The sequence below is a fragment of the Streptomyces sp. NPDC020965 genome, assembly GCF_044333555.1.
GTDB lineage: Bacteria > Actinomycetota > Actinomycetes > Streptomycetales > Streptomycetaceae > Streptomyces.
Genome location: NZ_JBIRRE010000012.1, coordinates 1 through 226864, shown reverse-complemented (window position 1 = coordinate 226864; position 226864 = coordinate 1). Strand labels below are relative to the sequence as shown.

At 70.6% G+C, this 226864-nt stretch carries 209 protein-coding genes, 2 tRNA genes, 3 pseudogenes, 2 CRISPR repeat arrays and 1 riboswitch; of the genes and pseudogenes, 111 read left to right on the top strand and 103 right to left on the bottom strand.

Translation table 11 applies throughout. The features are described from left to right. Positions 1-128: 128 nt before the first annotated feature. From ACH4S7_RS31070 to ACH4S7_RS31045, 6 genes are all read right to left on the bottom strand, one after another. Positions 129-539 (bottom strand): RidA family protein, encoded by a 411-nt coding sequence (locus tag ACH4S7_RS31070; protein WP_398524672.1) that lies wholly within the window; start codon positions 537-539, stop codon positions 129-131. Positions 540-616: 77 nt separating this feature from the next. Beyond that, a complete protein-coding gene (locus ACH4S7_RS31065) occupies positions 617-832 on the bottom strand; it encodes a hypothetical protein (protein WP_398524671.1) in 216 nt (71 codons plus the stop codon). 364 nt (positions 833-1196) lie between these two features. Then, a complete protein-coding gene (locus tag ACH4S7_RS31060) occupies positions 1197-1832 on the bottom strand; it encodes a DUF4145 domain-containing protein (protein ID WP_398524670.1) in 636 nt (211 codons plus the stop codon). A 32-nt stretch (positions 1833-1864) separates the two neighbouring features. Further along, the gene (locus tag ACH4S7_RS31055; RefSeq protein ID WP_398524669.1) at positions 1865-2197 is read right to left on the bottom strand and encodes a hypothetical protein; all 333 of its coding nucleotides are present in this window, start codon (positions 2195-2197) and stop codon (positions 1865-1867) included. A 209-nt stretch (positions 2198-2406) separates the two neighbouring features. Continuing rightward, positions 2407-2802 carry a hypothetical protein gene (locus ACH4S7_RS31050; protein ID WP_398524668.1) on the bottom strand — a complete coding sequence of 132 codons (396 nt, stop codon included), beginning with the start codon at positions 2800-2802 and terminating at the stop codon, positions 2407-2409. After that, a complete protein-coding gene (locus ACH4S7_RS31045; protein ID WP_398524667.1) occupies positions 2799-2960 on the bottom strand; it encodes a hypothetical protein in 162 nt (53 codons plus the stop codon). The genes ACH4S7_RS31050 and ACH4S7_RS31045 overlap by 4 nt, the downstream gene beginning before the upstream one ends. 252 nt (positions 2961-3212) lie before the next feature. Here ACH4S7_RS31045 and ACH4S7_RS31040 point away from each other — a divergent pair, with 252 nt between their 5' ends. Both ACH4S7_RS31040 and ACH4S7_RS31035 read left to right on the top strand, forming a co-directional pair. Beyond that, positions 3213-4031 (top strand): helix-turn-helix transcriptional regulator, encoded by an 819-nt coding sequence (locus ACH4S7_RS31040; RefSeq protein WP_398524666.1) that lies wholly within the window; start codon positions 3213-3215, stop codon positions 4029-4031. Continuing rightward, on the top strand, positions 4028-4243 hold the full coding sequence (locus ACH4S7_RS31035) for a DUF397 domain-containing protein (protein WP_398524665.1): 216 nt from the start codon (positions 4028-4030) through the stop codon (positions 4241-4243). Before ACH4S7_RS31040 ends, ACH4S7_RS31035 begins: the two co-directional genes overlap by 4 nt. A gap of 82 nt (positions 4244-4325) precedes the next feature. Here ACH4S7_RS31035 and ACH4S7_RS31030 read toward each other — a convergent pair whose 3' ends face one another. The 3 genes from ACH4S7_RS31030 to ACH4S7_RS31020 all read right to left on the bottom strand — a co-directional run bounded on the left by ACH4S7_RS31030 (position 4326) and on the right by ACH4S7_RS31020 (position 9301). Next, positions 4326-5840 carry an FG-GAP and VCBS repeat-containing protein gene (locus ACH4S7_RS31030; RefSeq protein ID WP_398524664.1) on the bottom strand — a complete coding sequence of 505 codons (1515 nt, stop codon included), beginning with the start codon at positions 5838-5840 and terminating at the stop codon, positions 4326-4328. 162 nt (positions 5841-6002) lie between these two features. Next, positions 6003-7553: an alpha/beta hydrolase gene (locus tag ACH4S7_RS31025; RefSeq protein ID WP_398524663.1), complete on the bottom strand. Its 1551-nt coding sequence runs from the start codon at positions 7551-7553 to the stop codon at positions 6003-6005. Positions 7554-7732: 179 nt separating this feature from the next. Continuing rightward, positions 7733-9301: an alpha/beta hydrolase gene (locus ACH4S7_RS31020; RefSeq protein WP_398524662.1), complete on the bottom strand. Its 1569-nt coding sequence runs from the start codon at positions 9299-9301 to the stop codon at positions 7733-7735. A gap of 335 nt (positions 9302-9636) precedes the next feature. On the opposite strand from ACH4S7_RS31020, the gene ACH4S7_RS31015 reads away from it, so the two are divergent. The 3 genes from ACH4S7_RS31015 to ACH4S7_RS31005 all read left to right on the top strand — a co-directional run bounded on the left by ACH4S7_RS31015 (position 9637) and on the right by ACH4S7_RS31005 (position 13801). Further along, positions 9637-11130 (top strand): serine/threonine-protein kinase, encoded by a 1494-nt coding sequence (locus ACH4S7_RS31015; protein WP_398524661.1) that lies wholly within the window; start codon positions 9637-9639, stop codon positions 11128-11130. Between the two features lie 267 nt (positions 11131-11397). After that, a complete protein-coding gene (locus ACH4S7_RS31010; RefSeq protein ID WP_398524660.1) occupies positions 11398-12003 on the top strand; it encodes a DUF1062 domain-containing protein in 606 nt (201 codons plus the stop codon). Between the two features lie 319 nt (positions 12004-12322). Further along, positions 12323-13801 carry a S41 family peptidase gene (locus tag ACH4S7_RS31005; RefSeq protein ID WP_398524733.1) on the top strand — a complete coding sequence of 493 codons (1479 nt, stop codon included), beginning with the start codon at positions 12323-12325 and terminating at the stop codon, positions 13799-13801. A gap of 225 nt (positions 13802-14026) precedes the next feature. Here ACH4S7_RS31005 and ACH4S7_RS31000 read toward each other — a convergent pair whose 3' ends face one another. Next, entirely contained in the window at positions 14027-15550 is a 1524-nt protein-coding gene (locus tag ACH4S7_RS31000; RefSeq protein WP_398524732.1) for an alpha/beta hydrolase, read from the bottom strand. A gap of 436 nt (positions 15551-15986) precedes the next feature. Here ACH4S7_RS31000 and ACH4S7_RS30995 point away from each other — a divergent pair, with 436 nt between their 5' ends. The 6 genes from ACH4S7_RS30995 to ACH4S7_RS30970 all read left to right on the top strand — a co-directional run bounded on the left by ACH4S7_RS30995 (position 15987) and on the right by ACH4S7_RS30970 (position 26536). After that, complete coding sequence (locus ACH4S7_RS30995) at positions 15987-17669, top strand: hypothetical protein (RefSeq protein WP_398524659.1); 1683 nt, start codon at positions 15987-15989, stop codon at positions 17667-17669. Continuing rightward, the gene (locus tag ACH4S7_RS30990; RefSeq protein WP_398524658.1) at positions 17659-19317 is read left to right on the top strand and encodes a hypothetical protein; all 1659 of its coding nucleotides are present in this window, start codon (positions 17659-17661) and stop codon (positions 19315-19317) included. The genes ACH4S7_RS30995 and ACH4S7_RS30990 overlap by 11 nt, the downstream gene beginning before the upstream one ends. A 294-nt stretch (positions 19318-19611) precedes the next feature. Further along, complete coding sequence (locus ACH4S7_RS30985) at positions 19612-21306, top strand: hypothetical protein (RefSeq protein WP_398524657.1); 1695 nt, start codon at positions 19612-19614, stop codon at positions 21304-21306. Then, positions 21296-22951, top strand: coding sequence for a hypothetical protein (locus tag ACH4S7_RS30980; RefSeq protein ID WP_398524656.1), 1656 nt, complete (start codon positions 21296-21298; stop codon positions 22949-22951). Before ACH4S7_RS30985 ends, ACH4S7_RS30980 begins: the two co-directional genes overlap by 11 nt. 263 nt (positions 22952-23214) lie before the next feature. Continuing rightward, entirely contained in the window at positions 23215-24882 is a 1668-nt protein-coding gene (locus tag ACH4S7_RS30975) for a hypothetical protein (protein ID WP_398524655.1), read from the top strand. Further along, positions 24872-26536, top strand: a complete 1665-nt coding sequence (locus tag ACH4S7_RS30970) for a hypothetical protein (protein WP_398524654.1) — start codon at positions 24872-24874, stop codon at positions 26534-26536. Before ACH4S7_RS30975 ends, ACH4S7_RS30970 begins: the two co-directional genes overlap by 11 nt. Positions 26537-26632: 96 nt before the next feature. Here ACH4S7_RS30970 and groL read toward each other — a convergent pair whose 3' ends face one another. From groL to thrC, 4 genes are all read right to left on the bottom strand, one after another. Continuing rightward, a complete protein-coding gene (gene groL / locus ACH4S7_RS30965) occupies positions 26633-28255 on the bottom strand; it encodes a chaperonin GroEL (protein WP_398524653.1) in 1623 nt (540 codons plus the stop codon). A gap of 449 nt (positions 28256-28704) precedes the next feature. After that, positions 28705-28908 carry a cold-shock protein gene (locus ACH4S7_RS30960; protein ID WP_005315736.1) on the bottom strand — a complete coding sequence of 68 codons (204 nt, stop codon included), beginning with the start codon at positions 28906-28908 and terminating at the stop codon, positions 28705-28707. 604 nt (positions 28909-29512) lie between these two features. Further along, positions 29513-29788: a MoaD/ThiS family protein gene (locus tag ACH4S7_RS30955; protein WP_398524652.1), complete on the bottom strand. Its 276-nt coding sequence runs from the start codon at positions 29786-29788 to the stop codon at positions 29513-29515. A gap of 154 nt (positions 29789-29942) precedes the next feature. Next, complete coding sequence (gene thrC / locus ACH4S7_RS30950) at positions 29943-31226, bottom strand: threonine synthase (protein WP_398524651.1); 1284 nt, start codon at positions 31224-31226, stop codon at positions 29943-29945. Between the two features lie 17 nt (positions 31227-31243). Further along, positions 31244-31400, bottom strand: a riboswitch (SAM riboswitch). A 155-nt stretch (positions 31401-31555) separates the two neighbouring features. On the opposite strand from thrC, the gene ACH4S7_RS30945 reads away from it, so the two are divergent. The 3 genes from ACH4S7_RS30945 to ACH4S7_RS30935 all read left to right on the top strand — a co-directional run bounded on the left by ACH4S7_RS30945 (position 31556) and on the right by ACH4S7_RS30935 (position 34359). After that, entirely contained in the window at positions 31556-32494 is a 939-nt protein-coding gene (locus ACH4S7_RS30945) for a glucosyl-3-phosphoglycerate synthase (protein WP_398524650.1), read from the top strand. A gap of 29 nt (positions 32495-32523) precedes the next feature. Then, the gene (locus ACH4S7_RS30940; RefSeq protein ID WP_398524649.1) at positions 32524-32745 is read left to right on the top strand and encodes a hypothetical protein; all 222 of its coding nucleotides are present in this window, start codon (positions 32524-32526) and stop codon (positions 32743-32745) included. 156 nt (positions 32746-32901) lie between these two features. Then, positions 32902-34359, top strand: coding sequence for a trehalose-6-phosphate synthase (locus ACH4S7_RS30935; protein ID WP_398524648.1), 1458 nt, complete (start codon positions 32902-32904; stop codon positions 34357-34359). 889 nt (positions 34360-35248) lie between these two features. On the opposite strand, the gene otsB is transcribed toward ACH4S7_RS30935, so the two are convergent. From otsB to ACH4S7_RS30920, 3 genes are all read right to left on the bottom strand, one after another. Then, entirely contained in the window at positions 35249-36097 is an 849-nt protein-coding gene (gene otsB / locus ACH4S7_RS30930) for a trehalose-phosphatase (RefSeq protein WP_398524647.1), read from the bottom strand. Between the two features lie 10 nt (positions 36098-36107). Beyond that, the gene (locus tag ACH4S7_RS30925) at positions 36108-36344 is read right to left on the bottom strand and encodes a DUF3263 domain-containing protein (protein ID WP_398524731.1); all 237 of its coding nucleotides are present in this window, start codon (positions 36342-36344) and stop codon (positions 36108-36110) included. A gap of 372 nt (positions 36345-36716) precedes the next feature. Beyond that, complete coding sequence (locus tag ACH4S7_RS30920) at positions 36717-37997, bottom strand: extracellular solute-binding protein (RefSeq protein WP_398524646.1); 1281 nt, start codon at positions 37995-37997, stop codon at positions 36717-36719. A 302-nt stretch (positions 37998-38299) separates the two neighbouring features. On the opposite strand from ACH4S7_RS30920, the gene ACH4S7_RS30915 reads away from it, so the two are divergent. From ACH4S7_RS30915 to ACH4S7_RS30895, 5 genes are all read left to right on the top strand, one after another. Continuing rightward, a complete protein-coding gene (locus ACH4S7_RS30915) occupies positions 38300-39193 on the top strand; it encodes an SIS domain-containing protein (protein WP_398524645.1) in 894 nt (297 codons plus the stop codon). Positions 39194-39362: 169 nt separating this feature from the next. Continuing rightward, positions 39363-40301 (top strand): ROK family protein, encoded by a 939-nt coding sequence (locus ACH4S7_RS30910; RefSeq protein WP_398524644.1) that lies wholly within the window; start codon positions 39363-39365, stop codon positions 40299-40301. Then, positions 40301-41476, top strand: a complete 1176-nt coding sequence (gene nagA / locus ACH4S7_RS30905; protein WP_398524643.1) for an N-acetylglucosamine-6-phosphate deacetylase — start codon at positions 40301-40303, stop codon at positions 41474-41476. Before ACH4S7_RS30910 ends, nagA begins: the two co-directional genes overlap by 1 nt. Positions 41477-41685: 209 nt before the next feature. After that, positions 41686-42612: a 1-phosphofructokinase family hexose kinase gene (locus tag ACH4S7_RS30900; protein ID WP_398524642.1), complete on the top strand. Its 927-nt coding sequence runs from the start codon at positions 41686-41688 to the stop codon at positions 42610-42612. Positions 42613-42851: 239 nt separating this feature from the next. Beyond that, positions 42852-43700 carry a ketose-bisphosphate aldolase gene (locus ACH4S7_RS30895; RefSeq protein ID WP_398524641.1) on the top strand — a complete coding sequence of 283 codons (849 nt, stop codon included), beginning with the start codon at positions 42852-42854 and terminating at the stop codon, positions 43698-43700. 81 nt (positions 43701-43781) lie between these two features. On the opposite strand, the gene ACH4S7_RS30890 is transcribed toward ACH4S7_RS30895, so the two are convergent. Together ACH4S7_RS30890 and cdgB are read right to left on the bottom strand one after the other, a co-directional pair. Further along, on the bottom strand, positions 43782-44741 hold the full coding sequence (locus ACH4S7_RS30890) for a carbohydrate-binding protein (RefSeq protein WP_398524640.1): 960 nt from the start codon (positions 44739-44741) through the stop codon (positions 43782-43784). Positions 44742-44873: 132 nt separating this feature from the next. Next, entirely contained in the window at positions 44874-46517 is a 1644-nt protein-coding gene (cdgB, locus tag ACH4S7_RS30885; protein WP_398524639.1) for a diguanylate cyclase CdgB, read from the bottom strand. 426 nt (positions 46518-46943) lie between these two features. Here cdgB and ACH4S7_RS30880 point away from each other — a divergent pair, with 426 nt between their 5' ends. After that, positions 46944-47495, top strand: a complete 552-nt coding sequence (locus ACH4S7_RS30880) for a flavin reductase family protein (protein ID WP_398524638.1) — start codon at positions 46944-46946, stop codon at positions 47493-47495. 66 nt (positions 47496-47561) lie between these two features. Here ACH4S7_RS30880 and arfB read toward each other — a convergent pair whose 3' ends face one another. Next, positions 47562-47990 (bottom strand): alternative ribosome rescue aminoacyl-tRNA hydrolase ArfB, encoded by a 429-nt coding sequence (arfB, locus tag ACH4S7_RS30875; RefSeq protein WP_398524637.1) that lies wholly within the window; start codon positions 47988-47990, stop codon positions 47562-47564. Between the two features lie 168 nt (positions 47991-48158). Between arfB and ACH4S7_RS30870 the strand changes: the two genes are divergently transcribed. After that, positions 48159-48734, top strand: a complete 576-nt coding sequence (locus tag ACH4S7_RS30870; RefSeq protein ID WP_398524636.1) for a TerD family protein — start codon at positions 48159-48161, stop codon at positions 48732-48734. A gap of 117 nt (positions 48735-48851) precedes the next feature. On the opposite strand, the gene ACH4S7_RS30865 is transcribed toward ACH4S7_RS30870, so the two are convergent. Both ACH4S7_RS30865 and ACH4S7_RS30860 read right to left on the bottom strand, forming a co-directional pair. Beyond that, positions 48852-50264 carry a M1 family metallopeptidase gene (locus ACH4S7_RS30865; protein WP_398524635.1) on the bottom strand — a complete coding sequence of 471 codons (1413 nt, stop codon included), beginning with the start codon at positions 50262-50264 and terminating at the stop codon, positions 48852-48854. An 84-nt stretch (positions 50265-50348) separates the two neighbouring features. After that, positions 50349-50906, bottom strand: coding sequence for a heme-binding protein (locus tag ACH4S7_RS30860; RefSeq protein WP_398524634.1), 558 nt, complete (start codon positions 50904-50906; stop codon positions 50349-50351). 224 nt (positions 50907-51130) lie between these two features. On the opposite strand from ACH4S7_RS30860, the gene ACH4S7_RS30855 reads away from it, so the two are divergent. Both ACH4S7_RS30855 and ACH4S7_RS30850 read left to right on the top strand, forming a co-directional pair. Beyond that, positions 51131-52555 (top strand): histidine kinase, encoded by a 1425-nt coding sequence (locus tag ACH4S7_RS30855; RefSeq protein ID WP_398524633.1) that lies wholly within the window; start codon positions 51131-51133, stop codon positions 52553-52555. Then, on the top strand, positions 52552-53175 hold the full coding sequence (locus tag ACH4S7_RS30850) for a response regulator (RefSeq protein ID WP_398524632.1): 624 nt from the start codon (positions 52552-52554) through the stop codon (positions 53173-53175). The genes ACH4S7_RS30855 and ACH4S7_RS30850 overlap by 4 nt, the downstream gene beginning before the upstream one ends. 57 nt (positions 53176-53232) lie before the next feature. Here the strand turns inward: ACH4S7_RS30850 and ACH4S7_RS30845 are convergent, their stop codons facing one another. After that, a complete protein-coding gene (locus ACH4S7_RS30845; protein WP_398524631.1) occupies positions 53233-53847 on the bottom strand; it encodes a 2'-5' RNA ligase family protein in 615 nt (204 codons plus the stop codon). Beyond that, entirely contained in the window at positions 53844-55337 is a 1494-nt protein-coding gene (locus ACH4S7_RS30840) for a helix-turn-helix domain-containing protein (protein ID WP_398524630.1), read from the bottom strand. The genes ACH4S7_RS30845 and ACH4S7_RS30840 overlap by 4 nt, the downstream gene beginning before the upstream one ends. A gap of 506 nt (positions 55338-55843) precedes the next feature. On the opposite strand from ACH4S7_RS30840, the gene ACH4S7_RS30835 reads away from it, so the two are divergent. The 4 genes from ACH4S7_RS30835 to ACH4S7_RS30820 all read left to right on the top strand — a co-directional run bounded on the left by ACH4S7_RS30835 (position 55844) and on the right by ACH4S7_RS30820 (position 58360). Next, positions 55844-56020, top strand: coding sequence for a hypothetical protein (locus tag ACH4S7_RS30835; protein ID WP_398524629.1), 177 nt, complete (start codon positions 55844-55846; stop codon positions 56018-56020). A gap of 130 nt (positions 56021-56150) precedes the next feature. Continuing rightward, complete coding sequence (locus ACH4S7_RS30830; protein ID WP_398524628.1) at positions 56151-56588, top strand: hypothetical protein; 438 nt, start codon at positions 56151-56153, stop codon at positions 56586-56588. Between the two features lie 101 nt (positions 56589-56689). Continuing rightward, entirely contained in the window at positions 56690-57187 is a 498-nt protein-coding gene (locus ACH4S7_RS30825; protein WP_398524627.1) for a hypothetical protein, read from the top strand. 177 nt (positions 57188-57364) lie between these two features. Then, a complete protein-coding gene (locus ACH4S7_RS30820) occupies positions 57365-58360 on the top strand; it encodes a zinc-binding dehydrogenase (RefSeq protein WP_398524626.1) in 996 nt (331 codons plus the stop codon). 45 nt (positions 58361-58405) lie between these two features. Here ACH4S7_RS30820 and ACH4S7_RS30815 read toward each other — a convergent pair whose 3' ends face one another. Continuing rightward, complete coding sequence (locus ACH4S7_RS30815; RefSeq protein ID WP_398524625.1) at positions 58406-58882, bottom strand: GNAT family N-acetyltransferase; 477 nt, start codon at positions 58880-58882, stop codon at positions 58406-58408. Positions 58883-58907: 25 nt separating this feature from the next. Continuing rightward, positions 58908-59792 carry an aminoglycoside phosphotransferase family protein gene (locus ACH4S7_RS30810; protein ID WP_398524624.1) on the bottom strand — a complete coding sequence of 295 codons (885 nt, stop codon included), beginning with the start codon at positions 59790-59792 and terminating at the stop codon, positions 58908-58910. A 156-nt stretch (positions 59793-59948) separates the two neighbouring features. Between ACH4S7_RS30810 and ACH4S7_RS30805 the strand changes: the two genes are divergently transcribed. Continuing rightward, positions 59949-61349 carry an NAD(P)/FAD-dependent oxidoreductase gene (locus ACH4S7_RS30805; protein ID WP_398524623.1) on the top strand — a complete coding sequence of 467 codons (1401 nt, stop codon included), beginning with the start codon at positions 59949-59951 and terminating at the stop codon, positions 61347-61349. Positions 61350-61648: 299 nt separating this feature from the next. Here ACH4S7_RS30805 and ACH4S7_RS30800 read toward each other — a convergent pair whose 3' ends face one another. Then, a complete protein-coding gene (locus ACH4S7_RS30800) occupies positions 61649-62068 on the bottom strand; it encodes a hypothetical protein (RefSeq protein ID WP_398524622.1) in 420 nt (139 codons plus the stop codon). 384 nt (positions 62069-62452) lie between these two features. Here ACH4S7_RS30800 and ACH4S7_RS30795 point away from each other — a divergent pair, with 384 nt between their 5' ends. Genes ACH4S7_RS30795 through ACH4S7_RS30785 form a run of 3 tightly spaced genes read left to right on the top strand, consistent with a single transcriptional unit; the run spans position 62453 to position 66223 of the window. After that, positions 62453-63181: a tyrosine-protein phosphatase gene (locus ACH4S7_RS30795; RefSeq protein WP_398524621.1), complete on the top strand. Its 729-nt coding sequence runs from the start codon at positions 62453-62455 to the stop codon at positions 63179-63181. Between the two features lie 53 nt (positions 63182-63234). Next, on the top strand, positions 63235-66054 hold the full coding sequence (locus ACH4S7_RS30790) for an NACHT domain-containing protein (RefSeq protein ID WP_398524620.1): 2820 nt from the start codon (positions 63235-63237) through the stop codon (positions 66052-66054). Then, positions 66044-66223 (top strand): hypothetical protein, encoded by a 180-nt coding sequence (locus ACH4S7_RS30785; protein WP_398524619.1) that lies wholly within the window; start codon positions 66044-66046, stop codon positions 66221-66223. Before ACH4S7_RS30790 ends, ACH4S7_RS30785 begins: the two co-directional genes overlap by 11 nt. A 46-nt stretch (positions 66224-66269) precedes the next feature. Here the strand turns inward: ACH4S7_RS30785 and ACH4S7_RS30780 are convergent, their stop codons facing one another. Then, complete coding sequence (locus ACH4S7_RS30780) at positions 66270-67787, bottom strand: alpha/beta hydrolase (protein WP_398524730.1); 1518 nt, start codon at positions 67785-67787, stop codon at positions 66270-66272. Between the two features lie 622 nt (positions 67788-68409). Here ACH4S7_RS30780 and ACH4S7_RS30775 point away from each other — a divergent pair. After that, the gene (locus ACH4S7_RS30775; protein WP_398524729.1) at positions 68410-70236 is read left to right on the top strand and encodes a serine/threonine-protein kinase; all 1827 of its coding nucleotides are present in this window, start codon (positions 68410-68412) and stop codon (positions 70234-70236) included. A gap of 14 nt (positions 70237-70250) precedes the next feature. On the opposite strand, the gene ACH4S7_RS30770 is transcribed toward ACH4S7_RS30775, so the two are convergent. After that, positions 70251-72110, bottom strand: coding sequence for an NAD-binding protein (locus tag ACH4S7_RS30770; protein WP_398524728.1), 1860 nt, complete (start codon positions 72108-72110; stop codon positions 70251-70253). Positions 72111-72724: 614 nt separating this feature from the next. Here ACH4S7_RS30770 and ACH4S7_RS30765 point away from each other — a divergent pair. Further along, a complete protein-coding gene (locus ACH4S7_RS30765; protein ID WP_398524618.1) occupies positions 72725-72946 on the top strand; it encodes a hypothetical protein in 222 nt (73 codons plus the stop codon). A gap of 123 nt (positions 72947-73069) precedes the next feature. Then, entirely contained in the window at positions 73070-74020 is a 951-nt protein-coding gene (locus ACH4S7_RS30760) for a sporulation protein (RefSeq protein WP_398524617.1), read from the top strand. A 73-nt stretch (positions 74021-74093) separates the two neighbouring features. Here ACH4S7_RS30760 and ACH4S7_RS30755 read toward each other — a convergent pair whose 3' ends face one another. Beyond that, entirely contained in the window at positions 74094-75023 is a 930-nt protein-coding gene (locus ACH4S7_RS30755) for a M56 family metallopeptidase (protein WP_398524616.1), read from the bottom strand. Between the two features lie 4 nt (positions 75024-75027). Then, positions 75028-75432: a BlaI/MecI/CopY family transcriptional regulator gene (locus ACH4S7_RS30750; protein WP_398524615.1), complete on the bottom strand. Its 405-nt coding sequence runs from the start codon at positions 75430-75432 to the stop codon at positions 75028-75030. 392 nt (positions 75433-75824) lie between these two features. Between ACH4S7_RS30750 and ACH4S7_RS30745 the strand changes: the two genes are divergently transcribed. Beyond that, positions 75825-76007 carry a hypothetical protein gene (locus ACH4S7_RS30745; RefSeq protein ID WP_398524614.1) on the top strand — a complete coding sequence of 61 codons (183 nt, stop codon included), beginning with the start codon at positions 75825-75827 and terminating at the stop codon, positions 76005-76007. Positions 76008-76426: 419 nt separating this feature from the next. Here ACH4S7_RS30745 and ACH4S7_RS30740 read toward each other — a convergent pair whose 3' ends face one another. Together ACH4S7_RS30740 and ACH4S7_RS30735 are read right to left on the bottom strand one after the other, a co-directional pair. Further along, complete coding sequence (locus ACH4S7_RS30740) at positions 76427-76648, bottom strand: hypothetical protein (RefSeq protein ID WP_398524613.1); 222 nt, start codon at positions 76646-76648, stop codon at positions 76427-76429. Positions 76649-76807: 159 nt separating this feature from the next. Continuing rightward, a complete protein-coding gene (locus ACH4S7_RS30735; RefSeq protein WP_398524612.1) occupies positions 76808-77713 on the bottom strand; it encodes a restriction endonuclease in 906 nt (301 codons plus the stop codon). 321 nt (positions 77714-78034) lie between these two features. Here ACH4S7_RS30735 and ACH4S7_RS30730 point away from each other — a divergent pair, with 321 nt between their 5' ends. From ACH4S7_RS30730 to ACH4S7_RS30700, 7 genes and pseudogenes are all read left to right on the top strand, one after another. After that, complete coding sequence (locus ACH4S7_RS30730) at positions 78035-78481, top strand: helix-turn-helix domain-containing protein (RefSeq protein ID WP_398524611.1); 447 nt, start codon at positions 78035-78037, stop codon at positions 78479-78481. Continuing rightward, the gene (locus tag ACH4S7_RS30725; RefSeq protein ID WP_398524610.1) at positions 78478-79482 is read left to right on the top strand and encodes a terminase large subunit domain-containing protein; all 1005 of its coding nucleotides are present in this window, start codon (positions 78478-78480) and stop codon (positions 79480-79482) included. The genes ACH4S7_RS30730 and ACH4S7_RS30725 overlap by 4 nt, the downstream gene beginning before the upstream one ends. Next, positions 79479-79712, top strand: coding sequence for a hypothetical protein (locus tag ACH4S7_RS30720; RefSeq protein WP_398524609.1), 234 nt, complete (start codon positions 79479-79481; stop codon positions 79710-79712). Before ACH4S7_RS30725 ends, ACH4S7_RS30720 begins: the two co-directional genes overlap by 4 nt. A 71-nt stretch (positions 79713-79783) precedes the next feature. After that, the gene (locus ACH4S7_RS30715) at positions 79784-81148 is read left to right on the top strand and encodes an HNH endonuclease signature motif containing protein (RefSeq protein WP_398524608.1); all 1365 of its coding nucleotides are present in this window, start codon (positions 79784-79786) and stop codon (positions 81146-81148) included. 114 nt (positions 81149-81262) lie between these two features. After that, positions 81263-81691 (top strand): phage capsid protein, encoded by a 429-nt coding sequence (locus ACH4S7_RS30710; RefSeq protein ID WP_398524607.1) that lies wholly within the window; start codon positions 81263-81265, stop codon positions 81689-81691. A 401-nt stretch (positions 81692-82092) separates the two neighbouring features. After that, a pseudogene (locus tag ACH4S7_RS30705) lies at positions 82093-82362 on the top strand (phage minor capsid protein); the annotation flags it as partial. 128 nt (positions 82363-82490) lie between these two features. Beyond that, positions 82491-82748 (top strand): annotated as a pseudogene (locus ACH4S7_RS30700) (phage minor capsid protein); the annotation flags it as partial. A 204-nt stretch (positions 82749-82952) separates the two neighbouring features. Here the strand turns inward: ACH4S7_RS30700 and ACH4S7_RS30695 are convergent. Further along, positions 82953-83017: transfer RNA gene (locus ACH4S7_RS30695), tRNA-Thr, on the bottom strand. A 279-nt stretch (positions 83018-83296) separates the two neighbouring features. Continuing rightward, positions 83297-83674 (bottom strand): hypothetical protein, encoded by a 378-nt coding sequence (locus tag ACH4S7_RS30690; protein ID WP_398524606.1) that lies wholly within the window; start codon positions 83672-83674, stop codon positions 83297-83299. Positions 83675-83799: 125 nt separating this feature from the next. Between ACH4S7_RS30690 and ACH4S7_RS30685 the strand changes: the two genes are divergently transcribed. Next, the gene (locus ACH4S7_RS30685; protein WP_398524605.1) at positions 83800-84462 is read left to right on the top strand and encodes an HAD family hydrolase; all 663 of its coding nucleotides are present in this window, start codon (positions 83800-83802) and stop codon (positions 84460-84462) included. On the opposite strand, the gene ACH4S7_RS30680 is transcribed toward ACH4S7_RS30685, so the two are convergent. Further along, positions 84443-85699: a transcriptional regulator gene (locus ACH4S7_RS30680; RefSeq protein WP_398524604.1), complete on the bottom strand. Its 1257-nt coding sequence runs from the start codon at positions 85697-85699 to the stop codon at positions 84443-84445. The genes ACH4S7_RS30685 and ACH4S7_RS30680 overlap by 20 nt on opposite strands. A 456-nt stretch (positions 85700-86155) precedes the next feature. On the opposite strand from ACH4S7_RS30680, the gene ACH4S7_RS30675 reads away from it, so the two are divergent. Continuing rightward, positions 86156-86389 (top strand): exo-alpha-sialidase, encoded by a 234-nt coding sequence (locus ACH4S7_RS30675; protein WP_398524603.1) that lies wholly within the window; start codon positions 86156-86158, stop codon positions 86387-86389. 17 nt (positions 86390-86406) lie between these two features. After that, positions 86407-86775, top strand: a complete 369-nt coding sequence (locus tag ACH4S7_RS30670; RefSeq protein WP_398524602.1) for a hypothetical protein — start codon at positions 86407-86409, stop codon at positions 86773-86775. A 681-nt stretch (positions 86776-87456) separates the two neighbouring features. Here ACH4S7_RS30670 and ACH4S7_RS30665 read toward each other — a convergent pair. Further along, positions 87457-87918: a GntR family transcriptional regulator gene (locus tag ACH4S7_RS30665; RefSeq protein ID WP_398524601.1), complete on the bottom strand. Its 462-nt coding sequence runs from the start codon at positions 87916-87918 to the stop codon at positions 87457-87459. A gap of 168 nt (positions 87919-88086) precedes the next feature. Here ACH4S7_RS30665 and ACH4S7_RS30660 point away from each other — a divergent pair, with 168 nt between their 5' ends. The 7 genes from ACH4S7_RS30660 (at position 88087) to ACH4S7_RS30630 (ending at position 93551) form a co-directional block, all read left to right on the top strand. Beyond that, positions 88087-88422 carry a hypothetical protein gene (locus ACH4S7_RS30660; RefSeq protein ID WP_398524600.1) on the top strand — a complete coding sequence of 112 codons (336 nt, stop codon included), beginning with the start codon at positions 88087-88089 and terminating at the stop codon, positions 88420-88422. Further along, positions 88419-89324, top strand: coding sequence for a hypothetical protein (locus tag ACH4S7_RS30655; protein ID WP_398524599.1), 906 nt, complete (start codon positions 88419-88421; stop codon positions 89322-89324). Before ACH4S7_RS30660 ends, ACH4S7_RS30655 begins: the two co-directional genes overlap by 4 nt. Further along, positions 89315-89803 (top strand): hypothetical protein, encoded by a 489-nt coding sequence (locus ACH4S7_RS30650; RefSeq protein WP_398524598.1) that lies wholly within the window; start codon positions 89315-89317, stop codon positions 89801-89803. Before ACH4S7_RS30655 ends, ACH4S7_RS30650 begins: the two co-directional genes overlap by 10 nt. Before the next feature lie 6 nt (positions 89804-89809). Beyond that, positions 89810-90424, top strand: coding sequence for a DUF2637 domain-containing protein (locus tag ACH4S7_RS30645; protein ID WP_398524597.1), 615 nt, complete (start codon positions 89810-89812; stop codon positions 90422-90424). A 96-nt stretch (positions 90425-90520) separates the two neighbouring features. After that, positions 90521-91936, top strand: coding sequence for a replication initiator (locus ACH4S7_RS30640; protein WP_398524596.1), 1416 nt, complete (start codon positions 90521-90523; stop codon positions 91934-91936). Further along, positions 91933-92163 (top strand): helix-turn-helix domain-containing protein, encoded by a 231-nt coding sequence (locus ACH4S7_RS30635; protein WP_398524595.1) that lies wholly within the window; start codon positions 91933-91935, stop codon positions 92161-92163. The genes ACH4S7_RS30640 and ACH4S7_RS30635 overlap by 4 nt, the downstream gene beginning before the upstream one ends. Then, positions 92160-93551, top strand: coding sequence for a tyrosine-type recombinase/integrase (locus tag ACH4S7_RS30630; protein WP_398524594.1), 1392 nt, complete (start codon positions 92160-92162; stop codon positions 93549-93551). The genes ACH4S7_RS30635 and ACH4S7_RS30630 overlap by 4 nt, the downstream gene beginning before the upstream one ends. Positions 93552-93596: 45 nt before the next feature. On the opposite strand, the gene ACH4S7_RS30625 is transcribed toward ACH4S7_RS30630, so the two are convergent. Beyond that, a tRNA-Thr gene (locus ACH4S7_RS30625) sits at positions 93597-93670 on the bottom strand. Positions 93671-93846: 176 nt separating this feature from the next. Here ACH4S7_RS30625 and ACH4S7_RS30620 point away from each other — a divergent pair. The 3 genes from ACH4S7_RS30620 (at position 93847) to ACH4S7_RS30610 (ending at position 96367) form a co-directional block, all read left to right on the top strand. Beyond that, positions 93847-94983 (top strand): ABC transporter ATP-binding protein, encoded by a 1137-nt coding sequence (locus ACH4S7_RS30620; RefSeq protein ID WP_398524593.1) that lies wholly within the window; start codon positions 93847-93849, stop codon positions 94981-94983. A 200-nt stretch (positions 94984-95183) separates the two neighbouring features. Further along, entirely contained in the window at positions 95184-95606 is a 423-nt protein-coding gene (locus tag ACH4S7_RS30615; protein WP_398524592.1) for a hypothetical protein, read from the top strand. A gap of 38 nt (positions 95607-95644) precedes the next feature. Further along, positions 95645-96367: an NDP-sugar synthase gene (locus tag ACH4S7_RS30610; RefSeq protein WP_398524591.1), complete on the top strand. Its 723-nt coding sequence runs from the start codon at positions 95645-95647 to the stop codon at positions 96365-96367. Positions 96368-96714: 347 nt separating this feature from the next. Here ACH4S7_RS30610 and ACH4S7_RS30605 read toward each other — a convergent pair whose 3' ends face one another. From ACH4S7_RS30605 to ACH4S7_RS30575, 7 genes are all read right to left on the bottom strand, one after another. Then, on the bottom strand, positions 96715-98304 hold the full coding sequence (locus tag ACH4S7_RS30605) for a DoxX family protein (protein WP_398524727.1): 1590 nt from the start codon (positions 98302-98304) through the stop codon (positions 96715-96717). Positions 98305-98590: 286 nt separating this feature from the next. Continuing rightward, positions 98591-99541 carry a 23S rRNA (guanosine(2251)-2'-O)-methyltransferase RlmB gene (gene rlmB, locus ACH4S7_RS30600; protein ID WP_398524590.1) on the bottom strand — a complete coding sequence of 317 codons (951 nt, stop codon included), beginning with the start codon at positions 99539-99541 and terminating at the stop codon, positions 98591-98593. A gap of 98 nt (positions 99542-99639) precedes the next feature. Further along, on the bottom strand, positions 99640-101040 hold the full coding sequence (gene cysS, locus ACH4S7_RS30595) for a cysteine--tRNA ligase (protein WP_398524589.1): 1401 nt from the start codon (positions 101038-101040) through the stop codon (positions 99640-99642). Positions 101041-101250: 210 nt separating this feature from the next. Further along, positions 101251-101655 carry a PPOX class F420-dependent oxidoreductase gene (locus tag ACH4S7_RS30590; protein ID WP_398524588.1) on the bottom strand — a complete coding sequence of 135 codons (405 nt, stop codon included), beginning with the start codon at positions 101653-101655 and terminating at the stop codon, positions 101251-101253. 212 nt (positions 101656-101867) lie between these two features. After that, on the bottom strand, positions 101868-102398 hold the full coding sequence (gene ispF, locus ACH4S7_RS30585) for a 2-C-methyl-D-erythritol 2,4-cyclodiphosphate synthase (protein WP_398524587.1): 531 nt from the start codon (positions 102396-102398) through the stop codon (positions 101868-101870). After that, on the bottom strand, positions 102388-103140 hold the full coding sequence (gene ispD, locus ACH4S7_RS30580; protein ID WP_398524586.1) for a 2-C-methyl-D-erythritol 4-phosphate cytidylyltransferase: 753 nt from the start codon (positions 103138-103140) through the stop codon (positions 102388-102390). Before ispD ends, ispF begins: the two co-directional genes overlap by 11 nt. 528 nt (positions 103141-103668) lie before the next feature. Further along, on the bottom strand, positions 103669-104151 hold the full coding sequence (locus ACH4S7_RS30575; RefSeq protein WP_003953493.1) for a CarD family transcriptional regulator: 483 nt from the start codon (positions 104149-104151) through the stop codon (positions 103669-103671). Between the two features lie 731 nt (positions 104152-104882). On the opposite strand from ACH4S7_RS30575, the gene ACH4S7_RS30570 reads away from it, so the two are divergent. Further along, the gene (locus ACH4S7_RS30570) at positions 104883-105608 is read left to right on the top strand and encodes a DUF461 domain-containing protein (protein ID WP_398524585.1); all 726 of its coding nucleotides are present in this window, start codon (positions 104883-104885) and stop codon (positions 105606-105608) included. A 160-nt stretch (positions 105609-105768) separates the two neighbouring features. Here ACH4S7_RS30570 and ACH4S7_RS30565 read toward each other — a convergent pair whose 3' ends face one another. Both ACH4S7_RS30565 and ACH4S7_RS30560 read right to left on the bottom strand, forming a co-directional pair. After that, positions 105769-106449, bottom strand: coding sequence for a response regulator transcription factor (locus tag ACH4S7_RS30565; RefSeq protein WP_018847140.1), 681 nt, complete (start codon positions 106447-106449; stop codon positions 105769-105771). Beyond that, the gene (locus ACH4S7_RS30560) at positions 106446-107912 is read right to left on the bottom strand and encodes a sensor histidine kinase (RefSeq protein ID WP_398524584.1); all 1467 of its coding nucleotides are present in this window, start codon (positions 107910-107912) and stop codon (positions 106446-106448) included. The genes ACH4S7_RS30565 and ACH4S7_RS30560 overlap by 4 nt, the downstream gene beginning before the upstream one ends. Positions 107913-108110: 198 nt before the next feature. On the opposite strand from ACH4S7_RS30560, the gene phoU reads away from it, so the two are divergent. Further along, positions 108111-108788 (top strand): phosphate signaling complex protein PhoU, encoded by a 678-nt coding sequence (gene phoU / locus ACH4S7_RS30555; protein WP_398524583.1) that lies wholly within the window; start codon positions 108111-108113, stop codon positions 108786-108788. A 481-nt stretch (positions 108789-109269) separates the two neighbouring features. Here the strand turns inward: phoU and ACH4S7_RS30550 are convergent, their stop codons facing one another. Beyond that, positions 109270-110028, bottom strand: coding sequence for a phosphoglyceromutase (locus ACH4S7_RS30550; protein WP_398524582.1), 759 nt, complete (start codon positions 110026-110028; stop codon positions 109270-109272). A gap of 152 nt (positions 110029-110180) precedes the next feature. Between ACH4S7_RS30550 and ACH4S7_RS30545 the strand changes: the two genes are divergently transcribed. Beyond that, complete coding sequence (locus ACH4S7_RS30545; RefSeq protein ID WP_398524581.1) at positions 110181-111572, top strand: MDR family MFS transporter; 1392 nt, start codon at positions 110181-110183, stop codon at positions 111570-111572. A 36-nt stretch (positions 111573-111608) separates the two neighbouring features. Here the strand turns inward: ACH4S7_RS30545 and ACH4S7_RS30540 are convergent, their stop codons facing one another. After that, entirely contained in the window at positions 111609-112541 is a 933-nt protein-coding gene (locus ACH4S7_RS30540; protein ID WP_398524580.1) for a hypothetical protein, read from the bottom strand. 225 nt (positions 112542-112766) lie between these two features. On the opposite strand from ACH4S7_RS30540, the gene ACH4S7_RS30535 reads away from it, so the two are divergent. Continuing rightward, positions 112767-113129, top strand: coding sequence for a hypothetical protein (locus ACH4S7_RS30535; protein WP_398524579.1), 363 nt, complete (start codon positions 112767-112769; stop codon positions 113127-113129). 93 nt (positions 113130-113222) lie between these two features. Here ACH4S7_RS30535 and ACH4S7_RS30530 read toward each other — a convergent pair whose 3' ends face one another. The 3 genes from ACH4S7_RS30530 to mshA form a co-directional block, all read right to left on the bottom strand. Further along, positions 113223-114965 (bottom strand): MFS transporter, encoded by a 1743-nt coding sequence (locus tag ACH4S7_RS30530; protein WP_398524578.1) that lies wholly within the window; start codon positions 114963-114965, stop codon positions 113223-113225. A gap of 78 nt (positions 114966-115043) precedes the next feature. Beyond that, positions 115044-115541, bottom strand: a complete 498-nt coding sequence (locus ACH4S7_RS30525) for a YbjN domain-containing protein (protein WP_398524577.1) — start codon at positions 115539-115541, stop codon at positions 115044-115046. Next, complete coding sequence (gene mshA, locus ACH4S7_RS30520) at positions 115534-116874, bottom strand: D-inositol-3-phosphate glycosyltransferase (protein ID WP_398524576.1); 1341 nt, start codon at positions 116872-116874, stop codon at positions 115534-115536. Before mshA ends, ACH4S7_RS30525 begins: the two co-directional genes overlap by 8 nt. 686 nt (positions 116875-117560) lie before the next feature. On the opposite strand from mshA, the gene ACH4S7_RS30515 reads away from it, so the two are divergent. From ACH4S7_RS30515 to ACH4S7_RS30505, 3 genes are all read left to right on the top strand, one after another. Further along, on the top strand, positions 117561-118385 hold the full coding sequence (locus ACH4S7_RS30515; RefSeq protein ID WP_398524575.1) for a class I SAM-dependent methyltransferase: 825 nt from the start codon (positions 117561-117563) through the stop codon (positions 118383-118385). A gap of 258 nt (positions 118386-118643) precedes the next feature. Continuing rightward, complete coding sequence (locus ACH4S7_RS30510; RefSeq protein ID WP_398524574.1) at positions 118644-119846, top strand: NlpC/P60 family protein; 1203 nt, start codon at positions 118644-118646, stop codon at positions 119844-119846. A gap of 373 nt (positions 119847-120219) precedes the next feature. After that, the gene (locus ACH4S7_RS30505; protein ID WP_398524573.1) at positions 120220-121479 is read left to right on the top strand and encodes a PP2C family protein-serine/threonine phosphatase; all 1260 of its coding nucleotides are present in this window, start codon (positions 120220-120222) and stop codon (positions 121477-121479) included. Positions 121480-121517: 38 nt separating this feature from the next. Here the strand turns inward: ACH4S7_RS30505 and ACH4S7_RS30500 are convergent, their stop codons facing one another. The 3 genes from ACH4S7_RS30500 to ACH4S7_RS30490 form a co-directional block, all read right to left on the bottom strand. Further along, on the bottom strand, positions 121518-121856 hold the full coding sequence (locus ACH4S7_RS30500; protein ID WP_398524572.1) for a DUF2516 family protein: 339 nt from the start codon (positions 121854-121856) through the stop codon (positions 121518-121520). A 118-nt stretch (positions 121857-121974) separates the two neighbouring features. Beyond that, positions 121975-122661: a hypothetical protein gene (locus ACH4S7_RS30495; protein ID WP_398524571.1), complete on the bottom strand. Its 687-nt coding sequence runs from the start codon at positions 122659-122661 to the stop codon at positions 121975-121977. Positions 122662-122686: 25 nt separating this feature from the next. Then, entirely contained in the window at positions 122687-123187 is a 501-nt protein-coding gene (locus ACH4S7_RS30490; RefSeq protein WP_398524570.1) for a helix-turn-helix domain-containing protein, read from the bottom strand. A gap of 603 nt (positions 123188-123790) precedes the next feature. Between ACH4S7_RS30490 and ACH4S7_RS30485 the strand changes: the two genes are divergently transcribed. Both ACH4S7_RS30485 and ACH4S7_RS30480 read left to right on the top strand, forming a co-directional pair. After that, positions 123791-124312, top strand: a complete 522-nt coding sequence (locus tag ACH4S7_RS30485; RefSeq protein ID WP_366262326.1) for a SigE family RNA polymerase sigma factor — start codon at positions 123791-123793, stop codon at positions 124310-124312. Next, positions 124309-124887, top strand: coding sequence for a PASTA domain-containing protein (locus tag ACH4S7_RS30480; RefSeq protein ID WP_398524569.1), 579 nt, complete (start codon positions 124309-124311; stop codon positions 124885-124887). Before ACH4S7_RS30485 ends, ACH4S7_RS30480 begins: the two co-directional genes overlap by 4 nt. A gap of 431 nt (positions 124888-125318) precedes the next feature. Here the strand turns inward: ACH4S7_RS30480 and ACH4S7_RS30475 are convergent. From ACH4S7_RS30475 to ACH4S7_RS30465, 3 genes and pseudogenes are all read right to left on the bottom strand, one after another. Beyond that, positions 125319-126289, bottom strand: a pseudogene (locus tag ACH4S7_RS30475) (tyrosine-type recombinase/integrase). A 232-nt stretch (positions 126290-126521) separates the two neighbouring features. Further along, the gene (locus ACH4S7_RS30470; protein WP_398524568.1) at positions 126522-126665 is read right to left on the bottom strand and encodes a hypothetical protein; all 144 of its coding nucleotides are present in this window, start codon (positions 126663-126665) and stop codon (positions 126522-126524) included. 184 nt (positions 126666-126849) lie between these two features. Next, on the bottom strand, positions 126850-127539 hold the full coding sequence (locus ACH4S7_RS30465) for a nitroreductase (protein WP_398524567.1): 690 nt from the start codon (positions 127537-127539) through the stop codon (positions 126850-126852). Positions 127540-127640: 101 nt separating this feature from the next. Between ACH4S7_RS30465 and ACH4S7_RS30460 the strand changes: the two genes are divergently transcribed. Continuing rightward, positions 127641-128231, top strand: a complete 591-nt coding sequence (locus ACH4S7_RS30460) for a TetR/AcrR family transcriptional regulator (protein WP_398524566.1) — start codon at positions 127641-127643, stop codon at positions 128229-128231. Between the two features lie 161 nt (positions 128232-128392). Here the strand turns inward: ACH4S7_RS30460 and ACH4S7_RS30455 are convergent, their stop codons facing one another. The 3 genes from ACH4S7_RS30455 to ACH4S7_RS30445 all read right to left on the bottom strand — a co-directional run bounded on the left by ACH4S7_RS30455 (position 128393) and on the right by ACH4S7_RS30445 (position 133415). Then, a complete protein-coding gene (locus ACH4S7_RS30455; protein WP_398524565.1) occupies positions 128393-128929 on the bottom strand; it encodes a GNAT family N-acetyltransferase in 537 nt (178 codons plus the stop codon). Between the two features lie 474 nt (positions 128930-129403). Next, complete coding sequence (gene rox / locus ACH4S7_RS30450; protein ID WP_398524564.1) at positions 129404-130828, bottom strand: rifampin monooxygenase; 1425 nt, start codon at positions 130826-130828, stop codon at positions 129404-129406. Positions 130829-131204: 376 nt separating this feature from the next. Next, positions 131205-133415: an MMPL family transporter gene (locus ACH4S7_RS30445; RefSeq protein WP_398524563.1), complete on the bottom strand. Its 2211-nt coding sequence runs from the start codon at positions 133413-133415 to the stop codon at positions 131205-131207. 159 nt (positions 133416-133574) lie between these two features. Here ACH4S7_RS30445 and ACH4S7_RS30440 point away from each other — a divergent pair, with 159 nt between their 5' ends. Beyond that, positions 133575-135344, top strand: a complete 1770-nt coding sequence (locus ACH4S7_RS30440) for a sensor histidine kinase (protein ID WP_398524562.1) — start codon at positions 133575-133577, stop codon at positions 135342-135344. Between the two features lie 83 nt (positions 135345-135427). After that, a complete protein-coding gene (locus ACH4S7_RS30435; protein ID WP_398524726.1) occupies positions 135428-136096 on the top strand; it encodes a response regulator in 669 nt (222 codons plus the stop codon). A 27-nt stretch (positions 136097-136123) separates the two neighbouring features. On the opposite strand, the gene ACH4S7_RS30430 is transcribed toward ACH4S7_RS30435, so the two are convergent. From ACH4S7_RS30430 to ACH4S7_RS30415, 4 genes are all read right to left on the bottom strand, one after another. Continuing rightward, the gene (locus ACH4S7_RS30430; protein ID WP_398524561.1) at positions 136124-137317 is read right to left on the bottom strand and encodes an ABC transporter permease; all 1194 of its coding nucleotides are present in this window, start codon (positions 137315-137317) and stop codon (positions 136124-136126) included. Continuing rightward, on the bottom strand, positions 137314-138123 hold the full coding sequence (locus ACH4S7_RS30425; protein WP_398524725.1) for an ABC transporter ATP-binding protein: 810 nt from the start codon (positions 138121-138123) through the stop codon (positions 137314-137316). Before ACH4S7_RS30425 ends, ACH4S7_RS30430 begins: the two co-directional genes overlap by 4 nt. Positions 138124-138267: 144 nt before the next feature. Next, positions 138268-139374, bottom strand: coding sequence for a peptidoglycan-binding protein (locus tag ACH4S7_RS30420; RefSeq protein WP_398524560.1), 1107 nt, complete (start codon positions 139372-139374; stop codon positions 138268-138270). Next, a complete protein-coding gene (locus ACH4S7_RS30415) occupies positions 139371-140033 on the bottom strand; it encodes a hypothetical protein (protein WP_398524559.1) in 663 nt (220 codons plus the stop codon). The genes ACH4S7_RS30420 and ACH4S7_RS30415 overlap by 4 nt, the downstream gene beginning before the upstream one ends. Before the next feature lie 134 nt (positions 140034-140167). Between ACH4S7_RS30415 and ACH4S7_RS30410 the strand changes: the two genes are divergently transcribed. From ACH4S7_RS30410 to ACH4S7_RS30400, 3 genes are read left to right on the top strand one after another with little or no spacing between them, the layout of a single operon-like run. After that, positions 140168-140860, top strand: a complete 693-nt coding sequence (locus ACH4S7_RS30410) for a response regulator transcription factor (protein ID WP_398524558.1) — start codon at positions 140168-140170, stop codon at positions 140858-140860. Then, positions 140857-142410, top strand: a complete 1554-nt coding sequence (locus ACH4S7_RS30405; RefSeq protein WP_398524557.1) for an ATP-binding protein — start codon at positions 140857-140859, stop codon at positions 142408-142410. The genes ACH4S7_RS30410 and ACH4S7_RS30405 overlap by 4 nt, the downstream gene beginning before the upstream one ends. Continuing rightward, complete coding sequence (locus ACH4S7_RS30400) at positions 142407-142904, top strand: hypothetical protein (RefSeq protein ID WP_398524556.1); 498 nt, start codon at positions 142407-142409, stop codon at positions 142902-142904. The genes ACH4S7_RS30405 and ACH4S7_RS30400 overlap by 4 nt, the downstream gene beginning before the upstream one ends. 85 nt (positions 142905-142989) lie before the next feature. On the opposite strand, the gene ACH4S7_RS30395 is transcribed toward ACH4S7_RS30400, so the two are convergent. The 3 genes from ACH4S7_RS30395 to ACH4S7_RS30385 all read right to left on the bottom strand — a co-directional run bounded on the left by ACH4S7_RS30395 (position 142990) and on the right by ACH4S7_RS30385 (position 146655). Beyond that, positions 142990-145398, bottom strand: coding sequence for an ATP-binding cassette domain-containing protein (locus ACH4S7_RS30395; protein WP_398524555.1), 2409 nt, complete (start codon positions 145396-145398; stop codon positions 142990-142992). A gap of 282 nt (positions 145399-145680) precedes the next feature. Further along, entirely contained in the window at positions 145681-146094 is a 414-nt protein-coding gene (locus ACH4S7_RS30390; protein WP_398524554.1) for a VOC family protein, read from the bottom strand. Between the two features lie 9 nt (positions 146095-146103). Further along, entirely contained in the window at positions 146104-146655 is a 552-nt protein-coding gene (locus tag ACH4S7_RS30385; RefSeq protein WP_398524553.1) for a helix-turn-helix domain-containing protein, read from the bottom strand. A 256-nt stretch (positions 146656-146911) separates the two neighbouring features. Here ACH4S7_RS30385 and ACH4S7_RS30380 point away from each other — a divergent pair, with 256 nt between their 5' ends. Then, complete coding sequence (locus ACH4S7_RS30380; protein WP_398524552.1) at positions 146912-148012, top strand: winged helix DNA-binding domain-containing protein; 1101 nt, start codon at positions 146912-146914, stop codon at positions 148010-148012. A 102-nt stretch (positions 148013-148114) separates the two neighbouring features. Here ACH4S7_RS30380 and ACH4S7_RS30375 read toward each other — a convergent pair whose 3' ends face one another. The 4 genes from ACH4S7_RS30375 to ACH4S7_RS30360 form a co-directional block, all read right to left on the bottom strand. Then, positions 148115-149029, bottom strand: a complete 915-nt coding sequence (locus tag ACH4S7_RS30375; RefSeq protein ID WP_398524551.1) for an ankyrin repeat domain-containing protein — start codon at positions 149027-149029, stop codon at positions 148115-148117. Between the two features lie 253 nt (positions 149030-149282). After that, positions 149283-151454: a HelD family protein gene (locus ACH4S7_RS30370; RefSeq protein WP_398524550.1), complete on the bottom strand. Its 2172-nt coding sequence runs from the start codon at positions 151452-151454 to the stop codon at positions 149283-149285. Between the two features lie 80 nt (positions 151455-151534). Continuing rightward, positions 151535-152248, bottom strand: coding sequence for a TetR family transcriptional regulator (locus ACH4S7_RS30365; RefSeq protein ID WP_398524549.1), 714 nt, complete (start codon positions 152246-152248; stop codon positions 151535-151537). Continuing rightward, positions 152238-153119 carry a TetR/AcrR family transcriptional regulator gene (locus ACH4S7_RS30360; protein WP_398524548.1) on the bottom strand — a complete coding sequence of 294 codons (882 nt, stop codon included), beginning with the start codon at positions 153117-153119 and terminating at the stop codon, positions 152238-152240. The genes ACH4S7_RS30365 and ACH4S7_RS30360 overlap by 11 nt, the downstream gene beginning before the upstream one ends. Positions 153120-153229: 110 nt before the next feature. On the opposite strand from ACH4S7_RS30360, the gene ACH4S7_RS30355 reads away from it, so the two are divergent. Continuing rightward, a complete protein-coding gene (locus ACH4S7_RS30355) occupies positions 153230-154306 on the top strand; it encodes an ABC transporter ATP-binding protein (RefSeq protein ID WP_398524547.1) in 1077 nt (358 codons plus the stop codon). Next, complete coding sequence (locus ACH4S7_RS30350) at positions 154299-155054, top strand: ABC transporter permease (protein WP_398524546.1); 756 nt, start codon at positions 154299-154301, stop codon at positions 155052-155054. Before ACH4S7_RS30355 ends, ACH4S7_RS30350 begins: the two co-directional genes overlap by 8 nt. Before the next feature lie 113 nt (positions 155055-155167). Here the strand turns inward: ACH4S7_RS30350 and ACH4S7_RS30345 are convergent, their stop codons facing one another. The 3 genes from ACH4S7_RS30345 to ACH4S7_RS30335 form a co-directional block, all read right to left on the bottom strand. Next, a complete protein-coding gene (locus ACH4S7_RS30345) occupies positions 155168-156412 on the bottom strand; it encodes a GNAT family N-acetyltransferase (protein ID WP_398524545.1) in 1245 nt (414 codons plus the stop codon). A 25-nt stretch (positions 156413-156437) separates the two neighbouring features. Continuing rightward, positions 156438-157397: an asparaginase gene (locus ACH4S7_RS30340; RefSeq protein WP_398524544.1), complete on the bottom strand. Its 960-nt coding sequence runs from the start codon at positions 157395-157397 to the stop codon at positions 156438-156440. 67 nt (positions 157398-157464) lie between these two features. After that, a complete protein-coding gene (locus ACH4S7_RS30335) occupies positions 157465-158223 on the bottom strand; it encodes an ABC transporter substrate-binding protein (protein WP_398524543.1) in 759 nt (252 codons plus the stop codon). A gap of 148 nt (positions 158224-158371) precedes the next feature. Here ACH4S7_RS30335 and dtd point away from each other — a divergent pair, with 148 nt between their 5' ends. After that, positions 158372-158809 (top strand): D-aminoacyl-tRNA deacylase, encoded by a 438-nt coding sequence (dtd, locus tag ACH4S7_RS30330; protein ID WP_398524542.1) that lies wholly within the window; start codon positions 158372-158374, stop codon positions 158807-158809. A 52-nt stretch (positions 158810-158861) separates the two neighbouring features. Here dtd and ACH4S7_RS30325 read toward each other — a convergent pair whose 3' ends face one another. From ACH4S7_RS30325 to ACH4S7_RS30315, 3 genes are read right to left on the bottom strand one after another with little or no spacing between them, the layout of a single operon-like run. Beyond that, positions 158862-159827: a YgfZ/GcvT domain-containing protein gene (locus ACH4S7_RS30325; RefSeq protein WP_398524724.1), complete on the bottom strand. Its 966-nt coding sequence runs from the start codon at positions 159825-159827 to the stop codon at positions 158862-158864. A gap of 18 nt (positions 159828-159845) precedes the next feature. Further along, positions 159846-160283, bottom strand: a complete 438-nt coding sequence (locus ACH4S7_RS30320; RefSeq protein ID WP_398524541.1) for a Fur family transcriptional regulator — start codon at positions 160281-160283, stop codon at positions 159846-159848. Between the two features lie 51 nt (positions 160284-160334). Next, positions 160335-160907: an FABP family protein gene (locus ACH4S7_RS30315; protein WP_398524540.1), complete on the bottom strand. Its 573-nt coding sequence runs from the start codon at positions 160905-160907 to the stop codon at positions 160335-160337. 412 nt (positions 160908-161319) lie between these two features. On the opposite strand from ACH4S7_RS30315, the gene ACH4S7_RS30310 reads away from it, so the two are divergent. Next, positions 161320-161682, top strand: coding sequence for a DsrE family protein (locus tag ACH4S7_RS30310; RefSeq protein ID WP_398524539.1), 363 nt, complete (start codon positions 161320-161322; stop codon positions 161680-161682). Positions 161683-161714: 32 nt separating this feature from the next. Here ACH4S7_RS30310 and ACH4S7_RS30305 read toward each other — a convergent pair whose 3' ends face one another. From ACH4S7_RS30305 to ACH4S7_RS30270, 8 genes are all read right to left on the bottom strand, one after another. After that, positions 161715-161972: a DUF3099 domain-containing protein gene (locus tag ACH4S7_RS30305; protein ID WP_398524538.1), complete on the bottom strand. Its 258-nt coding sequence runs from the start codon at positions 161970-161972 to the stop codon at positions 161715-161717. A gap of 351 nt (positions 161973-162323) precedes the next feature. Continuing rightward, entirely contained in the window at positions 162324-162611 is a 288-nt protein-coding gene (locus tag ACH4S7_RS30300; RefSeq protein WP_328311485.1) for a DUF1416 domain-containing protein, read from the bottom strand. 40 nt (positions 162612-162651) lie between these two features. After that, on the bottom strand, positions 162652-163491 hold the full coding sequence (locus tag ACH4S7_RS30295; RefSeq protein ID WP_398524537.1) for a sulfurtransferase: 840 nt from the start codon (positions 163489-163491) through the stop codon (positions 162652-162654). Positions 163492-163630: 139 nt separating this feature from the next. Beyond that, positions 163631-163714 carry a putative leader peptide gene (locus ACH4S7_RS30290; RefSeq protein ID WP_350807544.1) on the bottom strand — a complete coding sequence of 28 codons (84 nt, stop codon included), beginning with the start codon at positions 163712-163714 and terminating at the stop codon, positions 163631-163633. A gap of 356 nt (positions 163715-164070) precedes the next feature. Further along, complete coding sequence (locus ACH4S7_RS30285) at positions 164071-164820, bottom strand: DUF2993 domain-containing protein (RefSeq protein ID WP_398524536.1); 750 nt, start codon at positions 164818-164820, stop codon at positions 164071-164073. A 180-nt stretch (positions 164821-165000) separates the two neighbouring features. After that, positions 165001-166458 (bottom strand): hypothetical protein, encoded by a 1458-nt coding sequence (locus tag ACH4S7_RS30280; protein WP_398524535.1) that lies wholly within the window; start codon positions 166456-166458, stop codon positions 165001-165003. Between the two features lie 10 nt (positions 166459-166468). Next, on the bottom strand, positions 166469-166723 hold the full coding sequence (locus ACH4S7_RS30275; RefSeq protein ID WP_398524534.1) for a MoaD/ThiS family protein: 255 nt from the start codon (positions 166721-166723) through the stop codon (positions 166469-166471). A gap of 154 nt (positions 166724-166877) precedes the next feature. Next, positions 166878-167687, bottom strand: coding sequence for an alpha/beta hydrolase (locus tag ACH4S7_RS30270; RefSeq protein WP_398524723.1), 810 nt, complete (start codon positions 167685-167687; stop codon positions 166878-166880). A gap of 461 nt (positions 167688-168148) precedes the next feature. Here ACH4S7_RS30270 and ACH4S7_RS30265 point away from each other — a divergent pair, with 461 nt between their 5' ends. From ACH4S7_RS30265 to cas2e, 12 genes are all read left to right on the top strand, one after another. Then, positions 168149-168916 carry a response regulator transcription factor gene (locus ACH4S7_RS30265; RefSeq protein WP_398524533.1) on the top strand — a complete coding sequence of 256 codons (768 nt, stop codon included), beginning with the start codon at positions 168149-168151 and terminating at the stop codon, positions 168914-168916. Positions 168917-168940: 24 nt separating this feature from the next. Next, positions 168941-169963 carry a LacI family DNA-binding transcriptional regulator gene (locus ACH4S7_RS30260; RefSeq protein ID WP_398524532.1) on the top strand — a complete coding sequence of 341 codons (1023 nt, stop codon included), beginning with the start codon at positions 168941-168943 and terminating at the stop codon, positions 169961-169963. A 322-nt stretch (positions 169964-170285) separates the two neighbouring features. Continuing rightward, positions 170286-171251: a S1C family serine protease gene (locus tag ACH4S7_RS30255; RefSeq protein ID WP_398524531.1), complete on the top strand. Its 966-nt coding sequence runs from the start codon at positions 170286-170288 to the stop codon at positions 171249-171251. 110 nt (positions 171252-171361) lie between these two features. After that, on the top strand, positions 171362-172096 hold the full coding sequence (locus ACH4S7_RS30250; protein WP_398524530.1) for a response regulator transcription factor: 735 nt from the start codon (positions 171362-171364) through the stop codon (positions 172094-172096). After that, on the top strand, positions 172093-173499 hold the full coding sequence (locus ACH4S7_RS30245) for a sensor histidine kinase (RefSeq protein ID WP_398524529.1): 1407 nt from the start codon (positions 172093-172095) through the stop codon (positions 173497-173499). Before ACH4S7_RS30250 ends, ACH4S7_RS30245 begins: the two co-directional genes overlap by 4 nt. Before the next feature lie 539 nt (positions 173500-174038). After that, entirely contained in the window at positions 174039-178865 is a 4827-nt protein-coding gene (gene casA / locus ACH4S7_RS30240) for a type I-E CRISPR-associated protein Cse1/CasA (protein WP_398524528.1), read from the top strand. Next, a complete protein-coding gene (gene casB / locus ACH4S7_RS30235; protein ID WP_398524527.1) occupies positions 178862-179587 on the top strand; it encodes a type I-E CRISPR-associated protein Cse2/CasB in 726 nt (241 codons plus the stop codon). The genes casA and casB overlap by 4 nt, the downstream gene beginning before the upstream one ends. Positions 179588-179674: 87 nt before the next feature. Then, positions 179675-180874, top strand: a complete 1200-nt coding sequence (cas7e, locus tag ACH4S7_RS30230; protein ID WP_398524526.1) for a type I-E CRISPR-associated protein Cas7/Cse4/CasC — start codon at positions 179675-179677, stop codon at positions 180872-180874. Continuing rightward, complete coding sequence (gene cas5e / locus ACH4S7_RS30225; RefSeq protein ID WP_398524525.1) at positions 180871-181611, top strand: type I-E CRISPR-associated protein Cas5/CasD; 741 nt, start codon at positions 180871-180873, stop codon at positions 181609-181611. Before cas7e ends, cas5e begins: the two co-directional genes overlap by 4 nt. Beyond that, positions 181611-182333 carry a type I-E CRISPR-associated protein Cas6/Cse3/CasE gene (cas6e, locus tag ACH4S7_RS30220; protein WP_398524524.1) on the top strand — a complete coding sequence of 241 codons (723 nt, stop codon included), beginning with the start codon at positions 181611-181613 and terminating at the stop codon, positions 182331-182333. The genes cas5e and cas6e overlap by 1 nt, the downstream gene beginning before the upstream one ends. Then, positions 182330-183277 carry a type I-E CRISPR-associated endonuclease Cas1e gene (gene cas1e, locus ACH4S7_RS30215; RefSeq protein ID WP_398524523.1) on the top strand — a complete coding sequence of 316 codons (948 nt, stop codon included), beginning with the start codon at positions 182330-182332 and terminating at the stop codon, positions 183275-183277. Before cas6e ends, cas1e begins: the two co-directional genes overlap by 4 nt. Further along, positions 183274-183639, top strand: a complete 366-nt coding sequence (cas2e, locus tag ACH4S7_RS30210; protein WP_398524522.1) for a type I-E CRISPR-associated endoribonuclease Cas2e — start codon at positions 183274-183276, stop codon at positions 183637-183639. Before cas1e ends, cas2e begins: the two co-directional genes overlap by 4 nt. A 113-nt stretch (positions 183640-183752) precedes the next feature. Then, a CRISPR array of direct repeats spans positions 183753-184198; the repeat unit is 28 nt; unit sequence GTGCTCCCCGCACACGCGGGGGTGGTCC. Between the two features lie 11 nt (positions 184199-184209). On the opposite strand, the gene ACH4S7_RS30205 is transcribed toward cas2e, so the two are convergent. After that, the gene (locus tag ACH4S7_RS30205) at positions 184210-185538 is read right to left on the bottom strand and encodes a tol-pal system YbgF family protein (protein ID WP_398524521.1); all 1329 of its coding nucleotides are present in this window, start codon (positions 185536-185538) and stop codon (positions 184210-184212) included. Between the two features lie 147 nt (positions 185539-185685). On the opposite strand from ACH4S7_RS30205, the gene ACH4S7_RS30200 reads away from it, so the two are divergent. The 4 genes from ACH4S7_RS30200 to ACH4S7_RS30185 all read left to right on the top strand — a co-directional run bounded on the left by ACH4S7_RS30200 (position 185686) and on the right by ACH4S7_RS30185 (position 188306). After that, entirely contained in the window at positions 185686-185832 is a 147-nt protein-coding gene (locus ACH4S7_RS30200) for a hypothetical protein (RefSeq protein ID WP_398524520.1), read from the top strand. Further along, positions 185829-186095 carry a hypothetical protein gene (locus ACH4S7_RS30195; RefSeq protein ID WP_398524519.1) on the top strand — a complete coding sequence of 89 codons (267 nt, stop codon included), beginning with the start codon at positions 185829-185831 and terminating at the stop codon, positions 186093-186095. The genes ACH4S7_RS30200 and ACH4S7_RS30195 overlap by 4 nt, the downstream gene beginning before the upstream one ends. 463 nt (positions 186096-186558) lie before the next feature. Beyond that, complete coding sequence (locus ACH4S7_RS30190) at positions 186559-187263, top strand: hypothetical protein (RefSeq protein WP_398524518.1); 705 nt, start codon at positions 186559-186561, stop codon at positions 187261-187263. A gap of 95 nt (positions 187264-187358) precedes the next feature. Next, positions 187359-188306, top strand: coding sequence for a hypothetical protein (locus tag ACH4S7_RS30185; protein WP_398524517.1), 948 nt, complete (start codon positions 187359-187361; stop codon positions 188304-188306). Here ACH4S7_RS30185 and hemC read toward each other — a convergent pair. The 3 genes from hemC to ACH4S7_RS30170 form a co-directional block, all read right to left on the bottom strand. Further along, positions 188299-189231: a hydroxymethylbilane synthase gene (hemC, locus tag ACH4S7_RS30180; RefSeq protein ID WP_398524516.1), complete on the bottom strand. Its 933-nt coding sequence runs from the start codon at positions 189229-189231 to the stop codon at positions 188299-188301. The genes ACH4S7_RS30185 and hemC overlap by 8 nt on opposite strands. A 423-nt stretch (positions 189232-189654) precedes the next feature. Continuing rightward, positions 189655-190168: a CRISPR direct-repeat array (repeat unit 26 nt; unit sequence GTCCCCGCGCACGCGGGGGTGGTCCC). A 119-nt stretch (positions 190169-190287) separates the two neighbouring features. Further along, complete coding sequence (locus tag ACH4S7_RS30175) at positions 190288-190452, bottom strand: hypothetical protein (protein ID WP_398524515.1); 165 nt, start codon at positions 190450-190452, stop codon at positions 190288-190290. After that, positions 190449-190928 carry a hypothetical protein gene (locus ACH4S7_RS30170; RefSeq protein WP_398524514.1) on the bottom strand — a complete coding sequence of 160 codons (480 nt, stop codon included), beginning with the start codon at positions 190926-190928 and terminating at the stop codon, positions 190449-190451. The genes ACH4S7_RS30175 and ACH4S7_RS30170 overlap by 4 nt, the downstream gene beginning before the upstream one ends. 321 nt (positions 190929-191249) lie before the next feature. Here ACH4S7_RS30170 and ACH4S7_RS30165 point away from each other — a divergent pair, with 321 nt between their 5' ends. Continuing rightward, a complete protein-coding gene (locus ACH4S7_RS30165; RefSeq protein WP_398524513.1) occupies positions 191250-192095 on the top strand; it encodes a helix-turn-helix domain-containing protein in 846 nt (281 codons plus the stop codon). 14 nt (positions 192096-192109) lie between these two features. Next, on the top strand, positions 192110-192706 hold the full coding sequence (gene cyaB, locus ACH4S7_RS30160) for a class IV adenylate cyclase (RefSeq protein WP_398524512.1): 597 nt from the start codon (positions 192110-192112) through the stop codon (positions 192704-192706). A 382-nt stretch (positions 192707-193088) separates the two neighbouring features. Here cyaB and ACH4S7_RS30155 read toward each other — a convergent pair whose 3' ends face one another. Beyond that, positions 193089-193958 carry a phosphatidylinositol-specific phospholipase C gene (locus tag ACH4S7_RS30155; protein ID WP_398524511.1) on the bottom strand — a complete coding sequence of 290 codons (870 nt, stop codon included), beginning with the start codon at positions 193956-193958 and terminating at the stop codon, positions 193089-193091. Between the two features lie 112 nt (positions 193959-194070). After that, positions 194071-195876, bottom strand: coding sequence for a bifunctional metallophosphatase/5'-nucleotidase (locus ACH4S7_RS30150; protein WP_398524510.1), 1806 nt, complete (start codon positions 195874-195876; stop codon positions 194071-194073). Positions 195877-196302: 426 nt separating this feature from the next. Here ACH4S7_RS30150 and ACH4S7_RS30145 point away from each other — a divergent pair, with 426 nt between their 5' ends. Beyond that, positions 196303-197577 (top strand): serine hydrolase domain-containing protein, encoded by a 1275-nt coding sequence (locus ACH4S7_RS30145; RefSeq protein ID WP_398524509.1) that lies wholly within the window; start codon positions 196303-196305, stop codon positions 197575-197577. Positions 197578-197765: 188 nt separating this feature from the next. On the opposite strand, the gene ACH4S7_RS30140 is transcribed toward ACH4S7_RS30145, so the two are convergent. The 5 genes from ACH4S7_RS30140 to ACH4S7_RS30120 form a co-directional block, all read right to left on the bottom strand. Next, positions 197766-198440, bottom strand: coding sequence for a hypothetical protein (locus ACH4S7_RS30140; protein ID WP_398524508.1), 675 nt, complete (start codon positions 198438-198440; stop codon positions 197766-197768). A gap of 409 nt (positions 198441-198849) precedes the next feature. Next, entirely contained in the window at positions 198850-199068 is a 219-nt protein-coding gene (locus tag ACH4S7_RS30135; protein WP_398524507.1) for a hypothetical protein, read from the bottom strand. A 70-nt stretch (positions 199069-199138) separates the two neighbouring features. Continuing rightward, positions 199139-199900: a hyaluronoglucosaminidase gene (locus ACH4S7_RS30130; protein ID WP_398524506.1), complete on the bottom strand. Its 762-nt coding sequence runs from the start codon at positions 199898-199900 to the stop codon at positions 199139-199141. Between the two features lie 265 nt (positions 199901-200165). After that, a complete protein-coding gene (locus ACH4S7_RS30125; protein ID WP_398524505.1) occupies positions 200166-200366 on the bottom strand; it encodes a DUF397 domain-containing protein in 201 nt (66 codons plus the stop codon). Between the two features lie 10 nt (positions 200367-200376). Further along, the gene (locus tag ACH4S7_RS30120; RefSeq protein WP_398524504.1) at positions 200377-201225 is read right to left on the bottom strand and encodes a helix-turn-helix domain-containing protein; all 849 of its coding nucleotides are present in this window, start codon (positions 201223-201225) and stop codon (positions 200377-200379) included. 157 nt (positions 201226-201382) lie between these two features. On the opposite strand from ACH4S7_RS30120, the gene mshD reads away from it, so the two are divergent. The 8 genes from mshD (at position 201383) to pstB (ending at position 211461) form a co-directional block, all read left to right on the top strand. Beyond that, positions 201383-202306, top strand: coding sequence for a mycothiol synthase (mshD, locus tag ACH4S7_RS30115; RefSeq protein ID WP_398524503.1), 924 nt, complete (start codon positions 201383-201385; stop codon positions 202304-202306). Between the two features lie 492 nt (positions 202307-202798). Next, positions 202799-205030: an RNA degradosome polyphosphate kinase gene (locus ACH4S7_RS30110; protein ID WP_398524502.1), complete on the top strand. Its 2232-nt coding sequence runs from the start codon at positions 202799-202801 to the stop codon at positions 205028-205030. A gap of 229 nt (positions 205031-205259) precedes the next feature. Then, the gene (locus ACH4S7_RS30105; RefSeq protein ID WP_398524722.1) at positions 205260-206258 is read left to right on the top strand and encodes a CHAD domain-containing protein; all 999 of its coding nucleotides are present in this window, start codon (positions 205260-205262) and stop codon (positions 206256-206258) included. 83 nt (positions 206259-206341) lie between these two features. Continuing rightward, a complete protein-coding gene (locus tag ACH4S7_RS30100) occupies positions 206342-206764 on the top strand; it encodes an NUDIX hydrolase (RefSeq protein WP_398524501.1) in 423 nt (140 codons plus the stop codon). Positions 206765-207262: 498 nt separating this feature from the next. Further along, on the top strand, positions 207263-208396 hold the full coding sequence (gene pstS / locus ACH4S7_RS30095) for a phosphate ABC transporter substrate-binding protein PstS (RefSeq protein WP_398524500.1): 1134 nt from the start codon (positions 207263-207265) through the stop codon (positions 208394-208396). Between the two features lie 194 nt (positions 208397-208590). Next, a complete protein-coding gene (gene pstC / locus ACH4S7_RS30090; protein WP_398524499.1) occupies positions 208591-209586 on the top strand; it encodes a phosphate ABC transporter permease subunit PstC in 996 nt (331 codons plus the stop codon). Next, complete coding sequence (gene pstA / locus ACH4S7_RS30085) at positions 209583-210659, top strand: phosphate ABC transporter permease PstA (RefSeq protein WP_398524498.1); 1077 nt, start codon at positions 209583-209585, stop codon at positions 210657-210659. Before pstC ends, pstA begins: the two co-directional genes overlap by 4 nt. A 25-nt stretch (positions 210660-210684) precedes the next feature. Next, positions 210685-211461 (top strand): phosphate ABC transporter ATP-binding protein PstB, encoded by a 777-nt coding sequence (gene pstB / locus ACH4S7_RS30080; protein ID WP_398524497.1) that lies wholly within the window; start codon positions 210685-210687, stop codon positions 211459-211461. A 591-nt stretch (positions 211462-212052) separates the two neighbouring features. On the opposite strand, the gene ACH4S7_RS30075 is transcribed toward pstB, so the two are convergent. Together ACH4S7_RS30075 and ACH4S7_RS30070 are read right to left on the bottom strand one after the other, a co-directional pair. Further along, positions 212053-213051: an anion permease gene (locus ACH4S7_RS30075; protein WP_398524496.1), complete on the bottom strand. Its 999-nt coding sequence runs from the start codon at positions 213049-213051 to the stop codon at positions 212053-212055. Between the two features lie 5 nt (positions 213052-213056). Then, positions 213057-213677 carry a DUF47 domain-containing protein gene (locus ACH4S7_RS30070; protein ID WP_398524495.1) on the bottom strand — a complete coding sequence of 207 codons (621 nt, stop codon included), beginning with the start codon at positions 213675-213677 and terminating at the stop codon, positions 213057-213059. A gap of 292 nt (positions 213678-213969) precedes the next feature. Between ACH4S7_RS30070 and ACH4S7_RS30065 the strand changes: the two genes are divergently transcribed. Next, entirely contained in the window at positions 213970-214335 is a 366-nt protein-coding gene (locus tag ACH4S7_RS30065; RefSeq protein ID WP_398524494.1) for a metal-sensitive transcriptional regulator, read from the top strand. Positions 214336-214453: 118 nt separating this feature from the next. On the opposite strand, the gene ACH4S7_RS30060 is transcribed toward ACH4S7_RS30065, so the two are convergent. Then, the gene (locus tag ACH4S7_RS30060) at positions 214454-214621 is read right to left on the bottom strand and encodes a hypothetical protein (RefSeq protein ID WP_398524738.1); all 168 of its coding nucleotides are present in this window, start codon (positions 214619-214621) and stop codon (positions 214454-214456) included. A gap of 114 nt (positions 214622-214735) precedes the next feature. After that, positions 214736-215605 (bottom strand): hypothetical protein, encoded by an 870-nt coding sequence (locus tag ACH4S7_RS30055; protein WP_398524721.1) that lies wholly within the window; start codon positions 215603-215605, stop codon positions 214736-214738. 125 nt (positions 215606-215730) lie between these two features. Between ACH4S7_RS30055 and ACH4S7_RS30050 the strand changes: the two genes are divergently transcribed. Together ACH4S7_RS30050 and ACH4S7_RS30045 are read left to right on the top strand one after the other, a co-directional pair. Continuing rightward, positions 215731-215910: a hypothetical protein gene (locus ACH4S7_RS30050; protein ID WP_398524493.1), complete on the top strand. Its 180-nt coding sequence runs from the start codon at positions 215731-215733 to the stop codon at positions 215908-215910. A gap of 315 nt (positions 215911-216225) precedes the next feature. Continuing rightward, positions 216226-216699: a hypothetical protein gene (locus ACH4S7_RS30045; RefSeq protein WP_398524492.1), complete on the top strand. Its 474-nt coding sequence runs from the start codon at positions 216226-216228 to the stop codon at positions 216697-216699. A gap of 68 nt (positions 216700-216767) precedes the next feature. Here the strand turns inward: ACH4S7_RS30045 and ACH4S7_RS30040 are convergent, their stop codons facing one another. Beyond that, positions 216768-217508: a phosphatase PAP2 family protein gene (locus ACH4S7_RS30040; protein WP_398524491.1), complete on the bottom strand. Its 741-nt coding sequence runs from the start codon at positions 217506-217508 to the stop codon at positions 216768-216770. A gap of 268 nt (positions 217509-217776) precedes the next feature. After that, positions 217777-218790, bottom strand: a complete 1014-nt coding sequence (locus tag ACH4S7_RS30035) for an NlpC/P60 family protein (protein ID WP_398524490.1) — start codon at positions 218788-218790, stop codon at positions 217777-217779. A gap of 489 nt (positions 218791-219279) precedes the next feature. Between ACH4S7_RS30035 and ACH4S7_RS30030 the strand changes: the two genes are divergently transcribed. The 6 genes from ACH4S7_RS30030 (at position 219280) to ACH4S7_RS30005 (ending at position 226539) form a co-directional block, all read left to right on the top strand. Next, complete coding sequence (locus ACH4S7_RS30030; RefSeq protein WP_398524489.1) at positions 219280-219588, top strand: hypothetical protein; 309 nt, start codon at positions 219280-219282, stop codon at positions 219586-219588. A gap of 201 nt (positions 219589-219789) precedes the next feature. Continuing rightward, positions 219790-220650 carry a hypothetical protein gene (locus tag ACH4S7_RS30025; protein WP_398524488.1) on the top strand — a complete coding sequence of 287 codons (861 nt, stop codon included), beginning with the start codon at positions 219790-219792 and terminating at the stop codon, positions 220648-220650. After that, entirely contained in the window at positions 220640-221962 is a 1323-nt protein-coding gene (locus ACH4S7_RS30020; RefSeq protein WP_398524487.1) for a hypothetical protein, read from the top strand. The genes ACH4S7_RS30025 and ACH4S7_RS30020 overlap by 11 nt, the downstream gene beginning before the upstream one ends. After that, a complete protein-coding gene (locus ACH4S7_RS30015; protein WP_398524486.1) occupies positions 221959-223512 on the top strand; it encodes an SCO6880 family protein in 1554 nt (517 codons plus the stop codon). Before ACH4S7_RS30020 ends, ACH4S7_RS30015 begins: the two co-directional genes overlap by 4 nt. A gap of 14 nt (positions 223513-223526) precedes the next feature. Beyond that, on the top strand, positions 223527-224939 hold the full coding sequence (locus ACH4S7_RS30010; RefSeq protein WP_398524485.1) for an ATP-binding protein: 1413 nt from the start codon (positions 223527-223529) through the stop codon (positions 224937-224939). A 1-nt stretch (position 224940) separates the two neighbouring features. Further along, positions 224941-226539 (top strand): type VI secretion protein, encoded by a 1599-nt coding sequence (locus tag ACH4S7_RS30005; protein ID WP_398524484.1) that lies wholly within the window; start codon positions 224941-224943, stop codon positions 226537-226539. Positions 226540-226864: the final 325 nt, after the last annotated feature.

Below are 226864 nucleotides of genomic sequence, written 5' to 3'. Positions count from 1 at the left end.
CGGCGGTCGGCGGCCACATCAACTCCAAGACTGATCCTCCGCAGTCCTCAGCGACTAGTCAGCACCACCGAAACAGTGCTAGCGGCGGTCAACGCCCGCCGCCGTACGGACCTTCGGGCGGGGTGGGCTCAGCCGGAGAGCGCGGCCGTGAGGTCGACCTCGACGAGCTGACCGGGGAACCCGAGCTGGGCGACGCCGAGCAGCGTGCTCGCGGTGGTGAACGCGGGCGCGATGGGGGATTCGTTCAGCCGGAACCAGGCGGCGGCCAGTACCTCGGGGTCATCGCTGACGACATAGATCACGGAACGGACGACGTCCTCCGGGCCCGCGTCCACCGCGCTCAGGGCGGCGTGGGCGTTGGCGGCGACCTGGTCGATCTGGGCGTTGAGATCGCCGGCGCCGACGAGATCACCGGCCGGGTCGAGCGGGCACTGTCCGGAGAGATAGGCGGTACGGGCCGCTTCGACGACGGTGATGTGGTGGTAACCAGGGGTCGCGTGGAGGTGGTCGGGATTGATTCGGGTGATTTTGTCAGTCATGCCATCGATTCTCGGTGATCGGCGGGTGGGGCGCACCGGGATTTCGCCCCGGTCCGCCCCACCCGCCGATCCGGTGCTCACCTCGGTACGCCGTGGAGCACGGCAGTCAGCCGCATCGCCGTGTCCAGGTTGCACCGCCCGAGGTCGATCAGTGGGTACGGGTCGTCACTGGCGAGCGAGATCGGGTCCACGCGCAGCGACGGCAGTGTCACCCCGATCGCGCCCAGTTCCTCCCGTAGCTGCGAGAGGACCTCCTCCGCGGCCCGCAACCGATCCGACGACCGTACGATCATGCGCACGCACCTCCACGCTGAGTATTGATCTTCCCTACAGAGCGTGTCCAAGATCGGGTCGACCTGAACAGGTTCGCGGGCCTACAGCACCTTCTGTGGAATGAGGGGGTGCCGATGTTTCCCGAGGCGGGGGACGGACATGGATCGGCCGGAACACTCGGGGCTTTTCCGGCCGTTGGCCGGAAGGTTCGATATGACGGCCGGCAACCTGGGCGTCCGGGCAGGATGGGTGCGGACCTCGGGTAGCGGCTGGTCATCACCCCAAGGGCGACGATCGTGGCGACCAAGGAGGACATCCCCGATGAGTAATCCGCTCCACGACGCCACGGACGAACCGCCGGGGGCCTGGTCGAGGGATCTCTCATCACCCGGCGGAGGTGCCCGGCGACCGCCTACGGTTCTGGAACTCCTCGTACTTCGCCGTGAAGACATAGATGTAGTTCAACAGCGCCTCGGCGAGGGACAGGGCGTCCGCCGCGTCCTCCCGGGTGACCGACTCCTCGCTGAAGTGCGCGCCCTGGTTGCCGATGACCCGTAGCGCTTGCGCCCAGTCGAACAGGCGACCCTCGATCTTCCCGTCGTCCCGGAGTTCCTGGAGTGCTTGGAACAGGTTTCGCTTCTTCATGCCCTGCTCGATGCACATGCCTTCCAGCGTGCGACGGACCATGACGGCGGCGGCGGTGTACAGCTTGGCGTCGAAGCAGGCCCGTGCTTCGACCATCTCGCGGGCTATCGGCGCGGGGATTCCGGGTGCGAGGACGGCCACCTGCGGCCACAGTCGCTGGGAACCACCCTCGCTGTCGGGCCCTGCGGGTCCCTTCCAGAGCTGGGGCTGTCCGCAACCCATGCAGCCGAGGACGGTGTAGGAAACCGACGGGGGATCCTGATCCTCGGACGGCGGGGCCTCGAAGAAGGCGGCCCGGCGCGGATCGGTCCACCCCTCGAAGAGGGACGGCGCATCACAGGCCGGACAGTCCAGCAACCGCATGTGTTGGCTCATGTCTACTCCCCCGTTGCATCAGCCCGTTGAGCCTAGCGGCTGCCCTCACGGGCTCGGCGCCGGTGGACCGGAGAACCCCCGGACGCGGGTGCCGCCGGGGATTGTCGTGGCACCCGGAGGTTGAGACCGGTTGGTGCGTGGATGAGGATGCGTCTCGGGCGTACGGGGCGGAGTCGGATGGTGTCGTCCAGCAGCGCGTACGGGCGGATGAAGGCGCAGTCCTCGCCCCGGAGCGGGGTGTGGCGGTCGATGATGTGCTGTGGGATCGGGGTGGTCCACGGCAGCGCCCAGGGGCTGACCGGGAGCGGTACGGCCGGGAACCGGCCGCTGTGGCGGCCCTGGGCCGGGAGTAGGAGTTCCAGCACCCATAAGAGGGCGCGGCGGATAGCATTCGACATGCGTTGGTGGGCTCCTCGAAAAGCTGTCGCCGACGAAGCCCCGGTGGGCCGATCGCTATCGGTCCGCCGGGGGCGCTTCCGTGTCCGGGGCGATCCGTCCGGCACGGGCCACGTTCCCGCGCCGGACGGACCTTCCGCCGCTCCCGCCCTGATCTGGTCCGGGGAGAGCGGGGTCTTTATCGGGTGGGCGGAGTTCGACGCCCACGGGGGATCCACATTTCGCTTTCGAGCCCGGCGAGAAGTACGTCGGCGACGGGGTCACAAAAGTTGAAACTGCATCGACCGGGATGCTGTTCGAACAATGTGCAGGCTTCTGTACCACCGGGGCAGTCCGGTCGGATGAAGACGGCCTCCGCGTCCCGGCCGTCGGACCATATGGCCCACATCTCGCCCTGCCGGGCGTCATCGAGCTGCCACACCAGATCGAAATGGAATCCGGGCGGATGCCCTTCGAGGCGGCAGCGGAGATGCCGCACCATGTCGCGGAAATCGCCGTTCCCGATCGCCAGCATGTCCGCGAAGAGGCTGCTGGGCACGGTGGAGAACGCCCCGCAGATCCGGGCCTCGTTCACGCCTCCGCCTCCGGGGCGGGGACGGGAACGCCGTCGTGCCGGGGGTGCCGCCGCAGCAGAACCCGGCAGTCGACGGCCGTGGATTCGTCCCCGACGCGATTCGCGGTCCGCAGCCGGTCGCGGAGCCGCCGACACGGCAGGCACTCGTCGGGTTTCATCCCGCCCCCTCCGCGGGGCCCCGGTCCCGAACGCGTGGCCGATTCCGGTGAATTCAGGAATTCGGCGGAACTCCGCCCCATCGGGCTGCCAATATGACTAAGGGACACCTGCTGGTCACTGGTCATGATCGGTTGTCGTCCTCTTCACCGTGCGCGGTCCTCCACTTGCACCTCTTACAGTGAGTGCTTCCGGCTGCGCGGAGAAGACAGAATCGCTTTCCAACCGCTCTGGAAAGACCAGGAGTTGAACACATGAGCGAGTTAACACGGGAACCGGCGAACGGGCTGGAATGGCTCGGCCACGAAATCGAAGAGGCGCTGCGGCACAAGGGCGCCAAACAGCGGGATCTGGCCGAGGCGACCGGCTACAAGGAGCCCTACGTATCCAAGGTGAAGAGCGGCAAGGCGATGCCGTCACCGCAGTTCGTCGAGGGGTGCGACCGGTTCTTCGACACGTCGGGCTACTTCGCGCGGATCCTGATGCGGGTGAGTCGGCGTGGCCACCCGAGCTGGTTCGTCCCGTACCTGAATCTGGAGCGGGCGGCTCAGAACGTGAGCGACTACAGCAACGCGTTCGTGATGGGCATGTTGCAGACGCCCGCGTACGCCGAGGCGGTCTTCCGGTCCACTCACCCGCGCGAGAGTGACGAGCGGATCAGTGCACGGGTGGAGGCTCGTGTCGGGCGCCGGGTGGTGATGGAGCGGAAGTCGCCCCCGCTGCTGTGGGTGATCCTGCACGAATCGGTGGTCCGCACACTGGTCGGCGGGCGGTCCACCATGGTGGAACAGCTGGAGCATCTGGCGGCGGTGGGCTCGACTCCGCACATCTCCCTCCAGGTGATGCCCTTCAACGGGGGCGCCCCATCGTCGTCTCTTCCGTTCACTCTGCTGACGCAGAAGGGCGGAGCCCCCGTCCTGTACTCGGAGACGAGGGAACTGGGTCACGTCAACGATTCGGCCGCAGCTGTGGAAAGCGCCCAGGCGGCCTACGATCGGCTGCGGGCTGCGGCTCTGTCCCCTGAGCGTTCACAGGCTCTGTTCCAACAGATCGCGGAGGAGTACGCCAGATGATCAACACCCCCGACCACACCGGCTTCGAGTGGGTCAAGAGCACGTACAGCGGCGGCGAGGGCGGCCAGTGCGTCGAATGGTCACCCGCGCACGCAACGGATACCGGAATCGTCCCCATCCGGGACAGCAAGACCCCGGACGGACCGATACTGACGCTCTCCCCCACCGCCTTCACCGGCCTGGTCGAGTTCGCCAGGCGCACGCAGGTGTGACCACACCGCCGAGCCCCACCACCCGATCCAGGGGTGGTGGGGCTCGGGACCGGTCCCGGTCGCGGTTGCGGCCCGGTTCCGGTCAGTTGCTGAAGCTGGTCCCGAAGCCGGTCTTCACGGCCGAGGTCAGGCCGAGGTCGCCGGCGGAGTACACCACGCCCTTGACGCTGGTGGCAGCGGCGGCGGCGGGGGTGGTGATGACGCTGATCTGGCCCTTGACCGGCTCGTAACCGTCCGAGCCGACCGCGACATCGGCCCGGCGGTCGCCGTTGAGGTCGGCGAGCTTCACGGCGGCGCCGAAGTAGTTGTGGAAGCCCTGCTTGGTCGGCATCCCGGACGTGCGCTGGTGGTAGGTCCTGGCGCCGGTGGCGGACGGACCCGTCTTGCCGCCGAGGAGGACGGTGACCTGGCCGAGGTTGCGCGGACGGGTGGTGACGGCCTCGCCGGGGTTGCCGATGGCGAGGTCCAGGTAACCGTCGGCGTTGGTGTCGCCGAAGGAGAGCGAGGTGCCGAAGTTGTCGCCGGGCTCACTGTCGTCCGGGACTCCGGCGCTCTCCTGGGTGATCACCAGCGGCGGGAGAGTCGTGGACTGGCCCTTGGGGCCGCCGAAGGCGATGGTGACCCTGTCCCCTCCGAACACCCCGTTGCCGAGCGCGATATCCGCGTAGCCGTCCTTGTTCACGTCGCCGACCGCGACCTGCCCGTCGGTCGCGGTGACGTTCCCCAGCGGATACCCATGGGCACCGATCAGCTGCCCGCTCTTGACCAGGCCCTTCTTCGTACCCCGGTGGATGTTGATCCGGGTCTTCGGGTCCGCGGAATCGTGGAGTCCCGCGTAGACCTGGAAGACGAGGTCGGTGATGCCGTCGCCGGTCACATCGCCCGCGTCGAAGGCGACGCTGACCCTGGGCCCGGCCTTCTTGTAGCCGAGGCTGACCGCCGACTTGGGCGTGCCCGTCTTCCGGTTGATCGGGCCGTAGAGCATCTCGCCGCCACGGCCCGGGCTTTTGTCGCCGGTGGCGAGGTCCGCCTTGCCGTCGCCGTTGAAGTCCCCGGTGGCGAGCGCGGCGCCCCGGCGCCAGTCGTGGTCGGTGGGCGCGGTCTGGTTCACGGTGGTGGCACCGTGCTTGGTCAGTCCGTTCTTGCCGCCCCAGACGATGGTGGTCTGACCGGCGTTGCCGCGGTAGACACCGTCGAGGGTCACGTCCTCACCGCTGGCGGAGATCGCCAGGTCGGCGTAGCCGTCACTGTCGTAGTCCGCCACGACGGACTGGTCGCCGAACCGGTCGTGCGCCTCGGCCGTGCCGGGCACACCGGTGCTGTTCTGCGTGATGACCTGCTTCCTGGCCGAGCTGATGCCCGACTTGGAGCCGTAGAGCACGACGACGGCCCCGGCCTGGGCCCGGTCGCCGACCGTACCGTTGCGCTGGTTGACCACGAGGTCGGTGTGGCCGTCGCCGTTGAAGTCCGCCTCGACCTTGGCCTTGGCCTTCGAGGTGACCGGCTGAGTCGGCGCGGCGACGGCGGCGGGCGCCAGTCCGCCGACCAGACAGGCGGAGGCCACCGCGATGGCGGTGACCAGAGTGCTCTTGCGCAAGTTCGTCCCCCATAGGAGTTACTGCTGTGGTTCTGTGACCGCTGGCTAGACCTGTGAGGGGTACGCAAGGTTGCACGACACGCGGACCGACTTCGGGGGCGGCCGATGAGCGGGCTCACCGGCCGCCCCCGCTCCGGACCGGGAATCGTCAGGGCGGAAGGGTCAGCGGACGTTCGGCGTCAGCGGGAGGCCCGGGGTCGGGAGGGAGCGGGACTTCGGGGGCTGCGGGGTGGCCTGGCAGGTGACGTTCTTGGACGGGAGCTTGCCCGTCGCCAGGTAGGTCGAGGCCGTCCGGTCCACGCAGGCGTTCTTCACGTACGGGTAGACGCCGTGGCCCTCGCCCTCGTTCACCGTCAGCAGTTTGGAGCCCTTCATGACCTTGTGCAGGCCGACGGCGGTCACCAGCGGGGTCTGGGAGTCCCACTCGTTCTGGATGATCAGTGCGCCGACCGAGTTGTCGACGGTCGTGGCCGGCTCGGCGGACTTGTCCCAGAAGGCGCAGGGCGTGATGTTGGAGGCGAAGTCACCGAACAGCGGGTAGCGCTTGGTGTCGCGGACGGAGTCCTTGCGGTAGGTGGCCGGGTCTCGCGGCCAGGTGGTGTCGCCGCAGAGGACCGCGAACTGGGAGGACAGCATGTTGTCTTCCAGCACGGGCCTCGGCTGTTCGGGAGTCGGCTTGCCGGCCGCCGCCTCCTTCAGGAGGACCATGTACTCGGCGGCGAGCTGGGGCGCGAAGAAGTAGGGCCGCAGCGATTCGCGGAGCTGGGCGCCGTTGTACTTGGTCTTGCCCACCAGGATGGGCTTGCGGTCGGCCTGGGCGACCAGGCCCCAGAAAGTCTTGCTCACCTTGGCCGGGGTGTCGCCGAGCCCGTATGTCGCGGATCGCGCGGCGGTCCACTTCGACCACCGGGTGTAGGCCCGTTCCACCTCCGGGGCCCAGACCTGGAAGGTCTCGCGCCACATCTTGCGCGGGTCGACGGCGCTGTCGAGCACGATACGGTCGGCGCGCTTGGGGAACATCTGCGTGTAGACGGCGCCGAGGGCGGTGCCGTAGGAGACGCCCAGGTACGAGATCTTCTTCTCGCCCAGTACGGCCCGCAGGACATCCATGTCCCGGGCGGTGTTCCGGGTGGTGATCTGCCGGAGCTTCTCGCCGCCCACCTTCGCCCGGCACTTCTCGGCGATCCCCTTCGCCCAGGCCACGTCCTTGGCGTAGGTCTCGGCCCGGTGCACCCGGGGCCAGACCTTCTCGTCGGCGGCGAGTCCGCAGGCGACGGGGGAGCTGCGGCCGACGCCCCGGGGGTCGAAGCCGATGAGGTCGAACCGTTCGGTCACGGACCTGGGGAGGTCCTCGCTCATCGCCAGCGGGTCGGCGAGGCCCGAGCCCCCGGGGCCGCCCGGGTTGAAGAGCAGGACGCCGTGGCGCTTGGCCGGGTCGCTCGTCCTGATCCGGGATATCGCGATGTCGAGCTTCTTGCCGTCGGGGCGCTGGTAGTCCAGCGGCACCTTGATCGTGGCGCACTGGAAGGCGGCGGGGAGGGAGGTGGCACACCGTTTCCACGCCGGTTTCTGCTGGGTGTACTGGTCCAGCGGGCCGGCCACGGGGGTCGGAGCGGCGGGAGCGGCAGCGGCGGGGCCGGCTGCGGCGAGGCCGGGGGCCAGGGTCGCCATGACGCTCACCGCGAGTACGGGCACGAGCCGTCGTCTCTGCACGAGAGATCGATCCTTCCGTTCGGCGTACGGGTCCTCTCGACCCTGTCGCGCCGAACGGAAGGACGAATCCCCCGACGAGTCGGACATGGTGCAACCAGAGGGGGAGGCGAGGCTGTTGGGGACTACGCCTCTGGTTGGAGCGGGTGTAGGGGTCAACTACACCTGGGGGTCCACACCGTTCAGAACCGGGCGGGCAGCCAGGGCACGGAGCCCGAGTGCTGGTCGGCCGCCTCACCGCGGACGGCCGTCGCCCGACAGGTCACGTTCTTCGCCGGGAGCTTCCCGGAGATCAGATACGCGTTCGCCGCCCCGTCCGCGCACGCATTGGGCGCGGCACCTCCGTAGACGCCGTGGCCCTCCCCGTCCGCGACGGTGACGAGCCGGGAGCCCTTCAGCGCGCGGTGCATGCCCTGGCCGGTCACCAGCGGGGTCTGGGAGTCCCACTCGTTCTGGAGGATCAGCGCGCCGACCGGATTGTTCACGACCGTCGCGGGCTCCACGGGCTTGTCCCAGAAGGCGCACGGCTTGATGTTCGAGGTGAAGTCGCCGAACAGTGGGTAGCGCGCCTTGTCGCGGATCGCGTCGGCGCGGTACCGCTCGACACTCTTCGGCCAGGCGGTGTGGTCGTCGCCGCAGGCCACGGCCCAGAGGGTGGCGATGCCGCCGGTATCGGGGACCGGTTCGGCGGACCGGTTCATGGGGGCGCCCGAAGCGGCGGCGGCCTTCAGGCCCTTGACCGTATCGGCGGCGGCCTTGACGCTGAAGAACTCGGCGCGGAGCCCCAGCCGGATCTGGTCGCCGTCGAGGGGGACGCCGTCCACCACGATGGGCTTCCGGTCGGCCCGGGCGACCAGGTCCCGGAAGGTCTTGCGCACCTGCGCCGGGGTGTCGCCGAGGCCGTACGCGGCGGAGCGCGCGGCGGTCCACTTCGACCAGCGGACGAACGCGGGGCCGACCTCCTCCGCCCACACCTGCATCATCCCGCGCCAGACCCGGGTGGGGTCGACGGCGCTGTCCAGCACGAACCGGTCGGCCCGCTGCGGGAAGAGCTGCGTGTAGACGGCGCCCAGGTAGGTGCCGTACGAGACGCCCAGGTACGAGATCTTCTTCTCGCCCAGCACGGACCGCAGGACATCCATATCGCGCGCCGTGTTCCGGGTGCTGATGTGCCGGAGCCGCTCGCCCGCGTTCGTACGGCACTTCTCGGCGATCGACTTGGCCCAGGCCACGTCCTTGGCGAAGGTCTTGGCCCGGTAGGGGCGCAGGAAGTCGGACCCTTCCGCCACGGGCACGCCACAGCTGAGGGGGGTGCTGCGGCCGACGCCCCGGGGGTCGAAGCCGATGAGGTCGAACCGGTCCCGCACGGACTCGGGGAGGCTGTTCCGCATCTCCAGCGGCATGTCGAGGCCCGGCCCCCCGGGGCCACCCGGGTTGAAGAGCAGCACGCCGCGGCGCTTGGCCGGGTCCCCCGCCCTGATCCGGGAGACGGCCACCTCGATCTTCGCGCCCCCCGGACGCCGGTAGTCCAGCGGGACCTTGATCGTCGCGCAGCGGATGGCGGCGGGAGTACCGGGGGCGCACCGCTTCCACACCGGCTGCTGTCGCGCGTACTGATCCAGCGGGTTCGCGGCGGGGGTCGGGGTGACGGCGGCCGGGGTGGTGGCGGCGGCCGGGGTGGTGGCGAGCCCGGGGGCCAGGGTCGCCATAACGCTCACCGCGAGCAGCGGCGTCAGTCGTCGTACGCGCACGAGAAGGGGTCCTTCCGATCGTCGTCCGGAGAGAACGACCCTTGCGCACGGGGCAGTTCGGGGGAATCCGCCGCGAGGGTCACGATCGGTGCAACTCAGGGCGGACGGTGGGTGGTGCGTGCTGGTCCCCCGGTCGTACGGGCGCCTCAGGGTGCGTCAGGGTGCCGCGGTGTGCGTCGGGGGTGTGGCCCGGGTCGCCGCGGTGCTGCCCGAGGTGTCGCGGGAGGTCACGGGAAGTCGCGGGAGGTCGCGGGATGTCTCAGTGCCTCGACAGTGGCGATGCGACTCGTTGACACCGCGCGGCACGGGCGGGACCGTGGAGGAAGCACCGGGGGGTGACCGTGACCGAAGCGCGTATCGGTGACTATGTGGTCGAGCGGCAGCTCGGCAGCGGTGGGATGGGCTCCGTCTATCTGGGGCGTTCCCCGTCCGGGCGGGCCGTCGCAATCAAGGTCGTCCGCGCCGAGTACGCGGCGGACCCCGAGTTCAGGGCCCGGTTCCGCGAGGAGGTCGAGGCGGCCCGGCGGGTCGGTGGATTCCATACGGCCGCCGTGGTCGACGCCGACCCGGACGCCCCGCAGCCGTGGATGGCCAGCGCCTATGTCAAGGGCCCGACGCTGGCTGCGGCCGTTGCCGACAGCGGGCCGTTGGAGGAGCGGGAGTTACGGGCGCTGGGCGCCGGGCTCGCCGAGGCGCTGAAGGCGATCCATGCGTGCGGGCTGGTGCACCGGGACCTCAAGCCCGGCAACATCGTGCTCACCGACGACGGCCCGCGCGTACTGGACTTCGGGATCGCGCACGCGTTGGAGAGCACCCGGCTGACCGCGCCGGGCGTCTGGGTCGGTACGACGGGGTTCATGGCGCCGGAGCAGATCCGGGGCGGGGCGGTCGACGGCGCCTGCGATGTCTTCGCCCTGGGGGCGGTGCTGGTCGCGGCGGCGGGCGGCAGCGCCTTCGGGGAGGGGCCGCCCCTGTCGGTCGCCCACCGGACGGTGGCGGACGCGGCGGATGTGTCGGCGGTGCCGGAAGCGCTGCGGCCGGTCGTTCAGGAGTGTCTGCGCAAGGAGCCGGGGCGGCGCCCCACACCGGGTCAACTGCTGGAGACCTTCGCCGGGAGCGGCGGTACCTCGCACTCGCCGGACGGCGCGGGGGACGCGCGGGGTGCCGTCGGCGCGGAGGTTCCGGTACGGGAGGCGTGGGAGGCTCGCCTGCTGAAGTCGCGTGAACTCCCCGACGTGCGGCCCCCCGGTGGGGAGACGGGCGTACGCGTGGGCCCCGCGCGAAGCCCTCATGAGTACGGCGACCCCCAGCCGGCGTCGCTCTACTGCCGCCCCACGGCGACCGTCCTGCGGAGGGCGCTGGGGAATCTGCTCCAGGCGGCCGGGCTCGCTGCGGCGGCCGTCGTCACCTACCCCGGGTGGGACCGCCCGTGGATCCTCTTCACCATCGCGGCCGGGGTCGGCGCCGCCCTGCTGCTCCGGCGGGGGGCGCTGGGGCTCCGCAGGACCGACTGGCTCGAAATCGACGACCGGGGCATCACCGTGATCTTCAGCCCGGCGCTGCTGACCCTGCGCTGGGGCGATATCGGCGCGCTGGAGCTGGACTCCCCCGACCAGGACACCGACTGGGTGGTGGTACGGCCCGCTGAGGGGCGCACGGCACCGACTGACTTCCTGCCGCACCGCTGGGTGCGGACCTCCCCGGACGGGGACACCCGGATCCGTACCGACAAGCTCGTCCCGTCCGACGACGACACCGACACGATCACGGCCGTGCTCCAGCGCTATGCCGAACGGCACTCCATCGCGCTGAACCGGCGCTCCGGCTAGGCGCGGGACAGTCCTCGGGTCTCCGCGCCCAGGGTCCGTGCCCAGGGTCCGTGCTCAGGGCCGTGCTCAAGGTCATCGTCAGCCGCTCGAAATTCAGTGGTGCCGCGCTCGCGTGCGCCGCTAGCGTGCTTCCGCCCACTACCACCTCGGCAAGGACGTGCCGTTGTACACCAAGTGAGAACCCTCTAGCGCTGATTCGTCGCGCGTCGCATGCATGCGCCGTGCTCCTTTTCGCTGCGGTCTTCTCACCGAAACCGGTGTATTTCTGTGTCCAGAAGCTGGGTGGTCATGCCCACCTGCCTCCCGATAATCCTCCGCCGCTGCCACAGGTGCCCCTCCGGGCGCTTCCGGGCGAACGGCAAATTCCGCGTCAACGCACACCACAAACTCCTCGACGCCTGGCTCCTCGCCCTGTGCACCGAATGCGGGGACACCACCAGGCTCACTGTCCTGGAGCGGGTGAATGTGCGGTCCGTACGCCACGATCTCCTGAACCTGCTGCACGACAATGACCCGGTCCTGGCGGCCGAATTGCTCCAGGACCCGCTCGTACGGCGGCGCAATCACGTCGCGCTCGACTGGGACAACGCCTGGCGACTCGACAGCGGCGCGCCGCATCAGCCACAACAGCCGGGGCAGCCAAGTCAGCCGGGTCAGGCTGAGAGTGGGGCGGCTCAGCCCGAGGGCGAGGCGGTCGAGGTCTCGGTCCGCTTCGCCGCGCGGATACCCGTACGGCCGGTGCGACTGATCGCCGAAGGCTTCGGCCTCACCCGGGCCGAGGTCGAGAGACTGCTCGCCGCGGGGAACCTCGTGTCGACCGTCCGCCTGAGCGGCAAGCTCTCGGGCGACTTCACCTTCACGCTCAAGCGCTGAGTTCCGGAGCCCGAGACCTGAGCCCGAGTCCCGACCTGAGCCCGAGTCCCGGCCCTGAGCCCGAGTCCTTCCGAACCGGGGTCTGTCCGGCGGCATCCGTGCCGCCGGACCGGCCCCGCACCACCCTGAGAGCCGCCCCTGAGACTGCCCCCGAGCTGAGGCCGCGCCGCCCCTAGGGTTCCCAACACCCCTCGTACACCTGCTGGTTGACGCGTCGGATCCGGCCCGCGCGGGACGATGACGCCGACCGCAGCGAAGTGAGGGGAACACCGTGAGACCAGTGACGTTTTCTGTCGGATCCGGGGAATCCGGAAAGCCCATGGCGATCGGTGGCGAGCCAAGGGCGCTCCGCCCGCGCCGGGCCCGGCGCGGGGTGCTGGTGGCAGCGGGGACCGCCCTCGCGCTGGCCGGATCGGTGGGCACGGTCGCCGCCGCGCCCCCGGCGCCCGACACCAGGACGACCCGCGCGGCGGGCCCGTCGGCGGACGGGATCTGGCGGATGGACGGTTACGGCATGGTCGTCTCCGTCGGCGGTGGCGAGCTGCGGGCCTGGGACACCACGGCCATCAGTTGCCAGGCCACGCTGACCGCCGGGCAGGAGGGTGCGCCGGGGCCCGGGGGCACCGTCAGGTTCGGCGCCGACGGCATGGTGCTGACGGTGGCGCCCCGGGCCGCCGACCGCGCGTCACTGACCATCGGCGGCACGGTGGGCACCCGGGGGCTGCGCCGGATCGCCGCGCTGCCCGCGACCTGCGGCAGGCCGCAGGCGACCGGTCCGGTGGCGACGTTCGACGTGTTCTGGCAGACGTTCCGGGAGAACTACGCCTTCTTCGACCGCCGGGGCGTCGACTGGGACGCGGCGCGGGCGAAGTACCGGCCGAAGGTCCACGCCGGGACCACGCAGGAACGGCTCTTCGACATCCTCGCCGCGATGGTCGCGCCGCTGCGGGACGGCCATGTCGCCCTCCAGGCCGACACCCCCGGATTCCAGCGCCTGGCGCGGGCGGTCCGGGTCGGCACCACCCCGCCCACCATCGAGTACGACGACCGGATCAGGGAGTTCATCGTCCGTCGCGACCTGGACGGCAGGCCGCTGGAGCAGTACGCGAACGGCGCGATCGGCTATGCGGACCTGCCGGGCGGCATCGGATACCTGCGCATCGGCCGCTTCGTCGCCTACACCGACGGCGCACCCGGGGACGCGGCGGACGGCCCCGAACTCCGGCGCGCCCTGGACCGGATCGTCACCCGGGCCCGGACCTCAGGGCCCGGCGCCTGGAAGGGGCTGATCGTCGACATCCGGGTCAACGCGGGCGGGATGGACACGCTCGGGCTGGCCGTCGCCGGGCGCCTCACCGACCGTCCGTACACCGCCTTCGGCAAGCAGGCCCGGAACGATCCGCGCGACGACGCCCGGTTCACCCCGCGCCAGACCCTGCGGGTGACACCTGCCGTCGGCGCACCCCGCTACACCGGGCCGATCGCCCTGCTCACCGGCGGCTCGACGGTCAGTGCGGCGGAGACATTCGCCCTGGCACTGAGTGGGCGCGCCGCGGCGACCACCCGGATCGGCGAGCACACGCAGGGCATCCTCTCCGACACGCTCAACCGCACGCTGCCCAACGGCTGGCGGTTCTCGCTCTCCAACGAGCGGTACACCGACGCGCGCGGGGTGTCCTTCGAGGGCCCCGGAATCCCTCCCCACCTGGCCGCGCCGGTCTTCACGGACGCGGAGTTCGCGGCGGACCGCGACACCGCCTTCGACCGCGCGAGGACGCTGCTCAGCCGCCGTTCCTGAGGCACCCCTGAGCCTCCCCTGCGCAGGCACCGAGCAGGCCCTGCGCAGGCACCGAGTCGCGGCTGCACCGCAGGCCGAGCCGGAGCCGTCGGGTCCGGTGACCGAACAACGACCGCCCCGCCCGGAAGCTCCCGGACGGGGCGGTCGGCGGTATGTCACCGGCGATCGGTCACTGGCGGGCCGTCACCAGCAGGGCACCACCTGTGGGACGTCATCGGCGAGACATCACCAGCGGTTGGGCAGCCGCACCGGTGCCGGCTTCGGCGTCGACGACTCCGCACCCGTGCGGGCCCGCGAGGGGGTGCAGGTGAGGTTCTTCGCCGGGAGCTTGCCCGTCGTCAGATACGCCGTGGTCGCGGCGTCCGCGCACTTGCTGACGTTGGAGGCGTAGACGCCGTGGCCCTCGCCGCCCTTGACCGTCAGCAGCTTGGAACCCTTCAGCGCCCGGTGCATCCCGAGGGCGGACGACAGCGGAGTCTGCGCGTCCCACTCGTTCTGCACGATGAGCATCTTGACGCTGTTGTTCACGACCGTGGCGGGCTCGACGGACTTGTCCCAGAAGGCGCACGGCTTGATGTTGGAGGCGAAGTCCCCGAACAGCGGGTAGCGCTTCTTGTCCCGGAGCGCGTCCTTGCGGTACTGGTCGGTGCTCTTGGGCCAGGCCGCGGAGTTGTCACCGCAGACCACGGACCAGAAGCTGGAGGTCATGTTGTCCTCCGCGTCCGGCGCGAACCGGGGCGGCTGGGTGAGGGTGCCCAGCCGCGCGGGCTTGCCAGCGGCGGCCTTCTTCAACATGACGACCAGTTCGGCCGCCTCCTTCGGCGAGAAGAACGATCCCCGCATACCGCCACGGATGTCGGTACCGCTCAGCGACTCGCCCTCGATCTTGATCGGCTTACGGTCGGCCGCCGCCACCAGGTCCCAGAAGGTCTTCTCGACCTTGGCCGATGTGCTGCCGAGCTTGTACGTGGACGAGCGCGCGGCCGTCCACTTCGCCCAGCGGTCGAACGCGGGCTCCGCGCCCTCCGCCCAGACCTGGATCATGCCGCGCCACGCCAGCTTCGGGTCGACCGCGCTGTCGAGGACGAACCGGTCGGTGCGCTTCGGGAACATCTGCGCATAGACGGCGCCGAGGTAGGTGCCGTACGAGTAGCCGAGGTAGTTGAGCTTCTTCTCGCCCAGCACGGCGCGGACGACGTCCATATCGCGGGCCGTGTTGCGGGTGGTGATGTGCCGGAGGGTGTCACCCTCCTTCTTGCGGCACTTCTCGGCGACCGTCTTCGCCCACGCCACGTCCTTGGCGAAGGTCTTGGACTGGTACGGCCGCGGCCACTCCTGCTGCTTGGGCGTCAGTCCGCAGTTCACCGGCGAGGAGGCGCCGACGCCCCGGGGGTCGAACCCGATCATGTCGTACCGGGCCGCCACCTCCTTGGGCCAGTACAGCGGCATCCAGAGCCCCGAGCCGCCGGGGCCCCCGGGGTTGAGCAGCATGACGCCGTGGCGCTTGGCGGGGTTGGTCGCCTTGATGCGGGATATCGCCATGTTCAAGGTCTTGCCGCTCGGACGGGTGTAGTCCAGGGGCACCTTGACCGTCGCGCACCGGAGGGCGGCGGGCGCGTCGGGGGCGCACCTCTTCCACACCAGCTTCTGCTGGGTGAACCGGTCCAGCGGATTCGCGGCCGGAGCGGGGGCCTTGCCGGTGGTGCTGGAGGGGGCGGCCACCGCGAGCCCGGGGGCCAGTGTCGCCATGACGCTCACCGCGAGCACGGGCACGAGCCGTCGTCTCTGCACGAAAAGGTTCCTTCCGATCAAACATTCGGTAGAGCTGGGTCGATACAACAGCGGGTCGGTACGGCCCGGCCGGGGGGATCGTGTGCGTCCACCGTCCGGCCGGGTTTTCCCGCTCCTCAGACTGGACGCAAACGAGAGGTGTTTGGTCTCCAAGACGTACCGAGTTCGTTGCCGTCCCCTAGAGGGCGGTGACACAGGAGTGACAGAAGGGGCCATCCATCACGTAATCCCGGGGGAGTTTTCGGAGATATGGGAAAGTTCTCACCACCCTGGACTTCAATCCCTTCTACCCCAGAGCTATCGTTCTCCCCACACGATTCCGCGCTGACGCGCGATCGTCTCGCGGCCCGCGCCGATTCCGGCAGGCCGCCTTCATGACCTGTGGGGGGTCCTCTTGACGCGCTCCAAGCGCATGCTGCCGTACGCCCTCGTGCGTACCGCGGCTGTTTTCGCACTCTCGGCGGGTGTCGCGGCACCCGTCCTCATCACCGCCCCGGTGGCGTCCGCCGCCGTCCAGAACCCCATCTGGATGCGCCCGGCGACGCTCGCCGACGGCCGGCTCGACCTGTACGGACTGACCAGCGACCCGCTCTGGGTCTCCGTCAGTGTGATGGAGTCCACCGCCCCCGACGCGGCCGTGCTCATGTCCACCAATGACCTGACCTATTACGAGGAGCAGGTCTCGGAGGAGGCGGACATCGGCTGGCGGACCGACGCGCCCGTCCAGCTCCCGGTGGGCACCCCGCTCGGGGAGTACCCGATCGTCGTCTCCTACCGGCTGTCCGGCGAGCCCGTCCAGCGGTGGACCGGCGGGAACTACCGGCACCAGCAGCGCACCGGCGTCACCTCGCTCTCGTACGACCGTGAGCACACCGACTACGACAACCGGAGCGTCACCGTCTCCGGCGCGGTCACCACGTACAACCCGTCCACCAGGACCCGGACGCCCGCCCGCGAAGGCATCAAGGTCCAGCTCTATATGCTGCTCGGCTCCAAGCCGTACGGGCGCCTCTACGAGAACGCCGTCACCGGCCCCGGGGGGAAGTTCTCGCTGCCGATCACCCCGCACAACGCGATCAGCGGCGGCTGGGCGACCCTGCCGGAGCCCGGCGACGACCTGAGCCCGACGTACACCGTGCCCAAGCTGTCGATCGCGAAGTTCCCGTACCGCATCTCCGCGGAGTATCTGAAGACCCCGCTGCCGAACGGCGAGGTCGAAGTGAAGGGCCGGCTGGAACGGCTGACCAACGACGGCTGGCGGCCGTACAAGGGCGCCACGGTCGTCACCTCCAACGAAGGTCCGTACCACTACAACTGGAAGGACGCTTCGGTCGGCAGCGGGACGGTCGCGGCCGACGGCTCGTTCTCGTACCGGACCAAGCCCAAGGCGAAAGACACCTGGGCGCAGACGTATCCGGCGCCCTCGGCCTTCTACTCAACCCGGCCGTTCGTCAGCGGCTCGCTGACGACTCCCAAGCCCACGGTCTTCAAAGACGTCCGCATCACACTCGACCAGTACCGCAAGGTCAAGGCCGTCGGCCGGGTCGAGTACCGCGACGGGAACTGTCCCGGGGTGTCGCTGGAGCTCCAGCACTCGACGGACGGCAAGACCTGGCGGAAGCTCGCCGGCAAGTGGAACAACATGTCGTGTGACTTCCAGGTCACCGCCGACCGCGTCTACAACAGCGCCCATTACCGGGTCCGCCACGCCGAGGACTCCGCCACGCTGGAGAACGCCTCGCCGGCCGTGCGCCAGTCCCGGAACCCGACCCGGTTCAGCGGTGACACGATCACGCCGGTGCGCCCGGCGAAGAACGGCACGATCACCTCGACCGGCACGTTCCAGCGCTATGTCAACGACAGGTGGCAGTCCTACCCCGGCGGCAAGATCACCCTGGTCTTCCAGGCCAAGGGCGAGACGCGGTGGCAGACCGTCACCAAGGGCACCGCGGGCAGCGGCGGCACGTACACCCTCAAGGGCAAGCCGACCCGCGACGGGAACTGGGCCGTCCGTGCCGACCTCACGGCCGGGCACTTCTACAGCGAGACGAAGGTGACGTACGTCGATGCGCGCTGACACCAAGGGACTCAAGGTCTCCCTCGTCGCCTCGGCGGCGGCCCTCGCCCTCGCCGCCACGACCGCGCCCGCCCTCGCGGCGGACGAACCCACGGCGCCGTCGGTGCACATCGGCGCGGCCGTGACCGAGAAGCTCCAGCGGGGCTCGTTCTCCGTGTTCGCCGCTTCGGACACACCGCGCGCCACCATCACCGCCGTCTCGGCGACCGTGCGCCAGGGGGACACGGTCGTCGCCGACATCCCGGCGCTCACCCCGGGGACCAACCCGGAGCGGTTCGCCGTACCGGCCGACGCACTCCTGAAGCTGACCGAGGACGGCGGCACCATCCCCGCACTCGGCCGCTACACCGTCGATGTGACGGCCACCGACAGCACCGGTGCCACCGCCACCCGGAGGAACGCGGGCACGCTCGACTTCACCCTCCGCCCGGCGCTCACCCTGGACGCCTCCCAGCCGAGCTGGCAGGACCGCAACGCCCGCCCGCAGGGCCGGCTCATCGGCATCCAGCCCGGCTCGGGCGACGAGGTCGCGCTCCCCGGCCGTACGGTCGACGTCAGCCGCACCGACATCGCGGACGGCGCCACGCACCCGGTCACCACCACGGCGAACGGCGATTTCACCGCGCCCGCCTTCCCGCTCACCGCCCCCAAGGGCACCTTCCGCGCCGAGTTCGCCGAGAGCGGTAAGGAGGTCAACGGCACCGCGACCCGCGACAGCTCCGTCTCGGAGTTCGAGGCCCGCCCGATGACCCTCACCGCGACCGCCGACCGGACCCGGGTGCTGCCCGGCGAGCAGGCCACGATCACCGGCCGGGCGATGTACGGCACCGAGCCCGCCGCGAACACCACCGTGCGGGTCCGGCTGACGAGAGCGGGCGTGGAGTCCGCGTTCGGCGCCACGGCGGTCACGGGCACTGACGGACGCTTCACGGTTCGGGTCGCGGCGATGTCCCACTACCGGATGGACGCCTGGGAGGCCGTCCCGGCCGATCCGTACACCGGTGGCTCGGCCGGCGCGCCCCTGGCCCACCCGTCCGACATCACGCTCGCGATGACCAAGGCGTATCTGGCCGCCGACGGACAGCTCAAGGTCAGCGGCACGCTGCGCCGGGTCCTGGAGTCCGGCGTCCTCCCGTACGGCTCGCCGACCATCGTCGTGGAGCGGTCGGAGAACGGGAAGACCGGCTGGAAGCAGGCAGGGTCGGGCGTCGCCCGGGGCAGCGAGATCCGCAATCTCACCGGAAAGGCCGTCAGCGGCGGTCACTTCCGGCTGCGCCACCCCGTCAGCGACACCTACACGGAGGCGGTGAGCCCGGTCTTCCCACTGAACCGCGCCGAGACCCGGATCGCCTCGGTCAACGCCGGTCCCGAGCCGGTCAAGAAGGGCGGCACGCTCACCGTGACCGGTATCGCCGGGGAGCGGGCCGGGACGAAGTGGAAGGCACTGGACGACACCTCGGTCCAGCTCTGGTTCCGGGCGACGGACAGCACCGTGTGGTCCCGGGTCGCCTACGACACCACCGACTCGGCCGGCCGCGCCTCATTCAAGGTCAAGGCCACCAAGGCCGGGACCTGGAACATCCGCTACTACGGGAACCCCACCCGGATGAACGCGGTCGGCACCGGTGACCACGTCAAGGTGGGCTGACCGGTAGTGGCCGATCGGTAGTACCTGAGCCGGAGGGCGGCACCCCGCGTCGACGGGGTGCCGCCCTGCGGCCGTGTCCACCGGCCGGCCCGGCTCCTGGTTCGAACGCCGTCATCACCGAGGGATTCATGGCGGAAAAGGGGAGATCGAGCCAACTTCCCGTCGCATCGGACTTCAACCACATGCGTCTCACAGTTATCGTTCTTACACACGATCGCCGCGGCTCTCGCGCGATCGTCGCGCGGCCACCGAACTCTTCGGGCCGGCCGCCTTCATGACCTGTGGGGGGTCCTCTTGACGCGCTCCAAGCGCATGCTGCCGTACGCCCTGATGCGTACCGCCGCTGTTTTCGCACTCTCGGCGGGTGTCGCCACACCCGCCCTCATCACCGCCCCGGCCGCCTACGCCGCCGAGTCGAGCACCACCGCCTATCCCGTGAACGCCAGGACGGGCGACGACGGCAGGGTCGATCTGCCGTGGGTGCCGACCAACGCGCTCTGGGTCAATCTGAAGGTGCTGGAGTCCACCGCACCCGGCGCTGCCGTACTGGCCGCCACCGAAGAGCTGACCCACTACGACGAAGTGCGCGACTTCGACAACGAGTCGGGCTGGCGGACCGACGCGCCGGTCCACCTCCCCGTGGGCACTCCGCTCGGGGAGTACCCGATCGCCGTCTCCTACCGCCTCCCCGAGGGATCGGTACAGCAGGTGTCGGGCGGGGCCTACAAGCACCTGCTGCGCACCGGCGTCACCTCGCTCTCGTGGGACCGGGACCAGATCACCGACGAGGACCGGAAGGTCACGCTCTCCGGTGCGGTCACGACCTACGACCCGTCCACCCGGGTCCGTACCCCCGCCAGTGCGGGCACCCAGGTCCGGCTCTGGGTGGCGAGCCGCTTCAAGCAGTCGATCGGGGGCGAGGTGCGCGCCGTCACCGACGCGGACGGCAGATTCTCGATCCCGCTCACACCGCACGCGACCACCACCGCCGTTGCCCGGGTGGTCGAGACGGGCCCCGGCATCGATCCGGACGAATGGTTCAGCGCACCGAAGCTGCCGGTCGCCACCTTCCAGCACCGCATCAGCGCGCAGCTCTCCTCGGTCCGGGTCCGCCCCGGCGGGGAGATCGGAGTGACGGGCCGGGTCGAGCGGCTGACCGAGGACGGCTGGCAGCCGTTCGCCGGCGCACCCGTCATCACCTCCCTCAATTCCCCGCCGCGCACCACCGACAAGGTCCCGAACATCCTGGGCGGCGCCACCGCGGCGGCCGACGGCTCGTTCTCGTACACCTTCAAGGCCGGGACATCCGCCCACTTCTCGGCCACCATGGTCACCCCCTCGCCGTTCTTCGCGACCCAACCGGTCATCGGCAGGTCGGTGCACATCCCGAAGCCGATGAAGTTCCGCGATGTCGCCATCGCACTCGACCCGTACAAGCAGGTCAAGGCCAGTGGTCGGGTCTTCGACGCGACCCTGTGCCCCAAAGTCGGCGTGGCCCTCCAGCATTCGACCGACGGCAAGAGCTGGCGCACCCTGCGCTCCGTGCGCAGCACGGACAACTGCACCGTGACGGCCACGGCGCCCCGGGTCCACAACAGCGCGTACTACCGGCTGCACCACGCGGAGAGCGACCACTTCCAGGAGCTGTCGACCCCGGCCGTGCGCCAGACCCGGAACCCGACCCGCTTCACCGGCGACCAGGTCACCCCGGTGCGCCCGGCGAAGAACGCCACACTGACCTCGTCGGGCACGCTCCAGCGCTATGTCAACGGGAAGTGGCAGTCCTACTCGGGCGGGAAGATCACGCTGTACTTCCAGCCTCGGGGGAAGACGGCCTGGCAGCTCGTCACCAAGGGAACGTCCGTCAGCGGCGGTAAGTACACCCTCAAGGGCCAGGTGCCCGGGGATGGCAACTGGGCGGTCCGCACGGACATCGCCGCCGGATACTTCCACAGCGAGACGAAGGGGACCTATGTCGATGCGCGCTAACCCCAGGGGGCTCACCTTCTCGCTCGTCGCTTCGGTGGCGGCCCTGTCGCTGGCCGGGGCCACGGCGCCCGCCGTCGCCGCGGCCGAGCCGGCGACGATCTACATCGGTACGGCCGTGACGGACCGGCTCCAGCGGGGCTCGTTCTCCGTGGTCGCCTGGTCGGACGCGCCGGGGGCGACGGTCACCGCCGTATCGGCGAAGGTCCGCCAGGGGGACATCGTCGTCGCCGAGATCCCGGCACTCACCGCCGTGGGCAAGCCGGACCGGTACGGCGTACCGGCCGATGCGGTGCTGAAGCTGGCCGAGGACGGCGGCACGGTCCCCGCGCTCGGCCGGTACGCGATCGATGTGACCGTGACCGACAGCGCGGGCGGGTCCGTCACCGAACGGGGCGCGGGCACGCTCGACTTCACCCTCCGTCCGGAACTGACGCTGGAGGTCGGCAAGCCGAGCTGGCAGGACCGCAACGCCCGCCCGCAGGGCAGGCTGACCGGAGTCCAGCCCGGCTCCGGCGATGTGGTCGCGCTCCCCGGCCGTACGGTCGACGTCAGCCGCACCGACGGCACGGGCGTTGCCACCCATGCCGTCACCACGACGGCGAACGGCGACTTCACCGCACCGGCCTTCCCGCTCACCGCGCCGTCGGGCGGCTTCCGCGCCGTGTTCGCCGAGAGCGGTACGGAGGTCAACGGCACCGCGATCCGCGACGGCGCCGTCTCGGACCACGAGAAGCGCCCGGTGAACGTCACCGCATCCGTCGACCGGCCCTGGGTGCTGCCCGGCGAGCGGGCCAAGGTCAGCGGCCGGGCGATGTACGGCACCGAGCCCGCCGCGAACATCGCCGTGCGGGTCCAACTGACCAAGGCCGGGGCGGAATCCCCGTACGTCCACACGGCGACCACGGGTGCCGACGGGCGCTTCAGCGTTCAGGTCGCCGCGCGGACCCAGATCAATCTGCGTGGCTGGGTGGCCCGCCCGGCCGATCCCTTCCTCGGCGGCTCCGCCACCGGAGAGCTGGCCCACCCCGCCGAAATCGCGATCGCGGTGGAGAAGCCGTCGCTGGCCGCCGACGGTGCGATCAAGGTCATTGGCAAGGCCAAGGCGGTCTACGAGAAGGGCGAATACCTCGACTACTCACCGCAGGAGGCGCGGATCGAGCGGTCGACGGACGGCAAGACCGGCTGGAAGTCGGTCGGCTCGGGCAACGTCAACCAGTACCAGTACTTCCAGCTCACCGGGAAGGCACCCGCGGGCGGTCACTTCCGGGTGCGGATGATGCCCGGCAAGTCGTGGGTGGAGACCGTCAGCCCGGTCTTCCGGCTGAACCGTGCCGAGACCCGGATCGCCTCCGTCAACGCCGGTCCCGAGCCGGTCAAGAAGGGCGGCACGCTCACCGTCACCGGTATCGCCGGGGAGAAGTCCGGCAGCACCTGGAAGGCGCTGGCGAAGAAGCCGGTCCAGCTCTGGTTCCGGGCGAACGGCGCGACCACCTGGTCCCGGATCGCCTACGACACCACCGATTCGGCCGGCCGCGTCTCGATCAAGGTCATGGCCGTCAAGGACGGCACCTGGAACGTCCGTTACTACGGGAACACCGTCCAGATGGACGCGGTCGGCACCGGCGACTACGTCGACGTGCGCTGACCGGTCGTACCTGAAGCCGCAGGGCGGCACCCCGGAATCGACGGGGTGCCGCCCTGTTGCACACCACCGGCCCATCCGGGGGGGGGCAGAAGGCCCTTATCACCGTGATTTCCATGGAAAGCGGCAACTTCCGCAACCACGGACTTCAATCACCTGCGTCTCACGGATATCGTTCTCGCACACGATCGCCGGCTCTCGCGCGATCGTCGCGCGGCCACCGAACTCTTCGGGCCGGCCGCCTTCATGACCTGTGGGGGGTCCTCTTGACGCGCTCCAAGCGCATGCTGCCGTACGCCCTGATGCGTACCGCCGCTGTCTTCGCACTCTCGGCGGGTGTCGCCACACCCGCCCTCATCACCGCCCCGGCCGCCTACGCCGCCGAGTCCGGCGCCCTCAGAACCCAGGACCGGGTCTACCACCCCGTCACGCTCGCCGACGGACGGGTCAACGTCCACTGGCCGTCGCAGCTCGCGGCCTCGGTCAGGGTGACCGTGCTGGAGTCGACCGAGCCCGGCGCGGCCGTCCTCGCCTCCACCGACGATCTGTCCTGGCACGACAACGACCCGTCGATATCACCCCAGGGCTGGATCACCGCCGAACCGCTCCGGCTGCCCGAGGGCACCCCGCTCGGCAGGTATCCGGTGGTCGTCACCGAGCGGGAGGCCGACGGGACCGAGACGGAGTGGGTGGGGGGCCGCTACGCGTACCTGGCGCGGGCCTCGATCTCCCAGTTCGGCTGGGACCGCGAGTACACCGACCACGAGAACCGCACGGCGGCGCTGTCGGGCCTGCTGACCATGTACAACCCATTCACCAAGGTACGGACGCCCGCCCGGGGGGTGCGACTCCACATAGCGTTGAGCAACGGCGTCCGGGACGAATCCAAGATGATTCTCACCGGCTCGGACGGGACGTTCACGCTGCCGGTCACCGCCGAGGGAACGGTCACGGCCATCAGGGTCTGGCACCACGAGAGCACCGAGCTGACGCCGATCGACTCGCTGCCCGGACCGACGCTACCGGCCCGCACCATGTCGTACCGGATCACGGCGGATGCCGACCGGACCCGGGTCAAGCCGGGCGGCGAGTTCACCATGAGCGGCCGGGTCGAACGGCTCACCAAGGACGGCTGGCGGCCCTTCGCGGGTGTACCGGTCCTCACCAGCAGTCGCTTGTCCGGCGGCGGGCCGCTGGGCAAGGGCCGTTCGGCGGCCGACGGGTCCTTCTCGTACCCGGCGAAGGCCGAACAGAGCGGCGGCAAGGTCTACACCTTGGTCGAACCGTCGCCGTACTTCACCAGCACCGCGCACGACTCGACCCAGATCCATGTGCCGGTGTATGCCGTCTTCCAGGACACCGAGATCACCCTCGACCCCTTCGGCGCGGTGAAGGCCGGTGCCGTCCTCAACGTGGCGAGCCGCTGCGAGGCCCAGCCGGTCGCCCTCCAGTCGTCGACCGACGGCAAGAACTGGCGCACCCTGCGTGCCGGGACGACCGACCCGAACTGCCGGGTCTCGATCACGGCGCCCGGCCAGACCGGCGGGCGGTACCGCATCCACCATCCCGAGTCCGATGAGTTCGTGGAGATGTCCAGCCCCGCCGTCCGCCTCAACCGGGTGCCGACCCGGTTCACCGGGGGGAAGCTCACCCCGGTCCGGCCGGCCAAGAACGGCACCCTGACCTCGACCGGCACGCTCCAACGGCAGGTCAACGGCGTATGGCGGCCGTACGTGGGCGGCAAGGTCACCCTGTTCTTCAAGGCCAGGGGCGAGACGCGCTGGAAGGCCGTCACCAAGGGCAAGTCGGCCAGCGGCGGCGCGTACACCCTCAAGGGCGGGGTGAGCGGCGACGGCACCTGGAGCGTCCGCACGGACCTCGCCACCGGCTACTTCTACAGCGAGACGAAGGGGACGTACGTCGATGCGCGCTGACCAGACAGGGCTCAAGCTCTCCCTCGTCGCCTCGGTGGCGGCCCTCGCCCTCGCCGCCACGGCCGCGCCCGCGCTCGCGCTCGCCGCCCCGAGGGTGACCATCGGCGCCGTGATCACCGACCCGGAGCAGCGGGGTTCGTTCTCCGTGACCGCCTGGACCTCGGACTGGGAGAACGGGATCACCGGTGTGTCGGCGAAAATCCGGCAGGGAGACACCGTCGTCACCGAGGTCCCCGCGCTCGTCCGCGACGACTACGGCCGGTTCGCCCTGCCGCACTCGGCGGCACTGCGGCTGACCGAGGACGGCGGCACCATCCCCACGCTCGGCCGCTACACCGTCGATGTGACCGCCACCGTCAAGACGGGAGCGACCGCCACCCGGACGAACGCGGGCACGCTCCACTTCACGCTCCGCCCGGCGCTCACCCTGGAGACGGGTGTCCCGAGCTGGCAGGAGCGCAGCGTCCGGCCGCAGGGCAAGCTCACCGGCGTGCAGCCCGGGTCCGGCGATGTGGTCCCGATCGCCGGCCGTACGGTCGACGTCAGCCGCACCGACGGCAAGGGCGCCGCCACCCACGCCGTGACCACCGGCGAGAACGGCGAATACACCGCGCCCGCCTTCCCGCTCACGGCGCCGTCCGGCAGTTTCCGTGCCGAGTTCTCCGAGCACAGCGCCCTGGTCGACGGGGCCTCAAAGGTCGACCGGGCGCTCACCGAGCACCAGGCCCGGCAGGTGGACATCACCGCGACGGGCGACCGGACCCGGGTACTGCCCGGTGAGCAGGCCACGATCACCGGCCGGGCGCTCTTCGGCACCGATCCCGCCGCCAACACCGCCCTGCGCGTCCGGCTGATCGGCAAGCAGCTAAAGCCCGGCAACGAGCCGTACGAGACCCTGGTGACCACCGACGCGGACGGACGCTTCACCGTCCGGCAGACCGGTCTGTCGGACCGCCGGATCGAGGGCTGGGAGGCCCGGCCCGTCGACCCGTTCCTCAGCGGCTCCGTCACGGGAGTGCTGACCCATCCGACGCCGGGCCGGATCACCGCGGGCGAATCGTCGCTGGGCGCGAACGGCACGGTCAAGGTCACCGGGAGCTTCTCCAGCCTCCACCGGGACCCGGAGTTCCACGAAGCGCAGCCGCACGCACTGCGGATCGAGCGCTCGGCGGACGGGAAGACCGGCTGGAAGTCGGTCGGCTCGGGGACCGGGTGGGCCCACCCGGACTCCGTCTTCACCCTCACCGGGAAGGTCTCGGCGGGCGGTCACTTCCGGGTCCGTCACCTGGAGGACGACCACTTCACCGACACCGTGGGTCCGGTCTTCCGGCTGCACCGCAACGAGACCCGGATCGCCTCGGTCAATGCCAACCCGGAGCCGGTCAAGAAGGGCGCCACGCTCACCGTCACCGGAATCGCGGGCGAGAAGATCGGCAGCACCTGGAAGGCGCTGGGCAAGAAGCCCGTACAGCTCTGGTTCCAGGCGAACGGCAGCACCAAGTGGTCCCGCGTCGACCACGGCACCACCGACACGGTCGGCCGCGCCTCCTTCACCGCCACGGCCGTCAAGGACGGCACCTGGAACATCCGCTACTACGGCAGCTCCACCCGCTTCGACTCCACCGCCAGCGGTGACTACGTCGATGTCCGCTGACCGGTAGGGCACTGGCGCGGGACACGCCGAAGGGCGGCACCCCCGGAGAGGGGGTGCCGCCCTTCGTACGTAACCGGGCTACCGATCCACGAGGGATCAGAAGTCCATGTCACCGCCGGGCATACCACCCGGAGCGGCCGCAGACGCCTTCTCCGGCTTGTCGGCGATGACGGCCTCGGTCGTGAGGAACAGCGCGGCGATCGACGCGGCGTTCTGCAGCGCCGAGCGGGTCACCTTCGCCGGGTCGAGGATGCCCGCGGCGATCATGTCCACGTACTCGCCGGTCGCGGCGTTCAGGCCGTAACCCGGGGTCAGGTTGCGGACCTTCTCGACGACGACGCCACCCTCAAGACCACCGTTGACGGCGATCTGCTTGAGCGGGGCCTCCAGCGCGAGGCGCACGGCGTTGGCGCCAGTGGCCTCGTCACCCGTGAGCTCCAGCTTCTCGAAGACCGACGAAGCCTGCAGCAGCGCCACGCCACCACCGGCGACGATGCCCTCTTCGACGGCCGCCTTCGCGTTGCGAACGGCGTCCTCGATGCGGTGCTTGCGCTCCTTCAGCTCCACCTCGGTCGCGGCGCCGGCCTTGATGACGGCGACGCCACCGGCCAGCTTCGCGAGGCGCTCCTGGAGCTTCTCGCGGTCGTAGTCCGAGTCGGAGTTCTCGATCTCGGCGCGGATCTGGTTGACCCGGCCGGCGACCTGGTCACTGTCACCGGAGCCGTCGACGATCGTGGTCTCGTCCTTGGTGATGACGACCTTGCGGGCGCGGCCCAGCAGGTCCAGGCCGGCGTTCTCAAGCTTGAGACCGACCTCCTCGGAGATGACCGTGCCGCCCGTGAGGATGGCGATGTCGTTGAGCATGGCCTTGCGGCGGTCGCCGAAGCCCGGAGCCTTGACGGCGACGGACTTGAAGGTGCCACGGATCTTGTTCACGACCAGCGTGGACAGGGCCTCGCCCTCAACGTCCTCGGCGATGATCAGCAGGGGCTTGCCCGACTGCATGACCTTCTCCAGCAGCGGAAGGAGGTCCTTCACGTTGCCGATCTTGGAGTTGACGATCAGGATGTACGGGTCGTCCAGGGACGCCTCCATACGCTCCATGTCGGTGGCGAAGTACGCCGAGATGTAGCCCTTGTCGAAGCGCATGCCCTCCGTCAGCTCAAGCTCCAGCCCGAAGGTCTGGGACTCCTCGACGGTGATGACGCCTTCCTTGCCGACCTTGTCCATCGCCTCGGCGATGAGCTCGCCGATCTGGGTGTCAGCGGCGGAGATGGAGGCGGTGGAGGCGATCTGCTCCTTGGTCTCCACGTCCTTGGCCTGCTCGAGCAGGGCACCGGAGACGGCCTCAACGGCCTTCTCGATACCGCGCTTCAGGGCCATGGGGTTGGCGCCGGCCGCTACATTGCGCAGGCCCTCGCGGACGAGCGCCTGGGCGAGGACGGTCGCGGTGGTCGTGCCGTCACCGGCGACGTCGTCCGTCTTCTTGGCGACCTCCTTGACCAGCTCGGCGCCGATCTTCTCGTACGGGTCCTCAAGCTCGATCTCCTTGGCGATGGAAACACCATCGTTGGTGATCGTGGGGGCGCCCCACTTCTTCTCAAGAACGACGTTGCGGCCCTTGGGACCGAGAGTGACCTTGACGGCGTCGGCGAGCTGGTTCATCCCGCGCTCGAGACCGCGCCGTGCCTCCTCGTCGAACGCGATGATCTTTGCCATGTGAAGTGTCCTCCACGGACTGGGTGGGAAGCTCTCGGACCGCGCTGGCGCCCGCGACGGACGGCCTGCCCACCGCGAGGTTCCTAGCCTCGTGCGGTGTGCGGACCTCACCGACCCGGTCCCTTTTTTTGTCACTCTCACCCGGAGAGTGCTAACGCCAATGATTAGCACTCGACCCCTTCGAGTGCAAGCGCCTGGGGAAGAACCGACCCCTCCCGGACCGCCGCCCGCGCCGGGTGGATCCGGCCCGCCCCGCCCGGGTGGACGGCACCTCCACCCGAGGCCACCAGGAGCTCTCCTCTTGATCTTGCCGGGGGGATCGGGCGCGGGTCCGGCCGCTCCCGGGGCGGCCGGACATGCGTATGGGGTCCACATCCCTGGGCGGGATGTGGACCCCATACGGCTGTGCGTGCGCGTCGGTGGCCGATCGCGTCGCAGATGTGGTGGATTCAGACCGCGAGCTTGACCATGTCCGCCTGCGGACCCTTCTGCCCCTGCGAGATCTCGAACTCGACTCGCTGACCCTCCTCCAGGGTGCGGTACCCATCCATCTGGATCGCGCTGTAGTGGACGAATACATCCGCACCACCGTCGACCGCGATGAAGCCGTACCCCTTCTCCGCGTTGAACCACTTGACGGTGCCCTGAGCCATGCCTAACTCCCCTATTACTGGCCCTTGCGCAGGACCGCACTTCGCGGACCCGGGTCAGACCTCACCTGCCGCGTTCTCCCCTCCATGAGCGAGGGGGAGGGACTCGAAGGTGTGCGCCGGAACGCGTCGACCGCGGCTGAATGTATCTGCCCAACTGCCCTCTGCAACAGGTCAATCGGACGAGAATTCCCGGCACAAGCGAACGGGTAATTGAGGGGAATTCAATAAATTCCGGGGCAAGTCGGGCCCGACAAAGGAGACTTATGAGACAAATCCACGGAGCACATTGGCTGCTTCTCATCGGGCGCGGGCGCATTCTCATATGCGGGGCGCCGGGAGCAGCGGTGGGGCGTTCCCCAACTGTAGCGTGCTCAACCCTACAGAATTGCCCCCTCCGTTTGTCTTACCGAGGGGGCAAACGCAGTGACGTTGCGTATGTGGCCGCGGGGCCCGTCCGCGGTGCGGTTCCGGGCCGCCGCGAAGGTCTCCCGGGGGCGGTCCGGACCCCTCGGCCGGGGGCACCGGTCCGGTTCCGGATCGGGCGGTGCGGTGGCCGGTCCGAGCACACCCGACGGGGGGGGTTCGGACCGGCGCACGCGGGCGGTCAGCCTCCGGCGACCGCGGGGATGATCGAGATCCCCGCGCCGTCCGGCGTCGCCGTCGCCAGGCCCTGCTCGAAGCGGACGTCGTCGTCGTTGACGTAGACGTTCACGAAGCGGCGCAGCTTGCCCTCGTCGTCCAGGACGCGCGCGGCGATCCCCGCGTGGTTCTTCTCCAGGTCCGTGATCACCTCGGAGAGGGTCGTCCCCTCCGCCTGGACCTCGGCCTTGCCACCGGTGTAGGTGCGCAGAATGGTGGGGATACGGACGTTGACGCTCATTCTCGGGTCTCCCAGGGGTCTCGGTCGGCGAGGTGTGGCCGGATGTCGGCCGGAGGACGTTCGGCGAGCACGTTCAGCCAGGACGTGCGGCCGGGGGGCTGCCCCCGGCCAGGATCCCGGCCGGGGGCTCCGACCGGGGTCCTGGCGGAGGGGCTCAGCCGGACAGGCCGGCCGCGCGGAAGGCGTCCAGGCTCGCGGGGATGGTCGCGGTGGGACCCGTCGTCGGGGCGACCGCGTCCAGGGTCTTCAGTCCGTCGCCGGTGTTGAGGACGACCGTGGTGAGCGTCGGGTCGAGCAGACCGGCCTCGATCAGCTTCCGGGTCACACCGACGGTCACACCGCCCGCGGTCTCCGCGAAGATGCCCTCGGTGCGGGCCAGCAGCTTGATCGCGTCCACGATCTCCGCGTCGGTGACGTCCTCGACCGCGCCGCTGGTGCGGCGGGCGATGTCCAGGACGTACGGGCCGTCGGCGGGGTTGCCGATCGCCAGCGATTTGGCGATGGTGTCCGGCTTCACCGGCCGTACGACGTCGTGGCCGGCCTTGAAGGCCGCGGAGACCGGCGAGCAGCCCTCCGCCTGGGCGCCGAAGATCCGGTACGGCTTGTCCTCGACCAGACCGAGCTTGATCAGCTCCTGGAGACCCTTGTCGATCTTGGTGAGCTGTGATCCCGACGCGATGGGGATCACGATCTGGTCCGGCAGCCGCCAGCCGAGCTGCTCGCAGATCTCGAACGCGAGGGTCTTGGAGCCCTCGCCGTAGTACGGGCGGAGATTGACGTTGACGAATCCCCAGCCCTCGCCGAGCGGGTCGCCGATCAGCTCGGAGCAGAACCGGTTCACATCGTCGTAGTTGCCCTCGATGCCGACCAGCTCGCCACCGTAGACGGCGGCCATGACGACCTTGCCCTGCTCCAGGTCGTGCGGGATGAAGACGCAGGAGCGGAAGCCCGCCCTGGCAGCCGCCGCGCCGACCGCGCCGGCGAGGTTGCCGGTGGAGGAGCAGGAGAGGGTGGTGAAGCCGAAGGCGCGCGCCGCCTCGACCGCGATGGCGACGACCCGGTCCTTGAAGGAGTGCGTCGGGTTGCCGGAGTCGTCCTTGATGTACAGGCCACCGGTGACGCCCAGCTCACGGGCGAGGTTGTCGGCCTTGACCAGCTTGGTGAAGCCGGGGTTGAGGCTGGGCTTGTCCGCCACGTCGGCGGGGACGGGCAGCAGCGGGGCGTACCGCCAGATGTTGTCCGGACCGGCCTCGATGCGCTTGCGGAGCCCCTCGGGGTCACCGGTCGGCAGGTCGTAGGCGATTTCCAGCGGTCCGAAACAGGAGGCACAGGCGAAGATCGGGCCGAGGTCGAAACGCTCTCCGCACTCGCGGCACGAGAGTGCGGCGGCGGGTCCGAGGTCGACGGCGGTGGTGCTTACTGAAGTCTGCACAGCCATGGAGGCGAGGCCCTTTCTCCTCATCTTCCTCATGACGCGGTTTCGCCATGAGACGGATTTGGCACCTTCCCGAGCCGGGAGCCTCGCGGCGCTGACACTGATCAGCGACGGAGACCGGCTGGAGGGTTGCCGGGGCTTCAACGGGCCGTTTCCCTCTGCCCCTCTGGATGAGCGGTATTCGATTGTTGAACGAACGCTGGACCCCGACATGCGATGGGCATCCGCGTTGTTCAAGACTGTAACCGAAGGCCCTGGTGGTGGAGACAGTCGTCCGAACCGCGAGATGCATCACACAGGGGCGGAACCCGGACCCGAGTGGAGTGGCGAACGTGCTCGAAGAGGTGGAGCGCTGGCTGACCAGTCGCTCCTGGTCGGCGGCCGATCGCCCGCTGAGTCTGCTGATGGCGGCCAAGCGCGGGACGACGGTCAGCGTCGTCCTGCCCGCCCTGAACGAGGAGGCCACGGTCGGGGACATCGTCACCGTCATCCGCCGCGAGCTGATGACGGCGGTGCCGCTTGTGGACGAGCTGGTGGTGATCGACTCGGGCTCCACGGACCGGACGGCCGAGGTCGCGGCGGCGGCGGGCGCACGGGTGGTGCACCGGGACGCGATCCTGCCCCGGATACCGGCCCTGCCCGGCAAGGGCGAGGTGCTGTGGCGCTCGCTGATGGTCACCCGGGGTGACATCGTCTGCTTCGTGGACGCGGATCTGGAGGACTTCTCCGCCGCGTTTGTCTCCGGGATCGTGGGGCCGCTGCTGACCAATCCCGAGGTGGCTTTCGTCAAGGCGATGTACGACCGACCGCTCGGCGATCTCCCAGGTCAGGGGGGCCGAGTCACCGAGCTGATGGCCCGCCCGCTGCTCAATCTGCACTGGCCGGCACTGGCCGGCTTCGTCCAGCCGCTGGGGGGTGAGTACGCGGCGCGGCGCTCCCTCATCGAACGGCTCCCGTTCCCCGTCGGTTACGGGGTGGAGCTGGGCCTCCTCGTGGACGCCCTGCACACGGTCGGCCTGGACGCCATGGCCCAGGTGGACGTGGGCTCCCGCAAACACCGCCACCAGGACGGCCAGGCGCTCGGCCGGATGGCGGCGGCGATCTACCGTACGGCGCAACTGCGGCTCTCCCGCGGCCATTTGGTGCGGCCCGCACTGACGCAGTTCGAACGGGGCGAGGAGGGTTTCGTGCCGAGGACGTACCCCGTGGACACGGAGGAGCGGCCGCCGATGCGCGAGATCGTCGAGTACGCGGCGCGTCGCGCGGCCTGACCCCGAGCGCTGCCCCAATAATCCTACTTATGGAACTTGGAGATGTTACGGGCGCTGTGCGCCGCTCTACGAGGTTGGCCCGGCGCCTCGGGGCGCTGACGGTCACCGTCGTCGCCGCCACCGGGATGGCGCCCCAGCGCGACCAGGGCGCCGAACGGCTGTGGCTGCTCGCCGGTCTCGCCCTGAGCCTGACGGCGGCCGGGGTCGTCGCGGTCGCCGCCGCGCGCGGCCGGGACCGGCGCAACGACTAGGGCGTATCCGGGCGGTCTCGTCGGGCCCGCGAAGATCGCCCGGACGAGCCTCGCCGTGGGCGTTGACGGCGCCCGCGGCCCCGCACCGGCGGGGACTCAGCCACCACCGGGGAGCACCGACGTTTGAGGGTTGACGGGACGGGCTAGGTTCGCGACATGGTCTCCGAGCATTCCGCCGTCCCGGCCCGCGCCCAGATCCTCGTCGCCTCCAACCGCGGGCCCGTCTCGTACACGCTGCGGGAGGACGACACGCTCGACGCCCGGCGCGGCGGCGGCGGCCTGGTCTCCGGGCTCTCCGCCATCGGCTCCGACGCGGACGCGCTCTGGGTGTGCTCCGCACTCGGCCCCGGCGACCGCGAGGCGGTCCGGCGCGGGGTCGGCGAACCCGGCGTGCTGATGCTCGCCATCGACGAATCCGTCCACTCCGACGCGTACAACGGCATCGCCAACTCGGTGCTGTGGTTCATCCACCACCTGCTGTACCAGACCCCGCTGGAACCCGTCTTCGACGAGGAGTTCCGCCGTCAGTGGGGCTCGTACGAGAGCTACAACAGGTCCTTCGCCGAGGCGCTGGCCGAGCGGGCGGGCGACGGCGCCACCGTCGTCGTGCAGGACTACCACCTCGCGCTGGTGCCGGGCATGTTGCGCGAACTCCGGCCCGATCTGCAGATCGGCCACTTCTCGCACACCCCCTGGGCGCCCGTCGACTACTTCCGCCTGCTGCCCGACGACATCGCGCAACAACTCCTGCGCGGACTCCTCGGCGCGGATCGCACCTGCTTCCTCACCCAGCGCTGGGCGGACGCCTTCGCCGACTGCTGCCGGGACCAGTTGGGCGACGACGCCCTGACCGGCACCCACATCGGGGTGCACGGGCTCGGCGCGGACGCCGAGTTCCTGCGGGAGCGCGCGCACCGGCCCGATGTGGCGGAGCGGATGGCCACCCTGCGCGAGCAGATCGGCCCCGGCCGGAAGACGATCGTGCGCGTGGACCGCACCGAGCTGTCCAAGAACATCGTGCGCGGGCTACTCGCCTACCGGAGCCTGCTGCACTCCCGACCCGAATGGCGCGAGCGGGTCACGCACATCGCGTTCGCCTATCCGTCCCGGCAGGACCTGGCGGTCTACCGCGACTACACGGCCGACGTGCAGCGCGTCGCCGACGAGATCAACGCCGAGTTCGGCACGGCGGATTGGACCCCGGTCATCCTCCATGTGAAGGACGACTTCGCGCGCTCCCTGGCCGCCTACCGGCTGGCCGACGTGGCGCTGGTCAACCCCATCAGGGACGGTATGAACCTGGTCGCCAAGGAGATCCCGCTCGTCTCCGACGAAGGCTGCGCGCTGGTGCTGTCGCGGGAGGCGGGGGCGTACGAGGAGCTGGGCGACGACGCCGTACCGGTCAACCCGTACGACATCACCGGCACCGCCGACGCGCTCCACCGGGCGCTGACCATGCCGGCCGGCGAACGGCTGGAGCGCACCGCGCGACTGTCGGCGGCGGCGACCGCGCTGCCGCCGCACCGCTGGTTCCTGGACCAACTGGAGGCGCTGCGCCGGCTCGGCGAGGCCACCGACGCGGGCGGGGACAGGGGTCCGGGCAGCGGCGGCTGAGCCGCCGGGTGGCAAGCGGTACCGCCCGCTCCCCGGCGACGCGCTGGACGTGGTCCCCCGGCCGATGTGGTCAGTCACGCTGAAGGCGGTCCCCGCCCGGGGGTACTCGTCTCGTTGAAGTGGTCCGCCCGGGCTGCCGGTCGGGCCGGGGCGGTCCGCCCGGGCTGCCGGTCGGGCCGGGGCGGTCCGCCCGGGCTGCCGGTCGGGCCGGGGCGGTCCGCCCGGGCTGCCGGTCGCGCTGCCGCTGGTCCCACCAACGCAACCAGCCGCGTCAGACGTGATCCACCCAGGACTACCGATCACGCTGGAGCGATCGGCCCGGGCCCGCCGATCGGGCCGGAGCGGTCCGCCCGGGCCCGCCGATCGCGCTGCCGCTGGTCCCACCAACACAGCCAGTCGCGTCAGACGTGATCCCCCCAGGACCGTCGATCGCGCTGGAGCGATCCACCCGGGACCGCCGATCGGGCCGGAGCGGTCCGCCCGGGCTGCCGGTCGCGCTGCCGCTGGTCCCACCAACGCAGCCAGCCGCGTCAGACGTGATCCACCCGGGCTGCCGATCGCGCTGGAGCGATCCACCCGGGCCCACCGATCGGGCCGGAGCGCTCCGCCCGGGCCCGCCGATCGCACTGCCGTCGGTCCCGCCAACACAGCCAGCCGCGTCAGACGTGATCCACCCGGCACTACCAGTCCCGCTGGAGGCGGCCGGCCCGGGACTACCGGTCTCGCTGGAGCGGTCCGCCTGGGGCTGCCAGTTGCGCTGGAGCGAGCCACCCGGGGTTACCGGTCTCGCTGGAGCGGCCAGCCCGGGACTAGCCAGTCCCGCTGGAGCGAGCCACCCTGGGCTGCCAGTCGCGCTGGAGCGGTCCGCCAGCGCGGCCAGCCGGTCGCGTCAGACGTGGTCCGCCAGCGCGGCCAGCAGGGCGACGACCTCCGCGGGACCCGGCAGCAGCAGGTCCGCGCGCTCCGCCAGCTCCGTGACCTCCGCGCTGCCGCTGCACACCAGCAGCCCGGGCACACCGTCCGAGCGGAGCTTCTCGACGGCGCCGAAGGCGGGCAGATCGCCGAGGTCGTCGCCCGCGTACAGCACCGACTCGGCGCCCACCTCGCGTACGTACTCGGCGAGCGCGACTCCCTTGTCCATGCCGGGCGGGCGCAGTTCGAGCACCATCCGGCCGGGTTCCAGGATCAGGCCGTGGCGGGCCGCGAGGCCGGCGAGCGGATCGCGCAGGGCCTCGAAAGCGGCCCGGGGGTCAGTGGCGCGGCGGGTGTGGACCGCGACGGCCTGGCCCTTCTCCTCGATCCAGGTGCCCTGCCAGGCCCCGACGCTGTCGAGGAACCCGGGCAGCTCGGCGCGGACCGCCGTGACTCCGGGGTGGGGGGCGGGGGCCTGCACGGTGCCGGTGACGGCGTCCCAACGCTCCGCCCCGTAGTGACCGAGGACCACCAGATGGTCCAGGCCCGGCACACCGGCGAAGCCGCCGTAGCGGACCGCGACCCCGGCCGGGCGGCCGGTGACCACGGCGACCGAGGCGACCTTCGGCGCCAGGCGCGCCAGCGCGGGCACGGCGGCGGGGTGGGCTCTCGCCTGTTCGGGGTCGGGCACGATCTCGGCGAGGGTGCCGTCGAAGTCGAGGGCGATGACCGCCCGGTGCGGCCGGGCCAGAAGCGCGGCGAGACCGTCACGGCCCGCGGGTGTCGACGGCGACGGCAAGGAGTGCGCGTACGGGGAGCTGGCCATGGCTCCGACCCTATCGGCGCGCGCGTTTCGCGTCTCTCACCCGGCGGAGCCGATTGACGGTGACCGGATCGTGGGCGAGGGCGCGCTCGTCGTCGATGAGGGCGTTGAGGAGCTGGTAGTAGCGGACCGGGGAGATCCCGAGGCGCTCCCGGACGGCCCGTTCCTTGGCTCCCGGGCCGGGCCAGGAGTGGTGCTCCAGGGCGAGGACGGCCCGGTCCCGCTCGGAGAGAGCGCGGGGGTCGGCCACGGGGCCGGCCTCCCCGGTGCCACCGTGGGCCGCCGTGTCCGCGCCGGTGACGGTGTCCGCCGCGCCCACCGTGTCCGCCGAGCCCGCTGCGTCCGCCGTATCGGCCGTTTCCGCCGAGCCCGCCGCGTCCGGCGAGGGCTCTGTGGCTGCCGTGGCTCCCGTGGCTCCCGTGTCCTCGGAGGCGGCGGGGCTCCCGGCACCGTCGGCCGTCACACCGGGGGCGTCCCCGGTGGCGTCCGCGCCCCCGGTGCCGTCAGTGGTCACCTGGTCGTCGCCGGATGCCTGGTCGCCGGCCACCTCGTCGCCGGATGCCGGGGCGTCGGCGGCCACCTCGTCGTCGGTCATACGCGCCAACCTAGCGCGGCCGGGTCGTCACTCCTCCTCCTGGCCCTCCGAGTCCGTGGCCTTCCGCGCGATGGCGTCCAGCACCTGCTTCGGGTCGCCCTGGGGCTCGACCGCCTTGCCGATGTTCTTCTTGATGTCGTCGCTGACGGCGGCCCAGGAGGTCTTGCCGACCGGGGGCAGGATCGAGGTCGGCAGCTCGTCCAGGAACTCCCAGAGCTCCCGGTGGTCCGGGTCCTTCCGCATCGTCTCGGACGCGGAGACCGTCACCGGCAGCAGATCGTTCTGGGAGGCGAAGTCGAGGACGTTCTTGTCGGAGTAGAGGAAGTCGAGGAACGTACCGATCTCGGCCCGGTTGCCGTTCTGCTTGAAGCCCATCACCCAGTCGGCGACGCCCATCGCCGACTTCGGCTTGCCCGTGAGACCCGGCAGCGGCACCTTGCCCAGTTCGATCTTGGTCGCGGCGGCGGCCTTCAGCAGCGAGGGGTGGCCGTTGAGCATCCCCACCTCGCCCCGGGTGAAGGCGGCGAACGCCGCCTTTCGGTTCAGCTTGCCGGGGGCGAGCGGACCGGTGAGCCCGGGTCCCACCAGATTGGTCTTCAGCCACTCGACGGTAGCGACATTCGGCTCGGAGTCGATGGCGTAGCTGCCACCGGGCTCGACGTAACCGTTGGTACCCCCGCTGAGCAGCCACATCATGGTCTCGGTCTGGGCCTCTTCGGGCCCGAGCGGAAGGGCGAAAGGATACTTCACCTTCGCTTTCTCCTTCAGCTTCTCCGCGGTCTCCCGCAGCTCCGCCCAGGTCTCGGGGGCCTTCTCCACCCCGGCCTCCTCGAACAGCTTCTTGTTGTAGAAGAGCAGCCGGGTGGAGGCGACGAACGGGAGCCCGTACTGCGTACGGCGCTGTTCACCCGCGTGGCTGAGCGGGGGCAGGAAGTTGGACTGCACGGGTACGGAGACGAGCTCGTCGGCCTTGTAGAGCTTGTCGTCGGCCGCGTAGTCGGCGTAAGCGCCGATCTGGGCGATGTCGGGCGCCTTGCCGTCCTTGACCAGTTCGGCGACCTTGCGGTCCACATCGGTCCAGGGCTCGATCGAGACCTCGACGTCGATGTCGGAGTGCTTGCTCTCGAAGGCGTCGACCAGGCTCGCCCAGTAGGACTTGCTGCTCTGACCGCCGCTGACGTCGTAGTCGGCGGCTATCAGTTTGAGCGTGACGCGGTCGTCGCCGTCGGACGCGCCGCAGCCGGCGACGGCGACCACCGTCCCCAGCGCCGCCACCGCCGCGGTCAGTTTCACGAAGTGCCGTCGCACAGAACTTCCCCACCCTCGACTGGCTGGATTTCCCTGTCGGTTCGCGCCCGTGACGCCCGCCGCGAGCCGGTGGCGTCGCCGCCGCACCGGCACCGGGATGAGGTGCGATCCTCCACCATGGGGGCTTCGGTGGTCTATGCCTCCGGATATCACTTCCGCAACTCCTGTTCCACAGGGACGTTTTATAAGGAACCGCCGAGGGTCACCATTGCCCGCATGTGTCCTGGCCTGCTAAGCACGTCTCGGCACGAGTGGTCAGGTGCCGGTCCGAATACACGTGTACGCGCGAGGAGCAAAGCCACATGTCCCGTACCGCAACAGAGATAGCCACTCAGCCCACCTGCTGGCGCCGGGCGGCCGAGGCCGCCGCCGCCTTCGACGGGCTGCCGCGGCCGGGCGAGCGAGTGGCCGTCACCGGATGCGGCACCTCGTGGTTCATGGCCATCGCCTACGCGGCGCTGCGCGAGGCCGCGGGCCAGGGGGAGACGGACGCGTTCGCGTCGTCGGAGTTCCCCACCGGCCGCCCGTACGACCGGGTGGTGGCGATCACCCGATCCGGTACGACGACGGAGGTGCTGGAGCTGCTGACCGAGCTGAAGGGCTCGGTCCCGACGGTCGCCCTGACCGCCGACCCGAAGACGCCGGTGATGGAGGCGGCGGACACGGTCGCGGTGCTCGACTGGGCGGACGAGGAATCCGTCGTCCAGACGCGGTTCGCCACCACGGCGCTGGCGTTCCTGCGGGCCGGGCTCGGGGAGATCCCGGGCGTCAAGTCGATCGCCGAGGCCGCGGTGGACGCGGAACTGGCGGTCACCGAGCCGCTGCCCGACGCCGTGGTGGGCGCCGAGCAGTGGACGTTCCTGGGCAGGGGCTGGACCTACGGTCTGGCGCTGGAGGCGGGGCTGAAGATGCGGGAGGCCGCGGGCGCGTGGACGGAGGCGTACCCCGCGATGGAGTACCGCCACGGCCCGATCGCGATCACCGGCCCCGGCCGGGTGGCGTGGGTCTTCGGCGCACTGCCGGAGGGCCTGTCGGTGGAGGTGTCCCGGGTCGGCGGCACGCTGGTGGCCAACCAGTCGGCGGACCCGCTGGCGGATCTGATCCGGGCGCAGCGGCTGGCGGTGACACTGGCGGAGTCGAAGGGCTTCGACCCGGACCGCCCGCGGAATCTGAGCCGGAGCGTGATCCTGTCCTAGCTCCTCTCCTAGATCCCCTCCCGGACACGAACCAGCGAATTCCCGCTGGGGGCGTGGGGGCGCGGACCATTTCCGGTGGCCCGCGCCCCTGGCGCGAGTTTGTACGTTTGCGCAACAATCACGGCTAGTGGACTAGACCTTTCGGGTGCTCTCGCGCCAGACTGTGCACGTGAGACACGTCATCGCCCTCGATGTGGGCGGCACCGGGATGAAAGCCGCCCTCGTCGGTGCGGACGGGAGCCTCCTCTACGAGGCCCGCCGCGCGACCGGACGGGAGCGCGGCCACGACGCCGTCGTGCGGTCGATCCTCGACTTCGCCGACGACCTGCGGGCCTACGGCAGCGAGCACTTCGGCTGCACCGCCCTCGCGGCGGGAGTCGCCGTCCCCGGAATCGTGGACTCCGAGAACGGCGTCGCGGTCTACGCCGCCAACCTCGGCTGGCGTGATGTGCCCATGCGCGCACTGCTCAGCGAGCGGCTGAGCGGTATCCCGGTCGCCCTCGGCCACGATGTGCGCACCGGCGGCCTCGCCGAGGGCCGCATCGGCGCCGGACAGGGCGCCGACCGCTTCCTCTTCGTACCGCTGGGGACCGGAATCGCCGGTGCCATCGGCATCGGCGGCACCATCGAGGCCGGCGCCCACGGCTACGCGGGTGAGATCGGCCATGTCGTGGTCCGCCCGGACGGCCCCGAGTGCGGCTGCGGCCAGCGCGGCTGTCTGGAGACCCTGGCATCCGCCGCCGCCGTCACCCGCGCCTGGGCCGAGGCCAGCGGCGACCCCAACGCCGACGCCGCCCACTGCGCGAAGGCCGTCGAGGCCGGTGACCCCAAGGCCATCGCCGTCTGGCGGAACGCCGTCGACGCGCTCGCCGCCGGACTCGTCACCGCGCTGACCCTGCTCGACCCCCGCACCCTGATCATCGGTGGCGGTCTCGCGGAGGCCGGGGAAACCTTGTTCACACCTCTACGGGCCGCCGTCGAGGGACGCGTCACGTTCCAGAAGCTGCCGTCGATCGTCCCGGCAGCGCTCGGGGACACCGCTGGCTGCCTGGGCGCGGGGCTGCTCGCCTGGGATCTGATCGCCACCGACTCGGAGGTAACCGCCTAATGGCCGCACGCGCCGCACTGGCCGAGAGCGCCGCACGCGCCGACAGCACGATCCTCACCGGAGCCCGGGTGGTGCTGCCGACCGGCACGGTCGAGCACGGACGGGTGATCGTCGACGGCACGAAGCTGGCCGCCGCCGCACCCGCCGACGCGCCCACCCGCGATCTGTCCGGCCACTGGATCGTCCCGGGCTTCGTCGACCTCCACAACCACGGCGGAGGCGGCGCCTCCTTCACCGGCGGCAGCGCCGAGGACGTCCTGCGCGGGGTGCGGACGCACCGCGAGCACGGCACAACCACCCTGGTCGCCTCCCTGGTCACCGCCGAGACGGACTACCTGGCGCAGCGCGCCGGGGCGCTCTCCGAGCTGGTCGAGCAGGGCGATCTCGCGGGGATCCACTTCGAGGGCCCCTTCATCTCCCCGTGCCGCAAGGGCGCGCACAGCGAGGAGCTGCTGCGCCACCCGGACCCGTCCGAGGTGCGCAAGCTGATCGACGCCGCACGCGGCACGGCCCGGATGGTGACGCTCGCCGCCGAGCTGCCCGGCGGCATCGACTCCGTACGCCTGCTGGTCGAGCACGGTGTGATCGCCGCGATCGGGCACACGGACGCCACCTACGAGCAGACCGTGGACGCCATCGACGCGGGCGCGACCGTGGCGACGCACCTCTTCAACGCGATGCCCACGCTCGGCCACCGCGCGCCGGGGCCGATCGCCGCACTGCTGGAGGACGAGCGGGTCACCGTCGAGCTGATCAACGACGGTACGCATCTGCACCCGGCCGCCCTGGAACTCGCCTTCCACCGGGCGGGCGCGGGCCGCGTCGCCTTCATCACGGACGCGATGGACGCGGCGGGCTTCGGCGACGGCCGGTACCAGCTCGGTCCGCTGGCCGTCGATGTGGTGGACGGGGTGGCGCGGCTGGCCGAGGGCGGTTCGATCGCGGGCTCCACGCTCACGCTCGACACGGCGTTCCGGCGCGCGGCGACCGTCGACAGACTGCCGGTCGGGGACATCGTCCAGGCGATCTCGGCCAACCCGGCCAAGCTGCTGGGCGTGTACGACCGGGTGGGCTCGCTGGAGCCCGGCAAGGACGCGGACCTGGTCGTGCTGGACGACGAGTTCCGGCTGGTGGGTGTGATGCGCCGGGGCGCGTGGGTGGTCGAGCCCTCCTGACCCGGCCGACGGCCCCCCGCCGCGGGCGGCCACGACCACGAACCAGCGTAAAGCGCGACCACGAATCGGCTTAAAGACCGATACGGCAGATAAAGCACGGCAAGGCGGTTGGTCCGGGGTCTGGGCCAACCGCCCGCTCTTTGGCATGATCAGGACGTGTACATGGGATGTGCACGAATGATGTCGGCTGACGAAGGAGTGTGCTGCGGGTGATTCTCACGGTCACGCTCAACACCGCGCTCGACATCACCTATCGGGTCCCCACCCTCGTCCCGCACACCAGCCACCGCGTCAGCGAGGTCGGCGAACGCCCCGGGGGCAAGGGCCTCAATGTCGCCCGGGTCCTCGCGGCCCTGGGTCATGAGACCGTGGTCACGGGCTTCGCGGGCGGCCCGGCCGGCGCCGTACTGCGCGAGCTGCTCGCCCCGCTCGGGCCGCGTGACGCGCTCGTCCCCACCGCCGGGGGGACGCGCCGCACGATCGCCGTCGTGGACCGCGCGACGGGCGACACCACCCAGTTGAACGAACCGGGACCCACCGTCTCCCCCGCGGAGTGGGCGGCCCTCCTCGCCACCTACGAGACGCTGCTGCGGGACGCCGACGCGGTCGCCCTGTGCGGCAGCCTGCCGCCCGGTGTCCACGTCGGCGCGTACGCGGAACTCGTCCGCGGGGCGCGCACCGCCGGGGTCCCCGTCCTCCTGGACACCAGCGGCGAACCGCTGCGCCGGGGCATCGCGGCCCGCCCCGACCTCGTCAAACCGAACGCCGACGAACTCGCCCAGCTCACCGGCGCCCGCGAACCCCTGCGCGCCGGCCGGGACGCGCGGCGCCGGGGGGCGCACGCCGTGGTCGCCTCCCTCGGCCCGGACGGACTGCTCGCGACCACCCCCGACGGCATCTGGCAGGCGACCCCGCCGGCCCCGGTGCGCGGCAACCCGACCGGCGCCGGCGACTCGGTGGTCGCCGCGCTGCTCTCGGGCCTGGTGGAGGGCCTGCCCTGGCCGGAACGGCTGGCCCGCGCGGTGGCCCTGTCGGCGGCGACGGTCCTCGCCCCGGCCGCGGGCGAGTTCGACCGCCGGGCGTACGACGAGATGCTGCCCCGGGTCACCGTGCGCGAACGCGCGGCGGCGGCGTGAGGACAGGGCCGTACGGGGAGACTCCCCCACACGCACGTACGCCCACCCGCACGAACCCACGCGCACACGAAGCCGGAACCGACCGAACCGAACCGGACCGAACCGGACCGGACCGGACCGGAAATGCCCCTCGCCGGGGCGCGCCGCGTGGTGACCGTCCACCGAACCACGCACCGAGCGAGCCGCAGCGAGCCGCACAGCGAACCACGCAGTGAGCCGGAAAGTGAGAAGAACGCCCCATGCCCCTCGTCAGCACCGCTGAACTCGTCTCCGCCGCCGTCGCCGACCACCGGGGCGTCGCCGCGTTCAACGTCATCACCCTGGAGCACGCGGAGGCCATCGCCGCCGGCGCTGAGGCGGCCGGCGCGCCCGCGATCCTCCAGATCTCCGAGAACGCGGTGAAGTTCCACGGTGGCACCCTCTCCGCCATCGCCGCCGCCACGGCCGCCGTCGCCCGCGCCTCCGGCGCACCGCTCGCGCTCCACCTCGACCACGTCGTCTCCGCCGAGCTGATGCGCGCGGCGGACGGCGAGGGCTTCAGCTCGGTGATGTTCGACGCGTCGAAACTGTCGTACGACGAGAACGTGGCGGCCACCGCGGACGCCGTGCGCTGGGGCCGGGAGCGGGGCATCTGGATCGAGGCGGAGCTCGGCAAGGTCGGCGGCAAGGAGGGCGAGGCCCCGCTGGACGCCCACGCCCCCGGCGTCCGCACCGACCCGGCCGAGGCCGCCGCCTACACCGCGGCGACCGGCGTGGACGCGCTGGCCGTCGCGGTCGGCTCCTCCCACGCGATGACGGAGCGCACGGCCGCCCTCGACCACGCCCTGATCACCCGCCTGCGGGACGCGGTCCCGGTCCCGCTGGTGCTGCACGGCTCGTCCGGCGTCCCGGACACCGAGATCCGCGCGGCGATCGGCGCCGGCATGGTGAAGATCAATGTGGGCACCGCGCTGAACACCGCCTTCACCGGCGCGGTACGGGAGTTCCTGACGGCGAACCCCTCCACAGTCGACCCCCGGAAGTACCTCGCCCCGGCTCGGACCGCGATGGCGGCGACGGTGGCGGGCTTCCTGGGGCTGGTGAACTAAGGCTGTCCCGTACGGAACACGAAGGAGCCCCGCCCGTCGATACGGGCGGGGCTCCTTCACATGCCATACGGGCCGGTCGCGTCAGCGCGCCTTGCCCGCCTTGAGCGAGACCTGGTCGAGCAGCGCCTCACACTGATCGCCCGGCTCGCAGGAGATCTTGAGGTCGTTCTTGCCCTTCTTCAGGTTGGCGTAGGCGTAGGTCCGGGTCCAGCCCTTCTCCCAGTCGCCCTCCGCGGCCTTCGCCCAGTTCTTCATCCGGATCTCACGGGGGGTGCCGCCGTTGATCGTGAGCGAGGTCTTGGCGTCCTTGCCGGGCACGCTGTACGTGATGAACATCGAGTACTCGCCGTCCTCGGGCACATCCACCGACCAGCTCGCGGAGCCACCGACCCCGTTGAAGGCCACATAGGCGCCACCGGTGCCCTTGGCGCCCTTGATCTCCGTACCGAGCTTCGCGGGCACGCCCAGCTTGAGCGTCGCCGCGTCCTGCTTCGGCAGATCGCCCGGAGCCGCGGACTCCTTGACCGGAGGCGGCTCGTCACTCGGCTGCGCCGACTGGGCCGGGGCGCTCGCGCCCGGGGTCTCCTTCTTGTCGCCCGCCGTGTTCTTGTCGTCGTCCTTGCCCAGCAGCGCGACGCCGATCGCGATCACCACGACCGCGACCACCACGAGCGCGCCGATCAGCAGCCCCTTGGTGTTGGGGCCGCGTCCGCCGCCGTGGCCCTGCTGGGGCGGGACCGGATGGGTGGGAGGGCCGCCCGGATAGGTCTCGGGTGCCGCGTACTGCGGGTTCGGCTGCGCGTACCCCTGCGGCGGATAGCCCTGCTGCGGGACCTGCTGGCCGTACTGACGCTCGCCGACCGTGCGGACGTGGTTGTACGAGGTTCTGGGGACGCCCGGCTGCGCCGCGGGACCCGGATAGCCGTAGCCGCGACCCCGACCCGAGGGTGGTGTGGCGCCTGCGGCCTGGCCGTCCTCGTACAGGTAGCCGAACGGGTCGTCGTTCTCGGGCTCGCTCGCGCCGTTGTTCGCGGCCGTCATCCCTGGTCCCTCCTCACCATCGTCAGCCCTACGCCGACCCGGCGAGCCTACCCGGTTCGGAGTAACGGATTGGGTGGCGTTGACCCCAATCGGGCCCTTGTCACAAGACCAGAACAGAAGCGTGTCCGGAGCTCAGCCCGCCCGCCGGTGCACCTTCGAACGGGACCGCTTTTCGATGTACATCCGCTGGTCAGCCGAGCGGAGAACCTCTTCGACCGACATACCGCAACTCGCCCATCCGATGCCGAAACTCGCCCCGACGCGGACCCCTCGGCCACCCACCCGAATCGGCACAATGATCGCGTTCCGCAGACGGACGGCGAGATCGGCCGCATCGGCCGCGCCCAGGCCGTCGGCGAGGACCACGAACTCGTCACCGCCGAGCCGGGCGACCGTGTCGCCCTCCCGTACACCGGTGGTGAGCCGTCGGGCGACCTCGACGAGCACCGCGTCCCCGGTCTGGTGCCCGAATCGGTCATTGATCGACTTGAATCCGTCCAGATCACAGAAGAGGACGGCCAGCCCCTTCTCGCCGTCGTCCTTCTCGTCGTCCGGCGCGATGACGTGCACATGGTGGTCGTAGGCGGCGCCGACCAGCCCGAAGTCATAGCCGTCGGTATTGAAGATCGAGTCCGTATCGGGTTCGTACGCCGCGTCCAGCGCCTCGATCGCCGCGTCCCGCCCCGCCTGCTGCGGCCGGTCGCACAGCTTGGCGCTGAGCCGGGCCCGCAGCTCCGCGCTGTTGGGCAGGCCGGTGAGCGCGTCGTGCGAGGCCCGGTGGGCGAGCGCCAGCTCATGGCGCTTGCGGTCCTCGATGTCCTCGACGTGGGTCATCAGGAAGCGGGGGCCGTCGGCGGTGTCGGCGACGACGGAATTGCGCAGCGAGACCCAGACATACGTGCCGTCCCGGCGCCCGAGCCGCAGCTCGGCCCGCCCGCCCTCGGCCGAGGTGCGCAGCAGTGTGCCGACGTCCTCCGGGTGGACGAGGTCAGCGAACGAGTACCGCCGCATCGCCGACGCGGGCCTGCCCAGCAGCCGGCACAGGGCGTCATTGGTGCGCAGCAGCCTGCCGTGCTGATCGCCGCCCATCTCGGCGATGGCCATCCCGCTGGGCGCGTACTCAAATGCCTGCCGAAACGACTCCTCGCTGGCCCGCAGCGCCTGCTGCTCCCGTTCGAGTCGGACGAGCGCGCGCTGCATATTTGCTCTGAGGCGGGCGTTGCTGATCGCAATGGCGGCCTGGGAGGCGTACATCTGGAGGGCCTCCTGCCCCCAGGGCCCCGGTCGGCGTCCATTGCGCGGCCGGTCGACGGAGACGACACCGAGCAGTTCCCGGCCGCCCCCGGAGGCGTACATCGGCGCGTAGAGGCGGTCCTGCGGATGCCACTCGTCCTCGAAGCGGGGCTCGGGACCCTCGGTGTGCCACTGCGGCACGTCGTCGTCGATGAGTACCCAGCCCTCGGTGTGCGGGATGAACCGCAGCTCGCCCCATGCCTCGCCCATGGAGAGCCGGCGCTCCCACGACGGCCGGGAGCCGACCCGGCCGGTGATCAGGGCCTCGGCGGCGGGGCTGCCCGCGAAGGCGGCGACGACGAGGTCACCGTCAGGCCGTACGAGATTGACGCAGGCCAGTTCGTAACCGAGTCCGGCCACGATGCCGTCAGCGACGGTCTGCAGGGTGTCGGCCAGACTGCGGGCCGTGTTGAGATCCGCGACCACCTTGTGTAGCTGCCGCAGGGTCGCAAGACGGACGTAGGGCTCCGACTCGGTCTCCATGCTCGCTCTCCCCGAGACCTCGACAGCAAACTCCAGGTATGTCTTCGGCTTTCTCGTCGCGGTCGTCCCGACGGGTCTTCTCGACGCGTCGGCGCGTCTTCGTGATGCGGTATCTCGGCCACTGAATCACAGCGAGCTGTCCACTCGGTACACAGGGTCAACAAATACCGCCCTCTGTGACTCAAGTCACATAAAACGAACAGGATGGTGACCGATCGGATGGATGTGCGCCTGGCTTTTACCAGTGTTCGCGAAACGCAAACAGCACCCGCCGTGGCCGATAATCGACGCCCTGGCTCCAGCCATTGCCCTGAGACCGGCCTGATCCCCGCCTGGTCCTAGGACTTACCTGGTCCTAAGGACCGATGCGCGCCCAAAGCACGCGCGGCTAGCGTTTCTCGGGTGCTGCAAACCCCTGTGACGACTATGACGACCTCAGGCCCCGATACAGCCACCGCGATCCCCCATGCTGAGGGGGTGACCAACGAGGAGTTTCGCGCCGCCATGTCCCGGCTCTCCGCCGGCGTGGTCCTGGTAACAGCGCACGACACCGATGCCGGGCCGAAGGGCGAGGACGCCGGCATGACCGCCACGGCGTTCCTGTCCGTCTCCCTGGACCCGCCCTTGGTGATGGTCAGTCTGCGCAACGGTTCACGGATGGACGACCTGCTGACCGACGAACCGGTGTGGGGGGTGTCGGTGCTCTCCGAGAGCCAGCGGCACATCGCCGGCCGGTTCGCGATGAAGGGCCGGATCAGCGACCGGCTGCTCTTCGAGGACATTCCGTACACCCGCGGCGAGGTGAGCGGGGCGCCCCTGGTGGGCGGCGCGCTGGCGACGCTGGAGTGCCGTACCGAACAGCGGGTTGTGGCGGGCGACCACACACTGGTGATCGGGCGCGTGCTGAAGGTGGGCCTGCCGAGCGGGGACGGCGATCCGCTGATGTACTTCCGGGGCCGCTACCGGCAGTTGGACTGACCTGGCGGGGCCGACCGGGCTTTCCGGGCGGCCGTTCGACGGGGACCGGGGGCGCCGGAGCGCGGCTCAGCCCCAGTCGCGGCCCGTGCGCCCCTTCTTCACGTCCCCGCGCTGCTTCTTCTCCCGCAGCCGCCGTTCATTGATGCCCCGAGGGATCCGCGTCGCCCGGCGCGGCCTCGGCGGCGGCGCCGACGCCTCCGCCAGGAGGGACGCCAGGCGCACGGCGGCCGTCTCGCGGTTCCGCCACTGCGAGCGGTGCTCCGATGCGCGGACGGCCACCACCCCGTCCACCAGCCGCCCGGCGAGCCGCTCCAGCGCCCGCTCCTTCCACACCGGCGGCAGCGCCTCCGTACGACCGAGGTCGAACCGCAGCTCCACCTGGGAGTCGCTGGTGTTGACGTGCTGGCCACCCGGGCCGGACGACCTGGAGAAACGCCACATCAGCTCGGCCTCCGGCAGGGAGACCGAACCACGGATGACATAGGGCCCGGACATGCCCCCATGATCCCGCGTCCGCGCCGTTCCCGTCACCCCGTTTTCACCGGGGGCGTCCGGTGTGGAACCCAGAGGTCCCCCTGCTGCGTTAGGACGGATACACGGATTTACGACACACATCTGCCGGGGTGCGAATCCCGCAGACTCGATCATGAAGGGCACTTCCCCATGGCAGTAAGCCTGTCCAAGGGCGGAAACGTCTCGCTCACCAAGGAAGCCCCGGGCCTGACCGCCGTCACGGTCGGCCTCGGCTGGGACGTCCGCACCACCACCGGCACGGACTTCGACCTCGACGCCTCCGCGATCGGGGTGAACGCCGCGGGGAAGGTCGCATCCGATGCCCACTTCGTCTTCTTCAACAACAAGGCGACCCCGGACCAGACCATCGTCCACACCGGTGACAACCGCACCGGCGAGGGCGGCGGCGACGACGAGCAGATCAACGTCAACCTGGCGGGCCTGCCCGCCGAGGTCGACAAGATCGTCTTCCCGGTCTCCATCTACGACGCGGTCACCCGCTCGCAGAACTTCGGCCAGGTGCGCAACGCCTACATCCGCATCCTCAACCAGGCGGGCGGCGCCGAGATCGCGCGCTACGACCTCAGCGAGGACGCGGCCGTCGAGACCGCGATGGTCTTCGGTGAGCTGTACCGCAATGGCGCGGAGTGGAAGTTCCGCGCCGTCGGCCAGGGTTACGCGGCCGGCCTGGAGGGCATCGCACGGGACTTCGGCGTCAACCTCTGACCGTGCGGACGCTGATGGCGCCCTCGGGGAGTCCGCCCCGTACCGCCGTCACCGCCGTCACCGCTATCGGTGTCTGAGAAAGCCCCCGGCCCCGCACGGCCGGGGGCTTCCCGCCCATCATGGCCCTAACGGCTTCTCCGTGCCGTAGAGCCAGGTCTTCCACACCTCGTCCAGATCGGTCCCCGACACGTTCTCCACATACGCGGTGAAGTCGGCGGTCGACGCATTGCGGTGGCGGTACTCCCGCGGCCAGCCCGCCAGGATCGATCGGAAGGTCCGCTCCCCCACCGCCGTACGGACCCGGTGCAGGACCATCGCGCCCCGCCCGTACACCGGCGCGTCCGAGATCCGCGCGGCGGACGGCGGCTCGGCGGGCGGGAAGGCCCAGTTGTCCTCGTCGGCGAAGGCGGCGTCGAAGCTCTCCCGGGCCGGAGTGCCGTCGAAGTCCTCCGCCCACAGCCACTCCGCGTAGGTGGCGAAGCCCTCGTTGAGCCACATGTCCTTCCAGGTCTTCGGCGTGACGGAGTTGCCGTACCACTGGTGGGCGATCTCATGGACGAGGGTCGGCAGATCGAACTGATCGGCCGGGAAGACGGGCCGGGTCTGGGTCTCCAGGGCGTAACCGACCTCGCCCGGGGGCACGACGATCGCGCCGCCGGCGGAGAAGGGGTACGGACCGAACCTCTCCGCCGACCACCGGGTGATCTCGGGGATCCGGGCGAGCAGCCGCCGCCGCTCGGTGGTGATCGTCGGATCGACCGCCGACAGGATCTGCTGCCCGGTGGGCAGGGTGCCCCGGGTGACGTCGTACCGGCCGATGGCGAGGGTGACCAGATAGCTCGCGGTCGGCTGCTCGGACTTCCAGACGGTGGTGGTGCGGGTCGCGGTGGTCGTCTCGCGCGCGAGCGTGCCGTTGGAGATCGCCTGGAGCCCCCGGGGCACGGTGACGGCGATGTCGTACGTGGCCTTGTCGCTCGGGTGGTTGTTGCTCGGGAACCAGGCCATCGAGCCCGCGGGTTCACCGACCGCCAGCGCGCCGTCGGCGGTCGGCAGCCAGCCCTCCTCGGAGCCGTCCGGATCGGTGATCGTCCGGGGGACGCCGGAGTAGCGGACGACGGTACGGAAGGTCGCGCCGTCGGCCGTGGCCTCGGCGGGGCGCACGATCAGCTCGTCACCGGAGCGGTCGGTGTCGGCCCGGTCGCCGTCGACGGTGACCTCGTGCACGGTCAGTCCGTGCAGATCGAGGTGGAAGGAGCCGAGGTCCTGGGTGGCGCGGGCGACGATGTCGGCGGTGCCTTCGAGGCGGCGCGACCCGGGGTCGTACGCCAGGGTGAGGGTGTAGTGCCGGACGTCGTAGCCGCCGTTGCCGAGCGTCGCGAAGAGCGGATCGCGGACACCCGCCGCTCCGGCACTGGAGCCGGAGCCGGAACCCGAGTCGGAGCCGGAGCAACCGGTGAGCCCCAGGAGTAGGAGCAGCGCGGCGGCGGGCGTCAGGGTGCGAGGAAAGCGTCGCTGGTCCACGCCCCGCATCGTAAGCGGGGCGTGGACCGGCGACCCGGGTCCGGTCCGGTGGGCGTCAGCGTGGCGGAACCCGCCCGGCGGGGTGGCGGCGCGTCAGCGCGTGAGGGCCGCGACACCGGCGCGGGCGAACTCCTCGTCCTGGGCGCCGCTCGGCGCGCCCGCGACCCCGATACCGGCGATCGGCGCGCCCTTGACCTGCACCGGGGCGCCGCCCCCGAGGAAGAGGGTGCCGGGGATGTCCTTCAGATTCGGGGTCGAGGCGAGGCGCTTGACCAGCTCCGATGTGGGCGCGTTCCAGGAGACGGCGGTGAACGCCTTCTTCTCGGCGGACTCGTAGGACTGCGGGCCCGCGCCATTGCCGCGCAGGGTGACGACGGTGTTGCCGTTCCGGTCGACCACGGCGACGGTGACCCGCTGACCGGCGCGCTCGGCGGCGTCGAGGGTGGCCTGCGCGGCGCGGGATGCGGCGTCCACGGTCAGGTGGGTGGTCTGCTGGAGGTACCGGTTCGAGGTGTCGGCCTTGACGGCGGCGCGGGACTCGGCGGCGGGGGCGGAAGCGTTCGCGGAGACGGCCCCGAAGGTGCCGGCACCGAGCGCGGCGGCGGCGACGGCACCGGTGAGGACGCGAACGCGCAGAGAGATCTTCTTCATGATCGTGGCTCCTGTGGGCTGGGTTCCGTGGTTCCAGTGGTCGCTGGGACCCTCTGCCATCGATCCTCCGGCGCGGCGGGGCGCCTGGTGATCGGCGTACCGGCTGGTCCGCGCAGGCATGATGGGTGAGGGACGGGTCAGCCGATCGGCTGATGCGGAGGGGACACCACCGGGCGACCCTTCAGGGAGAAGCCCCCTACCGTGCGACCGTGCAGGAGAACGCCATGCCCGACAGATCGCCCGCCGGGGGCGCCCGGGGCGCGGCCCCTGACGCACGGGGTGCGGGCCGTGACACCCACGGTCCGGGGCTGAGCGGCGCGGGGCTGAGCGGCGCGGAGCTGAGCGGCGCGCGCGGCGACGGTCACCGTACGGACCTGGGCGGCGACGGTCACCGTACGGACCTGGGCGGCGCGGACCGGGACAGCGCGCGCGGCGGCACCCACCGTACGGACCGGGGCGCGGACCGGGACACCCGATGGCTGGACACGGTCATGAACACGGCGTTCATCGCCCTGCTCGTCGGATCGCTGCTGCGCTATCTCCTCAAGCACCCGGAGAGCCCCCGGGTCCCCTGGGTCGTCGGCCTGAGCGCAGCCCTCGCCGTCCTCCAGCTCGCCGGACACCGTCTGACGACCCGGTACGCCCGCGCCGACCTCGTACGGCTGGGTCTGGTGGTCGGCTGCTGGGTGGTGATCGTGCTCCTCGCGCCGAGCTTCGCGTGGTGCGCGGTCCCGCTCATCTACACGGGGCTGCGGTCGCTGCCGACCCGCGCGGCGGTGGCGCTGGTCGCCGTGCTCTGTGTGCTTGTGATCATCGCCGAGTGGCGGCTGCGGCAGGGCATCGACCCGAACCTCTTCCTGCTGCCGCCCGTCGTCGCCGTGCTGGCCACGGCGGTCTTCATCCATATGCGACGGCAGGCGGACCGGCTCCAGGCCCTCGTCGACGATCTGATCAGGACCCGCCGGGAGCTGGCCGCCACCGAACGCCGCGAGGGCACGCTCGCCGAACGGGAACGGCTCTCCATGGAGATCCACGACACGCTGGCCCAGTCCCTCTCCAGCCAGCGGATGCTGCTCCAAGCCGCCGAACGCGTCTGGGACAGCGATCCGGGCACGGCCCGCTCCCATGTCCGTACGGCGGAACAGATCGCCGACCGGGGACTGACGGAGGCCCGCCGCTTCGTCCACGACCTGGCCCCGGCCGAGCTCGCGGCGGGCGGCGGCCTCGCGGACGCGCTGCGGGCGCTGGCGGAGCGTGAGTCGACGCCGGCGCTCCGGGTCCGCTTCCATCTGGACGGTACGCCGCCGACGCTGCCCGCCCGGGTGGAGTCGGCGCTGCTGCGGATCGCCCAGGGCGCGGTGGCCAACGCCCGCGAACACGCGGAGGCGTCGGTGGCCGCGCTGACCCTGAGCCACCTGGGCGACCAGGTGGTGCTGGACATCGCCGACGACGGCCGGGGGTTCGTCCCGGCCCCGGTGACGCCGGGCGTACGCGGCCACGGCCTGGCGGCGATGCGGGCGCGGCTGCGGCAGCTCGGCGGCGCCCTGACGATCGAATCGGCACCGGGCGAGGGCACGGTCGTCTCCGCCTCGATCCCCCTCTCACCTCAGCCCCCTCAGCCCCCTCTGTCGCCCCTGGAGCGCGGATGACCGCCGTACGCATCCTGGTCTGTGACGACCACCTGGTCGTCCGGGCCGGCCTGCTGGCCCTGCTCGGCAGCGAGCCCGATATCGAGGTGGCCGGCGAGGCCGGCACCGGGGAGGAGGCCGTCGCGATGGCCGCCAAACTCCGCCCCGACGTCGTCCTGATGGACCTCCAGCTCGGCACGGGCATCGACGGCGTCGAGGCCACCCGCCGGATCGCCGCGACCGGCGTCCATGTGCTGGTCCTGACGACGTACGACACCGACGCCGACATCACCCGCGCGATCGAGGCGGGCGCCACGGGCTACCTCCTGAAGGCCGAACGCCCGGAAGAACTCTTCACCGCGATCCACGCGGCGGCCCGGGGCCGCACGACCCTGTCGGCCCCGGTCGCCAGCCGCGTGATGGACCGGATGCGCGGCACCGGCCGCCCGACCCTGACGGACCGCGAGACGGACATCCTGGGCCAGCTCGCCCGGGGCCTGGGGAACCGGGAGATCGCGCGGGCCCTGTTCATCAGCGAGGCGACGGTCAAGACCCACCTGGGCCGGATCTACGCGAAGCTGGGCGTGGACACGAGGGCGGGCGCGGTGGCGGTGGCGAAGGAGCAGCGGTTGCTGTCGTGACGGCGAGCGGCGGCCCACCCGACCGCGTTGGGGGCGTTCGGGTGGGATCTCCGCGCGCTATTCCTTGAGGGGTGCGCGGGCGATGGTCTCCCAGGTGTACATCTGCTCGTCGCGGCCGATGGCGATGAGGTCGGCGTGGGTGACCGTGCAGGTGGGCGGCTCGGTGTCGAGGGTGTCGAGGGCGGTCTGTACGGGGGCGGCGGGGCCGTCTCCGTTGCTGTAGGCGACCGAGACGTGCGGTACGAACCCGTCCTCGTCCTCGGGCACCCGCTGCCAGACCTCGCGGATCGCGTCCCGGATCGCCGCGCGCAGGGCGCGTACCGGTTCGGCGGGCTCGACGAGGCTTTCGACGGCTTCGGCGGTGATGATCGGCGCGCCGAGGCGGAGATCGAAGACGGGGATGTCGGTGATTCTGCGGGCGGCGGCCTGTGAGATCGCCTGGACGTCGTCCGGGCTGACGTCCTGGACATCGCCGACGCCCTGCATGGTCAGGTGCAGCCACTGGTCGGGGATGAGGTCGAGACCGGGCACGCCGTCGAGGGCTTCGCGGGCCTCGGCCAGGTACCGGTGGACGTCCGGGGCGTCGTCAAAGGTGAGATGCCAGGTGTAGAAGCGGGTGCCGGGGCCCCAGCCGGGCCGCCACCACCAGTGGTTCGCCATCTGCACGGTCATGGTTCCATCCCATCAGCGTTCTCGGTCTCTGGCGAGAGGGCGTTTCCAACCGAACCCGCCTCCGCACACCAGGTCTCCATGTTCTGGCGCAGCGCTATCGCATTCGGACTCGCGGCAATTGGCGATGTGGTGATCATGTCGGCGACTTCCCGTATGCGCCGCACCACCGGGTCAAGTCGCATCCGAGGAGGCAGGTCGAGCACAGGACGAAGGGCTTCCAGAGCGCCCTCGGGTTCGCGCAGTGCGAGATGGGCGGCGCCTTGCGAGATGTGCATTTGAGCCACGGTGCCGAATGCCTGGTGTGGGCTGGGCGTGGCGCACTGCTCTACGGCCTCAAGCACTGCTCTTGGGTCACCCAGGCGCAGACTGACCCCGGCACGGTAGTTGATCTCCCGGAATGGGTCGCAGGAGAAGAGACCGTCGACGTCATCGAATCCGGTCGCCTGTTCGCGGGCGGCGGTTGCTCGGGATATCGCGGAGCGCGCTTCGTTTGCGGCGCCGAGCCGGGACCAGGCGTCTGCTTCCTGGCAGGAGAGAAGGACTCGGACAGTGCCATTTGTAGTGAGGCTGGCTCCGTGTCGCGCGTACTGCACAGCGTCGCGGAGCCGGTTGTCCCAGAATGCGATCTTGCTGCGGGTGGACAGTACCCATGCCCGCAGATCGGTGTGCCCGGACAGTTCAGCGCACAGCCAAGCCGTCCGGCCTTGGGTGTCCGCCGCCGAGAGTCGACCGAGGTCGCTGGACATCCAGGCGAGCAGCCCACACAGGTACCCGCCTGCCATGTAGAGATCGGCGGACTGCTGGGGCTGTTGATGTCCCTCGATCAGGCGGAAGACTCGATCGCGCAGTTGGCGGGTGCGTGCGAACAGGGTGGCGGGGTCGCCAATGAGGTAGTCCCGCGAGAGTGTCCGGACTTCAGCCATCACTTGCTCAAGGGCGACGGTGCCGACATTCGTGGCTTCCGCCCACTGGGCCCAGATGGCGGATTCGACTGCGGCGTGTTCCACGAGTTCGGGACCGTCCAGGGAAGCTCGGACCGCTTCGCGGGGTGCCGCTTCAACAGTCGAATACAGAGGCGCGGAAAGGGTGCGGGGGGTTCCGCGCAGAACTCGCAGATCGCTGTCGGGCAGGGCGCGTACGTCTTCGAGGTCGAACAGATCGAGAACGGGAACACCGAATGCTTCAGAAAGAAGGGCAAGGCTCTGCAGGGTGGGACGGCGCCCACCCCCGGGCCACTTCTCCCATTTCGCAATGAGTGAAGCGTCTGCCGCGATGACAACGCCGGGAAGATCAGCCGTGAGCTCGGCAAGCCGGTCGGAAAGCTCCTGGAGCGTCCAGCCGTGGGCATGTCTCAATGCCTCGCGCGGGCGCATACCCCAGCGGGCACGCATCTCCGTGGCAATCTGACCAGGAGTGCATCCGACACTGCTCAACTCACCTCGCAGACGATCTCGGTCAACCTTGGAACCGGGCTTGGGGCGTGCGGTCATACGGGCTCCACTACGGAGAGTTCGTGCACTCAATGTAGCGACCCGGTGCCATACCGTTGTCTCGATTGGCCGGTTCATCGGTGACACGACGTCCATCTTCTGCGCCGCACCTCGCTCTTTTCGCACGTCAGGACCGTGCGCTGTGTCCAGAAAGGTTGGGCATCGACGTCCTGCCATCGCAGGCAGCGAGAAGGAACCGTAGGGCGTGGCACATTCACGGCCCGAGGCAGACCGGTATGCGGGAACTGCATCTCCTCCCGGGCCCCGGCACACAGGAGAGCACTCGTGATGACAATCAAGGTGTACCGAGTGGGAATCGGAGGGGTGCGACACACGGTCCGCCCCCTGGTGGAGATCACCGCGGACGGCCCTGTCCCCTTCATGACATCTCTGTGCTTTCCACCCTGCGCCTGCCCGCGTTGCGCGCCCGGGGCCTCCCCCTCGCCGGCCGCTGACTTCATCGCGACCAGCAACGACGATCGCAAGGGGGCCTCGGAGTGACGACCATGGGACCCGCAGTGCATCTTGGGTTGCCGCTGGAGCCGCCGGAGCCCGCCCCCGGCTGTGTCGAGTGCACAGCCCTCGCCCGGCAACGCACGGAAGCGTCCCGTGCCGGGGACTCCTCGAAGGCCACGGACTGCAACGTCGAGATCCGCAGCCACCACGCCAGGCACGGTGGCTGATGGACATGACCCTGCCGCCGCGAGCACCGGCACCCCCGACCGGCCCTCCGGCTGAAGCCCCACCCACAGCTCTCTGCAAGCGGGACCACCCCACCCCGTACCCGCCATCCATCACACGAAGGCGAACCCCATGAACAGCCCCCTCCCCTTACGGCCCGGCCCCGGCTTCATCGCGGAGGTCGTCGCCTCCACCTGGCTCGACGGGTCCACCGCCCGCATCCTCATCGGCCACCCCGGCGTCCAGCGCCCCGGCCAGACCGCCGCCGAGATCGACCGTTCCCTGCGCGGGCTCGCCCACGGCCTCGGGCTCACCTCCGCCGAGGTCAGCAGCCACGCGCGGTTGATCGTCAACCATCGCTTCACCGCGCTCGACTACGGGCACCCGGACGTCATGATGCGCGTCCCCGACCCCGGGCCGCACTGGCAGTCCCTCGTCACCCGCACCCGCCGCACCGACCTCACCATCGGCTTCGCCCCGCTCCTCCCCGGCATGAACCAGAACGCCATCCACACCTATCTCGCCCGAGCGACCACCGTCGGCGGGGCCATCACCCTGCGCAGAAACTGAACCCCCGATACGGGGAGCGGGAGCCCCCCGCCCCTTGAACCTCACCCCCACACACGGGCCGCACCGCCCGACCCCATCCCCCGCCGTGACACCATCACCAGGTGCTCGACATCGGCTACTCCCTCTCCCCCCGCTTCCCCGACCCCCCGCAGACCGACTACCGCCGCGCGGACACCCACGCGCTCCGGCACGATCTCTTCTCCGGCGATGTCTATCTCGCCGATACGAAGCAGGACCGGGAAGTGTCCACAGCCTGGGGATGGGTCCCCGTGCTCGACTTCGCGTGGGCGCTCTGCGACATCGTCGAGCAGATCGACCGCGACCCCCTCAAGGGGCGGGCGTCGAAGCCGCAGTACGCGGAGCTGGACTTCACCGAGTCCGCCGACCGGATGTTCTTCACGCGGCGGTTCGGGTGGGTCGATGTGGAGGCCGACTGGATGCCCGGGGACGAGCCGCCGCTCACCTTCAGTCACAGCGTGGTGCGCCGGGAGGCCCGCGACTTCCTGCATGACCTGATCGCGGATCTCTCCGATCTGCATGACGGGCTCGCCGACAATCCGGCGATCTGGGGTCTGCAGGCCCGCTTCCCCCGCATCTGACCGGCCCGCCCGGCGGCGGATGTCACAGCGGGCTCGGCCCGATCCGTCTCTCCCTCGAACGCGCGCCGCGCGCACCAAGCGCCACGGCACCCGCAGCGACATCGCTTGACCTCAATCAAACTTGAGGTTGAAGAGTGGTTCCTGTCACCGAGACCAGTCACTCTCAGGGGAGAAATCATGCGCGCCATCCGCCTCCACACCCACGGCCCGGCCGAGAACCTGACCCTCGAAGAGGTCCCGGACCCGGTCCCCGGCCCCGGTCAGGTCCGGATCGCCGTCGCCGCGGCCGGTGTGCACCTCCTCGACGCGGCCCTGCGCGCGGGGCTGCCCGGCCATCCGGCCTCCGCCGAACTGCCGACCGTCCCCGGCCGCGAGATCGCGGGCGTGGTCGAGTCGCTCGGCGCCGGCACCGACGAGAAGTGGCTGGGCCGGCGCGTGGTCGCCCATATCGGGATGGCCCCCGGCGGCTACGCCGAACTCGCCGTCACCGAGGCCGCCAGACTCCACGAGATCCCCGGCACCGCGACCGCCGCCGAGGCCGTCGCGATGATCGGAACCGGGCGTACGACGCTGGGCATCCTCCAGTTCACCGACCTCGGCCCGGACGATGTCGTGATCGTCCCGGCCGCGGCCGGCGGCATCGGCACCCTCATCACCCAGTACGCCAAGAACGCGCGGGCCACCGTCGTCGGCCTCGCGGGCGGCGCAACCAAGGTCGCCCATGTCCTCGCCAACGGCGCCGACATCGCCGTCGACTACACCCGGCCCGACTGGGAGCAGCAGGTCCGCGACTACCTCGGCGAGCGGCACGCCACCGTCGTCTACGACTCGGTCGGCGGCGAGACCGGTCTCGCCGCCGTCGGACTCCTCGGCAAGGGCGGCCGGCACATCGTCTTCGGCTGGTCCAGCGCCGGTATCGACGGCGGCGGACCGCTCACCTTCACCGACGAGGAACTGGCCGAACGCGGCATCACCTCCGAGGGCGTCCTCGGACCGGTGATGATCGAGAAGGCCGGTGGCGACGTACGGGCCCTGGAGGAGCGCTCCCTCACCGAACTCGCGACCGGCCGACTGCGACCGGCCGTCCAGGGCTTCCCGCTCGCGGAGGCCGCCGAGGCGCACCGGGCCCTGGAGAACCGGGGCACCATCGGCAAGGTGGTCCTGATTCCGTGATCCGGTGAGGCGGGGGGAAGCGGGGGCGGGGGGCTCCCGGGGCCGTTACCCCCGCCCGCCCAGCGAGGCCAGCGCCTCATCGGTCAGCCGGTACACCGTCCACTCGTCCTGCGGTCGCGCGCCGAGGGACTCGTAGAAGTCGATCGACGGGGTGTTCCAGTTCAGTACGGACCACTCCAGCCGCTCGTAGCCGCGCGCCACACAGAGCCGCGCCAGCTCCGTCAGCAGCGCCTTCCCGTGGCCGCCGCCGCGCCGCTCCGGGCGGACGTACAGATCCTCCAGGTAGATCCCGTGCACCCCGCGCCAGGTGGAGAAGTTGAGGAACCAGAGCGCGAACCCGACCACCTCGCCGTCGTCCGTCTCCGCGATGTGCGCGTACGCGGCGGGCCGCTCGCCGAAGAGCGCCTCGCGCAGTTGCTCCTCGGTGGCGCGGACCTCGTCCAGGGCCTTCTCGTACTCGGCGAGCTCACGGACCATGCGGTGGATCTCTGGGACATCGGTGGGGAGGGCGTCACGAATCATGGGATCAGCATGACCGTGGACCGGATCACCGCGCCAGGAGTGTCCGGGCGATGGACACCTGTTCCGCGTCGAGCGCGGGCTCACCGTCCGACACGTCCCACAGGAAGTTCTGGAGGGCCCGCCCCAGCGTCCAGGCCCGTGCCCGCGCCCGGTCGAGACCCAGCGTCTCCGTCATCAGGTCGAACCGCCACTCCGTATCGGCCGGGTCAAAGCGGTTGAGGAGGGCCGGCAGCAGCTCGAAGCCGGGGTCCCCGGCGAGCGGTTTGGGGTCGATGGCGAGCCAGGGTTCCCGCTCGGAGCCGAGGACGTTGTCGTAGTGCAGGTCCCAGTGGAGCAGCCGGTCCCCCGGCTCGTCCGCGACCTCCCGTACGGCCGCCGCGCAGTCCAGCAGCAGCCGTCGATCGCTCTCGTCGGCGAGCCTCCCGGCCGCGCCGGGCGCCTCGGCCAGCATCGCGGCGGTGAGATCGCCGAGACGGCGCATCCCGTCCGGCGCGGCCGGGGCCGTCAGCCGGGCCAGCAGCTCCGCGATGATCCGTACGGCGGCCCGGGTGTCCGAAACGGTGGAGAGATGACGGCCGGTGTCCAACTTCTCCAGGAGGAGGGTGTTGGTCTCCCGGTCGTGCGCCAGCAGCCGCACGGCGCCGTCCCCGGCCCAGATGCGCAGCGCGTCCGCCTCGCCCGCGCTCTCCTCGTCCAGTGCCTGGAGCTTCAGTACGGCGGTGGTGCCGTCGGGGCGCTCGACGGGCAGGACGAGCGCCGTGAACCCGTGCATCACCCCACCCGTGTGCCGCAGCTCCCAGCGCTCCAGGAACTCCGCCGCCCGCTCGGGCAGGGCGGCGAGAAAGGCGCGCCCCGATTCGCCCCCGTACGTGTTCTGGAGCCTCACCAGTTCTTCCGGAACTTCGATCATGTGCCGATCGTAGGGACAGGGTGTCCAGCCCTCGCACGATTTTCGGCCCGTCCGGCGGGGGGCACGGCCCCCGGCCGGGTGCGTACAGTCGGGCGCACGCGGCGCCCCCGACCGCTCCCCGACCAGCGCCGACGAACGCCAAAGAGCAGGGAAACCATGAACACGGACACCGTCAGCGGCGGCATATCGTTCTGGTACGCACGGGACGGACTCGCCGCACCCCGCGAACCCCTGCCCGGCGACAGCACCGCGGACGTCTGCATCGTGGGCGGCGGCTACACCGGGCTGTGGACGGCGTACTACCTCAAGAAGACCGCGCCCTTCCTCAACATCACCGTCCTGGAAGCGGCGTTCTGCGGCTACGGCGCCTCCGGGCGCAACGGCGGCTGGCTCTACAACGGCATCGCGGGCCGCGACCGGTACGCCAGGCTCCACGGCCACGACGCCGCCGTCCGGCTCCAGCGGGCCATGAACGACACGGTCGACGAGGTCATCCGGATCGCGGCGGCAGAACGCATCGAAGCCGATGTCCACCAGGGCGGCGTCCTCGAAATCGCCCGTACCCCCGCCCAGGCGGCCCGCCTCCGCACCTTCCACGACATCGAGATCACCTACGGCGAGAAGGACCGGGTGCTGCGCGGCGCCCGCGAGACCGCCGAACGCGTACGGGTCAACGGGGCCGTCGCCTCCAGTTGGAGCCCGCACGGCGCCCGACTGCACCCGGTCAAACTCGTCAAGGGGCTGGCGGCGGCCGTCGAGGCACTGGGCGTCACCATCCACGAGTCATCGCCCGTGACCGAGATCAGGCCCAAACACGCGGTCACCCCGTACGGGACCGTCCGCGCGCCCTACATCCTGCGCTGCACCGAAGGCTTCACCGCGACCCTCAAGGGCCAGCGGCGCACCTGGCTCCCCATGAACTCCTCCATGATCGCGACCGAGCCGCTGCCCGACGCCGTCTGGGACACCATCGGCTGGCACGGCCGGGAGACCCTCGGCGACCTGGCGCACGCCTACGTCTACGCACAGCGCACGGCCGACGGCCGGATCGCGCTCGGCGGCCGGGGCGTCCCGTACCGCTACGGCTCCCGCACCGACCACGACGGCAGCACCGCACCCGCCACGGTCCGGGCGCTCCGCGAGATGCTGGTGCGTCTCTTCCCGACCACGGCGGGCGTACGGATCGACCACGCCTGGTCGGGTGTGCTCGGGGTGCCGCGCGACTGGTGCGCCACGGTGACCCTGGACCGGGCCACCGGGCTCGGCTGGGCCGGTGGCTACGTCGGCTCCGGCGTGGCCACCGCGAACCTCGCCGCCAGGACCCTGCGCGATCTGATCCAGCGGGACTCGGGCCAGACGACGGGCGACACCGAACTCACCACCCTGCCGTGGGTGAACCACCGGGTCCGCAAGTGGGAGCCGGAGCCGCTGCGCTGGCTGGGAGTACGGGGGATGTACGCGGCCTACCGGGGCGCGGACCACCGAGAGTCGCGGGCGCGCACGGCGGAGACGGACCCGGTCGCGAGGCTCGCGGACCGGATCGCCGGCCGCCACTGACGCGGGCACCCGGCCGGCGACCGCGAACTGCCGCGTTCGGCACGGGTGCTCATCGCGAACTGCCGCGTTCGGCACCATTGCCCGCTGCCAACTGCCGCGTTCGGCACGGGTGCCTCCTGGGACCTGCGCGTTCGGCACGGGTGCCCGTCCGCCACTGGATGGGCACCCGTGCCGCCGTCCGACACCGACACCGACAGGGCCGCCACCCGCCACCCGCCGTCCGACCCCGACACCGACACCGGCAGGGACAGGGGCAGGGGCACCGACGCCACCACGGCCTCAACCACCGCAGCAGGCCGTCATGAGGCCGACGCCAGTTCCCTCCGCTGTCGCCGGGACCCCCGCGCGCACGCCTCGACGGCGCAGTCGATGTACCGCTCGAAGTCGGCGGTGGTGTCCTTCCGCACGATGCGCCGGATGACCTTCATGGCCTCCAGCGCCGACGTGTAGGACAGCACCCGGTCCTGGTACCACACGCCGGGAAGGGTGGCGGAGAGATAGGCGTCGAACTCGAACGCCGCGAATCCCTCCGCGCGCCGCTCCGTCCAGTACGCGTCACGGGCCAGCCGGAAGAAGTGCGCGGCTTCCTCCCGTTCCAACGAACGGGCGATGATGGTGAAATACGGATAGACATATGAGGCGCTCTCGGGCCAGTCGGAGAGCGGGCCAAAATGATTGCCCATCGCGATGGTTAGCTGAATGTCGTAGTCCTGGTACACAGTTCAGCCGTACCCTCTCCGGCCGATCATGGTGTGCACGACGCGCGGCCGAACCGGTGAATGTAAGCAAGGACCGCCCAAACGGACGATGTCGCCAACCGCCGTCGACGCCGTACGGACATCCCCGGGAAGGCGGGCACGGGCCGGTGTGACGTTCCGCCCCCAACGTCGCTCGCCACGCGCCGAATTGACTTCCCGACATATCGCGATTCGCCACTAATGGCCCATCTGACCAGCGAAGATGAACGACTCCGATGATCATCTAGCTATCCGGCACCGGGAGTTGAGAGCGCCCTAACACCCTTCGGGCGGGAGGGAGGGAAAAGAGGCATGTTCCCGGCCATCGAAGGCGGCGAACACCGGGGTGTTCATAGGGTGATCCCCATGAGTCGACACATCGCGTTCACAAAACTGCACAATTTCCGTGATCTGGGCGGCTACCGCACCGCCGACGACCGCACCGTGCGCTGGGGACATCTGTACCGTTCCGACTCACTGGCGAAACTCGAAGGCGACGATCTGACCCGCTTCCGGGAACTCGGGATCCGCACGGTGATCGATCTCCGCTATCCCCGGGAGATAGCGCAGAAAGGCCGCGTGCCCGAGAGTGAGGGCCTCATCTACCACAATCTCAGCGTCGAACACCGGCCCTATGACCAGGCCACGATCGACCCCGGTGTCGACCCCTGGCGCTCTCTCGCGGACCGCTACGCGGAGGTCGCCGCCGACGGCGCCGGGGAACTGCGCCAGGCGCTCGACGTCATCGCCGGCGACAGCGGTCCGCTGGTGTTCCACTGCGCGTCGGGTAAGGACCGGACCGGGCTGCTGGCCGCCCTCGTACTCGCCCTGCTGGGGGTGGACGAGGATCAGATCACCGAGGATTTCGCCCTGACGGAGCTGGCCACCGACCGGCTCATCGCCGACTGGCGGGACGCCCATCCGGGCCGCACCCCGGGCTGGCCCGGATTCGGACGGGCACCGGCCGAGATCATGCGGCTGTTCCTGGCGGACCTGACCGCCGCGCACGGCTCCGTTCGCGGATACGCGGCCGATGTGCTCGGGGTCGACGACACGCTGATCGGGGAAGTGCGCAGGCAGTTGCTGGCTCCGTAGAGACTTCGTGGAGCCGGGGTAAGGTCGCCGGCCTCCTGGCCCACAATGCCTTTATGGCCGACGACTTGGGCGTCCAGAACGTCATGCGGGGCACGGCGGAGTACGTGCTCCAGGTCGGACACGTTCACGGCAATGTCCATGTGTATCTGCCGCCCGATGCGGACCCGGTGGAGCGCGCGGCGCAGGCGCTGGCGCGCAGTGTCCGGGCACAGTGGACAGCGGAGTTGAACGCCTGGGACCTGGCCACGGCCGAGCCGCTGCCGGTGCGCTGGCTGGCGAGCTGGCCGGACCCGCCCGGCTCCCACGATCCGCCCGATCCACCGGGCTCACCCAACCCGCCCGACCCACCGGGCTCACCCGACTCACCCAACCCATCCGATCCACCCGACTCACCCGGCTCACCCGGCTCACCCGACGACCGGATCGCGACGGTGGCCGATGCCTTCCTCGGCCTCGGCCACCGCCGGCTCGTCGTGCTCGGCGGCCCCGGTGCGGGTAAATCCACCTTCGCCGTCCTGCTCGCCCTGGAGTTGGCCGACCGCTCTCTGCCGCCCCACCGGACCCCGCCCGACGCCGACGACATGGCCCGTCCCGTCCCGGTCGTCCTCACCCTGGAGTCCTGGGACCCGCGACAGGAGCACTTTCACACCTGGCTGGCCCGCCGGATCGCCGAGGAGCACCCCGGCCTCCCCCGGATCGACGGCAGCCACCCCGCCGCCCGGCTGATCCAGGAGCGGCGCGTCGTCCCCGTACTCGACGGGCTGGACGAACTACCCGAACACCGCCGCCCGCTGGTCGTCCAGGGCATCGACCGGGACCTCGGCAGGCACGACGCCGTCGTCCTCGCCTCGCGCACCCGGGAGTACCGTGCGGGCGAGGCCGCGGGCGCGGCCGTCGCGCGGGCCGCGGTGATCGAGGCCCAGCCGGTCGGACTGGCCGACGCCACCGCCTATCTGCTCGCATCGGCCGTGCCACAGCTCCGCAGGGAGTGGAAGCTCCTGCTCGACGCCGCGGACCGGGAGCCGGACGGGCCGGTCGCGCTGGCACTGTCGAGTCCGCTGATGATCTGGCTGGCCCGGCGCGGGCTCCGCACCCCGCCGAGCGATCCGTTGGAGCTGCTGCGGCTGCCGTCGCCCACCCGGGATTCGGTCGAACGCCATCTGCTCGACCTGATCCTCCCCGCCGTCTTCACCGAGCAGCCGCACGCACCGGACCGGCTGCACGCGCCCGGTCAGTGGAGTGCGGACCGGGCCCGGCACTGGCTCCGGTATCTCGCCCGTCATCTCACCAACCTGCGCACCACCGAGCTGTCCTGGTGGGATCTGCACCGGGCGACGCTGGTACGGACCCTGGCCCTGCCGACCCTGCTGCTGGTCTGTGTGGCGCTGTCCGGCATCTACGGGGCCGCCAGCGACTGGTTCGCCGCCGAGCGGGCGGCCGGGCAGCCCTTCGGCGGCTGGCCATCCCTCACATCACTCACGCTCCAGAGCGCCCTGACGGGCGGGATGCTCTTCGGGATGGTGGTCTGGCTCGCCGTGGAGAACTGGTTCGGCTTCCGGCGCGGAATGCCGAGACGGCGCGCCAATCCCTTCAAGATCGGCGCGGCACTGCGCTCGGCGGGCCGGGGCGCCTCGGTGCGCCGGGCGGCCAAGGCGGCTGCCGTGATCGTCGTCCCGACGGCGATCTTCGGCGCCATCACCCTGAGCGTCGCCGACCCACGCCCCTATCTGGTGATGCTGCTCTGTAGCACGGTGCTCGCCCCCCTGCTCATGGTGGCGATCGCCGCCCCGTCCGACACCGAGGACGCGAGCACCCCGGACGAGGTGCTGCGCGGCGAGCGCACGGCGGCCCTGTTGTCGCTGGCCACGGTCGCCGTGCTGATCGGCCTGGGCCAGGGCGCGCACGGCTGGCTCCAGGAGGGAGGTGACGACATGGGGTGGGCGAAGGCGGTCGCCGGCTGGTTCGGCGCCTCGGTGATGCTGCTGCTGATGAGCCAGTGGAGCAGGTGGCTGCTGGCGAAGGGGTGGCTGGCGACCGTGGGGCGGGTGCCCTGGTCGCTGATGGAGTTCCTGCGCGACGCGCACCGCGGCGGTCTGCTGCAACGCAGCGGCGGTGTCTACCGGTTCCGCCATCTGCGGCTCCAGGAACACCTGGCGGACCGGATCGCATCCGCGGCCCCGGTCGTCGCCCCGGCCGGACCGCTCCGGGAACCCCTCGTACGGCATGGCCAGCCGCCCCCCCGCACCGCCCACGGCCCCGGCGGCTCCCGCGCCCACATTCCGGGACCTGCTCGACGAATCCGAGCGGATGCCGCTCTCCGAGCGCAAGGGCTGGACGGTCCACTCGGACGCGCGCGTGTTCCGGGCCGAGGGCAGGGAGCGCCGGTTCCCCCTCGGCCACTGGCCGCTGATCCTGCTCTTCATGACGATGCATGTCATCCGCACCACCACGATGGGCAATTGGGGCGTGGCGCTGTTCCAGATGGCCGCGTGGATCTGCCTCGGGCTGCTGATCATGTTGGTGTTCTGGCTGCGTCCGCCCCAACTGTGGCAGGTGGTGATGACCCCGGAGCACATCGAGTTCGCGATGGGTCGGCGACGTGGGCGGATGGCGTGGTCCGATGTCCAGGCCATCGGTCTGCGGAAGCTCGTGCGCCGGAAGTCGGACACCAAGGTGTACGCGCTCCAGCTCCGTCCAGTGCCCGGCGCACCGCCGCTCGCGCGGTTCTTCCGGTGCGCCGACGGCTGGTTCCTCGTCATGGTCCTCGGCACGGGCGCCACGGTCCCGTCGGACCTGGCGGCCGGTCTGGAGCGTTTCGCGGGCGCACGCTGGCAGCCACCGGGCAACACCGTGGGGCGGACGGTGCGCAATGACGTCTCGGGACAGGCGCGGGCGGGCGGTGTGATCCAGACGGGGGTCGTCCGGGGTGATGTCACGCTCGGCCGCCAGGACCCACGGGCCCCGCGCGGCCGGGACCGGAACACCGACCCCGACCGCGACCCCGACCGCGCCCCTGGCCGCTCCACCGACCCGGAGGGCTGACCGGGGGGCTGGCCGAGGGGCTGACAACCGTCAACCGGCCCCGCTCTCAGCGGATGGGCAACGGCAGCGGTGCCGGGCGTTCCGCCGTCCCCGCGCGCTCCCGGGCCGGGGTCGGCGCACACGTCAGATCCCTGGCCGGAAGCCTGCCGGTGACCAGATAACCGGTGGTGACCCGGTCCGCGCACTCGCTCATGTCGTTGACGTAGACACCGTGCCCCTCCCCCTCGTCCACGAGCACCATCCGCGACCCCTTCATGTCCTGGCGCAGCCCGCGCGCGTCGGGGAGCGGGGTCTGGGAGTCCCACTCGTTCTGGACGATCAGGGCGCCCACGGTGTTGTTCACCCTGGTGGGCGGTTCGACGGCGCTGTCCCAGAACGCGCAGGGCGAGATGTTCGAGGCGAAGTCACCGAACAGCGGGTAGCGCTTCTTGTCCCGGATCGCGTCCTTGCGGTACGTCTCGGGGTCGCGCGGCCAGTTGGCGTCACCGCAGGTGACGGCCCAGAGGGCGGAGGCCCCGTTGTCGTCCCACTCGCCGGGTTCGGGGAGTTCGGGGGTCGGCCGCCCGGCCGCCGCCTCCTTAAGGAGGACGACCCAGTCGGCCGCCGTGGCGGCGGTGAAGAACATCCGGCGGGACAGGCTCCGGATCCGATCGCCGTCGAGCGGTGTCTTTCCGACGACGACGGGCTCGCGGTCGGCCCGCGCGACGATCTTCCAGAAGGTCGCCGAGACGGCGGCCGGGGTGGCGCCGAGGCCGTAGGTGGCCGAGCGCTCGGCGGTCCACCCCGCCCACCGTTTGAACGCCTTCTCCGCCTCCGGGGCCCACAGTTGGAAGTCGGCGCGCCAGGCGCGCTTGGGGTCCACGGCGCTGTCGAGGACCATCCGGTCGACGCGGGCCGGAAAGAGCTGGCTGTAGACGGCGCCGAGGTAGGTGCCGTACGAGTAGCCCAAGTAGTTGATCTTCTTCTCGCCCAGGGCCGCCCGGATCGCGTCCATGTCCCGTGCGGTGTTGCGGGTGGTGATCTGCCGCAGTCCGGGCCCGTGCTTCTTCCGGCACTTCGCCGCGAAGGACCGGTTCAGGGCGGTGTCCCGGCCGAACGTCGCCTTCTTGTACGGGCGTTCCACCTGCTTCTCGTCGGCGGTCAGCCCGCACGAGACGGGGGCGCTGCGGCCGATGCCCCGGGGGTCGAAGCCGATGAGGTCGTACCGGTCCTTCACCGACGCCGGCAGTTGTTTCCGCAGGGCGTACGGGAATCCGAGCCCGCTGCCCCCGGGACCACCGGGGTTGAAGAGCAGCACACCACGGCGTTTGGCGGGGTCGGCGGCCCCGATCCGGGAGATCGCGATCTCGATCTCCTTGCCGCCTGGGCGCCGGTGGTCCAGCGGCACCGCGACCGTGGCGCACCGGACGGCGGCCGGCAGGCCGTTGCCGCAGCTCTCCCACACCACTCGCCGCTGCCCGGAGGAGGGCTCCGGGGAGGTGGCGCCAGCGGTGGGAGCGGCCGGGGCGGGGCCGGGGGCGGCGGCCGCCGGGGCGGCGGCGAGCGCGGGAGCGAGTGTCACCATGACGCTCACCGCGACCAGGGGCGCCACTCGTCGTCTTACCTGCACGGAGTAAGTCCTTCCGTTTGGTGTCGATGCCAAGTTGACCTTGTCCCGGCGCATGGATCAGGCGAATCATCCAATGGGTCGCGCTTTGTCGAACCTCGGTCTGACACCGGCTCGCACCGGTCAGCCTCCGGTAGCAGTCCTTTTACGGCCCCTGGCCGAATCCCGTCGGCGAGCGTGACCAGTGCGTGGGTGACCAGCGCCGGGGGGGCCAGCGGCGGGGCAACCGGCGTGGAGGTGGGCCGTGCGTGGGCGTGACCGGCGCCGAGGTGACCGGCGTGGGCCTGACCAGCGCGTGGGTGGCCAACATGCGCGCGTGACCACCATGCGCGTGACCAGCACCGCACGATCGACCCAAGCCGACTGTCATACAGCGGAGTTAGAGTTCGGCCTGGAACGGACCGACCGACACCGGGCCCGCCGGGGGGGCCGCCGCGTGCGCGCCGCACCGTGGGTCGTCCGGCCCGCCCGGCTCCCGCCGGGAAGCAGCTCTCGCCGAGAACTGCGACTCCGTCATCGGCCCGCGGGCCTGAGCGCTGGGGATTCCGTGAGAAGAGTGATCGACGGCCGCTTCGAGCTGATGGAGCGGCTCGGCGGTGGCGGAATGGGCACGGTGTGGCGGGCCCGCGACCTCGCCCTCCACCGTGAGGTGGCGCTGAAGGAGGTCCGCCCGCCGGACCCCGCACACGCCGAGCAGGACCCGGGGGGCGCCCGCGTGCTGCGCGCCCGGGTGCTCCGCGAGGCGCGGGCGCTCGCCCGGATCGACCACCCCCATGTGGTGACCGTCCACCACATCGTCGACGGCGGCGACGACACCTATCCGTGGATCGTCATGGAGCTGGTGGCCGGAGGTTCGCTCCAGAGCCGCCTGGACCAGGGCACGATGACGCCCGTCGAGGCGGCCAAGCTCGGCCGCGACGTGCTCTCCGCGCTGCGCGCCGCCCACGCGGGCGGGATCGAGCACCGCGATGTGAAGCCCGCCAACGTCCTGCTCCGCCCCGACGGCCGCCCGGTGCTCACGGACTTCGGAATCGCCGCGATCCGCGAGTCCACCAGCCTCACGGCCACGGGCTCCGTCATCGGCTCACCCGACTACATGGCGCCGGAACGCATCCGCGCGGTGGACAGCGGTCCCGCCGCCGACCTCTGGTCCCTCGGCCTGATGCTGTACGTGGCGGTGGAGGGCCGCCACCCGCTGCGCCGGGGCAGCACGCTCGCGACGCTGGCGGCCGTACTCGACGACGATGTGCCACCGCCCCGGCACGCCGGTCCGCTCGCCCCCGTACTGACCGCACTGCTGGTACGGGACCCGGCGGCGCGGCCGGACGCCGAGACGCTCGACGGACAGCTCGCGGCGGTGGCCGCGGGATCGGACCCGGTCACCGGGCCCGGCCGTGCGGCACCGCGTGACGCCGTACCGGACGGGCGCACGCCCCCCGTACCGGAGCCCACCTCCTTCCACCTCGCGCCGCCCACCCCACCGCCGCACGCTCCGCCGTCACCCACCCCGCCATCGCCCACCCCGCCGCCGTACGCTCCTCCCTCGCACACTCCTCCCCCGCACACTCCGACCGGTGCCCCGACCGTCCCCCCTGCCGGGACCACGACCGGCAGCGGAAGCGGCGGCACCACCGTCGGCACCCCGGCCGGCACCACCGCATCGAGTGGCCGGCGCCGGGCGTGGCGGACGTACGGGACGGTGGCCGTGGTGATGCTGGCCGTCGCGGTGCCCGTCGGCGTCATGGCGTGGGAGCTGCGGCCCGACACCCCCGACACCAAGGACGGCGCCTCGGCCTCCGCCTCCGCGTCACACCCCGCCGTCCCGGCCGGACGCCAGCCCGGGACGACCGGCACACCCGGCGGCCCCGGCACTGCGACCACGCCCAACACACCCGACACACCCAACACACCGTCGCAGGACGGGAAGACCCCCGAGAAGGACGCCCCGGACAAGGACGATCTGCTGACGCCGGCGGCCATCCGGGGCGCCATCGCCAAACTGAAGCCGGTCATGGGCGGCACCATGGTCACCCGATTCGTCGTGTACCCGGAGTTCATCACCGCCGACGCGCCCGTCAAAGGCAGCACCCGGCGCTACGACCGGTTCAGCTACCGGGACGGAGACGTGGCCGTGCGCGACGGCGCGGGCGGTACGACCTTCCCGGGCAGCAAGCCCGTGGACCTGAACGAGTTCAACTGGGACGCCCTGCCGACCCTGCTGCGCAAGGCGGACAGCGAACTCGGGGTGGCGAAGCCCACCAGCCGCTATCTGATCGCGAACCCCGGTTCGACGATCTTCAACACCGGGCCCGATATCAGCGTCTATGTCTCGGACGAATACGGCAGCGGATACCTCAAGGCGAACGCCGACGGCAAGGTGGTCGCCAAGTACCCACGCGCCAACTGACCGGCCAGCCCCGGCTACCCGACCCCGCCGGCCGCTCCGTTCGGCGCGGCCGGTGTGGCCGGCGCGACAGGCGCCGCTGCCTGTACGGCCTGACTGCTGAGCAGCTCCGCCAGCCCCTGCCGGGTCGTGGCCAGCACCACCCGGTCGTCGTGGTGCAGCACATAGCCGGGGTGCGGGTCGAAGTGCAGCCCGGGCGTGTGGTCCGTACCGTCGTCGGGTCGGTGGGCGGCCAGGTCCGGACGGCGGTCACCGGGATCCGTGGTGTCGAGGGCGAGCACGCGCCAGCACCCCGGCCGGGTGGCCTCGCGGACGGTCCTGCCTTCGAGCTGGGGCAGCCCGGCGACGTCCAGGACGGCGAAGACCAGCACCCGGCGCTCCACCGGTATCGCCCCGAGTATCCGCCGCCCCATCATCGCCCCGGCGAAGGCGGGCGCCGCGAGCGAGGTGACACTGCGGCTCCGGGTCAGGGCGTCGGGGTGGGCGGCGCGTAGGGTGCGATAGACGGCGGTGGCGAATTCGTCGTCGTACAGCCGCAGCGCCACCCGCAACCGCAGGGAGAGGGTACGGGCGTAGAGCGCGGCCTCCAGGTTGGTGGTGTCGGAGCTGGTGAGCGCGAGGAGTACCTGGGCCCGGTGGGTCCTGGCCGCCTCCAGCACGCCCTCCTGGGTGACATCGCCGATGACGACGGGCACGCGCAGGCCACGGGCGAGGGCGACGCCCCGGGCCTCGGGGTCCTCCTCCACACAGACGACGGGGATGTCGAGTTCGCGCAGCCGGGCCAGGACCCGGGTGCCGACCCTGCCCAGACCGAGCAGGACGACGTGCCCGGACAGACCCCTCGGCGGTTTGCGCAGGGTGGTGGCGGAACGGAAGGACCCCAGCGCCTCCAGCACCGCCGCGACCATGACCGGCAGCAGCAACATGCCGGCGAGACCGGCCAGGAGCTGGAGCAACTGGCGGTCGGTCGGCTCGCCCACGGCGGGTTCGTTGATCGAGAACAGGTCGAGCAGCGTGATGTAGGCGGCGTGCAGGGGGTGGGCGTCGAGGGTGGCCCAGGAGGCGACGGCGAGCGCCCCCACGGCGATGGCGAAGCCCGCCAGCGACCAGCGCACCCGACGGGAGAAGAGTTCCCCGAGTGGGAGGGTCGTGGCGCCGATGCGGCGGACCGGTGCGACGGGCCCGCCGTGGGAGACCGTCTCCAGGACGATGCTGCCCCGCCCGGCCGATGCGGCGACCTCCTGATCGTCCGGCAGCAGTCGGGGCCCCTGGACACCACTGGCGTCGGTGCCGTCCGTACCGGCCGGGTCGCTGGTCGTGGAGGAGAGCAGGGCCAGGGTGCACAGCCCCGGGTCGACGGCCTCGCCCCGGCCGGACGGGGGGCGTTCGGCGGCCCGCAGCAGCAGTCCGTCCGCCTGGATGACCTTGCTGGTGCCGCCGACGGCGGTCGCCACCAGGGCGGGCGCCACGGTGTCGGCGTCCGACAGCACGATGGTCGCGGAGTCCACGGCGTCGGGGCCGGTCCCGGCGACCGCCGCGGCCTGGTCGAGGAGGTCCGCCAGGTACTGGCCGAGTTTGCGGTTATAGAGCCGGATCACCAGCCGCAGCCGGGGATTGAGCCTGCGCGCCGCCAGCGCGGCCCGGACATTGGTCTCGTCGTCCTCGTGTACGAGCGCGAGAGCGTCGGCCCGCTCGACCCCGGCCGCCCGCAGCGCGGCGGAGTCGGGTGCCTCAAACTCCAGCACCCGGGTGGCGCCGGTGCCGTCACCGGGGGCCGGACTCGCGTCGGGCACGAGGAGGGTGACGCGCTGGCGGTAGAGGCCGTGCAACTCCGCCGCCAGCCGGAACGCGAGCGAGTCGTCCCCACTGACGACCATCTGACCGGCGACGGAGGGTTGTTGGCTCGGGCGAGGTAGGGAATCCACCCGCACAGGATGCCGTGCACCGCCGCGTACGCGTCCCGGAGCGCCCGCTCCGGAGCTGTACGTGGCCGTCGCGCCCGGAGGCGCCCGTCCAACGGGGGCCACCGGTCGGCCGACCGACCGGGTTGACGCCGGATGTGCCGTCGACCCGACCGGGCTGACGCCAGAGGTGCCTCGACCCGACCAGGTGGACGCCAGAGGTGCCGATCCAGCCATCGATCCGTACGGCACCACCGCCCGTCCGCCCGTACGACACCATCCGCCGCACCGTACGGAATCGCCCGTGACCACGCCGTACGACGACACCCGACGCGCCCCACCCGGGCCGTCCGACGCGCCTTACCGCCCCCACCCATGGGACGTTTTTCGGACTTTCCCGCCGACTCTCCCGGGAGACGCCACAGCCGTCCACCACACCCCTATGCTTCTACACGAGTGTAGAAACAACGGGTCGCAACCCGGCGCTCCGCGCTGCCCGCGCGGCCGCCGGGAGGCACCGGCCCGTTCGGACACCTCGCGTCGCGCGAACGCTCCACCATCCATCAACAACCCCTGACAGGAGTGCTGTCGTGGCTTCGATCGATCTGGACAAGGTGCTGGACAAGGCATGGGCCGACAAGGGCCTGCCCGAGATCCTCTCCGCACCCGTCGCCGCCCTGAAAGGCGTATCGGACCGGGACGGTGAACTCCTCCAACAGGCGTTCGGCGTCAAGACGGTCGCCGATCTGGCCGACCTGAAGTACGTGCGCTGGGCACAGGCACTGGCCGCGCTGAACGTCCCGACCAAGTAGGCCCTTTCCGGGCGGACAAGGCCCGCACCCATGACCGCGGGGTCGGACGCTCTCCACTCCCCCCGGGAGAGCGCCCGGCCCCGCACCACCTCACCACCACGCACAGAAAGAAGGGACGCCACCATGGTGTTCAAACGGCTGCTCGGTTCGCTCGGTGTGGGCGGACCCACCGTGGACACGATCCTCGACGCCGGCGCGGCCCTGCCGGGCGGCAGCCTCACCGGACGGGTCCGGCTGACGGGCGGCAAGACCGACGCCGCGATCGAGCAGATCACCCTGGAGCTCGTGGCCCGTGTGGAGGCCGAGCACGACGACGGCGAGTCCGAAGGCACGGTCACCTTCGAACGCTTGGTGATCGGCGGCGGGTTCCGCCTCACCGCAGGCGAGCGGCACGAGGTGCCCTTCGATGTGACACTGCCGTGGGAGACGCCCTTCACCGAGCTGTACGGCCAGCCCCTCGGGGTCGTCCTCGGCGTCCGCACGGAACTGGCGGTCGCCGGCGCGAAGGACAAGGGGGACCTGGACCCGCTGGCGGTCCGCCCCCTGCCCGCCCAGGAGGCGGTACTCGAAGCCCTCGGGCAGATCGGATGCGTCTTCACATCGGCCGACCTGGAGTACGGCCGCATCCACGGCACCGGCCAGCGGCTCCCCTTCCACCAGGAGATCGAACTCGTACCGCCGTCCCGGTACGCGCGTCCGGTGCGGGAGATCGAGGTGACGTTCCTCGCGGGCGCCGACGGGATGGAGGTGGTCCTGGAGGCCGACAAGCGCGGCGGGTTCATGTCGGACGGCCATGACGTGATCGCCCGGTTCGCCGTGCGGTACGACCCGCCGCACCCCGACTGGACCACCGAGGTCGACGGCTGGCTCCGCCAGTTGCTCTCCGACCACTCCACCCCGCACTCCGCCGCCCACTCGGCCCCGCACGCCCACGCCCACCACGCCACCCCCGGCGTGGGCACCGCCGTCGCGGCGGGCGCGGTGGGCCTGGCGGTCGGTGTGGCCGCGGGGATGGTCGCGGCCGAGGTCATCGACGAGGTGGGCGACTCCTTCGAGGACGACGAAGAGGGCTGAGGCGGCCCCAACTCCTATCGAGCCGTCCACCATCAGGTGCCGGACCGGCCACGGCGGCGACTCCCCCATCAGTTCACAGGGGTGTCGCCGCCTTCAGGATGAAGTACAGGCTGACGGCCGAATTCGCCGAGGACAGCGCCGAGACCGTGGCCCCCACCGCGGCCCCCCACGCGGCCAGCCCCACCGTGGTGGAGATGGGCGGCCAGACGCGCGGCACGGGCGCGGGCCCGAGCAGGGCGGCGACCCGCCGGGGCACCGGCCCCGCGGCGGCGAAGCCCGCGAGGGTCACGACCGGCGCGCCACGCGAGACCAGCGCGGCCCGACCGATCGCCCGCGCGACACTGCGCCGACTGCCGACCTTCACCGCCGCGTCCTCGTCGGCCCACCGCTCGGCGGTGTAGATCACGGCCGTACGCAGGGGCCGCAGGAACGGGTTGGCCCGCGCGGCGAGTTGCACGACCAGCAGGAACCGGTGGTGCCGGGCGGTCAGATGCGCGCGCTCATGGGCGAACAGCGCGCGCCGCTCGCCGGCGTCGAGCCCGGCCAGCATCCCCGTCGTGACCACGACCCGGCCGGGCCGGCCGGGCAGCGCGTAGGCGTAGGGGGTCTCGTCCGGGAGCACCGCCACCGTCCGCGGCGGCAGCCCCGCCAGCGCCCGCCCGGCCCGCCGGCGCACCCGGCGGTGCCGCCACACCGTCCGTACACCGGCGACCAGCACCGCGATCAGGGCGATGATGGCGGCCTTGCCCGCGAACTCGTCGTACGGCACCGCCGCACGCACCTCGGGATCGGACCAGCCGTCCGGCAGCGGATTGCCCGGCAGTTGCGCGGTGCCCACCACCACCAACAGACCGAGACAGAGCGTGCTGCACACCGCCAGCACGCCCGCGACCGCCGTCAGCAGCCAGGTGGCGGCCCGCGGATGGAGACGCTGCTCCGCGAGCCGAGCGACGGGCCAGGCCGTCAGGGGCAGCACCAGCGGCAGGAAGACGAAGACGCCCATACGCTCACTCGTCCCCTTCGCCGGGCATCTGGGCCAGCAGGTCCCGGAGCAGTTGTTCGTCCCCCGGGGGCAGCGCGGTCACAAAGCTCGCCAGCACCGCCTGCCGGTCCGACTCCCCGTCCAGGACCTTCCGCATCCGCAGCGCGGCGAGCCCCGCCTCATCGGCGACCGGCGTCCAGTCGAAGGACCGGCCCACCCGCTCCCGGGCGACCGCGCCCTTGGCGTGCAGCCGGGTCAGAATGGTGATCACGGTCGTGTACGCGAGCCCGCCACCGAGCCGCTCCTGCACCCAGGCGGCATTCACCGGCCCCGGCGCCCCACCGAGCACGGTGAGCACCTTGACCTCCAGTTCCCCCTGACCATGCCTCCGCGGAGACCGGTCGGCGTCACCTCTGCCCTGGTCCGTCATGCCTGCCAGCTCCTGCCTGCCGCGGGACATCCCATCGTACTGACCCGGCGCCGCCCGCGACCGTAATCGCCTGCCCCACCCCACGACCGTCCGAACATGAGAAAAGCCAGGTCAGCAGAGTCTGACCTGGCCTTCTTCCAGAGCCCCCTGTCGGATTCGAACCGACGACCTACGCATTACAAGGGCCAGAGGGGATCTGTCGGATAGGTTCAAGAAGTGCCGCCGCATGACAGTTTCCGCAGGTCAACGCCCTGCGTCGGCACTTTCCCATGCCAACCCATGACGTCCGGTTCACAGCAGTCCGGGCACGCGATGGGCACGCATTGGGCACGCAGAAAATAGTGCTTGACCTGCGCAAACGGAGTCCCTTCGAACTTACGCAAGACCGGCCCATGACAAGCAGAAAGGGCCGCACGGCTCGTACCGTGCGGATTCGACTGGTTCGCGAGGCGCTTCAAAGCGGCGACGGCACGCTGCGCCTCATGGTCCTGATGGGCATGGGGGCCTTCATCACGATCATCCTGATCACCCTGGTCGGCGCGCTCCTCGCAGCACGACAAGCCGGCCTCATCTAGGCCAGGGGCGACACCCCACCCACTGAGGTAACAACAACAACGAATGAACTAACTAACCCCTGGATCGTGGGCGCTTTCGGGCGTACACAAGCACCTCGCACGGGAGGCTCCGCTCGTCATACAGCGGAGCCTCGCCGCGCACGCCATGCACTCAATAGGGCTCGCGGAGCCGTGAGGACAGCCCGGCCAGTGGCTCTCCACCGAGCCGATCACAGGCCCACACCAGCGTTCCGCCGTGCGACGACACCGGACAGGGCCCCTTTGAGCGGCAAGCCTGCTTGCACCGCTACCTGTTCACGATCGCGAGTCGGAGGTGCTTCCGGTTGCGGCGGCGGGTTCCCCGACGCGCGGGGCCCGAGCAGCACCCAGACAGCGTTGGGGGCGCCCCGCGTAGAGCGGGACGCCCCCAACACCATGCTTCAGACGCCCCGGCTCGTCCCTTCGAAGATCACGAGGAACGGCGAGACATATCCGGACGCCTCGACGGCGGTGGCCTTCCCGGAGAGCACGAGGAAGACGCCGGCGGACAGTGCACCGCCGTACATGACAGCGCGGACGACCTCAGAGCGTGCCGCCCCCTTCGGGGGCTGATGCTCCTCATCGTCACTCGGAGGGGGCTCGACGGGGTTCGGCTCGGCCATACTGGACTTTGCTCCTGTTCTGCGTAAGGGCGAGAGCATGGGCCACCCGCGGCGCCTGAGAACAACGCGGGTGGCCTGCACTTATACGTTCGGGCGAGGAGACCTCGCAGCAGAGTGCGTCAACGCTGGGTCAGCACGAGTGGAGCCCGCATTCTCCGGTTAAGCACCTGTCTGTGCGTATCCATCCCCTTCCGGCCAGATGGCCTTGATATCCACGGATGCGCAGAGATCAAGTAGGTCAGCCTCGGGCTTGGACGGCACGAGGAGAGCAAGCGCCCGCGGCTGCGGGACGATGTGGCGGCGGTAGTCAAAAAGCTGCCCCACCGCCTGACGGATCGCGTCGCGGTGAACAGTCCCCTTCGCCTCGATGAGGATCCCGTCGGTTGCGTCGTAGATATCCGTGAACAGCGCCTTCAGGACACCGGCCGGCAGGATCTTGTGCCGGACAATCTCGTGCCCCTCGCCACGCAGATACTCGATATAGGCACGGACGAGCGACGCCTCGCGCCGCTCCGCCTCATACGGTTCCCGCGATGGGTCAACAAGGGCGCGTTCGGTGTGCTGCTGCTCGACGTCGACCTCGGTGACGCTGCGCGCCGTCTCTGGCGTGTGCGGCAGGCGCGCACCCTTATGTAGGGCGGCGTCCACGGGTTCCAGCCGGAACATGATCACGCTACGAAGCTCGCCGTCGGTGTCGGGGGCATCGGTTCGATACCAGGGGTTGTCGTCGGGCAGGACGAACTCGCCGAGGTACTCGACCTCGCCAGATGAGACGCCCTGAAACAGACGAAGCGCGCGGCCGTCCTGGCGATGGTTGAGGAGGGAAAGGTTTCCCTGCGTCATCCGCTGGTCGCCGCGCTGCCCCTCGCCGGCGTAGTGGTAGCAACCATCGGCACCCCAACCGTCGAAGTACCCGTGCTGCCGCCCCTTCGCGGGATCGGTGAATAGGAGGACGTTGGCTGAGACGCGCGACGGTCCGATGCCCCCTTGCCGGCGCCCGCCGTAGATCTTGTGCACGTCGACGCGCTTGAATCGCTGCCCCTCCCCCAAGGCCCACTCATCCACTCGGTCGCTCCACATTTTAGGTCTATAATCGACCCTAAAACTCTACCCCATCAGCACCACGCGGGGCCGACGTCACCACAATCAGAAGGCGTGCAATTCAATTCCGCCTCCACATGTGGGCGACACATTGCCGCTCCTGACCCCTCGCGTATCGAGACAAGAGCCCCATGTGCCCGCAAAGCCAAGCCCCTTGACCGTTATCAATCTGTGACCTAACGTGGGGAGCGCCTCCGGCGTGCCCGGAAACAATCCCCGAACTCAACGCCCCGCCGCACCCCGTGCGTCGGGGCGTTCGCGTGTCCAACCATGGGAGGTGTTCCCGTGGCCGACCCGATCACGGACGCCGACCGAGAGGCAGTCCGAACCCTGCACGCCGAGGGCAAGTCCCGTAACGCCATCGCCCGGGAGACCGGGCGCAGCGCGGCCACCGTCTCGAAGATCGCTGCCGCCGAGGGGCTCGCGTTCAGCGGCGGGGCGCGCGTCGCCGCCGCTACCGAGGCCCGTCGCTCCGATGCCACAGTGCGGCGCCAGCAGCTCGCCGACAACGCGCTCGACGGCGCGCTCGGTCAGGTCGAGCGGGTCAGCACGGCCGCATCGGCGCGCGACGCACGCGACCATGCCACCGCCGCCCGCGCGCTGACCAAGGTGCACGCCAAGGTCGCCGAGCTCTCCCGTCAGACAGCCACCGGAAGTACCGGGGGCTCAATGCTCGACCGCCTCGCCGACGCCCTGCTCGGGCCACCGGAAGGCGACGCCGACGGGGGGTGATCGCCTCGCCGCCGCCCCTGTCCGAGAAACAGGTTCGCTCAATCCGCGAGGCGACCGCCCGTATCTGTCTGTGGCACGGCAGCGTGCGCTCGGGAAGGACGATCGCGTCATTGCTCGCCTTCCTTCTGGCCGTGCGGGGCGCGCCGGCGTCTGGGCTGATCCTGATCGTGGGGCGCAGTCTCCAGACGATCGAGCGGAACTGTCTCGAACCACTCGCCGACCCAAGCCTGTTCGGGCCGGTCGCCGCCGAGGTGCGCCACACCCGGGGCGCGACGACGGCGGTCATCCTCGGTCGCGTCGTTCACCTTGTGGGTGCGAGCGACGCTCGGGCCGAGGGCAGGCTGCGCGGTCTGACCGCCTCGCTCGCCTACTGCGACGAGGTGACCCTGCTCCCCGAAGCGTTCTTCGTGCAGTTGCTCGCGCGACTGTCCGTTCCCGGGGCGCGGCTGCTCGGCACCACGAATCCTGATTCACCGAGACACTGGCCCAAGGTCAACTACCTTGACCGCGCCGCCGAGCTCGACCTCGCGTCGTGGCACTTCCGCCTCGCCGACAATCCGAGCCTGAGCTCGGCGTACGTCGCCGCTCTGTCCGCCAAGTATTCCGGTCTCTGGCGCAGACGGGTGATCGACGGCGCATGGGTGATCGCCGAGGGCGCGATCTACGACTGCTACGACGAGCAACAGCACGTCGTGACCGCGCTTCCCCCGATGCGCCGGTACTGGACCGGGGTCGACTACGGCACCGTGAACCCGTTCGCCGCGCTGGCCCTCGGGCTCGGCGACGACGGGCGCCTGTACGTCACGAGCGAATGGCGGCACGACTCCCGTGCACAGCATCGGCAGTTAACCGACGCCCAGTACAGCCGCGCCGTGCGGTCATGGCTCGACGAGCTCGACGTCGTCCCGAGTGGACGTTCGTCGACCCAAGCGCGTCGAGCTTCTCCACACAGTTGTGGGCGGACGGACACCCTGGGGTGGCCAAGGCCCGGAACGACGTGATCGACGGAATCCGGTCCGTGGCGAGCGTCCTCGACGCCGGTCTGCTGCTCATCCATGAGTCGTGCGAGGGGCTGCTCGCCGAGCTCCCCGAGTACGTGTGGTCGGACGAAGCCGCCGCGCGTGGCGAGGACCGTCCGGTCAAGGTCAACGATCACAGCGTCGATGCGCTCAGGTACGTGATCCACAGCACCGCGCACGAGTGGCGCGGTCTGCTGACGACCGCCGCCTGAACATCCCTCCCTTCCCTCCCCCGCCCGGGACGCCGTCGCGGCCAGGGGCCTGAACGTCGAGGGGGTGACGCGTGCGCCCCGAGCTGACCGATCGGTTCCTCGCAAAGATCGTCGACGGCCCCCTCGGCTGCTGGGACTGGACCGGGCACGTCAAGCCCAACGGGGACGGGCAGCTCAAGGTGAACGGCCATCCGCAGTACGCGCACCGGGCCGCCTACACCCTGACCCGTGGGCCGATTCCCGAGGGGCTCGTGATCGACCATCTGTGTCGCCGCCGGCTCTGCGCGAACCCGGACCATCTCGAAGTGGTCAGCCACCGGACCAATGTTTTGCGCGGGGTGTCCCCCGCCGCGCGCCGTGCCCGGCAGACGCATTGCGTCCGGGGGCATCGGTTCGACACGTCGACGACCTACATCGCCCCCAACGGCACCCGGCACTGCCGACGCTGCACGGCAGCGCGCGCCCGAACGAGACGACGGCGGGGGGGGTGCACCGTGCCCCTGCCCGATAGCGGCGTCGCGTGGCCGCCGCCGCCGCAGCTCGCCCGGCACTACGCCGAGATCAAGGTCGACGACGCTTGGTACAGCGGCGATCACGACAAGCTCGCCACTGTCTACCGCGACAACCCCGTGCGCCACGACGGCCGCCGCCGACTGTGGGGGCGCGACCGGCAGCAACACACCGGTACGCGCGAGCAGCGGCTGCACATCCCGCTGCCCGGCGACATCGCCGGGGCCTCGGCTGACCTCTTGTTTTCCGAGCCGCCCACGCTCACCGCGACGGACACCGCAACGCAGGACCGGCTCGACGAGCTCGCCGAGTCCGACGGCATCGCGAACACCCTGCTCGAAGCGGCCGAGGTCGCCGCCGCACTCGGCTCGGTGTACCTGCGCGTAACCTGGGATCGCTCGCTCGCCGACCGGCCCCTGTTGACCAGCGTCCACCCCGACGCCGCCGTGCCGGAATTCCGATGGGGCCACCTCTCGGCGGTGACGTTCTGGCACGAGCTCCCTTCGACCTCGGCCATCGTGTGGCGACACCTCGAACGGCATGAGCCGGGGCGCGTCCTGCACGGGCTCTACCAGGGTTCGGCCGACTCCCTCGGGGTCCGTGTGCCGCTGGCCGAGCACACCGAGGTCGCCGACCTGGCCGCCTCTCTCGGCCCGGACGGCGACGCCATCGAGACCGGGATCGAACAGCTCACCGCCGCCTACTGCCCCAACATCAGGCCCAACCGGCGCAACCTCGGCTCGGTGTTCGGCCGCTCGGACTACGGCACTCCGATCTACGACTTGTTCGACGTGCTCGACACGACATGGACATCGTGGATTCGCGACCTGCGGCTCGCCCGCGCGCGGCTGCTCGTGCCCGACGGGTACCTGCGCGACCACGGCGCGGGCAGAGGTGCCTCGTTCGACGAAGACCGGGAAATCTGACAACTGCTGAACATCCCGCCCACCGAGCAGGGCGGGAATCAGATCACCCTCTCGCAGTTCGCGATCAGGGTCGACGAGCACGAGCGAACCTCGACCGCAATCACCCGGCAGGCCGTGCAGAGCGCCGGCTACTCGGTACAGACCTTCGGGCTCGGCGATCATGTCGCGGCCGTCACAGCAACCGAGGTCAAGGCGCGCGAGCACCGGTCCATGACCACCCGCGGAAAGAAGGTGCGCTACTGGTCACCGCCGGTCGTCGACATGCTGCTCGTGATGCTGCTGCTCGACCAGCAGTATTTCCGCCCCCGCATCGTGCCCGAGCGGCCGAGGATCACATTCGGCGACACGGTCAGCGAGGACACATCCTCGCTCGCACAGACCCTGTCCCTGCTTCAACAGGCACAGGCCGTATCCGTGTTGACCAAGGTCCGGATGCTGCACCCAGAGTGGAGCTCGACATCTGTCCAGGAAGAGGCCGACCGGATTCTTTTGGAATCCGGCGCCACTGTTCCCGACCCCATGCAGGCTGGCACTCTCATGTGACGCCCCCCACCCGAAAGATGATGGCCAAGAGCTGCTCTGCACGGTGCCTGACCTGCGGCTCGGGATGCGCAAGCGCTACGATGAGCAGCGCGGCGACAAGGCCGAAAAAGGGGCCAGTTGCGGCGAGTATCTGCAATTCACTTCCCATGCGAATAGACCATAGGCGAAAAGTGAGTGGACTGCGTCAAGCGCTAATTGCTTAATTGGATTGCAGGTTGCATTAAAGACGTCGCCAGATCCAAAACTTGCAGGTGAAGCAAGTAGGGCCCGGGGTGACCTGCAACCCTCCGGGTACATTAGCGATAAGAATGTGACCCACATAACACAGCCCATTAAGTCCTTATGGACACCTTTCCCTCAAGTGAGAAATTTGGGGGTTAGGCGTGCCAATCCACCCCGGAATGGCTGAGGATCTCTCGGCAGGTGTACGTGATCTCTACGCCGACGCCGAGCTGCGGTTGCTGGAGATCATGGCGCGGCAGTTGGCGGACGGGTACGACACCCCGGGGTGGGCGGTCACCAAACTCGCCGCGGTGCAGCCGCTGCGCCGCGCGGCGCAGGCCGTTGTCGACGCCCTCGCGACAGCCATGCCATTGGAGGTGTTCGACTCCGTCGCCGAGGCATACAACGTCGGCACGCGTTCGGGACTGGCCGAGCTCGGGGCGCTGTCGGACGCCGACGCCCGTCGCGCGGCCGACGTCACCCCGATCACACGGGCAATCGACCGGCTCGCCGCCGAGACCGTGCAGCTCGTGACCGCCCCGCCACACACCGGGGGATTCTCCGGGCGGTGGAGGACATGTACCGGAAGGTGGTCGCCACCGTCACCGGTACGCCGCTGCTCGGGATCGACACCCGCAGGCAGGCGACGCAGCGCGCGGTGCAGCAGCTCACAGACAGGGGAATCGGCGCATTCATCGACAAGGCCGGCCGTACGTGGTCAATGACCACCTACGCCGAGATGGCCGTGCGCACGAGCACCGGGCGGGCCGCCGTCGAGGCGCACGCCGACCGGCTGCGCGCCGCCGACCTCGATCTCGTCGTCGTCAGCGACGCCCCGCACGAGTGCCCGCTCTGCACCCGGTGGGAAGGGAAGATCCTCACGCTCGACGGTCCCGACGGCGCGCGCGTGGTCAAGGCCGAACAGGATGGGCACGCAATGGGCACGCAGGGCGACGTGAAGACCATCGAGCTCCGCCCCGATTGCCCCGGAAAAGCGAAAAACCCCAGGTCACAGCAAGTGCGTCCCGGGGTCCTTCAGAGCCCCCTGTCGGATTCGAACCGACGACCTACGCATTACAAGTTGTTCGATCTTGCTCCAAGGGCATCCACCGACGTCCTCCAACACGACGAACTTCCTGGTCAGACCGCCTTGCGGCCTTATGCGGACACGGACAGTCAACTGGGGATGCGGCGACTATCGAGACCAGGACTGAGACCGCTTCGGCCCGAAGCAACCTGGGCGGCTACCTGACCTCGGGTTGCTCTGGCTCTCACCTGCTGCGATGGTGCGCTGGCGTCCGCAGATACCGGGCGTCGTTCGTCCGCGTTGTCAGCGGCTAGACACACCGAGGGCGCGACTTGAGCTGGCGCCCGTCCGCGACGTCACGACTGCAAGTGAGTGGCCCACGCAGCCTTGATCTGTTCCCCTTGCTCGGCGGTGATGACGCCAGCATCCAGCGCCACAGCCACAAGATCCGCCCCGGCTGCCAGCTTCATGGCAGTGAAGGCGTCGTTAACACGATCGGAGTTCCGCGGCGTTCCGACATGTCCAAAATCCAGGTCGTCAGGGAGGAAGTTCGCCACCTCTCCGTCATGGTTCTCAAACGCCGCTTTGTCCATCCTGACATGGACCCGTTTGGTGCCAATGGTGACGATCGTCCCGTGTGACCCGTGGTGGAACAAGGGCCTGTCGCTCGGTGCTCTGACCGTGACCTTGTCTCCGACCTTGAAGCTGCTCAGGGTCTTGCCACTGCCGAGCATGCGACTCTCCTTCTTGGATACGGGGGTCAGGAGCACTTCATACAGTCCGTCTACCCTGCTTGTATACCTCGCTCCGACGCGCTGTCGATCGCCCGCAGGCCAGCCGCCGCCCATAGGATCGCCCCATGATTCGTGCAGTGGTGTTCGATGTCGGCGAGTGTCTCGTGGACGAGACGCGCGAGTACGGGACCTGGGCGGACTGGCTGGGGGTCCCTCGCCATACCTTCGCCGCCATGTTCGGGGCGGTCATCGCTCAAGGGCGGGACTACCGCGAGACGTTCCAGGAGATCCGTCCCGGCTTCGACCTCACCGAGGAGCGCGAGCGGCGGGCGGCGGCGGGCAAGCCCGAGCACTTCGGTGAAGAGGATCTGTACTCCGACGTGCGCCCCGCGCTGGCGCGGCTCCGGCAGGACGGGCTCTGGCTCGGCATCGCCGGGAATCAGACCGTCCGGGCCGGAGGGCTGCTGCGGGGGCTGTTCACGGATGATGTCGACCTGATCGGCACCAGTGACGACTGGGGCGCCTCCAAGCCCGACCCCGCGTTCTTCGAACGGGTCTCCTCGGTGGTCCCGTACGCGGCCTCCGAGACCCTGTACGTCGGTGACCGTGTCGACAACGACATTCGGCCCGCGATCACGGCTGGTATGCCCACCGCCCTCATCCGGCGTGGTCCCTGGGCCACCATCCAGTGGAACACCCCGGACGCCAAGGAGCTGCCGACCCTGCGGATCGGCAGCCTCTTGGAGCTCTCGGAACAGATCGCCAAGCTCAACGCGACAGAGCGCTGAGCGTCGTCGACCACCCGTAGAGCCGATCGTCCAGATCACGAACGCACCGTTCGTGCTGCCAGGGCGCCAGTGCCCGTCTGACCTCGCGCACGCGGTCCATGCCGGTCGCGTACCAGGCCGTGGCAAGGAGTTCGAGCGCCCGGACCGCGTACGCACACGCGGCCTCCGGGCGCCCGTCCGCGACCTCGACCGCCGCGAGGTCCCCCAGGATCACCGTGCGCTGCTTGTCGTCCGACTCGGGCAGTCCGTCCAGGACGGCGGTCAGGGTCGCCCTCGCCTGCGGTAGGTGCCCGGCCGCGAGCTGGGTGTTCCCCTTGAACGCGGCGAGCCGTACGGGGCTGAACCAGTCCATCCAGCTCGGGTTGGGGTGCTCCGACTCCACCGCCAGTACGTCTTCCGCGTGCCGGATCAGGTGCAGAGCCGTACGGGTCTCCCCGCACCTGGTCTCACACTCGGCCTCGACCGCGTCCAGCCATGCCAGGAACTCCGCCGACGCGGGACCGCGCCGGGCGTACGTCCTGGCGGCGACTATCCGTTCCAGCGCTTCTTCCCGGCGCCCCGCCCACCCCGGGATGAAGGCCGAGTGGGCGAGAACGGCCGAGCCGATGAGGGCATCGTCCGCCTCGCCGGCTGCCTGGAGGGCCTTCAGCAGGGTGTCGCCGGCGGCCTCCGGCTGCCGCATGTCGAAGAACTCCATCCGGGCCGCGAGGAGGCAGGACTCCGCGAGTGCCGCCGCCACGCGGTGACGGGTCGCCCCCGTCGTCTCGGGCAGGAGCGCCATTCCCATCGTGGCGTGGGCCATGACGACGGGATGCAGGACCGCGGGGGCGACGGACCAGTACAGGCGCCGGTGGGACCGGGTCACGGCTTCGTAGTCGTCGCCCACCGAGGCGGGTTGCGTCAGTGTCGCCGTCAACCTCGGCACCGGGGAGAGCCCCATGGCGGCCATGTTGGTGACGGCCGCACGACGCTCCGCGCCCTGGTCGTGCGGTGGGGTGAAACCAAGCTGCTCCAGGTCCTGGCGGAGCAGATGGGTCAACAGCTTCCGATGGTCCGGGTGCGGCCACGGAGGAGCGGTCGACTCCCAGCGTCGTACCTGCCGCACCCCGACGGACAGACCACGAATTCCCAACTCTGGCGCTGCTGCGGTCATCGCCTCCGCAAGCCTCTGCTGTGAGGCGTACCCAGCGGCGACGCGGGCGCTCTTGAGGCGGATGTTTCCGCTTGGACGGGACACGGGCACCTCCGATCAGGTTGTGACTCGAAGGTCCCACAACACGTCCTCTTTCGTCATCCTCTCGTTGGTGAGGGTCCGTCAAAGTCCTTCTCTATGACACCTGAAGTCCTCCGTAAGCCCTCGTATGTGCCGGTGGCGACGGCCAGTCTGGATTACCCCGTTCTCCTGCTGGAGGAGTCTCGCCGTGGCCCTGCGCATTCCTCGGTTCATCCGGATACTCCGGTTCCTGCTGCCCACTCCGCCAGGACGCCCGTGCCCCCTCGCGGCGCTTCGTCCGGTCGTAGAAGCACCTCGTCCCGCCGTACGGGCGGCGCCGGGTCCGCCGCCGCCGTTACCTCCGCTGGACGGTCACGAGGTGGACTTGATCCGGCCGTACTTCCTGGCGTACGAGCGGCGGCGGGATCTCGCACGCGGGGTTCCCGACCTGTACCCCGGCGACTTGTTGAGGTGGGCCGGATGAGGCGTTCCAACGCCGGCGGCGATCCCCGAACCCTGATGACGCTGCGGGTCTCCCGGGACTCCGGGAAGACCTGGGGGCCGCGTTCGGTCGTCCGGGAAGGCGACCTGGTGAACCTCCTGGACAACCCGTCGAAGTACCCGGACTGCGAATGCGTGCGCTGCGTCGGCCGGTACGGAGCGGCGATTCCTTCCCGGTTCGGTCTGGCACCGGTCATCGAGTGGCGGCCGTGACCCGGTACTGCGCTGCCGTGGGCAGCCTTCCGCGCGTACTGGTGGCCACCACGGACGGCCCTCTGTCGGACATCACCCGCAGCACCCTGGTCCTCTGCGTCCTGGACAAGCACACGACCGGTGATCACCACGCGGTGATCGAGACGACGGACGGCGCCGCTCTCTGGGCCAGATGGCTGGGCACGACGCTGTACCTCGTGAGCCTGCCCAACTGTGAATCCCAGGGCCCTCCACCCCACTCGGCGCCGTGCTGTCACTTCGCCGGACATGGCGGCGGACACACCTGGGAGTTGGAGCCGCGGGACGACAGTCAGGGTTTCCGGTTCGGCCAACGATGTCGTCGGCCCCCACGCCAAGGATCGGCCGGAGCGATCACGAACCACTGAAACGACAAGACCGGACCACCCCTCGCCTGGACAGCTTCCGGGGTGGTCCGGTCAAGAGCCCTGTTCAGGACCCTGGTGCCCGATGGTACCGGGGTGGTTGTCGTTCTCTCGTACGGCACTGCCCGACCCATGCGCCCGAGAGAGGACCGACGAATGTACGGAAGAGACAGGGAAGTTGGCGGTACGACCGACATGGCGGCGCACCTGAGCGCGCGGTCGGCCGGAGCGGCTTTGGCCGGTGTCCTGTTCGGGTTGGGGTCGGGCATGGTCAGGGGGCCGTACGCTTCCCGGCAGCTCGGGCAGGCTTCACCCCTGCCCGCAATGTGTCCGAGTGGCCCCCTGGCCTTGTCCGACGCGGGCCCCGGGCCGAACAGGTGGGTAAAGCCGCGTAGGCCGTCCGCCCCCGCCACCGGACCCCGGCCTCCGGTCGCTGGATGTGCGCGCCCGGCCCGGGCCGACGCGAGCGGGGCGCGAGACAGGAGCGGGCGGCGGCCCAAGGGCCGCTGGCGCGCGCGGCCCGCGTCTGCGGGCCGCCTTGATCCAGTAAAGAAAGTCTGGACGCGTCACGTCCTGGTCGTGCTGCCGTGAACGAGAAGGACCGTGCCCTCCTGGCAGAGATCACCCAACTGGCAGTCAGCACCCGCGAGGAGCTGGCGGAGCTGCGCATCCGCCTGGCGGCGCTCAGCGATCGTCTCTCCGCTCCAGCCGTTCCACCTTCGCCTCAAGGGCCGTCACCTGACCCTTGAGTTCACCCACCTCGGCCGCCATGGCTTGGAGCTGATCACGGACGGTCAACAGGATGTCGGTGAGCGGGGACTGGTCTCCCGCGGTGGCCTTGTTCTCCCGCTCGGTGAAATCGCCGGCGAACGCGGCGGCCAACTCAGCCAGGGGATCGGCCTCCGGCCGGGCGGCCGGATCGGAGACATAACTCCCACGGCCGTGCACGGAGTAGATGAGCCCCTCATCCCGCAGCACCCGCAGGGCCGCGTGGACGGTGGCGTTGGCGATGCCGAGGCTGTCCTTGAGATCCCTGGACGACGGCAGACGGTCGCCTGGCTTGAGCCGACCGGAGGTGATCTCCTCGCGCAGCCGGTCGGCCGCCAGCAGATACGGCGGTCGGGGATCGTTCGTCGGCAGGCTCATGGGCCGAGGATAGTGCGCTCTAGACCGCACCAGACAGAAATGCGGGACTTGAACCCGTCAATCATCCAGAGCGCCATGGATCACCCTTGACTGATCTAGAGCGCTCCATGTAGAACTGGATCACTTCCACTCGGGAGCAAATCCCTTTCCTCTCAATGGAGTTGATCCATGGCCATGCGCCAGATCCCCATGAACATCGTCGGCGCCTCCTTCATGGTGGTGACCCCGTCCGTACCGAAGATCAAGAACCCCGAGACCGGTGAGGTCGCCACCCACCGCGAGACCGGAGAGACCCTCCACACCATCGGCGTGGTGGAGATGGCCAACGGCCGCGCCGACGTCCTGAAGATCACCATCCCGGCGACCGGGGTCCCGGAGGACCTCCCCCCGGGTCAGCCCGTCCGCCCGGTCGGACTGGTCGCCATCCCCTGGGCACGGATCTTCAACGGTCAGCTCAGTGACGGCGTCGCCTACCGCGCGGACGCCCTGGAGCTGGCCCAGTGACTCGCTGGCTCGCGTCCGGTGATCCGATCGGCGACATCGCCTCCGTGGTCGCCACCATGGCCGTGTTCTGTACGGCGGTGCTGGCCGGATGGGTGACGTTCTGGCTGGTCCGCTATCTGCGGGCCGACACCATGACCCGGGTGAGCATCCGGCAGGCCGCGCGCATTCGCCGTGGCTGGCCGCGACTGGCGCGGATGGCGGGGCTGTCGGTGGTCGACCGAACGCCCACCGGGCTCACGGCCCTGCTCACGCCCCCGGGCCGGACCGCGTCGTCACGCGTCCTGGTTCCGAAGATCCAGGTCCGGCCGGACGCGTTCGGTGTCCAGGTCCGCATGGCCTGTCTGCCGAGGGTGGGGCTGGCCGAACTCCAGCGGGCGGCCCCGTACCTGGCCGACGCCTGGCGGTCGACGCGGGTCGTCGTGAGCCGTGAGGGGCCCGGGCATCTCCGGATACGCGCGGTACGGCGCGATCCGCTGGCCGCGCCGACCCACCACACCCCGGTCCTGCCCCGGGACCTGAGCCACTGGGCCCTCGGTGTGGACGAGTACGCGGAAGACGTCGTGGTCAGCCTGGCCAACGTGCCGGGGGTGACGGTGGCCGGTCTGCCCGGCTTCGGGAAGACCTCGCTGATCTACAAGCTGATCTGCGACCTGGCGGCCTCCCCGCCGTACAGATCGCCGTGGCGGACGGGAAGGCGTCGACGGCGGCGGAGGGCGACTACGCCGATCTGGAAAAGCGGCTGTTCGCGTTCGTCGGCGACGACCCGGCCGACGCGAACGCCCTCTTCCAGAAGCTCGTACGGCTGCGACGGGACCGGTCGACCGCCATCCGGTCCGTCCTCGGGGTGCGGAACATGTGGCACGTCGGTCCCCAACGGGACTGGCCCCTGGTCATGCTCGTGATCGATGAGGCCCACACCTTCCTGCGGGACCACAGGGGCACCGACCCGGCGACCAAGAAGCTGGCCTCCCTCGCGGCCGAGAACGCCCGGCTGGTGGAGGACCTGGTCAGGAAGGGCCGGAGCGTCGGCATCGTGACCGTACTCGCCACCCAGAAGGCGACGGGCGACGCCATCCCCACCTTCATCCGGGACGTCTGCCCGGTGGGGCTGAGCTTCGCCCAGAAGACCATGGAAGCCTCGGTGGCGGCGCTCGGCGAGTCCATCCGCGACTGGCCCGACGCCAACCCGGTGCACCTGCTGGACCCGGTGTACGTGGGCGTCGCCGTCATGACGGTGCAGGGGCGTGAGGGCTTCACCCGCGTCCGTACCCCCGAGGTCTCCGACACGGACGCCGCCGCCGTCGCGGCCCGGTCCGCGCACCTCACCCACGACCCGGCCGCACTCCTCACTTATGTCACGCCCGCAGTGGGAAGCGGGTGACCCCTCATGGCGCCGGACCGTCTCACCGCCCGGACCGTCACGGTGGTCATGGTCGTGATCGCCACGCTCGCCTTCGTCTTCAGCTTCGGCAACGTCTGGGCGCTGGCACTGCGGCTCGGGGTCCCCGACTCCATCGCCCCACTGATCGCGCCCATGGTCGATCTCTCTGTGATCGGCCTCCTGGTCGCGCTGCGCCACCTGTCCCTGCGCGGGCTCCCGGCCCGTGAGCTGCGGTCGGCCAACCGGCTCATGCACCTGTCCGGGCTGCTGACGCTGGCACTGAACATCGCGGAACCGCTCCTCGCCGGGCACTACGGCCGCGCCGCGCTGGACGCGGTGGCACCCGTGCTCCTCCTCGGCTGGGGGCACGTCGGCCCGGAACTGCTCCGGCACCTCCACAGCGAGCACACGCCCCCGGCCGAGACACCCGCCGCCAAGCATCCGGCCACCCGGCAGGCTCCGGCCCCACCGGTCCCGGCCCCGCTGTTGGACGCGGCCCGCCGTATCGCCGACGAACACCGGCTCCAGCACGGCACGGCGATCACGCCCGCCCAGCTCAAAGCCCGACTCGGTGTCGCCCTGCCGCTGGCGACCGCCGCCCACTCCCGGCTCTCCGACTGAGCCACACCCTCTTCGCCCCGGCCGGGGACGACTCCGCCTGCAAGCTCACCGCCCCCGGCCGGGGTGCCCAACCACTCCTGGAAGGACCCCGCCAGCATGGCATCCGCGCCAACGCCGGACCATCGCCCCGGTCCCGCCGTCCGCGACCTCATACGGCTCGCCCGCCTGCACGACTTCAACCGCGTCCGCGACCAGGTCGACCGTGTCGCGGGCTGTACCGGCCCGATCCAGCTCACCGGCCACAGCGCCACCCTCGACGCGACCACGGGTGAGGCCCTGCACGTCTTCACCACCGACGACGAACCGACCGGCCGACTCCTCGTCCCCTGCGGCAACCGCCGCGCCTCCCGGTGCCCGGCCTGCTCGCGGGTGTACGCGGCCGACACCTTCCACCTGATCCGCTCGGGCCTCACGGGTGGCAAGACGGTGCCGGAGTCGGTCCGCGACCACCCCCGCGTCTTCCTGACGCTCACGGCCCCGTCGTTCGGTCCGGTCCACAACCGGCCCGCCACCCGTCCCTGCCGCTGCGGCGAACACCACCCCGCCGGCGCCCCCGCCCTCGGCGCCCCACTGCGCCCGGAGACGTACGACTACGCCGGAGCCGTGCTCTGGAACGCCCACGCCTCCGCGCTCTGGGCCCGCTTCATGACCCATCTGCGGCGCGCGGTCGCCGCCTCCCTCGGCCTGACCCAACGGGCTCTCCGATCCCATCTGCGGATCTCCTTCGCCAAGGTCGCCGAATACCAGCGGCGGGGCCTGGTCCACTTCCACGCCGTGCTGCGCCTCGACGGCCCCGAAGGAAGCACCGCGCCCCCACCGCCGTCGGCGACGGCCACCGTCCTGATCCACGCCGTACGGGAAGCGGCCGACCGCGCCGTCCTGGCCCTCGACTCCCCGGCCGTGGGCGAACGCGCGATCCGCTGGGGCCAACAGCTCGACGTACGGGAGATCACCGCCTTCGGCCGCCGTACGGAACTGACCGACCGGGCCGTGGCCGCGTACGTCGCCAAGTACGCCACCAAGGGCGCGGAGATCTCCGGCACGGTGGACCACCCCCTCTACTGCCCCACCTGCCGGGGACGCGGCACCCGGGGCACCATCCCGTGCCGTCCCTGCGGCGGCACCGGTGAGGGCGTACCCCTGCGCCACCTCGCCACCGAACGCCACACCCGCCAGATGGTCCGCACCTGCTGGGAACTCGGCCGCCTCCCGGAGTTCGCCGGTCTCCGCCTCTGGAAGTGGGCCCACATGCTCGGCTTCCGGGGCCACTTCTCCACCCGCTCCCGCCGCTACTCCACCACCCTGACCGCCCTCCGCGACACCCGCCGCGCCTGGCGCACCGAACAGTCCCGCGTCCGCCTCGGCCTCACCGCAACGACCCTGGTGACCGAATCCTCTTGGGCCTACCTCGGCACCGGCTACACCCCCGGCGAACGCCTGCTGGCCGCGACCGTCCGCCACGAACGGACGCTCGCGCTCCAGTTCAAGCACGAAGGGGGTCCGGACGCATGACGACCCTTCACGCCCCGGTCACCGTGCACTCCGACCGCCTCCTCTACCGCCCGGAGGAGGCCGCCCATGCCCTCGCCCTCGGCCGTTCCACCGTCTACGAACTGATGGCCGCGGGAGAACTCCGGTACATCAAAGTCGGCCGCTGCCGCCGCATCCGCCGAAACGACCTCGAACGCTACGTGGCCGACCTCGCACCCGAGTCCGCTCCCCGGGCGGTGGAGTCATGAGCCCTCGCCCCAAGAAGCCGAACCTGGAGTCGTCCGTCTACCTGGGCTCCGATGGCTGGTGGCACGGCCGCGTGACCATGGGCGCCAAGAACGACGGCAGTCCGGACCGGCGGCACCGCAGCGCCAGGACCGAGCGCGAAGTGAAGCGCAAGGTAAGAGAGTTGGAGAAGCTACGGGACGAGAAACGCGCCCCCAAAGCCGGACGCGTCCCCACCGTGGCGACCTGGATGACCACCTACCTCACCGACATCGCCAGCCTCACCCTCAAGCCTCGGTCGCTGGACGACTACTGGTCCAAGACCCGCAACGACATCATCCCCAGCTTCGGCCGCCACCGCTTGGACAAGCTCCAACCCGAACATCTGGAGAAGGCGTACCGAACCATGCTGGACGAGGGCCACGCCCCCTCCCATGTTCTGAAGGTCCACCGCATCCTGTCCCGCGCTCTCAAGATCGCCCACCGCCGCCGCATCGTCGCGGAGAACGTGGCCACCCTCGTGGACCCCCCGTCCGCCGACGAGACCGAGACAAACCCTTTCACCCGGGAACAGGCCCGAGCCTTCCTGGAAGCCGCCGCACGACGCCCCACCTCCATGCGCTGGATCGTCGGCGTCGGCATGGGCTTCCGCCAGGGCGAGACCCTGGGCCTGCGCTGGAAGTACGTCGATCTGGAGAACGAACTCCTCCACCCCCAGTGGCAGCTCCAGCGCCTCACCTGGCAGCACGGCTGCCCCGACGCCCACGCCTGCGGCACCCGCCTCCACCGGCTCGCCCCGTGCCCGCCTGACTGCACCGCCCACAAAAGCCACAAACGCGGCTGCCCCAAGCCCTGCCCGAAGGGCTGCGCCCGCCACGCCAGCGCCTGCCCCGACCGCAAGAACGGCGGACTCGTCTTCACCCGTCCCAAGACCAAGAAGAGCCGCCAGCCCGTCCCTGTCCCGCCGCCCTTCATCCCCTACCTCATCGAGCACAAGGAGCGACAGGAGGCGGACCGCGCGGCGGCGGGTGACCTCTGGCAGGACCACGACGTGGTGTTCGCCCGCCCCGACGGCCGCCCCCTCGACCCTCACCAGGACTGGCAAGAGTTCAAAGAACTTCTGGCCGAGACGGGCATCAGCGACCGCCGTCTCTACGACGGCAGCCGCCACACAGCGGGCACCATCCTCAACGAACTAGGAGTCGACATGCCCACGATCATGGAGATCCTCCGCCACACCCAGATCAGCCAGACCAAGCGCTACGTGAAAGGCCGCTCCACCCTCACCAAGGACGCCATGCGCCGCATCGGCGACACCTTCGTACCGCGCCCGAAACCCTCCGTTGAGACCAGCGTTGAGACCACGGGCACCCGATCCGCCCGTGACCGCCGCCGCCGACGCATCCGCTGAACGAAAAAGCCCAGCTCAGACACCGTCTGAGCTGGGCTTCGACAGAGCCCCCTGTCGGATTCGAACCGACGACCTACGCATTACAAGTGCGTTGCTCTGGCCATCTGAGCTAAGGAGGCAGCCGTAGCAGTGTAACCAACCCCGGCGCCGCACTCCGGGGGGATCTCGTTCCCTTCCCGTTACTGACAGAACAGGGAACGCCGGGTAGCGTCACCCTCAGTCCGCACAGGTGGACTACACCAATCCTTTACTCGGATCGTCCGGCACGTTCCTGCCGGTGGAGGGACACAACACCATGGCCACAGTCACTTTCGACAAGGCGACCCGCGTCTACCCGGGCGCCGAGAAGCCCGCCGTCGACCAGCTCCAGATCGACATCGCGGACGGTGAGTTCCTCGTCCTCGTCGGCCCCTCCGGATGTGGCAAGTCCACCTCCCTGCGGATGCTCGCGGGACTTGAGGACGTCAACGGCGGTGCCATCCGCATCGGTGACCGCGATGTGACGCACCTGCCGCCCAAGGACCGGGACATCGCCATGGTGTTCCAGAACTACGCGCTCTACCCGCACATGACCGTCGCCGACAACATGGGCTTCGCCCTGAAGATCGCCGGCGTGAACAAGACGGAGATCCGCAAGAAGGTCGAAGAGGCCGCGAAGATCCTCGACCTCAGCGCGTACCTGGACCGGAAGCCGAAGGCCCTCTCCGGTGGTCAGCGGCAGCGTGTGGCGATGGGTCGCGCCATCGTCCGTGAGCCGCAGGTCTTCCTGATGGACGAGCCGCTCTCCAACCTCGACGCCAAGCTGCGTGTCTCCACCCGTACGCAGATCGCCTCACTTCAGCGCCGGCTCGGCATCACCACCGTCTACGTCACCCACGACCAGGTCGAGGCCCTCACCATGGGCGACCGGGTCGCGGTCCTCAAGGACGGTCTGCTCCAGCAGGTCGACACCCCGCGCAACATGTACGACCGCCCGGCCAACGTCTTCGTCGCCGGCTTCATCGGCTCCCCCGCCATGAACCTGGTCGAGGTGCCGATCACCGACGGCGGTGTGAAGTTCGGCAACAGCGTCGTCCCCGTCTCGCGTGAGGCCCTCAGCGCCGCCGCCGACCGCGGTGACACCACCGTCACCGTCGGCATCCGCCCCGAGCACTTCGAGATCCTGGAGCACAACAGCGCCGCCGGCGCCTCGCTCTCCAAGGACACCCAGGACGCCCCGGCCGGTCTCGCCATCTCCGCGAACGTCGTCGAGGAGACCGGCGCCGACGGATACGTCTACGGCTCCGCCCAGGTCGGTGGCGAGCACAAGGACCTCGTCGTCCGCGTCGGCGGCCGTGCCGTCCCGGAGAAGGGCGCCGAGCTGCACGTCCTCCCGCACCCGAACGAGCTGCACGTCTTCTCGACCTCGACGGGCGAGCGCCTCTCCGACTGACGCCCCGCACCCCGCACTCCGGAACGGCCCCGCGCACACCGCGGGGCCGTTCCGTGTTTACGATTCCACGCCGATTCCTGCCCTACTCGGGATAATTCGACACGCACCGTCAACTCCGGATTCGAAAGGGCTCCTCGAACCGTCCCCCGCGCGAGTGACTAAATGTCGCCAAATCATCACCGACCGCTACGCTCGCTCGCGTGACCCACTCAGCACGCCGAATCGGCCGCACTCTCGCCCTCGTTCTGCCCGTCGTCCTGGTGCTCTCCGGAACCCTCGCGGTCACCAGCGTCCCGTGGGCGGGGCAGACCGGCGACTCGCAGATCCTCACCGCCTCCTCCCAGAACGTCTCCGTACGCGCGAAGTCACGCGCGCCCCAGGACGTCCTGCGCGACAAGCTCCTCACCGAGCTCCAGGAGAAGGACCCGGGGACCGCCCTGACCCACCTCCAGCGCGAGGTGGAGGCACGCCCGTCGCTCGCCAAGCACTGCATGTCGATCGCCCGCTCCCTGGGCCGCGCCGCCGTCGACCGCTTCGGCCCCACCCGCGCCCAGGCATACTCCCAGCCCGTCTGCGACACCTCCTTCGCCATCGGCGTCGCCCAGCAGACCCAGGGGAGCTGACCCGGCCCTCGCGGCACCCGCCGCATATCGTTCACGCCATGCATACGCCTACGTATCCGACGCAGGCCGTGGTCCTGGCGGGCGGCCAGGGCTCACGGCTGCGCCCATACACCGACGACCGCCCCAAGCCGATGGTCGAGATCCCGGGGACCGGGACCCCGATCATCGGCCATCAGCTTTCCTGGCTGGCCGCCGAGGGCGTGACCGACGCCGTCGTCTCCTGCGGGCACCTCGCCGAAGTCCTCCAGACATGGCTGGAGAACACCGAGCTGCCGCTGCGGGTCACCACCGTCGTCGAGCCCGAACCCCTCGGCCGCGGCGGCGGCCTCAAGTACGCCGCCGCCCGGCTCCCCGACCCGGATCTCCCCTGGTACGCCACGAACGGCGACATCTGGACCCGGTTCTCGCTCCGCGAGATGGCCGCCTTCCACGCCGAGCGCGACGCGGTCGCCACCCTCGCGCTGGCCCGCCCCCGGATTCCCTGGGGCGCCGTCGAGACCGACGCCTTCGGCCACATCACCGACTTCATCGAGTCGCCGCCGTCGCCGTACCTCATCAACGCGGGCGTGTACGTCTTCTCCGCGGCCTTCCGCGAGCTGCTGCCGGACCGCGGCGACCACGAGCGCACCACGTTCCCCGGACTCGCCCGAGAGCGCCGGCTGGCGGGCTTCCCGCTGCCCAACGGCGCCTACTGGCGGGCCATCGACACCGCCAAGGACCTGACCGAGGCCGCCAAGGAACTGGCCGCCCAGGGGCGTTGACCGCCCCGGCGCGTGGTGCCCGGCTGATCCGCGGCCGATGTGTGTACGGGAGCGGGCCCGGGTACGGGAGCGGGCCCCCCGCCGGCACGATGGTGACCGCCCCCCCTCGCTGAGAGGGGCACGCACAGGAGGCTGAGGGCGGCCCCAGGGCGCTCAGACCCCCCGCCGAAGCATCCCGGGCCCCCGGGGCCGACACAGCGCGCTGAGCGGCCCGGCAGGCCCCAGCGGGATCCGGTCCGGCACGAACGGGAAGCCCGGCGGACAGGACGGCATACGAAGGGGGGCGGCCACCGTGCGGTGGCCGCCCCCCTTCATCGTGCGTGCGGTCAACTCCGTCGTGCGTACGGTCAGCCGAGCAGGCCGCCAATCACCTTGCCGCCGCCCGAGGAACCGCCGCTCCCCGACCCTCCGCCGGTGGAGCCGCCACCGCTGTCGGAGCCGCCGCCCGAGCCGTTGTCGGTCGAGCCGCCGCTGCCACTGGACGACGGACCTGAGCTGCCCGACGGGGCCTCCTGCCGCGCCGGCTCCGAGCCGCGCGGCGACTGCTGCTCCCCGCTGCCGCCCGAGCGCTCCGTACGGCGCGGCCGGTCCTCGGCGGTCCGGCCCGTCTCCCGGGCCGTCTCCTGCTCCGCCGTGGGCGCCGCCGACTTCTCCTTCGCGGGGGCGTCACCCCGGGTCGCGGACGGCGTCGGCTTCTCGTCATCGCCGGACCCGCTCGGGCCCGCCGTGCTGCGCTCGCTCTTCGGCTTGTCCTTCGGCAGCGGGGAGCCGGGCAGGTGGTTGGTCGGGTCCTGGTTCGGCCCCGGCACGGTGACCAGGTCCGTGGAGCGGACCGCCCCGCCGAGCGTCGATCCGATGAGCAGGGTCAGACCGACCACCACGGTCGCGACGACGGCACCCCGCCGCAGCACCCGGTGGCGCAGCTCCCACAGCTCGGAACGCGGCCCCAGCTTGCGCCACGCCTCGCTCGCGAGCCGCCCGTCGATCGAGTACACCGGAGCACCCGCGATGATCAGCGGCGACCAGGCGGCCAGATAGATGATGTCCGGCGCGTCGTACGCCGGGACGGTCTTCCAGCTGACGGTGAGGATCAGCGCGGCCGACAGCAGCGCGCCGACGACGGCCGCCACCCGCTGCCAGAGCCCGAGGACGGTGAGCACCCCGACGACGACCTGGAGGAAGGCGACCGTGAGCCCCGCCCCCACCGGGTGGGAGAGCGCGAAGTCCCGCAGCGGCTCGGCCAGCGCCCAGGGGTGCAGCGAGTTGAGCCACTTCACCATGGAGCCGCGCTCGCCGCCGTCGAAGTAGACGGGGTCGCAGAGCTTGCCCATGCCGGCGTAGATGGAGATGAAGCCGAGGAAGACCCGCAGCGGGAGCAGCACCACGCCCAGGTTCATCCGGCGGCCGGGGTAGTAGGCGTGCCGCACGGCGTCGGCGTTCTGTCGCCGCTCGCGGTCGTCGTCACCGACGATCTCGTCCAGCTCGTCCGGGGCGTCCCGGTCGTCGCCGTACCGCGCCTGGTCGTACGAGTCGTAGGCGCCGACCGCCTGGCGCATCGGGGGCAGCAGCGGTCTGCCGGGCGAGCCGGGGGGGACGACCGGTGTCGGACGCGTGTCGTCGGAGACGTCGACGCGGGGGATCACCTGGGTCGAGCCGGGGTCGTACCCCTCATGTTCGTACGGATCGCGGTCGTACGGATCGCGGTCGGCGGTGGTGTTCCGCACGGCCTGGAGCAGGCCGGTCGCGCCGACGTCCCCGGGCGCGGATCGGCCGCTCCAGACGACGGGCGCCCGGCGCCTCGCCACCCCGGCGCCCACGACGGGGACGCGGGCGGTGTCCGCGAAGGATCGTGCGGGGCGCGGGCTCTGTGCGAGCCGCACCCGGAAGCTGGCGTGGTTCACGATGACCTGCGCGGGGTCGCAGTCGACCTTGATCATGCTCAACGCAGGCTGATCATCGAACCCGGACCGGGGCGTTCTGGTGTCCACACTCATCTAACCGAGTGACATGGGGTTTGGACACTGCCGTGACGGGCCCGATCTGTCCGAGACCCGTCAAGGCTGGTGAGAGCCCCGAAAGAGTGGCCCGGGGCCGGGTCGGACACGCGGGGAGCGGTGTGGCGGGCCGTCATCGGCCCCGCCGCGTACCCGCCATCCGGTCCCGCTCCGTAACCCTTCGGGCGGGACCGTCCCCGGCGGCCGCCTGGCCCCCGGGGCGACCGCGTCAGGCGCGGCGCTTGGCCGCCTCGTACAGCACGATGCCCGCCGCGACACCGGCGTTCAGCGACTCGGCGCCGCCCGGCATCGGGATGCGGACCAGATAGTCGCAGGTCTCGCCGACGAGGCGGGAGAGTCCCTTGCCCTCGCTGCCGACCACGATCACGACCGGACCGCCGAGGGCCTCCAGGTCGCCGACCGTGTGCTCACCGTCGGCGGCGAGGCCGACGACGGTCACGCCCGCCTTCTGGTACGACTCCAGGGCCCGGGTCAGGTTGGTCGCGCGGGCCACCGGGGTCCGCGCCGCGGTGCCCGCGGAGGACTTCCACGCGCCCGCCGTCATCCCCGCCGCGCGGCGCTCCGGCACGACGACGCCGTGGCCGCCGAAGGCCGAGACGGAGCGGACGACCGCGCCCAGGTTGCGCGGGTCGGTCACGCCGTCGAGCGCGACGATCAGCGGGTCCTCGTTGTGGTCGGCGGCGCTGGCGGCGAGGTCCTCCGGGTGCGCGTACTCGTACGGCGGGACCTGGAGGACCAGGCCCTGGTGGTTGAGGCCGTTCGTCATCCGGTCCAGCTCGGCGCGGGGCGCCTCCATGATGTGGAGCTTGCCGCGGCCGGTGGCGAGCTGGAGGGCCTCACGGACCCGCTCGTCGTTGTCGATGTACTGCTGGACGTAGAGCATGGTGGCGGGCACGCCGTCGCGCAGCGCCTCGAAGACCGGGTTGCGGCCGACGACCATCTCGGACGAGCCCTTGCCGCCGCGGCGGGCGACGGGGCGGCGGCTCGCCTGCTTGGCCTTGGCGTTGGCGACGCGGTTCTTCACATGCCCCTTCCGCGCGGACGCGGGCGGGGTCGGGCCCTTCCCCTCAAGGGCGCGGCGTCGATTGCCACCGCTGCCCACCTGCGCGCCCTTCTTGTTGGACGTGCGGCGGTTCCTGCGCTGGCTGTTCCCGGCCATGACTGCTACCTGTTTCCTGCATCGTCGTATGCGTGTACGTAAGAAAGTGTGCCGCCCGGGGCGCCGGGCGGCACATTGTCGACTGCCTGGACTGTCCCTCAGCGCGGGCCGAGCGTCCAGCGCGGCCCCTCCGGACTGTCCTCGATGACCAGACCGGACTGCTGGAGCTGGTCGCGGATCGCGTCCGCGGTGGCCCAGTCCTTGCGCGCCCGGGCCGCCTCGCGCTGCTGGAGCACCAGGCGTACGAGCGTGTCGACCGCGCCGTGCAGATCCTCGCCGCCGTCGGTCTCACCCGCCCAGTGCGGGTCGAACGGGTCGAGGCCGAGTACCCCGAGCATCGCACGCACCTCGGCGAGGCGGGCGACGGCGCTCTCCTTGTCGTCGGCGGCCAGGGCGGAATTGCCCTGGCGGACCGTGGTGTGGATGACGGCGAGGGCCTGCGGGACGCCGAGGTCGTCGTCCATGGCCTCGGCGAAGGCGAGCGGCACCTCGGCGGCCGGCTCGACCGGGCCTCCGGCCTTCTCGCAGACGCGCTGCATGAAGCCCACGATCCGGGAGAACGCGGATTCGGCCTCGCGCAGCGCCTCCTCGCTGTACTCGATCATGGAGCGGTAGTGGGGAGTGCCCAGGTAGTAGCGGAGGACGATGGGCTTCCAGTTCTTCAGCATCTCCGAGACGAGCACGGAGTTGCCGAGCGACTTGGACATCTTCTCGCCGCTCATGGTGACCCAGGCGTTGTGCACCCAGTACCGCGCGAAGTCGTCGCCGTACGCCTTGGCCTGCGCGATCTCGTTCTCGTGGTGCGGGAAGATCAGGTCGAGTCCGCCGCCGTGCACGTCGAAGGCGGGGCCCAGGTACTTGTGCGCCATGGCGGAGCACTCCAGGTGCCAGCCGGGCCGGCCGCGGCCCCAGGGCGTCTCCCAGCTGGGCTCGTCGGCCTTGGCGGCCTTCCACATCGCGAAGTCGCGCGGGTCCCGCTTGCCGGTCTCGCCCTCGCCGGACGGCTGGCGGAGGTCGTCGATGTCCTGGTTGGACAGCTCCAGATAGCCCGGGAAGGAGCGCACGTCGAAGTAGACATTGCCTTCGGCGGCGTAGGCGTGACCGCGCTCGATGAGGCCGCGCATCATCTCGACCATCTCGGTGATGTGGCCGGTGGCGCGCGGTTCATAGCTGGGCGGGAGGCAGCCGAGGGCGTCGTAGCCGGTGTTGAAGGCGCGCTCGTTCTCGTAGCCGATCGACCACCAGGGACGGTTCTGGTCCGCCGACTTCCGGATGATCTTGTCGTCGATGTCGGTCACATTGCGCACGAACGTCACGTCGTAGCCGCGGTACTCGAACCAGCGGCGCATGATGTCGAAATTCAGTCCGGACCTGATGTGCCCGATGTGCGGTGCGGCCTGCACGGTCGCGCCACAGAGGTAGATCGAGACACAGCCCGGCACGAGCGGGATGAAATCACGGATCTGCCGGGCGCTGGTGTCGTACAGGCGAATAGTCACGCAACAAGGGTAGTGGGCATACGGCAGTGCCCCGCGACCCTTGCGGGCCGCGGGGGCAACTTTGTGATGTCGTACGAGGCCGGGCCGGCTGTACGGCTGTATGGATCGTGGACGCCCCACTGTACGAGCGGCGCCCCGCCCGGCCGCGGGCACCCCTCCCGGCCTCCCGCGGGCCGGTGAACGACCCCTGAGCCGTCCCCGGTCCGCGGCTCAGATGCGACCGACGACCTTGCGCGGGGTGATCCGGACGACCACCCGCGGGTCGTCCTGATCGGCGGTCGGGTTGAACTCGGCATACCTCTTGCCGACGTACTTCACCGCCAGCTCGTCGATGAGTTCCTGGCCGCCCTCGGTGGTCAGCTCGGCGGTGCCGCGGATCTCCGCGTAGGTGTACGGGGCGTCCGCGGGCTGCACCACGACGGTCACCCGGGGGTCGCGGCGCAGGTTCTTCTCCTTGCGGCGGCCGATCGTGGTCGAGATCAACACGTCGTCACCGTCCCGCTTCACCCAGACCGGCGACACCTGGGGGCTGCCGTCCGGCTGGATGGTCGCGATGTGCACGAAGACAGGGGAGTCGAGGAGTGCCTTGAGCTCGTCCGAGAGTGTCGCGGTCATGGCTACAGCCCTTCTGGTGGTGTGCGGAGCGGTGGCTGATCGTGGAGTGATCGCCATACGCGTACCCGCGGTGTGCAGCGCGCCACACCCACCGGATATTTCCGCGGGGGGGGCATCTTCCGCCGGGAGGGGCTACCCCGGGCCCGGGGCCATCTCCGCCGAGGGGGACCCCGACCGGAAGCCCTCACGGCATCCGGGTCGGGTGCCGCCGCTTATCCCTCTTGTCCCTCGGCTTGTCCCTCCGTGCGTCCCTCCGCACGGAACACCAGCGCCGTGGCGATGGCCGCGAGTCCCTCCGCCCGGCCGGTGAGGCCCAGGCCGTCGGTGGTCGTGCCGGAGACCGAGACCGGGGCGCCGATCGCCGCGCTCAGCGTCTTCCGCGCCTCGTCCCGACGCCGTCCGATCTTCGGCCGGACACCGATCACCTGGATGGCGACATTGCCGATCTCGAAACCCTCGGCCCGGACGATCCGCGCGGCCTCCGTGAGGAGGGTGACGCCGGAAGCGCCGGACCACTCGGGCCGGTCGGTGCCGAAGTGGGCGCCGAGGTCGCCGACGCCCGCGGCGGAGAAGAGGGCGTCACAGGCGGCGTGCGCGGCCACATCGCCGTCGGAGTGCCCGGCGAGACCGTCCTCGCCCTCCCAGAGGAGCCCGGCGCACCACAGCTCCCGGCCCGGTTCGAAGGCGTGCACATCGGTCCCGATGCCAACCAGCGGGACGGTCGGGCGGCTGCTAGAAGCCATCGTTGGCCCTCCTGCGGGCGAGTACCGCTTCGGCGAGTACGAGATCGAGTGGACGGGTCACCTTGAACGCCTCCTCGTGCCCCGGCACGACGACGACGCGCTGCCCGAGCCGCTCGACCAGGCCCGCGCAGTCGGTCGCGTCCTCGCCCTGCGCCTCGACGGCGCCGTGCGCGCGCACGAGGGTGTCACGGTCGAAGCCCTGCGGGGTCTGTACGGCGCGGAGGCGGGCCCGCTCGGGCGTGGCGACGACCGGCTCCGGCTCGCCCCGCTCCCCCGGCACGACCTCCTTGACGGTGTCCGCCAGCGGCAGCGCGGGCACGACGGCCGGCGCACCGTCCCGGACCGCCTCGATGACGCTGTCGACGGTGTCGACGGGCACGAGCGGGCGGGCGGCGTCGTGGACGAGGACGATCGTGATGTCGTCGGGGAGTGCGTCCAGTCCGCGCCGTACGGACTCCTGACGGGTCTCACCCCCGGGCACGACGACGACATCGGTGCGGTCGGGCAGGGCGACTTCGGTGAGCAGGTTCCGCACGGCGGCCGTGGCCGCTTCCTCGGGGGGCGCGACGACCACGACGAGGGAGACCGCACGGGAGGCGGCCATGGCGCGTACGGCGTGCACCAGCATGGGTGTGCCGTTGAGCGCCCGGAGCGCCTTGGGGGCGCCGGGGCCCAGGCGGACCCCCCGGCCGGCGGCCGGGATCACCGCGGCGGTACGGGGCGGAAGCGGTTCGTCTGACATCGGTTGCACTCCGGCAGGTTTGTTTCCTCGGCCGACATGGGTATGGCCACAGCGTGCCGGGCGCGACGCCTTGACGGACCCTTCCGTGACCACTGGTCTGCGCCAGCCGTCCGGGCCCGGCACACCACAGCGGACAGCTGCCGCTGTGGGTGGGACCGTGGCAGGCGCGACCGCTGTGCATGGGACAGCCGCATACGGGTACAGGTGCATACGGAAAACAGGTGCATACAGGTACTGCCAGGCAGGACCAGACACGCCTTGGTACAGAAGTGTCGCGTCAGGAATGTCGCAGCATGAAGTGTCGCAGTCGGACATGCCGCAGCGCCCGGCGACAGACCGTGATCAATGGTGATCATGACATGTCAGCGGGCACCGCAGCAGTTCTGATGGTCCGAGGTTGATGATCCGGAGCTGATTTCCAGGGGCTGGCCCCCGAACATTCGGGCTGACCCCGAATATCCCCGGATGCTCATCCAGCCGTGGATGTCCAGATGACTGGATCTCCAGGCGACCTCGGATATCCAGGTGTCAGGACGCGAGGACCTCGTCAAGCAGGGCTTCGGCCTTGTCTTCGTTGGTGTTCTCCGCGAGGGCCAGCTCGCTCACCAGGATCTGGCGGGCCTTGGCGAGCATCCGCTTCTCACCCGCGGAAAGACCGCGCTCGCGCTCACGACGCCACAGGTCGCGCACTACTTCGGCGACCTTGATGACATCGCCGGAGGCGAGCTTCTCCAGATTTGCCTTGTAGCGACGGGACCAGTTCGTCGGCTCTTCGGCATACGGTGCGCGCAGCACCTCGAAGACCCGGTCGAGCCCGTCCTGACCAACCACATCGCGTACGCCGACGAACTCCGCATTGTCCGCGGGCACGCGAACCGTCAGGTCGCCCTGGGCGACCTTGAGCACCAAGTAGGTCTTGTCCACGCCTTTGATCTGGCGAGTTTCGATGGCCTCGATCAGCGCGGCCCCGTGATGGGGATAGACCACGGTGTCGCCAACCTTGAACGTCATGTGACAGGTACCCCTTCCGTGGCTATCCAGGGTAACACGGATACAGCTTCTACTGAATGGCGTTTTCGCAGGTCAGGGCATATCTCGGGGCTTGACAACAGCGCCAGGATCGTGCTGCGAACGACTTCCGGAAGGAGGTATTCGCAGGTGGGAGCCGTTGCACAGGGGCCCGCAAACACGGCCGCCCACCGGGGCGGAGGGCCCTGGAGCGTGGATAAACGTCCCGATTTGCCGGGTTCTCGGTGCGAACTCCCCCTACTCCGTTCGGGTGTCGGTCACCCGTTCGGCCGGATGTGGCGGAGAATCCGAAATTGATCAACGAAGACAAGCCGAAGGTATGCCCAGGGTATTCGGAAGGAAATACGGGTCCGGCACCGTGACCACCGAGCGGGACCCCGGCCGGGACCGTACCGGGAATTGATCACCACGGATATCCGAACGGTGCGTGAAACACCGCGTCCGAAACTTCGGTGGGGCGGCCACACGAGCGGTACGGAACGCTCACGGAAGTCGCCGGGGTCGCGTCTTCGGCCCGCCTCCGCCACGCCTACGCCACGCCTCCGCCGCAAAGGGGCGGGTCGGGTGCGGGGCGAGAGCGGTGGCTCTGTAATCTGACGGCGAACTGACGTGATCCAGACGTATCGCGAACTAGCGCGGTCCCGCCAGGCATTACGCCGGTTCGTACGCCCCGTCAACCGTCAGTTCCGTACGTGCAAGGAGATGCCGCCGCCGTGAGCCTCCCCCAAACTCCGTCCGGGAGCGCCCCCCGCCTGCGCCGCGGCGCCCTCGCCGTGACCGCCGTGGCGCTGTCGCTCACCGCGCTCACCGCCTGCGGCGCGGGCAACAACGCGCAGACGCTCGGCATCAAGCCGGACACCGCGGAGGCGACGGTCGACACGATCAGTGTCCAGAACGCCAACGTGATCACCCAGCCGAAGGCGTCCACCGAGGGTCCCGCGGTGATCTCCGCGACGATCTTCAACGCGGGCCGCAAGGCGCAGACGATCGACGCGATCAGCCTGACGGGCGACGCGGGCTCGGTGAAGCTGACCCCGGCCGAGGGCACCGGCCCGATCACCGTCCCGGCCGAGGGCTCGGTCGTCATCGGTGGCAAGGGCAACGCGTCCGCCGTGGTCGAGAACGGCCTGGCGCTGACGAAGAACATCGGCGGCGTGCAGAAGACGGTCTTCCGCTTCAGCGAGACCGGCGAAGTGAAGCTCAACGCCTTCGTGGTGCCCGCGACCGAGTACTTCAAGGGCTTCGGCCCCAGCTCGCTCCCGAAGCCGCCCGCCGCCCCTTCGGGGTCGCCGTCCGGCGAGCCGTCGGAGTCGGCGAGCGGTCAGCCCGGCACCGAAGGCGAGCAGGGCACGGAGCAGGGCACGGAGGGTGAGCCGGGCGACGGCACGTCGTCCGAGCCGGGCACGCCGGCCTCGGAGTCCGCCGACTCCACGGGCTGACCCCCGCACCGCCGTACACACGCACCGAAGCGGGGCGCCCCACCGGAGATCCGGTGGGGCGCCCCGCTTCCGTCTGCCGGCTCCACCGGCCCCGTGAGCGCTGTCCCGGGACGGCGGCACCCGCCGCTCCCCGAGGCCCCGCGGAGCGGCCCGGGCCGGCCTACGGCTCGAACTTGTAGCCCAGGCCCCGGACCGTCACCAGATAGCGCGGGGCGCCCGGATCCGGCTCGATCTTGGCGCGCAGCCGCTTGACGTGGACGTCGAGGGTCTTGGTGTCACCCACGTAGTCCGCGCCCCAGACGCGGTCGATGAGTTGCATCCGGGTCAGCACCCGGCCCGCGTTGCGCAGCAACATCTCCAGCAGGTCGAACTCCTTCAGCGGGAGGTCGACCTTGCCCCCGGAGACGGTGACGACGTGCCGGTCCACGTCCATCCGGACCGGACCCGCCTCCAGGGCCGCCGGAGTGACCTCCTCCGGCTCCCCGCGGCGGCGCAGCACCGCGCGGATGCGGGCGACCAGCTCCCGCGAGGAGAACGGCTTGGTGACGTAGTCATCGGCTCCTATTTCGAGACCGACCACCTTGTCGATCTCACTGTCCTTGGCGGTCACCATGATCACTGGGACGTTGGACCGGCCGCGAAGCTGACGGCAGACCTCGGTGCCGGGGAGACCTGGCAGCATCAGGTCGAGGAGGACGAGGTCGGCGCCGTTGCGCTCGAACTCGTCGAGTCCCTCGGGGCCGGTGGTCGCGACGGCGACCTCGAAACCCTCCTTGCGGAGCATGTAGGACAGGGCGTCGCTGAAGGATTCCTCATCCTCGACGACGAGCACTCGGGTCACGGAAGGACCTCCGGGGCAGGGATGTCGGTGTGCGGATCGTTGGCATGGGGCCGGTCACCGGTCGCGGCGGAGCGGCCGGCGGCGGAGTCGTCGTGGTTCGACGCGGAGCCGTGGGTCCCGTGATCTGTGGGGGGTCCGTGGTCCGTCGTGCGGTGGGGGCCGTGCTCTGTGGCGTGGCGGAATCCATGGTCCGTGGGAGCACCATGGTCCCGGTGGTCACCGTGGTCCATGGGGGAAGCGTGATCCTTGAGGGAAGCGTGGTCCACCGTGTTGCGGATTCTGGCGCGGTCCCTTATGGCGCCCGCCTCGGGGAGCCGCAGGGTGAAGGTGGAGCCCTGTCCCTCGGAGCTCCACACCGTGACCTCCCCGCCGTGCGAGGCGGCCACGTGCTTGACGATCGCCAGCCCGAGGCCGGTGCCTCCGGTGGCGCGGGAGCGGGCGGGGTCGACGCGGTAGAACCGCTCGAAGATCCGCTCGCGGTCCCGCTCGGAGATGCCGATGCCCTGGTCGGTGACGGCTATCTCGATGAACACCCCGGAGCTGCCGCCCTGGAAGGCCCCCGGCGCCGGGACCCGGCGCGCGGAGATGCCGACGCGGGTGCGGGCCGGGGAGTAGTTGACGGCGTTCTCCACCAGATTGCCGAGGGCCGCGGCGAGCTTGCCGCGGTTGCCCCAGATGTGCAGGTCGGCGGTGCCTCCGCTGACCACGGTGATCTGTTTGGTGGAGGCCGGGTGCCGGGACCGGTCGATGGCCTCGGCGACCAGCTCGTCGACCCGGACCGGCTCGGCGTCGTCCAGCGGGTCGTCGTTCTGCACCCGCGAGAGATCGATCAGTTCCTGTACGAGGTTGGTGAGCCGGGTCGCCTCGATCTGCATCCGGCCGGCGAAGCGGGAGACCGCCTCGGGGTCGTCCGAGGCGTCCATGACCGCCTCGGAGAGCAGGGAGAGCGCGCCCACCGGGGTCTTCAGCTCATGGCTGACGTTGGCGACGAAGTCGCGTCGGACGGCCTCGATGCGGCGGGCCTCGGTGAGGTCCTCGACCAGGAGGAGGACGAGGCGGGAGCCGAGCGGGGCGACGCGGGCGGAGACGGCGAGCGCCTCGCCGCGGCCCGCCCGGCGGGGGAGATCCAGTTCGACCTGACGTATCTCTCCGTCCCGGCGGGTGTCCCGAGCCATTTGCAGCATCGGCTCGACCGTCAGTTTTCCGCCACGGACCAGCCCGAGGGCGTAGGCCGCGGAGCTGGCCTTGACGACGGAGTCGCTCTCGTCGAGGACGACCGCGGAGGAGCGGAGCACGGAGAGCACCGTATCCACTCCGGGGGGCAGTACAGCGTCGGTATGCAGCGAGGTACGGGTGGGTCGGCGCTGTTCCCGCTCGCTCCAGCGGAACGCCAGCATGGCGATGACGCCGGTCAGGAGACCGCCGAGCGCCGCCAGTGCGGCCACCGCCGCGTTCACGTCCATGGTTCCAGGTTATGCGTGGTCACGGACATGCTCACAGCCAATCGGGTGGCACCTCGAACAGTCGTCGCCCAGAGTTCACCGGGGTGACGGAGTGGGTTCATTTGGCCGGGAGGCCCCGGACGCGTTCCGGACTCACCGTGGGAGCGTGGGGGCCGGAGCCACATTCGGACCTCTGTTCATATTAGGAAAGGGAACTCGATGCGGGACGCGTACCACGAGGAACTGGACTCCATCGGCGAGGACCTGGTCGAGATGGCCCGACTCGTCGGATCCGCGATCGGGCGCGCCACCACGGCCATGCTCGACGCCGATCTGAAGCTGGCCGAAAATGTTATTGCCGCAGATCAGAAGGTCGATGATCTTCAGCACGATCTGGAGGCGCGGGCCATCGCCCTGCTCGCCCGCCAGCAGCCCGTCGCCACGGATCTGCGGATCGTGGTGACCTCCCTGCGGATGAGCGCCGACCTGGAGCGCTCGGGCGACCTGGCCCAGCACGTGGCGAAGCTCGCCCGGCTGCGCTTCCCCGACGCGACGGTCCCGCAGGACCTCCAGGCGACGATCCTGGAGATGGGCCAGCTCGCGCAGCGCCTGATGGCGAAGGCCGCCGAGGTCATCGTCACCAAGGACGTCGATCTGGCGCTCCAGCTGGAGACGGACGACGACGAGATGGATCTGCTGCACCGCCATCTCTTCCAGCACCTGATGGACGACCGCTGGAAGCACGGCATCGAGACGGCGGTGGACGTGACGCTGCTGGGCCGCTACTACGAGCGGTTCGCGGACCACGCGGTGTCGGTGGCGAAGCGGGTGGTCTACCTGGTGACGGGCGAGCACGCGGACGAGCTGCAGCCGATGACACCGGTGGAGGGCGCGTAGGGAGCTGATGGGCGGCGGGTGTGCCTCCACGCGCTGTTGATGCGCCCGCCGCGCCGGGCATGAGATGGCCAGCGGCGATCCGCCCCGGGCGCCGTGCCGCACCGCTGAGCGAGCGCCCCGTACGACTCGTACGCCCCAGCACGACTCGTACACCTCGTACCTTTCGTACGCCCCGTACGTCCGGTACGCCGCCTGCCCTGTACGTCTGTACGTCCCAGAGGAGGAACCCATGGCCGATTCCCCCAGGACAGACCCCGCGCGGGAGCACCCGGTGGAGGTGGTGCTCCCGCCCGTTCCCGGCGCGTGCGGCTGCGGCTCGGGCTGCGGCTGCGGCTGCCAGTCCGGCGGACCGTGCCAGTGCGGCGGCTGCTGCGGCTGACACACGCACGGGCCCCCGGCCGTCCCGTACGGCAGCCCGGTCCCGTACCGACGTATGGGCCCCGTCCGAACGCCGGACGGGGCCCATACGTACGAGGATCGACTACTTCTTGCCCTGGTTCTTCACGGCCTCGATCGCCGCGGCGGCGGCGTCCGGGTCGAGGTAGGTGCCGCCCGGCTTGACCGGGGTGAAGTCGGCGTTCAGCTCGTACACCAGCGGGATGCCGGTCGGGATGTTCAGGCTCGCGATGGCCTCGTCGGAGACGCCGTCGAGGTGCTTGACCAGTCCGCGCAGCGAGTTGCCGTGCGCGGCGACGAGGACCGTGCGGCCCGCGAGGAGGTCCGGGACGATGCCGTCGTACCAGTACGGCAGCATCCGGTCGACGACGTCCTTCAGGCACTCGGTGCGGGGACGCAGCTCCGGCGGGATCGTCGCGTAGCGCGGGTCGTCGCTCTGCGAGAACTCGGTGCCGTCCGCCAGCGGCGGGGGCGGGGTGTCGTAGGAACGGCGCCAGAGCATGAACTGCTCCTCGCCGAACTCGGCCAGCGTCTGGGCCTTGTCCTTGCCCTGGAGGGCGCCGTAGTGGCGCTCGTTCAGCCGCCAGGAGCGGTGCACGGGGATCCAGTGGCGGTCCGCGGCCTCCAGCGAGAGCTGGGCGGTGCGGATGGCGCGCTTCTGGAGCGAGGTGTGCAGTACGTCGGGGAGCAGGCCGGCGTCCTTGAGCAGCTCACCGCCGCGGACCGCCTCCTTCTCGCCCTTCTCCGTGAGGTTGACGTCCACCCAGCCGGTGAACAGGTTCTTCGCGTTCCATTCGCTCTCGCCGTGGCGGAGGAGGATCAGCTTGTACGGTGCGTCGGCCATGTGTCCGAGCCTAATGGACGCGCGCACTCTCCTCGATTGACGGTCCGTGTCAACCCACTGGCGCCCGGCACCCGGCCGTATGTAAGTTCCCCGTACCTATTGAGCCTCTTACCGAGGCGTCTGTTCAGTCATTGAGGGTCCTGGGGGGACATATGCCCGTAGCCGGTCTGCGACGCGCCGTGAGGGAGACCGTCTCGGGACTGCCGCCGGCGTTCTGGTGGCTCTGGACCAGCACCCTCGTCAACCGGCTCGGGGCCTTCGTCTCCACCTTCCTCGTGCTCTACCTCACCGCCGAACGGGGCTACTCGGCCGCGTACGCCGGGCTGGTGGTCTCGCTCTACGGGCTCGGCGGCGTGGTCTCCTCCCTCGGCGGCGGGGTGATGGCCGACCGGCTCGGGCGGCGGCCCACCCTGCTGATCGCCCAGGGCTCGACGGCGGTCTCGGTCGCGGTGCTCGGCTTCGTCCAGCACCCGGTGGCCATCGCCGCCGTGGCGTGTCTGGTGGGCATGGCGACCAACGCCTCCCGCCCCGCCGTCCAGGCGATGATGGCGGACATCGTCCGGCCCGAGGACCGGATACGGGCCTTCTCCCTCAACTACTGGGCGATCAACCTCGGCTTCGCGATCTCGTCGGCGGCGGCCGGCTTCATCGCCGCGTACAGCTATCTCGCGCTCTTCCTGATCGAAGGCGCCATGACACTGGCGTGCGCGATCGTCATCTTCGTGAAGCTGCCGGAGTCCCGCCCGGAGCGGACGGCGGCGGTGGACACGGCCGAGGCCGAGGTCAGCCTGTGGACCGTGCTGCGGGACGGACGGTTCATGAGCATGGTGGTCCTGGCGTTCGTGATCGCGCTGATCTTTATGCAGGGGATGGTCGGACTGCCCCTGGGGATGGGCGCGGACGGCTATTCGTCGTCCGACTACGGACTGGTGATGGCGGTCAACGGGGTACTGATCGTGACGCTTCAGATCCCGGTGACCCGATTCATCGAACACCGCGACCCACGACGGCTGTTGATCGTCTCCGCGCTGCTCGCGGGGTACGGATTCGGGCTGACCGCCTTCGCCGGTTCGCTCGGGCTGTACGTACTGACGGTGGTGGTGTGGACGCTGGCCGAGATCGTCAACGCGCCGACGCAGACGGGCCTGGTCGTCCGGCTCTCCCCGGTGCACGGACGCGGACGCTACCAGGGCATGTACACCCTGACCTGGTCGGTGGCGACCCTGCTCGCGCCCCTGGTGGCCGGGTTCATCATCGACGGGTACGGGGCCGAGTGGCTGTGGGCGCTCTGCGCGGTGCTGGGGACGGCGGCGGGCGCCGGGTACTGGGCGCTGATGCGGAACCTGCCGGAGGCGGGCGGGGCGGCGGGCTCGGAGCCGGTGGCGGGCGCGGGGGCGCCTGCGGTGACAGTGGCGGGGGCGGGGTCGCTTGCGGAGTCGGTCGAGGGGGCGGGCGCGGGGGTGCTCGCGGGCCCGGTGGCTGATGCGGTGCCGCGCCCGGAGTTGCTCAAGGGCGCGGAGTCGCGGGAGGACGCGGCGCGTTGACCGTACGGGGGCTACGGGGGCTACGGGGCTACGGGGCTACGGGGCCACGGAGGGCCCGGGTCGCGGCATCACCCAGCCGCCGTCCACCTCTTTGCGGAGTTTCGCGGCCCTCCCGTCCCAGCTGAACCCCTGGTCCGGGTCGAGCGGGTAGGTGCGCAGATCACCTCCGGCGTCGAGACGGGTGGTGCCGGTCCGTCCCTCGTGGGTCCAGTCGAACCGCACCCGCCACGCGCAGTCGCAGCGCTCGGCCCGCACCCCGAGCAGGAAGTGATCGGGGTCGTCCGGGGTGACGCGGTACGGGAACGGAGGCGTCCGCAGGCCCTCGGCGTTCGGTACGGGAACGGGATCGACCCGCGCCCGTCCCGGGTCGAGACGCGCCTCGAACACCCGCTGTGGCTCGCCGCCTCCGCACCCGGTGTCGGGGAAGATCCAGGCGGTACCGGCGGACCGCCGCCGCTCCGTCATCTCCAAGGTCATGGCGGTGACCAGGACCGGAGTCGTGCTCTTCGTACTGAGGGTGAACCTCAGATTCGCGGTGTTGGGGTGCGAGCCGAGGGACCGCAGCGGCTCGTACAACGGGTTCGGGTCGCTCCAGTCGTCAGGACCGCCGTCGGGCCACGCCTCGACCAGCCGGGGCTCGACCGCGGACGCCGCCCCGGGCAGTCGCCAGGGCGTGCACCGCTCCACATCGGCGGCCCGATCCGCGGTGGCCTGGAGGGGGCTCCCCGGTGGTTCGTCCAGGACGGTCCGCCAGAGCGCGCCCACGCCGGTCCTGGCGGCGTCCACGGGCAGGGCGGCCAGCGAAGTGGCGAGTGCCGTGAGGAACGCCGCGAGGAGGTACCGCACCCGGGCCCGGCGCCGCCGTGTCGCCGCCGAGACGTCCGGACCGGGCGCGGCCGACCCCACGCCGCCGCCCTCGGGTGCGGAGCGGCGCGTCGCCGCCGTACGGAACCACTGCCTACCGGTCACATCGGCGGACGCTAACCGGTGGTGGTCCGACGCGGTGTGCATTCACCGGCATTTCATGCTCTGGAGCGACATCTAGATCGATGTCCGGAGCGGCGGTCCGGACACCGATCTCACAACTCGGCCAGCGCGGTGGCCCGTTCCGGCGTCGGACCCCCCGGCCGCGCACCGGGTCCGGGGTGTGGGAAGCCCCTTACCGGCGCACATACGCCCGGCTACGATCACCGCGTGTTCGAATCCCTGCGCAGACGCCCACGCGACGTCCGGATCGCCGTGGCCATAGCCGTGATCGCGATAGTGCCGTTCCTCCTGCCGGCCGTCTTCGAATCGAAGAAGATCGTCAACGGCGAGCTGATGGAGTACAGCTACTTCAATCTGACCGCGTTCGGCGGCGGAATCATCGCGCTCATCCACGCGGTGAAGACGTTCTTCGCCGCCCGGATCAACGCCGAGCTGACGACGAAGGTGAAGGCCCTGCTGGCCGTCCTGGTCGTGGTCAGCCTCTTCCAAATCGTGCGCGGCAGCGGCGTGGTGGAACAGACGACCGAGTGCGAGGCGTCGTACAGCTTCGATCTCTGCCGACCGGAGTAGGGCTCGGGCAACCTCTCGCGCGCCGCCCTGGAGCGGGTCCGCGCCACCCGTACCACCGGCCGGCCCACCGGGTCCTACTCGCTTCCCACTTCCTCATTCCTGTTCCGGCACCATCCGCTCGCCCTTCCTGGAGCGTTCGCTCTCGCGCGGGGGCGTGGTCGCCGTCACGCGGGTGCCCGGGTGGGTCAGGGCGCAGGCGAAGGACACCACCAGGGCGATGGCCATTCCGTAGAACACCCACTGGTTCGCCTCGGCGAAGTCCATCCGGACCGCGTCGCCCGCCTCCCGGAGGGCCGTGGCCACCGGGCCGTCGCCCGTCGGACGGTGGCCGCCGCCGTGGGCCGCGACCGCCTGGGAGACACCGCGGGCCGCGTCGTCCGCCGCGCCCGGGGGGACGCCGCGGGACTCCAGCGTCGCGGCGACCTTGTCGACGGTGACATGGCTGAGCACGGTGCCGAAGACCGCCAGGCCGACCGCGGCGGCGTAGTTGCGGACGGTCTGGGTGATGCCGGTGACCTCGCCGTACGACGCGTCGATCGCGCGGTTGACCGAGTCCGTCGAGGCGGGGGCCAGCACGAAGCCGATGCCCGCGCCCGCGAGGACCACGTACGGCCACTGCGCGCCGACCGACAGATCCGTCATCTTCCAGGCCCACAGCGCGAATCCGGCCGCGCCCAGCGCCGAGCCGAGCACCATGGGGAAGCGCGCGCCGCGTCCGTCCAGGAGGCGGCCGCCGATCTGGGAGGCGACGACGAAGCCGAGGAAGAAGTAGAGGAGGTAGAGCGCGGCCTCGTTGGGCGTCTTGCCCAGGGAGACCTGTGCGTACACGGAGGCGAAGAAGAACAGGGGTACGAAGGCCAGCATCGCGAAGAACAGCACCGCGTTGTCGACGAAGAAGGCCCGGTCGCGGAAGACCCGCAGATTGATCAGGGGGTGTTCCGGATAGCGGAGTTCGTACGCGCAGAACGCCACCAGAAGGGCGAAGCCGCCGATGATGCAGGACCAGGTCGCGGCGGAGCCCCAGCCCCACTCCGCCGCCTGCTGGAGGCCCAGCACGCTCAGGCCCATGCCCGCCGCCACCAAGACCGCGCCGGGCAGGTCGAGGCGTTCCCTCCGTACGACGTTGGGAATGCGGGCCAGCAGGGTGAGCACGATCGCGATCAGCGCGACCGGCACATTGACCCAGAAGATCGCCCGCCAGGTCCAGGCCGTCAGCCAGCCGCCCAGCAGGGGGCCGATCGCGGTCAGGCCGCCGGCGACCCCGAAGAAGAGGGCGAGCGCCCGGCCGCGCCGTTCCACCGGGAAGACGGCGACGACGACCGCGAGCGCGGCGGGGAAGAGGAGGGCGGCGCCCACGCCCTGGACCGCCCGGAAGATGATCATCCAGGTCTGGGCGAAACCGGTGGCGGGGACGCAGCCGCAGAGCACCGACGCGGTGACGAAGATGAGCGTGCCGGCCAGCATCACGCGGCGATGGCCGTGGATGTCCGCCAGCCGGCCGCCGAGGGCGAAGGTCGCGGCGAGCGCGAGCAGATAGGCGTTGACCACCCAGCGCAGCCCGGAGGAGGAGAGGTTCAGTTCGTCACTGATGTCGGGGGCGGCGACGGCGACGATCGTCTGGTCGATGAAGGTCATCGAGACCGCGAACATCATCGCGGCGAGCGCCAGGCCCTGGTTCGGTGATGCGGCGGAGGTTGGTGTTGGTGAGGGGGTCGAGCCCGAGGCGGGAGGAGGGGGTGGGTCGGAGGAGCCCGTGTTGCCGGCCGTGCCGGAGCCACCCGTAGCCGGGGCACCGCCAGCCGCGCCGGGGTCAGCGCCGTCCGAAATGTCGCTCATGTCGGAATTCTTGCCCGGGTCGGGACCGCCCGCACACCCGGAATCGCGCGGCGGGCGGTCTCAGCGGGGAAAGGAGGATCAGCCGCCGGTCAGATTCGTGAAGGCGTCCAGATTCCGGGTGGACTCGCCCCGCGACACCCGCCAGGCGTACTCCTTGCGGATGGCGCTCGCGAATCCCATTTCGAGCAGTGTGTTGAACGCGCCGTCCGACGCCTCCAGCACCGACCCCAGCACCCGGTCCAGCTCCTCCGGATTGATCACGGAGAGCGGGAGCCTGCCGGTCAGATAGATGTCGCCGAGGGGGTCGATCGCGTACCCCACCCCGTACAGCCGCAGATTCCGCTCCAGCAGCCAGCGGTGCACCGCCGCGTCGTTCTCATCGGGGTGGCGGACGACGAACGCGTTCACGGAGAGGGAGTGTCTGCCGATGCGCAGGGAACAGGTCGTGGACAGCTTCCGGGTCCCCGGGAGGGTCACCACGTACGCGCCGGGCTCCGGGCTCTCCCAGGCCAGCTCGGCGTCGCCGAGGGCCTTCTCGATGACCGCCGCGTACCGTCGTACGTCGTCGTCAGACATGGTGCGAGCGTACCCGCCGACGGTGTTCGTACATCGCCGCCGTGTAGACGTCCGCCGTCGCCGACGCCGCGGTGCCCCAACCGAAGGATTCGGCGTGGCGCGCCGCCTCGGCACCCATCCGGGCGGCCAGCGGCTCGTCCGTCAGCAGTCGGTGCAGGGCGTGGGCGTAGTCGCCGGGGTCGTGGCCGTCCACCAGGATGCCGGTGTGGCCGTCGCGCACCGCGACCGGCAGTCCGCCGACCCGCGCCGCCACCACCGGGGTGCCGGCCGCCTGCGCCTCGATCGCGACCAGGCCGAACGATTCGCTGTACGAGGGCATCACGAGCGCCGACGCCGCGCGGAACCAGTCCGCGAGCGCCTCCTGACCGACCGGCGGATGGAAGTGGACGAGATCCGCGATACCGAGCCGACAGGCCAGCTTCTGGAGGCCCTCGGGCTTGGCGAGACCGCTGCCGCTCGGGCCGCCGACGACCGGGACATGGAGCCGGGAGCGGAGCTCGGGATCGCGCTCGACCAGCCGGGCGACCGCGCGCAGCAGGATGTCGGGGGCCTTCAGGGGCTGGATGCGGCCCGCGAAGAGGGGGACGAAGGCGTCCTGCGGCAGGCCGAGCCGCGCCCGGGCGGCGCGCCGGCCGTCGGCCGGGCGGAAACGGTCCAGATTCACGCCGGGGTGCACGATCGCGACCTTCGCGGGATCTGCGTCGTAGAAGCGGATCAGTTCGTCCGCCTCGCCCGCCGTATTGGCGATCAACCGGTCCGCCGCGTTCACTATCTGGGTCTCGCCGATGACCCGGGAGGCGGGTTCGGGGGTGTCGTCGTCGGCGAGCGCGGCGTTCTTGACCTTGGCCATGGTGTGCATGGCGTGGACGAGCGGCACGCCCCAGCGCTCGGCGGCGAGCCAGCCGACATGGCCGGAGAGCCAGTAGTGCGAGTGGACGAGGTCGTAGTGGCCCGGGCGCTGTCGGGCCCAGGCCCGCATCACGCCGTGGGTGAAGGCGCAGAGCTGGCCGGGGAGGTCTTCCTTGGCGAGGCCCTCGTAGGGGCCCGCGTCGACGTGCCGGACGAGGACTCCGGGCGCGAGTTCGACCGACGGGGGCAGGCCGCCCGCGGTCGCCCGGGTGAAGATCTCGACCTCGATGTTGAGGGTGGCGAGACGTTTCGCCAACTCCACGATGTAGACGTTCATACCGCCCGCGTCGCCGGTGCCCGGCTGGTGCAGGGGGGAGGTGTGGACGCTGAGCATGGCGATCCGGCGCGGCTTGCGGTGGTGCGCGGGGAATCGGAGGCGGGGAGCCATGAAGCCGTTGCCGAGGCGGGAGACGTACTGGCTCACGTCGGAGAACCTCCTCGTTCCGGCAGTCCACTGCCGGTGTCGCTCGCTGCCGGCGTGGCGCGCTGCCGGTGTTCCGGGCCTGTTCCTGGCACGTTCCGGGCCTGTCTGCCGGTGGGGTCTGGCGGTCGGATCTGACGGTCTGACGGTGGGCACGGGCACGGGGCCCGTTCCGGACGTGAGGGGACGCGCGCACGGCCGTCCCCTCCACCGCGCGTAAACAGCGGATGACGTCCTTCCATTTCCGCCGCCGCCCCGCTTTACCAAAACGTTGCCTTCGGGGTGGCGTGACCGGGCGGGGGGTGACCGGGCGGGGGGTGTGTCCGAGCGGAGGGTGTGTCCGAACGGGGGTCCGGCTGGGGCATGCCCGGGCGGGGGTCCGGCTGGGGCGTGTCCGGCCGGGCGTGCTCAGCCGGGGCGTGTCCGGGCGGGGGCTGTCCGGCCGGGGGCGGGCCGACCGCGGGCCGGGGCGTGTCCGGCCGGGCGGGCGGCCGGCTTCGGGATGACAGGGGCGTGCGGGGTGGGGTGGGGCGGACGGCTCCGAGGATGTACGGGTGCGGGGGCGGACGGCTCCGAGGATGTACGGGGCCGGGCGGGGACGGAGCCGTACGCGAGCGGTCCGGGGCAGGGGTCCGGGCTCAGGGGCCCGGGCGCGCCGGTCCCGGTGTCGGGCGCATACCCTCGCTTCCATGACCCGCCCCGTCGGTACCGCCACCCGCGGGACGACCAATCCCAACCGACTGCGCCGCATGGACCGCTGGATCGCCGCCACCCACGGCCCCGCGCTGCGCCGCAGCGACCGGCCGGTGGCCGTCGACCTCGGATACGGGGCGGCTCCCTGGACCACGCTCGAACTGCTGCGGCGGCTGCGCACGGCCGATCCGCGCTGCGAGGTGGTCGGGATCGAGATCGACCCGGCGCGGGTCGCGGCGGCGCGGCCGTACGAGCAGGAAGGGCTGAGCTTCCACCACGGCGGTTTCGAGATCCCCCTGGGCCAACTGGCCGGCTCGGGCGGCCGGGGGGCGGTGCCGCGCCCGGTGCTCATCCGCGCGGCCAATGTGCTGCGGCAGTACGACGAGGGCGAGGTCGCGGCCGTCTGGGCGCGGCTGTGCGGACGGCTGGCGCCCGGCGGGCTGCTGGTCGAGGGCACCTGCGACGAGATCGGGCGGCGGCACGTCTGGGTCGCGCTCGGGCCGGAGGGGCCGCGCACGGTGACCTTCGCGGCCCGGCTCGGCTCCCTGGACCGCCCGTCCGATCTGGCGGAACGGCTGCCGAAGGCGCTGATCCACCGCAATGTGCCGGGCGAGCCGGTCCACGCCTTCCTGCGGGACTTCGACCGGGCGTGGGCGGCGGCGGCCCCGTACGCCCCGCTCGGCGCGCGGCAGCGGTGGATCAGGGCCGTACGGGATGTGAGCGCGGACTGGCCCCTGCGGGACGACCGGCGGCGGTGGCGGCAGGGGGAGGTCACGGTGGAGTGGGCGGCCCTGGCTCCCGAGGGCCCGGGCCCTGTCTGACACATCCCGTCTGACTCCCCCGCCGGCCCCGCGTCCCCCACACGAGTGAACATGCGTACGAATCCTGAGGATGTCGGCTCGGGAGGGAACGCGGGGTACGGACCATTCGTCACTGACGGATGAGTGGACGAATGAGTGATCGACTCGGGGTGGGGCGATCTGGGGACGGCCTCTGTCACTTTGCGGGGCGCCGTGGCACCATCACGACAACACTCATATGTTACTGACGGTAAATCAGATATAGCCGGAGGGGGAGTCGTGAACCGACGCCGCTGTGCCACTGCCGCGATCACGCTGGTCTGCGCGCTGACCGTCCTCACGGCGCCGGGCACCGCCTTCGCGGCCCCTCTCGCGCCGAACGCACCGAACGCACCGAGTGCCCCCGGCGCCCCGCTGCTGCCAGGCGCCCCGCTCGCGCCACTCGCGCCCGCGCCGCCGTCGGCCGACGCCGCGCCCCGCACCGGGCCCGGCACCGGTCCGGGGAAGTCATTGGACGAGATCCGGCTGGAGATAGAGAGCCTCTACCACCAGGCCGTCTCCGCGACGGACGCGTACAACCTCGCCGAGGAGGAGACGAAGCGGCAGTCAGCCGAGATCGTCAAGCTGGCGCAGGAGGTCGTCAAGGGCCAGGCCAGGATCGACGACCTCAAGGCCCGCGCGGGCGCCGCCGCCCGCGCGCAGTACCGGGGCGGCGGGCTGCCGCCCGAGGCCCATCTGCTGCTGACGGACGACCCCCAGCTCTTCCTCGACGGCGCGGGCCGCATCCAGCAGGGCATGAAGGCGACCCGCGATCTCCTCAACGACCTGGACCGGACCCAGGCCGAGCTGGCCTCGTACAGCCAGGACGCGAGCGCCCAGTGGCGGAAGCTGGAGACCAACCGCATCAAACAGGCCGCCGCGAAGAAGAAGATCGACACGAAGATAGCGGCGGCCCGGAAGATCGAGAACGCGCTGGAGAAGGAGGAGCGCGCGCGGCTGCTGGTGCTGGAGCGGCAGGCGGCGGAGCGCGCCCAGGCGGCCTGGCTGCGGTCCGGCGCCCTCCAGAAGGCGGCCGAGTCGCCGAGCGGGCCGACGGGTGGATCGACGGGCGGCGGGGCCGGGCAGCCGGCCGGTCAGGGCCACCGGGCGGTCGAGTACGCCAAGGCGCAGATCGGGAAGCCGTACGGGTGGGGAGCCGAGGGCCCGGGGGCGTACGACTGCTCGGGGCTGACCTCGCAGGCGTGGTCGGCGGCGGGCAAGGGCATCCCGCGCACCTCGCAGGAGCAGTGGCGACAGCTACCGAAGATCACGATGAGCGATATACGGCCCGGCGACCTGATCATCTACCACGCGGACGCGAGCCATGTCGGGATGTACATCGGCGAGGGCTCGATCGTGCACGCGCCCAGGCCGGGGCGGTATGTGTCGATCGCGGGGGCCGGTTCCATGAAGATCCTCGGGGTCGTGCGCCCGGACAGGTGAGCGAGGCCCCCGGCCGGGGGGCCCGGGGTCCGCGCCGCGCCCCGGTCCGCCCGGCGCCGCCGCCCGCGGGCGGCGGACGGGCCCCCGCCGCGGGGCTCCGCACCACCCTCACGGTGACGTTCCGTACCGGCCTCGTCCCAACATCGTCCCAACATCGGAACACGCTGTATTCGCGTTGCGACCGATCACGGCCCGGGTGCGTGATGTTCGTCATGACCAGGCCGCCAACTGCCCCCACATAACGGACACATGGCACCCGGTCGCCGTCCGTCCGCATTCCACTACGGTCGGGGCTACCGCTATGGTCCCCGTCTGGCGGGACGTCGTTCGTCGTCCCGCCGCGCCCTCGGGGGAGGGAAAGGAAACCCGATCAATGCCCGCACCCGTACCTCGGCAGAGGAGTGCTTCCGTCGCGGAGACCGCGACCGGTAGCACCGGCAGCACCACGGCCGGCACCGGCGGCGACCTCACCGTCCTCGTCATCGAGGACGACCCCACGGGCAGCTTCAGCGTCCCTGAGCTGCCCGACACCGGTGGCGCCCGGGTCCGGGTCCGCAGCGCGCGCAATCTCACCGAGGCCGAGCGACTGCTCACCGATGACGTCCACTGCGTCCTCGTCGATCTCGCGCTGCCCGGCGCGGGCGACGACGACCTGGCCACGCTCAAGGACGTACTGCGGCTCGCGCCCCGGCACGCGGTGCTCGCCCTCACGACCTCGGGCGACGCGGAGCGGGCGGCCGAGGCCGTACGGGTCGGCGCACAGGACCACCTCTTCCGCGACGAACTGGACGGACGGCTGCTGAACCGGACCGTCCGGTACGCGGTGGAGCGCAAGCGCGCCGACACCGCGCAGATGAAGCTCGCCGAGTCCCGACTGCGCGCCCAGGAGAACGCCCGGCTGGAGCGCGGGCTGCTGCCCACGCCCCTGCTCCAGGGTTCGAATCTGCGGTTCGCCGCCCGCTACCGGCCCGGCCGCTCGCGGGCGCTGCTCGGCGGCGACTTCTACGACACGGTCCGCACCCCGGACGGCACGGTCCACGCAATGATCGGCGATGTCTGCGGGCACGGCCCCGACGAGGCGGCGCTCGGCGTCGAGCTGCGGATAGCGTGGCGAGCGCTGACCTTCGCGGGTCTGTGCGGGGACGAACTGCTCTCCACCCTCCAGCAGGTGCTGGAGCACGAGCGGGAGAGCGACGAGATCTTCGCGACGCTGTGCACGATCGACATCGCGCCGGACGGCAGACGCGCGGGGCTCTGTCTGGCGGGCCACCCCTCGCCGCTGATCACCCGGGGCGGGCGCGCCGAGCGACTCCTCCCGTACGAGAGCGGTGGCCCGGCGCTCGGTCTGCTGCCGCGCGCCCGCTGGCCGCGCCACCAGGTCCAGCTCGGTGGGGTCTGGGGGCTGATGCTCTTCACGGACGGGCTGATCGAGGGCCGCTCGGGGCCCGGCGAGAAGGAGCGCCTGGGGGACGAGGGTCTGGCGGCGATGGTCAACCGTCAGCTCGGGGCGGGTCTGGATGGCGAGGCGCTGCTGGAGTCGGCGGTCGCGGAGGTCCGCGAGCTGAACGGCGGCGATCTGACCGACGACGTCGCCGTACTGCTGCTCAGTCGAGGGACCGAGCCGAGAGGCTGAGCGGAGGGGGCGCCGGGAGCGGGTGAAGCCCCTGCGGACTACCTGCCGCCGTTATAGGGGCCGTACGGTCCGTCACTGCTGGAACCGCCGCCGCGCCGACCGCCGCCGGACACCTGCTTGAGAGCGGGCCGCACATCGACGAAGAAGACGATGCTGGCGATCAGTCCGGCGATGGACAGGAAGAGCATCGGCACAAAGAGGTTCACCGCGACGGCGATGCCCAGGATGATCAGCCAGAAGTTCTTGTTCTGCTTGTCGGCGGCGCGATAGGCGTCGTCGCGCGCGACGGCGGCCAGGATCAGCGCGGTCACGGACGTGACCAGGAAGACCAGGTCCAGCAGTAGCCAGAGGGTGAAGTCGAATCCCGCGCGCAACATGGTGAGCACCGCCTACGCCTAGAGAGTGATGAAGCGCCTCGCCGCCAAGGTACCCGGAGAACGGGCCGGGCACCCCAAAAGATGCCCGGCCCTTTCCACCTGAGGGCACCGGCTCCGGTTACTTGGCGGGCGGTGTGGTCTTGCGCGCGGCCGGCTTGCGCGGGGTGGTCTTGCGGGCTGTGACCTTGGCGGACGCGGCGGGCTCGGCCGCCGCTGACTCGGACTTCACCGACGCGGACCGCACCGGCTCCGGCTGCGTCTTGGCGGGCGATGCCTTCGTGGACTGCGGCTTCACGCTCTGCGGCTTCACCGGCTGGGTCTTCACGGGCTGCGGCTTCACCGGCTCGGGCTCGACGGCGACGGCGATCTCGGTGATCTCCTCGGCGGCCTCGCCGCGCCAGGTCCGTACGGTCTGCTCACCGTGCTCGGCGACCTTCTCGTACGTCTCCCGGGCCCTGACGGCGTACTCGGCGGCGACACCGACACCGCGCAGGGCGAGGTCCTGGGCGGTCTCGCCGATCCTCTTGAGGTCGGCGTCCAACCCCCCGAATCCCCCGATGATGTCCGTGACCTTGGCCTGCACGGTGGCCTGCGCCTCCCGGGCCTGGCTGGTCACCTTCTCCTGCACGGCCTTGGGGTCGGTGTTCCGCACGGCCTCGATCCGCCCCGGCGCATCGGCCGCGAGCTGCTCCAGCAGGGCGGGCACCTTCCGCGCCTGCTGTACGGCGATGTCGGCGGTGCCGGCGGCGAAGTAGAAGGGGGTCGGGTCGGTGAAGGTCTTACGCAGGTCGTCGGTGATGGCCATGACTGTGGTCCTCCTGGAAGACGGGTCAGTTTGAGGGTTGGCCGGCATCGTTGCCGTCGGCCTCGTGAGGGCCGTCAGCGGTGGCGTCCGAGTCCGTTCTATCGCTTTTGTAGCCGTTGGCGGCTCTGCCGGCGCTCTCGCCGTCGGCGTCGCCTTCGCCATCCGGATCGTCCGTGGCGTCGAATCCGTTCTCCTTGCGGAAGGACTCGTAGATCTGGAGCAGGACGGCCTTCTGCCGCTCATTGATCGAGGGGTCGGCGACGATGACGGCACGCGTCTCCAGCTCGTCCCGATCCCGCTCGTCGAGGATCCCGGCCCGCACGTACAGCGTCTCGGCGGAGATCCGCAGGGCCTTGGCGACCTGCTGCAACACCTCCGCGCTCGGCTTGCGCAGCCCGCGCTCGATCTGACTCAGATAGGGATTGGACACCCCGGCGGCGTCGGCGAGCTGCCGAAGCGAGAGCTGCGCGTTTCGCCGCTGCTCGCGGAGGTACTCACCGAGATTGCCGACGTTGAGTGATGCCATGCCACCGATGGTGCACCCGCTTGCTAACTATTGCAAGCAAGTGCTTGCAATAGTGTTCCATGCCACCTGAGACTTTGCAGGCTAACTGGCCAGTTTCACGCCACTTGGCCTGCGTGTTCAGGGTTTCTGGCCGAGGTTTCAAGCTTCGTGGCCAGCGCGGCGGGCCGCGTGGGAGGTTTCAGCTGGCTGGAGGCCGCTCGGACTGGCCGTCGGGGCAATGGGGGTTGAGGAACATCGGAACGAAAACCGGCGCTAAGCCCTCCGTGCTCTCCGGAGCCCGTTGACCTGCGGTTCCGTGGTGGTTGAACCTTCGGCAGTCGTGTTGATCAACTGCCTGGAGGTCCGGGGTGCCGGTCGAGTTTCTGACGGCTCGGCCGACTGCGGGCCGCCCGCCCGGCGGCCCTCCGCTTTGCCGGGCCCCGCCCGCACCCCGGGCGGCAGCGGCGCGAGGTCCTGGGACACCCTTCCGTCCCGGCTGTGATTCACGTCACTGCCGGCGGCTCGGTGCAGCACTCGGCCCCGTTCCGCCGTCATGGGGGCAGTGATCGGGACGGGACGAGGAGAGGAGGTCGGCGGGTGAGGTTTCGCAGGAGCGGTCCGGGCATCGGATTCACGGAGTTCGTCGCACAGCGGTCGGGAGCGTTGTTCCGCACCGCGTATGCGCTGACCGGTGACGTGCACGTGGCCGAGGATCTGGTGCAGGAGGCGCTGGAGCGGGCGTGCCGACAGTGGCGGAAGGTCGCGGTTGCGGACTCGCCGGAGGCGTACGTGCGCAAAGTGCTGGTCAACCTGGCCAACGACCGCTGGCGGCGGCTGTCTCGCCGGGGCGAGCGCCCCGGGCTGTCGGGGGTGCCCGAGACGGCCGACCCCCGGGACCGGTTCGGGCAGGTGGATCTGCGCGCGGAACTGATCGAGGCACTGCTCGGGCTGCCGATGGGCATGCGCAGCGTGGTGGTCCTGTACTACCTGCACGATCTGGACGCCCGGCAGGTCGCCGACGTCCTGGACATCTCTTCGAGTGCGGTGAGGTCCCAGCTCGCCCGCGGCCTGGCCAAGCTGCGCGATTCCGTATCGGGCGCCCAGGCGCCGCACACGCCGTCGGCCGCTTTCGGAGGTACGAAGTGAGGAACACGTCGTCCGGACCGGCCCCGTTCGAGCCGGGCCTCGAAGCCGAGCTGCGTGCCGCGGTGGCCTCCTTCGCCGACGGGCCGACGGCGCCGGTCGTCGACGCGGCCGCGATCGAGCGAGCCGTCAGCCGCAGCCGCCCCCGCCGGGCGCTCCTCGGCACCGCTGCGGCGTGCTGCGTGCTGGCGTGCGCCACGGTGGGGTTCTTCGCGCTGAAGCCCGTGCCGCCCGCGCCCGGCGCCTCCCCGTCCCTGTCCCCACCGGCGAACGGGGCGTGCACCCCGCTCGCCACCGGCACCCCCAAGAGGGGAAGCGCCGATGCGACTCCGACACAGGAGCAGGAGCAGACCGCGGGAGCGGGCATCGCGCTGCCGGACCTGGCCGGCATGCCGGTCGAACAGGCCGGAAGCCTGCTGCGCGGACTCGGACTGAGCTGCACGATCATGCGGCACACGGACTGGAACGCTCCCGCCGGGCAGGTGATCAGCAGTCAGCCCCGGGGCGGCGCAGAACCGGTGGCACCGGGCTCGTCCGTCCTCCTGCTGGTCTCGACGGGCAAACCCGGCGGAACCTGAGCGACCGGGCCCTTCGGCCCGCGCACCGGCCGAGTGACCCAGGGGCCGGTGCCGGGCAGTCCGTCGACCGCGGCGCACCGGCTGGACGCCCGCCCCTCCGGGCCGCTGCTGGACTTTTCCTGGACGCGCGGGCCTGGACGACCGGGGAGGGCCTGGTGGTCGAGGAACTCCTGCAGCACCGCATCGACACGGCGACGCACGTCCCGCAGGTCCAGGGGGTCAGGGGGTCAGGGGGTCAGGGGGCAACCGCACGACGTTCACGCTCCTCCGGCCAGCCCGTGGCCCGTCACCGGGTAGCCGGTGTCGGCGTGAAGGGCGGTGCACCGCGGGGCCTGGCCGTGAACCAGTTCACCAGCCCCGCCACCAGGACGAACAGCCCTGCCGGGGTGCGCGCTGGAGCGCACACCAGCGCGCACCGCTCCGCGCGCGGGTCAGCGGCGGGCGTCCCCGGGCGCGAGCAGAGCGGTGACGTCCGCGATGGCGGCCGCCGAGGGTTTGAAGTACCGGCGGACGTTCTCGACCTTCTTGTGCCGGGACTTGGCCATCAGCATCAGCTCGGAGGCGCCCTGCTCGCCGAGGTGGGTCAAGCCGGAGTGGCGGTACTCGTGCAGGTCCCAGCCGGTGCCCGGCCCGGCGTGCGCGGTGTGCTGGTCGAGCAGCGCGCGGGCCTGGCCGTAGGAGAGGCGGGCTAGGCCGGTGTCTGGGCAGACGTCCCGGGCTGAGAGCATCTTGCCGGGTCCGGGGCGGCGGTGGGTGACGAACACCGGCCCGCGGGTGCGGCCCTTGAGCAGGCGCGGCAGCAGCCGGGCGGTACCGGCGTCCCAGAACACCGTCTCCAGCACGTAGTCGGCGCGAACCGTGCCGCGCCGGCGCACCTTGGGCTTGGCACCCTTGGACTTCACCGGGGCCCGTCGGCCGGCAGGTTGAGGTCCTCGATGTTGACGTCCAGGATTTCCTCGGAGCGGGCGCAGGTCTCGTGGAGCATCCGCCACAGGGTCTTCTCCCGGAGGTGGACGTCGCGGCGGGCGATCAGCCGGTCGATCGCCATCTTCGAGCGCACCGGGGTGTCGGAGTCCGGCGGCGGAAGCCGCTTCGCCCAGGCCGGGACCGCCGGCCCGTCGTAGCCGCGCTCGGCGCACCAGCCGGTCCAGGAGAGGACCGCGCCGCGGCGGGCGTTCCAGGTGTTCACCGCCGAGCTGCCCCAGAGGAGTTCCAGCGCCCCGCCGATCTCGTCGTCCGCGACGGCGGCCAGCGGGCGGCCCTCGCCGAGGTGCTCGGCGGTCTTCCCGAGGGCGATGCCGTAGTTCCGGACGGTGTTCGGGTTGGTGAGCGAGTCGAGGAAGGCGTCGGCCGCCGTCCGGACGGTCAGCGCCTTCCCGGTCGGCAGCAGCAGGACGGGCACCGGATTCCCTTGCCGCAGATAACAGGGCCGCTTCGCGCAGCGGCCCGGCGACGTCGCCGCAGATCGTGATCGGCAATACCGCAGATAATGTCCCATTATCTGCGGAACGACTTCACGGACCGGCCGGTGCCGACGGACCGTCAGCTGCCGACCAGCGGCGATCCGGGCTTAGCGCCGGTTTTCGTTCCGATGTTCCTCGACCCCCGCAACGCGCAGAGGGTGGCCGGTGTCGTCACTGGACTCGCCATTCCTTCTTGAAGCCCGGCTTGCTCTCGAAGATCGCAGCCACCACGAACGGAATGAACAGGTCACCCACCGCACAGCGGGCAGACCAGAGCTGTCCGCCTGATGCGCGGACCGTCCCATACGACTTCATGCCGAACATGACACACAGCCCACAGATCCGACAGGAAGAAGAGCCGCCCCAGAGGCACTCCATCGAGCAGACTTTCCCGGCTACCGCAGACGTTCGGAGAGCTGGCCAGTTAATGTGAAAAGTTTGGCCATGCCCAGTGCAACGTCTCACCACCTCGGGCCGGGCCGGACCGTCGGGACAGCCCTCAGCCGTGGAAGGTCGCGACCGCTTCGAGCGCGGCCCGCCCGGTCGTGACGCGGTTGACCGGTGCCGCTTCATCGGCGTAGCCGAAGGAGATGCTCACGAGCAGTTTCCCTTCACAGACGGCCAATTCGGCGCGGACCGTGTCGGCGTAGAAGCTCAGCAACCCCTGCGGACAACTCGCCACGCCGTAGGCGGCCATCGCCAGGAGCAGGGTCTGCATATAGGCACCGACGTCAGCGGCCAGCCGGGGCCCGCCGTCCCCGGTGACGAAAAGGAACGCGGCGTGCGGTGCGCCGTAGAAGTGCAGGCTTTCCGCGTCGTAAGCCGCCCGGGCCTCGTGATCGTCGGCTCCGATGCCCAGCGCTCCGTACAGCTCGGCACCGAACGCCGCCCGGCGCGCCTGGTGCACCGGTGAGTACATGCCATCGGAGTACGGGAAATCGACCGAGATCCGCTTCTCGGCGTGGGCCGCCCGCACGGCGTCGGCCAGGCGCTCACGAGTGGCGCCGCTCACCACCTCCACCCGCCAGGGCTGCGCGTTGGAGTTGGATGGCGCGGCGCCGGCCAGCGAGAAGATCGCACGCATCGTGGACTCGGGGACGGCTTGCGGGCGGAAGGCACGGGTCGCGTGGCGGCCGCGTATCAGCTTCTCCGCGCGGTCACTCAGCTCGGTCGGGGCCAACGGGCTCACGGAAGACTCCTCAACAGCGATCGATGTAAACGCAACCGTTTACATTGCACGACCCTAGCAAGCATCACCTCTCGAAGTAAACGCAGCCGTATACTTGGCCCATGAGTGCGACGACTACGGAATCCCGCGGGCGGGGGCGTGGCGGACGGGAGCGCATCCTGGCCGCCGCCGCTCAACTGTTCGCGACCCACGGCATCAACGCGACCGGCATGGAGCAGGTCGCGGAGGCGGCACCCGTGTCCAAACGCACGCTCTACGCGCATTTCCGGACCAAGAGCGACTTGGTGGTGGCCCATCTCCAGGACCTCACCTCGTCGGGTGCCACGCTGGAAGACGTGCTGACCCGCGAGGACATCCCCCCGCTGGAGCGGATCCTCGGGCTGTTCGCCCCCCTGCCGGACGCGACACCGGTACGAGGATGCCCATTCATCGACGCCGCGGCGGAGTTCCCCGACCCCGAGAGCGCGGTCCACTCCTACGCCCGTGAACAGAAACTACAGATGGTACGGCTGGTCACCACACTGGTGACGGAACTGGGCTGCCAGGAACCCGCCGCACTCGCCGAACAGTTGGTCACCCTCGCGGACGGGGCGGCCAGTCGCGCCATGGTGCTCGGCGAAGCGGATTACGGCCGACATGCACGGACGGCGGCGAAGACCCTGCTCGCGCACGCCCTGCCGAGCCCGGCCTGACGCGGAGGAGTCGGCAGCAGCGCGCGCGCTCCACCGTCCCACCGCGAGGAGCGGTGAGCGCGGGCTCAGTCGGACGCGGACTCACTCGGGCGCGGGCTCAGTCGGGCGCGGGCTCAGTCGGGCGCGGGCTCAGTCGAGCGCGGGCTCAGTCGGACGCGGGCTCAGCAGGCCGGCGTGACCGGGGACCACATGCCGAACCACTGCTCGGCGCCGTAGGACTCGAACCGCTCCACCTCGATGAAGCCCAGCTTCGCCGCGAGGCGCATCGAGCGGGCGTTGGCGGTCTGGGTGGCGAGCACCACTGGTTCGCCGGGAAGCGCGCCGGCGAACCAGTCGAGTGCCGCCGCGCACGCCTCGGCCGCGTACCCGTGCCCCCACGCCTCCGGCAGGAACAGGTAACCCAGCTCGGCCTTGCCAGCGGCCTGTGGGAGGTGGCCCGTCTCCTTGTAGAGCGTGATCTGGCCGATCATCGCTCCGTCGAGATCGACGGTAAAACGGCCGGGGCGGCGGGCGGGCGCCCCCGGCATCTCCCGCCCGATCTCATCGCGCGGCCGGGGACCACCGAGGTAGGCACCCACCTCCGGCGAGGCCAGCAGCTCGATGACCGCCGTACGGTCCCGGGCCCCGGGCTCACGGAGCACGAGCCTCTTGGTCTTGATCGGGGCGGGTGGCCAGGCGACGGGTCCGAGGTCGGTCATGCCGCCCAGCTAATCAGCGGGCCCGGCCGCGATCAAAACCGAGTGGCCCGTCAACTCCGCTGCCCCGGGCCCGCGTTCGACCCATAGCCTTACCGCCATGGATGCGTTCTTACCGTTCCTGATCATGATCGGGAGCCTTGCCGCGGTCCTCGGCCTCTTCGTCCGGCTGGCCGAGCCAGTTCGACGCCGGGGTCTCGCGGGCGGGGCTCTGAGCGCGGCGCTGGCCTCCTACGAGGAGGCGTTCCGCATCTCCGCTCACGAATCCCCTATCGAGATCCGGGCCCAGGGCGGAACGCAAGGCGCCGATCCTGTCGCCCGACGGTCACTGGAGGCGACAGACCGATGGGGGCGACCGGGCGGGCGAAGTAGGGCGGCGGCGGATTCGGCCGCGGTCCCCGGCTGGCTCGATGGGGACTTGGGCGCTGGATCAATCGCCTGACGTCCAGTCGCTGATCAGGGACGCCGTGACCGCGGTCAGTCGGTGGCGGCGCCGAACCACTTCGGCAGCCGGTCGAGCAGTTCCCGCTGGTCCTCGCCGGCCCAGGCCACATGACCGTCCGGGCGCAGCAGCACCGCGGGGGCGTCCAATTCCTCGCTGACGTCGACGACGTGGTCGACCCGGTCCGTCCAGCCCGCCACCGAGAGCCGGCCGGTCTGGTCGAGCAGTAGCCCCCGGCCGCCGTGGGTCAGCCCGTAGAGACGCCCCCGCTTCAGCCCCACGTCCCGCATCCGCTTGCCGAGCAGTGCATGGCCGTCGCCGAAGTCGTAGCGGACGCCGATCGCGCTGATCTTCTCGATCAGGTGCCGGTTGACCTCCTCGAACTCCATCAGCTCCGCGACCAGTCGGCGCACCGCCTGGGCGCCCGGTTCGGAGGAGAGCAGCTCGGTCTGGGCGCGGGTGTTGTCCAGCACCTCGGCGGCCACCGGGTGCCGCTCGGCGTGATAGCTGTCCAACAGCCCTTCCGGCGCCCAGCCGTTGACCTCGGCGGCCAGCTTCCAGCCGACGTTGAACGCGTCCTGGAGGCCGAGGTTGAGCCCCTGCCCGCCGGTCGGTGGGTGGACGTGCGCCGCGTCGCCCGCCAGGAGCACCCGGCCGGTCCGGTAGCGCTCGGCCAGCCGGGTGGCGTCGCCGAAGCGGGAGATCCGGCGCGGTGAGTGCACGCCGAAGTCGGTCCCGGCGAAGTCCCGTATCCGCTGGCCCAACTCCTCAAGGGTCGGCGGCGTACGGTCGTCGGCCACCCCTTCGGCGGGCACGATCATGCGGTACACCCCGTCCCCGAGCGGCATCGCGCCGAACCGCACCTCGGTCTTGCGGACTTCCGCCACCACCGCGTGCAGTGCCTCCGGCGACACGGCCAGCTCCACCTCGCCCAGCAGTGTCTCGACCCGGGTGGGCTCGCCGGGGAAGCCCACGCCGAGCAGTTTGCGCACCGCGCTGCGCCCGCCGTCGCAGCCGACGAGGTAGCGGGAGCTGAGCCGGGTGCCGTCGGCCAGTTCGGCGGTCACCCCGTGGTCGTCCTGCGCCAGCCCGACCAGTTCGCCGCCGTGCCGGATCTCGGCACCCAGCTCGGTGGCGCGCTCGGCCAGCAGGCGTTCGGTGACGCTCTGCGGGATGCCGAGGACATAGGAGTGCGCGGTGTCCAGCCGGTCGGGCCACGGCTCGTCGATACCGGCGAAGAAACCGCCGACCGCGAACTTCTCGCCGAGCGACAGGAACCGCTCCAGCAGACCGCGCTGATCCAGCACCTCGATGCTGCGCGCGTGCAGGCCGAGCGCACGGGACTGATCCCTCGGTGCGGCCTCCTTCTCCAGCACCAGCACGCTGACTCCGTGCAGCCGCAGCTCCCCCGCCAGCATCAAGCCGGTCGGTCCGCCGCCCACCACGATCACGTCAAGCATAAAAACCCCCATCGAATGAGATTGAGAAAACGAGACGGAATGAGGCCAGCCGCTCCGTGCGGAATCCCCCCCGGCGGCGCGCGCACCCGGCGCCACCGCGCTGCGGGGCGCACCGTCGATTCGGTGTCCCCGCAGGACCCATACAGCCACAACAGCCCACATACACCGTGGATCTGTCATTTCCGCAGGTTCTGGCCTAGGTCGATGATTCTGCGGTACGACCCGGGCCTTGCCGCAAGCCCCCCGGTGCGCTATACGTTGGGTACGGAGAGAAGCGGTCATCCCCTCTCCGCCCTCTCTCCGCCCCCTCTGCGTGTCCCTGCGTGCGCCCCGGTCCGGGGCTGTTCGCACACCCCTGGCGCACCCGGTTCGCGGCTCAGTACGCCCTGATGTCTTCGGGTTCCGGGGCGGGTGCGGTCGTACGGTGCTTCGCGTGGCCGCCCTTGGTGGGCCGGGGACGGACCGGCCACCAGATGGCCCGCCCGAGGAGCGCGAACAGGGCCGGGACCAGCACCAGCGACAGGACGAGCGCGGAGAGCATGATGCCGAGCGCCATCGCGAAGGCGACCTGCTCGCTCCCCGGGCTCGTGGCGAGCGTGGCGAAGGAGCCGGCCAGCACCAGCCCGGCCGTCGCTATCGCCGGTGTCGTGTGCCGTACCGCGCGGGCCACGGCGGCGCGGGCCGGGCCGGGTCGCCGCATCTCCTCCCGTATCCGGTCGGCGATCAGGATGTTGTAGTCGGTGCCCAGGGCCACGACGAACAGGAACAGCACCAGCGGCAGGGTGAAGCTGACACCCGGTTCGCCCAGGGCGTGTTGGAACAGCAGGGTGGCCGCGCCGAGGGTGGCGGCGAAGCCGAGCCCGACCGAGACGATGAGGACCAGCGGTGCGAGCAGGCTGCGCAGGAGCAGTACGAGGATCAGCGCGATCAGCCCGGCTGCGACCGGGAACACGGTCCTGAGGTCGCGGTCGACGGCGGTCGAGACATCGGCGAAGATCGCCGGCGTGCCGCCCACATGGGCGGTCGTCCCGGCCGGCGCGTGCTGGGCGACCGCGGCCCGGATCGGCCCGGAGGCCAGGTCACGGGCGGCCCGGCTCTGCGGGTCGGCGGTCGGATAGAGGTCGATCCGGGCGGCCCGGCGGTCCTCGTTCAGGACGGTCCCCGCGACCTGGCCCACCCCGTCGACCCGGGTGAGCGCACGGGCGAGGCCGGCCAGCCCGCCGCTGGTGAGAGCGGTGTCATCGTCCGCGGTGACGAAGACGCTCGTCGGGTCGGAGACTCCGGCCGGCAGCGCCCGGGAGATCTCGGCCGCGGTGGTCGCGGCGGCGGTCCGGTCACCGGAGTCACCCCGGCCGTAGTCCATCCGGATGCCGATCAGTCCGGCGGCCAGCGCGCCCAGCAGGACGACGGAGGCGGCCAGCATCAGCAGCGGGCGTCGTGTGACCAGCGCGCCGAGGCGGGCGGCCCGGCCTTCGCCCGGCTCGTGGCGCAGGTTCTTGGCGGGCCAGAACATCTTGCGCCCGGCGGCCGCGAGCAGCGCCGGCAACAGGGTGAGGCTGCCGACCAGCATCACCAGGACCGCGACGGCGATGGCGGGGCCCATCGAGCGGAACTGCCCGAAGGTCGCCAGGCCCAGCGTGGCGAACGCGGCCACGATGGTCAGCGCCGCCGAGGTGATCGCGTTGCCCACCCGGCCGGAGACCAGCTCGGCCGCCTCGCGGGCCGACTGCTCCGGCCGGGCGCGCAGTTGTTCACGGAAGCGGAACAGCAGGAACAGCAGGTAGTCGATGCCGATGCCGAGCAGGACCACATTGATCAGCTCCGGGGTGCCCGCGTCGATCTTGCGCCCGGTGAGCATCGCGGCTCCGGCGACGGCACCCATCGCCACGCCGCCGATCACGGTGACCGCGAGCAGCGGCAGCAGTGCCGCCAGCGCGCTGCGAAACACCAGCACATTGAGCAGGATGATGAATCCCATGACGAGGCCGCTGCCGACCTTCGCCGCGGTCTCGTGGGAATCGGTGGTGTCGACGGTGTCGGCGAGGCCCCCGGTGAAGCCGGTGCGCATGCCCGCCTCGGAGAACTGAGTCCGGGCATCGTCCCGGAAGGTCCGGTAGACGCCCTGGACCCCCTTGTCCCCGGGATTCCCCATCAGTTGGACGGAGAGCAGGTGGAAGCTCCGGTCGGGCGCCGTCATCGCCGGGGCGATCCGGGGTGTCTGGGAGCGGTCCGGGACCAGGAACGGCAGACCGTCGTCCTCCCTGGGCATGGTCACCCGGCGTTTGGACAGCTTCGCCGTCTCGGCCTCGATCCGCTTCTGGTCGGCGGTGCTGAGCGCCTCGCCGTCCGATCGGGCCACCAGGACCGTCACCGTGGTGGCGTCGGGGTCCTCCCCGAACTCCTCCTGGGCGATCCGCAGCGCGGCGGCCGAATCGTACGCGCGGGGCAGGAAGTCCCCGGTCTGGTGCTGGGTGACGCGGGGGATCAGCGTCGGGGCCAGGGCGCTCAGGACGATGCCCAGCACCGCCCAGAGGGCGATGACCTTCCACGGGTGTCTGGTGGAGTATCCGGTCAGGGCGCGGATCACGTGTCCTCCGGCGGACGGTCTGGAACGCGGACGTCTGCCGGGGGCTCCCGGCCGGTCTCCAGACCATCACTCCGGGGGGTCTGCGGGCGTCATGGCAGCGGGTGATCCGGACCGGGGCCCTGGGTCCCTCCCGGGCCCGCGACCAGGACCCTGGTCCTGGTGCTGGCCCTGGTCTTGGTCCTGGTGCTGGCCCTGGTCCTGGTGCTGGTCCTGGTGCTGGCCCTGGTCCTGGTCCTGGTGCTGCTCCTGGTCCTGGTGCTGGTCGGCGGTATCGATACGGGGTGCCGGTACGGGTGCCGGTACGGGTGCCGGTCCCGTGCCCGTACGGGGTCCGGTCGTGGTGTCGATACGAGGTCCGGCCCAGTGCCCGTACGGCTTCCGGTTCTGGTGCCGATTCGCGTCCGGGCGCTGGTACGCGTACGGGCGCTGGTACGCGTACGGGCGCTGGTACGCGTACGGGCTCCGGTCCTGGTCAGTGGCGTGGGCAAGGGCCGCGGGCCCGGCCCGGCCGCCGTCGGCGCCGCCACCGTGGGTGCTGTGCAACCCTGTCCGGAGGGCCGGGAGGCCGGACACGGGGAGACCAGACGCAGGGAGCAAGACATGGCCAGGAGCCGTCCCACCGGGCCCGGCGAGGCCCGGGAGCCGCTACGGGCCAAGAGCGTCGATAGCGCCAGCGGCACGGACGGCGTCGGCGGCGCCGAGCCGCCGTGGACCCGTAACGACGCGCTCGTGACCGCCGGCGCCTGTGCGATGAACCTGCTCAGCTATGTGTTCTTCAACGACCCCGACGGTCACCACGAGGTGAACGTCGCCGGATTCCTGCTCGTCGCACTGGCGGCCATGCCCCTGCTCGCCCGGCGCCGCCATCCGGTGGCGGCGCTCGCCGCCGTACTGGCACTCGACGCGACGGCCGCCCTGACCGTGCCGCTGCCCAGCCACTTCGGTGCCGTCCTGGTGGTCGCCCTGTACTCGGTCGCCAGGGCCTGCCGGGGTCGGGTGACGGCGGTCGCGGCCGTCGCGACCGTAATGCTGACGCTGCTGAGCCAGAGCGGCGGCCGGATTCCCCCCTGGCAGGAAGCCGTCGCCTCGCCCCTCTCCACCCTGATCGTCGTCGGCACCGCCCTGGCGGTCAACCGCTGGCAGCGGGAGGTGGCGGCCAACCGCAGGCTCCTCGCCGATCGTGCGGTCGCCGACGAACGACGGCGAATAGCCAGGGAGTTGCACGACATCGTGGCCCACCACATCACCACCATGCAGCTCATGGCCGGCGGGGCGCAGGCCAATATCGAGCGGCCGGAGGTGGTTCGGGACGCCCTGGTCACCTTGGAGGGATCCGGGCGGATGGCACTGCGCGAAATGCGTCAACTCCTCGACGTACTAAGGGCCGGCGACGAACCGGAGGCCGCGCCGACGCTGCCCCAGCCCGGCGCCGACGATCTCGACCGGCTGGTGGCCGAGTCCCGACTCGCGGGGCTGTCGACCGAGTTCAGCGTCCACGGGCAGTCGCGTCCGCTGCCGCCGACCGTCGGGCTCACGGTGTTCCGGATCGCCCAGGAGGCGCTCACCAACGCCCGTAAGTACGCGGGGGACGCCCGCGCCTCCGTCCTGCTGACCTACCACCGGGATCGGGTCACCGTCGAGGTACGGGACGACGGCGGGGGCGCACCGCCGCAGGAAGGGGCATCGGCGGTGGGCTCCGGCGGCTACGGCCTCATCGGTATGCGCGAGCGGGTCGCCCTGCACGGTGGCACCCTCGCCGTCGGGCCGCGGACCGACGGGGGGTTCGGCGTGGTGGCCGAGCTGCCACTCCCCGCTGATGACACCGACGGCACGGGCACCACCAACGGCACCCATGGCACTGATGCGACCAATGCGATGGATGATGGGACGGCTGAGGCGGCCGTCCCGTACGAAGGGGTGCGCCGATGACCGGGACCGGGCCGACACCAACGGCATCCACACCGTCACCGTCACCTCCGCCGTCACCGTCACCGTCGTCGCAGGTGATCAGAGTGCTGATCGTGGACGACCAACCGCTCGTCCGGCGCGGTCTGTCGCTGATCCTCTCCCCCGACCCCTCCTTCGAGGTGGTGGCAGAGGCCGAGAACGGCGCGCGGGCCGTCGCCCTCGCCCACCAGCTCCGCCCCGACGTGGTGGTGATGGACATCCGGATGCCCGTCCTCGACGGGGTCGGCGCGACCAGGGAGCTCGCCGCGACCGTGCCCGGCTGCCGGGTCCTGGCCCTCAGCACCTTCGACCTCGATGAATACGTCGTGGGCGCCCTGCGCGCCGGCGCCTACGGGTTCCTGCCCAAGGACAGCTCCCCGGAGGAGCTGGGCGCGGCGATCCGTACCGTCCACGCCGGCGATGCCGTCGTGGCGCCGCGCCTGCTCACCCGGCTGATCTCCACCTATGTACGGGCGCCTCGCGGTGCGCGGCCGACCCATACCGGCCCGGGTGAACTCACCCCCCGTGAGGTCGAGGTGTGGCATCTGATGGCGACCGGACTCGACAACGCCGGGATCTCCGAGGCCCTGGACATCAGCCTCTCCACGGTCAAGAACTACATCACCAGCATCTTCGACAAGCTGGCCGTCCGCGACCGTGCCCAGGCGGTCATCGCGGCCTATGAATCGGGCCTGGTCACCGCCCGTACGACCACGGGGGACCACACGGGATAGGCCGGGACAGGGCAGCACAGCGCGGCCTCACGAACCGTTCAGCGCCACCGTCGGGTGCAGACGGGACGCACGGATCGCCGGGTACAGGCCCGCGACCACGCCGATCACGAGGGTGGCGGCCAGGCCGCCCGCCATGGACCAGGGCGGGACCACCGCCGTCCACCCCTGGACCCATGCGAAGGCGTAGGTGGCCGCTGCGCCCAGCAGCGCGCCCGTCACCCCGCCCAGCGCCGACAACAGCAACGACTCGGTCAGGAACTGGAGCCGGATCGCGTTGCGGGTGGCGCCGAGCGAGCGGCGCAGGCCGATCTCCTGGCGGCGCTCCAGGACGGAGATGACCATGGTGTTGGCGACGCCCACCCCGCCGACGAGGAGGGCCACCGCGCCCAGGCCGAGCATCAGGTTGGTCAGGCCCTCGTCGGTGGCGGCCTTGGCGGCCAGCGCGTCCGAGGGGCGGGAGACCTTGACGCCCGCCTCGTTGCCGGGGCTGATGGTGCGGGCCAGGATCGCCCGTACGTCGTCCACCGAAGCGTCCGTGGAGCGCTCGAAGACGGTGGTGGGGTGGCCGTCGAAGCCGAAGTGGCGCTCGGCGGCGGGGAATCCGACCATGGCCACCCGGTCCAGGGTGGGGACCAGTTCGATCGGTTCGAGGATGCCGATGACGACCATGCGGGTCTCGTTCATCATGATCGTCTCGCCGGTACGGGTGATGCCGAGGCGTTCGGCCGCCACCGAGCCGAGGACCGTCGTCGGGAGGCGTTCGCCGGCCGGATTCAGCCAGGTGCCCTTGGCGACCTGGCCACCGAGTGTGGACAGCAGATCGAGGCGGACCGCCTGGGAGATGACACCGGCGGTGCGCTCCTGGGGGACGACATCACTGCGGCGGATCCGGGCGTCGATATCGGCGGTGGCCGTGGCGTGCAGCACTGGGCCGACGCGCTCGACCATCGCGACCGCGTTCTTGGGGAGCTTGACCGGCATCCCCTTCTCGTCCTCGCTCGCTTCGGCGGTGAGGAGATTGGTGCCGAGACGGTCGAGCCGGGCCATCAGATCCGCGCGGCTGGATTCGGACAGGCCGACGACCGCAACCATGGTGGCGATACCGATGGCGATGCCGAGCGCCGAGAGCACCACGCGCGCGCGGCGGGCACGGAGTCCGACCGCGCCCAGGCGGAGGATGTCCGGGAGGGAGAGGCGGGCGGGCTTGAGTTCGCTCCTCATGAACCGGCCTCTCCCGTACGGCCCGAACCGGCCTCTTCCATACGGGCGCCGAGGCGGGCGTCCGGGCGGGCGCCGGGACGGACACCGGGGCGGGCTCCGCGGCGGGCGCCGGAACACGTACCGGAACGTGTGTCCGAGACGATCTCGCCGTCCTTGAAGCGGACCCGCCGCGGCAGTGACTCGGCGATCTCGTTGTCGTGCGTGATCACGCAGATCGTGGTCCCGGACGCGTTCAGCTCGTGCAGCAGCTCCATGACGATCGCGCCGGACGCGGTGTCCAGCGCCCCGGTCGGTTCGTCCGCCAGCAGCAGCCGGGGGTCTCCCACCAGGGCGCGGGCGATGGCCACGCGCTGCTTCTCCCCTCCGGAGAGTTCGTTCGGCGTATGTGAGCGGCGGTGGTCAAGACGGACCTTGGCGAGCGCCTCGCGGGCCCGCGCGCGCCGTTCCTTCAGCGGTACGCCCGCGTACAGCAGCCCGTCGGCGACGTTGTCCACCGCATCGCGCCCCGCCGCCAGGTGGAAGTGCTGGAACACAAAGCCGATATGGCGGGCGCGGAGTGCCGAGAGACGGGCGTCCGACAGCTCGGACACGTCGTAGCCGGCGATCCGGACGGTGCCCGTGGTGGGCTTGTCGAGGGTGCCCATGACATGGAGCATGGTGGATTTACCGGAGCCGGACGGGCCGACGACGGCGAGCAGTTCACCCGCGTCGACGGTGAGGTTCACCCCGCGCAGGGCGTGCACACCGCCAGGGTAGGACTTGGTGGCGTCCCGCAATTCGATCACCGCCTCCGAGACCGCCTCCACCGTCACGACCCGCCCCTTCCGGTCGCCACCCGCCGCCGTCACGACCTGACCACCCCGATCACCACGTCCACCGTCACGACCCGCCCCTTCCGGTCACCACCCGCCGCCGTCACGACCTGACCACCCCGATCACCACGTCCACCGTCATGACTTGGCCATCCCGACCTTCAGGCCCTCGCGCAGGCCGGGGCCGCTGACCTCGATCCGGCCGTCGGCGGTCATGCCCGTCTCCACCCGCACCGTCTCCACCCGGGCCGCATCCGCCCGCCCCGTCCCCGAGGTGGCGCCCCGAACGATCTGGAGCCCGTAACCGCCGTTCTCGCCACGCAGGGCGAGCACCGCCTCGACGGGGACCGCGAGCACTCCCCTGCGCGCCTCGCTGACGAACTTCACGCTCGCCGGCGCCTTGGCGTCCTCGTGGGACACCGCCTCCGCGCCGCCGTCCAGGACGACTTCGACGGTGATGCCGTCCGGGGCCGCCGCGGCGGCCCCGGGGGCGGGCGCCTCGGGGCGCACCGTCCCGGCGACCTTGCCGGCCACGGTCTTCCCGCTCGGCAGGGTGACCTCGACCTTGGTGCCGCTCGATGTGAGCGCACCGTCGGTCTGATCCAGTCGCGCCCGGACGACGGGCCGGGTGGAGGCGATCGTCAGTACGGTGTCGGCCGGACCGACCTGGTCGGCGAGGGCCGCGTCGGCGGCGGCCACCTTCACCTGGTCGGGCTGGAAGACGACATCGCCCTTACCGACCCTGCCGGTGGTGTCGCGGTTGAGGGACTTCTGCCAGCGTTTGACGGCGGCCTCGGTGGCGTCGTCGTACCGGGTGTCGACGTACAGCCCCCGCCCGTACCCCAGATCGCGCAGATTCCGCTCCAGTTGGAGTACGTCACTGCCCCGGTCGCCCGACTTCATCTCGCGGAACATCGGGACCGGCCCGTAGAGGAGGGTGACGGGCTTGTCGTTCAGCTCGTACAGCGCCTGCCCCATGGTCACCGTCCGCCCCTCGGACGCGGCCACCGTGACCGTGCCGTCGACGGCGGACCTGACCGCGCGGCGCTGTGCGAAGTCGATCGCGCCGTCGACCGTCTTGGACTGTACGAGGTCGGTACGGATGACCGTCGCGGTGGCGGGCGGCAGCTCTCCGTCCCGGGCGGAGGCGTCCGCGTCACCGCCGTCGCCGAGGAGGAGTACGCCCCCGGTGACGGCGGCGGCGGTCACCGCGCCGAGCGTGAGGAGGATCGTGCGGCGCTTCACTGCATCCCGTCCAGACCTTCGAGCAGCTTCGACGCGCACGCCTTCTCGGCGCCCAGATAGGCCGGCGACCGCTGGTCGATGGAGGGGGTGCCCGGGGTCGGGTCGCCGCCGGGGACCGCGTTGCCGCCGGACATCGTCGGGTTGGTGAACCGGGAGACGCCGTTGTCCCGCATGCACTTGGCGTGCGCGAGCATCGACTCGTACGCCTTCTGTTGGTCGATCTTGGGCGTGGCCGCGGAGGCGGCCAGGAGTTCGGGCACGCAGGCGCGGTCCTTGCCGCCCTTGATGCCTTCGTTGCGGCCGGGCTGGGAGCCGATCACATTGATCTTCGCCCAGTCGAGGTGGCCGCTGAGCCGGGGGTCGGGGAACTCCGGGTAGCCGCCCTTGGCGCGCATACACCGGACGTACGCCAGTTGGGCGTCGTAGAAGGCGCTCTTGCCCGCGGTCCGGGCCGCGCCGGTGCCGCTGTCACTCTTCGCGGGCGGTGAGGACGGGGCCGCCGCCGATACCTCGGCGATGCCGTGGCTTCGGGCGCCGGCACCGTCGTCACCGCCGCCGCAGGCAGCCGAGAAGACGAGGACGGGGGCGGCGACGAGCACGGTCAGGCGCAGCCTGGCGGTGGCACGGGAGGTGGCGCGTGAGGTGGTCTTCAGGCTCATGGCCGCAACCCTCGTCACGCCAGGTGATGGCCCCTCCATGGCCACATGATGAGAGCGTAACAATGCCCCCGACCTGCACATCGACCCCTGACGACGGCGGCGGATCAGCGGTCCCGGTGCGCATAATCGACCCCATGCCGCATGTGCTGCTCATCGAGGACGACGCGTCCGTACGGGACGGAATGGAGCTCGTGCTGCGCCGGCACGGGTACGACATCGACACGGCGGCCACCGGCGAGGAGGCCCTCGCGCTGCTGGACGGTCCCGGCGGCGGGAAGGTCGAACTGGCCGTGCTGGACCTGATGCTGCCCGGTATGGATGGTTTCGAGGTGTGTCGCCGGATCCGCTCCAGGACCACCGTCCTGCCGGTCATCATGCTGACCGCGCGCGGTGACGACCAGGACATCGTGACCGGTCTGGAGGCGGGCGCCGATGACTACGTGGTCAAACCGGTCACCGCACCCGTGCTGGAGGCCCGCATCCGGGCCGCGCTGCGGCGGGCGGAACCGTCCGGGCAGCCACAGCGGCCGGACGCCGACGCCGGGTTGGTGATCGACCGCGCCGGTCTGGTGGTCACCAAGTACGGCGTCCCCGTCGCGCTGCCCCCCACCGAACTGCGGCTGCTGCTGGAGCTGTCGGCCTCCCCCGGCCGGGTCTTCAGCCGCGAGCGGCTCCTCGAATCCGTCTGGGACCACACCTACCTGGGGGACTCCCGACTGGTGGACGCGGCGGTCGGGCGGCTGCGGGCCAAGCTGGAGGACATACCGTCGAAACCGCGGTACGTGCAGACGGTGCGGGGCTTCGGCTACCGCTTCGGACCCCTGTGAAGCGCGGGGACAAGGGCAGGCCGGCCGGCGCCCCGAAGTGGCGCCCCTGGCGCCTCGTCGGCGGGCTGCGCGTCCGGCTCGTCGTGGCCTTCGTCCTCGTCGCCCTGATCAGCGCGGTGACCGCGACCGCACTCGCCTACCGGGACGCCCGCAACGCCGTGCTCCAGCGCACCCAGAACTCCGCCGTGGACGACTTCCGGGAGCGGGTCACCACGGTCGCAGCCGACTTCGACGTACCGCCCGACCAGCGTTCGCTCGCCCAGTTCGCGCAGAAGGTCTCGCAGGGGATCGGCACCGGCGACCGCATCGTGGTCGCCCACTACCAGAACCTCGTCGCGGTCTCCGACGCGCTCGCCGACACGGACAGCCGGATCACGCCCGAACTGCGCACGGCCGTACAGACCGAGGACGGGGCCCGGTTCCAGCGGGTGATGTGGCAGGGCCGGCCCTATCTGATCGTCGGAATGCCCGTGCGGTACTCCGACGGCGACCTCCGCACCTCCGATCTGGAGGTCTACGCCATCGCCGATCTCCAGGCCGAACACGAGGACACCGCAGCCCTGCTGGACTCCGTACGGGCGGGCATCGTGCCGGTGGTGCTGCTCGCCGCCGTCCTGGCGCTGCTGGCCGCGGGGACGGTGCTGCGCCCGGTGCGGAAGCTGGGCCGGGCCACCCGCGAGCTGGCCGCCGGCGACCTCGGCAGCCGCGTCGCCGTCAAGGGCCACGATGAACTCGCCGACTTGGCGCGGACCTTCAACGAGACCGCCGACGCGCTCCAGGCGTCCGACGCGGAACTGCGCGACCAGGAGGCGAAGGCGCGCCGTTTCGTGGCGGACGTCTCGCACGAACTGCGCACACCGCTGACGGCGATGACGATGGTGGCGACCGTCCTGGAGGAGGACGCCGACCAACTGCCGCCGGACGCCGCGCGGGCGGCCCGTACCGTCGGCGCGGAGACGGCACGGCTGGCGCGGCTGGTCGAGGACCTGATGGAGATCTCCCGCTTCGACGCCAAGGTGGTACGGCTGAACACGGCGGAGACGGACCTCGCCGACACCGTACGGGCGTCGCTGGCACTGCGCGGCTGGACGGACCGGGTGCGGACGCACCTCCAGGAGGACGTACGGGCGGTGGTCGACCGGCGCCGCATCGATGTGATCGTCGCGAACCTGGTGGGCAACGCGCTGCGACACGGCGCCCCGCCGGTCACCGTGACCCTGGGCACGGCCGCCGCGACGGACGGGACCGGTGCGGAGTGGGTGACGCTGGAGGTCGCCGACCACGGTCCCGGCCTGCCGCCGGGGGCCCGGGAGCGGGTCTTCGACCGGTTCTACAAGGCGGACGCGGCCCGCACCCGCGGCGCGGCCGACGACAGCGGACAGGGCAGCGGCCTCGGCACGGCCATCGCGCTGGAGAACGCGCGGCTGCACGGCGGCACGATCGACGTCGGCGACGCCGCCGATGCCGCCGGGGGGCCCGGGTGGGCGCGCCGGGGCGCGGTGTTCACCCTGCGGCTGCCCCTACTACGCACGGGAGAGGACACGGAATGAGGCTCCTGCGGGGGGTCGTGGTCGCCGCGCTCGGGATCGCCCTCACGGGCTGCGGCGTCCAGCCGACCGGGGTGGTGGGCGCGGGCGAATCGGCGGACGGGCTGACGCGCGGGGCGCGGCTGTACTTCGCCTCCCCCACCGGGCTGCGCTCGGTGCCCGTGCTCAACAGGGACATCACCGACCTCAACATGGTGATGAAGCTGCTCAGCGCGGGCCCGTCGCAGGCCGAGACGGAGGCCGGGCTCACCACCCTCGTCCATGAGCTGGGCGGCTACGCGGTGGAGGGCAAGGGCACCCGTGTCACGGTGTACCTGACCAGCGTCTATCAGCAGCCGGCGGGCGACCAGGGCACGGGACAGTTGGTGTGCACCCTGGCGCGCACCCAGTCCGTCATCGACCCGAAGGTCAGGGCCGATGACGTGGAGGTCACGCTGCGGCCGGCGACCGGTGACAAGGTCGGGCCCTTCCGGTGCGCGGAGTTCCTCGGCGGATGACGCACCCCACACCCAGGCGCACCACCTGCGCCACGCGTGGGCCGTCCTCCGTCCCGTACCGCCTGGGACAGCGTGCCGGTGCCGGTCAGGTGCCGATGTAGGCGGCGAGGTGCTCGCCGGTGAGCGTGGACCGGTCGGCGACCAGCTCGGCGGGCGTGCCCTCGAAGACGACCAGCCCGCCGTCATGACCGGCGCCGGGACCGAGATCGATGATCCAGTCCGCGTGCGCCATGACCGCCTGGTGGTGCTCGATGACGATGACCGACTTGCCGGATTCGACCAGCCGGTCGAGCAGACCGAGCAACTGCTCCACATCGGCGAGGTGCAGTCCGGTGGTCGGCTCGTCCAGCACATAGACGCCGCCCTTCTCGGACATATGGGTGGCCAGCTTCAGCCGCTGCCGCTCGCCGCCGGAGAGCGTGGTGAGCGGCTGGCCCAGACTGAGATAGCCGAGCCCGACATCGGCGAGCCGGGTGAGGATCCGGTGCGCGGCCGGTGTGCGCGCCTCGCCCGCGCCGAAGAACTTCTCGGCCTCGGTCACCGACATCGCGAGCACCTCGCTGATGTCACGGCCGCCGAGGTGGTGTTCGAGCACCGACGCCTCGAACCGCTTCCCCTCGCACTCATCGCAGACCGTGGCGACCCCGGCCATCATCGCCAGATCGGTGTAGATGACCCCCGCGCCGTTGCAGTTGGGGCAGGCGCCGTCGGAGTTGGCGCTGAACAGCGCCGGCTTCACGCCATTGGCCTTCGCGAACGCCTTACGGATCGGATCGAGCAGTCCGGTGTACGTCGCCGGGTTGCTCCGCCGCGAACCGCGGATCGCGCCCTGGTCGATCGAGACCACGCCCAGATCGGCCACCCCCGGCTGCTGTGGCAGGGCTCCGTGCACGAGCGAGCTCTTGCCGGAACCGGCGACACCGGTGATGACGGCGAGCACCCCGAGCGGGATGTCGACATCGACATCGCGCAGGTTGTTCGCCGTCGCGCCACGGATCTCCAGCATCCCGGTGGGGGGCCGCACCGTCTCCTTGAGGGCGGCCCGGTCATCGAAATGGCGGCCGGTGACGGTCCCACCGGCCCGTAGCCCGTCGACGGTGCCCTCGAAGCAGACGGTGCCGCCGTCCGTACCGGCGCCGGGGCCGAGATCGACGACGTGGTCGGCGATCGCGATCGTCTCCGGCTTGTGCTCCACGACGAGCACCGTGTTGCCCTTGTCCCGCAGCCGCAGCAGCAGGTCGTTCATCCGCTGGATGTCATGGGGGTGCAGGCCGATCGTCGGCTCGTCGAAGACATAGGTGACATCGGTGAGCGAGGAGCCCAGGTGGCGGATCATCTTGACGCGCTGCGCCTCACCGCCCGACAGCGTGCCCGACGGCCGGTCGAGCGAGAGGTAGCCGAGCCCGATCCGGACGAACGAGTCGAGGGTGCCCCGCAGGGTGGCCAGCAGCGGCGCCACCGACTTCGCGTCGAGGTCCCGGACCCAGTCGGCCAGATCGCTGATCTGCATCGCGCACGCGTCGGCGATGCTGATCCCCTCGATCTTCGACGACCGGGCCGCCTCGCTGAGCCGGGTGCCGCCGCACTCGGGGCAGGCGGTGAAGGTGACCGCCCGGTCCACGAACGCGCGGATATGCGGCTGCATCGCCTCCCGGTCCTTGGACAGGAAAGACTTCTGGATCTTCGGGATCAGCCCCTCGTAGGTGAGGTTCACTCCCTCGACCTTCACCTTGGTCGGCTCCCGATAGAGGAAGTCGCGCAACTCCCGCTCGGTGAAATCACGGATCGGCTTGTCCGGGTCGAGGAAACCGGACTCGGCGTACGTCCGCACCGTCCACCAACTGTCCGACTTCCAGCCGGGGATGGTGAAGGCGCCCTCGGCGATCGACTTGGAGTCGTCGTAGAGCTGCGTGAGGTCGATATCGGAGACCGTGCCCCGGCCTTCGCAGCGCGTGCACATGCCGCCGGTACGGGTGAAGGTCTGTTTCACGGTCTTGCTGCCGGCGCCGCGTTCGACCGTGATCGCACCGCTCGCCCGGACCGATGCGACATTGAAGGAGTACGCGTTGGGCGAGCCGATGTGCGGCTGCCCGAGCCGGCTGAAGAGGATGCGCAGCATCGCGTTGGCGTCGGTGGCGGTGCCGACGGTGGAGCGGGCGTCGGCGCCCATCCGCTGCTGGTCGACGATGATCGCGGTGGTCAGCCCGTCGAGCACATCGACCTCGGGCCGCCCCGGCGCCGGCATGAAGCCGCGGACGAAGGCGCTGTAGGTCTCGTTGATCATCCGCTGTGACTCGGCGGCGATCGTGCCGAAGACCAGCGAGCTCTTGCCCGAGCCGGAGACGCCGGTGAACACCGTCAGCCGACGCTTCGGGATCTCGACGCTGATGTCCTTGAGGTTGTTCTCGCGCGCGCCGTGCACACGGATCAGACCGTGGCTGTCGGCGATATGCGACACGGGCGCCCCCGGGTCCGTCCTCTTGGCCTTGCTCATCGTGTCTCCCTCTCGGGGCGGGGGCTTCATCCGTGTGGGGGCCTCGGCTGGCGGGCGGGCCTCAGCCGGCGAGCAGGTGCCTTCGGGGCTGGGGCCTTGCCGGGCCGGGGGCCGTTCGGGGTCGTCCGGGACCTTCCGGGCCGGCGCCTTCCGCCTGGGCCCTCCGCCTGGGCCCTTCGGACTGCTGGGCTGAGGCTACGTGGTCTCCCCCGGCGGATCACATAGCCTCCGGCCCAGCGGTCGGAGCGGCCCACGGACACGGCCCCGCGCGGGCGGTTCCTCCTACGGGCGGGACTGGGTGAAGCGGAGCATATTGCCGGCCGGGTCGCGGAAGGCGCAGTCGCGGACCCCGTAGGGCTGGTCGATCGGCTCCTGCAACACTTCGCCACCAGCGGCCCGGATGCGTTCGAAGGTGGCGTCGCAGTCATCGGTGGAGAAGATCACGCCGCGCAGTGCGCCCTTGGCCAGCAGTTCCGCCATCGCCTGCTTGTCGGCGGGCGAGGCGTTGGGGTTGGCGAGCGGCGGTTCGAGTACGAGCTCCACGCCGGGCTGCTCGGGTGAACCGACGGTCAACCAGCGCATTCCCTCGAACGAAACGTCGTTGTGCACTTCCAGGCCGAGGACGTCCCGGTAGAAGACGAGTGCCTTGTCATGGTCGTCGACCGCGATGAAACACTGTGCAAGCTTGATGTTCATGCTTCGACGCTACGAGGCGGCGACGGAATCCGCTTCTCCGATCCTGACCGGTTCACCGATCAGGACCGATTCGCCCCTACTGTCCGACGCACCCGTACCCGTACCGGCCGGCCCGGCGTTTCTGGTGGGCCCGGCGTTCCCGGCCGGCTCGGCGTTTCTGACTGGCTCGGCGTTTCTGGTGGGGCGCGTGAGGATCTTGGCGACACACGCCGGGATCGCGGCGCCGGCCTCGTGACGGCGGGCCCGGTAGGCGCTGGGGCTCTCACCGACCAGTTCGGAGAAGCGCGAGCTGAACGACCCGAGCGAGGTGCAGCCCACCGCGAAGCAGACCTCGGTCACACTCAGGTCACCCCGCCGCAGCAGCGCCTTCGCACGCTCGACACGGCGGGTCATCAGATAGCTGTACGGCGTCTCGCCGTACGCGGCGCGGAAGCTGCGGGAGAAGTGACCGGGCGACATGAGCGCGACCTTCGCCAGCGCCGGAACATCCAGCGGCTCCGCGTAGTCTCGGTCCATTGCGTCCCGGGCTCGACGCAGCCGTACCAGGTCCTCCAGGGTCATACGCTCCAGCATCGCACGGCACCACGCGCCCACCCGCGGGCTCAGTACCCCGAACCGCCAGGAGGGGGACACGGGGCCGACCGACTGCCGGGCGCGGAGGAAAGCGGACAGAAACTGACCTCTTCTCCTGCGACTGTTGTCCCGCACCGGACCCGCACCGGACCCGCACCGGAACAGTGCCGGACCCTGGTCTGATCCGCGCCCGCCCCATCCCGACACACATGCTTCTACCTGTACGGAATCGAGAGGAACCCCGATGACCGTGCTCGGCACCCGGGCGCTCAACCGCGCGACGCTCGCCCGGCAGCTACTGCTCGACCGCGCCGACGTACCGGTCCTCGACGCCGTCGCACACCTCGGCGGCCTACAGGCTCAGGAACCCCAGGAACCGTTCATCGGGCTCTGGTCGCGGCTGCGCGCATTCGACCCGGCGACGCTCTCGGAGCCGCTGACCCGCCGAAAGGTGGTGCGGACCCATCTCATGCGCCGCACCGTCCACCTCGTCACCGCCGATGACGCGCTGGCCTGGCGGGCCCGCCATGACGCCATGCTGCGCCAGCGGGTGCTCGGGGTCTACCGCGCCGAACTCGCCGGGGTCGACCTCGAAGAGCTGGCCGCGGCGGGCCGGGCGGTGATGGCCGACGGCGAGCCCCGTTCGATGACCGAGCTGGCCCGGACGCTGGCGACGCGCTGGCCGGCACCGGGGCCGCGGGCACTGGGCGAAATGCTGATCGCCGCCCTCGTCCCGATGGTGCAGCTACCGCCGCGCGGGCTGTGGCGCACGAAGGCGGGGGTGCGCAATGTACCGCTGTCGTCGTGGCTGGGGCGCGCGATCGACCCGCCGTCCCCGGACGCCACCGATCCGGTGGGCCAGGCGCTGGTACGGCGCTATCTGGCCGCGTTCGGCCCCGCCGCGTCGGCCGATCTGCGTGCCTGGTGCGGCCTCGCCGGACTGCCGGCCGCGGTCGCCGCGATCCGCGAAGAGCTGGTCACCTTCCGCGACGAGCGCGGCCGGGAACTGCTGGACCTGCCCGACGCGCCGCGCCCCGACCCCGACACACCCGCCCCGGTGCGGTTCCTGCCGGCGTTCGACAACGCGATCCTCGGTTACCAGGACCGCACCCGGATCATCGACGACGCCCACCGCGGGCTGTCGGTCGCCGGCGAGCGCGTCGTCCTGGTCGACGGCAGGGTCGCCGCGACCTGGAGCGTCGAGGCCGACACCGTGACGGTCACCCCACTGGGACGCTTCTCCCGGACCGACCGGGCCGCCGTCGCCGCGGAGGGGCAGGCGCTGGCGTCGTTCCTCTCCGACGGCGACAGCGACCGCGTCCAGGTCGCCACGGCTCCCCGCTGAGCGGTCGGTCCACCCATCGCTCCGGGAGCCGCCTGCGCGCGAGGCCGGCAGTCAACGCGGAGGCCGGCAGTCAAGAGGTCAGGCGTTCAGGAGGTCAGGCGTTCAGGAGGTCAGGTCGACGCAGGGGCGGTTCGTCCCCGTACCGCTCCACTCGACCGCGAATCCGGCCGCGCGGAACGCCCGCACGATGAGTTCGCCCGCGTGTTCCATCCGGGCCGGGCTGCCGTCCGGCGCACCCCAGAACGCCAGATCGAGCTGGCCCGTGGCACGGGCGCGACGGGCGTCCTCGCTGGTGTAGTAACAGAACCCGACGAGGTCGGCGAGATCCCCGCCGCGCGTGGAGAAGACCTCGCCGCAGTCCGCGAACCCGTCGGACTGGGTGGTGCCCACGGCGGGGAGCGCGACGAACCCGGCCGCGTCGAGCCCGGCCAGGACGTCGTGGACCCGCTTCCTGGCGGCGCGCCAGTCCTTCAGCGACATCTTCCGCGCCGGGCTGGCGGACGGCTCGGCACCGGCGTACGGCTGCTCGGTTCGTACGGGCGGTTCCGCACGTACGGGCGGTTCCGCGCGTACGGGCGGCTCGGCCGCGGCTCCGGGCAGAGCGTCGGGCAGAGCTCCGGCCGGGGCTGTGGCTGTGGCTGTGGCTGTGGCTGTCAGGAGCGTGGCGACCTCCGGGACACCGGCGTTGACGGTCACATGGTTGCCATGGCCGTCCGTGATGTCGGGATCGGCTCCATGGGCGAGCAGCAGGGCCACCGGCTCGGTCGTCGGCGAGAACTCGGCGGCGAGGTAGAGGGCCGTACGCCCGTCCCGGCCCGGGTGTTCCAGCGGCGCGCCCGCTTCGAGGAGCGTCAGGAGGGCCGCGGTCGCGGCGACCGCGTCCGTCTGCGCCCCCTGGGCGGCCCAGTGCAGGGCGGTCCAGCCCAGTTCATCGGTCGCGGCGACATCAACGCCGGCGGCGAGCGCGGCCCGCAGGACGTCGACCTCGCCTCCCTGCGCGGCTTCGAACACGTTCATCAGCGGCTCCAGGTCGGCGAAGGGGCTATGACCGGGGGAAATGCCGGGTTCCCTCCCGGGGGAGTGGAGCCTACGGCACGGCCGCTTCGCACCCCCGGGGTCGGTGTGGTGATCCCCGTACACCCCCTGACTGCGATACACCCCCTGGCTGCGACAGCGAGTCTCCTCATGCTTCTCCTGTCCGGCCGGACCGGTCCGCACTCCTGCCCGACCGGACCGGATCACGGTGGCGACTCACCGCCACTCGACCGACTCACCGCCACTCGACCGACTCGACCGACCCGGCCGGCACTTCGCCGAGTTCCGGTGGCAGCGGCCGTTCGTGCAGCACGTCAAGACGGGACACGGCACGGGTGAGCACCACATACAGCCGGTGCGGACCGCGCGGCTCGGCGGCGACGATCGCGGCCGGTTCGGCGACGACGACATGGTCGTACTCCAGCCCCTTGGCGACCGTCGCGGGCAGCACGGTCACCCGCGCCCCGCCCGCGGCAGCCCCGCCCGCCGCCGCGCCGGACGTACCGGCCGGGGCCGCCGTCGCGATGCCCGCCGCTTCGAGTGCCGTACGGAGGCGGTGCGCGTCCGGCTCGTCCGCGATCACCCCGATCGATCCCTCGCGCGCCAGCCCTTCCCGTACGGTCTCGACCGTCGCCGCCACCAGGTCCCCGACCCTGCGGATCGACACCGCGCCGTCCGTCCGCAGGGACCGCGCGGGCGCCACCCGCACGTCCAGCGCGCCGAGCAGCCGGTTGGTGAGTCCCACGATCGCGGCCGGCACCCGGAACCCGGTCGTCAGCGGGACCACCGGCGTCCCCTCCTTACCGAGGTGGGCCAGTTGTTCAGACCAGTCGCGGGCGGCCCACGGGGTGGTGCCCTGGGCGAGATCGCCGAGGACGGTCAGCGAGCCGAATCCGGCGCGGCGGGCGATGGCCCGGCACTGCATCGGCGAGAGGTCCTGGGCCTCGTCAATGACGATATGACCGAAGCCCTGGGGGTGTTCGATCAGGCCGGACAGTTCGTCCAGGAGGACGAGATCCGCAGCCGTCCACCGCGCGGACCGGTGGGAACGCGGTGGCGCGACCCAGCGGACGGCCGCCCGCTCGCCGGTGGTCAGGGAGTCGTCCACCGGGTCGGTGAGGAACTCCGCCAGCACCTCTTCCGGGGAGATCCGTGGCCAGACCGCGCCGACGAACGCGGTGACGGCCGCCGCCCGCTCAACCTTCCGCGCCCAGCCGTCGGTCCGGGGCCCGGAGCGGCGTTCCGCCCGGAGCCGGAGCGCACGGACGGCGCGGGTGCGGACGCGCTCCCGTCCGACGGCGTACGGGGGTTCCTCCGCGCGCACCTCGGCCACGATCTGCGCCAGCTCGTCCAGCGGGACCCGCCAGCGGTAGGAGCCGTCGGGCACGGTGAGCGGCTCGGTGGGCGGCTGCACCCGCGCGTACAGCGCCCGGCGCAGCACACCGGCCATGCGCGCGTCGTGTTTGAGCACGGCGGCGGCGGGGCTGTCGTCGGCCCGTACCGGGTGCCGGGAGATCTCGTCGTCCAGGGTGGACTGCCGGATGCCCCGCTCACCGAGGGCGGGGAGCACTTCGGCGATGTAGGAGAGGAAGGTGTGGCTGGGGCCGAGGATCAGCAGTCCGGCGCGCTGGACGCGTTGGGGGTACGTGTAGAGGAGGTACGCGGCCCGGTGCAGGCCGACGGCGGTCTTGCCGGTGCCGGGGGCGCCCTGCACACAGAGGGAGTGGGTGAGGTCGGACCGTACGAGATCGTCCTGCTCGGGCTGGATGGTGGCGGCGATGTCCCGCATCGGGCCCACCCGGGGGCGTTCGATCTCGGCGGCGACGATCGCGCCCGGACCGCTCTCCCCCCGGGCCAGGTGCTCGTCCTCAAGGCCGGTCAGATCCGTCGAAGCGCCGGTGCTGAAGGGCGCCCAGCCGAAGCGGCGGCGGACGGCGACGCCCTGCGGGTCGTGGGCGCCCGCCTGGTAGAAGGCGCGGGAGACGGGGGCCCGCCAGTCGATCACCAGCGGTGGGGCGGAGGGGTGTTCGCTGATCCGCCGGCGACCGATGTGGTAGCTCTGCCCCTCGTGGTCACCGGGCGGGGCGGGGGCCTCGGCAGCCGCATGGACCGTGGCACCGGCTGTGGGGCCGGCTGCTGCGGTGAGCGGTGTCGTGGGGTGGTACGGCGCGAAGTCGAGGCGGCCGAAGAACAGCGGCCCGTGCGGTTCCTCCCGTACCTCCTTGGCCCAGTCGCGCAGTTGCCGGCCGAGCACCTCGGCGTCGGCGCCCGAAGCGAAGGCGTTCTCGCCGATGACGACCTGGTCGGCGGCTGCGGCGACCATCGCGGTCAGGGCCGCCCGGCAGGCGTCGTGGTGGGCGCGTTCCTGGATCAGGGCATGGCTGAGTGGGTCATCGGATCCCGTCATTCCACCGAGAATAACGCAACCGAGTAATGTTTTTAACCAAGTTGCATCAGCTCACCACCGCCAGGGATGGCACCGACCCGTCACCGGACGGACAACCCGCCCAGACCATCCCGCAGTTGATCGAAGGCGAGCCGCGCCGCGCGCTCCGCGCCCGGCCGGACCTGCCGCACGCCCTCACCGGCCGCGATCCGACGCCAGTTCTCCTCGGCGAGAATCCGCAGGACGGCGACGATCTGCCCGGCGGCCAGCCGGCCCCCGATCCCGCCACCGAGCGACTCCGCCAACACGGCCTCGGAGCGCCCCTGATAGGCGTGCAGCCGGGCGACCAGACTCGGCGTCCCGTACAGCAGCCGGAGGTAGGCGAGCACCTCCGGCGCCTCACTGAGCCCGGTCACCGGGTCGCACCGCTCCAGGCCGTCGAGGAAGTGGCGGCGCAGGGCGTCCAACGGGGAGAGTTCCGGTCGGCGATCGGCCACCACCCGGGCGGGTTCGCCCTCGTGGTCGGCGAACCGGTGCAGCGCCAGATCCTCCTTCGTGGCGAAGTACCGGAAGAGCGTCGGCTTGGAGACCTCAGCCGCCGCGGCCACCTCGGCGACGGAGACCCGGTCGAAGCCCCGCTCCAGGAAGAGCGCGACGGCGGCGTCCGAGATGGCCCGGTGCGTCCGTCGCTTCTTGCGTTCCCGCAGCCCGCCCGCCGCATCCCGTACCGGAACAGCCCCGAACCCGACCCCGAACCCGACTTCGACCTCAGCGCCCGCGCCCGCACCAGCACCAGCACCAGCGTCACCCCTCACCACAGCCGCACCTCCCGCCGCCGCCAGGACCGCCGCCCGTAGCGCCGACCCCGCCAACCCCGCCGACCCCGCCGACACCGACCCCGCCGCGCTTCCGGATCAGCGCCTCCACACCGTCGAGGATCGTGGTCATCCCGAAGGTGAAATCGAAGTCCCGGTCCTCCGCTCCGGACATCACCCCGGACTCCAGCAGCCGCGCCACCGACGGATACCGGTCCGGATCCGCCAGCCGTCGCAGCGTGCGCGCGTACCGGCGCATGGTGTCCTCCGGGCCGACGCCGCTGGACTCGACCGCCGCCCCGATGTCCGCCGCCGTCGACGCCTCATGGCGGACGTGCCCCATGATCAGCATGATCACCGAGATCTTCTCGCCCTCATCGAGACCGCTCCCCGCCAGCGGGGCGAGTCCCTGCTCCCACCAGGCGACCGAGTTGGGCGTGGCGGGCGGCCCCGAGATGGGGATGCGCAGAACCCACAGATTGCGGTGCAGGACCTCGCGCTGCGCCACTCCCCAGGCCATGAGCGCCTCGCGCCAGCCCGTCCCCGGGGCGGGGGGCGCGGGGGGCGGACCCACGGCCGCCTCCTGCATCAGGATGTACAGCTCGCCCTTGGCCGCGACATAGCGGTAGAGCGACATGGTCGCGACGCCCAACTCCTTGGCGACCCGGCCCATCGAGACGGCGCCGAGCCCCTCCGCCGCCGCGATATCGACGGCGGCCGCGACGATCCGGTCCAGGCTCAGTCCTGGCTTGGGCCCCTTGGACGGCCGTTCGCGCAGGCCCCATGCCGCCTCGACACTGGCGGGCAACCAGCTACCGCCCTGTCCCGCACCGCCCGCACCGCCTCCGGCGCCGCCTTCGCTGTCACCCATCGCCGTTCGCCCCTGCCTCGCTCCTCGCGTACTCCCTTGACGCACATCCTAGTAATGCGTAACCCTTACGCACTACAGCGTATGGCATACGCAGAAAGGTTCGGTCCCTGATGAGAGAGACCCCGGCGATCGAGGCCACCGGCCTGACGAAGTCCTACGGGCGGAACACGGTCGTCGACGGCATCGACCTGGCGGTCGCACGCGGTGCCGTCTTCGCCCTGCTCGGCCCGAACGGCGCGGGCAAGACCACCACCGTCCGCATCCTCGCCACCCTCACCGCCGCCGACGCGGGCCGGGCCTCGGTGGCGGGGCACGACATCGTCACCGAACGCTCCCGGGTGCGCCACGCCATCAGCCTGACCGGCCAGTTCGCCGCGGTGGACGAGAAACAGACGGGCGAGGAGAACCTCCGGATGATGGCCCGGCTGCGCCGCCTCCCCCGCCGCGAGGCCCACCGCCGCGCCCACGAACTGCTGGACCGTTTCGATCTCACCGCCGCCGCCCGGCGCCTGGTCGGGACCTACTCCGGCGGAATGCGTCGCAGGCTCGATCTCGCGGCCGGTCTGGTGGGCGATCCCGAGGTGCTCTTCCTGGACGAGCCGACGACCGGCCTCGATCCGCGCAGCCGGGCGGAGTTGTGGCAGGTGGTGCGGGAGCTCTCCGGCGACGGCGCGACCGTCTTCCTGACCACGCAGTACCTGGAGGAGGCGGACCGGCTCGCGGACCGTATCGCGCTGGTCGACGGGGGCCGACTGGTGGCCGAGGGCACGGCCGACGAACTGAAGACCCGGGTCGCCGGCCACCGCCTCGACCTCGTCGCGACGGACACCCCGGCGTACTGGCGGATCACCTCCCGCCTCGACGGAGTCCCCCGCCTGAGCCCCGGACCCGGAACCGGCGCAGGACCCGAAACCGGCCCAGGCGCAGGCGCAGAAACCGGAACCGGAACCGGACGCGTATCGGAACCGGGCACCGCATCAGGTCAGCGGACGACGACCCGCCGCACGCACCACTCCCCCGAGACCCTCACCATCGGCCTCCCCACGAACGGCACCGCCACCGAGGTCCGCGCCCTGCTCGACGCCATGGACCCCGACCGGTCCGACATCGCCCGCTTCTCGGTCCACCAGACCACCCTCGACGACGTCTTCCTCACCCTGACCGGCAAGGAGCCCGCCCATGTCTGACGCGCTCGCCCAAGCAACGACGATGGCCGCCCGCAGCATCCGGATCAACATGCGCAATGTCGACGCCCTCATCACCGCGATGATGCTGCCGCTGATGCTGATGTTCTGCTTCGTCTACTTCTTCGGCGGGGCCATCGACACCGGGGCGGCCTATGTGACCTACGTCGTCCCCGGCATCCTCATCCTCTGCGCCTCCTTCGGTTCGGCGACCACGGCCATCGGGGTGGTCGAGGACATGAAGAACGGCATCATCGACCGGCTGCGCTCCCTCGACATCGGCGGCGCGGCGATCCTGGCGGGCCATGTCGCCGCCAGCACCCTGCGCAACCTCGCCTCCACGGCCCTGGTGCTCGTCGTCGCCCTGCTGATCGGCTTCCGCCCCTCGGCATCACCCGCCGGCTGGCTCGCGGCCGGCGGCATCCTGATCGCCTTCCTGATCGCGTTCTCCTGGCTCTCGGCGGCGATCGGACTACTCGCACGCACCCCGGAGGCGGTGAGCGGCTTCACCTTCTTCATGACGTTCCTGCCCTATCCGAGCAGTGCGTTCGTCCCGATCGACACCATGCCGAGCTGGCTCCACACCTTCGCGGCCCATCAGCCGATCACCCCACTGATCGAGTCCCTGCGGGGCCTGCTGCTCTCCGAGCCGGTGGGTACGGCGCCCTGGACGGCGCTCGCGTGGTGCGGAGGCATCCTGGCAGTGGCAGTGGCGGCCTCGGGCACCCTGTTCCGGGCCCGTACGGCATGACCGCACCGCCCGGGCCGATCTCACCGCGCACGGGAGATCGGCAACATCAGCGACATCGGCTCCAGAGACCCGCACCGCCCACGGAACATCGCCCAGCGGCGTCAGAAGCGGTGTCAGAAGATGTCCGGGCACCACGGCAGCCTCGGCGTGCGGAACATCCGCTCCGCCGTCAGGGCCGCACCCGCCCGGTGCTCCTCCAGCGCCCCCAGCGCCAGCAGCCGCACCGGCGAGGCGTCCCCCAGATAGAGCGCACCCAGCTCGGAGACGTCCAGGCTGAGATCGGGCGCGTCATCGGTCGGGGCGCAGTCGACGCCCTGGGGGCCGGTCTCCAGCCGGAAGCGGCCCCCCGCCAACCCCAGTCGGTCCCGCACCTCCAGGACGAGGGTCGCCGAGGCGTCATACGTACGCGCCTCCAGGGCCCGTACGACATCCAGGATCCGCACCCACATGAAGTCGGCCTGGGTCTCCACCCGCGCCGCCCGGGGGTCCGGCAGCAGATCGGGCAGCAGATCATCGGGGGCCCGGTGGCCCGACTTCACGGTGGTGATCCAGTCGACCGAACAGACGAAGTGCCAGAGCGCGCGCTCGGCCGCGGGCGTGGCCGCCAGCAGCTCGCGGACCTTCGCCGTGTTCAGCGGCTGCTTGGCATCGCCCCAATGGTCGTCGGCCTCGTAGGCCAGCAGGCCCTCCACCTCACCGGCCGGTGAGCGGTAGACCGCGTAGAAGGGCTCGGTCCAGGGGGAGAGCGGCGCCGGGTCCTTGCCGGTGTTCAGCAGCCACCAGCGGTCGTCACGGCTGACCAGACCGGCCCGGCCGGCGGCGACGCGGGCGTGCAGCTCCGGTCCGAGCTTCCGGACGTCCGAGCCGTCCACCATGTCGATCCGGCCGCCGTCGCCCGGGCCGGACCAGCGCGGGTCCAGACCGGTGCGCGGTACGTCCACGGACCACTGGGTCGTCCGGGCGGCCGGGCCGAAGCCGTACCGGCCGTAGATGGGGTACTCGGACGCGATGAGCGTGGACACCGCGTCGCCGCGCTCCCTCGCCACCGCCAGGTTGTCGCTCATCAGCCGACTGAGCAGTCCACGGCGGCGGTGGGTGGGGCTGACGGAGACATTGGTGACCGCGCTGGCGGACAACTGCCCGCCGCCGACGACGGAGAGCCGCTGCTCGAACATCCGGTAGGTGGCCACCCAGCGGCCCTCGTCGTACGCGCCGTGGGTACGGGCGAGATCCATGACCTCGCGGCGCCCGGCGATCTGGGCGTCCGTGAAGACCGGCGGACGCAGAAACCCGGTCGACACCGCCCGTAGCCAGTCGGGGAATTCGGATTCGGTGACGGTACGGATCTCAAGGGTCATACCCCCCACGCTAAGCAGAGCGGGTTCAGAAAGTCGCGCGAATTTCGCCGACCTCCGCGCCCCCGCCGAGCAGCGGCGCGCGCCCGATCCGGGCCACCACCGGGGCTGCCACGCCGTGCAGCTCCAGGGCGCGGGCCAGCACCGGTCCGAGCGCCCGCCCGGCGCCGTCGTCGATCTTGAACGCCAGCGCCCTGCCGTCCGCGAACGCGACCGCCTGGACGGCCTCCGCCCCCATCTTGGAGAGGGTGCCCGGCACCTCCCGCATCAGCCAGGTGTCGGGGCGCCGGGTGCCCGCCACGTACTCGGGGTGTGCGCGCATGGCGTCCGCGACCCGCCGTTCGGCCGTCCCGGGCGCGGCCGTGACGAGCGACCGGAAGGCGCGCGCGAGGCCGGTCAGACCGATCGCCAGCAGCGGGGCCCCACAGCCGTCGGTGCCGACGGCCGCGACCCGCTCGCCCGACGCCTCCTCGACCACCGAGTGGATCAGCCGCTGGAGCGGATGGGCCGGGTCGAGATAGGTCGTACGGTCCCAGCCGTTGTGGGCGCAGGCGGCCAGCATCGCGGCGTGCTTGCCGGAGCAGTTCATGGTGATCGGGTCCCGGACCAGTCCGGCCGCGAGGTACGCCTCGGCCTCGACCGGGTCCAGCGGCAGGTCGGGCGGGGTCTGGAGCTCGTCAGCGGCGATTCCCCGCTCGGCGAGCATCGTGCGTACGAGCTCCAGGTGAAACGTTTCTCCGGAATGACTCGCAGCCGCCAGCGCGAGCCGCTCCCCGGCCAGCTCAAGACCGGCGCGCAGCACACCGACCGCCTGGAAGGGCTTGTTGCTGGAACGGGGGAAGACGGGCGCGTCCGGATCTCCGAGCGCGAGTTCCACACCGCCATCGGCCGCCAGGAGGACGAGCGACCCCCGGTGGTGGCCCTCGACAAAGCCGGAACGTACGACTTCGGCGAGGACCGGGGGTATGGCGGTCGTGGTCGCGGTCATGCTCTTCGTGGGCCTTCCGGACGACTGGGAGACCCGCTCCCGAGACCCTCCGGATCGCGGAGTCGCCTCAGGTCAGCAGGTCGTCTACTTGTGCTTCGCCCTCACGGTACCTGCGGGCGATCTCCCCGCTGCAATCGTCGGCCGTGCGCTGGAGCAGTTGGCGGCGGCGGGAGACCTGCTGCTCGTAGCGGATCAGCCGACCCATTCCCGAATGCAGCTCGTCGTCCGTCCGGGCGTCGAGATCGGACAGCTCTACATCGGCGAGCATGTCGGCGGCGAGCCGCCGGTACTCCTCGCCGTGCGGCGTGGACAGCGTGACGTGGCGGGCGGAGCTGCGGTGCCGGGAGGGCGCGTCGGCGAGGATCTCGGAGAGCCGGTCGACCACCGGGGTCTCCGGGTCCGTACGGCGGGCCAGCTCGGCCCGAAGGATGTCGATCCGCCCCTGGAGCAGCCGCCGCAGATAGCTGAGGTCGGCCTCGTCCCGCTGGGAGTCCCGGCGCAGGGTGCGCAGCTCGGCGAGGCGGAGGGTCGGGAGGTCGTACCGCGGCGGGTCACCGAGGGCCCCCGCCACGCTCACCGCGAACGTGGCGCGCTGCTGGGGCGGGAGCGTGGGGTGCGGATGGCCGGGACCGATACCGGCCGTCGGACCGGAACCCCCGCCACTGGGGCCGGGGGCGGGGTGGCTGTGTCCGGCGCCGGGATGGGTGTGCCCGGTGCCGGAGTGGGTGTGACCGGGGTGCGCTGTCGCCGTCAGGGTCGCTGTCGGCAGTGGAAGTGCTGGAGTCGGTACGGGACCGGTGGGCTGCCCGGTTCCAGATGTGCTCATATGCCTATGTCCGTCCCCTCGACCGGTGCATGGGGTCTCCCCGGGCCCGGAGGGCCGAGGGGATGCACTGCCTCTGTGCATCGTGCCACTCCGGATACGTTCGACGCAGGCGCTCTGCACCCGTTCAGCCGCAGATAGGTTGGTCTGTATGCGTGCGGTGGTGCAGAGGGTGGACGGCGCGAGTGTCGCCGTGACGGATGGGTCCGGGACCGAGACGGTCGGCGAGATCATGGGCGAGGGGCTGTGTGTGCTGGTGGGAGTCACCCATGAGGACACCCCCGAGAAGGCGGCTCAACTGGCGAGAAAGCTGTGGTCACTGCGGATCCTGGAGGGTGAGAAGTCCTGCTCGGACGTGAATGCGCCGTTGCTGGTGATTTCGCAGTTCACTCTCTACGGGGACGCCCGGAAGGGCCGCCGCCCCACCTGGAACGCGGCGGCCCCGGGTCCGGTCGCGGAACCACTGGTCGATGAGGTGGTGGCCCGGCTGCGCGAACTGGGCGCCCGGGTGGAGACGGGACGCTTCGGGGCGAGCATGCGGGTCTCCCTGACCAACCAGGGGCCGTTCACGGTACTGCTGGACCTCTGAGGGCTCCGATGCCATCAGGGCCACGGGCTACGGCTGCGGCTAGGACCAAGGACTACGGCTCGACCACCGTCTCCTGTGCCGCCGCGGTGTCCCCGGCCATCAGCTCCGCGTCCACCGGTACGTTCCGCTTCACCAGGGCCAGCGCGATCGGCCCCAGCTCGTGGTGGCGGGCCGACGAGGTGACGAAGCCCAGCTTGCGGCCTTCCGCGCCGTCCGACGCCAGCCGGATCGGGGTGCCGGGGCCCGGCAGATGGACCTCGCTGCCGTCGAGGTGCAGAAAGACCAGCCGGCGCGGCGGCTTCCCCAGGTTCTGGACGCGCGCCACCGTCTCCTGCCCCCGGTAGCAGCCCTTCTGGAGGTGGACCGCGCTACCGATCAGGCCCAGCTCGTGCGGGATGGTGCGGTGGTCGGTCTCGAAGCCGAGGCGGGGACGGTGCCCCTCCACGCGCAGCGCCTCGTAGGCGAGGATGCCCGCGGCCGGGCCGTGCTCGGCCGCGTACGCCGCGAGGTCGTGGCGCGGCAGGAACAGATCGCGGCCGTACGGGGTCTCCCGTACGACGACACCGGCCGGCACCTCGGCGATGGAGCCCGCGGGCAGGTACACCACCGCGAAGTCCTCGGTGCGGTCGGCGACCTCCACCCGGTAGAAGAACTTCATCGACTCCAGATAGTCGACGAGCGCGCCCTGCGTACCGGGCTCGACATGCATCCAGACCGTCTCGCCGTCGTCCACGAGAGCGATCACATGCTCGATATGGCCGTTGGCGGAGAGGATCAGCGCATCAGTGGAGCGGCCGGCCGGCAGATCGGTCATGTGCTGGGTGAGCAGCAGATGCAGCCAGGTCAGCCGGTCGCCACCGGTGACGGTGATGACCCCCCGGTGCGAGAGGTCGACCAGGCCGGAGCCGTCGGCGAGGGTGCGCTGTTCCCGGAACAGGTCGCCGTAGTGCGCGGCGACGCCGTCGTCGGCGCCCTCGGCGGGGACGGCACCGGGCAGGGACAGCAGAGGGCTCTTCACAGTGGCCATGGGGAAAGCCTACGACTCGGTAGTTGAAGGCTCAGCGGAGCACCGCTCACAGCGGCCGAAGATCGCGAAATGCTTCATATCGGTGTCGAAGCCGAAGGTCTCCCGCAGCTTCGCGGTGAACTCGGCCGCCACCTCGACGTCCGCCTCGATCACGCTCGTACAGTCCCGGCAGACCAGATGGATGTGATGGTGGCGATCGGCCAGATGGTAGGTCGGCGCGCCGTGCCCGAGGTGGGCGTGGGAGACGAGACCCAGCTCCTCCAGCAGCTCCAGGGTCCGGTAGACCGTGGAGACATTGATCCCCGCGGCGGTTTTGCGCACCTCGCAGAGGACGTCGTCGGGCGTCGCGTGCTCCAGCGTGTCGACGGCTTCGAGGACGAGCTGGCGCTGCGGGGTCAGGCGGTAGCCGCGCTGCCGCAGATCACTCTTCCAGTCGGTGCTCACCACACCTCCAGTGTAGGCAGGCGGGCACCGCCCACTTGAAGAAACGGTCACGCCCTACTTGAAGAAGGCGATCCCGTCGTCCGGAAGGTCCCCGAGGTCCTTGGCCCACGCCTCGACCTGCTCGGGCGAGACGACCTTCTTCAGGTGCGCGGACATGTACGGCCGCAGCGGGACCTCGGGGGTGGACTTCTCGCCCACCCACATCAGGTCGCCCTTCACGTACCCGTAGAGCCGCTTTCCACCGCTGTACGGGCCGGAGGCCGCGGTGCGGGCGACCGCGTCGGTCACCAGGTCGATCTGCGGCTTCTGGTCGGCGAGGTCGCCGTACCAGATCTCCACGACGCCCTGGTCCCGGACCATGACGATCTCGACCTTGCGGTCCTTGTCGATGCGCCAATAGCCGTGCTCGCTCTCCAGCGGGCGGACCTTGTTGCCCTCGGCGTCGAGGACCCAGGAGTGCGAGGCGTACTCGACGAAGTCCCGGCCGTCGTGGCTGAAGGTGACGGACTGGCCGAAGTTGCACTTCTCCGCGCCCGGGAAGTCGGAGACGCCCGCGCCCTCCCAGGTACCGAGGAGGAAGGCGAGGGGGACGAGGCCCGGGTTCAGGTCGGACGGAATCTCGATCATGATCAGCTCTGGCGATCTGTAGTGGCGACGGGTACGGAACGGACGGGCCGGGCGGAGTCCGACCCGACCGGGGAGGGCACGGCGGACGGACCGGCCCTACCGACGGGACTCTGTAGGCAGGGACTAGCGCTGGCCCTGGTACAGCTTCTTCACGGTCAGGAAGGCGAAGGCGCCGACGCCGATGCAGACCAGAACAAGCAGGGCTTCGAAGAATGCCTCAAGCACGGGGGGCTCCTCGGTCGACGCGGTGGGCTGAACCCTCAGACGGGTCCGGACCCCAGCCTAATGGGTTGCCCCCCGGCCGCCCGTGCGAGGTCAGCCCGCCAGTCGGTTCCGGAGGAGTCGGCGCCCGGTCGCCCCGCACGCCGTGGCCGACGGCGGTCCGGGTGGTGGCGCCCATTACAGTTCGGTCATGGCGAAGAAGCTCGTGATCAAGGTGACCGCGGGCGCCGACGCGCCCGAGCGCTGCTCGCAGGCGTTCACGGTGGCGGCCGTCGCCGCCGCCAGCGGTGTCGAGGTGTCCCTCTGGCTGACCGGTGAGTCCGCGTGGTTCGCGCTGCCCGGGCGGGCGGCCGAGTTCGAACTGCCGCACGCCGCGCCGCTGCCGAGTCTGATCGAGTCCATCCAGGCGGCCGGGGTGATCACCCTCTGCACCCAGTGCGCGGCGCGGCGCGATATCAGCGAGCGGGATGTGCTCGACGGCGTACGGATCGCGGGGGCGCAGGTCTTCGTCAGCGAGATCATGGCCGACGGCGTGCAGGCCCTCGTCTACTGACCCTCCGGCGCCGACCCTCCGCCCCCCGGCTGCTACCGGCGTTTCTTGCCGTCGAGTTCGTCCCACCAGTCGTCGGACTTGGGGTCGCCGCTGGGATCGTCCCACCAGCGGTCGTCCGGTCCGCGCCGGTTCGCGACCATCGCCGCGATGGGTGGGATGACCATGGCGACCAGGCACATCGCCACGGCGGCCGGTACCGACCAGAGCCGCACGAAGGCCCAGGCGGAGACGAACAGGAACAGGCATCCGCCCATCAGCAGGAAATAGGCACGCCGGCGCCGTGCGTACATGCCTCCAGGGTACGACCGGGGCCCGCCCGACCCCCGACCCGTCTGGCGCGACACGCCCGACGCTCCGGGTGCGGAAGTACGCGGCCGCACGCGGCGGTACCCGGCGCTCCGGGGCACGAGGGCTTCGGGCGCGACGCTCCGGACTCGGCAGTACGCGGCATCCGGGCCCGGGGCCCCGTCAGCACCACGAACCGCGGAGCCGGTGGCCCTCGGCGTCCCATCGGCATCCCATCGGCGTCCCCTCGGCGCCTCCTCGGCGCCTCCTGGCATGACCGAAGGGCCGCACCCCTTTCCCAGTGGCGTCCAACCCCCGGGGGTGCGGCCCTTCGGCCGGTTCGGTGTGATCGTGGTTCAGACCGCGATGGCGACCTCCGCGAGCCCACCCGTCTGCGCCACGACCGTACGGTCCGCCGAGCCTCCGGGGACCAGCGCGCGCAGGGTCCACGTGCCCTCGGCCGCGTAGAAACGGAACTGTCCCGTCGCCGAGGTCGGGACCTCGGCGGTGAACTCGCCCGTCGAGTCCAGCAGGCGGACGTAACCGGTGACGGGCTCGCCGTCGCGGGTCACCTGCCCCTGGATCGTCGTCTCACCGGGCTTGATCGTCGAGGCGTCGGGGCCACCGGCCTTCGCTCCACACATACAGCTCTCCAATGGTTCCGGAAACTCCGGGGATCAGGGGTTACTTGGCCGCGCCGAGCTCGATCGGCACGCCGACCAGGGAGCCGTACTCGGTCCACGAGCCGTCGTAGTTCTTGACGTTGGTGACACCGAGCAGCTCGTGCAGCACGAACCAGGTCAGGGCGGAGCGCTCACCGATGCGGCAGTAGGCGATGGTGTCCTTCGCCAGATCGACCTGCTCGTCGGTGTAGAGCGCCTTCAGCTCGTCGTCCGACTTGAAGGTGCCGTCGTCGTTGGCATTCTTCGACCACGGGATGTTGCGGGCGCTCGGCACGTGGCCGGGGCGCTGCGACTGCTCCTGCGGGAGGTGCGCCGGGGCGAGCAGCTTGCCGCTGAACTCGTCGGGAGAGCGCACGTCGACCAGGTTCTGCGCGCCGATCGCGGCGACGACGTCGTCACGGAAGGCACGGATCGAGGTGTCCTGCGCCTTGGCCTTGTACTCGGTCGCCGGGCGGCTGGGGACCTCGTCGACCAGGTCGCGGGAGTCCAGCTCCCACTTCTTGCGACCGCCGTCGAGGAGCTTGACGCCGTCGTGGCCGTAGAGCTTGAAGTACCAGTAGGCGTACGAAGCGAACCAGTTGTTGTTGCCGCCGTAGAGGATGACGGTGGTGTCGTTCGCGATGCCCTTGGCGGAGAGCAGCTTCTCGAAGCCCTCCTGGTCGATGAAGTCGCGGCGGACCGGGTCCTGGAGGTCCTTGGTCCAGTCGATCCGGATCGCGTTCTTGATGTGGTTCTTCTCGTAGGCCGAGGTGTCCTCGTCGACCTCGACAATGGCGACCTTCGGGTCGTCGATGTGGGCCTCGACCCAGTCGGCGTCTACCAGGACGTCGCTGCGGCTCATGCTGTTCTCCTCCGGGGCAGTGTGCGGCGGGTGGTACGCAGAAGGCGGCGCGAATACGCGGAAGAAGCGGGCGTACCGCTCGGGGGGCGGCCCTGATCAGCGCTCGAAGGGCCACGGGTTACGGGAGCGGGACTCCCGCTCAGACGGCGCGACAGAGCATGGCGGCGACGCGGCACAGGTCGACTGCCCGCCGCTTCGTGAGATCCGCCTGTCGCTGCTTCATATTCCCGATCGTAGGGACGGTTCGCCCGTCATGTCACCGGCGTGTCGAATAATGAGACACGATCGTCCACCATTCGATACGCGAAGACCCTGGAGGCCCGCCGCGCCGGACGGGGGAGCAGCTCAGGGCCGTTAGCCTCCTACCCAGCGGACAGCCACGTCTCACCATGCGGCCACGGCCCGTTTTGGACAGGTTTCGGTGGCGGCGGTGCGGTCGGCGATGGCTGGGACCGTCCGACGAACCCCGAAGCCGGGGACGGCGAAGGCCCCGGAGCCCTGAGGGGGCTGCCGGGGCCACACCGGTACGACAGGGAGCAGGAACCAGGGCCGGAGACGCTTCCGGCTCAGGGTCGGGCATCAGCCGACCAGCGCCACGCCCCGGCCGGTCCCGGCGAACTCCAGCCCGCCCCGGGTCGTCTCCAGCCGGTCGAGCTTGAGGCTCGACGGCATCTTCTCGATCTTGAGTTCGTAGTCCACGGCGTCACGCAGCTTGTCGCCGAGGCCCGGCACCGGAATCGACGGCAGGGCGTCGGCCTTGAGCCTGATCGTGTCGCCACCGCGCAGTTCGACCGTGCTGTACGTGCTGACGCTGCGGTCCCCCAACAGCGCCTCGGCCGCCCGCGGCAACGAGATCCCGGCCCCCTTCAGCACATCAGCGAGCACGCCCTCGATCTTCACCTGGTTCTTCGCGGCGCGCTCGGCGCCCGCGAAGGTGACCCGGGCCCCTTCGGGCGCGGCCTTCGTCAGATCCGCGTACGAGATCCGGGCGGAGCCGTCGGCGCGGCCCGCGACGGCGGAGGAGTAGCTGCTGTTGACCTTCACATCCCGCAGCTCGGCCTTGACCTCGGTGACATTGACCGTACGGCCGCCGGCGGTGGCGCTGAGCCCGCCGAGGCTGACGTCCACATCCTCCAGCCGCTTGTCCACGACCTGGGTGAGGAAGGGGAAGCCGTTGATGGACACCTCGGGCGTCGAGCTGAGCCCCTGGCTGCTGCGGACCCTGTCCGCCACCTCGGACTCGGCCAGATTGACGGCGATCCGGTCCGCGGCGATGAACAGGCCGCCGATGACCACAGTGAGGATCAGCAGTATTCGCAGTGCGCGCATGGCCCGGTCTCCCTTGCCTCGATCCGTCCGCTACTCGTACGCCCGAGGAAACGGTCAGGTCCGGACGACGCCTTGTCGTTATTCATCGACGTACGGGCGCGACCAAAGGTTCCTCATCACCCCGGCCGGGGTGATGAGGAACCCTGGTTCGTCCCGTCGGGCCAGCGGTCAGGACGGCCGTCAGGCCAGTACCCGTCCGATCAGATAGACGGCGGGCGCGGCGGCCGTCAGCGGCAGCGCGACCCCGGCGGTGAAGTGGACGAACCGGGACGGGTAGTCGTAGCTCGCCACCCGCAGTCCGACCAGCGCGAGTCCGCCGGCAGCCAGACCGAGCAGCGCGGCGCCGGAGTCGAGGTCCGTGAATCCGCCCACCGCGACACCCGCACCGGCCGCCGCCAGCAGCGACAGCACCACGGACGCGACGGCGGGCAGCGGCAGCGCGCGGGCCACCGCGGCGACCGCGACGGCGATCCCACCGACCACCACGGCGTCGTCCGACGCCGCGAGGTACCCGGCGGCGAGGATGGCGAGCGCCGCCGACGCGACCGTGGCCATCAGCCCCTGCATCCGCTCGTCCGCGCCCGCGTGGCTGCGCAGCTGGAGGACGAGGATGATCAGCACCCAGACGCCCAGGGTGCCGAGGATCGCCGCCGGGGCGTTCTCCCGGCCGACCCCGAGGAGCACGGCGTCGGCGGCGAGACCGCCCGCGAAGGCGAGCGCGATGCCCTGGCGGGCGGGCCACATGCCGTTCAGCCGGAACCAGCCTGCCGCGGTGACGGCCTGGAGCAGGACGAGCGGCACGAGCAGCCCGTACGAACCGACGGCGGCACCGGCCGCGAGCAGCACGCCGAGACCCGCGGTGAGCACGGCGGGCTGGATGCCGGGCGCGATGATCGGCGACCGGCCCTCGGCACGGGCGCGCTGGGCGTCAGTGACGCGGGCGTTGCCACCGACGGTGGGGGCGCTGTAGCCGTCAGGGGTGACCGCGGCCGGGGTTTCGGCGGGGGCGTCGCTGTACGGGGCCGCATCGTGGGCGGCCTCGTCGTACGGGACGGAGTCGTACGGGGCCGAGCCGTACGGCTCGTGGGGCGCGGCCGGGGCCTCCGGGGGCAGCGGGCGGGCGCCCTGCTGCGGTGTCGGCGGCGCGTACGGGGCGTGCTGCTGCGCCTGCGCGAACGGAGCCTGAGGCTGGGCCTGCGCGTACGGAGCCTGAGCCTGGTGCTGAGGCTGGACCTGGTGCTGGACCTGCTGCTGGGCCTGGTGCTGGGCCTGGACCTGCTGCTGGGCCTGCTGCTGCTGCGGGGCGTAGGGGGCCTGCTGCTGCTGGGGATACGGGGCCTGCTGGTACGGATCCTGGGCCGGGGGGAGATATCCGCCGGCCCGCTCGGGCGGCAGTGCGGTGGGCGTCACCGGCCCGGCGGGTGGCACGAGTCCGGCCGGTGGCACGACGGGCTGGTAGTGGGTGTCCCAGGTCTCGCCCTCCCAGGTCTGAGCGGCGTCCGCGCCCTCCTGGTGCCCGGGCCCCGGCTCCTGCGGATACGGCCCGGCTCCCGGCGCCTGTCCCGGGTGGGGCTCGGTGTACGGGTTGTACGGCTGCTGCTGTTGCCCGTACGGATACTGCTGATCGCTGCTGCTCATGCTGTGCGGTTCACCCTCCTGCGAACGGCGGGAGCACCTCGACCGTGCCGCCCTCGGCAAGCCGTACGGTCTCATGGCTGCGGGTTCCGACGGGATCGCCATCGATCAGGAACGAGCACCGGTCGAGGACACGGGCCAGTTCTCCGGGGTGCCGCGAGCGGGCTCCGGCGAGCGCCTCGGCGAGCGTGCCCGCCGTGAACGGCTCCTCGGCAACCCCGGCTGCCGCCTTGGCCGCGGCCCAGTAGCGGATCGTTCCCGCCGCCATGCCCCACCCCTTCCCGTCGCTTCTCGTCGCTTCTCGTCGTGCTTGTCCGGAGCCATCTGCGTATCCGGAGCCGTCCGCGGCTGGGGCGCCAACGACCGTCGTCCGCCGTCAGCCGCTGCCGGCCGGGCGTCGGCATCCATCATGGGCCATCCCGTCAGGGGCCATCCGGTCCCAGGCCATGGGGCGCGGCCGAAGGGTCGGTCAGCCAGCGGGCGATCCGGGCGAGCAGATCGCCGTCCGCGGCGTTCTCCGCGTGCCCCATGCCCGCCTCCAGCCAGAGTTCGGCGGGACCTGCCGCCGCCAGCGTCCGGGGGTGGTCGAGCGGGAAGTACGGATCGCGGTCGCCGTGCACGATCAGCAGCGGGGTGGGGGCGATCAGCGGGACGGCCTCGACCGGGGAGAGCGGCACCGGATCCCACTCCCGGGTGTGGATACGGGTGCGCAGCCCGTACCGCCCGACCGCCCGCCCCAGGGGGCGCGTGATCACCCAGTGCACCCGGCGCATCGGTGCCGTACCCCGGTAGTACCAGCGCGCGGGGGCGCTCACGGCGACGACAGCGTCCGTCCGTGCTTCGATTGCTCCCGGAGTGCGCCCCTCGGCCTCCGGGGGCCCTCCGTGGGTGGCGGCGTGGCGGAGCACCACGGAGCCGCCCATCGAGAAGCCGACCGTCACCACCCGGCGATGGCCCCGTGCCCGCGCCCAGGCGACGGCCGCGGCCAGGTCGAGAACCTCCCGGTCACCCACGGTGGAGCGGCCTCCGGAGCGACCGTGCCCCCGGAACGAGAAGGTCACCACGTCCGCGTACCGGGCGAACACCTGTGCGGCACGGCGGAGGGCGGGACGGTCGACCGATCCGGTGAAACCGTGCGCCACCACGATGGCGGTCCCGGCCCGACCACGCGTACAGGGTTGGTAAAGGGCTTCGATCCGGACGCCGTCCGATGTAGTAAGGGTGGTACGGATGGATTGGGGCGCGGTTCCGGGCGCGGTTCCGGGCGCGGTTCCGGGCGTGGAGCCACTCACCGAAGCAGTCACCGAAGCACTCACCGAGGCAGTCACTGGGGCAGTCACCGGGGCGCTCACCGGGGCAGTCACCGCACCACTCTCCGAGCCGTCCACAGAATCGTGCGCGTGGTCGGGAGTGATCGGGGAAACGTCCACAGTGTGAAATCGGCCCTCTTGCTCCGGATCCATGTGAGCTATTCTGCTCGGAAGAGGATCCGGGCGATGCAGCCCCCGGGTCCTTTTGTGTTTCCTGTCCGTTGTTACAGACAGGTGAACAGTTCGAACCGTACGACGCGCATTTGGCAGGGCCGCTAGTTACGTCCTCGCAGGGACCGAGGAGGAACCGACGTTATGGGCGAGCGAACCGTGCACAACCGTAGGACGATGCAGGTAACCGCAGGTCAGGGAGGTGGCACCCGATGAGTTCGCTGCTACTGCTGACGAACGCGCTCCAGCCGTCGACGGAGGTGCTCCCCGCCCTCGGTCTGCTGCTCCACAACGTGCGGGTGGCGCCCGCGGAAGGTCCCGCCCTGGTCGACACCCCGGGCGCCGACGTGATCCTGGTCGACGGCCGCCGCGACCTGCCACAGGTGCGGTCGCTCTGTCAGCTACTGCGCTCCACCGGGCCCGGCTGTCCGCTGATCCTCGTCGTGACGGAGGGCGGGCTCGCCGCCGTCACCGCCGACTGGGGCATCGACGACGTCCTCCTCGACACCGCCGGTCCCGCCGAGGTCGAGGCCCGGCTCCGGCTGGCCATGGGCCGCCAGCAGATCACCTGCGACGACTCCCCCATGGAGATCCGCAACGGCGACCTCTCGGTGGACGAGGCGACCTACAGCGCGAAGCTCAAGGGCCGGGTCCTCGATCTCACCTTCAAGGAGTTCGAACTCCTGAAGTACCTGGCGCAGCACCCGGGCCGGGTCTTCACCCGCGCACAGCTCCTCCAGGAGGTGTGGGGCTACGACTACTTCGGCGGCACGCGCACGGTCGACGTCCATGTCCGGCGGCTGCGCGCCAAACTCGGCCCCGAGCACGAGTCCCTCATCGGGACCGTGCGCAACGTCGGGTACCGCTTCGTCGCCCCGGAAAAGGTGGAGCGCGAGGCTTCGGAGGCCGCTGCCGCGTCCGCCCGTAAGGACGCGGCGTCCCAGCAGCACAAAGCCTCCGTACGCCCTGCCCAGAGGTAGGTCACCCCGCGTAGACTGCCGCGCGTGGCCAAGGTGACGCGGGACGATGTGGCGCGACTGGCGGGTACTTCGACCGCCGTCGTCAGCTATGTCATCAACAACGGACCCCGGCCGGTCGCCCCGGCCACCCGGGAACGGGTACTCGCGGCGATCAAGGAGCTGGGTTACCGGCCGGACCGCGTCGCCCAGGCGATGGCGTCCCGCCGTACCGACCTCATAGGCATGATCGTGCCGGACGCGCGCCAGCCCTTCTTCGCGGAGATGGCACACGCGGTGGAACAGGCCGCGGCCGAGCGCGGGAAAATGGTCCTCGTCGGCAATTCCGACTACCGCCATGAGCGCGAGGTCCACTATCTGCGGGCGTTCCTCGGGATGCGGGTGTCCGGGCTGATCCTCGTCAGTCAGGGCCTCACCGAGTCGGCGGCGGCCGAGATCGAGGCGTGGGAAGCCCGTGTGGTGCTGCTGCACGAGCGCCCCGAGGCGATCGACGACGTCGCCGTGGTGACCGATGACATCGGGGGCGCGCAGCTCGCCACCCGTCATCTGCTGGAGCACGGGAACGCGTACGTGGCGTGCCTCGGCGGCCCCGATTCGACCCCGCCCGTCGGGGACCCGGTGACCGACCACGTCGAGGGTTGGCGGCGCGCGATGCTGGAGTCCGGCCGATCGGTGGACGGCCGGCTGTTCCAGGCGCCGTTCAACCGGTACGAGGCGTACCAGGTCGCCCTGAAACTCCTGTCGGGCCCTGACCGGCCCCCGGCGATCTTCTGCTCGACGGACGACCAGGCCATCGGCGTGCTCCGGGCCGCCCGCGAACTGCGGATCGATGTCCCCGGCGAGCTGGCGGTGGCGGGCTTCGACGATGTGAAGGAAGCGCATCTGACCGACCCGCCGCTGACCACGGTCGCGTCGGACCGCCCGGCGATGGCCCGTGCGGCGGTCGATCTGGTCCTGGACGAGAGCCTCCGGCTGACGGGCTCCCGGCGCGAGCGGGTGAAGCAGTTCCCGTCGGGCCTGGTGATCCGCAGGTCCTGCGGCTGCGGTTAGCCGCCGAAGGCGCTAGCTCTTTCAGGTACGGGTCGGGTACGGGTCAGATACGGATCGGGCCTGCGGCGGCTGCGGGTAGCTCCTGCTCCTGCTCCTGCTCTTGCTCCTGCTCTTGCAGCCGGGGCTCGGGCCTGCGGTCGCGGACCGGCCGTGCGACTGCGGGCAGCTCTTGCCGCCCGGGGGGCTCGGGCGTGGCACGGGCCGGCGGCCCGAGCCAGGCGGGCAGCCGCCGAGGGGCTCTTACCGGCCCCCTACAAGGTTCTCGTCCGCTTCTCAGCGCCGCCTCAGACTCCTCTCATCTGCGGCCAGCACAGTCGTACCCATGACGGACCACTATCGCGAGCAGCCCTACTACCCGCAGGCGTACGACTCCGCCTACCCCGCCCCGCCCGCCCAGCCGCCGCACGCCCCGCAGGGCCACCGCCGCCGTGGCCGTCGCACCGTCGGGCTGCTCGTCGCCGTCGCCATCGTGGCCGCCACCGTCGGCGGTGGGACGGCAGCACTCGTCGACGGATTCGGCGACGAGGGCACCGCGCCCACCGGCTCCGGTATCACCGGGACCAATGTGTCCACCAGCAGTACCGGCACCGTCGCGGGCGTCGCCGAGGCCGTCACCCCCAGCATCGTGGAGATCAGCTCGGGCCGGTCCACCGGCTCCGGAGTGATCATCACGGGCGATGGCGAGATCATCACCAACAACCACGTCGTCTCCGGCGCCGACACCGTCAAGGTGCGCCTGAGCGACGGCAAGAGCTACCAGGCGGATGTCGTCGGCACCGCGCCCGACAAGGACCTGGCGCTGATCAAGCTGAAGGGCGCGAGCGGGCTCAAGACCGCCGCCCTCGGGGACTCCGCCCAGCTCAAGGTGGGCGAGGAGGTCGTCGCCATCGGCTCGCCCGAGGGCCTGACCAACACCGTCACCAGCGGCATCGTCTCCGCGCTCGACCGCGATGTCACCGTCGCGAAGGAGCAGGACCCGCGGCAGCGACAGCAGGAGCAGCAGCAGGAGAACGGCTGGCCCTTCGAATTCGGCGGGCAGCAGTTCAACGGCGACACCGGGGACTCCACGACCACGTACAAGGCCATCCAGACGGACGCCTCGCTCAACCCCGGAAACTCCGGCGGCGCGCTCATCAATATGCGCGGGGAGATCATCGGCATCAATTCGGCCATGTACTCGCCGAGCGCCGCGACCGGGTCCACGGCAGGCAGCGTCGGCCTCGGCTTCGCCATCCCGATCGACACCGTCAAGGACCTGCTCGACGATCTGCGCGACGGAGACCGCTGAGCGATGCGCGGGTGGCGGGTGGCGGGCAGCCGGAGCGGTTACGGGGAAGGGCGGCGGCGACCCTTCCCCGTAACCGCTCGGGCTGAGCCGCGCGTGCGACGCTGGATCCCATGACGACTCCCCGTGAAGGCGAACGCATCCTCATCGTCGACGACGAGCCCGCCGTCCGAGAGGCGCTCCAGCGCAGTCTCGCCTTCGAGGGGTACGGCACCGAGGTCGCCGTGGACGGTGTCGACGCGCTCGCGAAGACGGAGTCGTACGGTCCGGATCTGCTCGTGCTCGATATCCAGATGCCCCGCATGGACGGGCTGACCGCCGCCCGCCGTATCCGGGCGGCGGGCTCGACCGTGCCGATCCTGATGCTGACCGCCCGCGACACGGTCGGCGACCGGGTCACCGGTCTGGACGCCGGGGCCGATGACTACCTGGTCAAGCCGTTCGAGCTGGACGAGCTGTTCGCCCGGATCCGCGCGCTGCTGCGCCGCCGCTCGTACGCCACCAACGCAGACGCGGCCCACGACGACGACGGTCACGAGGTGCTGGCCTTCGCCGATCTGCGCATGGACCTGGGCACCCGCGAGGTCCACCGGGGCACCCGGCCGGTCGAACTGACCCGTACCGAGTTCACCCTCCTCGAACTGCTGCTGGCCCACCCCCGGCAGGTGCTCACCAGGGAACAGATCCTCAAATCCGTCTGGGGCTTCGACTTCGAGCCCAGCTCCAATTCACTGGATGTGTATGTGATGTACCTGCGACGCAAGACCGAGGCGGGTGGTGAGCCGCGCCTGGTGCACACCGTGCGCGGGGTGGGGTACGTGCTCCGGGCCAGCGGCGGCGAGGGGTGACGGGCCTCGTCCGCCGGTTCCGCGCGCTCCCGCTGCGCTCCCGGCTCGCGCTGCTGGTGGCCACCGCCGTCGCCGTCGCCGTCGCGGGCGTCGCCGTCGTCTCCTGGCTGCTGACCCGGGCGCAACTGAACGACGAGCTGAACAACACGCTCAAGAACACCAGCGCGTCGGTGGGCTCCGTACAGGCGGCCCTCTCCCTCTGCGCCCGGGGGCAGAGCCGGACCGAGGACTATCCGGTCTTCGCGTACACCCAGATCGTCGCGCCGGACGACAGCCGCTGCGTCGCCCCCGGCTCGACCGGGGTGAAGGTGAAACCGTCGGACATCGCCGTCGCCGAGGGCCTGCTCAAGAACACCCTGCACAACAGCGTGACGGACAACGGAGCACCGGTGCGCGTGCGCACGGAACGGGTGGAGTTCGCCCCCGGCCAGGTCGTGGCCGTCTCCGTGTCCCGGCCGCTGGGCGAGATCGAGACCTCCCTGAACCGGCTCGCCCTGCTGCTCAGCTGTGTCGCGGGCCTCGGCGTCGTGGGCGCCGGTGTCGCCGGCCTCTGGGTGGCGCGCACCGGGCTGACCCCCGTCGACCGGCTCACCGAGACCGTCGAGCATGTGGCCCGTACGGAGGATCTGACGGTCCAGATCCCGGTCGAGGGCGAGGACGAGATCGCCCGGCTCTCCCGCTCCTTCAACTCCATGACCGCCGCACTCGCCTCGTCCCGTGACCGACAGGCCCGGCTGATCGCGGACGCGGGCCACGAACTGCGGACCCCGCTGACCTCGCTGCGGACCAACATCGAACTCCTCGTCCGCAGCGAACAGACCGGCCGCGCGATCCCGCCCGCCGACAGGCAGGCGCTCATGGCCTCGGTGAAGGCCCAGCTGACCGAGCTGGCCGCGCTCATCGGGGACCTCCAGGAACTCTCCCGCCCCGACGCGGCCCAGGGCGGCCCGCTGACGGTCGTCGCCCTGCACGACATCGTGGAGACCGCCCTGCGCCGGGCACGCCTGCGCGGCCCCGAGCTGACCTTCGCGACCGACCTCGCGCCCTGGTACGTACGGGCCGAGACCGCCGCGCTGGAACGGGCGCTGGTCAACGTGCTGGACAACGCGGTGAAGTTCTCGCCACCGGGCGGCACGGTCGAGGTGCGCCTGAGCGACGGCGAACTGACCGTACGGGACCACGGCCCCGGCATCCCCGCCGACGAACTCCCCCACGTCTTCGAACGCTTCTGGCGCTCCCCCTCCGCCCGCTCCCTGCCGGGCTCGGGCCTCGGCCTGTCGATCGTGGCCCGCACCGTCCAGCAGGCGGGCGGCGACATCACCCTCCGCCCGGCCCCGGACGGCGGCACCAGCGCGTCGATCCGCCTCCCGGGGGCGTCGGAACCACCGCCGTCGCATCTCTGAGGGGAGGGCGGGTGACGGCGGGGACCGGGCACCGGGGGCCGAGCACCGGCTGACGGCGCGGTCCGGGGCGGGTGCCGTAGAGTCCGTCCCCGCCTTCTGCGGGGGTGGTCCCCAGCCGTTCGCAATGTTCAGCCTTCGCCCGTGGTGTTCCCCGCGCACGCGGGGGTGGTCCCCACCACGACATCTGCTGCCCGGTGGCGGTGGCGTGTTCCCCGCGCACGCGGGGCACCCATAAACCTCCCCGCACCCTCTCAACTGCGCGTCAGTCGAACCGATTTGACGACTTTGCGGGTCACCCTCCCGCCCGACTAGTGTCCTCTCACGTCCGTCAGACGCCTTCGACGGGACACACATCGATGTGCGGACACAGCGAGCCGGGCCAGCCAAGTCCGACACAACTGCGCCGCGCCCGATGCCCCTCGCCCCGACTGCGAACGTCAGTTTTCGGCGGAGACATCCCCGGGCCGTGACATCGGCCCGGGGCCCTTTGCTTCCAGCACTTGTTCTCGCGCTCGCCCGCCCAGCAAGAGGGTGCCCTCATGCCTGATGCGTCGTCACCGTCCCCCCGCTCCGAATCCCGAGCACCCTTCGTAGAGCTGAGCCCCGCCGCCCGTACCGTCTGGGCCAAGCACGACCGGGATACCGATCAATGGCTGCCCCTGTGGAGACATATGGCGGACAGCGCAGCGGTCGCGGGGAAGCTGTTCGACACCTGGTTGCCCCGGAACGTCAAAGCTCTCGTGGCCGAGGCGCTGCCCGGGGGCGAGTCGGACGCGCGGCGGCTGATCACCTTCCTCGCGGCGGCCCACGACACCGGCAAGGCCACCCCCGCCTTCGCCTGCCAGGTGGACCCGCTCGCCAACCCGATGCGCGCGGCCGGGCTCGCCATGCGGTCCGAGAAGGAGTACGGGACCGACCGCCGCATCGCCCCGCACGGCCTGGCCGGGCAACTCCTGCTCCAGGAATGGCTGTTCGAGCGGTACGGGATGGACACCCGGACCTCCGGAGCGTTCGCGGTCGTCGCCGGTGGCCACCACGGCACGCCGCCCGAGCACCAGCAGATCCATGATCTTCAACTCCGCCCACGGCTCCTCCGGCATCCGGGTCCGAGCGCCGACGTATGGCGTGATGTGCAGTACGAGTTGATGGACGGGTGCGCCGCGCTCGCCGGTGTGGAGGACCGGCTCCGGGCCTGGCACGCGGTCCGTCTGCCGCAGACCGTACAAGTACTGCTGACGGCCGTGGTGATCCTCGCCGACTGGATCGCCAGCTCCACCGAGCTGTTCCCGTACGACCCCTCCTCCTGGCTCCCCGCAGGGCCGGCCGGTGAGGCCCGTCGGCTGCGGGCCGCCTGGGAAGGGCTCGATCTGCCGGGCCCGTGGGCGCCCGAGGAGCCCGCCCAGTCGGCGGAGCGGCTCTTCGCGGACCGGTTCGCCCTGCCGGAGACGGCGGAGATCAGGCCGGTGCAGGCCGAGGCCGTACGGATGGCACGCAGTATGCCCGCCGCCGGGCTGCTCATGATCGAAGCGCCGATGGGCGAAGGGAAGACGGAGGCGGCCTTCGCCGCTGCGGAGATCCTGGCGGCACGGACCGGTGCCGGTGGCTGTCTGGTCGCCCTCCCCACGCGGGCCACGGGCGACGCCATGTTCCCCAGACTGCTGGACTGGCTCGGCCACCTCCCCCTCGACGGCCCCCGGTCCATCGTCCTCGCGCACGCCAAGGCCGCGCTCAACGACGTCTGGGCGGGCCTGCTGCGCCAGGGCAACCGTACGATCGCGGCCGTCGAGCCGGACCGTCCCGAGCGCGTCAGCAGACTGCGTGTGGAGCGGCCCGGACCGGCCGGGCTCCACGCCCACCACTGGTTGCGGGGACGGAAGAAGTCACTGCTCGCGTCGTTCGCGGTGGGGACGATCGACCAGGTCCTCTTCGCCGGGCTCAAGAGCCGCCATCTGGCCCTGCGCCATCTCGCGGTCGCCGGCAAGGTCGTGATCATCGACGAGGTGCACGCGTACGACGCCTATATGAGCCGCTACTTGGACCGGGTGCTGGAGTGGTTGGCGGCCTACCGGGTGCCCGTGGTCCTCCTCTCGGCCACCCTCCCGGCCGAGCGCCGGCGCGCGCTGGCCACGGCCTACAGCGGGGCGGAACCGACCACCAACACCCCAAACGACACCACCGACACCACCGACACCACCGACACCCCGGACGATGCCTATCCGCTGATCACCGCCGTCGCGCCGGGCGCGCCCGCCCTCACCGCCCGGCCCGCAGCCGCCTCCGGGCGCCGTACCGCGGTCGTACTGGAACGGCTTGACGACGATCCGACACTGCTCGCCGACCGGCTGGAGTCGGAGCTCCGGGACGGCGGCTGCGCCCTGGTCGTACGGAACACTGTGGACCGGGTCCTCGAAGTGGCCGATGTGCTGCGGGAGCGGTTCGAGGCCGACGAAGTCACGGTCGCCCACTCGCGCTTCCTCGCCGCCGACCGGGCGGCCAGGGACGCGGAGCTGCGCGAGTGGTTCGGGCCCGGCCGGGACCGTCCCACGAGACGCCATGTGGTGGTGGCCAGCCAGGTGGTCGAACAGTCCCTCGACGTGGACTTCGATCTGCTCGTCACCGATCTGGCACCGGTGGACCTCGTGCTCCAGCGCATGGGGCGGCTGCACCGGCACCCGCGCCTCCGCCCGCCCGGTCTCGTCCAGGCCCGGTGTCTGGTGACCGGTGTGGAGTGGCGCGGGGAAGTGCCGCCGGAGCCGGTACGGGGGTCGCGTTCCGTCTACGGGGAACACACGCTCCTGCGCGCGCTGGCCGTGCTGGAACCGCATCTGGACGGTCTCCCCCTGGTGCTGCCCGATCACATCAGTCCGCTGGTGCAGAGCGCGTACGGAGACGGGGCACTCGGCGCGGCCGAGTGGGCCGACTCCATGGAGAAGGCCCGGATCGCCCATTTCCATCTGCTCGCCAAGAAGCGCGAGAAGGCCGGGGCCTTCCTCCTGGGTCCCGTACGCCGGGCGGGGCGACCGGTGTACAGCTGGCTGGGGGCCGACGCCGGGGACGTCGATGACAGCCAGGCCGGGCGGGCCCAGGTCCGGGACTCGGAAGAGAGTCTGGAGGTGCTGGTGGTACGGCAGTTGCGGGATGGACGGCTCACCACCGTCCCGTGGTTGGACAAGGATCGGGGCGGAGTGGAGCTGCCCACCGACTTCCCGCTGGACCGGCGGGCGGCGGAAGCCGTCGCCGCGAGCGCGATCACTCTTCCCTGGCAGTTCTCCGGACCGTGGGCTGTCGACCAGACCATCGCTGAGCTGGAGCGTTTCGTTGTTCCGGCTTGGCAGGCGAAGGAATGTCCGTGGGTTGCGGGGGAGTTGATGCTCGTTCTGGACGAGCATTGTCAGACCCGTCTGGCAGGCTACGGAATCAGGTACAGCCGCGCCGACGGACTGCGGGTGGCCGCCCCCGACGCGCCCGCTCCCCGGGACACGGCGGACGGCGCGGGAGACGAGGAGAGCGATGAGCAGCCCAGTGGGACAACCGCACGGCTTACGGACGCGTCCGGCGCCACGAGTGGCCCGTCCGAGGTTATGGACGGCCCGCCCGACAGCATGGACGGCCCGCCCGACGGCGCCGACGGTACGGACCGGGTGAGGCCCATGCCGACGGACATCCCCTCGAAGCCGCCAGGACCGCCGTCCTTCGACCTCATCGACCAGCCCTGGCTGCCCGTCCAGCACCAGGACGGCAGCACCCAGGAGTTTTCCCTCCAGGACGTCTTCGCCCGGGCCGGGGAAGTGCGGCGACTGGTGGGCGATGTGCCCACCCAAGAATTCGCCCTGCTCCGGCTGCTCCTCGCCATCCTGCACGACGCACTCGACGGTCCCGCCGAGCTGGACGACTGGGGCGAACTCTGGCGGTCGGAGGATGCCTTCGCCCCCGTCGCCGCCTATCTCGACGCCCACCGGGACCGGTTCGACCTGCTGCACCCGGAGTCCCCGTTCTTCCAGGTCGGTGATCTGAGAACCGCGAAGGACGAGATCGCCTCCCTCAACCGGATCGTGGCCGACGTCCCGAACGGCGACCCCTTCTTCGCCATGCGTCGACCGGGCGTGGACCGGCTCTCGTACGCGGAGGCCGCCCGCTGGCTGGTCCACGCACACGCCTACGACCTGTCCGGCATCAAATCCGGCATGGCGGGCGACGACCGGGCGAAGGCCGGGAAGGTCTACCCCCTCGGAGTCGGCTCCACCGGCAATCTGGGCGGAGTCTTCGCCGAGGGCGCGAATCTGCACGAGACCCTTCTGTTGAACCTGGTCGCCCTGGACGAGGGCGTGGTCGACTTCGAGGACCATGACGGGGCGGCCGACCTGCCCGTCTGGCGGCGCCCTCCCCCCGGTGCCGGCCCGGAGTTGCCGGCCGGACGCGGACCGAACGGACTGCGTGACCTCTACACCTGGCAGTCGCGCCGGATCCGTCTGCACCCGGCGGAAGACGCGGTCACCGGTGTCGTCCTCGGCTACGGCGACCCGCTCGCCCCCTTCGCGCCCTGGACCGTGGAGCCCATGTCGGGCTGGCGGCGCAGCCCCACGCAGGAGAAGAAGCAGGGGCGACCGCTGGTCTATATGCCGCGCCAACACGATCCGAGCCGCGCGGCCTGGCGCGGACTGGCCGGCCTCCTCCCGTCCCGGGACTCCGCGTCGAGGGGAGCGGGCGGCAAACCGCGCGACGCGCTGCCCTCCGGGGTGGTCCGGTGGTTCTCCATGCTCACGACCGAAGGGGAGCTGCCGCAGCAGCGACTCATCAGAGTGCGGCTCATCGGAGCGAAGTACGGGACCCAGCAGTCCGTCATGGACGAGATGGTGGACGACTCCCTGACCCTGCCACTGGTCCTGCTGCACGAGGAGAATCCGGAGTACGGCGCCACCGCGATCGACGCGGTGCACGACGCGGAGGACGCCGTGACCGCGCTCGGGCATCTCGCCGGGAATCTCGCCCGGGCCGTCGGCTCCGATCCCACCTCGGCCGTCGACTCCGCACGCGATCTCGGCTTCGGCTCCCTCGACGGACCGTACCGACGATGGCTGGCGCGTCTCACCCCGCCGTGCGACCTCGCCCGTGCCCGCCAGGATTGGCAGATCACCGTACGCGCCCGGGTGATCGACCTGAGCCGAGGACTCCTCGACAGCGCGGGCCCGGCGGCGGCCGAAGGTCGGGAGGCCGATATCCCCGGCGTGGGCAAGCGCTGGATCGATGACGCGCTCGCGGAGCTGTGGTTCAGGAAGCGGCTCAACCAGGTGCTCGGCCTGGCCACCACACGGCCCGAGGACTCCCCTCCCCCTCCTGACGACAACCCGCCGGAGACCACCTCATGACCACCACCCAGCAGCCGTCCACGGACGGGTACGGACGCGAACCCATGCCCCCCGGCCTCGCCACGATCCGCTGCGTCAAACGACTCCAATACCCGTACCGCAATGACAGTCCGGCCGCCGTGGCGGTACTGGCACGGCTGCGCCGGAGCGCCGGACGACCGGTTCATGAATCCCCCGATAGCTGGGGGATCGACGGTCTGGAGGACCTGGCCACCGTCCGGGAGACGGCCCCCGTGCGGCGCAAGGACGTGGGGCGCGATCTCGCCGAGGAGAACGCCGTACATCTCGCCGTCACCCTGTGGGCACTGCACCAGCAGTCCGTCCACGACGCCAATATGCACGAGTTCGGCCACGGCCTCGGCCGGGCGGTGCGCCGGCTGGCGACGGCGAAGAGTGACCCGGGCGCCACGGCGCCGGACGGACAGAAGGCGCAGCCCAACGCCGAGCTGAGCGAGACCCTCCGCAAGCGCTTCGTCCGCATCGGCACCTCCACCTCGTACGAATCACTCGCCGTCCGGTTGCGTGAGATGACCGTGCTGCTGCGGGCCGCCCGCATTCCGCTCGACTACGGACTCCTCGCGGACCAGCTCTTCCAGTGGCAGGACGAGAGCCGCCGGGCAGAGATCCGCCGCGCTTGGGGCCGCGACTTCCACTTCTCGCACCGGACAACACGGCCCCGGTCCCCCGAAGCGCCGGCCGACACGGACCTGTCCGGCGCGTGAGCCGCGAACACTCCAGGCACGACGACTCCAGGCGCGAACACTCCAGGCACGACGACACACGACGACACACGACGAATGGAACTCCCGGTGGCGCGAACCATCATCGACATCCACATCCTCCAGTCCGTCCCGCCCAGCAATCTCAACCGGGACGACACCGGCGCCCCCAAATCCGCCATCTATGGGGGTGTGCGACGGGCCCGCGTCTCCAGCCAGGCGTGGAAGCGCGCCACCCGGAAGGCGTTCGACGAACTGCTCCCGTCCTCGGACCTGGGCGTGCGGACGAAGAAGGTCGCCGAGACCCTCGCCGACCGGATCACCACACTGGACGAGTCGGTCAGCCGCGACGCCGCGATCGAGCTCGCCGCCGAGTTGATGCGGGTCGCGACCGGTTCCAAGATCGAGGTGCCGAAGCGCAAGGCGAAGGACGACGCCGCCGACGAGGCGGCGCCGGAGTCCTCGTACCTCATGTTCCTGAGCAGTCGGCAGTTCGACGCGCTGGCCGCGCTCGCCGTGGAGGGCGGTAAGGGCGGCGACCTCAAGGCGCTCAAGGACTTCCTCAAGGACCGTGAGAACAAGGCGAAGGCACGCGCGGCGGTCGACACCCGGCACTCGGTGGACATCGCGCTCTTCGGGCGGATGGTGGCCGACTCCGCCGATCTCAATGTGGACGCGGCCACCCAGGTGGCCCATGCGATCGGCGTCCACAGGTCCGAGATCGAATCGGACTATTTCACCGCCGTGGACGATGAGAACAAGGACGCCGAATCCGGCGCGGGGATGATCGGGTCCATCGACTTCAACTCCGCGACGCTGTACCGCTATGCCGCCGTCGACGTCAATGAGCTGCATGAGAACCTCGGCACGGGGTTGCGCTCCGACGAGCCCGCGACGACGCCCACGGAGCGGGCGGTGGGTGCCTTCCTCGAAGCGTTCATCACCTCGCTGCCCACCGGCAAGATCAACACCTTCGGCAACCACACCCTGCCAGCGGCCGTCATCGTGAAGCTCCGCGACCGGCGCCCGATCAGCTTCGTCGGCGCGTTCGAAACACCGGTGAGCCAGGGCGACACGGGCGGATTCCTCGCGTCGAGCTGTGCACGGCTCGCCGCGTACGTCCCCGACCTGGAGCGGCAGTACGACGTGACGGACCCCGACGGGAGCTGGGTCTTCCGCGTCGGCGCGGAGACGGAGGCGCTCGCGGGCCTCGGCGCCGAGGTCACGCTCCGCCAACTGGTCAAGGGTGTGGAGGACGAGGTGGCCCGGCGGCTGCGGTCCGGCGCATGAGCGTGCTGCTGCTGCGGCTCGCCGGGCCCCTCCAGTCCTGGGGTTCGGCGGCCCGCTTCGTCCGACGGAGCACGGAGAACGCACCGACGAAGAGCGGTGTACTCGGACTGCTCGCCGCCGCCCAGGGCCGTACCCGGGAGGCGGACCTCTCCGATCTGGCCGCGCTGCGATTCGGGGTGCGGATCGACCAACCCGGCACCCGGCTGCGGGACTTCCAGACCGCGCACCACGCCGACTCGGGCAAGTCGATGCCCCTCTCCGAGCGGTTCTATCTCGCTGACGCGGTCTTCGTGGCGGGCGTGGAGGGCGATGCCGGGCTGCTCCAAGAGCTGCACGACGCTCTGCACGCACCCGGCTTCCTCCCCTTCCTCGGCCGCCGCTCCTGCCCACCCTCCCGGCCCATCACCATGGGTCCCCCGGCTCGACTGTCGCTGGAAGACGCCCTGCGGACCACCCCGTGGCAGGCGTCGGACTGGTACACGCGGGGGCGGCGGGAGGTGACCGCGCCGAAGGAGCTGGACCTGCTGATCGACGCCCCGGCCGGCGAGCCTCCGCACCTCTCCATCCGGGACACACCGCTCAGCTTCGATCCACGCCATCGGCGTTACGGGCTGCGCGGCGTCCACACCAGCCAAACCGCCACCCCACCCCGGCCGGACGACCAACCCGCGCCGCCGCCCCACGAGCCCACGGCCCTCCTCGCACCCGTGCCGACAGCTCCCCCGAGGAACAGCTGATGTACCTGACACAGTTCCGCGTCAACACCGGTCGCCCCGAGGCCCGTCGGCTGCTCGGCTCACCGCATCTCATGCACGGGGCCGTGAATATGGCCTTTCCCGAACTCCCGGCCCGGGACGGCCTGGGACCGCGTGTCCTGTGGCGGGTCGACCACGCCCCTCAGGACAGGCCCCGGCTCTTCATCGTCAGCCCGGACCGCCCCGATCTGACCCACCTGGTCGAGCAGGCCGGTTGGCCGACGCTGGACACACCAGGCTGGACCACCTTCGACTACGGAACCTTCCTCGACGCCATCGCCAAGGGGGACACCTGGGGCTTCCGGCTCACCGCGAACCCGGTGCACCACATCCGCAGAGCGGAGGACAAGGAGGGCGCCCCCACGAAGCGGGCCGCCCATGTCACCCCCCGGCACCAGCTCGGCTGGCTGCTCCAGCGGCAGGAGCGGGCGGGCTTCGAGATCGTACGGAAATCCCCCGACAAGCGACTGACGGAGTTCGGCGACGAACACGAACTGATCGTGCGGGACTACCTGCCCCTCCAGTTCCGCCGCGCGCCCGCACGGCAGTCCAAGGAGGACGTCCGCTTCACCCGGGTCACCTTCGACGGCCGGCTCAGAGTCACCGATCCGGAAGTGCTCCGTCGCACCCTCACCCACGGCCTGGGCAAGGCCAAGGCGTACGGCTGCGGGCTGATGACCCTGGCCCCCGTGGGGGGAGAGTGACCACCGTCAGCCGACGCGGGGCCCTCTCACCGCGTGAGCTCACCCGGGTCGGCGACCGGCTGTCCTTCGTCTACCTGGAGCGCTGCACCGTCCACCGGGAGGACAACGCCATCACGGCGACGGACGCGGACGGGGTGACACACATCCCCTCCGCGACCATCGGCACCCTGCTCCTCGGCCCCGGCACCCGGGTGACCCACCAGGCGATGCTCGTCCTCGGCGAGTGCGGGGCCGCGGTGGTCTGGGTGGGTGAGCAGGGAGTCCGGTTCTACGCCGGCGGCAGGGCGCTGAACCGCTCATCGGGCCTGGCCGAGGCCCAGGCCACGGCATGGGCGAACCGCCGCACCCGACTGGACGTCGCCCGCGCCATGTACTCCCTGCGCTTTCCCGACGAGGACCCGTCCGGCAAGTCCCGTAAGGAACTCCTCGGCATGGAGGGCATCCGGCTCAAGGAGTGCTACCGCCGCGAATCCGTGCGCACCGGAGTCCCCTGGAGGCGCCGCGAGTACCACCGCGACGACTTCTCGGCCGGCGACGCCCCCAACCAGGGCGTCACCGCGGCCGGACAGTGCATGTACGGAATCGCCCACGCGGTCATCTCCGCACTCGGCTGCTCCCCGGCCCTGGGCTTCGTCCACTCCGGCAATGAGCGCTCCTTCGTCATGGACGTGGCCGACCTCTATAAGACGGAGGTCGCGATCCCGGCCGCGTTCGACGCCGCGGCCGACGGCGAGGAGGACGTGGCGTCCCGCACCCGCAGGGCCCTGCGCGACCGCATCAACGAGACGGACCTGCTCGACCGCTGCGTACGGGACATCAAGCACCTGCTCGGTTACGACGGCACCCGAGACACGGCGGAGGACGGGGACAACATGACCCTGCAGTCGGACGGCGACACGCATGTGGCGAGCGGCCGCAACTACGCGGACGAGCCAATCTGGTGATCGTCATCGTCCTCGCCAACTGCCCGTCCGGCCTGCGCGGCTTCCTCACCCGCTGGCTCCTGGAGATCTCCCCGGGCGTCTTCGTGGGCGCGCCATCGGCTCGCGTACGGGACGTCCTGTGGGCAGAGGTCCCCGAATACGCCAACCAGGGCCGCGCCCTCCTGGTCCACCAGTCCGACACCGAACAGGGCTTCACCTTCCAAACCCACGACCACGCCTGGCACCCAACCGACCACGAGGGCCTCACCTTGATCCACCGCCCAACCCCCGGAGCCCCGACCCGAGATGAGGCTGAAACGCCGCGACCCCCGCGCCAGGGCTGGAGCAAGGCGTCGAAGCGGCGCAGATTCGGGGGGCGGTAGGGATCGCGGTGGAGTCGATTGACACGGAGAGGAGCGATTTGACCGCTAGGCCGGAATCTCGACTAGTGGGCGAAAACGAGCCCCACGCGCGGTAAAGCCACAGGTGGGGAAGGGTGCTCCCCGCACACGCGGGGGTGGTCCCAGCTCGGCGACGACAGCGGTGTGACGGGATCGGTGCTCCCCGCACACGCGGGGGTGGTCCCACCCGAGGCGGTGCCGCACCCGCCGCAGGAGGGTGCTCCCCGCACACGCGGGGGTGGTCCCAGCGCATCATCAATTTGATGCTCGATGGCTCCGTGCTCCCCGCACACGCGGGGGTGGTCCGGCTCGGGGTCCGCGTCGGAGACCTCCCCGGGTGCTCCCCGCGCACGCGGGGGTGGTCCCGTTGTCGGCGGCGGCGCACCGGTCGGTGGTCAGTGCTCCCCGCGCACGCGGGGGTGGTCCCATGGTCACGCTGGCCAAGCTGGCGCCGGACTGGTGCTCCCCGCGCACGCGGGGCTGGTCCCGGCACAAGCACCCGCGCGCCGCGCGTGACCCCGTGGTCCCCGCGCACGCGGGGGTACTCTCTCCTCAATCGCGCCGGACTTCTAGCGCAAGATCGAAGATATTCCGCGCGGCCGAATTCGAGCGATGGGGACGAAGACGACGACCGATACTCGCGACATGGCGATCCACTTTACCTGAATGCACTGACGGGTATTCCTCAAGAATGCCCTTCCAGGTTTCGCAAGCCGCCTCCAATTGCCCAATCTCAAGCTGCCGCTCAGCGATCATCGACTGGAAGCGCAGGGCAGACCTCCGAGTTTCCTCCGGGCGCCTCAGTTTAAAATGCTGCTTGAGGGATTCAACGCTGCCCGCCACATCTCCCAATCCATAGCGAACTTGTGCAGCATGGTAGGCCAAGGTCGCCGGATCATAACCCCCGAATGCGCTTGACACGCTCTCAGCCTTATCCATTGCCCGTTCGGCATCCAGAATGCAGCTCAGGGCATTCCCCTTATCTCCCGCGACCGCGAAAGAATGCGCCTGCTGGCCCGCCATAAAAGCACGCATGCGCGAACCGGTTTTCGGCGAAGTATCGGCAGCAGCGTTAGCCAGACGCACCGCTAACGGTCCATGGCCGAGGTCTACGGCCTGAACCGAGACGCCCCGAAGGATATGGCAGTACGTCATGCGGTCGCCACTCGCGCCGGCAAGCTGAAGGCCCTTGACGTAATACCGTTGTGCGAGCCCCTGCAACCCTTCGTCCACCGCCATCCATCCCGTGAGATAGCAGAGGAAAGCGGCAGCGGACATCATGGCTTTGCGAACCTCGGCAGGCCCATCCGCTTGCAAGAGCGGCGACACCGTATTCACGATGAATGCTGCAGCGAGGGGACGCGTGTGCCGACCTCCACAATCGTCGTAGGTGACGGAAAGACTATCGGTCATCTTTTTAACGAGGTCGACGTCAGACGTTCCTATGCCGCATTTCGCACTCGCCTGAACAGTTTTCATTCTATCTACGACGTCCGGCCAATCAGGGATTGTTAGCACGACGGAGAAGAGGCTGGCTCCAAGAAAGTTACGACGTTCCATATCCTGACTCCCCAGATCGATCAACTCTTCCACAATGGAGCATTTACTTTGACCTTGCACGGGAGCCGGGAATCCAGATTCTGCGTAAGTGATCCGCCGCCCTAACTTCCTCGCCAAGGCTTCCACAATGAGAGAACGCGCATCTTCCTTGGGCACATGACCTTTGAGCCACGCGTGAACTGTTGAGGCCGAATACGTACGCGGCGTTCCTCGCTCGGTTCCGATGAGATTGACCGCCCGGGCGAGAGCATTAAGCGTCCATCCGGTGTCCCGGTGTAGCCGGTTCAGCGCTTCGTTGGGCGTGGGCCCGTTCGTCGCCACAGGACGTCAACTCCTTGTGCTGAGTGTTTCGTTTGAAGCTTTTGAAATCCGACGCCGCTTCAACGGTACCGCTGTGCGTGACCGCCCAGTTGCCTAGAGCGAGCACGAATCAGTACGGCACAGCACTCAGCGAAGGGCGACAAGACGATGGCTGACCAACAGAGCCACTCCGGCTCGGCGGACCACGTCACGGACCTGGACACGACCTCCGACGGCGACTCGCCAAGCCTTCGCTCATTGCGGGAGCGGGTGCGGGAGGTCAATGAGGAGCACGAGCACTGGCGGATCACATGACCCGTCTCTACACATGGCTCACCCTGGTGGCGAGAGCCACCGAGACCCGGTCAGGGTCGCGCTTCCCACGCACTCTGTGGCCGCTGTCACCGAAAGAACGTGAACTCCGCCTTCTGCTAAGCGAGTTACGGCGCCTGGAGAAGGATCCGGAGTTCGCCGGCGAGTGGCAGGCGGAGCTGGCCGAGGGGTGGCGGCGGATCGAGTTCGACCGAGCCCTGTTACGGGCGCTGGAGGAGCGGGGCGACGGCGGCGATCCATCATGAGCGGCCCCCTCGAACCGTGGCGTGCCTACCACTGTGACGTGGTCGCCGAAGGTCCCGTGTACGGCAGCGACGTGCCGGTTGCCTACGTTCTCGCGACCACGTCGGAATTCTCCCCGCGCCGGGCGCTGTTGTGGATGTGCGGGCAGGCACGGCGGATCGCCAACGGGCTCGACCCCGTGTGGGCCCGACCGGTCAACGAAACCGCCTTCCAAGGGAGCCGACCGGACGGGCCGACCCGGCTCCGCGCCTGGGCCAACGCCATCGAGCGGAGCAGCCCTGTCCGAGCGCAGCTCAAGGCTGGCACTCCCCTGACCCTCACCGTGGACGACGGGGGCAACGGCGTCTTCCGGCTGGCGATCTGGCCCGTGATCGTACGGCTGGGTCCCGAGCCGGAGATATCTGCCGACGGTTCTCTTCGCGTTGGTCCGAAGGTGTTCTCCCTCCAGCTCACAGGAGTGGTTCGGTGTCCCCGGAACACGGAAGCGATCACCGTCCGACGCGGGAGGCGTTCCTCTGCGGAGTCACGCAGGTCCTGCCGCCCGCTCTGGTCCTGGACGCGTTGACCGCCGCGCCGGTCGACGGCGGTGACATCGACGTCATGACCGGACTGCGCTGCGAGCTTCAGCAGCACCACACCGGGCCACACTTCGCCATCGTCCGGCTCCTCTACGCCTTCCGCCCCGACGCCGTATGGACCCGATGGACCGACGGACACGACCCCGAAACCGTCCTCGTCCTGCCCGACTGCCCCCGAGACACCGGCACACCACCCGACCCGGACGACCACTGCACCCTCTTCCTCCACCACCCAGGACGCTGCTCCTTCACCCTGACCGACCCCGAGCGCCAACGCCTCCTGCATGACCACCCGCACCAACAGCGCCTGTTCCACCCACCCCCCATCGGAGTGAGCGACCCAATGCCCGGATCGAACGGCTGCCAGGAACGACCCATCGAGCTGCCCATGCTCCCGACACCACAAACCCCCACCCCAACCGCAGGCTGCACCCTCTGCACGCTCCTCGACACCTGGCGCACGACCCACAACAACCCTGATCACCCCGAACACAACCCCTCCCGCGCCATCGACTGCGGCATTGAAATCCGCAACCACCCGCACACTCCGCCGAAGATGACCCTGCCCACCAGCACCCCCGACCCGAAGTAACAACTGCCGCCCCGGAGCTGTCGATCGCCGCTCTTGGGCGAGCGTCCCAGAGCCGGTCGGCCCGGATCAGACGCAAAGAGAGAAGGGACGAACACATGGCCATCACCACTGCGAGGACCCCGCTCCGAGGCCGCCAAGCGGTCCGCTCCATGCTCGAACAGCAGACCCTGACGCCGGCTGATCTTTCGCTGGTCCTGCTCGTCACGGCGGAGGCAGCCGACCGGCCCATGCCCACGTACACGGTGGACGAGATTCCCAGTGTGATCCGGGACGCGCACCGGCTCGGCATCCGGTCAGTGAAGCTGTTCGCCGAGTCCGCTGAGCGTGACGACTCCGGGGAACTCGCGCTGGTCGCGGACTCGATCATGGCCCGCGCCATCCAAGCGGCCAAGGAAGCCGAACCGAGCATCGCGGTGATGACGGAAGCCTGCCTGTGCTCGTACACCACGGGTGGAGTCTGCTACCTGTCCGACCGGCGCGGGCGCCCGGACGAGGCCGCCACCGCGCACGCCACCGGAGCGCAAGCACTCGCACACGCGGAAGCCGGGGCGGACGTCGTCGGACCGGCGTCCATGGTCCTCGGGACGGTCCACCAGGTCCGCGCCGTGCTGAACGAGTGTGGGCACGGAAACGTTGGCGTGATGCCACATGTGATCTTCTGGTCCGGGCTCTACGACCTGTTCCGCGAAACCATGGGCGCCACCCCCAAAGCGGGGCTCAACCGGGAGTTCCAGATCCACCCGGCGCGATCCGATCAATTCGTGGACACCGCGTTGAAAATGGTGGCGGACGGGGCCGACATGCTGTTGTTGGAGCCCGCCGTTTTCACCGCGGATGTGCTCGCTATGCTCCGGGCGCAGACCCGCGTACCGCTGTTCCCGTTCTCCGTCTCCGGTGAGTACAACGCTCTCGCGCCCTTGGACGCCTCGACCGGTGTACGCGACTTCCGATTACTGCTCGAACTCGTCGCCGTGCTCAAGCGGGCCGGAGCGGCTGCCACGCTCACCTACGCGGCTCGGGACCTCGCGAGGCAACTCAGCTAGATCCGCCCCGTACGGCATCGAGAATTGTCCGTGCGCCCTGGTCGATCAATTCCCCGGCCAGGGCGGCACCGAGCTTCTCCGGCTCTGCGGACGGACCGGTCAGCGTCCCGGAAACGCGCTGCTGGCCATCGAGCGAGGTCACCTGACCCAAGAGAGCGAGTTCCCCATTGGGCAGGCTCTCGGCATACGCGCCCACGGGAACACTGCACCCGCCGTGCAGCTCGGCGAGCAGTGCGCGTTCCGCCAGCACCTCCGTGTCCGCAGCCATATCGCCGACCGTGGACAGAACCGCCCGGACGGCCGCGTCCTCCTCGCGGACCTGGATCCCGAGCGCGCCCTGCCCCGGGCTCGGTGGGAACAAGTCGAGCGGCAACAACTCGTCGATCGCGTCATCGAGCCCGAGCCGGCGAAGCCCCGCCGCCGCCAGGACCACAGCGTCCAGCCCCATGGTTTCGATCTTCTTGAGGCGAGGCGGCACATTCCCCCGGATCGGGACCACTTCAAGATCAGGGCGTACGGCGAGTAGCTGAGCGATACGGCGAGGCGCACCCGTACCGATTCGCGCACCCCTACGCAGGCCCGCGAGGGTCGAACCACACAGTGCGTCGCGCACGTCCTCGCGAGCCGGTGGCGGCACCAGGACGAGTCCCCGAGGGTTCGACGTGGGAAGGTCTTTCAGCGAGTGAACCACCACGTCCACATCACCGCGAGAGAGCGCCGCCTCCTGCTCGCTGCTGAATGCCGATCCGCCGCTGACAGCAGAAACAGCGGACAACAGAGAGCGGCGGTCCTTGTCGCCCCCTTCCAAGATCACACGATGCGTAAAGGTGATCTCGGGAAAGCGCTCGCGCAAGGGGTGCAGGTATTCGCGAACCTGCGCTTTGGCGAGATTACTTGCGCGGGAACCGACAAGGTACGTGGTCATGGAGACCCCATTCCGAAGCCTGACTGGTTGCCACAAGGCTATGAGCGTGCAATAAGTGCTCATGCAGACAGCAGGTCGGGAAGGGCCGAGAACTATGCCGACGCGACTGCACTCGTCGGCACCTGGGGCCGCGCATGGAACGGACCCTCCGCGAGGAGCACGGGCGATGCCAGGGCCGGGGAGGCGCCGACCCTCACCCCGTACAACAGGATCGCTACTTCGACACCCTCACAACACAACGATGCGGTCATCTGAACGACGCCACCTGGCTATCGTGTTACTGGACCTGATCCTTGGGCGACGTGACTCACTCTGACGGTCCTCACACACCCCCTCTCACACCAAAAGGTTCCTATGTCCGAACCTCGGGAAGTGGGCAAAAACCGGCTCCCGCCCGGCTAAAACCGCAGGTCACGAAGGGTAGTCCCCGCGCACGCGGGGGTGGTCCCCCGCTCTGACCAAGGCGGGCCCTACCGAGGTAGTAGTCCCCGCGCACGCGGGGGTGGTCCCGCTGCGGCGAGCACGGCCGGTGCCGGCACTGGGTAGTCCCCGCGCACGCGGGGGTGGTCCGCCGACCCGCCGATCCGGCTCACGGTGACGTCGGTAGTCCCCACGCACGCGGGGGTAGTCCCTTCGACACGGCGGCATCGATATCCGGACGGTCGTAGTCCCCGCGCACGCGGGGGTGGTCCCGATTCGCCGCGCCGTTCCAGTGCGCGCACTTCGTAGTCCCCGCGCACGCGGGGGTGGTCCCTACTTTCGGATATTCGCGCAGCTCATCACGCAGTAGTCCCCGCGCACGCGGGGGTGGTCCCAGTGTCCCCGACATCATCACTCTCGCTGACGCGTGGTCCCCGCGCACGCGGGGGTGGTCCCGAACGGCTTTACGCGCTGGAGTACACCGCGATGTGGTCCCCGCGCACGCGGGGGTGGTCCTATCAAGCCCTCTGTTCGGAAGGCAGCCGCCTCAAGTCACCTCCGCCAGGTTTCACAAGGCGGCAGAACGGTGATTCCGCAGTTGGGGCGACCACCGCCGACCTACTCATCCGCACGGTTTCAGTTTCGACGGAGGGCTGTGTTCGGTTGGGTTTGGGGGCCGCATTCGGGGTGGGCGTGGGGGGTGGGGCGGGCGCCGGATGCGGAGAAGTCGTCGCCGACGCGGTTGTCGGGGGTTGCGGGGACGGGTTGTTGGCAGAAGAGGCAGTATTCGGTGGCGGTCATGGTGTGGTTCCTTGCCGGGTGTTCTGGATCCGCTGGTGTCCGAGACTGATCAGGGCGGCGACGGTGGTGGGGTCGCAGAGACGGCCCGGGTGGGTCATGGGGACGCACCAGTGGAGGCCGGTGTGGTGGGTCTGGTCGGTGCGGGGTACGACGAGCCAGGCGCCCCGGCCCAGGCAGCGGGTGAGGCCGCAGGTCCAGGTCTCGGTGGTCCGGGGCGGGACCAGTGCGTAATACCAGCGGGGGTCGCGGACGACCGGGCCCGACAGCGCCGCCGACAGGACCCCGGCGACGACGACGTGGCCGCTGTCCCCGATCGCCGCGTGCACCAGCTCGCCAGGCATCCGGACGGCGTCGAACCGCCGACCGGTCGGCAGCATCGTGAACCGGTCCACCTGCCAGTCCTGCCACGCCTCGTGCGGCGCGGCGAGCGACTCCGCGAGCCAACGTCCGATCGCGCTGTCCGTGCTGATCCTCATGGCCGCTTCCGTACGCCCGAAGAAGGCGACACCGACCGGGAACCTCCTGCCTCGGTCCACCGACCTTCCTCAACGGATTCAACGAGGCCGATCCGATGAGGGGCTGTGGCGCGGTACTGCCGTGCGGCTGATCCGGCCCCTGGCATCGGATTGCTTCCCATCAGCGGTCGGCGCCAGGGTGCTTGAGAGTCGTTTCGGGCACCGGTTCTCGTCTTCATGCCCCCAGGATCTTGCGACTTTGCGTAACCACTCGATACCCAAGCGGTAATCTCACCGTGGGATGATTTCCCATCCCATTCATGGATATCGGGGAGCCCGGCCATGGCGACGCCACTCGCTTCGATCGACTTACCCGACTGGGCGTGGGAACGAGCCGACGTCCGCCAAGCACTCCGCGCACGCGACATGGGTGCAGTGTTCCGGTGCGTGCAGCGGTACAGCGGCGCCAGCCAGGCTCGGATCGCGACTGCCGTCGGCATGACGCAGGCCCGAGTCAACGAGATCATCAACGGCCGACGCGAAGTCAGCAGGCTCGACGTGTACGAACGGATCGCGAACGGGCTGACCATGCCAAACGCCACCCGGCAACTCCTTGGTCTGGCGGCCAACAAGGAAGAGCAACACGGCGGGACAGCTTTCGATCTGTCCGACTTCCCCGAAGTGGTCCACGTGTACGCGGCACAGGCGTCAGCACGACAGGAGATTCAGCGACTCGCCCGCTCCGCGACCGAACTCGACATCCTCGCTGTGCGGGGTCTCGGTCTCATCGGCCTCAACGATTCGATGCTGCGCGACTGTCTCACGTGTACGGAAGGCGCGTTAAGTGTCCGCGTGCTGCTGCTCGACCCGGACGCGCCCTCGCTCGCTCTTCGAGCGGCGGAGATCGGCGAGTCCGCAGAATCCTTGGCGAGTGGCGTGCGATTGACGGAGGGCCGTTTGCGTGAACTGGCCGGTATCTGCGACATCAGGGTGTATCGGTACGGAACGCTGCCCACATGGCGTGTGATCCGGATCGATTCCACCATGTTCGTCGGCGCCTTCGACGCCGAATGGGAGGGGCATGAGTCGGCCACATACAAGGTGATGGAGACGCCCCATGGCCCTTTGTTCCGAGGCTTCGGGCGCATGATCGAGGCGCTCATCAGCGGCGCGGAACGCACGGTCTGAGAGGAGGAGAGAGGATGATCGAAGCTGAGTTGAAGGCGCTGGTCCATGTGCCAGAGGGGATGCGACGACGGCTGGATGCCCTCGCGTCAGGTCGGGACGAGACGTACTTCGACACCTACTACGACACCCACGATCGCACGCTCGGCGCGAAGGACCAGGAACTCCGGGTTCGCACGGTAGAAACGGCCGGCAGGACGCGCACTCTGCTGACCTTCAAGGACACTACGGTCGACTTGGCGTCCGGATCCAAGCCCGAAAGCGAGACCGGGGTGGAAGACCCTGAGGCGGTGCACGCTGTGCTGCGCGGCCTCGGATACGTACCGTCAATCGCCTTCGAGAAGCGCTGCCGTAACTACGCCTTCGAAGCGAAGGGTCGTCGGATGCTGGCGACCCTGGTCCGCGTGCCCGAACTCGAAGGGACTTTTCTGGAGTTGGAGACCCTGTCCGACGAAGCCGACCTCGCGGCGGCCCTGAGCGATGTTCGGGCACTCCTCACCGAACTGGGCATCGACAGGGAGGATGTGACGCGAGAGCTGTACACCGACGCGGTACGAAGTCGACGCACAGGCGACTCCGTACATCCCTCATGGTCCCCGCGCACGCGGGGGTGATCCCTGGACCCGGTATCTCGATGCCGTTGCGCACGCGTGGTCCCCGCCCACGCGGGGGTGGTCCCGGCATTAAGGGCATGGGAACGTGGCTCGCTGAGTGGTCCCCGCGCACGCGGGGGTGGTCCCACGGCGAAGTGCGCGGCCGGGTACGGGCGGGTGTGGTCCCCGCGCACGCGGGGCTCCCCCCACACAAAACAGCCCGCAGCCCACCCCCGCGCGCCCCACACCCAGCTCACCGCCCCGCAAGGCGACCCAGCCGGATCCGCCCCGTACGGCATCGAGAACCGCCCGTGCTGCCCGGCCGATGCAGCCAGACCGACAACCCGCACGCAGATAGGCACAGCACAGACAGCAGGCCCGGAAGGCCGGAAGACACCGTCAACTAGTTGTGCCGGATCAGCGACCCCACCAGACCCGCGCGCGTGTTCGGATAGTCGAGGGGCACGATGCCCAGTCCCCGCCAGCCGTTCGCCGGGCCGTCCAGGAAGGTGTGCACGCGGGGGTTGAGGTCGTTCGAGTTCCAGCGGGGTGGCAGTAGGGCCGAGGTGCTGACGTAGTTGATGAAGAGCTTCCCCGGCTGCTGGGTCGCCTTGCGGAAGTGGGCCTCGATCTTGGGGTATTTGGCGGCGGGTACGGCGTTCCAGTCGTCCTGGATGTCGAAGAGGGCGCTGTCGGCGTACCGGACGCCGGGGAGGCCGTTGTTGTCGCCGAGGAGGACGACCTTGCCGCGGGAGGCGCCGAGGGTGGGTATCCCGTCGCCGATGCGGAAGAGGGGGCGCCAGCCCTTGGTGTCGAGGTAGGTGTCGAAGACCCCGCGGAAGGTGGCGTCGCTCTCGTTCGAGTACTCCTGTTTGACCCGCATCAGCACGGTTTCCGAGGGGTTCGCCTGGAGGAAGTCGCGGCAGGATATGAGCACATCGCCGAACATCATGTTCTGGAACGCGGCCCCGTGGTGGATGGCGTACGAGTCGCCGGTGACCCGGCAGCGGATGTCCAGGAAGCGGATTCCGCTGATCAACTGGTCACCGATGGTGGTGTTCTGGCACTCCGCCCAGGGGCCGCCGAAGCGGGCGCCGGAGTCATGGGTGCCGGGGATCGTCAGCCGCTGGAGGGCGGTGGAGTCGGGGTGGCCCGCCAGCCAGTCCCGGGTGGACAGGGCACGCCGGGGCGCGGCGGTCGCGAACGGTGCGGGAACGAGGGTGGCCGCGGCGGTGAGGGCCGCGGCGCCGGTGAGGAAGCTCCGTCTGTCCATGACGGGATTATGAGGGGAGCACGTCAACTCCCGCCAGCATCAGGGCTGGTGATAGGCGTGAGGCGGCGGTGGCCGTCGAAGGCCAACCGCCGCCCCATGCTCAGTCAGGCGATTACTGGACGACCGTGATCCGGCCGATCGCCGGAGGCGCCAGCGGCGCCGTCGCGGAGGAGTTGGTGGCCAGGTAGGTCAGCAGGACGTCCAGGTCAGACGCGCCCACCAGCTTGTTCGTGTGCTCCTTCAGTACGGCGAACCCGTCGCCGCCGCCGGTCAGGAACTCGTTCATCGCGACCCGGTACGACTTCGCCGGGTCGATCGGCGCGCCGTTCAGCCTGATCGAGTCGGTGACGACCCGGTCGGCACCCGTCTTCGTCATGTCCAGGGTGTACGTGAAGCCCTTCGACACCTGGAGGATCTTCGGGGAGCCCTGGTTGGACCCGCTGACCTGCTGGCGCAGCGCGGTGGTCAACTGGGCGCCCGTCAGCGAGACCACGTTCATCATGTTGGTGAACGGCTGGACGGTGAACGCCTCGCCGTAGGTCACCACACCGTCGCCCTCGGCACCGCCGGCCTTGTGCACCAGGGGCGCGCGGATGCCGCCGGGGTTCATCAGCGCCAGCTCGGCGCCGCCCTTGTCGGCGGGGGCCAGGGCCGCGAGCTGCGCGTCCGCGATCAGGTTGCCGAGCGGCCGCTCGATGGCCTGCGGGTTGTCGATGTCGGCGGCGATATGGCCGACCGGACGGCTCGCGATCGGCGCGGCCAGCGCGTTCCAGCGCTGGATCAACTGAGTCATGTCGGCGGCCTTGGGCACGTCACGGGTGACGACGTGGTTGGCCGAGGCCACGGAGGTGCGGACGATGTCCTTCGTCCGACGGTCGTACGTCAGCGTGGTGTCCGTGTACAGCCGGCCGGCCGACGCCGCCGACGTGACCGTGCGCGGGTTGCCCGCCGGGTCGGGGATGGTGCACGCGTACGCCTGGTGCGTGTGGCCGGTGACCAGCGCGTCGACCTGCGGGCTGACGTTCTTGGCGATGTCCACGATCGGGCCGGAGATACCGTCGCCGGGACCGGGGCTGTCGCAGTTGTAGTTGTACGAGGAGGAGGCGGGCGAGCCGCCCTCGTGCAGCAGGGCGACGATCGACTTGACGCCCTGGCGCTCCAGGATCTTCGTGTACTTGTTGATGGCCTCGATCTCGTCACCGAACTTCAGGCCCTTGATGCCCGCCGCGTTGACGATGTCCGGCGTGCCCTCCAGGGTCACACCGATGAAGCCGATCTTGACGCCGTTCTTCTTCCAGATGAAGTACGGGTCGAGCAGCGGGCGGCCGTTCTTCTCGTGCGTCACATTGGCGGTGAGGTAGGGGAAGTCCGCGCCCTTGAACTTCTTGCCCTTCTCGTAGCAGCCCTCGGTGGGGTGGCAGCCGCCGTTCTGGATGCGGGCGAGTTCCTTAGCGCCCTCGTCGAACTCGTGGTTGCCGACCGAGGAGACATCGAGGTCCAGCTTGTTCAGCGCCTCGATGGTGGGCTCGTCGTGGAAGAGCCCCGATATCAGCGGGGTCGCGCCGATCATGTCGCCGGCGGCCGCGGTGACGGAGTAGCGGTTGCCCTTACGCGCCTCGCGCAGATGGGTGGCGAGGTACTCGACACCGCCCGCGTCGATGGTCCGGGTGGTGCCGTCGGGGTTGGTGTGGGTGACCCTGCCGCCCGAGCCCGACGGGGGCTCCAGGTTTCCGTGGAGGTCGTTGAAGGAGAGCAACTGGACGTCGACCGTACGGCCGTGTCCATGACCGTGGCCGTGGCCGCGCTCATACGCGTCCACCGATCCCGCGGGCATCGCGGCGACCAGCGCGCCGATGGTGGTCAGTCCGGCGACCGCGCCGAGGAGGCGGCGTCGGTTCCTGTGCGGTCTGGCTGACATCTTTCCCCTTGTTCGTGAGGGCGGGTGGTATGGGGTGTGCGAGCCGCAGCCTAAGGTCAACGCGCGTAGCGCGACAGAGGGTAGAGGTTACGACCTGGTTGCCATCGACTGTCTCCTTCGCGCGCCTTCGGCCCACTTCGACGCCGGATCCGATACTCCATTGACGTCCGATACATCGGATTCAAGCCCTTCGCGAGCGGTTTCGGGGCCATACGCGGCCGATCGCGCCGGACAGTTCAACCCCCGCGTACGGCGCGCGGTCCCTCTCAGTGACGGTGACCGAGGTGAAAGGGATACCGAGGTGAAAGGGGAGCCGAGGTGGAGGGGATACCGAGGGGCGGCCGGCAGCGAGCAGCCCCGCGGTCAGTCACCGGGCGAGCCACGTATGAGCGCAGGGACGACACCACTCACAGAGGTTGGGGCAGCGTGAGAAGCAACGGCAGGACACCAGCACGGTTCGCGCGCACGGGCGCGGTGGGACTCGTCGCGGCGGCGGTGGCCGTCACGACCCTCGGCACACCGGCCCAAGCCGCGCCGGCCCAGGCGGCATCGGCCCAGACGGCATCGGCCCAGACGGCGCCGGACCCGGGGCACGGACCGACACAGCGGGCGATGGACGCCACTGTGGCGGCGGGCATCCCCGGCGTCACCGCGCAGACGCAGGACGGACGCGAGGTCTGGAAGGGCACATCGGGCGTCGGGAACCTGAGGACCGGCACACCGCGCGGGGCGGACGACCGCTTCCGGATCGCCAGCATCACCAAGACCTTCGTCGCGACCGTGCTGCTCCAACTGGAAGGCGAGGGGAAGCTCGACCTGGACGACACGGTCGAGCGGCATCTGCCCGGAGCCGTACAGGGCAACGGAAACGACGGCGGGAAGATCACCGTACGGCAGCTCCTCAACCACACCAGCGGGATCTTCGACTATCTCGCCGACCCGGACTACGCGGCGAAGTACCTGGTCGGCGAGGGGTTCCTGAAGAACCGGTTCGCCACCCTGGCCCCGGAGTACCACGTCAGCGTGGCGATGGGACATCCGCCGGTGTTCCAGCCGGGCGCCCGGCACGAGTACTCCAACACCAATTACGTACTGGCCGGGCTGATCATCGAGAAGGTCACCGGCCACACCTACGAGCGGGAGATCCGCCAGCGGATCATCAAACCGCTGGGGCTGCGCTCCACCACCAATCCGGGCAACAGCCCGTACCTGCCGAAGCCGAGCAGCCGGCATTACTCCAAGCTGTACCTCCCGCTGCCCGCGAAGACCTACGACATCACCCTGATGAATGGATCGCAGGGCTGGGCGGACGGCGACATCATCTCCTCGACCGGAGATCTGAACCGTTTCTTCCGGGCGCTGCTCCGGGGTGATCTGCTGTCGAAGAAGCAGCTCGCCGCGATGAAGACGACCGTAGCGACGGAGAATCAGCGCTCCGGGTACGGGCTGGGGATCTCGCGGCACACCACGAGCTGCGGTACTCAGGTGTGGGGGCACAGCGGGGGTATCGCGGGCTCGCTTTCAGTGGCGGGCGCGACGGAGGACGGCCGCCACTCCATCGCGTACAACCTCAATGGGGACTGGACGATGGGGCCGGCCAATCTGGTGGAGGCGGAATTCTGCGGCGTCGGCATCAAGGCGGGCGGCGGAAGCAAGGTAGGCGCCAGCATCGAGGCGGGCGCACCGACCCGGCTGCGGTGACCCGGCGCCGGTGACTCACCGGCCGGGCGACCCCGCTCCTGGACGCCCGCGACCGGGGCTCACGGTCGCGGGCGGTCACGGGCAGTCCCGGGCAGTCCCGGGCGGGGCTCACGGTCCCGGGCAGTCCCGGGCAGTCCCGGTGGAACGACCGCACGGCGGAACGGCTCCGAGCGAGAGGCCGGGAGGGATCACGCCACCGCGGGCGTCTGGCCGGGAGCGGCCGGCAGCCGGGACGGGCCGAGCGGTGGGGCGAGTCGCTGGGGCTGCCCCGGGGGCCTGGCGCGGGACGGTTCCAGGGTGGCGACCCGGCCAGGCGCTCCGTCGCCGGACCCGCACGAGGCGCCCTCATGGACGAGGACCAGGAACAGCACCGGGCGTACGGACCATTCGAGGTGTTCACCGTTCTGCGCGGTGAACGCGAAGCCGACCGGCCTGCCACGGTGCAGCGCGGCCAGCGCCTGCACATCGCCGGGACGGCCGTCGTCCGTCCCCTCCCCCTGATCGGCGAGCGCCTCACCGATCGCGCGACGGTCGCGCGGCGACATCCGGGCGGCCACGGCGGCCACCGACGCGCGCAGGGCGCGAACGGCCCGGCGCGGACTGGCGGGGACGGACAACTCCAGCGGCTCCGGGGGCTGTTCGTCCTCGTCCTCGCCACAGGGGCGGTGCAGCAGCAGTTCGGACCAGAGACCGGGGCGTACGGGCGGGTGGTGCGGCGGCCACGGGGGCCTCGGGGAGTCCGGCCGGCTCTCCGCGTACGGCCGGTCAGCCGAACCGGGGCGGGACGCCGTACCGGATCGGTCCGTCGAGCGGTCCCGACGGGTGGAACGGTCTCGTTCTGCTATGTGGGACGGCGCGAGCATGTCTCGCCTCCTGTCGCGGCGGCGAGGGCGGAAACCCTGCCGGGGGAGTCGTCCGTGTTGGCGACGCACAGCGACCGTAGCGCCACAGAAAGCAGGGCGCAACAGTGGGACGTCACACAGTTGCACCGCGCATACCGCGCACCGCACCCGCCACGCACCACCTTCACCACGCGCCCCGGGAAGCGGAGGGGAGGGGGAGTGCGGGTGCGATCCCGTACCTGACACCCCGGACCTGACACCGGACCTGACAGGCCGAACCGACACCCGGACTCGGCGCCCGGACCTGACACCCGACATGGGGTCCGGATCCGACACCACCCCACCGGCCGGGGAGCGGACCTGGCGAACCGCACCGTGGAGGGCACCCACCGGGCGAAAAGTCCCCAGCAGGCACCCTCCGCCCGGCGGGTCAGGCGGCCGACTCGGCCGCCTCGCCCACCCCGTCCCCGTCCCTGTCCGCGTCCCCGGCGGGCGGCTCCGCCACCGTCTGCGCCGCCGCGTACGCCGCTATCGTCGCCGTCAACTCCGCGTTGTCCGCCTCCAGCAGCGCGATCCGTTTCCGCGCGAAGTACAGCTCCATGACGGCGTCATGGAACTCCGAGACCAGTTGCTCAGGGGTCAGTTGCATCAGCTTCTCCAGTGGTACGGGTGGTACAGGGGCTACGGGCGGTACGGGCAGTACGGTGGGACCGGCTCGCTCAGGCGGGGGCGATCACGGTGACGGTCCCGCCGGAGCCGCGCCACTTCAGCGCGCCGTTCTCCGCGTAGAGCGCGCCGCCGCCGCGCTGGTCGACACCGGTCGGCACGGTCGCCGCGTTGACGACCCGCACCGAGCCCTCGACCATCACCGCCGAGTTCACACCCTGCTGCTGGACGACGTGCAACTGCGCCCAGGGGTTCGACCCGATGCCCATGCCGATGCCGACGCGTCCGCTGCCCTTCACCACGAATTCGTCGCGCTCGTTGTTGCGGAGGGTGATGAGGTTGCCGGTGGTGTGGGTGTCCGGGACTCCCGGCACGTCCTTCTTCCCGGTGACGAAGATGCCCTGTGCGGCCGTCCCCGGGGTGTGGAGTTCGATGGAGAGGGCGGCGGCCCCCGCGTCGGTCCCGGTCGCCTGGCCGAGGTGGGAGATCTTCAGGGTGCCGTGGTTCCGCTCCCGGCCGGTCACGTAGACGGCGGAGATATCGGGGTTGAGCGAGACGATGTTCAGTGCCACACCCGTGCCGGAGGCGGCCCCCTGCATGACGGTGACGGCGTGTTCGGTCGTGGACGTCGTCTTGAGGATCCCCGCGGTGACGGTCGAGTCCGCCCGGAAACCGGGCGCCTTCACCAGCGTGTCGAAGGTGCCGGGGTCGGTGGGCGTGGCGGCGGCGGCCGGGGTCGTGGCCACCGCCGTCCCCGCCACGGTCACGGCGCCGGCGGTGAAGCCTCCGAGGAACAGTCTCCGATTCACAGTCATATCGCCCTCTCCCATCGCGTGCGCATACGAATGGCGCATCACGGATGGCGACTCACGAACGACCGCCTTGGTTGTATGGCGTCGTACGACGTTGTACGAACACGTGGATCTTCCGCACCCCCGCACCCCTGGGCACACGCACCCCACGCCCCCCGCGCACCCCACGCCCCCGCACCCTGGCACCCCCGCGCACCCGCTTCCGCACCAGCACCAGCACCAGCACCAGCACCAGCGTCGGAACCCGGCCGACCGACGGAGGACAGGCTCAGACCAAATGGTCGAACTCCCCCGCCTTCACCCCCAGGATGAACGCCCGGAGTTTATCGACCGACGTGGTGACGATCAGCTCAGGATCATCGCTCTCTCGCATTTTGATGAGGCCGTCGACACTCGCCAATTCGACACAGTCCTGATTGTTGTCCGGCCCCGAGAACGACGATTTCTGCCAGATGATTCGGTCGGTCATGCGCGGTGACTCACAGTTCCCTTGCGACGCGTCGGATGAACGTACGTGATTGATCGGGGTCGAGCGCGATGGACCTGACCGAGTCGAGCATGACGCGAGAGCGCGTGAGCTGCGCCTCCGCGTCCAGAAAACCGCCGTCGAATGCGCTGTCCAGTTGCACGGTGTCCAACTGCGGAATCGAGGCACCCGCATACAGCATCGAATGCGCCGAGCTGGTGATCTGCGAGTCGAAGGGAATGATGCGCACCGTCACACTCGGCCACCGCGACACCTCGTCCAGGAATTCAAGCTGGCCGCGCATGGTCTCGGACGTGCAGTACCGCATCCGCAGGGCACCTTCGTGCACCAGCGCCTCGAACTCCGGCGGCGCGGGCCGGTCGAAAACGCGGCGCCGTGCCATTCGGTGATCCACCCGCGCGGCCAGTTCGGCGGCCGGCAGATCGGAGATGCCACCGAGGATCAGCTCCCGCGCGTACTCCCTGGTCTGGAAGAGGCCCGGCACGAGCAGCATCTGGATACGGCGCATGAAAGTCGCATGGTGTTCGAGTTCCGCGAGATCGAGGAATCCGGGTGAGAGCACTCCCCGGAACTCCTCCCACCACCCCTTGGTGCGCTCCTCCGCCATCCCCGCCAGGGCGTCCACGAGATGGCGATCACCGGCCGAGTAATGGGCCGCGAGCCGGCGGACCCGCTCGGCGCTGACACCGTAACGACCCGACTCGATATGGCTGATCTGGGCCCGCTCACCCCCCAGGAACGCGGCGGCGGTGCTGCCGGACATGCCCGCCCGCTCGCGCAGCCTCCGCAACTCGGCCCCCAACCGCTTCTGCCGGGCGGTCGGATAGCTCCTCGGTGGCATGGCTCTCCTCCCCGCCCGGGGGTCCCCTCCCACGGGCCACAGTGTGTGCACCACTCTGCCACGGGACCCCGCTGGAGAGTGCGACGGCCGTCCCACTGTTGCGCCCCTTCTGGACGGCGCGACTCACCTTCCCGGCCCTCCGCCGTAGGCTCTTCCCATGACGACTGACGCAGTGATCCCGGAGCCCGGCAGGCAGATCATCGGCCATGACGAGCTGACGGCCGAGCAGGCGGACGCCGTTCTCGCCATGCTCGCCGCCGCGGCCGAATCCGACGGGACCCAAGCCGTCTCCGAACAGGGCCGGCTGCAACTGCGCGGGGGTAAGCGGGACGGTGTACGGCACTTCCTCCTCACCGTCGACGCGGAACTGATCGGCTACGCGCAACTGGAGGACACCGACCCCGTCGAGGCGCCGGCCGCCGAACTCGTCGTCCACCCCTCCCACCGGGGGCGCGGGCACGGCCGGGCTCTCGGGAGCGCAGTGCTCGGGGCGTCGGGCAAGCGGCTGCGGGTGTGGGCGCACGGCGGGCGGTCCGCCGCCCGGCATCTGGCACAGGTGCTGGGGCTGACCCTGTTCCGCGAATTGCGCCAGCTTCGCCGTCCGCTGACCCCGCTCGACCTCCCCGAGCCGACGCTGCCGCCGGGCGTCACCGTACGCACGTTCGTTCCCGGCCAGGACGACACCGCCTGGCTCGCCGTGAACGCCGCCGCGTTCGCCCACCACCCCGAGCAGGGCTCGCTGACCCAGCGCGATCTGGACGACCGGAAGAGCGAGCCGTGGTTCGACCCCGAGGGGTTCTTCCTCGCCGAGCGCGACGGCGAGATCATCGGCTTCCACTGGACGAAGACGCACGCCGCCGAACAGCTCGGTGAGGTCTACGTGGTCGGCATCCGGCCCGACGCCCAGGGCGGCGGCCTGGGCAAGGCCCTCACCGCGATCGGGCTGCGCCATCTCGCGGAGCAGGGGCTGCCGACCGCGATGCTCTACGTCGACGCGGACAACACGGCGGCCGTGACCGTGTACGAACGGCTGGGGTTCACCACGCACGAGGTCGATCTGATGTACCGGACGGAGTCATGAGCGACGCACGGCGCTGAGGCGGGGCGGGGGAGCCGTCGGCGGGGAGCCCGTACCCGCCCGTACATCCGGCATCCGGAAGCTCCCCCGCCGCACCCGCCTCCGCCGCCACCTCCGCACCCACCGCCACCTCCGGACCCCGGACCGTAACCAGCGCCACCTCCGAGCTCCGGACCGCACCCACCGCTCCGAACACAGAGCAGCGCTCCACCACCCACGCCCCACGCCCCACGGCCGGCACCCGGCACCCGGCCGAGGACCCCCGCCGAACACCCGGCCGGGCCCGACCCCCGACACACCCCCACCCCCGGCGTCCCCACCCCCGCTTCCCCTACGTCATGTCGTCGTTACCGGCCATTCAGACAGCCTTGCGACCCTCACTCAATGCAGCCCGCTCTGCCCGACTCCGTACCCCCCACGCCCAACGGCAGACTCCACCTCGCCCCGGCCCTCTCCGACGCGCCCGTCTTCCCCACTACGCGGAAGAATGGGTCCATGAGTCAGCAGCCCGCCGAGGCATCGGTCCAGCACCCCCAGCCGTCCGTCGGTTCGATAGCAGCCCACCGACCGCACACCGTCGCCGCCACGGTCTCCGATCTGGAGCCCGACCTCGACGGAGACCTCGACGCGTACGAGGAAGAGGACCACACCGGCGCAGGTGCCGAGCTGCCCAAGGGGCGCTTTCTGGACAGGGAGCGCAGTTGGCTCGCCTTCAACGAACGAGTACTGGAACTGGCCGAGGACCCGGCCACCCCACTACTCGAACGGGCTAACTTCCTCGCAATCTTCGCGTCCAATCTGGACGAGTTCTTCATGGTCCGGGTCGCCGGCCTGAAGCGCCGGATCGCCACCGGCGTCGCCACCCGCTCCGCCTCCGGTCTCCAGCCCCGTGAGGTCCTCGACCTCATCTGGACCCGGTCCCGTGAGCTGATGGCCCGGCACGCCGCCGCCTTCCAGCAGGACGTCTCCCCCACCCTCGCCGACGAGGGCGTCCATCTGATCCGCTGGCCCGATCTGACCGAGAAGGAGCAGGCCCGCCTCTTCACGCTCTTCCGGCAGCAGATCTTCCCCGTGCTGACCCCGCTGGCGGTGGACCCGGCGCACCCCTTCCCGTACATCTCCGGACTGTCGCTGAACCTCGCCGTCGTCGTGCGCAACCCCGTCAGCGGGCACCGCCACTTCGCCCGGGTGAAGGTCCCGCCGCTGCTCTCCCGCTTCCTGGAGGCGTCGCCGGGGCGGTACGTGCCCCTCGAAGACGTCATAGCCGCGCATCTGGAAGAGCTGTTCCCCGGTATGGAGGTGCTCGCGCACCACATGTTCCGGGTGACCAGGAACGAGGACCTGGAGGTGGAGGAGGACGACGCCGAGAACCTTCTCCAGGCCCTGGAGAAGGAGCTGATGCGGCGCCGGTTCGGCCCCCCGGTCCGGCTGGAGGTCGAGGAGTCCATCGACCCGTACGTCCTCGATCTGCTGGTCCGCGAATTGAAGGTCACCGACGCCGAGGTCTATCCGCTGCCCGGCCCGCTGGACCTGACCGGCCTCTTCGGTATCGCGGCGCTCGACCGGCCCGAGCTGAAGTTCCCCAAGTTCATCGCCGGCACCCACCGCGACCTCGCCGAGGTCGAGTCGGCGTCCGCCGCCGACGTCTTCATGGCGCTGCGCGAGCGCGATGTCCTGCTGCACCACCCTTATGACAGCTTCTCCACCTCCGTACAGGCGTTCCTGGAGCAGGCCGCGGCCGACCCGGACGTGCTGGCGATCAAGCAGACGCTGTACCGGACCTCCGGCGACTCGCCCATAGTCGACGCGCTGATCGACGCGGCGGAGTCCGGCAAGCAGGTCCTCGTCCTCGTCGAGATCAAGGCCCGCTTCGACGAGCAGGCCAACATCAAGTGGGCGCGGAAGCTGGAGGAGTCCGGCTGCCATGTCGTCTACGGACTCGTCGGCCTCAAGACCCACTGCAAGCTCTCCCTGGTGGTGCGCCAGGAGGGCGAGACGCTGCGCCGCTATTCGCACGTCGGCACCGGCAACTACCACCCGAAGACCGCCCGGCTCTACGAGGACCTGGGGCTGCTCACCGCCGACCCGCAGGTGGGCGCCGACCTCTCGGACCTCTTCAACCGGCTCTCCGGGTACTCACGGCGGGAGACCTACCGCCGACTGCTCGTCGCCCCCAAGTCGCTGCGCGACGGGCTGATCGCCCGGATAAACAAGGAGGCCGCGCACCACCGTGCCGGCCGGCCCGCCTATGTCCGCATCAAGGTCAACTCGATGGTGGACGAGGCGATCATCGACGCCTGCTACCGCGCGTCCATGGCGGGCGTACCGGTGGAGATCTGGGTACGGGGCATCTGCGCGATCCGCCCCGGGGTCCCCGGGCTCTCGGAGAACATCCGGGTGCGTTCGGTCCTCGGGCGCTTCCTGGAGCACTCGCGGATCTTCTCCTTCGGCAACGGCGGCGAACCCGAGGTCTGGTTCGGCAGCGCCGACATGATGCACCGCAACCTCGACCGCCGTATCGAAGCGCTGGTCCGGGTCACCGACCCCACCCATCGCGCGGCGATCACCCGGCTACTGGAAACCGGCATGTCCGACAAGACGTCGTCCTGGCATCTCGGCCCGGACGGCGCCTGGACCCGGCACGCGACCGATCAGGACGGTCAGCCGCTGCGGAACGTCCAGGAGATGCTCATTGACGCCCGGAGGCGCAGGCGTGCACAGCCCTGATCTGTCCCGTGTCCCGCAGCTCCCCCCGCTGCCCCCGCTCGCCCCGCTCCGCCCGCGGGGCACCGGGGTGCCGGGCGCCGTCCCCCGGCCCGCCGTCACCACCACCACCACCACCACCACAGAACCCGACTCCGTACCCCTCGGACCCGACTCCGTACCTCCGCGATCGGGCGTCGTACCCGCGCCGGGGCCGGGCGCCGTACCCACGGAACCGGGCGCCGAGTCCACCGTGGGAGGGGCGCTCGCCGTCTACCTGCACGCTCGGGCGGGTGAATTTCTGCGCGCGCTCCGGCTGCACGGCGAGACCGGCGCGGACACGGCGGCCACCACGGCGGCGGTCCGCTCGCTGCGGATGGCGGCCCGGCGGATCAGCGGGACCCTGCACACCTTCCGTCCGCTGCTCGACCCGCTCTGGGCGGACCGGCTGAGTACGGAGCTGGCCTGGCTCTCCACCACCCTGGCGCAGGAACACGCCTGCACCTCACGGCTGTCCCGGCTGCTCGACGCGCTGGGCAGGCTGTCGGGGGCGTCCACGGTCCCGCAGGCGCGCACCGGACCCGCCCTGACCGGCACCGGACCCGCCCTGACCGGCGCGGGGGCCGCGGCCCAGCGGGGCGCGCTCACCGTGGGCGCCGCGCGGGCCGGGGCGCTGCTGGACCGGCAGCTCACGCTGGCCAGGACGCGGGCGCACTCGGCATCGCTCCAGGCGCTCGGCTCCGCCCGGTTCCACGCGGTCGCCGACGCCGTCGCCGTCCTCGCGTCGGAGTTGCCGCTCGCGCCCGCCACGGGCCCGCACCCCCCGGCGGCCGAGGTCACCGAACGACGGCTGCTGACGGCCGTGGCGGCCCTGCCACTGGCCCGCGCCGGGCACCCGTACAACGCGGAGGCGCTGGTCAACGGGCTCGCCACCGCCTCGGCCGAGGAGGCCCAGGACGCCCCCTGGCACCAGGTCCGCCGACTGCTGCGGCTGCGCCGGTACGCGCTGGAGGTGCTGGTGCCCGACGCCGACCCGCTGCTGGCGCGGGCGGGGCTGCTGCTCGACCGCCACCGGGACGCGGCCGAGGCCGCGGCAGCCGCCGCGACGGCGGCCGGCACACCGCGGATCGCCCCCGCGACGGCGTACGCGCTGGGCGTGCTGCACGCGGACCAGCGCCATGAGGTGGAGGCGGCCAGGTTCGCCTTCCAGGAGATCTGGCAGCGCTCGATCGCGGTACGCGCCGGCCGGTGACCGCGCACCACCGACCGCCGCGCGGTGCCAGAGTGGCGGTGGCCACGACACGGTGGCGGAAGTCTGGTGACGGAGGTTCGGTCATGGAGGACGGGACGGTTCTGGCGGCGGGGTGCGTGCTCTGGCGCCGTTCGCCGCACGGGGACGAGGGCGTGGAGATCTGCCTCGTACACCGGCCGAAGTACGACGACTGGTCGCATCCGAAGGGGAAGCTGAAACACGGCGAGGACGCGCTCGACGGCGCACTCCGGGAGGTCCTGGAGGAGACCGGGCACGCGTGTGTTCCGGGGGCTTCGCTGGGCACCACGCGCTATGTCGCCGAGGGCCGCCCCAAGGAGGTCGTCTACTGGGCGGCGGAGGCGACCACCGGGGCCTTCACCCCGAACAAGGAGGTGGACCGGATTCTGTGGCTGTCGCCGACGGACGCCCGGGAGCGGCTGACCCAGCCACGGGACCGCGAACTGGTCGACGCGCTGCTGGACGGCGCGCCGCACTCGGCGCACTGAGCCCCCGGCCCGTACCCCGGTCCGTACTGCTGCACCGGCACAGGCACCGGCACCGGCACCGGCACCCGGGGCGGCGCGCCCCCGCGCACTCCGTACCCGAACGGCACTCCCCCGTACGGACCGATCCCGGACGGACGGATCGCGGGCGGACGGATCGCGGACGGAGCGATCCCGTACGGACCACTCGCGCGCGGAGGGTCGGCGAGTGATCCATCGCGACCCCAGCGGCCCCTTCACCACCAGAGAAAGCCGCAGGCCGCAGCCGTGTACGGGATTCGCTCAGGCGTACGCACCCGTCAGGGGGTCACACACCCAGCCGCCCGACACGGTTCACCTCCCGTTCACCCTCCCCCATGGGCCGCTTCATCTCATCTGCCTAATTTCAGCCTTAACGCGGTAACCGGTACAGCGCCGGAGCCGCCATCCCCGACACACGCCGCCAGTGACGCCCGACCTCGGTCAGCGTCCATCGGCGGCTCCTGGAAGGAACACCCGAAAGTGATGCTTCAGCGCAAGAACGGGCTCCGCGCCACCGCGCTCGGCGCCCTCGCTGTGACCGGAGCCCTGGTCCTCACGGCGTGTGGTTCGGACGACAACTCCGGGGCCACGGGCGGTACCGGCGGCAAGACCAGCGCGGCGTCGAACATCAAGTGCGACGGCGCCAAGGGCAAGCTGCTGGCATCCGGCTCCAGCGCGCAGAAGAACGCCATGGACCTCTGGGTCAAGAACTACATGGCCGCCTGCTCGGGCGTGGAGATCAACTACAAGGGCTCCTCGTCCGGCGAGGGCATCATCAACTTCAACCAGGGCACGGTCGGGTTCGCCGGCTCCGACTCGGCGCTCAAGCCCGACGAGGTCTCCGAGTCCAAGAAGACCTGCGAGGGCGGCCAGGGCATCAACCTGCCCATGGTCGGCGGCCCGATCGCGATCGGCTACAACCTCTCCGGCGTCGACGACCTGACCCTGGACGCCCCCACCATCGCCAAGATCTTCAACGGCAAGATCAAGAAGTGGAACGACCCGGCGATCGTCAAGCTCAACTCCGGCAAGACGCTGCCGGACAAGGCGATCCAGGCGTTCCACCGCTCCGAGGACTCCGGCACCACCCAGAACCTCGGCAAGTACCTCGGCGCCACCGCCAAGGCGGACTGGCCGTACGAGGCCGAGAAGAAGTGGCCCGCCCCCGGCGGCCAGGCGGCCTCCGGCTCCTCCGGTGTCGCCGCGCAGGTCAAGCAGGTCGACGGCTCGATCGGCTACTTCGAGCTGTCGTACGCGACCTCGCAGTCGATCCCGACCGTGAGCGTCGACACCGGTGCCGCGGCCCCGGTCCAGGCCACCTCCGAGAACGCCTCCAAGGCCATCGCCGCCGCCAAGGTCAAGGGCACCGGCAAGGACCTCGCCCTGGAGCTGGACTACGCCACCAAGGCCGACGGCGCCTACCCGCTCGTCCTGGTGACGTACGAGGTCGTCTGCGACACCGGCAACACCCCGGAGACGCTGGACACCGTCAAGTCCTTCCTCGGCTACACCGCCAGTGAGGAGGGCCAGAAGGTCCTCTCGGACGCCGGCTACGCGCCGATCCCGGCCGAGATCAACTCCAAGGTCCGCGAGACCGTCGCGGGTCTGAAGTAGACCGGGCGCGCGGACGGGGTCCCGGGACCGACGGACTCGCGACCGCCCCGGGGGCCACCGGCCCCCGAGGCGGCGAGTCCCGGAACCGCTGAGTCCCACAGCGGCCCACGACCCCGGGCCCCGTCCGCCGCCCCATCCGGTGCACCGCCGCCAGGGGAGCCCCACCGGGCGCCCCCACAGAGACCGGAAAGACCATGGCTTCCACACACCTAGACCCCCCTCCCCCCGCGCAGGCTCCGCCGAACACCAGGAAGAGCACCTCCACCGGGCGCGCGGGCGACAAGATCTTCCTCGGTCTGTCGCGCGGCTCGGGCATCCTGCTCCTGGTGATCATGGCGTCGATCGCCGCGTTCCTCGCGTACCGCGCCTCCATCGCCATCTCGAAGGACGAGGGCAACTTCCTCACCACCTTCGACTGGAACCCGGCCGGGAACCCGCCGGTCTTCGGCATCGCGGTGCTCCTCTTCGGCACCGTCGTCAGCTCGATCGTGGCGATGGTCATCGCCGTCCCGATCGCCGTCGGCATCGCGCTCTTCATCTCGCACTACGCGCCGCGTAAACTCGCCGCCCCCATCGCCTACCTGGTCGATCTGCTGGCCGCCGTGCCGTCGATCGTCTACGGCATCTGGGGCGCGCTCTTCCTCGTCCCGTACCTGGAGGGCCTCAACCTCTGGCTCGACGCGTTCTTCGGCTGGACCTACATCTTCGAGAAGACCGAGATCGGCGTCGCCCGCTCGCTCTTCACCGTCGGCGTACTGCTCGCGATCATGATCCTGCCGATCGTGACGAGCGTGAGCCGCGAGGTGTTCCTCCAGGTCCCCAAGATGAACGAGGAGGCCGCCCTGGCGCTCGGCGCCACCCGCTGGGAAGTCATCAGGATGTCCGTCCTGCCGTTCGGCCGCTCCGGCGTGATCTCCGCCTCGATGCTGGGACTCGGCCGCGCGCTCGGCGAGACGATGGCCGTCGCCACGGTGCTCTCCCCGAGCTTCGTGATCTCGCTGCATCTGCTCAACCCCGGCGGCGGCACCTTCGCCCAGAACATCGCGGCGAAGTTCGACGAGGCCAATGAACTGGGCCGGGACGCCCTGATCGCCTCCGGACTCGTGCTGTTCATCCTCACCCTGCTGGTCAACGGCGCGGCGCGGCTCATCATCGCCCGCCGCAAGGAGTACTCGGGGGCCAACGCATGACCCAGACAGCCATTCAGGACCGGCCCGTCCCCACCCCGCCGACCCGGAAGAACAGCCTCAGCGGGCGGACGCTGCCGCGCTGGGCCCCGCTGGCCTTCGCGGCCGGCGCGCTCGTGCTGGGCTGCGGCCTGGGCGCGGTGGCCGGCTGGGAGAGCAAGACCCAGTGGGGCCTGCTCTCCGCCGTCTTCTTCATGGTCATCTCGTATGTCGCGACCACGGTGGTAGAGAACAAGCGGCAGGCCAAGGACCGGCTCGCCACCAGCATCGTCTGGGTCTGCTTCATCCTCGCCGTCGTCCCGCTGTTCTCGCTTGTCTGGGTCACGGTGAGCCGCGGCGCCAAGGCGCTCGACATCTACTTCCTGACCCACTCGATGGCCGGCGTCCCCGGCTTCGAGACCGGCGGCGGCGTCTACCACGCGATCGTCGGCACCCTCCAGCAGGTCGGACTCGCCACCGTCGTCTCGGTACCGGTCGGCCTGCTGACCGCGATCTACCTGGTGGAGTACGGCAAGGGCGCGCTGGCCAAGGCGGTCACCTTCTTCGTCGACGTCATGACGGGCATCCCGTCGATCGTCGCGGGCCTCTTCATCCTCTCCATCATGCTGATGCTGGAACTGCGCCCGTCCGGGCTGATGGGCGCGCTCGCGCTGGCCATCCTGATGGTCCCGGTCGTGGTGCGCTCCACCGAGGAGATGCTCAAGCTCGTCCCGAACGAGCTGCGCGAGGCGGCACTCGCCCTCGGCGTACCGAAGTGGCGCACCATCCTCAAGGTGGTGATCCCGACCGCCCTCGGCGGCATCACGACGGGCGTCATGCTGGCCATCGCGCGCATCGCCGGTGAGACCGCGCCGATCATGCTGCTGGTCTTCGGCAGCCAACTGATCAACACCAACCCGTTCGAAGGCGCGCAGTCGTCGCTCCCCTTCTACATCTGGGAGCAGTACCGGGTCGGCAGCGAGGCGTCGTACGACCGCGCCTGGGCCGCCGCGCTGGTCCTGATCGTCTTCGTCATGCTCCTCAACCTCGTGGCCCGCGGCATCGCCCGCTGGAAAGCCCCGAAGACCGGCCGCTGACCGCGGCCCACTGGAAGTGATCTGAATGGCCAAGCGAATCGACATCAGCGGACTGACCGCCTACTACGGCTCCCACAAGGCCATCGAGGACATCTCGATGACCGTGGAACCCCGTTCGGTGACGGCCTACATCGGCCCCTCCGGCTGCGGCAAATCCACCTTCCTGCGCACCCTGAACCGGATGCACGAGGTCACGCCGGGGGGCCGTGTCGAGGGCAAGGTGCTGCTGGACGACGAGAACCTGTACGGGTCCCAGGTGGACCCGGTCGCCGTGCGCCGTACGGTCGGCATGGTCTTCCAGCGCCCGAACCCGTTCCCCACGATGTCGATCTTCGACAACGTGGCGGCGGGTCTGCGGCTGAACGGCTCGTACAAGAAGAACCAGCTCGCCGACGTCGTGGAGAAGTCCCTGCGCGGCGCCAACCTCTGGAACGAGGTCAAGGACCGGCTGAACAAGCCCGGCTCCGGCCTCTCCGGCGGTCAGCAGCAGCGGCTGTGCATCGCCCGCGCGATCGCTGTCGAGCCGGAGGTCCTGCTGATGGACGAGCCCTGCTCGGCCCTGGACCCGATCTCCACCCTGGCGATCGAGGACCTGATCGGCGAGCTGAAGGAACGCTTCACGATCGTGATCGTCACGCACAACATGCAGCAGGCGGCGCGGGTCTCGGACCGGACGGCGTTCTTCAACCTGTCGGCGGTGGGGCAGCCGGGTCGGCTGATCGAGATCGACGAGACGGAGCGCATCTTCGCGAACCCGTCGGTCCAGGCGACGGAGGACTACATCTCGGGCCGCTTCGGCTGAGCACCCGGCCGTTCCTGCCCCGGCGCCCGACCCGGCCTGACCCGGCCTGACCCGGCCGCACCGGTCTCATCCGGTCTCATCCGTCGGGCAGGTACCAGACGTGGTGCGGTGTCGCATGGCGGTGCCACCGCATGACGAAGGGCCCGCCCCCTCTCCCAGGGGGCGGGCCCACCATCATGTCCGCGTACCTCCCCCGTCCCGCCCGCCGTACATCACAGCCTCCCGGTGCCGCGACCGCGCACACCTCGCGCCATGGTCGACGCTCCGCCACGGTGTGCCCCGGAGCCCTGGGCAGCCGCCCGGCGTGGGCCGGCACCGCCTGGAGCACTCCCCCCGTACCGTCAGCGCCTCACAGCCCAGCAGGAAGCCGCACGCGGCGCCAACGGACGGCCCGCGCACCGTCGGGACGCCCCGGGCCGGAACAGCAAACGGCGCCCCCTCGCGGGGGAGAGGAATCGAGGGCGGGAGCGGGAGCGGAGAGCTGGGTCAGTCTGGACCGGCTCGGGCCGGGTCAGCAGCTCCCAGATCGGCTCAGGTCAGCCCGGCTCGGATCAGGCCAGCTCAGCTCAGGTCAGCCCGGCTCACGTCGGCTCAGCCGAAGACGAGGTAGACGACCCCGTAGCTCATCGCCGCCACCGCCGCCGCGGCCGGCATCGTGATGAACCAGCCGAGGATGATGTTCTTCGCGACTCCCCAGCGAACCGCGTTCAGCCGCTTCGTCGCGCCCACGCCCATGATCGCGGACGTGATCACATGCGTCGTCGAGATCGGCGCGTGGAACAGGAACGCCGATCCGAACATGATCGACGCACCCGTCGTCTCCGCCGCGAACCCCTGCGGCGGGTCCAGCTCGATGATCTTGCGCCCGAGCGTCCGCATGATCCGCCAGCCACCCGCGTACGTACCGAGCGACAGCATCACCGCGCACGCGATCTTCACCCAGGCGGGAATCGCGTCGCCCTGCTGTTCCACATCGGCGATGACCAGCGCCATCACCACGATGCCCATCGTCTTCTGGGCGTCCTGGAGGCCGTGGCCGAGCGCCATCGCCGCCGCCGAGACCGTCTGCGCGATACGGAAGCCGCGCTTCGCCTTGCTCGGGTTGACCCTGCGGAACATCCACATGATCGCGACCATCACCAGATATCCGGCGATCAGCCCGACGAAGGGCGAGATGAACATCGGGATGATGACCTTTTCGAGCACTCCCGACCAGATCACCTCCGTACCCCCGGCGAGCGCCGCGCCCACCATGCCGCCGAAGAGCGCGTGCGAGGACGACGAGGGAAGCCCGAAGTACCAGGTGACGAGGTTCCAGACGATCGCACCCAGCAGCGCGGCGAAGAGGATGCCCATCCCCTTGCTGCCCTGGGGGGTGGCGATGAGACCTTCACTGACCGTCTTGGCCACGCCCTGTCCGAGGAACGCGCCCGCGAGGTTCATCACCGCGGCCATCGCCAGCGCGGCGCGCGGCGTCAGGGCCCGGGTCGAGACCGAAGTCGCGATGGCGTTCGCGGAGTCGTGAAAACCATTGGTGTACGTGAATCCGAGCGCGACACCAATGGTCACGATCAGGGCAAAGGTGTCCACGCTGTTCAGGACTCCTTGACCGCGATGGTCTCCACCGTGTTCGCGACATGCTCAAACGCGTCGGCCGCCTCTTCCAGCACGTCCACGATCTGCTTGAGCTTCAGCACCTCGATCGCGTCATACTTCCCGTTGAACAGCGTCGCCAGCAGCTTGCGGTGAATCTGGTCGGCCTGGTTCTCCAGGCGGTTGACCTCGATCCAGTACTCGGTGAGATTGTCCATGGTCCGCAAATGCGGCATGGCCTCGGCCGTGAGCTCCGCCGCGCGGTTCAGTACCTCGATCTGCTGCTCGACTCCCTTGGGCAGCTCCTCGACCTGGTACAGCACGACGAGGTCGACGGCCTCCTCCATGAAGTCCATGATGTCGTCGAGGGAGGAGGCGAGCTTGTAGATGTCCTCACGGTCGAACGGCGTGATGAACGAGGAGTTCAACTGGTGGAAGATGGCATGAGTGGCGTCGTCACCCGCGTGCTCCGCAGCCCGCATCCGCTCCGCGATCTCCGCTCGGGAAGAAGCATCGGCCCCGAGCAGTTCCATCAGGAGCTTGGAGCCTGTGACGATGTTGTCCGCGGATGCGGCGAACATGTCGTAGAAGCTCGTCTCCCTGGGGGTCAGACGAAATCGCACGTGGAGTCCTCGGTGTGCTCTGGATTCGGACAGGCCGATGCTAGGCGCATTCATCCGGCCACGGCCAACCGGAGTTCCCAGTGTCGCCCATAGGACACCGAGAACAGCATGGGACCCCGCGCTTGATCGCGTGGGATTCGGTACCATATACCCACGAGGGGTATATGATCGCGAGTTTCGTGCCAGCGGTTTCACGCCGGCACGACCCCGGGGGACCACCGGCCCCAGCCGGCCCGGCGCAGACCGCCGGCCCGAGAAACGATCAGCCCAGCAGAACCAACGGGAGGACCCGATGACGACCACCGAGGCGGCCGGCCCCCCGGTCACGGACACCACCACGAGCGTGGACACCCTGGTCACCGACCATGACCGAGGCATCCACGGCTACCACAACCAGAAGGACGAGCACCTCAAGCGACTGCGTCGGATCGAGGGCCAGATCCGCGGCCTGCAGCGCATGGTCGACGAGGACGTCTACTGCATCGACATACTCACCCAGGTGTCCGCGTCCACGAAGGCGCTGCAGTCCTTCGCGCTCCAGCTCCTCGAAGAGCATCTGCGGCACTGTGTCGCCGACGCCGCGGTCAAGGGCGGCAGCGAGATCGACGCCAAGGTCGAGGAGGCCACCAAGGCCATCGCCCGGCTGCTCCGTACCTGACGGTCCCCGGCCGGCGGACCCGGGAGCGGGGAGTGGGTACCCCGGTGTCCGGCCGGGGCGCACCGTCGCCCCGGCCGGACACCGGGGCCTCCACGGAGGTCCCGCGGTCACCCCACGATCACAGCTGCGGGGAGGACCGCTCGGCCGCCACATTCAGCACCTCGTCGATACGGTCCGGGCTGAGCCGCCCGTCCGCGGCCGACGCCGCGATGATCAAATCGCCGCACAGCTCGATTTCGGCGAGGGCCACGTAGTCCTGGACCAACGTCGTACTGGGCGGAGCCACGTGCATTCACCTCTTCCTGCCGGTACCGGTTTCCTAGCGTAGGGAGTGACGCACGAACCGCGCATGGCACGTCCGGACCATTTAGCTCCTGATCCTTCCGGCCTAAAGGGTCCGCTAGACCCTGATCCTTCCGGCGTAAATGGTCCGCGCGTCGGGCAGCCGGACCGAGACCGGGGTCCCGAAGCCGTACAGCGTCGTGGTCGAGGAGACGGCGACCGTCTCCCCGCTCCCATTGGTGAAGCTGAAGCGGTGGCGCACCTTGCGCAGCCGCCCCTCGTCGTCGAAATACGCGTCGAACGGCACGATGTCGGTGGCGAACCCTTTCGCCGCCGCCGCCAGCGCCGCCCGCGCGTACGGCTCGGCCACCCGCGCGGCCAGCGCGATGTCCGCGCTCCCACGGAAGTGGCGGACCCGCACCCCGTCGGAACTCTCCTCCCCCGCGTACGTCACCTCACGCGCGCTGCGCAGCAGCTCCGCCGCCGCGAGCGGATCGGTGGCCCCGCCGGTGACCAGATTCCCGTCGGCCAGGGTGGTCGTGTCGATCCGCACCCACTTGTCGGCCGGCACCCCCGCGCCGCGGTTCTTCATGTAGAGCGCCCCGGGGGTCATCAGCTCGGTGACCGGCCGGTGCTCGGCCGTCCCCGCTGGGTCCTTCGGCAGGACGACGGTCAGCCGTCCCATCCGGCGCCGAAAGTCGTAGGCGCCCTCCCCCCGGATCGTCACCCGCGTACCGCCGGACGCCGTCTCCATCGCCGTACGGGCCCGGGCGCTGCCCGCCGCGAGCAGGACGTCCGCCGCCGCCCGCACCTCGTCCGTCGGCGTCCGGCCATCGGCGAGCCGCCCGTGAGCGGCACCGAAGCCCGGCCGCTCGTCGTCGGCGGCTTCGGCCCCGTCACCGGAGCAGCCGCTGGCCGCCATCACGCCCAGTACGGCGGCGGCCACGGCGACCTTCCCGCCCCCGCGCCTGTGCTGCTGCACCACCATCGCCTGCCAACCCCCAACACGGAACACTGCTTGTGCGAGACCTCCGCCCGCCTCCCCTAACGAGAACCTGGGCCCGTCGTCACGCGGGGGGTACCGGTAGGGCCCGGCGCCAGTACCGTGGAGTTGTGCTTTCGCAGGACATCCCGGTCTCCGGTCCGGCACCGCATCAGACGACCACCACCGAACGCGGCTCCTTCGCCGTCGCCCGCTGCACCTGCGGCTGGCGCGGTCCGGCACGAAGATCGCGTGAGCGCGCCCGCACGGACGCGCGGTCCCATGCGTCGACCCCGCGGCTGGACGGCTGAGCACCGAAGAGGGCCGGCCGACGGCTGAGCAGCAGAGGGTACGGCGACCGACCGGCCATGCCCGCCGCATTCCTGCCGCGTTCCTGCCGCATTCCCGCCGCGCCGTCAGCTCATCGATCCACGGTCGGGGTCCAGCCCGCCGTCGGCTCATCACCCCACCACCAGGGGGCGCGAACCGCCGTCGGGGCGCATCGTGCGGCGCGGATTTCCAGGGTGCGGTAGCCCGTACGGAGGCGCCCGGATGGCCGGGAGGTCAAGGGGACGGTGCCCTTGTCACAAGGGGCTTTTCCGATACGACCGCAAGGACGTCTCAGCATGAACCGGCTCATATCCCGCGCCACCACCACCAGCATCGGCACCACTGCCACTGCCACCGCCATCGGCACTGCCACCGCTACCGCCGTCGATGGATCGCCCGCCAGCCGCCCGACCGCACCGGGCACGACGCCCGACGGACCCCCCGGCATATCCGGACCGCGCACAGGCCCCTCAGCCGCCCCCCGGGCCTCCCGGGGGCACAGTGGGCGCGGCGCCCTCACCACGATTGCGGCGCTGGCCCTGGCCCTGTCACCGCTGCTCATGGGCCCCGCGTCCGCCGCCGCGTCCGTCCCGTCCGCCCCGTCCAGGGACTCCACCGCCCCCACCGCCCCCGCCGCCTCCACGGCGGCCAAGCCGGACGGCCCGATCGAGAGCTCACTCTCCGTCGCGGGCACGGGAGCGGTCGCCGCCGTCAGTACGGTGCTGATCGTCCGCCGTCACCAGCGCCGCAGCCGCAACGAACGCCGCTGACGAGCCCCTACGCCGTCCCTCTCCTGGCCTCGTACTCGCACTCGTAAAGACGCACTCGTACGTACGGATCAGGCCGCGAGATCCTTCTCGCCCGCGCCCTCGACCCGCGCCTCGGGGATGTCGAACGCCTCGGTCCGGTCACCGTCCCGGCCGGGGACGGGGCACTTCGAGCGGACGAGCACCCGCGCCCGCGACCCGGCGATGGCCGACACCAGCGGGGTCAGCAGGGCCAGCGCGAGCGGCGCGAGCAGCAGTGTGACCGCGGTGCCCAGCGCGAATCCGCCGATCACATCAGTCGGGTAGTGCACGCCCATGTAGATGCGGAGGAAGCCCTCGGTGACCGCGAGGCCGAGCGCGGCGAAGCCCAGCTTCCGATGGGCGAGGAAGATGCCGACCGCGAGGGCCATCGCCATCGTCGAGTGGTCGCTGACGAAGGAGTAGTCGGTCTTCCCGGCGACCAGGACCTCAAGCCCCTGATGGTCCACGAAGGGCCGTGGTCGCTCCACGAAGCCGCGGATGGGGATGTTGATCACCACCGCGATGGCCGCGGCGAGCGGCGCCCAGGCGAGCCCGGCGACGGCCGACACCGAGTCCTCGGCGGTGCCGCGCCGACGGACGCTCCACCAGCTCCAGAGACCGACGACGACGAGGCCGAACATGATCCCGTACTCACCGATGAAGCCCATGATGCGGTCGACCCAGGGTGGGGCGGCTCTGGACAGGCCGTTGATGTCGTAGAGCAGGCTGATATCGGGACCCGATCCTCCGCTCGCCTCCGCGAGTGGGATCTCCCTTGCGAGTCCAGCCATCTCCTACGGCCCCTTGCCTTGTCCTGCCCGCTGCCCTGTGTCCGCCTGCCGCGGCGCACCACGGGGTGCGCCACCGCCACCAACCCCCGTGAGCAGTGTCCGGTGGCCGCCGCGGGTCGGTGCGGCTCTTCCGTCCAGGGAACGGCCTGCTCCCCGCGGACGTTCCACTCTCCACCGAACGATCACCATGACGTTATCGAAGAGAGATGCGTCGCCGCAGCTCAGGGCCGTTGCCCAGCGCATGGTTCCAGCCACGCCAGTCGCCCGATCAGGCTTCGGGCGCAAAGCTGGGCAGTGCTTTCGCGCCATCCTCGGTGACCCGAGTGGCCCCGAAGTAGTCCGGGGTGTCGATCTTGTCGAAGCGGATCACCGCACCGGGTCGCGGCGCGTTGATCATGTAGCCGCCGCCGACGTACAGACCCACGTGACGGATGGCCCGGGAGTTGGTGAGGTCGTCGGAGAAGAAGACGAGATCGCCGGGGAGCAACTCCTCCCGCGAAGGATGCGGTCCGGCGTTGTACTGGTCGTTGGCCACCCGCGGCAGCTCGATGTCCACCGTGCGATAGGCGGCCTGGGTCAGCCCGGAACAGTCGAACCGGCCGCCCTGCTCGGTGGTGCCGTTACCGCCCCAGAGGTACTTCGTCCCGAGCTTCTGCTGGGCGAAGTAGATCGCGCCGGCGGCCTGCCGCGAGGGATCGACCCGGCCGACGGGCCGGGCGAAGCTCTTCTCCAGAGTGCGGATGATCTTCACGTAGTTCTGGGTCTCGTTGTACGGGGGGACGCCGCCGTATCTGATGACGGCGTAGGCGCCCGCGTTGTAGGCGGCGAGCATGTTGTTGACCGGATCGCCGGGCGCCTTCTTCACATATCCGGCCAGCGCGCAGTCATAGGTGGCGGCGGACGGAATCGCGTCGGCCGGGTCCCAGACGTCACGGTCGCCGTCCTTGTCCCCGTCGACGCCGTGCGCGGCCCAGGTGCCGGGGATGAACTGCGCGATGCCCTGGGCGGCGGCGTGGCTCTGGGCCCGGGGATTCCAGCCGCTCTCCTGGTAGAGCTGGGCGGCGAGCAGCGCAGGGTTGATGGCCGGGCAGAGGTTGCCCCACTGCTGGACCAGCGACTGGTACTTGGCGGGCACGGAACCCTTGGCGAGCCCGACGGAGCCGTTCTTGCCCCCGCCTCCGAAGACGCCGGATGCGGCGGTGAACGTGCCGACGACGAGGAGCGCGACAAACGCCAGTGATGCCCCGATGGAGACACCGGCGACCAGCCACGCCTTACGCACCGTCAACCACCCTTCACACCCGAGGAGTCCGCCCCGCGCCAGTGTAGGCGCGCGGGGCGCGGATCAGGAGGTGGCGGGCGACCGGGCCGCGACACATACACCGAGGTCCGCGCGCCCCATGACGCGCGTCATGCCCCCTCCCGTACGCCCCCTTCTCCTGAAGGCGGTTGCAGGAACGTTTCAGGCGCACCCGGGCCCAATGGGGACAACGCGCGCCCGAAACGTGAGGAGCGCCCCAAAGGTGGAACAACGACAGTCATTGCCCGGAGTCACGCAGCGTGATACACAGAGTGACGGTACGGGCTCCTCGCCATGAAATGATCCACTTCTCCGCAGGTCAGAACGGTGGCATCGGTCATACGCGCGGAGATCGGGTAAAGAGACCCGCCAAGTCGTCGTGCGAGGCCGGTTTCATCAGCGAAGATAGAGCGATGACCCGTGCCGAGGGGCAGGGGCAGCGAACAACCCGACAGGGGCGGTGAGTTACACATGATCCTGGCAGCCGAAAAGGGCGATATCACCACCATCATTGGCGGAATCGCTCCAGATTGGGGGCCCTTCGGGGGCCTGGGCAACGAAGCCCGGGTGATGATCGAGGTGGTGATGGCCGTGGCCATCCTGCTCTGCCTCGGCATCGCGATCTGGGGTGCGGCCAAACAGCGCATCGGGGCGACCGCACTGCGCGACACCTTCAGCGCGGAACAGGGGAAGGGACTGATCGTCGCCGGACTCACCGGCGTCTTCATCATCGGCTCCCTGGGGACCGTCTTCACCATCGTGTACGGGATGGCCGTCTGACCCCACCCGCCGTCCCCTCTCTCCCCAGCGTGCCCCGGCCCCCCTCAGAGGTTGCGTCTCCCTGATGTCGAGTCACCACACCGCGCCCGCGCGGCAAGCAGCGCGGCTACCGTCGTCGTACGGCACCGAGCCGTACGACGCGGAGCCGCACCCGGTTGAGGGAGGGCGACTCCCGCAGCGGAGCGAGGGGAAGTACGCGAGATGAGCCTCGGCGACGACCACGGCGGCTACCGCGGTGACACGGGTGGCCGCGTGGACGACGGCTTCGGCGGCACGGGCCAGACCCGCACCCGCCTGCCCGGCACGCCCGAGACCGACAGCTACGGCGGCGGGCGCCCACCACGCGGCTCCCGCTCCGTGATCACCGTGGTGGGCGTGATCGTCCTGCTGCTCGCGGCCATCGTGTTCGCCAACCGCGGCGGGGGCGACGACGACTCCCCCGGCTCGACCTCAAAGGCCCCCCGCGGCGCGGACCCGACGGCTGCGACGGGCGTGAAGCCGGTGAAGGGCCTGTCGGAGGGCATCCCGACGGGGTACGCGCGGGACGCACAGGGGGCGCAGAGCGCGGCGACGAACTACCTGGTGGCACTGGGATCCGACGGGATGTACGAGGACGACCGCCGCGACCGGATCGTGAACACGGTCTACGCGCCCGCCGTCGCGACCACCCGCAGGAACGGCCTGGACAAGGTGTACTCGGACGAGAAATTCCTCACCCGCATCGGGCTGACGCCCGAGGGGACCGCGCCGACCGGCATGACGTTCATCTCACGCTTCAACCCCATGGGTTCCAAGGTGGAGAAGATCGGCAGCGACAGCGCGAGCGTCTCCGTCTGGTACTCCGCGCTGTTCGGGCTGGCCGGTGAGGGTTCCAAGAGCCCGGTCACCGAGAGCTGGTACACCAACACCTTTGAGCTGAAGTGGGTCGGTGGCGACTGGAAGGTCACCGACTTCACGCAGAAGGACGGACCCGCGCCGGTCGGCCGCGACCAGACCGCCTCCGGGGCCGAGGAGATGGCCGAAGCCGTCCAGCAGTTCGGAGGGTTCACCTATGCCCGTTAACCGCCGCCGCGCGCTCTCCATCGGCGCCGCGCTCACCGCCGGCCTCCAGACCACCGTGGTCCTGCTGGCGAGCCGGGCCACCGCAGCCCCCACCCCCTCACCCACGCCGAGCCCGAGCGCCACCAAGGACGAGTGCGACCTGATCCGCGGTCCCGCCCGCGACTACTGCGACAGCGGCTCGGGCAGCGGTCGTAGCACCACGCTCGACCCCGCCTCCGCCGCCGACCCCCTCGGCGCCCTCGGCCGCGCCTGCACCGACGCCGCGTCCTGGACCGTCGACACCCTCTCCAAGGCCGTCAAGTCCACCGCCACCGTCGACTTCACCAACACGACTTTCCTCTCCCAGTACGCCGTCGTCTTCGCCGCGGCCACCGTCCTCACCCTCCTCATCTGGCTGCTCGCCATCGCGAAGCGCGCCATCCGCGGCGTCCCCTTCACCACCGCAGTCTCCGAGGCCATCGGCTTCCTCTGGCTGGCCGTCCTCGCCTCCGCCTTCACCCCGCTGATCCTCTACACCCTCGTCTCCGCCACCGACGGCGTCACCGAGGTCATCGCGGGCGGCACCGCAGGCCAGACCGACATGTTCTTCGGGAACTTCTCCGCCGCCCTCAAACGCGGCAATGACATCGGCGGCGGCCCGATCATGCAGATCGTGGTCTCGCTCGTCACCATCGTGGCGGCCGGCGTCCTCTACCTGGAGCTGTTCATCCGCGCGATCGTCCTCTACGTCGGCGCGCTCCTCGGCGTCGTCGTCTACTCCGGACTGGTCGACAAGAACATGTGGGGGAACATCCGCCGCTGGGCCGGCATCATGATCGCGATCATTCTGGTCAAACCGGTCATCGCCATCGTCCTCGGTCTCGCCGGCGCCCTCACCAACTCCAGCGACCCCGACTCCGTCTCGGCGATCGTCTCCGGCCTCGCGATCATCATCCTCGCCATCGTCGCCTCCGGGATGATCTACCGCTTCGTCCCGGGCTTCGGCGACGAGATCGTCGCCTCCCGGAACAACCGCATCCAGGGCGGCGTCGAGAACCGCGCCGCCGCCGTCATGAGTTCCCCCGCCGCCCTCGTCTCCCAGGGCATCAAGACCCACAGCGTCCGCGGCGGCGGTGGCGGCGGCGAGTCCGGTGGTGGCGGCAGCGCGCCCCAGCCCGCCAACCCCATGAGCGGCGGTGTCGCCGCGCACAGCAGCCGCCCCACCGGCGGAGGCGGCGGAGGCGTCGCGCCCCCGCCCCGTAGCGCCGCACCCGGCACCAGCAACCCGCACAGCAACCGCAAGAGCACAGGAGCAGGAGGTGGAGGGCGTTGAGCACGCACTCCCATCCCATCGCGCCCCGCCGTACCTATCTCATCGGCCGCGCCCGGCCGAACGCGATCATCGGCAAGAACCGCGAGACCGGCGAGATCGCCCTGATCATCGCCGGCGCGTTCTTCGGCATGATGAGCGGGCTGCTGGTGCCCGTGCTCACCCTGCGCATCGTGCTGCTGATGGGCTTCCCCATGCTCGCGCTGGCCGCCGTCTACGTCCCCTTCAAGGGCCGTACGTTCTACAAGTGGTTCGAGATCAACCGCAGCTTCAAGCGCACCGTGCGCGCCAAGACGGTCTACCGTTCGCCCGCAGCCGAGGCCGGCACCCGTATCGACGGCCGTGAGGTCGAGGTCGGCCCGCCCCCCGGCATCGGCCGGATCAACTGGCTCGCCGCCCCCTTCGGCCCCGACGAGATCGCCGTACTTCTGCACGCCGACCGCCGTACCGTCACCGCCGCCATCGAGATCGAGGGCCCCGGCGTCGGACTGCGCGACAGCGAGGACCAGGAAGCCCTGGTCGACCGCTTCGGCACCCTCCTCAAGCACGTCGCCAACGGCGACGGCTTCGTGACCCGGCTACAGATCCTGGCGCGCACCCTCCCCGCCGACCCCGACGCCCACGCCAAGGACGTCGCCCAGCGCGGTGACACCCACTCCCCGCCCTGGCTGCGCGACTCCTACAACCAGCTCCAGTCGATGGTCTCCACCTCCAGCGAGCAGCACCGCGCCTACCTCGTCGCCTGTATGCACTACACCCGCGAGCTGGCCGCCGAGGCCAATGCCATGGCCCGCGCCTCCCGCGCGACCACCAAGGCCCGTCGGCTCGACAAGGACGCGGGCCTCGCCGTCGTCATGGCCCGTGAGTTGACGGACATCTGCGCCCGGCTCGCGGAGGCCGACATCCGGGTCCGCCAGCCCCTCGGTCAGGGCCGGCTCGCCTCCCTCGTGCACTCCATGTACGACCCCGACCACCCCATCGACCACATCCAGGCGATGACGAAGCGGAACGCCTGGCCCGCCGAGCTGGACGCCATGTCGCCGACCTACCTCCAGGCGAAGACCCGTGAGTCGTCCACCCGTGCGCCCTGGTGCCACTCCACGGCCTGGGTGAAGGAGTGGCCGATGACCCCGGTCGGCGTCAACTTCCTGGCGCCGCTGCTCGTGCACACCCCCGATGTGATCCGTACGGTCGCGGTGACCATGGACCTCGAACCCACCGAGGTCGCCATCGAGCGGATGCTGACGGAGAAGACCAACGACGAGGCCGACGCCAGTCGCGCCGCCAAGATGAACCGCACGATCGACCCCCGCGACATCGCCGCCCACGGCCGGCTGGACCAGCGGGGTGAAGATCTCGCCAGCGGTGCGGCGGGCGTCAACCTCGTCGGGTACATCACGGTGTCGTCGCGTTCGCCCGAAGCCCTCGCCAGGGACAAGCGGACGATCCGGGCCTCGGCCGGTAAGTCGTATCTCAAGCTGGAGTGGTGCGACCGCGAGCACCACCGGGCCTTTGTGAACACTCTGCCGTTCGCGACCGGCATCCGCCGTTAGGGGCCCTGATCCTGATGCGAGATCCGCTGTCCGCCGTCACCGAGGCGTTCACGGCCTTCCTCTTCGGCAAGGTCGAAACGACCCGGCTGCCCGTCCGCACCTCGACGGGTCAGGCCCAGGCCGTCTATCTGCCGACCGCGGCCCCCGGCCTCGGCGACTCCGGCGTGATCATCGGCCGTGAGGTCTACAGCGGTAAGGGCTATATCTACGACCCCTTCCAGTTGTACGGACAGCAGTTGCCGGCCCCGCACTGGCTGGTGCTCGGCGAGTCCGGCAACGGCAAGTCGGCGCTGGAGAAGACGTACGTCCTGCGCCAGCTCCGCTTCCGGGACCGGCAGGTCGTCGTGTTGGACGCGCAGGGCGAGGACGGCGTCGGCGAGTGGAATCTGATCGCGCAGGAGCTGGGCATAACCCCCATCCGGCTCGATCCGATGACGGCCCTGGACGGCGGCATCCGGCTCAACCCGCTCGACCCGGCGATCACCACGACGGGTCAGCTCGCCCTGCTCCGTACGATCATCGAAGTGGCGATGGGCCACGGCCTGGACGAACGCTCCGGCTTCGCGCTCAAGGTCTCCCACGCCTTCGTCAACGCCACGATCACCGACCGCCAGCCGGTCCTCACCGATATCGTCGAACAACTGCGCCACCCGGAGGCGGAGTCCGCGGAAGCGATGAACGTGGACATAGACGATGTACGGGCCTGGGGCCTCGATGTCGCCCTCGTCCTCGACCGGCTGGTCGACGGCGACCTGCGCGGCATGTTCGACGGCCCGACGACCGTCGGCATCGACCTGGACGCCCCGCTGATCGTCTTCGACCTCTCGCACATCGACCGCAACTCCATCGCGATGCCGATCCTGATGGCGATCGTCGGCGTCTGGCTGGAGCACACCTGGATCCGGCCGGACCGGAAGAAACGCATCTTCCTGGTCGAAGAGGCTTGGCACATCATCAACAGCCCGTTCGTCGCCCAGCTCTTCCAGCGGCTGCTGAAGTTCGGCCGGCGCCTCGGCCTCTCCTTCGTCGCGGTGGTCCACCACCTCTCCGACGTGGTCGACGGCGCCGCCGCCCGGGAGGCCGCGGCGATCCTCAAGATGGCCTCCACCCGGACGATCTACGCCCAGAAGGCCGACGAGGCCAGAGCGACGGGCCAGGTGCTGGGCCTGCCCCGCTGGGCCGTCGAGATCATTCCGACCCTCACCCCCGGCATCGCGGTCTGGGACGTCAACGGCAATGTCCAGGTCGTCAAACACCTGATCACCGAGGCCGAACGACCACTCGTCTTCACCGACCGGGCCATGACCGAGTCCTCAGGACCGGCGCTGCCCGAAGACGTGGCAGCCGCCGAGTGGGAGGCGGAACAGCGGGCGGCGCTGATCGAGCGACAACAACTCGACGCGTCCTCCGAGTCGACGGTGGCGTGAGATGCCGGAGCGCGGACGGCGCGGTCCCGAACGGGAAGGGACCGGAGGCATCCCGGACGGCCTGCTGCTGGGGCTGGTCGGGCTGGGGATCAGCCTGCTCTTCCTCGCCTGGACGGCGACGGGCCTGGCGGGTCTGTTCACCAACGGGTCCTGGCCGACCGGTGTGACCTTCAAGAACGCACCCCAAGCGGTGCGTTCCCTCGTCTCGGCCCCACAGGACCTCCCCGCCGCCTGGCCGGCGACCCCCGCCGACGAACTATCGGGGTACGGGCTGTTCTGGGGCATCGCCATCAGCGAACTGATGGTGCTGCTGGTGCTGACGGTCTTTCTGCTGGGCACCCTGGCACGCTGGAAGGTGGTCCGGGCGACCCGCCGCGCCGAGCGCCACGCCGCTGTCCGCCCGCCCGGAGGCCCTGCCGAGACCACCACGGCGTACGGGGGCCCGCACTCGGCCCCCGTCACGCCCCCGCCCCCCACCGAACAGCTCCCCACCCCACCACCGGCCGCCCACCCCACCCCATCCCCAGACCTCACCCCGGCCGCGCACACACCACCGCCGCAGCCCACCAGCACCACCGTCTCCAACGCGGCCGTCGACACCACCGGTTCCCGCCACCCGGACCCCGGACCCGCCACCCCCTTCATCGCCGCGGTCCCCGCACCACTGCCGTCTCCCCGGACCGCCCGACTGCTGTACGGCGATCCCGACGCCCGCCGCCCCAGCACGCTCCAGGCCATCCTGGACGCCGAGGGTCCCGCCCTCGTCGTCACCTCCGACCCCGCCGTATGGTCCGAGACCAAGGACGCGCGGGCCAAACTCGGCCCCGTCCTCGTCTATGACCCCGGCCATCTGTGCGACACCCCCGCCCGCCTCCACTGGTCCCCCACGGCGCACTGCGAGGACACCGACACGGCCGCCGCCCGCGCCTCCGCCCTGCTCGCACCGGTCCGCCCACGCGCCCTGCTGGACGCCGCGATGGTCGATACCGCCGAGACCCTGCTGCGCTGCTGGCTCCATGCCGCCGCCGTGGACGGGCGCCCCGTGAAGCAGGTGCACCGCTGGGCACAGGGCACCGGTCTGCAAGAGGCGGTACGCATCCTCCGTACGCACCCCAAGGCCGCGGGCGGCCACGCCGGCCTCCTCGAATCGGCGCTCACCGCCCATCCGGAACGCCGCGAGATCGCTCGGGAATTGGTGGCCCGGGCGCTGGGCGCGCTCTCCTCGATCCACATCCGCGAGGCCAGCACTCCGAACCGAACTGATTCGCTCGCTTTGGAATCTTTTGCGAACGACGGGGGAACGCTCTATCTGGTGGGGGAGCCCATTGAGGATCCGAAATCCCGCCCCGGAGCGATGCCACTGCTGACCGCGCTGGCGTCAGACGTGGTCGAGCGCGGCCGCCGCATGGCCGTACGGTCATCTGCCGGCCGGCTCGACCCACCAATGACGCTCGTTCTCGACGATGTCGCGGCGGTGGCCCCCCTCCCCCGGCTCCCCGAGCTGCTGGCCACCGGCCAGGCACAGGGCCTGCCCACCCTGGTGCTGCTCCGCTCCGCCGAACAGGCCCGCGCCCGCTGGCAGGAGCCACTCCCCCAGTAGCAGCACCCGCCGCAGCGCTACCCGGCCGTCCGCGAGGCAGCAGGCCACCACAGTGACCTCCAACCGCCCCCGGCCAGGGGACCGACCTCTGACCAATGGCCGATCCCCACACCCCCGTCAGGGCCCAGAGGGACCGCCCCCGGATATGCGAAAGGGGCCCCGCGCCCACCCGGCACACGACCCCACCCCAACAAACACCCACCACCCCGCACGCGCGCGCCCGTGCCCGGAAAGAGGGCACAACGCAAAAATGCCTCAGTCTTCCCAGACCATAAAAGGTCCGGGAAGACTGAGGCTAAAAATTGTTCGGCGGCGTCCTACTCTC

What these genes read in the sequence shown, in the direction of transcription:
- ACH4S7_RS31070 (WP_398524672.1), bottom strand. Translation starts at nt 539, where the DNA reads ATGACTGACAAAATCACCCGAATCAATCCCGACCACCTCCACGCGACC.
- ACH4S7_RS31065 (WP_398524671.1), bottom strand. Translation starts at nt 832, where the DNA reads ATGATCGTACGGTCGTCGGATCGGTTGCGGGCCGCGGAGGAGGTCCTC.
- ACH4S7_RS31060 (WP_398524670.1), bottom strand. Translation starts at nt 1,832, where the DNA reads ATGAGCCAACACATGCGGTTGCTGGACTGTCCGGCCTGTGATGCGCCG.
- ACH4S7_RS31045 (WP_398524667.1), bottom strand. Translation starts at nt 2,960, where the DNA reads ATGAAACCCGACGAGTGCCTGCCGTGTCGGCGGCTCCGCGACCGGCTG.
- ACH4S7_RS31040 (WP_398524666.1), top strand. Translation starts at nt 3,213, where the DNA reads ATGAGCGAGTTAACACGGGAACCGGCGAACGGGCTGGAATGGCTCGGC.
- ACH4S7_RS31035 (WP_398524665.1), top strand. Translation starts at nt 4,028, where the DNA reads ATGATCAACACCCCCGACCACACCGGCTTCGAGTGGGTCAAGAGCACG.
- ACH4S7_RS31005 (WP_398524733.1), top strand. Translation starts at nt 12,323, where the DNA reads ATGGCGATCGGTGGCGAGCCAAGGGCGCTCCGCCCGCGCCGGGCCCGG.
- ACH4S7_RS31000 (WP_398524732.1), bottom strand. Translation starts at nt 15,550, where the DNA reads ATGGCGACACTGGCCCCCGGGCTCGCGGTGGCCGCCCCCTCCAGCACC.
- ACH4S7_RS30990 (WP_398524658.1), top strand. Translation starts at nt 17,659, where the DNA reads ATGCGCGCTGACACCAAGGGACTCAAGGTCTCCCTCGTCGCCTCGGCG.
- ACH4S7_RS30980 (WP_398524656.1), top strand. Translation starts at nt 21,296, where the DNA reads ATGCGCGCTAACCCCAGGGGGCTCACCTTCTCGCTCGTCGCTTCGGTG.
- ACH4S7_RS30970 (WP_398524654.1), top strand. Translation starts at nt 24,872, where the DNA reads ATGCGCGCTGACCAGACAGGGCTCAAGCTCTCCCTCGTCGCCTCGGTG.
- groL (WP_398524653.1), bottom strand. Translation starts at nt 28,255, where the DNA reads ATGGCAAAGATCATCGCGTTCGACGAGGAGGCACGGCGCGGTCTCGAG.
- ACH4S7_RS30960 (WP_005315736.1), bottom strand. Translation starts at nt 28,908, where the DNA reads ATGGCTCAGGGCACCGTCAAGTGGTTCAACGCGGAGAAGGGGTACGGC.
- ACH4S7_RS30955 (WP_398524652.1), bottom strand. Translation starts at nt 29,788, where the DNA reads ATGAGCGTCAACGTCCGTATCCCCACCATTCTGCGCACCTACACCGGT.
- thrC (WP_398524651.1), bottom strand. Translation starts at nt 31,226, where the DNA reads ATGGCTGTGCAGACTTCAGTAAGCACCACCGCCGTCGACCTCGGACCC.
- ACH4S7_RS30940 (WP_398524649.1), top strand. Translation starts at nt 32,524, where the DNA reads ATGGAACTTGGAGATGTTACGGGCGCTGTGCGCCGCTCTACGAGGTTG.
- ACH4S7_RS30935 (WP_398524648.1), top strand. Translation starts at nt 32,902, where the DNA reads ATGGTCTCCGAGCATTCCGCCGTCCCGGCCCGCGCCCAGATCCTCGTC.
- otsB (WP_398524647.1), bottom strand. Translation starts at nt 36,097, where the DNA reads ATGGCCAGCTCCCCGTACGCGCACTCCTTGCCGTCGCCGTCGACACCC.
- ACH4S7_RS30915 (WP_398524645.1), top strand. Translation starts at nt 38,300, where the DNA reads ATGTCCCGTACCGCAACAGAGATAGCCACTCAGCCCACCTGCTGGCGC.
- nagA (WP_398524643.1), top strand. Translation starts at nt 40,301, where the DNA reads ATGGCCGCACGCGCCGCACTGGCCGAGAGCGCCGCACGCGCCGACAGC.
- ACH4S7_RS30895 (WP_398524641.1), top strand. Translation starts at nt 42,852, where the DNA reads ATGCCCCTCGTCAGCACCGCTGAACTCGTCTCCGCCGCCGTCGCCGAC.
- ACH4S7_RS30890 (WP_398524640.1), bottom strand. Translation starts at nt 44,741, where the DNA reads ATGACGGCCGCGAACAACGGCGCGAGCGAGCCCGAGAACGACGACCCG.
- cdgB (WP_398524639.1), bottom strand. Translation starts at nt 46,517, where the DNA reads ATGGAGACCGAGTCGGAGCCCTACGTCCGTCTTGCGACCCTGCGGCAG.
- ACH4S7_RS30880 (WP_398524638.1), top strand. Translation starts at nt 46,944, where the DNA reads ATGACGACCTCAGGCCCCGATACAGCCACCGCGATCCCCCATGCTGAG.
- arfB (WP_398524637.1), bottom strand. Translation starts at nt 47,990, where the DNA reads ATGTCCGGGCCCTATGTCATCCGTGGTTCGGTCTCCCTGCCGGAGGCC.
- ACH4S7_RS30870 (WP_398524636.1), top strand. Translation starts at nt 48,159, where the DNA reads ATGGCAGTAAGCCTGTCCAAGGGCGGAAACGTCTCGCTCACCAAGGAA.
- ACH4S7_RS30865 (WP_398524635.1), bottom strand. Translation starts at nt 50,264, where the DNA reads ATGCGGGGCGTGGACCAGCGACGCTTTCCTCGCACCCTGACGCCCGCC.
- ACH4S7_RS30860 (WP_398524634.1), bottom strand. Translation starts at nt 50,906, where the DNA reads ATGAAGAAGATCTCTCTGCGCGTTCGCGTCCTCACCGGTGCCGTCGCC.
- ACH4S7_RS30855 (WP_398524633.1), top strand. Translation starts at nt 51,131, where the DNA reads ATGCCCGACAGATCGCCCGCCGGGGGCGCCCGGGGCGCGGCCCCTGAC.
- ACH4S7_RS30850 (WP_398524632.1), top strand. Translation starts at nt 52,552, where the DNA reads ATGACCGCCGTACGCATCCTGGTCTGTGACGACCACCTGGTCGTCCGG.
- ACH4S7_RS30845 (WP_398524631.1), bottom strand. Translation starts at nt 53,847, where the DNA reads ATGACCGTGCAGATGGCGAACCACTGGTGGTGGCGGCCCGGCTGGGGC.
- ACH4S7_RS30840 (WP_398524630.1), bottom strand. Translation starts at nt 55,337, where the DNA reads ATGACCGCACGCCCCAAGCCCGGTTCCAAGGTTGACCGAGATCGTCTG.
- ACH4S7_RS30835 (WP_398524629.1), top strand. Translation starts at nt 55,844, where the DNA reads ATGGGACCCGCAGTGCATCTTGGGTTGCCGCTGGAGCCGCCGGAGCCC.
- ACH4S7_RS30830 (WP_398524628.1), top strand. Translation starts at nt 56,151, where the DNA reads ATGAACAGCCCCCTCCCCTTACGGCCCGGCCCCGGCTTCATCGCGGAG.
- ACH4S7_RS30820 (WP_398524626.1), top strand. Translation starts at nt 57,365, where the DNA reads ATGCGCGCCATCCGCCTCCACACCCACGGCCCGGCCGAGAACCTGACC.
- ACH4S7_RS30815 (WP_398524625.1), bottom strand. Translation starts at nt 58,882, where the DNA reads ATGATTCGTGACGCCCTCCCCACCGATGTCCCAGAGATCCACCGCATG.
- ACH4S7_RS30810 (WP_398524624.1), bottom strand. Translation starts at nt 59,792, where the DNA reads ATGATCGAAGTTCCGGAAGAACTGGTGAGGCTCCAGAACACGTACGGG.
- ACH4S7_RS30805 (WP_398524623.1), top strand. Translation starts at nt 59,949, where the DNA reads ATGAACACGGACACCGTCAGCGGCGGCATATCGTTCTGGTACGCACGG.
- ACH4S7_RS30795 (WP_398524621.1), top strand. Translation starts at nt 62,453, where the DNA reads ATGAGTCGACACATCGCGTTCACAAAACTGCACAATTTCCGTGATCTG.
- ACH4S7_RS30790 (WP_398524620.1), top strand. Translation starts at nt 63,235, where the DNA reads ATGGCCGACGACTTGGGCGTCCAGAACGTCATGCGGGGCACGGCGGAG.
- ACH4S7_RS30780 (WP_398524730.1), bottom strand. Translation starts at nt 67,787, where the DNA reads ATGGTGACACTCGCTCCCGCGCTCGCCGCCGCCCCGGCGGCCGCCGCC.
- ACH4S7_RS30775 (WP_398524729.1), top strand. Translation starts at nt 68,410, where the DNA reads ATGGAGCGGCTCGGCGGTGGCGGAATGGGCACGGTGTGGCGGGCCCGC.
- ACH4S7_RS30770 (WP_398524728.1), bottom strand. Translation starts at nt 72,110, where the DNA reads ATGGTCGTCAGTGGGGACGACTCGCTCGCGTTCCGGCTGGCGGCGGAG.
- ACH4S7_RS30760 (WP_398524617.1), top strand. Translation starts at nt 73,070, where the DNA reads ATGGTGTTCAAACGGCTGCTCGGTTCGCTCGGTGTGGGCGGACCCACC.
- ACH4S7_RS30755 (WP_398524616.1), bottom strand. Translation starts at nt 75,023, where the DNA reads ATGGGCGTCTTCGTCTTCCTGCCGCTGGTGCTGCCCCTGACGGCCTGG.
- ACH4S7_RS30750 (WP_398524615.1), bottom strand. Translation starts at nt 75,432, where the DNA reads ATGACGGACCAGGGCAGAGGTGACGCCGACCGGTCTCCGCGGAGGCAT.
- ACH4S7_RS30745 (WP_398524614.1), top strand. Translation starts at nt 75,825, where the DNA reads ATGACAAGCAGAAAGGGCCGCACGGCTCGTACCGTGCGGATTCGACTG.
- ACH4S7_RS30740 (WP_398524613.1), bottom strand. Translation starts at nt 76,648, where the DNA reads ATGGCCGAGCCGAACCCCGTCGAGCCCCCTCCGAGTGACGATGAGGAG.
- ACH4S7_RS30690 (WP_398524606.1), bottom strand. Translation starts at nt 83,674, where the DNA reads ATGCTCGGCAGTGGCAAGACCCTGAGCAGCTTCAAGGTCGGAGACAAG.
- ACH4S7_RS30685 (WP_398524605.1), top strand. Translation starts at nt 83,800, where the DNA reads ATGATTCGTGCAGTGGTGTTCGATGTCGGCGAGTGTCTCGTGGACGAG.
- ACH4S7_RS30675 (WP_398524603.1), top strand. Translation starts at nt 86,156, where the DNA reads ATGAGGCGTTCCAACGCCGGCGGCGATCCCCGAACCCTGATGACGCTG.
- ACH4S7_RS30665 (WP_398524601.1), bottom strand. Translation starts at nt 87,918, where the DNA reads ATGAGCCTGCCGACGAACGATCCCCGACCGCCGTATCTGCTGGCGGCC.
- ACH4S7_RS30660 (WP_398524600.1), top strand. Translation starts at nt 88,087, where the DNA reads ATGGCCATGCGCCAGATCCCCATGAACATCGTCGGCGCCTCCTTCATG.
- ACH4S7_RS30650 (WP_398524598.1), top strand. Translation starts at nt 89,315, where the DNA reads ATGCTCGTGATCGATGAGGCCCACACCTTCCTGCGGGACCACAGGGGC.
- ACH4S7_RS30645 (WP_398524597.1), top strand. Translation starts at nt 89,810, where the DNA reads ATGGCGCCGGACCGTCTCACCGCCCGGACCGTCACGGTGGTCATGGTC.
- ACH4S7_RS30640 (WP_398524596.1), top strand. Translation starts at nt 90,521, where the DNA reads ATGGCATCCGCGCCAACGCCGGACCATCGCCCCGGTCCCGCCGTCCGC.
- ACH4S7_RS30635 (WP_398524595.1), top strand. Translation starts at nt 91,933, where the DNA reads ATGACGACCCTTCACGCCCCGGTCACCGTGCACTCCGACCGCCTCCTC.
- ACH4S7_RS30630 (WP_398524594.1), top strand. Translation starts at nt 92,160, where the DNA reads ATGAGCCCTCGCCCCAAGAAGCCGAACCTGGAGTCGTCCGTCTACCTG.
- ACH4S7_RS30620 (WP_398524593.1), top strand. Translation starts at nt 93,847, where the DNA reads ATGGCCACAGTCACTTTCGACAAGGCGACCCGCGTCTACCCGGGCGCC.
- ACH4S7_RS30610 (WP_398524591.1), top strand. Translation starts at nt 95,645, where the DNA reads ATGCATACGCCTACGTATCCGACGCAGGCCGTGGTCCTGGCGGGCGGC.
- ACH4S7_RS30605 (WP_398524727.1), bottom strand. Translation starts at nt 98,304, where the DNA reads ATGATCAAGGTCGACTGCGACCCCGCGCAGGTCATCGTGAACCACGCC.
- rlmB (WP_398524590.1), bottom strand. Translation starts at nt 99,541, where the DNA reads ATGGCCGGGAACAGCCAGCGCAGGAACCGCCGCACGTCCAACAAGAAG.
- ACH4S7_RS30590 (WP_398524588.1), bottom strand. Translation starts at nt 101,655, where the DNA reads ATGACCGCGACACTCTCGGACGAGCTCAAGGCACTCCTCGACTCCCCT.
- ispF (WP_398524587.1), bottom strand. Translation starts at nt 102,398, where the DNA reads ATGGCTTCTAGCAGCCGCCCGACCGTCCCGCTGGTTGGCATCGGGACC.
- ispD (WP_398524586.1), bottom strand. Translation starts at nt 103,140, where the DNA reads ATGTCAGACGAACCGCTTCCGCCCCGTACCGCCGCGGTGATCCCGGCC.
- ACH4S7_RS30575 (WP_003953493.1), bottom strand. Translation starts at nt 104,151, where the DNA reads ATGACGTTCAAGGTTGGCGACACCGTGGTCTATCCCCATCACGGGGCC.
- ACH4S7_RS30560 (WP_398524584.1), bottom strand. Translation starts at nt 107,912, where the DNA reads ATGGACGTGAACGCGGCGGTGGCCGCACTGGCGGCGCTCGGCGGTCTC.
- phoU (WP_398524583.1), top strand. Translation starts at nt 108,111, where the DNA reads ATGCGGGACGCGTACCACGAGGAACTGGACTCCATCGGCGAGGACCTG.
- ACH4S7_RS30550 (WP_398524582.1), bottom strand. Translation starts at nt 110,028, where the DNA reads ATGGCCGACGCACCGTACAAGCTGATCCTCCTCCGCCACGGCGAGAGC.
- ACH4S7_RS30545 (WP_398524581.1), top strand. Translation starts at nt 110,181, where the DNA reads ATGCCCGTAGCCGGTCTGCGACGCGCCGTGAGGGAGACCGTCTCGGGA.
- ACH4S7_RS30530 (WP_398524578.1), bottom strand. Translation starts at nt 114,965, where the DNA reads ATGAGCGACATTTCGGACGGCGCTGACCCCGGCGCGGCTGGCGGTGCC.
- ACH4S7_RS30525 (WP_398524577.1), bottom strand. Translation starts at nt 115,541, where the DNA reads ATGTCTGACGACGACGTACGACGGTACGCGGCGGTCATCGAGAAGGCC.
- ACH4S7_RS30515 (WP_398524575.1), top strand. Translation starts at nt 117,561, where the DNA reads ATGACCCGCCCCGTCGGTACCGCCACCCGCGGGACGACCAATCCCAAC.
- ACH4S7_RS30505 (WP_398524573.1), top strand. Translation starts at nt 120,220, where the DNA reads ATGCCCGCACCCGTACCTCGGCAGAGGAGTGCTTCCGTCGCGGAGACC.
- ACH4S7_RS30500 (WP_398524572.1), bottom strand. Translation starts at nt 121,856, where the DNA reads ATGTTGCGCGCGGGATTCGACTTCACCCTCTGGCTACTGCTGGACCTG.
- ACH4S7_RS30495 (WP_398524571.1), bottom strand. Translation starts at nt 122,661, where the DNA reads ATGGCCATCACCGACGACCTGCGTAAGACCTTCACCGACCCGACCCCC.
- ACH4S7_RS30490 (WP_398524570.1), bottom strand. Translation starts at nt 123,187, where the DNA reads ATGGCATCACTCAACGTCGGCAATCTCGGTGAGTACCTCCGCGAGCAG.
- ACH4S7_RS30470 (WP_398524568.1), bottom strand. Translation starts at nt 126,665, where the DNA reads ATGAAGTCGTATGGGACGGTCCGCGCATCAGGCGGACAGCTCTGGTCT.
- ACH4S7_RS30460 (WP_398524566.1), top strand. Translation starts at nt 127,641, where the DNA reads ATGAGTGCGACGACTACGGAATCCCGCGGGCGGGGGCGTGGCGGACGG.
- ACH4S7_RS30455 (WP_398524565.1), bottom strand. Translation starts at nt 128,929, where the DNA reads ATGACCGACCTCGGACCCGTCGCCTGGCCACCCGCCCCGATCAAGACC.
- rox (WP_398524564.1), bottom strand. Translation starts at nt 130,828, where the DNA reads ATGCTTGACGTGATCGTGGTGGGCGGCGGACCGACCGGCTTGATGCTG.
- ACH4S7_RS30430 (WP_398524561.1), bottom strand. Translation starts at nt 137,317, where the DNA reads ATGAGGAGCGAACTCAAGCCCGCCCGCCTCTCCCTCCCGGACATCCTC.
- ACH4S7_RS30415 (WP_398524559.1), bottom strand. Translation starts at nt 140,033, where the DNA reads ATGAGCCTGAAGACCACCTCACGCGCCACCTCCCGTGCCACCGCCAGG.
- ACH4S7_RS30410 (WP_398524558.1), top strand. Translation starts at nt 140,168, where the DNA reads ATGCCGCATGTGCTGCTCATCGAGGACGACGCGTCCGTACGGGACGGA.
- ACH4S7_RS30400 (WP_398524556.1), top strand. Translation starts at nt 142,407, where the DNA reads ATGAGGCTCCTGCGGGGGGTCGTGGTCGCCGCGCTCGGGATCGCCCTC.
- ACH4S7_RS30395 (WP_398524555.1), bottom strand. Translation starts at nt 145,398, where the DNA reads ATGAGCAAGGCCAAGAGGACGGACCCGGGGGCGCCCGTGTCGCATATC.
- ACH4S7_RS30390 (WP_398524554.1), bottom strand. Translation starts at nt 146,094, where the DNA reads ATGAACATCAAGCTTGCACAGTGTTTCATCGCGGTCGACGACCATGAC.
- ACH4S7_RS30385 (WP_398524553.1), bottom strand. Translation starts at nt 146,655, where the DNA reads ATGACCCTGGAGGACCTGGTACGGCTGCGTCGAGCCCGGGACGCAATG.
- ACH4S7_RS30380 (WP_398524552.1), top strand. Translation starts at nt 146,912, where the DNA reads ATGACCGTGCTCGGCACCCGGGCGCTCAACCGCGCGACGCTCGCCCGG.
- ACH4S7_RS30375 (WP_398524551.1), bottom strand. Translation starts at nt 149,029, where the DNA reads ATGAACGTGTTCGAAGCCGCGCAGGGAGGCGAGGTCGACGTCCTGCGG.
- ACH4S7_RS30370 (WP_398524550.1), bottom strand. Translation starts at nt 151,454, where the DNA reads ATGACGGGATCCGATGACCCACTCAGCCATGCCCTGATCCAGGAACGC.
- ACH4S7_RS30360 (WP_398524548.1), bottom strand. Translation starts at nt 153,119, where the DNA reads ATGGGTGACAGCGAAGGCGGCGCCGGAGGCGGTGCGGGCGGTGCGGGA.
- ACH4S7_RS30355 (WP_398524547.1), top strand. Translation starts at nt 153,230, where the DNA reads ATGAGAGAGACCCCGGCGATCGAGGCCACCGGCCTGACGAAGTCCTAC.
- ACH4S7_RS30350 (WP_398524546.1), top strand. Translation starts at nt 154,299, where the DNA reads ATGTCTGACGCGCTCGCCCAAGCAACGACGATGGCCGCCCGCAGCATC.
- ACH4S7_RS30345 (WP_398524545.1), bottom strand. Translation starts at nt 156,412, where the DNA reads ATGACCCTTGAGATCCGTACCGTCACCGAATCCGAATTCCCCGACTGG.
- ACH4S7_RS30340 (WP_398524544.1), bottom strand. Translation starts at nt 157,397, where the DNA reads ATGACCGCGACCACGACCGCCATACCCCCGGTCCTCGCCGAAGTCGTA.
- ACH4S7_RS30335 (WP_398524543.1), bottom strand. Translation starts at nt 158,223, where the DNA reads ATGAGCACATCTGGAACCGGGCAGCCCACCGGTCCCGTACCGACTCCA.
- dtd (WP_398524542.1), top strand. Translation starts at nt 158,372, where the DNA reads ATGCGTGCGGTGGTGCAGAGGGTGGACGGCGCGAGTGTCGCCGTGACG.
- ACH4S7_RS30315 (WP_398524540.1), bottom strand. Translation starts at nt 160,907, where the DNA reads ATGATCGAGATTCCGTCCGACCTGAACCCGGGCCTCGTCCCCCTCGCC.
- ACH4S7_RS30310 (WP_398524539.1), top strand. Translation starts at nt 161,320, where the DNA reads ATGGCGAAGAAGCTCGTGATCAAGGTGACCGCGGGCGCCGACGCGCCC.
- ACH4S7_RS30305 (WP_398524538.1), bottom strand. Translation starts at nt 161,972, where the DNA reads ATGTACGCACGGCGCCGGCGTGCCTATTTCCTGCTGATGGGCGGATGC.
- ACH4S7_RS30300 (WP_328311485.1), bottom strand. Translation starts at nt 162,611, where the DNA reads ATGTGTGGAGCGAAGGCCGGTGGCCCCGACGCCTCGACGATCAAGCCC.
- ACH4S7_RS30295 (WP_398524537.1), bottom strand. Translation starts at nt 163,491, where the DNA reads ATGAGCCGCAGCGACGTCCTGGTAGACGCCGACTGGGTCGAGGCCCAC.
- ACH4S7_RS30290 (WP_350807544.1), bottom strand. Translation starts at nt 163,714, where the DNA reads ATGAAGCAGCGACAGGCGGATCTCACGAAGCGGCGGGCAGTCGACCTG.
- ACH4S7_RS30285 (WP_398524536.1), bottom strand. Translation starts at nt 164,820, where the DNA reads ATGCGCGCACTGCGAATACTGCTGATCCTCACTGTGGTCATCGGCGGC.
- ACH4S7_RS30280 (WP_398524535.1), bottom strand. Translation starts at nt 166,458, where the DNA reads ATGAGCAGCAGCGATCAGCAGTATCCGTACGGGCAACAGCAGCAGCCG.
- ACH4S7_RS30275 (WP_398524534.1), bottom strand. Translation starts at nt 166,723, where the DNA reads ATGGCGGCGGGAACGATCCGCTACTGGGCCGCGGCCAAGGCGGCAGCC.
- ACH4S7_RS30265 (WP_398524533.1), top strand. Translation starts at nt 168,149, where the DNA reads ATGAGTTCGCTGCTACTGCTGACGAACGCGCTCCAGCCGTCGACGGAG.
- ACH4S7_RS30255 (WP_398524531.1), top strand. Translation starts at nt 170,286, where the DNA reads ATGACGGACCACTATCGCGAGCAGCCCTACTACCCGCAGGCGTACGAC.
- ACH4S7_RS30250 (WP_398524530.1), top strand. Translation starts at nt 171,362, where the DNA reads ATGACGACTCCCCGTGAAGGCGAACGCATCCTCATCGTCGACGACGAG.
- casA (WP_398524528.1), top strand. Translation starts at nt 174,039, where the DNA reads ATGCCTGATGCGTCGTCACCGTCCCCCCGCTCCGAATCCCGAGCACCC.
- casB (WP_398524527.1), top strand. Translation starts at nt 178,862, where the DNA reads ATGACCACCACCCAGCAGCCGTCCACGGACGGGTACGGACGCGAACCC.
- cas5e (WP_398524525.1), top strand. Translation starts at nt 180,871, where the DNA reads ATGAGCGTGCTGCTGCTGCGGCTCGCCGGGCCCCTCCAGTCCTGGGGT.
- cas6e (WP_398524524.1), top strand. Translation starts at nt 181,611, where the DNA reads ATGTACCTGACACAGTTCCGCGTCAACACCGGTCGCCCCGAGGCCCGT.
- ACH4S7_RS30200 (WP_398524520.1), top strand. Translation starts at nt 185,686, where the DNA reads ATGGCTGACCAACAGAGCCACTCCGGCTCGGCGGACCACGTCACGGAC.
- ACH4S7_RS30195 (WP_398524519.1), top strand. Translation starts at nt 185,829, where the DNA reads ATGACCCGTCTCTACACATGGCTCACCCTGGTGGCGAGAGCCACCGAG.
- ACH4S7_RS30185 (WP_398524517.1), top strand. Translation starts at nt 187,359, where the DNA reads ATGGCCATCACCACTGCGAGGACCCCGCTCCGAGGCCGCCAAGCGGTC.
- hemC (WP_398524516.1), bottom strand. Translation starts at nt 189,231, where the DNA reads ATGACCACGTACCTTGTCGGTTCCCGCGCAAGTAATCTCGCCAAAGCG.
- ACH4S7_RS30175 (WP_398524515.1), bottom strand. Translation starts at nt 190,452, where the DNA reads ATGACCGCCACCGAATACTGCCTCTTCTGCCAACAACCCGTCCCCGCA.
- ACH4S7_RS30170 (WP_398524514.1), bottom strand. Translation starts at nt 190,928, where the DNA reads ATGAGGATCAGCACGGACAGCGCGATCGGACGTTGGCTCGCGGAGTCG.
- ACH4S7_RS30165 (WP_398524513.1), top strand. Translation starts at nt 191,250, where the DNA reads ATGGCGACGCCACTCGCTTCGATCGACTTACCCGACTGGGCGTGGGAA.
- cyaB (WP_398524512.1), top strand. Translation starts at nt 192,110, where the DNA reads ATGATCGAAGCTGAGTTGAAGGCGCTGGTCCATGTGCCAGAGGGGATG.
- ACH4S7_RS30155 (WP_398524511.1), bottom strand. Translation starts at nt 193,958, where the DNA reads ATGGACAGACGGAGCTTCCTCACCGGCGCCGCGGCCCTCACCGCCGCG.
- ACH4S7_RS30150 (WP_398524510.1), bottom strand. Translation starts at nt 195,876, where the DNA reads ATGTCAGCCAGACCGCACAGGAACCGACGCCGCCTCCTCGGCGCGGTC.
- ACH4S7_RS30140 (WP_398524508.1), bottom strand. Translation starts at nt 198,440, where the DNA reads ATGCTCGCGCCGTCCCACATAGCAGAACGAGACCGTTCCACCCGTCGG.
- ACH4S7_RS30135 (WP_398524507.1), bottom strand. Translation starts at nt 199,068, where the DNA reads ATGCAACTGACCCCTGAGCAACTGGTCTCGGAGTTCCATGACGCCGTC.
- ACH4S7_RS30130 (WP_398524506.1), bottom strand. Translation starts at nt 199,900, where the DNA reads ATGACTGTGAATCGGAGACTGTTCCTCGGAGGCTTCACCGCCGGCGCC.
- ACH4S7_RS30125 (WP_398524505.1), bottom strand. Translation starts at nt 200,366, where the DNA reads ATGACCGACCGAATCATCTGGCAGAAATCGTCGTTCTCGGGGCCGGAC.
- ACH4S7_RS30120 (WP_398524504.1), bottom strand. Translation starts at nt 201,225, where the DNA reads ATGCCACCGAGGAGCTATCCGACCGCCCGGCAGAAGCGGTTGGGGGCC.
- mshD (WP_398524503.1), top strand. Translation starts at nt 201,383, where the DNA reads ATGACGACTGACGCAGTGATCCCGGAGCCCGGCAGGCAGATCATCGGC.
- ACH4S7_RS30110 (WP_398524502.1), top strand. Translation starts at nt 202,799, where the DNA reads ATGAGTCAGCAGCCCGCCGAGGCATCGGTCCAGCACCCCCAGCCGTCC.
- ACH4S7_RS30100 (WP_398524501.1), top strand. Translation starts at nt 206,342, where the DNA reads ATGGAGGACGGGACGGTTCTGGCGGCGGGGTGCGTGCTCTGGCGCCGT.
- pstC (WP_398524499.1), top strand. Translation starts at nt 208,591, where the DNA reads ATGGCTTCCACACACCTAGACCCCCCTCCCCCCGCGCAGGCTCCGCCG.
- pstA (WP_398524498.1), top strand. Translation starts at nt 209,583, where the DNA reads ATGACCCAGACAGCCATTCAGGACCGGCCCGTCCCCACCCCGCCGACC.
- pstB (WP_398524497.1), top strand. Translation starts at nt 210,685, where the DNA reads ATGGCCAAGCGAATCGACATCAGCGGACTGACCGCCTACTACGGCTCC.
- ACH4S7_RS30065 (WP_398524494.1), top strand. Translation starts at nt 213,970, where the DNA reads ATGACGACCACCGAGGCGGCCGGCCCCCCGGTCACGGACACCACCACG.
- ACH4S7_RS30055 (WP_398524721.1), bottom strand. Translation starts at nt 215,605, where the DNA reads ATGGTGGTGCAGCAGCACAGGCGCGGGGGCGGGAAGGTCGCCGTGGCC.
- ACH4S7_RS30045 (WP_398524492.1), top strand. Translation starts at nt 216,226, where the DNA reads ATGAACCGGCTCATATCCCGCGCCACCACCACCAGCATCGGCACCACT.
- ACH4S7_RS30040 (WP_398524491.1), bottom strand. Translation starts at nt 217,508, where the DNA reads ATGGCTGGACTCGCAAGGGAGATCCCACTCGCGGAGGCGAGCGGAGGA.
- ACH4S7_RS30030 (WP_398524489.1), top strand. Translation starts at nt 219,280, where the DNA reads ATGATCCTGGCAGCCGAAAAGGGCGATATCACCACCATCATTGGCGGA.
- ACH4S7_RS30025 (WP_398524488.1), top strand. Translation starts at nt 219,790, where the DNA reads ATGAGCCTCGGCGACGACCACGGCGGCTACCGCGGTGACACGGGTGGC.
- ACH4S7_RS30020 (WP_398524487.1), top strand. Translation starts at nt 220,640, where the DNA reads ATGCCCGTTAACCGCCGCCGCGCGCTCTCCATCGGCGCCGCGCTCACC.
- ACH4S7_RS30010 (WP_398524485.1), top strand. Translation starts at nt 223,527, where the DNA reads ATGCGAGATCCGCTGTCCGCCGTCACCGAGGCGTTCACGGCCTTCCTC.
- ACH4S7_RS30005 (WP_398524484.1), top strand. Translation starts at nt 224,941, where the DNA reads ATGCCGGAGCGCGGACGGCGCGGTCCCGAACGGGAAGGGACCGGAGGC.